Raw genomic sequence first — 228,387 nt, 5'->3', positions numbered from 1 at the left:
CCGGGATCGCCCTGGCGGTCCTGGCCCTCGGTTTCGGCTCGGCCTACGAGCGGACCTTCGGCATGGGCTGGGTCGCGGCCGGCATCGGCGCGTGGACGATCATCAGCCCATGGGTTGTGCAGCATGCGTCCGCCACGACCGGAACCATCGTCAGCAACAGCATCACGGGCGCCGTCGCAGTGATCCTGGGGTTGATGACCACCGCGATGGCCTCTCGCAGCCGAACCTGACATGGACAGCCGACCGGTCGGCACGTGGCCCCGCCGCCACGTGCCGACCGCTAGGTTCTGCCGAGCGACCATATAGGGCGGAAGTGCACGAAACGGTCGACTCCGAAGTCGTCATACGGGGTGCTGGCCGTGCGCATCGCTGGTGGGCGGCGCGGTCCGGTCGGCCGTCTCGTGCGGGAGCGGGTGGACGTCGCCACATTGGGCACGGCGGAAAGGGACAGCCGCCCTCCTCGCCAACATCGCGACCTACTCACTCGACATCGAACCGTGCGACAACCGAGTGCTGCACGCATCGGGGAGCCTCTGTGAAGCGCAAGTACCTGATCGCCGCGCACGCTCCTCGTGGGCCTGTTGCCGTTGCCCGTGGCCACCATCCGGGAACGGGCGATCAAAGAGTTCGCGGCCTTCGAGCTAGGAGGCGCGCCGTGACCACGCTGCCGCAGCTGGTGTGCCTGGCCATCGGCACACAGGGCTCCGCCGCCGGCGTCGCGCCCCGGTCGCGCCCCGGGAGCCCCGCGGCTTACCTGGAGGCATGAGTGAAACCTACCGACCTGGTGAGAGGGTGCCGCGGAGCGGCATCTACGAGTGCGACTGCGGCCAAGGCCGCAGTACGGACGTGAAGGGACACGTCTTCCCGCCACTGCCTGACGATTGCTCCGGTTCTGGGTGGACGTCGAAGACGGCTGTCCAAGCGGAATAGCCCTGGGCCGGGAGGCGCGGCTCCCCGGCGGCCCACCGATTTGGTGGCCGGTGTCCGGGTGCTACCGGGCAGCCCAGTCGACCTCAATGGTGAGACCCGCTTCCGCGACGGCTTCGCCCCTCTGTTTCCGGACACGGCCATACCCTTCGGTACCTCAAGGAGCTGGAAAGGAAGCTGCGAACAGGCGATGTAGCGGCGCTGATCGTCGAGCCGATTCAAGGCGCGGTTGTCCGCGAAGCGCCATCCAGCTATCTGCGCGCCGCCCAGGAAGGCCGCTTGATGAGAGCCGTCAGCGCCGTGATGGACGGCGCACACAACGGCGGGCTCATGTAGGACTTCGGAAAGACTCTGATGAAGCAGGCCGCCCACAACCGGTGAAACTCAGCCAATCGGCTGACAAGTGGTTTCGCCGCGAGTGCGATCGGTCAACTAGCAGAGGACTCGAAGAAGCGGGTCAGCTGATGGCCGCTCCGGTCGCTCACCGGAACGATTCATGTCGTACCGACCGTCGATGCACCCGCGGGACGGGTTCGTCGCCCCGCCAAGGACTCGGTAGAGCCCCATGCAGAGGCCACCTGACGCCCGTCTGTGGCACCGGGACCACGTCCCGACGGCCGGCCGTTCCTCGGCGTCGATCGACACGATGATGCGCGACCTCGTCGGCTACCCGGCAGGCCCTGACCGTCAAGCCCTCCGTGACCAGGCGATCCGGAACCTGCTCCCGCTGGCACGCCGCCTGGCACGCCGTTTCCGAGGACACGGGGAGGAGTTCGACGACTTGCTACAGGTCGCCGCACTCGGCCTGACGAAGGCCGTTGACGGATACGATCCATCGCGGGGGCATGCCTTCCTTTCCTACGCGCTGCCCACCATCGTCGGCGAGATGAGGCGGCACCTGCGGGACCAGGTGCCGACGATGCGGATGCCGAGACCTCTGCGGCAGGCGCTTGGGCCGGTCTTCCGCGCCATGGAGGAGCTGGAGCAGCGATGCGGCGGCGTGCCGCCCACCGTGGAACAGCTCGTGTCGTACACCGGCATGGAGGCGGCCCTGATCAGGGACACCCTGCGTGCCGCGCAGGAGTGCCGCCTGCTGTCGCTCGATGCGACGGCCCGCATCCCCGAGCTCACGGCCACCGGGGCACCCGCCGTGGATTCGGGCGTCGACCAGGTGGTCGACGTGGTGAGCCTGCTGTCCGCCGTCCGGCGGCTGACGGAAGTCGAGCGCCGCATTCTGTACCTGCGCTTCTACCAGGAGCAGACCCAGCAGCAGATCGCCGAAGCCGTCGGTCTGACGCAGACACAGGTTTCCCGTGTTCTGGCCCACACCTGCCGACGGCTCCGGCGGCAACTCACCGAGGTCCCGGCGGAGGTGGCGCGTAGCCCACGACGGGTCGTCGTGGCCCGATCAAGGCGTCCCGCACACGGTTCGTCTTCGCCGCGGCCAATCCCGCCGTGCGGGGAACCACCGGGTGCGTCGGCAGGTGTGGGACCGGCGAGGTCACCTTGAACACCCGCGGCATGTCCAAGATCCGACCGCTTCTGCGCAGGTCGTGGATGAGGGCAACCAGGGACAGGTGCCGGCCGGGGCAGAGGCGGGCTGTACCCTTCGGGGGCCCGCCGCCTGCGGGCAGCTGGCTCCCGTGGCGGCCCGTGTCTGTTCATTCCTCACGCCGACGACGGCACGTTCCGACGGGGCGTGATCGTCAGCTCTTGCTCAGCGCGTCCCTCGTCCGGTCGACCATGGAGGCGAACGGGCCGGTCAGCCACTGGGCCGCCGTGGAACCGGCCGCCGTGGGGTGAGGATGAGTCGGTGCCATGCGCTCCACCGACCGCAACCGGCGCCCCATCTTCCGCAACTGGTCCTCGGAGCACCCGGCCCGGACGGCGGGGAACTCCCCCTGCTCCTCGTGCTCCGCGTGCTCCAGGACGGCCGCTTCGAAATCCTCCATCCGACGGCTGAATTCGGGGCTGTCGACGTCCATCTTCTCCAGCTCGGCCAGCACCTTGTTGGCCTCGGCCTCCTCCTCGTTGCGGGCGTCGGCCTCGGTCTTGCCGGCGGTGTCGGCCGCGACCGGTCGCAGGATCATTTCCTCCGCCGTCTCGTGGACGGCGAGCAGTGCCCGCAGCTCGTCGAAGGTCCTCTGCCTTTCCTCTCCGCCGGCTTCCTTCACCTTGCCGAACAGCTGCCTGATGCGTGCGTGCTGCTCCAGCAGGATCGCCACGACATCGCCCTCGGGCAGCTGTGCGGCCTGGTTGAGATCGTTCTGTGCGTCACCCATGATCGATTCCTTCTGATCAGCTCGTCATCGGCGTACTGTCCGCACGCCCGCTACGGTCACGGCCGCCCCGAGCGCGGTGGCGACTGCCGTCCTGAGTACCCGCTTGCGCAGCGGAGGCCGGGGCAGGGACGCGGCGCCCCTTTCCGGGAGTGCGCTCGCCGCGTGCCTGCCCTTCTCACGAGCCAGCTTCATGACCTCTGCGACGTGCAGTGCGCGGCGTCCGGTGCCCGCGTCCTTGATCTGTGTCTTGCAGGAGAACCCGTCGGCCACGACCAGGCAGTCCTCCTCCGCGTCGCGAACCGCCGGCAGCAAGGCCTGTTCCCCACATTCCATGGAGATCCCGTACTTGCCGTCTTCGAAACCCCAGGAGCCGGCGAGGCCGCAGCAGCCGCCCTGGAGGTTTCGGACGTCCAGACCCATCTCTTCCAGGAGTTTCTGCTCGGATTCCATGCCGCCCGTGGCCCGGTGGTGACAGTGCCCCCACAGCAGGGCGGTACCGTCCAGCTTCGGTGGCTCGACACCGAAGGTCTGGAAGAACTCCGGGAAGTGGTAGGCGTTCTTGGTGAGGCGCTTGGCGTCGTCGTCGTGCGGCAGCAGCTTGGGCAGCTCGTCCTTGAACACGGCGAGACAGCTGGGTTCCATGCCGACGATCGGTGTGTCGGCCCGCAGATGGGGGCGCAGCACGTCGAGGACCCGGTGAAGGTAGCGCTCGGCGGCGTCCAGGAAGCCGTAGTCGTACAGCGGACGGCCGCAACAGACGTGCTGTTCCGGCATGATCACCTGCCAGCCCGCCGCCTCGATCGCCTCCACGCAGGCGACACCGACGTTCGTGTGGAGGTGATTGTTGAAAGTGTCTGGGAACAGGACGACCGGGCGGCCGGAGGGGTTGGCGGTGCCACCACGGCGCGCGAACCACTCCTGCAGGGTCATGGGCGCGAAACGAGGCAACGGACGGCGTCGGTCGATGCCCGCCACGAGCTTGGCGAGTCGGGCGAGGCCGGGGGTCTGGGTCACGAGGTTGGTGAGCTCGGGGATGCGGGAGGCGATCCTGGCCGCCTGGTCGATGAAACCGAAGGCATAGGCGTAGCGGGGGCGCCGGCGGTTCGGCGACTTGAAGTGGTGGTAGAGGAACTCCGCCTTGTAGGTGGGCATGTCGACGTTGACGGGGCAGTCGTTGGTGCAGCCCTTGCAGGCCAGGCACAGGTCGAGGGCGTCGTACACCTCCTCGGACTGCCAGCCGTCGGTGATCACATCACCCTTGAGCATCTCGAACAGCAGGTGGGCCCGGCCGCGGGTGGTGTGCTTCTCCTCCCGGGTGACCTGGTAGCTGGGGCACATCGTCGTCTCCGCCTTTGGCACCCGGCACTTTCCGACGCCGACGCAGCGCAGGGTGGCGTGGGCGAAGTCCCCGCCGTCCTCCTCATAGGCGAACTTCACCGGGTGCCTTGGCGGGTTGTAGTCGGTGCCGAGCTTGAGGTTCTCGTCCATCCGGTAGGCGTCGACGACCTTTCCCGGGCTCATCTTCCACTGCGGGTCCCAGATGGCTTTGAACTCGCGCATGGCCTGAAGTAGTTCGGGCCCGTACTGTTTCTTGAGCAGTTCGGCGCGCTGCTGTCCGTCACCGTGCTCCCCGGAAACCGAACCGCCCAGGGAGACGCACAGGTCGGCGGCCTCCTCCATGAACGCCCGGTAGGTGGCGATGCCATCGGCGGTGCGCAGGTCGAAGCTGAGCCGGCAATGGATGCAGCCCTGGCCGAAGTGGCCGTACATGGCGCCGGTGATACCGTGCCGGTCCATCACCTTGCGCAGCCCCCGCACGTACTCACCGAGCCGGTCCGGGGGTACCGCGGAGTCCTCCCACCCGGGCCAATGGTCCTTGCCGTCCGGCGGGAACGCGGTCGAGCCGAGACCACTCTCTCGGATCGCCCACAGATGTTCGCTCGTTCCGCCCTCCTGTGTGCTTTTGGCGACACGGATGCGGGCCGGGTCATAGCCCTTGTCCTCGGTGAGCCACCGCGTGAACCGCTCAGCCTGCTCGGTGGACTGCGCGGTGGTGTCCGCGCCGAACTGCACCAGCAGCCAGGCAGCTCCGCCGAGGCGCGGCAGCTCCTTGATGTCCTCCGCGTTCATGTTCTGGAGCTGCTGGTCACGGATCAGTTGGTCGTCGATCCCCTCCAGGCCGATCGGCCTGAACCGCTCGATGATCTCCATGCAGTGCTTCGCGGCGTCGTCGAGTTCGCCGTACTCCACGACCACGGTGGTGCGTTGCAGCATCGCGGGAGTCAGCATCAGGACCGCCTGGAGGGCGGTCGCGCAGGTGCTCTCGGTGCCGACGAGCACGCGGGCGACGTTGAAGCCGCGTTCGGGCAGCAGCTCGTCGAGGTTGTAGCCGGAGACCCGCCGGGGCACCTCCTCGACCGGCCGGAAGCCGGCCCTGATGGCGTCGGCGTACTTGTCCCGCAGGGCGCGCAGCGCAGCGTAGATCTCGCCCTTGCGTCCGCCGGCGGCAATGATCGAGTCGAGATCCTTCTCCTCGTCCACTCCCACCCAGAAGCGCTCGCCGTCATAGGTGACGATCTCCAGGGCGTGCACGTTGTCGCTGGTGCGCGGGCCCGGGCCGTACAACTGCGACTGGACCGAATGGATACCGCACGAGTTGTTGCCGATGTTGCCGCCGATCACACACCTGGAGTGAGACGAGGGATCGGGTCCGAAGACCAGGTTGTACCGGCCCGTGTGCCGGTTCAACTCTTCGTTGATCACACCTGGTTCGCACGTCACCAGGCGTCGGTCGGCGTCGATCTCACCGATACCGGTGAGGTACTTGGAGTGGTCGATCACCACGGCCTCGTTGACCGTCTCCCCCGACAGACTCGTGCCGCCGCCCCGGTTGAGGATGGGGGCGCCGAACTCGTGGCAGATCTTGTGCACCGCGACGACGTCGTCGAGGGTGCGCGGGACCACGACACCGATCGGCACCTGACGGAAGTTGGACGCGTCCTGGGCATACAGGCCGAGGGACGCGGTGTCGAAACGGACTTCGCCGTCGACGGCCTTGCGCAGCGCACGCTCCAGCGCGCTGACGTCGAGGGTCTGGCGGGCGCGTGGTGCCCCTGGGATCTCCGGGTGGGTCTTGGCCGGAATCTCGCGTGTGCCGCGGCGGGTGTGCTTCGCCATCGGTCTCAACTCTCCTTCGGTCGAGCCTCGTCAGGTGGTCGGTGTCCCGTAGACGCGGTGAGGCTCGGCGTCCTGCCACTTGATCTCCAGGCCGAGGCCCGGTCGGTTCGGGTCGGGCCGCAGGGCGCCGCCCTCGGGTGAGAGCGTCCCGTCGAACAGCAGGTGCTCGAACCGCACGTGGTCGTGGAAGTACTCCAGGTGTCGCAGTCGGCGTACGGCGCAGAAGGCGTGGGCAGAGACGGCCGGCGCGCAGTGGGCGGACAGGTCCAGGTGGTGGGCCGCCGCCAGGCCGGAGATCTCCAGGACACCGGTGATGCCCCCGCAGCGGGTGACATCGGCCTGGAGGCAGTCCACGGCGGGAGCTTCGACGAGGTTGGCGAAGTCCTGCGTGGTGTAGGCGTACTCGCCGGCCGCGACCTCCAGCCGCTCCGGGCCGCGGTCCCGCAACATGCGTAGACCTTCCAGGTCGGCCGAGCTCACGGGCTCCTCGAACCATCGCACGTCCCACTCCTCGTGGAAGCGGCGCGCCCAGTACAGCGCCTGCTTGCGGCTCAGTGCTCCGTTGGCGTCGGTGAAGATCTCCGGCTCGTCGCCGACGGCCTTGCGTACGGCCGACAGGCGCCGCGGGTCCCGCCCGGGCTCACGGGAGGTCTTGAGCTTGACCCGGGGGATGCCCTGCTCCACCCAGTCGGCGAGCTGCTCGGCGAGACGGTCCAGGGGGTAGTTGGTGAAGCCGCCGCTGCCGTAGACCGGCACCCGGCCGTGAAAGGCGGGGAGGAGGTGGATCAATGGCAGATCCAGCAGGCGCGCCTTGAGATCCCACAGCGCCACGTCGACAGCGGAGACCGCCATGGCGCCGACCCCGGGGCGGCCCGCGTTCCGGATCTGCCGCGCCATCAGGTCTCGGAGCGCCGGGGGCGAGGAGGCGCTCTGCCCCCGTACGACACCTGTCAGCTGGGAGTCGATGAACGTGGCGACCGACACGTCGCCGTAGGTGTAACCGAGCCCGGTGCGTCCACCGGCGTGCACCCGCACCAGGACCATGGTGGTGGAGTCCCATTCCAGCGTGCCGTCCTCCTCCTGGCCGTCCGGCCCGTCCGTCGGCAGTTCGAAGGCGTGCACGTCGACCGCGTCGATCCGGCAAGCGACGAGGGGGAGGCCAGCCCCGTCACCGCTCATGAATGCCGTCCCGGCAAGTGCTCGGCGACTTCGGTGAGCTTCTGCCGTACGCCCTTCGCGGCGATGCCCACGCGCTCGGGGTCGCGTACGGCCGCCTTGGCGGCCTTTTTGCCCTGCTCCAGCATGATGTGCGGCGGGATCGGCGCGATCTCCTGGTCGACCTTGAACTCCAAGACCACCGGTACGTCGGAGCTGAGCGCCTCGTCCCACGCCTTGCCGACCTTTTTGGGCTTGTCGCAGTAGATGCCTTTCAGGCCGAGGATCTCGGCGTACTTGGCGTAGGGCACGTCGGGAATGTACTGAGAGCCCGGGAACTTCGGGTCGCCGGCCATCGCCCGCTGTTCCCAGGTGACCTGGTTGAGGTCCTGGTTGTTGAACACGCAGAAAATGAACGGTGCTGGGCCGGACAGCCGCTTCAGGTACCGCTTGACAGTGATCATCTCGGCCATGCCATTCATCTGGAACGCCCCGTCACCGACGAACGCGATCACCGGCCGGTCCGGGTAGGCGAAACGGGCCGCGATCGCGTACGGCGTCCCCGGCCCCATCGTGGCCAGCGTCCCCGACAGCGACGCCCGCATGCCCTTGCGCAGCTTCAGGTGCCGGGCCCACCAGTTCGTGCCCGAGCCTGAGTCAGCGGTCAGGATGCAGTCGTCCGGCAGGCGGGAGGAGAGCTCAGAGGCGACGGCCTGGGGGTTGATCGTGCCACCGAAGTGCTGGCCGGCCCTCTTCTCACAGATCGCGTTCCATTCCCGGACATCCTTCTCGATCTGCTCGCGCCAACCGCGGTCCTGCTTGCGTTCGAGCAAAGGCAGAAGCGCCTTCAGGGTCTCTTTGGAGTCCCCGACGAGATGGGCGTCCATGGGGTAGCGGATGCCGATCATCCGTCCGTCGATGTCGATCTCGACACCGCGGGCCTGGCCCTCGTCCGGCAGCCACTCGGCGTAGGGGAAGCTCGTCCCCACCATGAGCAGGGTGTCGCAGCCCTGGATCATGTTGTCGCTCGCCTTGCTGCCCAGCAAGCCGATCGGCCCGGTCACGAACGGCAGATCGTCCGGCAGGACTGCGCGGGCCAGCAGTGCCTTGGCAACCCCGGCACCGAGCAACTCCGCCGTCTCCACGATCTCGCTCTCGGCGTGTGCGGCACCTTGCCCGATGATCATGGCCACCTTGGTGCCGGTGTTGAGGACGTTCGCAGCCTTGCGCAGTTCCGCCCCGTCGGGCAGCAGCCGGGGACGGCTCCACCCGACGCTGGAGAACACCGAACCGTGCGTCTTCGGCGGCGACGGCTGGGCGTCCTCCTCCTGGATGTCGCTCGGAATGACGATCGTCGCGACCGACCGCATGGTGAGGGCCGTCTTGAAGGCGCGGTCGATGACGTGACGTGCCTGAGCGGGATGCGTGATCATCTGACAGAACTCGGAGACGTCCGCGAACAGCTGGGTCAGCGGGATCTCCTGCTGGTAGTGGGCGCCGAGGGACAGTCGCTTCTGCTGGCCCACCACGGCGACCACCGGCTGGTGGTCCAGTTTCGCGTCGTACAGCCCGTTGAGCAGGTGAACCGCCCCGGGGCCCGACGTCGCCATGCAGCAGCCCACCTCGCCGGTGAACTTCGCATGGGCACAGGCCATGAACGCGGCCATCTCCTCGTGCCGCGCCTGGATGAGCTCCGGCTGTCCCTCCGCGCGGTCGAAGGCACCCAGCAGCCCGTTGATCCCGTCGCCGGGATAGCCGTACACCCGCTCGATCCCCCACTGCCGCAAGCGTTGCAGCACATAGTCGGCGACCAGTGTCATGACCTGCTCCCTCGGACGGACAACTCTGGCATCGGCACTGTGTGACCCCCAGCCGTGTCGCGTAAACCGTCGACGCGCACATGTGCCTCTCGGCCTCATCGGGCGCAGGACCGCGTGATCGTGCCGGGTCGGACCAACCGCCGTCGCAACGGCGGCACCGAGTCCGAGGACCTGTTGGCCGTGGTCCGGTCAGACGCCTCCGGACAGGCCCGGGGCATCCGTCCCGGCCGCGCCGCCCGCTTCCCGCCCCCGGGGCGGCCTCCCCTGCGGCACGGATCCTCTGTCGACCGGTCGGCTCCTCACCTGATGCCGGGGCGTCGGCGACGGCCGCAGTGGTCTCCACTACCAGGTGCGTGGCAGGGCCGTCCACCACGGTGAGACGGGCGTGAGCTTCGAAAGACTCGTCACCCGGTTGCCGCTCCGCCGGGGCCAGGTGCCCCAGCACTTCCCGCAACCGGGCCAGGCACCGGGTGAGCAACCGGGAGACGTGCATCTGTGAGACGCCCACGGTCGCCGCGATCTGCTGCTGTGTCTGGTCATGGAAGAAGCGCAGCACCAGGATGCGGCGCTCCCGCTCCGGGAAGTCGAGCAGTGCCCGCATGATGTCCGCCCGCTCGGCGGCCGCTTCGACGCCCGGGTCCCGATCGCCCAGCGTCTCGGCGTAAGCGGGCAGCGTCCCGTCCGCTCCGTCCGGGAGTGCGTCGAGAGACCGCGGCTGTACGGCGCCTTGAGAGCGGATGGCCTCCACCACGGCGCCCTCGGACAGCCCGCACGCTCCGGCGATCTCCGCGGTCGTGGGACGGCGTCCGCCATGAGCCTGCTCGAGCTCCTGCCGCACGCGCCACACGCGTTGCCTGGCCTCCTGCACGGTGCGCGGCAGCCGCACCAAGCCCGCCCGGTCCCTCAGGTGGCGCTTCACCTCGCCGGTGATGGTCGGTACCGCGTAGGACAGGAACGCGTGGCCCTGGGTCGGGTCGTACCCGTCGACGGCTTTGACGAGGCCCACGCACGCCACCTGGCAGAGGTCGTCCGAGTCTTCCGCCCACGCGTTGCGGTACTTGGCCGCGATGCGGCGTGCCAAGGGAATCAGAGCGCGGACGGCCTCCTCGCGGGCGGCCTGCCGCTCTCGGCCCGGCGCATGCCGGCTGACGCGCGCCACGAGCTCATCGATCTGCGCGGACGTGGGTACGCCACCCGCCTCGGTGGCGGCCGTAGGACGAAGTGTGGGGAGAGGAGTCATGTGAGCCTCTGCGCTGGACTGGCTTCCTGGGCATCCGCTGGGTTTCCCCGCTGCTTTGGCCTATGCAAACGTCACCCGGTCGGTCGCAAGTTTTCTGTCGATCGTTGGGCCGGACGGGAGCCCGCTTGTTTCGCCGTCTCGGGACCAGGTGACTAGGGGCTCCCCCGCTGCCCGAGGTGCCTCATGCGTCTGCTGCTCGTCCACTCCAGTGCCTGATGTATTCGGAGATCTTCCTGAGACTCGAGCCGCTCGGTCTCGAACGGGTGGCAGCCGCCGCCCGCGACGCGGGTCACGACGTGCGGGCCGTGGACCTCCAGGTACACGATCAGCGGGACCTGCGCAGGCTCGTCACCTCCTTCCGACCGGAGGCGGTGGGATTCTCACTCAACTACCTGGCGAACATCCCGGAGGCCATCGACCTGGCGCGCGCCATCAAGCGGGTGAGTCCGGGCTGCTTCGTCTTCTTCGGCGGACACAGCATGTCCTTCGTGGCCGAAGAGGTACTGGACCAGGCGGAGGGGGCGGTGGACGCGGTGGTCCGCGGCGAGGGTGGGCCGGCCATCACGGCGCGCCCGGCGTGGTCACCACCGCCGGGCGCGGGGCTGCGCCCAGCATGCTGCACTCCATCGACAACCCACGCCCGGCACGGGACCTCATGAGGCGCCGCAACCGTTATTTCATCGGTGAGCTGGACCCCTGCGCCTCCATCGAGTTCACCCGAAGGCTGTCCCTGGGACTGCTCCTTCTGCTCCGCGTGGACCTTCTACGGTCGCAGCTACCGCAAGGCTTCCCCCGAGGCCGCCGCCGCGGAACTGGCGAGCATCCGGGAGCCGAACGTGTTCATCGTCGACGACGTCGCCTTCATCCGCCCGGAACACGGCGACGCCATCGCTGCCGAGGTGGAGCGGCGCCGGGTCCGCAAGCGGTACTACCTGGAGACCCGCAGTGACGTCCTGCTGCGCAACACCGACGTCTTCGAGCGCTGGACGCGCCTGGGTCTGAAGTACATGTTCCTCGGTATGGAGGCGATCGACGCCGAGGGACTGGACCTGTTCCGCAAGCGGGTCACTCCCGACGAGAACTTCCGTGCGCTGGAGACAGCCCCGCAAGCTGGGAATCTCCGTGGCCATCAACCTGATCGTGGATCCCGCCTGGGACGCCGAGCGATTTCGCGTGATCCGCGAGTTCGCCCATTCCGTGCCGGAGATCGTGCACCTCACTGTCATGACCCCGTATCCGGGGACCGAGATCTGGCACACGGAGTCGCGCCGGCTGACGACGCGGGACTACCGTCTGTTCGACATCCAGCACGCCGTCGTACCGACCGAGCTGCCCTTGGACGAGTTCTACCGGGAGCTGGTCCGGACCCAGGCGGTCATCAACCGTAAACACCTCGGATGGCGCACCGCCCTGGGCGCCGCGGAGGTGCTCGGGCGCAACCTCCTGCACGGCCAGACGAACTTCGCGCGCATGTTGTGGCGGTTCAACCGGGTCTACAACCCGAAACGGCAGCTGGCCGACGGGCGGCCCGGTCAGGTTCCTCCCCCGGCGCCGCGACGGACACCGGTGCCGCCGAACACTTGATCCATGAAGGCCGGCGCGTGCGAGCGGGTCGTCGGCCGGCCGACCGCTCGCACACGGCGTCGCGGGGCGGTTTCAAGCGGGGCGGGCACGGGGACCCCCGTCGGCGACCAAGGACCTGCTCGTCCCGGTCCTTCGCCCTCGGCGGGTCGGGCCCGCTCGCAGGCCACCCGGAGGTGAACCCTTCTTGTCCTTCCTGCGGAAGCTACTGCACCCGGAGCCGCAGCCCACTCGGGGCGAGCGGCTAGTGACCGCTGTCGACCGGCGGGTGCCCTTGTCCGAGGCAGGGAAGAAGTTCCTGCGCAAGGCCTTCCCCGACCACTGGTCCTTCCTCCTCGGCGAGATCGCGCTCTACAGCTTCGTGGTTCTGGTGCTCACCGGGACGTTCCTGACATTTTTCTTCCACCCGAGCATGGAGGAGCGCCCTTACAACGGTTCGTACGAACCCCTGCTGGGGCAGATGGCCTCCGAGGCCTACACCTCCGCCCTGCACATCAGCTTCGACGTGCGGGGCGGTCTGCTGATGCGGCAGATGCACCACTGGGCAGCGCTGGTATTCGTCGCCGCGATCGGCGTGCACATGCTGCGCATCTTCTTCACCGGGGCCTTCCGCCGGCCGCGCGAGGTCAACTGGATGATCGGCGTGACACTGTTCTGGCTGGCCATCCTGGAGGGCTTCTGCGGTTATTCTCTGCCGGACGATCTGCTGTCCGGTACGGGGCTGCGCACCGCGGAAGGCATCCTGCTCTCCATTCCGATCGTCGGCACGTACCTGATGTTCTTCACCTTCGGCGGACAGTATCCGGGGCACGACATCATCCCGCGTATGTACGCGGCGCACATCCTGCTCATCCCTGGGTTGATGATCGCGCTGATCGCCGTCCACCTCGGACTGGTGATCTACCTCAAGCACACCCAGTGGGCCAAGCCGAAGCGGACCAACCAGAACGTCATCGGCAAGCCGCTCTACCCGCAGTACACGACCAAGTCGGTCGGCTTCTTCTTCATTCAGTTCGGGCTCATCGCCATCATGTCGGCCCTGATGCAGATCAACCCGATCTGGGATTTCGGCCCCTACCGGGCAGACCAAGCCTCCATCGACGCCCAGCCGGACTGGTACCTGGGCTGGCTGGAGGGCTCCATGCGTCTGATGCCGGGCTGGGAGACGAACTTCCTGGGGCACACCATCGTCTGGGACGTCTTCCTCCCCGCTGTCGTGCTCCCTGTGCTCTTGTTCGGGGTGCTCTACGCGTATCCCTTCTTCGAACGCTGGGTCACCGGCGGCGGCAAGGAGCACCACCTCTGCGACCGGCCCCGGAACCAACCCACTCGCACTGGGCTGGGCGTCGCCGGCATCACGTTCTTCGGCGTCCTGCTCCTGGATGGTGGCCAGGACGTCCTGCAACGGGTCTTCCACGTCCCCTTCGAGGTCTACAACTGGTCGTTGCGGGTCGGCCTTTTCGTCCTGCCGGTCGTCGCCTTCCTGCTGACCAAGCGGCTGTGCCTCGGCCTGCAAGCCAGGGACCGGGCGCGTCTTGTGCAGGGAGAGCCCACAGAGGAGGTGCGGATGACTGCGGACGGCTCGTACGCGAGGGCCCATGAGCCGCTGTCCCAGGAGGAACGCATCGCCATGGTCGTCCGGGACACTCCCCTCCCTCTGCACAAGCCCGGCCGCTGGTACATGCCCGTCGGGCGGTATCTCCGGCGGGGCCTCAGCCGGTGGTACTACGCCGAGCGGGTCGACATGCCGCTGACAGAAGAGGCCCGCCGGCAGGTCGCGGCGGTGACGGCCGACCCCGCCGAGGCCCAGAAGGCCGAGGAAGGGTCGAAGAAGTAACGAGGGGCGGGCCGCTCCGGGTCACTCGGCGCCGGCTTGCGCGAGGCGTTCCTCCTGGTTGATCCAGCGCCAGGTGATGCCGAGGGCCGCCAGGCCGATCGGGAGCATGGCCGCGACCATGGCCAGTCCTCCTGCCGTGTGGCCCATCGCCACCATCGCCACCGCGGGGAGGTCCAGCAAGGGCATGGACAGGTAGAGGTACATGCAGCGCGCCGGATCGCTCAGCCGGTGACGGGTGCCGAGGACGGGCAGCCAGTACAGCAACGCGGCGTACAGCAGAAACGCCTCGACGATGCCCCGGGCCAACGCCGAAGGCACGAACGGCTCGGTCAGGACGGCGGCCGCGTGCAGGACGACGAACAGGGGCAGGGCCACGGCGGCGGGCAGTGAGATACGCCCCCATCCGGGCCAGGCGCGCGTGCGGTGGATCAGAGCCGGCACCCCGGCGGCGATCAGCAACCCGGACAGACCCATGGTGAGGGCGTCCGCGCTCAGCACGCCCATAGGGGTCATGAGGAACCACCCTTCCGCCAGGCCCCCCGATGGACCGCGACCGCGACCGCCACGAGCAGCAGCGGTACCGCCAGCGACAGCATCCAGGGGCCGTACACGAGGGTGAGCAGGGCCAGGGTGAGGCCGACGGCCATGAGGGGCAGGGTCGCCGCGCCACGGACGGCAAGTCTCTGGTGCGTCTGCCCCTGCGGGTTTCGCCGGGCGGAGACGAGGACCGAGACAGCGGCGAGCTCGATCAGGACGACCGCGCCGACGTACAGCATGACGGCGATCAGGTGGCCGTGGTAGATGACGAGGACGGCCGCAAGAACGCCGTTGAACAGGCCCCAGGCCGCAACGAGAGCCGCCCCCGGATCCTTCTTGGTCATGCGTGGCTCCCCTCACCGGCTGCGGGCGTCTGCCCGGCACCGGTCCTCTTCCGCTTCTTCAGGTCGAGCAGCGGGGCGTAACTGGTGATCGGGGGCAGTGGACGCTCGGGGGGGAAATTCATCTCGGGCGGAGGTGACGAGGTGGCCCACTCCAGCGTCTGGCCGCCCCACGGGTCGTCGCCCGCGGGCCGTCTGCTGCGCAGCGACTCCAGGACGTTGACGATGAACACCACCATGGCCAGGGCGAGCACTCCGGCGCCGCAGCTGGACAGCAGGTTCAGCCAGCCGAAGCCGTCCACCGCGTCGTAGGTGTAGACCCTGCGGGGCATGCCGAGGTATCCCAGACCGAACATGGGCAGGAAGGTCAGGTTCGTCCCGACGACGAGCAGCCAGAAGTGCAGCTTGCCCAGCCCCTCTCTGAGGAGGGCGCCGGTGGCCTTGGGGAACCAGTAGTAGACCGCCGCGAAGAGCCCGAAGGCACTCCCGGCGAACAACACGTAATGCAGGTGCCCGACGACGAAGTAGCTGTCGTGGACGTGGTAGTCGATCACCGGGGTACCGACCATGATCCCGGTGAGACCGCCGATGAGGAACTGCGGGATGAACGCCAGGGCGAACAGCATGGGCGTACGGAAGACCAGCCGCCCGCCCAGGATCGTACCGATCAGCGCGAAGTACTCGATCCCGGCCGGCATGAGCAGGAGGATCGAGGTCAGGGAGTAGTAGTCGTTCGCGGCCTGCCCGGTGGCGAACATGTGGTGACCCCAGACGCTCATCGACAGCGCGGCGAAGGTCAGCAGCGCCAGGACCGTCCCCTTGTAGGCGAAGAAACGGCGGCCGGAGAAGACGGCGAGTACCTCGCCCACCGCCGCCAGGTAGGGGAAGAACATCACGTAGACGACCGGATGCCCGTAGAACCAGAAGATGTGCTGGTAACCGATGTTCCACACGTTGGAGGCGAAGACCGCGGGATCGACCCGGCCGACCGCGAGCATCACCAGGGCGGCGAGCAGTGCCGGGAAGGAGCCGACCACCATCAGGCAGGTGGCCACCATGGACCAGGAGAACACTGGCATCCGCATCATCGTCATCATGGGCGCCCGTTTGCGCAGCACGGTCCAGAGAACGGTCCAGCCGATGAGGATGGTGCCGGTCACCGCGACGAAGACGCCGACGATCCACAGGTCCGAACCGACGGACGGAGAGTTCACGCGGTCGGCCAGCGGCGGATAGGAGAACCAGCCGTCGGGGTGCGCTCCGTCGGACGCCGCGAAGCCGGACAGCATCGTCACCGCACCGCATACGTAGAGCCAGTAGCCCAGCAGGGTGGTGCGTGGCATGGCGATGCCCGGTGCGCCGATCTGGAGCGGCACGAGGTACACGCCTAGACCCAGGGCGAACGGTGTCATGACCATGTAGATCATGCCCGAGCCGTGGATGGTGAAGAGCTGGTTGTAGGTGTGCGCGTCGAGAAAGGTCTCGTCGGGCAGGGCGAGCTGGCTGCGCATCAGCAGGGCGAGGATTCCCACCAGGGACATCAGAACCAGAGAGGTTCCGATGATGAGCAGACCGATTCGCTTGTGATCGGTCGAGGTGAAGGACATCAGCCGGCCTCCGGCGCGCGTATGGCCGGGAGCCCGGTAAGGCGTCTGCTGGTCCGTGCTCATACGGCGGCTCCGGTCGCGGCGCCCGCTGCCTGTGTACTGAGCCACTTCCGGTACTCGTCGGGCGGCACGGCCTTTACCCAGAAGTCCATCGACTTATGGCGCTGGCCGCAGAACTCCGCGCACCTGCCGCGCCAACGCCCCGTCTGATCGAACGTGAGGGTGAACGTGTTCCGGTGATTCGGGAACGCGTCCATCTTGTAGCGCAGTGCCGGGATCCACATCGAGTGGATGACGTCCTCCGACGTGATCCTGAACTTGACCGTCGTGCCCGTGGGCACGACGAGCGTGGGATATCGCTTGTTACGGCAATTGCCCTGCACCGAGACGGTCCGCCGCGCCGCGGCGCCCGGGTAGCTGAACTTCCAGCACCACTGGAACCCGGTCACATCGACGCGGGTGGTGGGGCGGTCCGCCGGCGTGTGGTGCTCGCGGTGGTTGGCCAGGGCCGTGTACACGACGAGGAAGACGGCGATGGCGCCGAGTGCGCCAAGATAGTAGGACTCCAACCGGTTGTTCTCCGCCCGTCGGGACGGGCGCCTGCCGGTTCCGGCCCGGCGTCTGATGACGGCGACGGCCATCAGCGCGAGTACCGCAACGAACACAAAGGATGCGATAGCCGTCTCCAGTGTGAAGACTTCACCGAAGACACGCCGGTGATCCATGCGCCGCTCTCCTCCGCTCGACCTGTACGACGTGCGGTAGTGCCCAGACGCGTGATTTTTGAAAGCCCGCGGACTGACGGACTCGTCGAGCCTGGAGGCTCGACGCCCTTGCCGACCGGTACATACCGATCGGTATGCTGAGCCGCCCCGTCCATCGAGCCGGGGCAGTCGCGTCCGTTCGTCCGAAGGAGTGTCCCGTGGCTATCGATCCCACCGGCGGCGATGTGAAGGCGATGCTGGCCGAGGACCCCGGCGAGCCCGTGGTCATGCTCAACCTGCTGCGCTTCGCGCCTGGCGGCAGAGCTCTGTACCAGAAGTACGCAACGCACCTGACGGAGACATTCCTCCCTCGGTACGGAGCGCAGGTCGTGTATGCGGGCGCGGGCGGCCCCGCGCTGGTGGCCGAGGACGGTCAGGCATGGGACGCAGTCGTCCTGGTCCGATACCCGAGCCGTACGGCGTTCAGCCGCATGGTCGCCGATCCGGAGTACCAGGCCATCACCGAGCTACGCACTCGTGCTCTGGCAGAGGCGGTTCTTCAACCCACGAACGATTGGGGCATGGACGTCTGACGAGCGGAGCTCCCGGCTGCACCGGCGTCGTGGATCCGCCCTCTGGCTGGAGAGGGGCAACGCATGAAGGCGAGACCGCACGCGCGCCGCAACAACCGGTGCGGCTCTCACCCGGTTGACGCCGACGCCATGCGGATACCCGGAAGGCTCCGATCCCGAGGAGGCCCAGCATGGACACCGGTGATCTCCCGGCCGACTTCGGCGGCGCCCCGGACGCCTTCGCATGAACGCGCAGCACGAACGGGCAGGGCGCGGGAACGCCGCTCTCAACGGGGCACCGGCCCGCCTGCTCGGTGGTCTGCGGCTGTTCGCTCTCACGGCCCTGCTGCTCGCCGGCGTCGGCGCCGTCGGCGACCTCATCGGCTGGACGGCGCTGACCACGACGCTGGGCCCGACGGCGTACCTGCTGCTGGCGCATCCGGAATCAGTGAATGCCCGGCTCCGCAGCGCAGTGACGGGCCACACCGTCGCGATCGGTGTGGGCCTGGCCTGTCTGGCCGCCTTCGGCTTGTGGAGCCATCCCTCCGTCGCCGAGCAACACCACGACACCGCGCCCCAGGTCGGCGCACAGGCTCTCGCGGTGGGTGTCACCCTCTTCCTTCTCCACGTGCTGGACTCACACCATGCCCCGGCCGCCGCCACAGCACTGCTGATCACCTCCGGCATCACCAGGCCGGGGCCGCCCCTGTACGGCCTGCTGGTCGGTCTCGCCCTCGTGCTGGGCATCGCGCCGCTCCTCACCGCCGCGACGTCCTCCCCGAGCTGTGGTGGTGATGACGCGGGCTGACGTACGACTCCCCCCTGTCGCTCTCCGCTCACGAGCGTGGTCAAGTCACACCGAGCCAGGAAACCGAACTCAGGAGGAACGCATGCGCACGAGAGGGAGCGCCGCCACCGGAACCGCGTCGGCCCTGGCCGGGTTCTTGGCGACGGGTGCGTTGCTGGTGACCGGCACCGCATGCCAGAGCCAGCCGCCGGAACACCGGCCGGAAGCCCTTCCCCAGGTCGAGGCGCGCTACGACCGGGCGGTGCTCACGGCGCTGTCCGAAGTGCCCGGCACCAAGGTCTTCTCGGTCCGGGTCGCCGACCTCTCGAGTCAGAAGCCCGTCTGGCTGACCCGGGTCGCCGAACCGAACGGCACCGTGCACACAGTACGTGTGGACGCCATTCACGGGCGGTTCGTGGACACCTCCGTACCGGCCGATCAGTCATCGGCGCGGAAATCACGCATCGCCGCGCTCATCGCATCAGCCAAGGTCCTGCCGCACGACGCGGTGGACAAGGTGAAAGAACCGGACTTCGGCAAGGTCACCGACGTCAGCCTGGAGAAGGGCTATCAGGGGCGCACGGTCTGGTCGGTGACCATCGACACGGTGCAAGGGGGACAGACGCACGTCTACCAGATCGACGCCGTGACGTCCAAGGTCATCCACAGCAGCACCATTCCCGGCGACTCCGCCATACCGAGCGAGCCGGCCAGCCCTCCCGCGTCCTCGTCGGGCAGCCCACGATGAGGCGATCCTCAATGATGCCCCTGACCGTGGCCCGCGTCATGTGGGGGACCGTTTTGACCGCGGCTCCAGGAGCCGTACTGCGGCGCTGCCCGCATACAGCCGGCAGCGCCGCTGCCGACGCCGTCGTACGGGCCCTGGGCGTCCGCCACGTCGTCCAGGGGCTCGCCACGGCCGTGGGAGTGATGCCACCCGCATGGGCGGTCCTGCCCGATGCCCTCCACGCGGCCACCATGGCCGGCCTCGCGGTGTGCAGCCCTCGGTGGCGCACGGCGGCTTCTGTCGATTTCGTGGTTGCCGGCGCCTTCGCGCTGGGCGGTCTGTACGCAACCCGCGCGGCTGCGTCCTCGAAGTAGGGGTCACCACGGCCTTGGCCTCTCCGCCCTCCCGGTCCATCCCGGACTGCGTCTCGCAACAAGATTCGGGTGAGAGGCGTGTGCCCCGCAGGCCCGCAGCGAGGCCGGTCTCGCATCCGATTGCCGTCATGCCCGGACCGCACGGCGTGCGGACCGTTTCCGCCACGCGGCCGTCGGGAATTCCCTCTGGCCATGAACGAGAAAGCGGACATGCGGACAGAGGCGGACGACGGCGCCTGCCCCCCGTGGGTCGTGCGCGGCTACGCGGTCCTCGCCGACGGCGAACGCGGCGCCGTCATCGATCCGGAGGGACGGATCGTCTGGCTGTGCGCGCCGCGCTGGCACAGCGACGCCGTGTTCTCCGCGCTCATCGGAGGCGGCGGGTACTTCGCCGTCGAGCCGGAGGACCGGTGGCACGTGTGGGGCGGATACTACGAGGACGGCACGTTGATCCACGTCAGTCGCTGGGTGACCGCCGACGCCGTGATCGAGTGCCGCGACGCGCTCGCGATGCCCGCCTCCACCGATCGCCTGGTGCTGCTGCGCCGCATGCGGGTGGAACGCGGCGAGGCGCGCCTGCGGCTCTCGCTCGACCTGCGGCCCGGATTCGGCACCGGGCGCGTGTCCGAGGTCCGGCTGCGGGAAGACCTCTGGACAGCGCAGGCCGGTGGGTTGCACCTGCGGCTGATCGGTGCCGGGCGGGCTGCGTGGAGTGGGGAGTCCGGTCTACGCGGTGGGTTCCGGCTGCGCAAGGGCGAGGAACACCACATCGTGCTGGAGCTGTCGACCGGCGGCGGCACGCAGCAACTGGACCCGAAGCAGTTGTGGAAGCAGACGGAGCAGGCGTGGCAGCGTGCCGTGCCGGACTGCTCCGGCCTGGCCGCTCCGCGCGACGCCCGTCATGCCTACGCCGTGCTGCGCGGACTGACCAGCGACTCGGGCGGCATGGTGGCCGCGGCCACCACTTCGCTGCCGGAGCGCGCCGACACCGGCCGCAGCTACGACTACCGCTTCGCATGGATCCGCGACCAGTGCTACGCGGGACTCGCCGTCGCGGCACATGGCCCCCACGACCTGCTCGACACGGCGGTGCGCTTCACCTCGGAACGCGTTCTCGCCGACGGTGAGGGTCTCCACCCGGCCTATACCGTCGACGGCGGCCCGGTGCCGGACCAGCAGCGGCTGCCACTCACGGGATATCCGGGTGGCAGCGACTACATCGGGAACAAGGCGGCCGAGCAGTTCCAGCTCGATGCGTTCGGTGAGGCGCTCCAGCTGTTCGCCGCCGCCGCGCACCACGACCGGCTCACCCAGGAAGCCGAACAGGCGGTAGGGATCGCGGTCGAGGCGGTGGAACGCAACTGGACCCGGCCGGACGCCGGCTTGTGGGAACTGGACAACCGCTGGTGGACCCAGTCCCGGCTGAGTGTGGTCTGCGGACTGCGCCAGATCTCCGTGTCACTGCCAGGCCCGACGGCACAACGTTGTGCCGAGCTCGCCGACAGGGTGTTCGCCGAGACCCGACGCCGCTGTCTGCGGCCCGACGGCCGCTGGCGCCGGGCCGAGGGCGACGACGGCCCGGAAGCCGCTCTCCTCACCCCTCTGGCTCGCGGCTGCCCGCCCGTCGACGATCCCAGCAACACCCTCACCCGCCGCTTCATCGAGAACCGGCTGGCCGAAGACGGCTACCTGTACCGCTTCGTCCACGGCGACATCCCCCTCGGGGAAGCGGAGGGTGCCTTCCTGCTCTGCGGTTTCACCATGGCGCTCGCCACCGACCGCCTCGGAGACCGCACCCGCGCGCTGCGCTGGTTCGAACGAACCCGGGCGGCCTGCGGGCCGTCCGGGCTGTTCGCGGAAGAATACGACGTGCGTCAGCGCCAGCTGCGCGGCAACCTCCCCCAGGCGTTCGTCCACGCCCTCCTGCTGGAGTGCGCGGTCCGCCTCAATGACGCCTCCACGCTGCCGCTCTGAGGAAGCCGCCCGCGCCCTGCTGCTGTGGCCGCCGCACCGCCGGTGACCAAGGCAGCACCGGCCGCCGCCCCGAGCATGAGAGGCCGACGGTGACGCGAGGCCCACAGTTGCACACTGCGGGAGTGCGCTTCGTCGTCGAAGATCCCGTGCGGTCCGTGGTCGTTGCCCTCCGTGTCGTCGACCGGCTGCCACAGGTTGGCCGGGCGGGAGGGGTCTACGGGCTCATCGGTCTGCTGGGAGTCGTAGCTGGTTCGGGCGAGGTAGCGGTCGAGCAGGCCCGCCGCGAGTTTCTGCCCCAGCAGGGTGGCCACCGTGGAGCCGCCGATCCAGTACTCGCGTCGCCCCGGGTGGTCGGCGGCGTACACGATGCCGGCGGCGGCGACTTCGGGTTGGTAGACGGGAGCCACAGGTCGCGGATGCCTGGGCAGCCGGGTCAGCACCCAGCTGAACTGTGGCGTATTGACCCCTGGCAGATGAGCCGTGGTCACCTTCACCCCACTGCCGTCGTGCATCAGCTCGCAGCGCAGTGAGTCGGTGAAGCCCCGGATCGCGGCCTTGGCTCCGCAGTACACCGACTGCAACGGCACGCTGCGGTAGGCGAGGGCGGAACCGACCTGCACGATCGTGCCGCGGTCACGAGACAGCATACGGCGGAGGGCCGCCTGGGTACCGTGGACGAAGCCGAAGTACGTCACCTCGGTGGCCCTCTTCAGCTCGTCCGGCCGGATCTCGCTCGCGGGCGAGAAGACCGTGGTGAAGGCCGCGTTCACCCATACGTCGATGGGGCCGAGCTGGTCCTCCACCTGTTGCGCTGCCGCGTCCACCGCTTCGGCGTCCGAAACATCCACGACCAGGGGCAAAGCCTGTCCCCCGGCGGCCCGGACATCATGCGCGGCTTCCTCGAGACCCCGCTGGCCGCGGGCGAGGAGGGCCACCGCGGCGCCGCGGGCACCGAACGCCTTCGCTGTGGCCCTGCCCACGCCGGCACTCGCGCCGGTGACGACCACGACCTGTGCACCGTGTGCACGGCCGGTCCGCTCCGTCTTCATTTGCCCCCCCGACCCGGAAGGTGTTCGGCGTATTCGGTGATCTTCTGCCGTACACCCTTGGCGGCGATGCCGACCCTCTCCGGGTCGTGCAGCGCCGCCTTGGCCGCCTTCATGCCCTGGGCCTTCATGATGTGCGGCGGGATCGGCGCGATCTCGTTGTCGACCTTGAACTCGAGCACCACCGGCTTGTCGGCGGCCAAGGCCTCTTCCCAGGCCTGACCGACCTTCTGCGGGTTGTCGCAGACGATGCCTTTCAGGCCGAGCAGCTGGGCGTAGGCCGCGTACGGCACGTCCGGGATCTCCTGCGAGCCTGGATACTTCGGGTCGCCGGCCATGGCGCGCTGTTCCCACGTGACCTGGTTGAGGTCCTGGTTGTTGAAGACGCAGAAGATGAACGGCGCCGGCCCGGAGAGCCGGTCCAGGTACCGTTTGACGGTGATCATCTCGTTCATCCCGTTCATCTGGAACGCGCCGTCACCGACGAAGGCGATCACCGGCCGGTCCGGGTAGGCGAAGCGGGCAGCGATCGCGTACGGAGTGCCGGGGCCCATGGTCGCCAGGGTCCCGGAGAGAGAAGCCCGCATACCCTGGCGCAGTTTCAGGTGCCGCGCCCACCAGTTCGTGCCGGATCCGGAATCGGCCGTCAGAATGCAGCCGTCGGGCAGCCGCGGCGACAGCTCAGCGGCGACGGCCTGAGGATTGATCTTGCCCTCGAAGTGCTGGTCCGCCCAGCGATCGCAGAGGTCGCTCCATTCGCGGACGTCCTTCTCGATCTGCTCTCGCCAGGTGTGGTCCTCCTTGCGCCGCAGGAGCGGGATCAGCGCGCGGAGCGTCTCCTTGGAGTCACCGACGAGGTGCGCGTCCATCGGATAGCGGATGCCGATCATCCGTCCGTCGATGTCGATCTCGACGCCCTTCGCCTGGCCCTCGTCCGGCAGCCACTCGGAGTACGGGAAACTGCTGCCGACCATGAGGAGGGTGTCGCAGTTCTGGATCATGTTGTCACTGGCCTTGCTGCCCAGCAGACCGATCGGGCCGGTCACGAACGGCAGGTCGTCGGGCAGGACCTCCCTGCCGAGCAGCGCCTTGGCGACGCCCGCGCCCAGCAGTTCCGCGACCTCAACAACCTCCTCCTGCGCCTTGGCCGCGCCCTGCCCGACCAGCATGGCGACCTTGGTTCCCTCGTTGAGGATGTCGGCGGCCTTGCGGAGCTCGCCGGGGTCGGGCAGGACGCGGGGCTGGCTCCAGCCGACGCTGGAGAACACCGAACCGTGCATCTTGGGCGGAGAGGGCTGGGCGTCCTCTTCCTGCACGTCGCTCGGGATGATGATCGTCGCGACACCGCGTGTCGTGAGGGCGGTCTTGAACGCGCGGTCGATGACATGCCGCGCCTGTCCCGGGTGCGAGATCATCTGGCAGAACTCGGAGACGTCCGAGAAGAGCACCTCCAGATTGATCTCCTGCTGGTAGTGCGCGCCGAGGGACAGCCGTTTCTGCTGGCCGACGACGGCGACCACCGGCTGATGGTCCAGCCTGGCGTCGTACAGCCCGTTGAGCAGGTGGACGGCGCCAGGCCCCGAGGTGGCCGTGCAGCAGCCCACCTCGCCGGTGAACTTCGCATGGGCGCAGGCCATGAACGCGGCCATCTCCTCATGCCGCGTCTGGATGAATTCGGGGTTGCCCTGAGCGCGGTCGAAGGCGCCGAGCAGCCCGTTGATGCCGTCTCCGGGGTAGCCGTACACCCGCTTCACGCCCCATTCGGTGAGGCGTTGCAGGACGTAGTCGGCGACTTGCGTCATGGTGATGCTCCTGAGCCGAGGTCCGAAGAGTCGGCACGGGAGTCACCTCTGGGTATCAGACCTAAACCCCGCGACAGGACGTCTCGGGCGATCGGACTGCAAGATTTGCATAGAGCAAAGCCGAATGGGCACTCGCACGACCACATAGCCGGAAGAACCTGGCTGCCCCTGGTGGGCGCCCAGCGCTTCCTGAGTAGCTCGCGCACCCACCTATACCCTTCACAGGAAGGTGGGCATGCCATCATGCCTTGGACGAAAGTCTCCCGGGTGGATGATTCGCCAGCCCCTACTGACAAGCGGGCCGGCCGGGCAGCCTTGGACGAGTCCGAGGAGTTGCTGCTCCGGATGGCAGCCTGCCCACCCGGACAGGAACGCGAGGTGTTGCGTGAGAGGGTCGTTCGTGCTTTCCTCCCACTCGCCCGGCGCCTCGCCCGGCGCTATGGTGCGCCGATCGACAGTCGCGAGGACCTGTACCAAGTAGCCTGTGTAGGTCTGGTCAAAGCGATCAATCGTTTCGATCCCCGCTGCGGTCGCCCGTTTCTCTCCTACGCCGTGCCGACCATCGACGGCGAACTCAAGCGGCATCTCCGTGACTGCACATGGGATGTGCACGTGCCACGCGACATTCAGGAGAAGCACCGGCGGGTGCGCCGAGCCCAGGAGGAGATGAGACGGGCCGGACACGGCGATGGCGGCAGCGTGTCGGACCTCCAACGTCTGACGGGCCTCTACGAGGGCGAGGTACGGCTGGCGCTCCGTGCCGATCAGTCCCGCAACCCGCTGTCCATGGACACACGGCGCACGGGAGACGGTGCTCCTCCCCTGGCGGAAGCGGTGGGTGACGAAGACCCCATGCTGGAGCAAGTGGTCGACCGGCTCGCGCTCAAGTCGCTCCTACGGGAACTGCCGGCCAGGGAGCGGACGATAGTCGCCCTGTACTTCTTCGATTCCATGAGTCAGCGACAGGTCGCGGCCGTCGTGGGCATCTCGCAGATGCACGTGTCGCGGCTGCTGGAGAAGTCGTGCGATTCCCTTCGCCGCAACCTGCTGTGCGACTGACCCGACGGCCTCGTGCGCGACCGGGAGGGTCAGTAACCCCTTTCCTGGAGCCCGAACCAGCGGGGCGGCCTCCGCATGGCCAGTGATGTCAGGCAGGGGAAGGCCGGCCCGGCGGGCACCCGCCGCGGCGGCCGTCCACGTCTGGCGGGATGCGGTCCCGCCACTACAGGGACGCGACGTCGTCGGCGCGCTCGCGTCGCCGTCGTACCGTCAGGACCACCAGGTCGACGGCCGCACCCAAGGCCAGGACCCCGCACACTGCCGCGAACACGGTAAGGGGGCCGCTGCTCGGGCTGTCGCCGGGTCCCTGGCGGGCTGCCCACATCGCGAACCCTGCGGTAGCTGACGCGAAGAGCGGCAGGAATACAGCAGACAGTGCTAGGTCCGCCCGACGAGAGCGTCGTCATTGCACGGTCCGCCACCCGCCGTGTTCGTTGTGCCAGACGATGGCGCGTCTGATCTGTGTCTCGTCCAGGCCGGTCCGGCACTCCAGCTCCACCAACGTGAGAACCGGCGGGCCACTGCTCAGGACGTGGTTGACCTTCGCGGCCCAGAGTTCCTCTTGCGTAAAGGGCCGGCGCTGGTACGTCGTCCTCACGGCGGCGAAGTGTTCGGTGCTGCACGCCGTGATGAGCCGCAGGCCGTCGAACCAGTCGTTCCGAAGACTCACGGACGAGGAGTCGGGCACGTATCCACGTACGGCCTCGTCTTCAGGGAACGTCGCCGCGCAGACATCACACAGCTCAAGACGCACCGCACGGACCTGCTTCTTCCAGCGCTTCCACATTTCGCTTCGCCTCCCCGGAGGTCACGCGTGGCTGGGGGCGATGTCACATCCGTTCTTTCAGGCCCGCCCTGACCAGCCAGGCGTTCACAGGCCACGCGGTGAAGAATCCGATCACCATCGACACCTGCATCATCATCCAGTACGCCGCCGATGTCTTCGGGAGGCCCGGGGAGAAGATGACGTCCTGGTACAGCCACATCGCGAGGAAGAGACCTATCTGGAAGGCGATGATCGACAGGGTGTCGGCCTTGATCGCGGCACGGATTCCTTCTGCTCGGCCCATGTCGCGCATCGGCACGATGGTGAAGTACTGGAAGACCACACCGAGCGTCCAGGCGAAGACAAAATCCAGTACGAAGTCCGCGTACAGCGCCTTCCCCGCGACGGTCAGACCCGTGGCGAAGACGATCCACTCACCGGCGATGTCACCGAGCGTGCAGCCCGCACCGCAGTGACTGACCGCCTTGGACATCACCTGCCACTCGGGCAACTTCTCGGCGTCCGGCTGGCCTCGCTTCCTGATCACGGGCTGTGCGTCTTTCCGCCCGTGCACCCAGTAGAACCAGAGCGCGACCGGCCCCCAGTACAACGCCGTGATCGGATACACCAGGTTCATGATCCACATTTTCTGTCGGTAGCCCCTCCCGATGTCGATCAGGATGAGCAGTGCGCTCGAGGCGGCGAGACCGAGGCTCACCCAGCCGATCACCTCGATCCAGCCCGCTGGGGCGCTGTGGGGCTCCAAGGAATTCACCTGCCATTGTGTGGACGATCCGACCGCGTGCCGTGTTTGGGTACCCGTGCCGAAACACACCACCCGATCGACCACAGCGTGTGCCGGCGGACCGTTCACGAGGGACATCCGGTGCTCGGTGATGAAGCGGCCGAAGACAAAAGCCTCCGCTCACACGGTGTGGCGGGCGACAAAACGGCCACCCAGTGAGAGTGACCGTCAGCCCTCTTCCTCTCGTCCCCGCCCGGATCCGGTCGGTACCGCTGCCGGCCCTTGTATTCGGCTGATCTCATGCTCAGCGCCCTGCTGGCCGTCCTCGCAGCCACATGCAACGCCCTTGCCTCGGCGCTTCAACGCAAGGCTGCACGGGAGGGGCCCGCCGAGGAGAACCTGTCGCTGCGCCTGGTGTGGCACCTGCTGCACCGGCCGGTGGGGTCCGGTGGGATCCTGTTCGTCATCGCCAGCTTTCTGCTACAGGCGGTCGCCCTGGGCGCCGGAAGCATCTCCGTGGTGGAGCCGCTCCTCGCTCTGGAACTGCCGGCCGCACTCATACTGTCCGCCGTTCTGCTCGGGGGCCGACTCGGTCATCGGGAATGGTGGGCGTCTGCGGTGGTGGCGGCGGGGGTGGCCGGGCTGATCGTGGCTTCGGGGTCGAGCGGCGGGAGAATCTCGTCCGTTTCCTGGGTGGGCTGGCTGCTCGGCTGCGGTACCACTGTGCTGGTGATCGGGATCGGGCTGTTGTGGGCACGTAGCGCTTCGGGGCCGAGCCGGGCCGCGGTTCTGGGGGCGACGACCGGGTGCGCCTTCGGGCTGACAGCCGCCCTGATGAAGGGCATGACCGACGTCTTCTCGCACGGTCTGGCCGTCTTGTTCACCAGCCGGCAGCTGTGGGCCATGATCGCCGCCGGCGCGGGTGCGATGTTCCTGTTGCAGTCGGCGATGCACGCAGGCCCCCTGTTGGCCGCGCAACCCGGCCTGACCATGGCGGACCCAGTGGTTGCCATCCTCTGGGGGACGCTGGTGTTCGACGAAGACGTGCGCGTCGGCCTCCTCGTCGTGCTGGCGGTGCTGTCCGCCGCGGCTGTCACCGCAGTGATGGTCCTCCGCTCACCTCTGCTCAGCGACAAGAGCGGCCAGGAGGAGAACTGCGATCCCGGCCGGCAAGGCAAGTCGGAAGCAACGCGCGCGAGGGGCAGATGAAGGCACTGAAGCCCGCGCAGATCATGGAGCGGGGACTCCAGGCTCTCGGCGGTCCCGCCCGGGCCAGGATCGTCCTCACCCTGGCCGCCACCTTGGCAGTGGACGGTGCGGACAAGGGCACCGTCTCGGCCATGGCCGCGCAGCTGAAGCACACGTTCGGCATCAGCAACACCGAAATCGGGCTGCTGGTCTCGGTGGTCGCTCTTTCCAGCGCCCTGTTCACCATTCCGGTGGGGCTGCTCACCGACCGCACATGTCGCACACGGCTGCTCACCGTCAGCGTGGCGCTGTGGGCCACGGCGATGCTTCTCGCAGGAATGAGCACCTCGTACGGGTGGCTGATCTCCTCGCGCGCGGCACTGGGAGCGGTCAGCGCGACCAGCGGACCCACCATCGCCTCGTTGATGGGCGACTATTTCCCCATCAAGGACCGGGCCCGCATGTACGGTCTCGTTCTGGCCGGCGAACTGGTCGGCACGGGCCTGGGTTTTGCGCTGTCGGGTTCCATCGGCTCCTTTCTCAATTGGCGGTTCGCCTTCTGGTGGCTGGTGATTCCGGCCGGCGTTCTCGTCATCTTCCTGCACCGTCTTCCCGAGCCCGAGCGTGGCGGGATGTACAGCCCGCAGCAGGCGCCCGATGGACCGCGGGAGCCGGCACGGTCGGCCGGATCCGGCGGCCAAGGCGATGACCTGGCCGCACGGGCCGTACGCCGGGCCGAGGTGCAACCGCGCGGCGCACTCATCATCGATTCGGATCCGCGTAAGGCGTCCACATGGTGGTCGATCCGCTACGTCCTGCGTGTCCGCACCAACGTGGTCCTGATCCTGGCGTCCTCGCTCGGCTACTTCTACTTCACCGGGCTGCGCTCGTTCGCCATCCTCTTCTCCACCGGCCACTACGGCATCACCACCTCCGTCGCCACATCCCTCGTACTCGTCGTGGGCATCGGCGCCCTGGCCGGCGTCCTGTCCGGCGGGCGCGTCGCCGACCGGCTGCTACGCGACGGAAGGGTGAACGCCCGGGCTCTGGTGCCCACCGTCTGCATGCTGGCGGTGCCCTTCGTCATCGCACCGGCCTTGTACGTCGACCTACTCGGCGTGGCCCTGCCCCTGCTCATCGTCGGCACACTCCTGCTGGGCGCGGCGAACCCGCCGCTGGACGCCGCTCGCCTCGACATCCTCCCCCCGCTGCTGTGGGGCACAGGCGAGGGGGTGCGAACCATGCTACGAACCCTGTGCGAAGCCGTTGCCCCGACCCTGTTCGGCTACTTCTCCACCACCGTGTTCGCCGGGCACGGTGGCGATAACAGCACCGGCCTGGAGTTCACACTGTTGTTCTTCCTGCTCGCACTGATAGGCGCGGGACTGCTCGGACTGGTGGCGATGCGCACCTATCCCCGTGATCTGGCCACCGCTCAGGAATCCACCAGACGGATCGCGGACGCCATGGCGCACCGCCGGACCCACGAGGACTGACTCGCGCAGCGCCGGTCGACCGGTGCCCCTCTCGGCGCCCGTGTGCAAAGACACACGACCGACCACCCGCCGTTGTGGTTGCCGGGTCAGGGGTACCCCGCCAGGCAAACCGACGAAGGAGGTTGCATGGCGCTCCGCGCACCGTCCATGGGCGGCGGCGGAAGGCCTGCGTTACCAGGCCGCAGCTCGCCTCGTGGACGCCTGTCGTGTGGGAGGGAGCGGTCCGTATGACACAGGACGTGGTGTCACTGGGCTGGGCGGTTCTGGTGATCGGCGCGGTCATGGCCGGCGCTCTGGCGCTGCACCCGCTGAGCCGGCGGACGCGGGTGCCAGCTCCCGCCTTCTTCCTGCTGGCCGCGGCCGTGGTCTCCGATTTCGTGCCGGGCCTGCGCAACATTCCCATTGAGACGGTGCAGCGCGTCGTCACCATCGCGCTCATCTTCGTGCTTCTCGACGGCGGCGCGTCGCTGGGCTGGCGGAAGCTGCGGCACTCCTTGGCCGCGGCCTCCTGGTTGGGACTCGCAGGGACGGTCCTCATCGCTGGAGCGATCGGGGCGCTGGCGCACCTGCTGCTCGGCTTCGCCTGGCACCCCGCGCTGTTGCTCGGCATCGCCTTGGCCCCCACCGACCCGGCAGCCGTGTTCTCCGCGCTCGGCCGCAAGGAGATCAGTGGCCGCACCGGTGTGCTGTTGGACGCAGAAGCAGGCTTGAACGACCCGGTAGGGATCGCCCTGCTTGCGGGAGTCCTGGAGATCGGCGGGCGGACGGCAGGGGCCGCGGTGGGCCATGTCGCTCTGGTGTTCCTCGAACAGATTACGGTCGGAGCGGCAGTCGGTGTGGGAGGGGGTCTTGCCCTGCTCTATGTCCTGCGACGCATCCATCTGCCGGGACAGGGACTGTACTCGCTGGCCGCTTCGTCGGGCGCCCTGGTGATCTACGGGCTCGCGACCGTGGCTCAGGGCTCCGGATTCCTGGCGGTATTCATCACCGGTGCGGTAGTCGCGGATCGAGGAGTGCCATTCGAACGCGAGATCGAACGGTTTCACGATGCCCTTGCCAGCCTCGGCGAGATCGCGGCATTCACCGCGCTGGGTCTGACCATCACCTTGAGGGATTTCGACGAACTCGATGCGTGGGGACGCGGCGCCGTCATGGCCGTCCTCGCCCTTCTGGTGGTTCGTCCCGCCGTCCTGATGCTCCTGCTTCAGCCGGTGCGGCTACGCACCGGCGAACGGCTCTTCCTGCTCATGGCCGGGTTGAAAGGCGCGGTGCCCATCTTGCTGGGCAGCTTCGTGGTCACCGGTCACGAAGCTGCCGGCCGCTCCATCTACGCCATCATCTTCGTCGTCGTCGCGGCGTCCATCCTCATCCAGGGCACCCTCATCCCATGGCTCGCCCGGCGCTGCGGCGTTCCACTACGGGAGGCCCCGCCTCTGAGGCCGTGGCCCCTCGGCGTCCGCTTCAGGAAGCCGCCTGCCGGGGTCCACCGTTACGAGGTCCAAGCGGGGGCTGCCGCCGACCGGGCCGACGTCCATGACCTGGACCTGCCGGGCACGGTTTGGATCGCCCTCGTCATCAGGAACGGTGCCCTACTGATCCCACGGGCCGGAACCCGCCTCGAGGCCGGCGACGAGGTCGTCGTCCTCACCGATGTGGAGTCCGACGAGTTCATCGACACGATCGCGGAATACTTCGACACTCGGTGACGGAGGTGACCGACTTCGCCATTCGGGAACGGTCGCCGTCGCCAGCGTCAATCGGCTCCATGAGCCAGCAGTGCCCCTTCGCCGTCACATGAAGTTGCGTGTGTGCAGCTTTGAAAGGTCCGCTGCCTCCTCGTCGGTGAAACCCAGCCGCGACAGCCGGTGGCGCCGCCCCTCGTCCATGTCGGCTCGCAACCGCTGCACCGCCTGCCATCCACGTGCGATGGCCTCCGGAGACCAGGAACCCGCTGCGAGCAGCACCAGTGCGTCGAACACGTCCGCGTTCAGGCCCGCGGTGTGCGCCAGGGCTTCGTGGCGCCGTTCTACAGCGGCTCGCAGGCGGCCCCTCAGCCGGGCGTCAACGGTGCTGCGGTGCTCAAGGGCCCAGGCCGAACGCGACGTGCCGGGCCTCGTCCTGGCGGACGAGGTGGGTGATGCGCTGTGTCACCGGATCCGGTGCGTACCGTTCGAGGAAGGCGAGGAGGTTGAGGAAGCTGCCCACGCCCAGCACGGACAGCAGGAAGGAGGCGATGGAGAAGTCCGGTTCGCTCAGCAGGGTCGCCACAGACACACGGCCGCCGGCATGGTGGCCGCGCGCATAGCCGACCCCCGAACTATGGTGTCCCACCACATGTGCCCCTGACCTGCATCTTCCTACCGTGTGCCGACACGTACCCGTCCCCACCGCACACGAGGAAGTGGCGCACATGGCCTCCGGAACCACCGCTCCCCCACCCCCCGCCAGCCTCCCCCGTATCGTCGCCGCCAGCCTCATCGGCACCACCATCGAGTGGTACGACTTCTTCCTCTACGGGTCCGCCGCCGCGCTGGTGTTCAACAAGGTGTTCTTCCCGGACTCCGATCCGCTGGTCGGGACGCTGCTGTCGTTCCTCACCTACGCCGTGGGGTTCGCGGCACGTCCGCTCGGGGCGCTCGTGTTCGGGCACTACGGTGACCGGCTGGGGCGGAAGAAGCTGCTGGTCCTCAGTCTGGTGCTGATGGGCGGGGCGACGTTCGCGATCGGACTGTTGCCGACCCACGCGACCGTCGGCAGCGCGGCGCCCGTGCTGCTCACCGTGCTGCGGCTGGTCCAGGGGTTCGCGCTCGGCGGTGAGTGGGGCGGCGCCGTACTGCTGGTGTCGGAGCACGGGGACCCGCGACGGCGCGGCTTCTGGGCCTCGTGGCCGCAGACCGGCGCGCCCGCCGGGCAGTTGCTGGCCACCGGCGTGCTGTCCGTGCTGACCGCCGTACTATCCGACGACGCCTTCGGCTCCTGGGGCTGGCGGATCCCGTTCCTGCTCTCCGGCGTGCTCGTCGTCGTCGGCCTGTGGATCCGGCTGTCCGTCGACGAGTCCCCGGTCTTCAAGCAGGCGCTGGAGCGGGCCGCGGCCCGGAAGGACGACGGGACGGAGCCGATGCCACTCGTCTCCGTACTGCGGCACCACTGGCGGGACGTGCTCGTGGCGATGGGCGCGCGAATGGCGGAGAACATCAGCTACTACGTCATCACCGCGTTCATCCTCGTCTACGCCACCACCTCGGCCGGTGTCTCCAAGCAGACCGCGCTCAACGCCGTACTCGTCGGCTCCGCCGTGCACTTCGCCGTCATACCGGCCTGGGGCGCGCTGTCGGACCGGGTCGGGCGGCGGCCCGTCTACCTGTTCGGGGCCGCCGGTGTCGGCCTGTGGGCGTTCCCGTTCTTCGCGCTCGTGGACACCGGGTCGTTCGGGTCCCTGGTCCTCGCCGTGACCGTCGGACTGGTGCTGCACGGCGCCATGTACGCACCGCAGGCCGCGTTCTTCGCGGAGATGTTCGCCACCCGGATGCGGTACTCGGGCGCGTCCATCGGCGCCCAGTTCGCCTCGGTCGCCGCGGGCGCGCCGGCTCCGCTCATCGCGACCGCGCTGCTCTCCGACTACGACAGCTCCACCCCGATCGCCCTGTACGTGATCGCCGCCGCCGTACTGACCCTGGTCGCGGTGGCGCTCGCCCGGGAGACACGGCACCGGGACCTCGCCGGGGACGAGGGGGACGGCATGGGTGCGGTCGGGGAGCCTGCCGCGTCGGGCTCGGTCGCGCAGGCACCCGCCGTCCGACCGGGACGGCCCTGACCGGACGGCTCGGGGCGGCCTCCGGGCGGCTCCGGCCGGCTTCCGTGAGAAGGCCGGTCAGAGCCGTCCCGGCGTGGCCAGCCGGTGCAGTCTCAGTGCCAGTTGGATCTCCAGGGCGCGGGCGGGTGTCTGCCAGTCCGCGCCCAGCAGGCGGCCCACGCGCTCCAGCCGCTGCGCCACCGTGTTCACATGGACGTGCAGCGCGTCCTTGGTGCGCGCGGGGCTCATCCCGCCGTCGAAATACGCCTCCAGGGTGCGCAGCAGTTCCGTGCCGCGCCGCCTGTCGTACGACACCAGCGGGCCGATGGTGCGGTCGACGAAGCCGGCGACGTCCCGTTCGCCCGCGAGCAGGAGACCGAGGAAGCCGAAGTCCTCGGCCGCCGCCCCGTCCCCGGCGCGGCCCAGCAGGCGCAGCGCGTCCAGGCAGCGGCGGCCCTCGGTGTAGGCGGCGGCCACCGCCTCGGGGCGCGCGGTGAGGGCGGTGACGGGCGCGGAGGCGCCGACGGTGACCGGCTGGTGGACGGCCGTGCCCAGCTCGCGGGCGGCGCGTCGGGCCACCTCGGTGGCGGTGTCCCCGGTGGCGAGCGGCAGCAGCAGGACGGTGCCGCCGTCGCGGGCGGCGGCCAGGCCGTGCCGGGTGGCGGCGAGGTGGGACGCGGCGGACCACAGCCGGCGGCGGGCCGCCGCCGCCTCGTCGGCGTCGGCCGCCGGCCCGTCGAGGCGGGCGGCGAGGACGACATGGGGGGCGTCGAGGTCGGCGTGCAGCCGGCCGGCGCGTTCGCGCAGCAGGCGCGGGTCCCGGTCGCGGGCGTCCAGCAGGTCGTCGAGCAGTTCGCCGCGCACGCGCTGTTCGGCCTCGGCGGCGGAGCGGCGGGCGAGCAGCAGCAGGGAGGTGACCATCGCGGCGCGTTCCAGGGTGCGTTGGTCGACGGGGTCCAGCCCGGGGTGGCCGCGCAGGGTCAGTGCGCCGAGGAGTTCACCGCCGGCGGTCACCGCGGCGGTCCAGTCGCCGCCGTGCCGTACGGCGTGGCCCTCGGCGCGGGACGCCTCGACGGCGGCGGCCGGTGCGGTCCGTGGCTCGGTGAACTCCACGATGCCGTCCAGGACCTGGGAGACGGCCGCGGCCACGTCGTGGACCCCGCCGCCGCGCAGGACGAGTTCGGCGAGCCGGTCGTGCACGTCGGAGGCGCGTTCGATGACGGCGCTGCGGTCCCGGATGATCTCGTTGGCGCGCTCCAGTCCGGCCAGGGCCGAACGGGTCTCCGTGAGCAGGTTGGCGGTGTCGATGGCCGCCGCCGCGAGCGCGGCGAAGGAGCCGAGCAGGGCGATCTGCCCGCGTTCGAAGACGCGTGCCCGCCGGTCCGCCGCGAACAGGACGCCGATCACGTGCGGGCCGAGCATCAGGGGGACGCCGAGGATGGCGACCAGACCCTCGTCGCGGACACCGCCGTCGATGGCGAGGGTGTGCTGGAACCGGTCGTCCTGGAAGTAGTCGTCGGTGACGTACGGCCGCGCGGTCTGCGCGACCAGTCCCCCGAGCCCTTCGCCCATGCCGAGGCGCAGCTGCTGGAAGCGGGCGGAGACGGAGCCCTCCGTGACCCGCATGTAGGTGTCCGCGCGTTCCGGGTCGTTGAGGCTGAGGTAGGCGACGTCCGTGCCGAGCAGGGAGCGGGCGCGCTGCACGATCGCCTGGAGGACGGCGTCCAGGTCGCGCAGGCCGGCGAGGTCGTGGGCGGTCTCGAACAGCGCGGACAGTTCGGCCTCGCGGCGCCGGCGCCCCTCGAGTTCCGCGCGGACGCGCAGGGCGAGCAGTCTGGCCTCTTCGAGCGCCGCGATCCGCCCGGCCGGCTCGCCGCCGGCCCGGGCGAGCAGGACGGGCTGCTCGTAGGCCTCCGCGGAGGCGTCGCGGGCCAGCAGGTCGAGGTAGGCGGCCTCGGCGCTGCCGGTGGGGGCCGGCTGGAGGTGATCGCGGGACATGGTCACAGGATTCCGTATCGGCCGCCCGGTCCGGCAGGCCTGTGGACAACTGCCGCGGCCGGGGCCGCCGGGCCGGTCAGTGGGCCGTCCACCCGCCGTCCAGGACGAGGGAGGTGCCGGTGACGAAGGACGCCTGCGGGCTGCACAGGTAGGCGACCGCCTCGGCGACCTCGTCGGGTTCGATGAGGCGTTGCACCGCGCTGTCCTTCAGCAGGATCTCGGAGACCACGCGTTCCTCGGGGATGCCGTGCGCGTGGGCCTGATCGGCGATCTGCTTCTCGACCAGTGGGGTGCGCACATACGCCGGGTTCACACAGTTCGAGGTCACTCCATGGGCGGCGCCTTCCAGCGCGGCCGTCTTGGACAGGCCCTCCAGTCCGTGTTTGGCGGCCACATAGGCGGACTTGAAGGCCGAGGCACGCAGACCATGGACGGAGGACACATTGACGATCCGCCCCCACCCTTGGGCGTACATGTGCGGCAGGGCACCGCGGATGAGACGGAACGGTGCCTCCAGCATCACGGTGAGCACCGTGTGGAACACCTCGGGCGGGAAGTCCTCGATGGGCCGGACGAGCTGAAGACCGGCGTTGTTGACGAGCACGTCGGTCCCGGCGGCGGCGCGTTCGGCGGCGTCCAGGTCGGTGAGGTCCACGACGTGCGGCACCACGGCCCCCGCGGGGCCGCCGGCCCGTTGCCCGCCGGCCCCTGCCGCCCGGTCCGCCAGCTCGGCCAGGCCGGCGGCGTCCCGGTCGACGGCGCGCACCTCGGCCCCGGCGGCGGCAAGCCGCAGCGCACAGGCACGGCCGATGCCACTGGCGGCGCCGGTGACCAGCGCGGTCCGGCCGGCGAGGTCGAGGGCGAGGGGCTGGACGTGGGGGCCGGGGCCGGACACGGGGGTGGGCGAGGTCATGCACCGACCCTAAGCGGAACCCGACGGTCACCACATGTGGCGACGCCCCATACTTCAGCGGACAGTCGTAGGGTCGAACCATGTGGGTGCGTCAGACATGGCCTGCTTGATCCGGAACAGCCCGAAGTCGTTGAGCGGGGGCAGCGCGTCCACGGCGAACCAGCCGACGTCCAGCGACTCGTCGTCGTTGACACGGGCCTCGCCGCCCACCGCCCGGCAGCGGACGGTGATGTCCATGTACTGGCAGACGTCGCCGTTGGGGTAGGTGACCGGTTCCAGGGCCTGCACCAGCACGACGCGTTCGGCGACGCAGCGCACAGCCGTCTCCTCGAAGACCTCCCGCACGGCACACGCGGCGGGCTGCTCGCCCGGCTCCGGGATGCCGCCGATCACCGCCCACTTGCGCGTGTCGGTCCGCCGGCCGAGCAGCACACGGCCCTCGTCGTCGAAGACGATCGCGCTGATCCCGGGCAACCAGAGCAGTTGCCGGCCCGCGGAGGCCCGGAGGGTGCGGATGAAATCAGGGGTAGCCATGATCCGACCCTAACCGGGCCGCTCCCCCGCCTCCGCCGACCGGCCGACCGGCCTCCCCGCCGCCCCGGGACCGTCCCCCGGTCGTACGGCTACGCCGCGCCGGCGCGGCGGGCGCGCAGGCCCGAGCCGACCGCCCAGCCGATCCCGCCGGCCGCGACCAGCACCAGTGCCATCTCCGGAAGGATGCCCAGTGTCGTCGCGGGGGTGGAGGAGGTGCGCAGCGGTACCTTCTGGTCGAGGTAGGCGGGCACGAACATGCCGGTGTGCCGGGTGATCCGCCCGTCGGGCATGATGATCGCGCTCACGCCACTGGTCACCGGCACGGTCACCGTGCGGCTGTGCTCCACGGCGCGGATGCGGGACATGGCGAGCTGCTGGTAGGTCATCTCGCTGCGGTCGAAGGTGGCGTTGTTGCTCGGCACCGAGATCATCTGCGCGCCGTGCGTCACCGTGTCGCGCACGGCCCAGTCGAAGGCGGCCTCGTAGCAGGTGGCGAGGCCGACCTTGACGCCGTCGAAGTCGAACACGCCCGGCTTCCTGCCCGGGCTGATGTCCTGGCGGACCATGCTGGTCCAGTCGGGGTTGATCGCACCGATGAGCGAGCGCAGCGGGAGGTACTCGCCGAAGGGCTGGATCTGCCGCTTGTCGTAGGTGTGGGTGGGGCCCTTGACCGGGTCCCAGAGGATCTGCTCGTTGAGCAGCTTGCCGTCCCGCTCCACCACACCGCCGACGGAGATGGGGACGCCGATGTCCGTGGCCGCCCGTTCGATGACGAGGGCGGCGTCGGGATACTCGAAGGGGTCGATGTCGGAGGAGTTCTCCGGCCAGAGGACGAAGTCGGGCCTGGCGGCCTTGCCCGCCCGGACGTCGGCGGCCAGTTTGTGCGTCTCGCGCGCGTGGAAGTCCAGCACGGCCCGCCGCTGGGCGTTGAACTCCAGTCCGGACCGAGGCACGTTGCCCTGGATGAGCGCCACGGTGACCGTGCCGTTCTCGGCCGTGTCGCTCACCAGCGCGCGGGCGGCGACCGCGCCGGCCACCGGGACGGCGACGCTCAGCAGCGCGGCGGTCGCGGCGGCGCGGCGCACGACCCGGGTCCGGCGCCGCTCGGCGACCAGCCGTCCCACCTCGTACAGGCCGAAACCGCACAGGACGACCGCGAACCCGAGCACCGGGCTGCCGCCCACCGCGGCGAGCGGCAGGAAGACGCCGTCCGCCTGACCGAACGCGATCTTGCCCCAGGGGAAGCCGTGGAAGGGGACACGCGCGCGTACCGCTTCACCGGCGGTCCACACGGCGGCGGCCCACACCGGCCGGGCCGGCAGTCTGGAGACGGCGGCCACCCCCACGGCGACCAGGGCGACGAAGACCGCTTCCACGGCGGCCAGGGCCAGCCAGGGCACCGGACCGACCTCCACACCGGTCCACACCAGCAGCGGCAGCAGGAAGCCCAGCCCGAAGAGGTAACCGAGGCCGAGGGCGGCCTTCCAGCTCCTGCCGTGCAGCACCCAGGCGAGGCCGGCGAAGGCGGGCAGGGCCAGCCACCACAGGGTGCGGGGCGGGAAGCTGACGTAGAGCAGCACCCCGCAGAGCGCGGAGGCGGCGGCCGGGACCAGGCGCCGCAGCCGGCCGCCGCGCGCGCCGGGGGCGAGCTGGGGCCGGAGCCGGTCGGGCTGGTCCACGGAAGTTGCGGTGACGGTCACGCGGGTGAGTGTACGGCGACGGGTGTCACCGCCCACAGCACGGTTCGGCAAGGTGGGGCCCGGTGGCCCGCCCGGGTCGGGTCAGCGAGCCGGACCCGGTGTGATCGTCCGCAGCCGGTCCCTGATGACCCGGACCGCCGACTCGGCGTTGTCCACGGTGATCGTGAACGTGTGGCCGTCCCACAGGCGCAGCACGATGCCCTCGCCGCGGCGCACGACGACCGCGGTGCCCATCTCGGGGCGCCACCGGTAGCCCCAGCCGCCCCACTGCCGGGGGGTGACGAGGGCGGCGAAGTCGGCGCCGGCCACGGTGGACAGCGGGATCCGGCGGCGCGGCAGCCCTATGTGGCCGCAGCGCACCTCCAGGCACTCCCGGTCGAGCCGGAGGTCGACGTGCACGAAGGCGAGCGTGCCGAAGATGACCAGCAGGCCAGCGGCGATGCAGCCGACCACGGACATCGCCAGCGCGGCGACGCCGGAGGTCCAGGCCGAGTCGACGGCCAGTTCGATGCCGAGCGCCAGGCAGGCGGCACCGACCAGCGCCAGCAGCCACTGGACGCGGTTGGTGGCGCGCCCGGTCCAGACATCGGGCTGGGGGCCCTCGTCGGCGTGGGGGTGGTCCCTCATGTTCACGAGGTTACTCAGGTTTCGCTGCGGTGGTACCCGTCCACGGAGGGTGAGCGCCCGATGTGGCCGTACCGGGCTCGGCGCGTTCCGTGGGCCGCCCGGGGGGATCTCCCAGCCCTCCCGGGGTCGAACCGCCGACCGCCCGTGGGGGATCTACCAGCTCCGCCGGGGCCGGCCCGCCGGGTGGCGGGCGCCGGCCCGGCGTGTCACCTGTGGTCGGCGACCGAACCGACGGGCGGCAGCAGCCGGCCCTCGGCGTAGTGCAGCGCGGGGGCGGGCAGCCGGTCGCCCTCCCGGCCGCTGAGCAGGACGGTGAGGGTGCCGTCGGCGGACGCCTGGGGCGCGGGCTGCTCGCCGAGGCGGCGCAGGGCCTGGGCGGCCACCGCGCCGGCGGAGCCGTGCAGGACGAGCGGGGCGGCGGCGGGCTGCTGGAGGGAGGTGCGGATACGTTCCGCCACCAGCTCGTAGTGGGTGCAGCCCAGGACGACGGTCGTCACGTCGTCGGGGGTCAGCCGGGCCGCGGCGGCGACGGCCGCGTCGATGGCCGCCTCGTCCGCGTGTTCGACGGCCTCGGCCAGGCCCCAGCAGGGCACCTCGGTCATCCGGACGTCACCGGCGAACGTCTCGATCAGTCCGCGTTGGTAGGCGCTGCCCGTGGTGGCGGGGGTCGCCCAGATGGCGACGGGGCCGCCGCCGGCCGCGGCGGGCTTGATGGCCGGGACCGTGCCGATGACCGGTATGCCGGGCTCCAGCCGGGCGCGCAGCGTGGGCAGGGCGTGCACGGTCGCGGTGTTGCAGCCGATGATGAGCGCGTCGGGCCGGTGGGCCGCCGCGGCCTCGGCGACGGCCAGCGCCCGCCGGGTGAGGTCCTCGGGGGTGCGCGGCCCCCAGGGCATTCCGTCGGGGTCCAGGGAGAGCACGAGATCCGCGTCGGGCCGCAGTCGCCGCACCGCGGCGGTGGCCGCCAGCAGGCCGATTCCGGAGTCCATGAGCGCGATCTTCACCCGGCCACGATAGACGATGCGCTCTCGTGGGCCCGTCCGGTGGGGCAGACTGCGGCCGTGAGCGCCTTCCTGTGGATCACCGTCGTGTCCCTGGCCGCCTGGTGCTGGCTGCTGCTGGGCCAGGGTTTCTTCTGGCGCACGGACGTCCGGCTGCCGCGGCGCCGCGAACCCGACGCCTGGCCGCCGGTCTGCGTGGTCGTACCGGCCCGCGACGAGGCGGAGGTGCTGTCCGCCGCCCTGCCGTCGCTGCTGGCACAGGACTATCCGGGGCGGGCCGAGGTCTTCCTGGTGGACGACGGGAGCACGGACGGCACCGGGGACCTGGCACGGGAGCTGTCCCGGCGGCACGGCGGGCTGCCGCTGACCGTCGGGTCGCCCGGTGAGCCGCCGGCGGGGTGGACCGGCAAGCTGTGGGCGGTGCGGTACGGCATCGGGCTGGCACGCGCGCGTGAACCGGTGTACCTGCTCCTGACGGACGCGGACATCGCGCACACGCCCGACAGCCTGCGCGAGCTGGTCGCGGCGGCCGGCACCGGGGGTTTCGACCTGGTGTCCCAGATGGCCCGGCTGCGGGTGGAGAGCACCTGGGAGCGGCTCGTGGTGCCGGCGTTCGTCTACTTCTTCGCGCAGCTCTACCCCTTCCGGTGGATCGGACGGGACGGCTCGCGCACGGCCGCGGCGGCGGGCGGCTGCGTCCTGCTGCGGGCGGCCATGGCCGACGAGGCGGGCGTACCGGACGCGATCCGGCACGCGGTGATCGACGACGTGGCGCTGGCGCGCGCGGTGAAGCGCGCCGGCGGCCGCGTGTGGCTGGGACTGGCCGACCGGGTGGACAGCGTGCGCCCCTATCCGAACCTGCGTGATCTGTGGCGGATGGTCGCGCGCAGTGCCTACGCGCAGCTGCGCCACCAGCTGGCGCTCCTCCTCGGTACCGTCGCCGGGCTCGCCCTCGTGTACCTGGTGCCGCCCGCCGCGGTCGTCGTGGGCCTGGCGGGCGGTGGTACGGCGACGGCGGTCACCGGCGCGCTGGCGTGGGCGGTGATGGCGGGCACGTACGTGCCGATGCTGCGCTACTACCGGCAGCCGCTGTGGCTCGCTCCGCTGCTGCCGTTCACCGCGTCGCTGTACCTGCTGATGACGGTCGATTCCGCGGTGCGGCACCACCGCGGGCGCGGAGCCGCCTGGAAGGGCCGCACCTACGCCCGCCCGGACGCCGTCCCCGACGAGGGCTGAGCGCGTTCACTTGCGGCCCGGCGTCCAGTTCATGCCCCAACCGTAGGCCCGGTCCATGGCGCGCTGCGGGCTGACGCCGCGGTCCGGCACCAGGTACCGCGCCTCGCGCTGGACGACGAGGTCGCCGCCGGTGTTGGTGATCAGGGCGAGCGCGCACACGGGGGACGGGACGGTGCACTCGTCCAGGGAGAACTCGACGGGGGCGCCGTGCTGGGGCTGGAGGGTGACGGTGGCGTGCAGGTCGGCGAAGGACCTGGCGCCTTCGTAGATGGTGACGAAGACGAGGACGCGCCGGAAGTCCCGCGCGTGGTCGAGGTTGATGGAGAGGTTCTCGCCGCTCGCCGTGCCCCCGGTGCGGTCGTCGCCGTCGAGGTGGATGTACGGCGGCCGGTGGAGGGAGCCGAAGGCGTTGCCGAGGGCCTGGACGACTCCCTTGCGGCCGTCGGTGAGTTCGTACAGGGCGCACAGGTCGAGGTCGAGGCCCGCGCCGCCGCCCCAGCGGCCGGCCCGGCCCGGGAACTGCTTGCGCGTCTGCCAGTTGAGGTTGACGCGCATGGTGCCGGAGGTGCCGCCCTGCTTGGTCAGCGAGACGGAGGGGGCCGCCTTGGTGAGCGTGACCTTGGACAGGCGGACCGGCGGGCCGGCGGGCGCGGCGGCGGGCGCGGGCGGGGCCGCCGGAGGTGGGGGCGCCGCGGCCGGGGTGGGGGCGGGCGGCGCCGCGGGGGCCGGGGCGGCGTGTTGCGGCTGGTCCACACTGATGCCGAAGTCCGTTGCCAGGCCCTCGAGTCCGCTGCTGTAGCCCTGGCCGACGGCGCGGAACTTCCAGCCACCCTGACGGCGGTAGAGCTCGCCGAGCACGAAGGCCGTCTCGACGGTGGCCCCGGAGCTGTCGAAGCGGGCGACGACCTGGCCGGAGGCGGCGTCGGTGACCTCGATCCAGAGGCCGGGGACCTGCCCGAACGTCCCTCCGTCCGCGGAGGCCGCGAGGACGATCCGCTCGACGGCGCCCTCCACGCGCGTGAGGTCGGCGACGAGCGTGTCGGTGACGTGGACGCCGGCCGTCCGCCGGCCCTCGTGACGGACCGCGCCGGAGGGGTGCGCGGGCTGGTTGTAGAAGACGAAGTCCTCGTCGGAGCGGACCTTGCCGGCGGCGAGCAGGAGCGCCGAGGCGTCCACGTCCGGCGTTCCGGGCTCGATGCGTCGGCCCACTTCGACGCGCAGGGCCGCGGTCGGCACAGCTACGTTGGCGCCTTTCGGCATTGACATGTCCGCCCCCATCGGGTCGTGGCTCACTGTTTTCGTCCCGGCGGTCCGGGTCGTCCCTACCCGCACAACTTATTCCCGCGTACGGCGAACGCCCACGAACGGCACCGGAAGATCGCCGGTCAACCGCCGGTAACCCGGTAAGAACACGGCCTTTACACGATCCAAACGTGGATCACTGTCCCTTTTTGCCGAGTTCGCTCGGATTGGGGGTCCCAGGCTGTCGCCGACACGGAAAACAACCCTCTTATCGGTCTCCCCAACCAGCACATCGTGGGCTTAACTTATGTGCCATGACCTCCCCCCGCTCCACTTATGGCGGCGGCTACTACTCCGCCTCCTTCCCGGACACCCCGATCTACGACTCGCTCGTCGCCGAGCGGGGCACCCCGCAGATCGCCCCGATCCGGGTTCCCGCCGCCTACGACACGGGCAACGGCCTGCCCGCCCTGCCGTCGGCGCTCCCCGCCCTCCCGGCGGCCCCGTCCCAGCAGGTCTCCTCCTACGGCTACCCGCAGGCGCAGCAGCCCGCACCGCTGCACTACGCGCCCACGGCGTACATCCCGCAGCAGGCCAGCGCCCCGCGCGGCTACCCCGGTCCGCAGGCTCCGCAGCAGCAGCGACCGATGCCGGCGGGCAACGGTTACGAGGCGATGCGTCCGGCGGCCCCGCGGCCCGCGCCGGCCGCGTACCAGGATCCGTACAACAACCAGCAGCAGCAGTACCGCGGTTACTGACCGAGACGCCCGGCGGCCGGTGTCGTTTGGCACGATGGCGGCATGGGAAACGTCGAAGTGCAGTCGCTCCACATCCATCCGGTCAAGGCGTTCCGGGCGCTGTCGCCCGGGGATGCCGTCGTGGAGCCGTGGGGACTGGCCGGGGACCGGCGCTGGTCACTGATCGACGACGGGGGAAAGGTCGTCACACAGCGTGAGCATCCGCGCCTCGCGCTGGCCGCCGCCGAGCCTCTGGCCGGCGGCGGCGTCCGTCTGTCCGCGCCCGGCCGGGAGCCGCTGACGGTCGAGGTGCCGCGGCCGGCCGTGACCGTGCCGGTGAACGTGTTCGGCACCAAGGTGGAGGTCGTGCCGGCCGCCGCCGACGCGCACGCCTGGTGCAGCGCCTACCTCGGGGCCGAGGTGCGTCTGGTCCACCTGGACGATCCGGCCACCCGCCGCCCGATCGTCCCCAAGTACGGCCTGCCCGGTGAGACGGTCAACCTCGCCGACGGCTTCCCCCTGCTGGTCACCACGACCGCCTCGCTGGACGCCCTGAACGCGCTCATAGCGCGGGGCCCGCACGCCGGCGAGGGCCCCCTCCCCATGACGCGCTTCCGCCCCAACATCGTCGTCACCGGCACCGAGCCGTGGGCCGAGGACGACTGGACGCGGGTCTCGATCGGCGAGGTGGAGTTCCGCGTCCCCAAGGCGTGCGCGCGCTGTGTGGTGACGACCAACGACCAGGACTCGGCCGTACGCGGCCGGGAGCCGCTGCACACCCTGGCACGGCACCGCAGGATCGACGGGCAACTGCTGTTCGGCGTGCACCTGGTGCCCCTCTCCCCCGGCACGATCCGGGTCGGCGACCCGCTGCGGATACTGCCCTAGCACGCGCACGCCCCCGGCGGGCGGTGGTGGACGGGGCCCGGGAACCCGGGGCCGGTCCCCGCTCGTTGTGGGGGCGTGAGAAATTCGTGAGAGGCCGCGGACGAGGGGGTCCGCGGCGGACGTGGGGCGGTCCTCCCGGCCGGCGGCGAGCACGGGCGCCGAGCGGAGCGGACCGGAAGGGGGTGGGGCATGCGGGCAGTGGGCGGGCTGTGGCGCTGGCGGCGCAATCCGCTGCGCCGGGCAACAGATCTGGCCGAGGCGTGGGTGGCCCTCGTGGCGCTGCTGCTGATCGCCGTGGCCGCTCCCCTGACCGGCTGTCTGGTCGGCGCCGCCGCCCAGGACTCGCTCCAGCGGTCGGTACGGCAGCAGCACCACGCACGCCGCCTCGTCACCGCCACGGTCATCCGCGACCTGGGCGCGGCCCCGCCGGAGGCGGACCCCGACACCAGCACCGCGCGCGACGCGCGCCGCCGCGTCCTCGCGTACTGGCGGGCGCCGGACGGCAGCCGGCGGCGCGGCCAGGTCCTGGTGGACCTCCGGTCACCCGGCCGCGGGGACCGTTTCAGGCTCTGGACCGACCCGCACGGGCGGATAGCCACCCGCCCGCTGGACCCGGCCACGGCGACGGCGCACGCCGTGCTCGCCGGGTTCGGCGCGACGCTCGTGACCGCGGCCCTCGTCGAGACCGGCCGGCGCCTGACCGTCTGGCGCATGGTCCGCCGGCGGTACGCCCGCTGGGACCGGGCCTGGGAGCGGGCGGGTCCGGACTGGGGCAAGGCGGGCACGGGCAGCTGACGGCCTGCCGGCTCCGGTCAACCCCGCGCGCACGCACACGCTACGGTGGACCGGCCGAAGCACATTCGGCGACGACCCGCGGATGCGAGAGTCCCCGGGGCGCGTGGATTCCCGGGAACGCGCACACACTCCGGCCCAGGGCGGGGCAGCGGTCCCGGCGTCCGCGGCAGCGCCCCGGCGGGTGGAGCATCAGTACGACGAGGTGGGGGCACGGCAACGCCATGGCACAGGGCACGGTCCAGGTGACGCACACCGGTACTTCGCGGTGGCGGCGCCGCACGGGTGAGTACGCGTCGCTCGCCGCCGCCCTGGAGGCCGCCGCCGACGGCGACGTCCTCACCATCGCTCCCGGCACCTACCGGGAGAACCTCGTCGTCCAGCGGGCGGTGACACTGCGTGGGCCGGAGGGGTCCGCCGGCTCCGTGCGGATCGCGCCCGCGGACGGGGTGCCGCTCACCGTGCGGGCCTCCGCCGTCGTGCAGGACCTGCACGTGGAGGGCCAGGACGCGGCGACGCCCGCGGTGCTGGTCGAGGAGGGCACGCCCGAGCTGACGGACCTGCGTGTCGTCACCCGGTCCGCCGCCGGCATCGAGGTGCGCGGCGGCGCCCGCCCGACCGTGCGCCGCTGCACCGTAGACAACCCGGCCGGTATCGGCATCACCGTGCTCGACGGCGGCGGCGGTGTGTTCGAGGAGTGCGAGGTCGTCGCGGCCGGGCAGGCGGGCGTGGCGGTGCGCGGCGGCGCGCACCCGCGGCTGGAGCGCTGCCGGGTGCACCACGCCTCCGGCACCGGACTGACCGTGACCGGTGAGAACTCCGCGCTGGAGGCGGTGGGCTGCGAGATCTACGAGGTGCGCGGCTCGGGCGTGCAGATCACCGAGCGGGCCACCGCGCACCTGACCGACTGCGACGTGCACCGCACCACCGCCGACGGCATCACCCTGGACACCGACGCGGTGCTCACGCTCGCCGACTGCCGCATCCACGACATCCCGGAGAACGCGGTCGACCTGCGTTCCCGCTCGGTGCTGACCCTCACCCGGACGACGGTCCGTCAGTTCGGGCGCAACGGCCTGTCGGTGTGGGACCCGGGGACCCGGGTGGACGCCAACCAGTGCGAGATCTTCGACAGCACCGGTGACTATCCGGCGGTGTGGGTGAGCGACGGCGCCACCGCCGTGCTCGACTCCTGCCGGGTCCACGACGTGCCGGACGCGCTGTTCGTGCTGGACCGCGGTTCCCGCGCGGACGTCGTGGACAGCGACCTGTCCCAGGTGCGCAACACGGCCGTCTCGGTGAGCGACGGGGCGACCGCCCAGCTGGACGACTGCCGGATCCGGGACGCGGCCACCGGTGCCTGGTTCCGCGACCACGGCAGCGGCGGCACCCTCGCCAACTGCACCCTGGACGGCACGCAGACGGGTGTGATCGTCACCAAGGGCGCGGACCCGACCGTCGAACGCTGCACGGTCGACTCCCCCTCGGAGGCCGGTTTCTACGTGTCCGCGGGCGGCCGGGGCAGCTTCCTGAACTGCCGGGTCAGCGGCAGCGGCGGGTACGGCTTCCACGTGCTCGACGGCTGCCGTACGACGCTGCGCCGGTGCCGCACGGAGCGCTGCGCGCGCGGCGGGTACGAGTTCGCCGAGGGCGGCCCGGACGCCGGGAGCGGGACGGGACCGGTGGTGGAGGACTGCACCGGCGACGAGAGCGGTGGTCCCCGGCCGCCCGCGCCCCGTGCGCCCCTCGTGCAGACGGTGCCGCAGGGCGCCGGTCTGCTGGGCGCGATCCCCGGACAGCAGACGGCCGAGCGGGAACCGTCCGCCGCCGCGGCGGAACCGGAGCCGGAGCGGCGTTCGTCGAAGGATGTGCTCGGGGAACTGGACGCACTGGTGGGTCTGGAGAGCGTCAAGCGCGAGGTGCGCGCGCTGACCGACATGATCGAGGTGGGGCGGCGCCGGCAGCGGGCCGGCCTGAAGGCGGCCTCCGTCAAGCGACATCTGGTCTTCACGGGCTCGCCCGGCACCGGCAAGACGACCGTCGCCCGGCTCTACGGCGAGATCCTGGCCTCCCTGGGCGTGCTGGAGAAGGGCCATCTGGTCGAGGTGTCCCGGGTCGACCTGGTCGGGGAGCACATCGGTTCGACGGCGATCCGCACCCAGGAGGCGTTCCAGCGGGCGCGCGGCGGTGTGCTGTTCATCGACGAGGCGTACGCGCTGTCCCCGCAGGACGCCGGGCGGGACTTCGGCAAGGAGGCCATCGACACGCTGGTGAAGCTGATGGAGGACCAGCGGGACGCGGTGGTGGTGATCGTCGCCGGGTACACCGCGGAGATGGAGCGCTTCCTCTCCGTCAACCCGGGTGTCGCCTCCCGCTTCTCCCGCACCATCACGTTCGGGGACTACGGCCCCGAGGAGCTGCTGCGGATCGTGGAGCAGCAGGCCGACGAGCACGAGTACCGGCTGGCCCCGGGGGCGTCGGAGGCCCTGCTGAAGTACTTCACCGTGATCCCGAAGGGGCCGGCGTTCGGCAACGGCCGTACGGCCCGGCAGACGTTCGAGGCGATGGTGGAGCGGCACGCGAGCCGGGTCGCGCAGGTCGCCGATCCGACCACCGACGACCTGACCCTGTTGTTCGGCGAGGACCTGCCCGAACTGCCCTGAGCGCGGGGCGGTTCAGCAGCGGTCCGGGCGCTGTCCCGGCAGTTCCGGGCGCAGGCGGCCGAGGAGCCGGGCCCGTTCGCGGGCGAAGGCGGGGTCGGCCTGGTAGTCGGAGTGGCCGAGGATCGGGGCCGGGAGCGGGTGCTCGGGGGTGCGGCCGTAGGCGAGGGGGTCGCGCAGGGGCTCGTGGTCGACCTCCGGGGTGGCGCCGTCGGAGACCCGGACGGGGCCGCCGATGGGGTCGGTGCGGCGGTGGAGGTTGCGCCAGCAGGCGATGTCGTGGTGCAGGGAGGCGAGGGCCGGCGGACCGAAGTGGGCCGGGAACCAGCGGCCGTACAGCCGTTCCAGCGGGGAGCCGTAGGTGAGCAGGGCGACCCGCTTGCGCACGGACGGCGGCAGTTGCCAGGCCGCCGCGGCGGCGAGGACGCTGCCCTGGGAGTGGCCGGACAGGACGAGCCGGCCGCCGGTGTACCGGGTCCAGGTCGCCATGCGCCAGGTCAGGTCCGGCACCGCGCGTTCGGCGTAGCAGGGCGGGGCGAAGGGGTGGGCGGCGCGCGGCCAGAAGGTGCCCACGTCCCAGAGGATGCCGATGGTGCGGCGGGCGGAGGCATCCTTGTAGGCGCGCCGGCCCCAGGTCACGAAGAGCAGGAAGCCGAGTCCCACCAGCCAGGAGCCGAGCGCCTGTGACGTCTCGGCGACGGCCCGGACGACGTGGCCGGTGCGGTGGGCCGCGCCGTCGGGTGTCCGCCCGGTGGCCAGGGCTCCGGCGAGGGCCGCGCCGCCCAGCAGCAGCGTGGCGACGGTGAGCACGGCGAGCACCAGGGGCGCCCGGTCGGTGAGCGTGGCCATGGCCCGGGCGTGAGCGACGGCGCGGGTGCGGGCCGGGTCCTCGGGTTCGCCGGGGTGCTCGTGGCGGACCCGGTCGCGTTCGGTGCGGGCGAGCCGGGCGGTGTCCAGGGTGAGCCGGACGGCGAGGAGCAGCAGGACGGCGAGGAGCGGCGGGATGGCGGAGGCCTGCCAGGTGAGCAGGACGGGCGGGCCGGTGAGCAGGGCGCGGGTGCCGTCGAGCCAGTCGGCGACGCGCTGGGCGACCCCGCCGGAGATCACTCCGCCCAGTGCGCAGGCCAGCAGCGCGACGGCGGGGCCGCCGAGGCCCCGCATCCCGGCGCGCGGGTCGGGGCGGCGGCGGTGGAGGTCCCGGGCCACGACGCCGAGGGCGACGACGAGCAGGCCCTGGGCCGCCGTGAGGGCACCGAAGGCCGGGTCGCCGGGCAGCCGTCCGGCGGAGTGCCAGCCGGGCCGCGACCAGCCGGAGTAGACCAGGGTGAGCAGCAGCAGACCGAGCGCGCCGAGCGGCAGGCGGCGCACGAGGTGCCGGTCGACTCCGTGGTCGAGACGGTTCTCGCTGCGGCCCCGGGAGCAGACCACGCCGACGGCCGCACCCGCGCAGACGAGCAGGCCGGCGATGAGCAGGGGGCCGAGGACCCCCAGGGCGGCGGGGCCGCCGGGGCGGTGGTCGAAGCGGGCGGCCGGGACGGCGACGGCGGCGGCGACCGTCAGCAGGCCGGCCGCGGTGTGGGCCGCGCGCAGCCGGGCCACGAGGCGGCGTCCGTACCAGAAGCCGGGCCGGGCCAGCGCGCCGGCGTCGGGGTCGGGCTCGGGGGCGCGGGACAGCGGGCGGTGGGACTCGTAGGTGCTCCAGGTGCGGTGCGACAGGTACCAGAGCAGGCCGGTCAGCGCGGCCGGCAGGGTCGCGGCGAGGGCCAGCCGGCGGCCGGGCGCGCTCCACCAGCCGCCGGCCCCGGCCGGTGCTCCGCCGGCCGCGGGGGCGAGGAAGCCGAGCCAGGAGTGGCGGCGGACGCAGCCGGGGGTGCCCGCGCACTGCCAGGCGACCAGGTCGAGGGCGACCTCGCAGGCGGCGGCGATCAGGAGCACGGTCAGGGTGAGGGCGGCCAGGCGCACGAGGAGGCCGTAGAGGCGGACGGCGCGCTGCCGGCCGGGTGCGGCGGGGCGCATCCAGTGGGCCAGGTTGACGACCATGAACGGCAGCAGCAACAGCCACAGGGCGCGGCTGCCGTCGCCGGAGGTCAGGTTGCACCAGACGTACGCCTCCCGGACCGGACCGCCGCGGGGCTCCCGACCGGCGGTGCGCGCGTCCTGGCCCGGGGCTTCGGCGTCGGCGGCGCGCCGGAAGACGGCGGCCGTGTCGTCGCCGGTGACCCGGACCGTGCGCGGGTCGCCGAGCATCTTCTCGGGCGTGGCGCCGCCCACCCCGTGCACCAGCAGTTCCAGGTCCTGACCCGGCTCGGCGGGCCGGGCCGTGGGCCGCCCCGCGGGGCGTTCCTGCGCGCGTTCCACTGTTCTCGCACTTCCCCCGTGACACCTGTACGTCCGTGCCGTGCGCGCTCCAGGATTCCCGGTTCGGCGCTCTCCCGTCCCCCTCCTCACGGAATCTCCCCGATCCGGGTGACGGCGGGCGGGGCGTGCGCCCGCCCCGGGTGGCCGCGGGGGCCGGCAGGTGGTGGCGCGACCGGTGCCGACCCGTGAAAGGATGGGACGCCCGCGTACCGCCGGGACCGAGTCGGTCCCCAGGTCGGAGCCGGTGTGCCGGGCGTGTCGGACGGGTGGCGGTGGAAGGAGCGGAGCGTACGTGAGCGAGAATCAGAACCTCCTCGCGGAGCAGCGCCGCGCCCTGATCCTGGACGAGGTCCGCCGCCGTGGCGGTGTGCGGGTCAACGAACTGACCCGCAGGCTCGGCGTGTCCGACATGACCGTGCGCCGGGACCTGGACACCCTCGCGCGGCAGGGGATGCTGGAGAAGGTGCACGGCGGTGCCGTGCCGGTGGTCGAGGCGAGCACCCACGAGCCGGGGTTCGAGGCGAAGTCGGGGCTGGAGCCGACCGCCAAGGAGGACATCGCGCGGGCCGCCGCCGGGCTGGTCGCGCCGGGTGCGGCGGTCGCGTTGTCGGGCGGTACGACGACGTACGCGCTCGCCCAGCACCTGCTGGAGGTGCCCGACCTGACCGTGGTGACGAACTCGCTGCGGGTCGCGGACGTCTTCCACGCGGCGCAGCGCAGCTCGGGGCAGCGTCAGGGGGCGGCGACGGTGGTGCTGACCGGTGGGGTGCGCACGCCGTCGGACTCGCTGGTGGGTCCGGTGGCCGACCAGGCGATCGCCACGCTCCACTTCGATCTGCTGTTCCTCGGGGTGCACGGCATATCGGTGGAGGCCGGTCTCTCCACGCCGAACCTCGCGGAGGCCGAGACCAACCGGCGGCTGGTGCACTCCGCCCGCCGGGTCGTGGTGGTCGCCGACCACACGAAGTGGGGCACGGTGGGCCTGAGTTCCTTCGCCACGCTGGAGCAGGTGGACACGCTGGTGACGGACGGGGGCTTGGCGGCGGAGGCGCGTGCGGAGATGTCCGAGCACCTGCGCGTGGTGGTGGCGGACGAGCCGAGCCAGGACGACGCGGACCTCTGAGCGGGCGGCCGGTGGGCCGGTGATCAGTGGGGGCCGCGGGAGTGGTGCGCCTCGGCCACGACCGCTGCCATCAGTTCCGCGTCCAGCACGGAGGTGTCCGCCAGGCGCGAGCCGGCGGACAGCGAGTTGAGCAGGGCCTTGGTGACGCGCAGCGCCGCCGGGGGACGGCGGACGACGGGTGCGGCCCACGCCTGGACGGCCGCGTCCAGTTCGTGGGCGGGCACGACCTTCTGGAGCACGGACAGGGACAGGGCCTCCGCCGCGGTGAAGGCCCGCCCGGTGAGGACGAGTTCGCGGACACGGGCGGCGCCGACCTCGCTGATCAGGCGGGGCAGGAGGCCGCCCCACGCGGTGGGCAGGCCGAGGGCGAGTTCGGGCAGCCGGAAGGTCGCGTCCTCGGACCCGACCCGCAGGTCACAGGCGAGCGCCAGGGCGAGGCCCGCTCCGACCGCCTTGCCCTGGACGCGGGCGATGGTGACGGCCGGGTTCCCGGTCAGGGCGTCGCAGACCCGCCGTGCCTTGGTGCCCGACAGCCGGATGCCGCCACCGGTGGGGTCGTGGGCGAGGTGGCGGCTGAACTCGCCGCGGTCCCCGCCCAGGCAGAAGTCCGTCCCACCGGCGGCGAGGACGAGTACCCGGACCGCCGGATCCTGGTCCTGGAGGACCGCCAAGAGGTCGTCCAGCAGGGCGTCGGTGACGGTGTTGCCCTCGGCGGGGGTGTTCAGCTCGACGGTGAGGACGGCGCCCTCGCGTCGGGTCCGCAGGGTCCGTCGTACGGGGGCTGCCGCGTGGGCCGTGCCAGGCAGGGCGGTCATGTCGTCACTCTCAGGGAGGTCACGCGCCGGAAGACCATCCGGTTCGCGTAGGTCGGTCTCGCGGCCGGCCGCAGGGTGGGGAATCGTTCCAGCAACTCGGTGAGCAGTAGCCGGGCCTCCAGGCGGGCCAGTCCCGAGCCCAGGCAGTAGTGGGCTCCGCCGCCGAAGGTGAGGTGGCCGCCCCGGCGGGAGATGTCGAAGACGTGCGGGTCGTCGTTGCGGCGCGGGTCGTGGTTGGCGGCGCCGTACAGGACGTGGACGGTGGTGTCCCGGGCGACCGGCACGCCGGCGAGGACGGTGTCGGTGGCGGCGACGCGTGAGTTGAGGTGGATGGGCGGGTCGTGGCGCAGGGTCTCCTCGATCGCGTCGTCGAGGTCCTCGGGGTGCCGGCGCAGCCGGTCGGCCCGCGCGGGGTCCTGGGTGAGGAACCACACCGCGTTGCTCAGCAGGGTGGCGGTGGTCTCCAGGGAGGCGATGGTGATGAACATCGTCAGGTCGTACAGCGTCCGGTCGGCGGCCGCGCGGTCGGTGGGGTACCGGGCGTCCCAGTACCGCGTCCAGTCGGTCAGGACGTCGTCGCCGGGGTGGGCGCGCCGGTGGGCGAGGAGGGCGGTGAAGTAGGCCCGCATCTCCCGGGTGGCCTGCGCCGAGACCGCCAGTTCGCTCTTGGTGGGCAGGAGTTCCTGGGCGTGGACCTGCCGGTGGGTGAAGTCCAGGATGCGGGGGTGGTGCGCGGCCGGGATGCCGAGCCACTGACCGACGGTGCGGATCGGGAGCCGGTCGCTCACCGTGCTGACGAAGTCGGCCTCGCCGTCGGCGCGCAGCCGGGCGTCGAGGCGGTCCAGGAGCCGGGTGACGTGGGAGGCGATCAGGGGGCGCAGGGCGTCCAGGGTGCCGCGGTCGAAGAGGTTGCCGAGGGCGCGCCGCTGGACGGTGTGCTCGGGGGCGTTGAGCCGGGACAGGGTGCGGGTCATCTCGCGCGTGGAGGGGTCCTGCCAGCGCGCGGTGTCCGGGTGGCGCTCCTGCCAGGCGAAGTCCGGCGCGAGCCAGTTCCTGCCCCGCAGGACCTGGCTGCACGCGTCGAACCCGGTGACGAAGTACCCGCCCCAGGGAGCGGGCACCACGTCACCCAGCGCGCGCATCTCCGCCCAGACGGGGAGGATCTCCGCCCAGACGGGGAGGGGGTCGGCCCGGCCCTCGGCCGAACGCAGACGCCGCAGGAGGGGAATGACGGCTCGGCGGTCCGTGGTGGTGCCGCGTATGACGCCGACGGCGGTCACGCGAAGCTCCTCTTGTCGCTGGGCGCTACCGATACCGCCAGAACCTACCCTTCCCCTCACCTCCCTCATGCGTCTGTGCGTGTTTCTCGTGTCCCACGCGGCACATCAGATACGGAACGTGTCCAGGAAGCTGCTCCAGAAGCCCTTCCTGCGGGTCGGTTCCGGGCGGACGGCGGCGGCCGGGGCGGCGGGGACCGGCTGTTCCATCGCGATGGGGGCGGTGCGGTTCTGGAGGGCGGAGGCCGTCCGGGTCGCCGGTGTCGGGCTGAAGGCCACGGGGAGGGCGACCAGTGCCCGGTGGAACGGTCCCGGCCGCCACTGGAGGTCCTGTTCGTGGACGGCCAGGGTCAGGTCGGGCAGGGCGTTGAGGATCTTCTCGATCGCGGTGACGGCGATGACCTGCGCCGGGTCCTTGGCGGGGCAGGCGTGCGGGCCGGCTCCCCAGGCCAGGTGGGCGCCCTTGCTGTGGGACCGGCGGGCGTCGGCCAGCGCCGGGTCGCTGTTGGCCGCGGCGAAGCTGATGACGACCGGTGTGCCGGCCTCGGCCACCACTCCCCCGAGGTCCACGTCCTGCACCGGGTAGTGGGTGGCGTAGTTGGCGATCGGGGTCTGGTTCCACAGCACGTGGTCGATCGCCTCCTCGATCAGCATGCCGGAGCCGCCCCCGCCGGCGCCGGGCGCCAGCAGCAGGAGCAGGGCGTTGCCGATCAGGTTGCGCTCGGGTTCGACGCCGGCGCCCATCAGCATGACCAACTGGTCCTTGAGTTCCTCGTCGGTCAGGCCGGCGGGGTGCTGGATCAGCCAGGAGGTGACGTCGTCCCCGGCCCGGCGGCGCTTGAGGGCGATCAGCTCCATGAGACAGGCGGTGAGTTCCTCGTTGGCGCGCAGGGCGTCCCTGCCGTCGAAGATCGCCGACATGGAGCTGGTGAGGGTGTCGCCGATGTCCGCCGGGCAGCCGAAGAGCTGGTTGAACAGCAGCAGCGGCAGCAGCTTGGCGTAGTCGTTGAGCAGGTCGGCCCGGCCGCGTTCGCTGAACCGGTCGATGAGGTAGTCGGCGATGGGCTCGACGTCGCGGCGGATGCGGGTCATGTTGAGCCGGGCGAGGCTGTCGGTGACGGCCTTGCGCAGCCGCAGGTGCACGGCGCCGTCGGTGAACAGGCAGTTGGGCCGGTACGCCATCATCGGCAGCAGCGGGTGGTCCAGCCCGACGCGCCCTTCGTTCAGCGCCTTCCAGCGGCGGGCGTCCCGGGCGAACAGCGTGGAGTTCTGTAGCACGCGCAGGGCCGTCTCGTGCCCGACGACCAGGGTGGCGTCGACGCCGGGGGCGAGTTCGACCGGTCCGGCCGGGCCGTGGGCCCGTACCCGGTCGTAGACCTGGTGGGGGTCGGCGGCGAACGCGGCGTCGTGCAGGGGGCATCGCGCGCCGGTGGGGGCGCTGACTGACTGACGGTCCATGAGGTTCCTTCTGCTGGCCCGCGGCCGATGGTCCGGGCGGTGGGGCGTGTCAGGCGGCTCTGGTGAGCAGGTGGCGCACGAGCGCGATGAGCGCGTGGGCGGAGGACTGCCGGTCGCGGGCGTCGCAGTACACGACGGGGGTGTCCGGCAGCAGGTCCAGGGCCTCGCGCACCTCCGCCTCCCCGTACGCCGTGTCGGTGCCGAAACTGTTGACGGCGATGGCGTACTCGAGTCCGTACCGCTCGACGAGGTCGATGACGGGGAAGGTCTCCTCCAGCCGGGCGGGGTCGACCAGCAGCAGCGCGCCGAGCGCGCCACGGGCCATGTCCTCCCACAGCTGCATGAAACGCTGCTGCCCGGGGGTGCCGAACAGGTACAGCACGAGGTCGTCGCTGAGCGTCAGCCGGCCGAAGTCCAGGGCCACGGTGGTGGTGGCCTTGTCCGTCACGCCCCTGAGGTCGTCCACGTGGAGCGACGCCTGCGTCATCTTCTCCTCGGTGCGCAGCGGGGTGATCTCCGACAGCGAGCCGATGAACGTCGTCTTGCCCACGGCGAAATGCCCGACGACCAGGATCTTCGCCGCGTTGGTCACCGCGCTGGAGACGTAGATGGATCCAGGGGCCGTCTCAGCCGATGAGGGATTGGAGTCCATTCAGAACCTTCTCGAGGGTCGCTCTGTCAACGTTCTGAGCCCGGGGCGGCTCGGCGCGGCGCAGGAGGTGGCCCTGCTCGAATAAGTCGGTCAGCAGCAACCGGGCCACCCCCACCGGCAGTTCGAGGTGGCCGGCCACCTCGGCGACCGACAGGTAGCCGCCCGCGCACAGCTGCCAGATGGCCGTCACCTCGGGGCCGGCCCCCAGCGGGGGTGTCCGCTCGGGGGCCAGGGTGACCAGGGTGTGCAACGCCAGGTCGTCCGCGTCCGGCAGCGTCCGGCCGCCGGTGATGACGTACGAGCGGACGAAGTCGCTGGTGACGGAGGCTTCCTCGGCGGGCTGCGTCATGAGCCGACACCGTTGTCCGTGCGCGGCGCGACACTCATCGCCTTGCTCAGGGCGGCCACCGTCTTCTGCATGCGGAACGACACGGCTTCCATGTCGACGTCCAGTGCGGCGGAGACGGCGAGGTAGGAGCCCTGGCCCGCGGCGATGAGGAAGATCCAGCCGCCGTCGTACTCGAGCAGCGTCTGCTTCCAGATGCCGTGCCCCGCTCCGACGAAGCCCGCGACGGCGCGGCTCAGCGACTGCATCGAGCTCATCGCGGCGGCGTTCGTCTCCGCGTCGTCCCGTCCGATGTCGTCCGAGCGGTGCAGCAGGAGGCCGTCGCCCGAGACGAGGATCGCGTGGCGGGCTCCGCGCACCTCGAGCACGTCGTTCAGCACCCAGGACAGGTCGGTCTTCACTGGTCGTCGGATCCTTCCGTGGTGTTGGTGCGCCCGAGGTGGGTGCCGCGCGCGAAGGCCCCGAGCCGCGACGCGGTGACCTCGCCGGCCGGTTCGGACGTCGCCTCCTGGCCGGTGGTGTCGAGGGCCGGGACCATCGTGACGGGGCCCGAGCGCCGGCGGCGCTTGGGCAGGCCGCCGGTGGTCGTGCCCACCACGTGCGAGGGGCCCACGACCGGGACCGGCGCCAGTCGCTGGGGGGCCGCCTGCGGGCCCGTGGCGTCCTGGGCGCCCGCGGCGGGTGCGGGGGCGGGGGCGTCGGCCGCGAGGAGGCTTTCGGGTACACGGATCACTGCACGCACTCCGCCGTAGGGGGACACGGAACCGACGGAGACGGCGAAGCCGTAGCGGGCGGCGAGCATGCCGCACACGGCGAAGCCGAACCGCGGCGGATCGCCGAGGCCGGTGATGTCGACGGGGCCGTCGACGGCGAGCAGGGCCGCCGCCCGGTCCTTGGTCTCCTGGTCCATCCCGAGACCGGCGTCGTCCACGATGAAGCACACGCCGGTGGGGACGGTCTGGATGTTGACCTCGACCGGTGTGCCGGGCGCGCTGTAGGTCGTCGCGTTGTCCAGCAGTTCGGCCAGGACGACGGCCACAGGCTCGACCGCCTTGCCGACGAGGGAGACGTTGACCTGGGAGTGGACGCCGACGCGGTCGAAGTCCTTGATCCGGCCCTGAGCGCTGCGGGCGACGTCGTAGACGGTGGCGGCGCCCTCCCGCCTGCCGAGCCAGCCGCCGCACAGCACCGAGATGCCCTTGGCGCGGCGCCCGAACTGGCTGCCGGTGTGGTCGACCGACATGAGGTCGGCCAGGACGTCGGTGGTGTCGCCGTACTTCTTCAGCAGGGCGTCCAGGAGCACCTGCTGTTCCTCGGCGAGGGACTGGAGCGTTCCCATCGCAGACTTCAGCACCGCCTTGGTCGCCGCCTCGGCGTCCGCCCGTACGTCGGCGAGGTCGCGCTGGTGCTGCGCGGTCAGCGCGGCGATGTGGTTGTGGAGCTGCCCGACATCGCCGCGGGCCTGTCCCAGTCCTGTCTCCAGGTCCTTCCTCGTTCTTCGGAGCGCCATGTTGGTTCTCCGGGCCCGCATCACTGCGGCGACCGCAGCGACGAGCACCACAAGCAAGATCCACAGGAGTGGATCCCGGGTCAATGACGTCATGAGACTCTCTTCAAGTCGCAGCGCGCCGGGAAGGTGAGCAGCGCGATGGTGCCTTCGAGACTGTCCCCCGGACGCGTTTCATGACACGCCGTCAGCCCACTGAAAAGTGGGATGATCTTATCAGCCAAACAGAGCCAACCCGCTTACGCCCGGCCTCAATTGAGACGTCATCCACCCGACACACTCCGGCCACCCTCCCGCCGGGCGCCGGCCCCCCGCGGCCGGGGCCGGCTCAGACCGGCCACACCCCCGTCGCCAGGAACGAGTCGATCGCCACCGTGTACGGCGTGATGTCCAGGCCCTGTCCGGCCAGCCACGCGTCCGAGTAGTACTTGTCCAGGTAGCGGTCGCCCGGGTCGCACAGCAGCGTCACCACACTGCCCCGGCGGCCCTCCGCCACCATCTCGGCGACGATCTTCAGGGCGCTCCACAGCCCGGTGCCGGTCGAGCCGCCCGCCTTGCGGTTGATGGCCCGGCCCAGGGCCCGTACGGCGGCGACACTGGCCGCGTCCGGGACCTTCATCATCCGGTCGACCGCGCCGGGCACGAAACTGGGTTCCATGCGCGGCCGGCCGATGCCCTCGATGCGCGAACCGCAGTCGCAGGTCACGTCCGGGTCGCCGGTCGTCCAGCCGTCGAAGAAACAGGAGTTCTCCGGGTCGGCGACGCAGATCCGGGTGTCGAACTGCATGTAGTGCACGTAGCGCGCCAGCGTCGCGGAGGTGCCGCCGGTACCGGCCGTCGCGACGATCCAGGCCGGCTCCGGGAACCGTTCCAGCCGCAACTGGCGGAAGATGGACTCGGCGATGTTGTTGTTGCCGCGCCAGTCCGTGGCCCGCTCGGCGTAGGTGAACTGGTCCATGTAGTGGCCGCCCGTCTCCACCGCGAGCCGGGCGGACTCCTCGTACATCTTCCGGGAGTCGTCCACGAAGTGGCACCGGCCGCCGTGGAACTCGATCAGACGGATCTTCTCCGCGCTCGTCGTGCGCGGCATGACCGCGATGAACGGCACCCCCACCAGCTTGGCGAAGTACGCCTCGGAGACCGCCGTCGAGCCGCTGGACGCCTCGATCACCGGACGGTCCGGGCGGATCCAGCCGTTGCACAGGCCGTAGAGGAACAGGGACCGGGCCAGCCGGTGTTTGAGGCTGCCGGTCGGGTGGGTCGACTCGTCCTTGAGATAGAGGTCGATGCCCCACCGCTCGGGCAGCGGGAAGCGCAGCAGGTGCGTGTCCGCGGAGCGGTTGGCGTCGGCCTGCACCTTGCGGACGGCTTCTTTCAGCCAGCCTCGGTAGGCGGCGTCACTGCGGTCGACGTCGAGGGTGGCGCCGGTCCTGGTCTCATGGGTGGTGCTCACGACGGGGGCTCCTTACGCTGGGCGCCGACAGCGCGTCGCACAGCCGGCTCCTTCGAGCATAGGCACCTTTCAGACCGCCCCCCACCTGCATAAACGCATCTTTGAGCCGCCCAAAGCCGCCCTGGGGAACGCGTGTGCGAGGACGCCGGGGGCGCGGGGGCGCACGCGGTGCGCGGCCTGTCGCACACACCCCGCGCGTACTGGTGCTCATGCCCGCGCCGAGGCAGACTGCACGCGACGGGACGAGGCGTCCCGAACGGGGGCGCACACGGACCACGGAGACACCGCGAGGGGGCGGCAGGACATGGCGGAGCCCGAGTTCACGGCCACAGGCGTGCGGATCGGCAAGCGGCTGCGGTCGCTGACCCGGGCCGGACAGGTCCGGATCAACGACGGCAGGCTGGAGCTGCTCACCAGCTACGGCAGCGAGATCGACAGCGCGCCGGTGCAGGCCGTGCGCGCGTCCAAGCCGTGGTTCGCGCCGGACGACCGGGCGCTGGCCGACGTCAACGGCACGCGGTACCTGCTGACGCTCGGCGAGCACGATCCGGCGCCGGGCCGGCCGGGCCCGCCCGCGGCGCGGCGCTTCATCGAGGCGGTGCGCCGGGCGGCGGGGGACCGCGGCTGAGGCGCGCCCCGTCGCGGCGAGTTGCGTGACCGCATCCGCTGGGTCACGCTGATGTCACGTCACTCTGGGTTTACCGGCGATAACGCTGCGAACCAGCCCGCCGGCCACGACAGCAGGCGGACGTTTGGACGCAAGCACCCTGCTGGATCCGTTGTTCTCCGTGTTCATCCGGTTCCTTCGGACCTCACATCGGGGAGTCGCAGCCGTGATCACTCATCCAAGCAGGCACTGCACAGTGGAACTCCAGGCCCTGCCGTCGCGGATCGGTCAGGTCCGCAGAATCGTATCTGCGCAGTTGCGTTACTGGCACATGGACCCGTTGATAGACCGGGCCGCGCTCGGCGTGACCGAGTTGCTGAGCAACGTCCACCGGCACGCCAGGCCCGACAAGTCGTGCACCGTCGAGCTGGAGTTGCTGGCGGACCGGCTCACCGTCTCGGTACGCGACCACGATCCGCGCCTCCCGGTGCCGAACGAGCCGCCTCCGGCCGGGACCGCGGACGCGGCGCCCCCTGTCACGCCGGCCGACACCGGCGACCCGGCGGACGTCACCCCGCTGGCCACCTGCGGACGGGGGCTGGCGATGGTGGCCGCCGTCAGCGAGAGCTGGGGCGCCCGGCCGGACGGCGAGAACGGCAAGGTCGTCTGGTTCACGCTGCCGGCGCCGCCGGTGACGCACAGCCGTCCGACAGGGCCGCCGCGCAGCGCGGTACGCCCCGCGCCGACCCCGGTGACCGTGGCCGCCACCGCGGGAGCCACGGCGCCCGTTCCGGCGCGGACGGCCGTCCCCTCGGGGCCGTCGCGTCCGGCGCGGACGCCGGTCGGCGCGGGAGCGCCGGCGAACACCGCGGTGCCGGTCGGCGCCGTGACTCCGGTCGCGGGTGCCGGTGTTCCGGCCGGCGCCGGGACGGCGGTCGCGGGTGCCGGGGACTCGCCCGGGCCCGTCGGCGGCGTGAGTCCGGTCGGCGCCGCGGAACCCGTCGCCGCCGTGGCCCCCGCGCCGGCCACGGCTCCGGCACCCGGCGTGGAACCCGCCGGCGCGACCGGCTCCCGGGCCCCCGCGCGGACGACCGTGCCCGGCTGACCGGGCGGCGGCCTCACCGCCGGCCCGGCCGGACCCCGCCACGGCAGGTCGCGCCGCACCGTCCTCGGCGGTGCGGCCGGACCGGTGCGTCGGCGCCGGACCGGCTCCTGTAACTACTAGTATGTACAATGGCGGCGTGAGCACCCCGGAACGACTGATCGAATCCACCCGCGAGTTGCTGTGGGAGCGCGGCTACGTGGGCACGAGCCCGAAGGCGATCCTGGAGCGCGCGGAGGCCGGCCAGGGCAGCATGTACCACCACTTCAAGGGCAAGCCGGACCTCGCCCTCGCGGCGATCCGGCGCACCGCCGAGGAGGTACGGGCGACCGCCGAGGCCGTGCTGGACGCGCCGGGTACGCCGTACGAGCGGATCGAGGCGTACCTGCTGCGCGAGCGGGACGTGCTGCGCGGCTGCCCGGTCGGCCGGCTGACCATGGACCCCGACGTGATCGCCAGCGCGGAGCTGCGCGCACCGGTCGACGAGACCATCGCCGCCATCCGCGAGCGGATCGCCGGGATCGTCGAGGAGGGCAAACGCCAGGGGCAGTTCGCACCCGGATTGGACGGCGCGGAGATCGGCGCGGCCGTCGTCGCCACCGTGCAGGGCGGCTATGTGCTCGCCCGCGCGTCCGGCTTCCCGGCCGCCTTCGACGCCGGTGTCCGCGGCCTGCTGTCCCTGCTCGCCCCGGGCGGACCGGCTCCCGCCTCTCCCTGAGCCTCCCGGTGCCGCCCGCCGGACAGGACCGCGCGCCCACCGCCGCCACCAGCCTCGGAAGGACCTCCCCGTGCACGCCATGCAGTACGAGCTGTCCCTGCCCGCCGACTACGACATGGGCGTCGTCCGCGCCCGGGTCGCCCGCGTCGGCCACCTGCTGGACGACTGGGAAGGCCTCGGGGTCAAGGCGTACCTGATACGGGAACGCGGTGTCCACGGTTCGCCGGTGAACCAGTACGCGCCGTTCTACCTCTGGAACACGGTCGACGGCATGAACCGCTTCCTGTGGGGCGGCGCCTTCCAGGGGCTCGTGGACGACTTCGGGCGGCCCTCGGTGCGCCAGTGGGCCGGCCTCGCTCACGCCGAGGGCGCCGGCACAGCGGCCGCGTTCGCCGTACGCCGACGGCAACCGGTGCCGGAGGGCATGGAGTTGGACGAGCTGTCGGAGTACGCGGTCACGGAGACGGAACGGCTGGCGGCCGGGGACGGTGCCGTGCTCGCCGCGGCGGCCGTGGACCCGTCGCGCTGGGAGCTGGTGCACTTCTCCCTCTGGGAGCACGCCGCCGCGAAGGCCGAAGGGGACGTCTTCGAGGTCCTGCGCCTGTCGGCTCCGGGCCGGGCCCGCCTCCCGCGCGGGAGGCAGTGGTGAGATACGTGCGCACGGTCCTCGGTGACGTCCCGGGCGCCGAGCTGGGCGTGTGCGACGCGCACGACCACCTCTTCCTGCGCAGCCCGCGGCTTCCGGGGCGGGAACTGGACGACGTCCGCGCGGCGCGGGCCGAGCTGGAGGCGTTCCGCGCGGCGGGCGGGGCGGCCGTGGTGCAGTGGACGCCCTACGGCATGGGGCGGCGCGCGGCGGACCTGCCGGCGCTGTCCCGGACGACCGGGGTGCGCGTCGTCTGCGCGACGGGTCTGCACCAGGCGGCCCACTACCCGCCGGAGTTGCCGGACCGGCTGCGCGGTCGCGGGCTCGCCGCGCTGTTCGTCTCCGAGTTGACCGAAGGTATCGGCACGACCGGGGTACGCGCCGGCCTGATCAAGGTGGCCGGCGGTTTCCACGCGCTCGACGCGCACGCCCGCTGGACGATGACCGCGGCGGCCGAGGCGCACCACGCCACCGGTGCGCCCATCGCCGTCCACCTGGAGCTGGGCACCGCCGCACTGGACGTACTGGACCTGCTGTGCGGGGAGTTGGGCGTGCCCGGGGAGCGGGTGATCCTGGGCCACCCGAACCGGGCCCCCGATCCGGTGGTGCACCGGCAGGCGGCCGGGTCGGGCTGCTGGCTGGCCTTCGACGGGCCGTCCCACGCCCACCACGCCACCGACTGGCGGATGCCGGAGGCGGTGGGGGCGCTGGCGGAGGCGGGGTTCGGGGACCGGCTGCTGCTCGGCGGGGACACGGTGACCGCCGGGGCGCGCTCGGTCGACGGCGGGCCCGGGATGCCCTATCTGTTGCGCCGGGTGCGCGCGCGGCTGGTGGAGGCGGTGGGCGCGGACCTGGTGAACCGCATGCTCACGGAGCATCCGGCGCGGGCGTTCGCCGCCGACTGGGCACCGGCCCGCGGATAGGACGGGCGGGCCCGGCGGTTGCGGTCCGCGCGGTGCCGACGGTCCTCGTCCAGGCCCTCTCGTTCGGATCGTGCCGGGCTCGGGGGCCCTGGCACCGCGCCTCGCCGCGTCGTCGTCGGTTGCCATGGCTCCGCCATGACGCCCTCCTCCGCCCTGCGATCCACGGCACCGGACCCCGCTCCCTGACCCGGCCCGATCCGAACGAAGGACCCTAGCCGTGCGCGGTCAGCGCGCCCAGCGGGTCGTCCAGGACCGGCTGCCAGGCCAGTTCGGCCGCGCCGACCAGGCTGTTGTGGTCCAGGGTGCACGGCAGGATGGGGACGCCGCCGCTCTGGCCCCACAGGCTGCGGTCGGCGACCACCGCGCGGAGCCGGGCGGGGTCGGCGTCCAGCAGGGTGCGGTGGAGGCCGCCGAGGATGATGCGGTCGGGGTTGAGGATGTTGACGAGGCCGGCGAGACCGAGACCGAGGCGGTCGATGAGGGCTTCGGCGGCCCTGCGGACGGCCCGGTCGTCGTACCGGGTGCGCAGCAGGTCGTTGGCCTGCTGGAGCAGCGACACCTCGGGACCGGGTTCCCGGCCGGCCTCCACCAGCAGGGCCAGCGGGTCGGCCTCCACGTCCAGGCAGCCGCGGCTGCCGCAGTGGCAGGGGCGGCCCTCCGGATTGACGGTGAGGTGGCCGACCTCCAGGGCGAGCCCGGAACTGCCGGTGTGCAGGCGGCCGTCGAGGACGAGCGCGCCGCCGACCCCCCGGTGCCCGGTGGCCACGCACAGCAGGTCCCGCGCGCCCCGGCCGGCGCCGTGCCGGTGCTCGGCGAGCGCGGCCAGGTTGACGTCGTTGGCCGCGAACGCGGGCCCGGTGATGCCGGCGGCGCGTACGCACTCGGCGAAGGTCCGGGTGACGGGGGCGCCGACGGGCCAGGCCAGGTGCAGCGGGTTGAGGGCCAGACCGCCGGGTTCGGCGACGGCGGACGGCACGGCGAGTCCCGCGCCGACGCAGCGCCGCCCGGTCGTGCGCAACAGCTCAGCGCCCGCCTCCACCACGGAGCCGAGCACCTTCGCCGGGTCGGCCTCGACGGTCTCGCAGCCGGGTGCCGTCGCCACGATCCGCCCGCCGAGACCGACCAGGGCGGCCCGGAAGCCGTCGGCGTGGATCTGCGCCGCGAGGGCCACCGGTCCGTCCTCGGCGACCTCCAGCCGGTGCGAGGGGCGGCCCTGGGAGCCGGCCGCCGATCCGGGCCGGGCGTCCACCCGGATCAGGCCGAGCGCCTCCAGCTCGGCGGCCACCGCGCCGGCCGTCGCCCGGGTGACGCCGAGTTCGGCGGTGAGCACGGCCCGGGTGGGGGCCCGCCCGGTGTGCACCAGCTCCAGCGCGGGGCCGAGCGCGCCGCGCCCCCGGTCCAGCCGCGCCCTGGAGGTGGTCCTCTCCCCCGCCGCCCGGGGATCCGCCTTGCCGCTCATAGGGGTGAGTCTCCCATGATCCGCAGTTCGGGTGGCCTGCGCCCGCCGGCCGGGGCCGGTCGTCCCGGCGACGCCTGTCCCCCCCGGGGCCCGGCCTCATCCGGGCGGCGCGCCCGGGAGGCCGCTCACCCGCAGGGTGATGTTGAGCCGGCCGGTGAGGCCCAGCCGGTCCGGTGCCGTGCCCGGCTGGACGCGCGGCACGCCGTGATGGGCGAGCCGGGACGGGCCGCCGAAGACGAACAGGTCGCCGCTGCGCAGCTCGACGTCGGTGTACGGCTTGGCGCGCGTCAGCGTGTTGCCGAACCGGAACAGGCAGCTGTCACCGAGGGACAGCGAGACCACCGGCGCGTCCGCCCGCTCGTCGGCGTCCCGGTGCATGCCCATCCGGGCGTCGCCGTCATAGAAGTTGATCAGTGCGATGTCGTACGGCGTGTCCGGGACGGCGTCCGGGCCGAGGGCGTCGGCCACCGCCCGGCGGCCCAGCTCGCCGAGCCAGTCCGGGAAGGGCTTCACGGGCGTGCCGTCGCCGTCGACGACCGTGCGGGTGTAGGCGTACGGGTACCAGTGCCAGCCGAGGCAGACCTGCCGCGCGGTCATCGTGCCGCCGCCCGGCGTGCGGACCGTGCGCAGCCCGGCCGGGGGCCGCGCCCACTCCCGGCAGGCGGCGAGCAGGTCACGCTGCCGTGTCTCGTCCAGCCAGTCCGGGACGTGCACGGCGCCCGCGGCGACCTCCGTACGCTCCCGGGGAAACAGCTCCGCGTCCATGCGCCCCATACTGCCGCAGCCCCGCTCCACCGGCCCTGAGCTGGGGCTCGGATAGCCTGGACGCACGATGAGCGACCGTATGACGACAGCGTGGGGCGAGGTCGGGCTGACCCGTTTCCCCGAGGATCCCCGCGACCGGCTGCGTGCCTGGGACGCCTCCGACGCGTACCTGCTGCGGCATCTGGCCGAGGCGGAGGTGCCGCTCACGGGCACGGTCGTGGTGGTCGGGGACCGCTGGGGCGCGCTGGTGACGGCGCTGGCCGCGCACCGGCCGGTGCAGGTCACCGACTCGTTCCTGAGCCAGGAGGCGACCCGGGCGAACCTGGCGCGGGCCGGTGCCGAGCCGGGGGCCGTCCGGCTGCTCACCACGCAGGACCCGCCGCCGGAGCGGGTGGACGTGCTGCTGGTGCGGGTGCCGAAGAGCCTGGCGCTCCTCGAGGACCAGTTGTCGCGGCTGGCGCCCGGACTGCACGCGGGTTCCGTCGTCGTCGGCACCGGGATGGTGAAGGAGATCCACACCTCGACCCTGGAGCTGTTCGAGCGGATCGTCGGGCCGACCCGTACCTCGCTGGCGCGGCAGAAGGCGCGGCTGATCCTGAGCACCCCGGACCCGGCGCGGGAGCGGCCCGAGAACCCGTGGCCGTACCGTTACGCCCTGCCGGACGGTGTCGGCGTGGTGTCGGGGCGCACGGTCGTCAACCACGCGGGGGTCTTCTGCGCCGACCGGCTGGACATCGGCACCCGCTTCTTCCTCCAGCACCTGCCCGGGCCGGGCGCGGGCCGGGTGGTGGACCTGGGCTGCGGCAACGGCGTGGTGGGTACGGCGGTCGCGCTGGCCGATCCCGCGGCCGAGGTGCTGTTCCTGGACGAGTCGTTCCAGGCGGTGGCCTCGGCGGAGGCGACGTACCGGGCGAACGGGGTGCCGGGGCACGCCGAGTTCCGGGTGGGTGACGGGCTGGCCGGGGTGGCGCCCGCCAGTGTGGACCTGGTCCTGTGCAATCCGCCGTTCCACTCCCACCAGGCGACCACGGACGCGACGGCGTGGCGGATGTTCACCGGGGCGAAGCGCGCGCTGCGGCCGGGCGGCGAGCTGTATGTGATCGGCAACCGCCACCTCGGCTATCACGTGAAGCTGAAGCGGCTGTTCGGGAACGCCGAACTGGTCGCGAGCGACCCTAAGTTCGTCGTGCTGAGGGCGGTCAGGAAGGGCTAGGGCCGGGGTCCGGGGTCGGTGAGGACGTCGATGATCCGGGTGACCTCGCGGGCCATCGCCTCCCGGCCGACGCCGAGGTACTTGCGGGAGTCGACGGCCTCGGGACGGGCGGTGAGGAACGCGCGGATCGCCCCGGTCATCGCGATGTTGAGGGCGGTGCCGATGTTGACCTTGGCGATTCCGCCGCGGACCGCGGCGACCAGTCCCTCGTCCGGTACGCCGGAGGAGCCGTGCAGGACGAGCGGTACGGTGAGCGCGGCCGCGAGGCGGCCGAGCAGGCCGTGGTCGAGTACGGCGGTGCGGGTGGTCATCGCGTGGGCGCTGCCGACGGCGACGGCGAGCGCGTCGACGCCCGTGCGGGCGACGAAGTCCCGTGCCTGGTCGGGGTCGGTGCGGGCGCCGGGCGCGTGGGCGTCGAGCGCGGGCCGGCCGTCCTTCCCCCCGATCTGCCCCAGCTCGGCCTCGATCCAGAGCCCTCGGTCGTGTGCCCAGGCCGCGGCGGCCCGGGTGGCGGCGAGGTTCCCGGCGTACGCCTGGCGGGCCGCGTCGTACATCACCGAGGAGAACCCGGCGCCGGGTGCCTGCCGCAGCAGCTCGTCGCTCTGTACGTGATCGAGGTGCAACGCGACGGGTACGGCGGCGCGTTCGGCGGCGGCGACGGCGGCACGGGCCAGCGGCAGCAGCCGGCCGTGGCGGAACCTGACGGCGTTCTCGCTGACCTGGAGGACGACCGGGGCGCCGGCGGACTCGGCGCCGGTGATGACGGCCTCGACGTGTTCGAGGGTGATGACGTTGAACGCGGGGACGGCGGACCGGGCCGTGGCGGCGCGGGTGACCAGCTCGCCCGTGGTCGCGAGGGGCACGTGCGTGTCCTTCCGGGACGGGACGGCGGGTTTCAGGGGGCGAGGATCACCGAGCGGGTGAGGTGGCGCGGCCGGTCGGGGTCCAGACCCCGTGCGGCGGCGACGGCCACCGCGAGCCGCTGCACGCGGACGAGTTCGGCGAGCGGGTCGAGTCCGCCCTCGATCCACGAGGCGCCGGTGGCCCGCACCTGCTCGGCCAGTCCGTCGGGTGCCGTCCCGAGCATCCAGGTGGCGGTGGTGTCGCCGCTGACGCTGATCGGGCCGTGCCGGTACTCCATCGCCGGGTAGGACTCGGTCCAGGCGAGGGAGGCCTCGCGCATCTTCAGCGCGGCCTCGTGGGCGAGTCCGACGGTCCAACCCCGCCCGAGGAAGGCGAACTGGGTCCGCCCGGTGAGCCCGTGGGGCAGGTCGGCGGCGAGGGCGGTGCGCGCGTCGGCGACGACGGCGTCGGTGTGCAGTCCGAGGTGGGCGCGCAGGAGCGTGAGCGCGGTGGTGGCGAACCGGGTCTGGACGACGGAGCGTTCGTCGGCGAAGTCGAGCACCACGAGGTCGTCGGCGGCCGACACGACCGGCGTGTCCGGGTCGGCGGTGAGGGCGGTGGTGCGGGTCCGTCCGTGGGACTCCCGCAGCACGTCGAGCACTTCGGTGGTGGTGCCGGAGCGGGTGAGGGCGAGGATCCGGTCGTACGGCCGCCGGGAGGGGAACTCGGAGGCGGCGAACGCGTCGGTCTCCCCCTGCCCCGCGCCCTCCCGCAGGGCGGCGACGGCCTGGGCCATGAAGTAGGAGGTGCCGCAGCCGACGACGGCGACCCGTTCGCCCGGCTCCGGCAGCGCGCCCCGGTGGCGTTCCGCCAGGTCCGCCGCCCGGGTCCAGCACTCCGGCTGGCTGTTCAGCTCGTTCTCGACATGGGTCATGCCCACACCCTCCCCTAGCTGATTGTTCCTGCAAGATATAGCGACCTTTCGATCACAATCAAGCATTCGGGCGGGATGTGGGGTGCGTTAGGGTCGCCGGGAGGCCGAAGACGGCCGGGGAACGGAGGCTGCGGATGTCCCGGGACGCCCGCTGGAAGGCGCTGCTGGAACTGCTCGTCGAGCGCGGCCGGCTGGAGGTCGAGGAGGCGGCGGCCGAACTGGCGGTGTCGGCGGCCACGATCCGCCGCGACCTCGACCAGCTCGCCGAGCAGCAGATGCTGGTGCGCACCCGCGGCGGGGCGGTGGTGCACGGGGTGTCCTACGAACTGCCCCTGCGCTACAAGACCGCGCGCCGTGCCTCGGAGAAGCAACGGATCGCCAAGGCGGTGGCCGAACTCGTGGCGCCGGGCGAGGCGGTGGGACTGACCGGCGGCACGACGACCACGGAGGTGGCCCGCGCGCTGGCCGTGCGCGGTGACCTGGGCACCGGCTCACCGGCGCTGACCGTCGTCACCAACGCGCTGAACATCGCCAACGAACTCGCCGTACGGCCCCAGTTCAAGATCGTGGTGACCGGCGGGGTGGCACGCGCCCAGTCGTACGAGCTCATCGGCCCGCTGGCGGACGGGGTGCTCGGTCAGATCACGCTGGACGTGGCGGTACTGGGGGTCGTCGGCTTCGACGTCACGCACGGCGCGGCGGCGCACGACGAGGCGGAGGCCGCGATCAACCGGCTGCTGTGCGAGCGCGCCGAGCGGGTGGTGGTCGCCGCGGACTCCAGCAAGCTGGGGCGCCGGGCGTTCGCCCGGATCTGCGGCACGGAGCTGGTGAACACCCTGGTGACGGACGCGGCGGTGGCGCCGGAGACGGTACGGCGGTTCGAGGAGGCGGGTGTTCGGGTGCTGACGGCGTGAGACCGGCGCCCGGCGTCGAGCGGGGCCGGGCCGGACCACCGGCGACTTCGGCCGCCCTGCGCGGAGTTCGTGTCAGAAGACGCCGAGGTCGGCCGTCACGAACCCGGCTCCCCGCTGGTCGTTGCAGCCCACCAGCGGCCGGTCGGCCGGGTCGGGCCAGGTCAGCTGGGCCTGGAGGGCCAGGCTCACCAGGGTCAGCAGCAGGTCGACGTCGCTGGCGGCGTCGAGCCGCAGGGTCACCCACTGCGAACCGGGCACGATCCTGATCGCCCCCGAGCCCCTGAGGCCGTCGGCGAACCGCCGTACGGCCCGGTCGGTGAGTCGGAGGTCGACATCCCGCTCGGAGTGGAAGTGGGCGATCTCGCCCCGCGTCGAGCACACGGCGCGCCCGACGCCGCAGCTCGGGAGGGCCGGTCTCAGGTCCGGCCAGGTCTCCAGTTGCGCGAGCGCGCGGAAGGCCAACGTCATGGGCCCATCATGACGCGCTCACCCACCCGCAACCAGGTCGTGCGCACGCATTAACCCACCTGTAGCCGGAGCGCTTCGTACGGGTCGCGCACACATTCGCATCTCGGACGGATTCTCCCCGGCCGTGGGCCACAGGTCCCCGGCGCGCGCCCGGGCGCACGCGGTAGCCGGCACCCCCGCCGGCCCGGTCGTGCCAGGACCCCGCCAATTCCCTTGCCGGTCCTCCCGGCCGCCCCTACCCTGACTTTGTGCCGCTAATAAACAAAACCCGATCGCACAACGTCGTGCCGGGCCCGGATCTCACCGCGCTCCGTGCGGCGATCACCGCGTTCTTCGCGCTGGACGGCTTCCTCTTCGCGGGGTGGGTCGTCCGCATCCCGGACATCAAGCATCAGACGCACGCCTCCGCCGGCGCCCTCGGACTCGCCCTGCTCGGCGTCTCCGCCGGCGGCGTGCTCACCATGACGCTGACCGGCCGGCTGTGCCGCCGCTTCGGCAGCCACCCGGTGACCGTGGTCTGCATGGTCGTGCTCGCCCTCAGTGTCGCGCTGCCCCCGCTGACCCACTCGGCGTCCGCCCTGGGCGCCGTCCTGTTGCTGTTCGGCGCCGCCTACGGCGGTGTGAACGTCGCGTTCAACAGCGCCGCCGTCGACCTGGTCGCCGCCCTGCGCCGGCCGATCATGCCGAGCTTCCACGCCGCCTTCAGCCTGGGCGGGATGGCCGGCGCGGGCCTCGGCGGACTGGTGGCCGGCGCCCTCTCCCCCACCCGGCACCTGCTCGGGCTCACCGTGGTGGGCCTGCTGGTCACGGCCGTCGCCGGGCGTCCCCTGCTGCGGCACCGGCCGCCGGTGCCACCGGAACGGGCCCCACGGGCGGAGTCGGACGGGAGTACGGCGGGCGGACCGGCCGGGCGGACCCGCGGGCTGGTCGTCGTCTTCGGTCTCGTCGCGCTGTGCACGGCCTACGGCGAAGGGGCCATGGCCGACTGGGGCGCGCTCCACCTGGAGCAGGACCTCGCGGCCTCGGCCGGCACGGCTGCCGCCGGGTACGCCTGCTTCACCCTCGCGATGACAGTGGGCCGGCTGACGGGCACGGCACTGCTGGGCCGCTTCGGGGTGGCCCGTACCGTGATCGCCGGCGGCACGGTCGCGGCGGCGGGCATGCTGCTCGGCTCGCTCGCGCCGTCCGTGTGGGCGGTGCTCACCGGCTTCGCCGTGACGGGGCTCGGGCTCGCCAACCTCTTCCCGGTCGCCGTGGAACGCGCGGGCGCCCTGACCGGTCCCTCCGGGGTCGCCGTCGCCTCCACCCTGGGGTACGGCGGCATGCTGCTCGGACCGCCCGCGATCGGCTTCATGGCCGACTGGTTCTCGCTGCCCACCGCGCTGACCAGCGTGGCCGTCCTGGCCGCCGTCGCGGCGGTCATCGGGGTCGCGACCCGCCGGGTCCTCGACCGCTGACGCCGGGTCGACGACGCGCCGTCGGTCGTCATGGCGACGGCGCCGACGGGAGCGGTCCGGGCCGGCCCAGCACCCCGTTATGCGCGGAGGCGGAGTCCGGCCACCGACAGGGCCGCCCGCCCGTTCGGCGTCGAGGGCCGCGGTCGCGCCGCGCCGCTCAGCCCGACCGGCCGCGCAGAGACCCAGGGGAGCCGCCGCCTCGCCGTCTGCGTTCCGCCTCCGGCTGGAACGACGGGGTCGCCGACGGCGCGCCCACGAGGATGTGACGGGCCGTCGGACCGCTGTGTGGCCCGCGGCCACCGCGGGTCCGGGCGGTGCATCCGAACGACCGACCCGCACGGGCCCCGCCCGGCACCTCCCGTACCCGGCTCCGGCCGGCGCCGGCGCGTCCGGCACACTCGGCGCCATGGAGACCGCTGAATATCTGGAGACCCTGGACCGCGAGGGACGGCTGCTGGCCGCGGCGGCCGACGCGGCGGGCACCGACGCCGAGGTGCCGACGTGCCCGCCGTGGCGGGTGCGTGACCTGCTGCGGCACACCGGCGTGGTGCACCGGTGGGCCGCCGCCACGGTCGCCGACGGGCACCCGGAGGCCAGGCCCTACGGCGAGGCGCCCGAGCTCGACGGCGCCGAACTGGTGGCCTGGTACCGGGAGAGCCACCGTCTACTGGTGGACACCCTGGCCGCCGCGCCGGCCGACACCGAGTGCTGGACTTTCCTGCCGCTGCCCGGGCTCTCGCCGCTGGCGTTCTGGGCCCGCCGGCAGGCACACGAGACGACCGTGCACCGCTACGACGCGGAGGCGGCCCGAGGGGGGACCCCGTCCCCGGTCGCCGCCGGCTTCGCGGTGGACGGCGTCGACGAGCTGCTGCGCGGCTTCCACGCCCGTTCCCGCAGCCGGCTGCGCAGCGAGGAGGAGCGTGTGCTGCGGGTGCGGGCTGTGGACGCGGGGGCGGACGCGGTGTGGACCCTGCGGCTCACGACGGAACCGCCGGTGTGCGTGCGCGCGGCGGAAGGGGCGGCCGAGGCCGAACTCTCGGGCCCCGCCGACCGGTTGTACCTGGCGCTGTGGAACCGCGAGGCGCTGCCGCGGGTGACCGGCGACGAATCGCTCGCGGCGCTGTGGCGGGAGCGGTCCGCGATCTGACGTGGGGTCGGCCGGTGCCGGCCGGTGTCAGCCGGCGCCGGTCAGCATCCGGGCCAGCACCGCGCGCTGCACGGGCCGCACCCGCGTGTGCAGCGCGCGCCCCTTCGCGGTGAGCGACACGTACACCCCACGCCGGTCGTCGGTGCACATGGTCCGCTCGACGAGGCCGTCCTTCTCCAGGCGGCCGACCAGCCTGGACAGCGCGCTCTGGCTGAGATGGACGCGGTCGGAGATCTCCTGCACGCGGTACGAGCAGCAGCCGTCCGCCGCGGCGCCCTCGGCGAGCAGGTCGAGGACCTCGAAGTCGCTGGCGCACAGGCCGTGTACGTGCAGTTCCCGGTCGAGTTCGCACTGGGTCCGGGCTTGCAGGGCCAGGATGTCCCGCCACTGCTCCACGAGCGCCTGTTCGGCCTTCTTCGCCGCCATGACCGCACCGTAGCAGAGAAGCGGTTTCATTGCATCGTCATTATATGCACAAGCATTCGCTGTGGGGCGGTCCGGGGCCAGGGCGCGTCAGAGCGGGTCGAGGCGGGCCTTGAGCAGGCAGAAAACGTTGCCCTCGGGGTCGGCGAGGACGTGCCACGGCTCCTCGCCGGTCTGGCCGACGTCGGCCGGACGTGCTCCGAGCCCCAGGAGGCGTTCGAGTTCGGCGTCCTGGTCACGGTCGGTGGCGTTGACGTCGATGTGCAGCCGGGGCCGGTCCGGCCGCGGCTGGTCGCCGGGGCTGAGGATGATCGTCGGCTGCGGGCCGCCGAAGCCTTCGCGGGGCCCGATCTCCAGGCTGCCGTCCTCTTCCCGGTCGAGCACCACGAAGTCCAGGACCTCGCACCAGAACCGCGCCAGCGCCCCGGGGTCGCGGCAATCGAGCACGAGCTCACTGATACGGCACGCCATGGACGACACCTGCTCTCGGCACGGGAACCACCACGCCCGGCGTAACCCATGGGCACACGGCGGAAGTCGATCGAGACCGTACCGGGCGGGGCGAGCGGGTGCGAGGGGTTTTCGGGGGACTCCGCGCGGTGGGTGACCGACCTCCGCGGGGACCCGGCGGCGGCGGGCGCGCACCCGGCGGAAAGGTCTGTGGCGTGCCGGGTGCGCGTCTGGGAAACTGACGGGATGTACGCATACGGGGGACGCCGCTCCGCGGCTGAACGGGACGCGGCCACGGTCGAGATCGGGTACGCGCTGGTCAGCGCCGCGTTCGCGGCGGCGGTGCTGTTCGGGGCCGTGGCCGGTCCCGCGCTGCTTTTCCACCTGCCGCCCCTGCCGGCGGCGGTGCTGCTCCGGCTGGGCTCCGCCCTCGCCGTGGTGGTCTTCATGGCCCGGGTGGTGAGCGTCCTGCTGCGCTTCCGGAGGCAGTTCGCAGCGGACCGGCCGATCGCGCCGGACGAGCGCTGACCCGATAGGGCCCCGGCGCGGTCGACGGCTCCCGGCGCCGGCCCCGCCGGTCGGCCACCGGAGGCCCTCCGGTGGCGCGCCGCTCAGCTCGGAGGCAGTCCCGCGCCCTGGGCCAGCCGGACGGCCGCGTGGCGGAAGAACGCGGCGCGGTCCTCCACCACCCGGTTGAACTGTCCGAACACCTCGAACCCGACCAGTCCGAAGAGCTGGGCCCAGGCGGCCACCAGCGCCGCTACGGCCTCGGGCGGCAGCCCGGGGGCGAAGTCGGCCCCCATCCGCTCCGCCTCGGGGACCAGCTCTGCGGGCAGGGGCGGGAGGGTGAGCCCCGGGTCCCGGTGGGCCTCGCGGACGATGTCGATGAGCACCAGGCCCACGCGGGCCGCGGCCCGGACGGTGGTGTCGGGGGCGGCGTACCCGGGGACCGGTGAGCCGTAGATCAGCGCGTACTCGTGCGGGTGGGCGAGCGCCCAGGTGCGGACCGCCTCGCAGACGGCCGTCCAGCGGTCCAGGGGCGCGGCGGCGGACGCGGCGTCCCGGGCCTGCTCCGCCGCCTCGCCGAGGGCGTCGTAGGCGTCGATGATGAGGGCGGTCAGCAGGTCGTCCCGGCTGGGGAAGTAGCGGTAGACGGCGGACGAGACCATGCCCAGCTCACGGGCGACCGCGCGCAGCGAGAGCTTGGCCGCGCCCTCCGCGGCCAGTTGACCGCGCGCCGCCTCCTTGATGGCCGCGGTGACTTCCTGCCTGGCCCGCGCGCGGGCGCCCTGTGCGGTGCTCATGGCAGGAGTCTGCCACGAAACAGAGCGGTGCACACAAAAGAGAGCACTGCTCTTGCATCGGGGTGCCGCGTGCGCCACACTGAGGACGGACGAGAGCACCGCTCTCGACGGATCGTGGGGATCGCCGTGTCGTCGTCTTCGCCGTACCACCTCAAGGGCAGCGCGCTGAACGTGCGCTTCAACCGCGTGATCGGCTGGCTCGCCCGGCACGGGTTCAGCCTCGCGGGGAGCGAAGAGATGTCGGTGCGCGGGCGCACGAGCGGGCGGACGCAGCGCGTCCCGGTCAACCCGCACACCTACGACGGCGGGCAGTACCTCGTCTCGGCGCGCGGCCACTCGCAGTGGGTCCGCAACATGCGCGTCGCGGGCGGCGGCGAACTGCGCGTCGGCCGCAAGGTGCGCGCCTTCACCGCGGTGGAGCTCCCAGACGCCGAGAAGCTCCCCGTCCTGCGGACCTACCTGGAGAAGTGGGGCTGGGAGGTCGACCAGTACTTCGCCGGGGTGACCGCCGCGTCCACCGACGCGGAGATCGTCGCCTGCGCCGCGGACCACCCGGTCTTTCGGATCACCGTCACGAACTGACGGGTTCCTCCGCCGGTACCGACTGCGCCTTGTCCAGCCTGGCCAGGGCACGTTGGGCGAGCGGGTGGGCGCGGACCAGTTCACCCAGCGAGGTCGAGCCCCGCGTGATGTCCCGGAACGCGCGCCACGCCGGACGGAAGCCGGTGAGGGCCGCGTGGAAGAGGCCGGGGCGCTTCTCGAACACCGCCAGCATGCGCCTGCCGACGCTCATCTCGACACCGAGCCCCGCCTTGATGGCGAACGCGTAGTTCAGGGCCTGGCGCCGGGCGTCGACGGCGTCGTGCGCCTCGGCGATCCGCACCGCCCACTCCCCCGCCAGCCGGCCCGAGCGCAGCGCGAACGAGATGCCCTCGCGCGTCCACGGCTCCAGCAGCCCTGCCGCGTCGCCGCACACCAGCACCCGGCCGCGGGACAGCGGCGAGTCCTCGGCGCGGCAGCGGGTCAGGTGCCCGGAGGACAGCGACGGCTCGAAACCGGCCAGACCGAGCCGGGCGGTGAAGTCCTCCAGGTAACGCTTGGTGGCGGCACCCTCTCCCCGCGCGGAGATCACGCCGACCGTCAGCGTGTCCCCCTTCGGGAACACCCAGCCGTAACTGCCCGGCATCGGGCCCCAGTCGATGAGGACGCGGCCCTGCCAGTCCTCGGCGACCGTCTCCGGCACCGGGATCTCCGCCTCCAGGCCGAGGTCGACCTGGTCCAGCTTCACGCCGACATGCGCTCCTATCCGGCTGGCGCTGCCGTCGGCGCCGACCACCGCGCGGGCCAGGACCGTCTCCCCGCCCTGGAGGACGACGGCGACCGTGCGCCGGTCCGGCACCGCCGAGCCGTGCTGCTCGACGCGCTGCACGGTGGCACCCGTCCGCAGCTCCGCGCCCGCCTTCTGGGCGTGTTCGACCAGCTGCTGGTCGAACTCGAGCCGGTTGATCAGCCCGAACAGCATCTGCTTGGAGCGCCGGGTACGGGTGAAGCGGCCGTTGTGGGAGAAGGTGACCGCGTGCACGCGGTCCCGGAAGGGCAGATCGAAGCCCGGGGGCAGCGCGTCGCGCGAGGGTCCGATGATGCCGCCGCCGCACGTTTTGTAGCGCGGCAGCTCGGCCTTCTCCAGCAGCAGTACACGCCGTCCCGCGACCGCGGCCGCGTAGGCGGCCGAGGCCCCCGCGGGTCCCGCGCCCACCACGACGACGTCCCATACCTGCTGCACGTCGTCCGCCGAAGAATTGTCGCCGCTCACGATGGTCTACCGCTCCGATCAAGCCGCCGCCGAAGTGTCCCCCCGCATCCTACGGCGGCCGTCCGCGCAGGCCACTGTGGGAGGATCGTGCACTCACCCCCGTACAACGTCGCACCCACGAGGAGCGTGCCCATGTCGTCGAATCCGGTCGCCGAGACCGTGGCCTCGCTGCTGCCCCGGGCCAAGGAGGAGCTGGCCGAACTGGTCGCCTTCCGCTCGGTGGCGGACTTCGCGCAGTTCCCGAGGAGCGAGAGCGAGGCCGCCGCGCGCTGGATCGCCGACGCCCTGCGCGCCGAGGGCTTCACCGACGTCGCCCTCCTGGACACCCCGGACGGCACCCAGTCGGTGTACGGCCTGCTGCCCGGCCCGGAGGGGGCCAAAACGGTTCTCCTGTACGCGCACTACGACGTCCAGCCACCGCTGGACGAGGCCGGCTGGACCACTCCGCCGTTCGAGCTGACCGAGCGCGACGGCCGCTGGTACGGCCGCGGGACCGCCGACTGCAAGGGCGGCTTCCTCATGCACCTGCTCGCGCTGCGCGCCCTGCGGGCCGACGGCGGCGTGCCCGTCCACGTCAAGGTGATCGTGGAGGGCTCGGAGGAGCAGGGCACCGGCGGTCTGGAACGGTACGCCGAACAGCACCCCGAGCTGCTGGCGGCGGACACGATCGTCATCGGCGACGCGGGCAACTTCCGCGTCGGCCTGCCCACCGCCACGACCAGCCTGCGCGGCATGACCATGGTCCGGGTGCAGGTCGACACCCTGGCCGGAAACCTGCACTCGGGCCAGTTCGGCGGCGCCGCCCCGGACGCGCTGGCCGCGCTGATCCGCGTCCTGGACTCGCTGCGCGCCGAGGACGGCTCCACCACCGTCGACGGGCTGGACGCCGACGCGGCGTGGGACGGCCTGGAGTACACCGAGGAACAGTTCCGCAAGGACGCCAAGGTGCTGGACGACGTCGAACTGGTCGGGGCCGGCTCGGTGGCCGACCGCCTCTGGGCCCGCCCGGCGGTCACCGTCATCGGCATCGACTGCCCGCCGGTCGTCGGCGCCACCCCCTCCGTCCAGTCGCGGGCCCGCGCCCTGATCAGCCTGCGGGTGCCGCCGGGCGTCGACGCCGCGGAGGCCACCAAGCTGCTCCAGGCGCACCTGGAGGCGCACATCCCCTGGGGCGCCCGGGTCACCACCGAACAGACCGGGCAGGGCCAGCCGTTCCGCGCCGACACCTCCAGCCCCGCCTACCGGGCGATGGCCGACGCGATGGCGGTGGCCTACCCCGGCGAGACCATGCAGTACGCCGGCCACGGCGGCTCCATCCCGCTGTGCAACACCCTCGCCGGGCTCTACCCGCGGGCGGAGATCCTGCTCATCGGGCTCAGCGAGCCGGAGGCGCGCATCCACGCGGTCGACGAGAGCGTGTCACCCGCGGAGCTGGAGCGGCTGTCGGTCGCCGAGGCCCTGTTCCTGCGCAACTACGCGGCCGGCTGAACCGTTCTGCCCGCGGCAGAGGGGCCTCGCCCGTACGCGGGGCCCCGCCTACCGTCGGGGCATGGACGTCATCCCGCTGCTCCCCCGCCTGCACCTCCTGCGCTTCCCGGTCGGCCAGGCCTATCTCTGGCGTGACGGCGACGAGTTGACACTGATCGACGCGGGCACGCTCGGCTCCGGCCGGGCCACGGCCGACGCGGTCACCGCGCTGGGCCACGACCCACGCGACCTACGACGGATCGTCCTGACCCATTTCCACGAGGACCACGCGGGCGGGGCGGGCGAGCTGGCGGCGCTGACCGGGGCCGAGGTGCTGGCGCACGAGCGGGACGCCCCCTTCGTACGGGGCCCGGTCCCGGGCCCGCCGCCACGCTTCGAGGAGTGGGAACTGCCGCTCCACGCCGCGGCGGCCCGGCACCTGCCCGAGGGCGAGCCCGTGCCGCCCGCCTCGGTCACCGAGTTGTCGGGCGGCGAGATGCTGGACTTCGGCGGGGGCGCCCGGGTACTGCACGTCCCCGGGCACACGGACGGCAGCATCGCGCTCTTCCTGCCCGCCGAGGGCGTGCTGTTCACCGGGGACACGGTGGCCGCCGCCCCGGCCGACGGCACGCCGATGCCCGGTGTCTTCAACCTCGACCGCGCCCGACTCCTCGCGTCGGTGCGGACGTTGGCGGACCTGACGGCGGATGTGGCCTGCTTCGGACACGGCGACCCGGTGGTGGGAGGCGCCGCCGCCGCACTGCGCCGGGCGGCGGCCACTGCCTGACCGGCGACCGGTCAGCCGACCGGTATCCCGGCCTCCAGATACAGCGCGGTGCCCCGCTCCCGGGCCCGCAGCGCCCAGCGCAGCCGCTCGTAGCGGACCGGTGGCAGCATCGCGGCGGCCTCCTGCTCGGTGGCGAAGCGCCAGGCGCGCAGCTCCGGGCCCGGCAGCAGCACCCGGGACGCCTGCGCGGGAGCCAACCGGCCGCCGTCGAAGAGCAGCCGCAGCCCGCCGTAACCGGGCGGCGCGGGCCGCTCCCAGTCCACGACGAGCAGCCGCGGCACCTCCCGCAGCCGTATGCCGGTCTCCTCGGCGACCTCGCGCATCCCGGCGCGGGCGGGAGCCTCGCCCCGCTCCACCACCCCGCCGGGGAACTCCCAGCCCGGCTTGTAGGTGGGGTCGACGAGCAGCACCCGGTCCTGTTCGTCGAAGAGCAGTACCCCGGCGGCCAGCGTCTCGGCGGCCGGCTCCGGGGTCTGCACGATGTCGCAGGCGGGCACGGCACCGCTGCGCACGGCGTCGGCGATGCGGACGGCCGCGTCGTACGGGGTCAGGTCGCTGGTGTCCACCAGGTGGGCGTCGGCGGTGAGCCAGGAGGCGAGGGCGGCACGGTAGGGCTCGATGTGGTCGTAGGACCAGTGGCGGGTGCCGAGTTCGCCGTCGGGGAGGTCGGACGGTGTGCCACGCCCGGCCATCCGCTCGCGCAGGATCGTTTCCGCCGGGGCGAGGAGCAGATGGTGCACGGGGATCCTGCGGGCGGCGAGTCCACCGAAGATCTCGTCCCGGTACTCCTGGCGGAACAGGGTCATGGGCACCACCAGGGTGCCGCCCAGCTCGGCCAGCATGGCGGCGGCGGTGTCCACCACCAGCCGGCGCCAGACCGGCAGGTCCTGGAGTTCGCCGACCTCGGCGAGGCGCTTGGGCGGCAGCAGGCGTGTGAGCGCGCCGCCGATGACCTCGGGGTCGAAGAGCGTGCTGTGCGGGATCAGTTCGATCAGCTCCCGTGCGGTGATGCTCTTCCCCGCACCGAACGCGCCGTTGATCCAGACGACGGTCACGGACTCCCCCTCTTCTGTTGGCCCCCTGTGGCTTGCCCGCTCCACCCTGCCACGGAAACCCCGTCCCGTTGAGGGCGCCTGCCCCGCCGGACGACGACGTGCCGGCGCCCCCGCCTCGGGGACACCGGCACGCGGACGGTCGGGTGCGCCGGTCCTATCCCTGGCCGGCGTCCTCCTCGTCCATGGCCAGACTGTCCTGGCTGACGAGGTGACCCGCCGTGTCGAGGGTGTCCGACACGCTCAGGCCACCGAGGGCACCCTCGTCGGCCGCGTGCGACGGGGTGACGGCGGCCACGACGAATCCGGTGGCGAGGGTGGCGAGGGCCAGCATGCTGCGCTTCTTCATGCCCTGATCAACTACGAAACCGCCCACGAGTCACGCGGTTCGCCGGCCCGGCGGTCGAACGGGGGGGTGGGGCGGGTGTTGGGCCGGACGCGACCGCGGGGCGCCGGTCCGGCGGTTGAACCGGGGGGTGGGGCGGGGTGGGCCCCAGCACCCCGGCCGCAGGTAGTGGGCAGCAGCGGCTGGCCTGCGCTCGGCGGGAGAGCGCCATCTGTCGCGGGCCAGAAATCACCCGCGCCCGCGCGCACGCGTGCCGCCTCGCCCCGGAAGATCGCCCGCGAGCCGCTCCCTCGGCGCCCCGTGCCGGGAGGTGGCCGGCGGCGTCCGGTGTCCGCGCGAACGCGGACCGCAGACGCCCCCCGAGATCCGTGCCCGGTAGGGGCCGGTCGGGTTACAGGCTCACCGTGGTGGCGTTCGCCCGGTGGGTCAGGGCCGCCGCGGCGGCGCCGACGAGGCCCGCGTCGGTTCCGGTCCGTGCCGGTACGACGGTGAGCCGCTGCACGAAGGACAGGGCCGCATAGTCGGCCAGGGCCCTGCGCAGGGGGGTGAAGAGGATGTCACCCGCCTTGCCGACGCCCCCGCCGACCACGGCGATGTCGATCTCGACCAGGGTCGCGGTGGCCGCGATGCCGGCCGCCAGCGCCCGGGCGGCCCGCTCGAAGGAGGCCACGGCGACCGGGTCGCCCGCGCGGGCGGCGGCGGCGACCGCGGCCGCGGAGGCGTCACCGTCGGGGCCGGGTCGCCAGCCCCGCTCCAGCGCCCGGCGGGCGATGTTGGGGCCGCTGGCGATGCGTTCCACGCACCCGCGCGAGCCGCACGGACAGGGGTCGCCGTCCAGGTCCACGCTGATGTGACCGATGTGCCCGGCGTTGCCGGTCGGCCCGGGGTGCAGCCGGCCGCCCAGCACCAGGCCGCCGCCCACCCCGGTGGACACCACCATGCACAGCGCGTTGTCGTGGCCGCGCGCTGCGCCCTGCCAGTGCTCGGCCGCCGTGATCGCGACCCCGTCGCCGATCAGCTCGACCGGCAGCCCCCCGGTGAGCGCGCGTACCCGCTCCACCAGGGGGAACTCGCGCCAGCCCGGCACGTTCACCGGACTGACGGTGCCCGCCGAGGCGTCCACCGGGCCGGCGCTGCCGATGCCGACCGAGACGGCGCGTCCCCACAGGGGTGACCCGGCGAGGTCGCCGAGCACCTCGGCGACCGCCCGCATGACCGTCTCGCCGTCCTGCTGGGCGGGCGTGGCGCGTTGGGCCCGGGCCAGGATCCGTCCGTCGCCGTCCACCAGCGCGCCGGCGATCTTGGTGCCGCCGATGTCCAGGGCCGCGACGAGGTCGGTGTGCATCAAGAGTCAGATCTCCCCGTTGAAGCGTGAAAGCGGAAATGCCGCGGGCCGGACATGCGGTGGGGACGCGTGCCGGAGACAGCGGTGGACAGTCTCTCCCGCATCTGACAACGTTGTCCAGGCTCTATGCTCGACGCCACATCCTCATACAGGACCGGCTCACGCACCACCGCCGTGAATGAGACGGACGAGAGACAGGACAGCGCCCCGTGCCCGAGACCACCCGCCGCGCAGAACGCCTTCCCGGCACGCGGTACGGCAATCGTCCGACGATGAAGGACGTGGCGGCACGCGCCGGTGTCGGACTGAAGACGGTGTCCCGCGTGGTCAACGGGGAGCCGGGGGTCACCCCGGACACCGAGCGCCGGGTGCAGGAGGCCATCGAGGCACTCGGTTTCCGCCGCAACGACAGCGCCCGCGTGCTGCGCAAGGGCCGCACGGCGAGCGTCGGCCTGGTCCTGGAGGACCTCGCGGACCCGTTCTACGGCCCGCTCAGCCGCGCCGTCGAGGAGGTCGCCCGCGCGCACGGCGCCCTGCTGATCAACGGCTCCAGCGCCGAGGACCCGGAGCGGGAGCAGGAGCTGGCGCTCGCGCTGTGCGCTCGCCGGGTGGACGGTCTCGTGGTGATCCCGGCCGGGAACGACCACCGCTACCTGGAGCCGGAGATCAGGGCGGGGGTGGCCACCGTGTTCGTGGACCGTCCGGCCGGGGGGATCGAGGCGGACGTGGTCCTGTCCGACAACTTCGGCGGGGCCCGGGACGGCGTCGCCCACCTGATCGCGCACGGTCACCGGCGGATCGGGTTCATCGGTGACATGCCGCGCATCCACACCGCGGCGGAGCGGCTGCGCGGCTACCGGGCGGCCATGGAGGACGCGGGCATACCCGTCGAGGGGCACTGGATGTCCCTCGGCGTGACCACCCCGGAGCGGGTGCGGCGGGCGGCGGAGGAGATGCTGTCCGGGCCCGCCCCGGTCACCGCGGTCTTCACCGGCAACAACCGGGTCACGGTGACCGTGATCCGGGTGCTGGCGGAGCACTCCCGGCGGACCGCGCTCGTCGGCTTCGACGACATCGAGCTGGCCGACCTGCTCCAGCCGGGCCTCACGGTCGTGGCGCAGGACGCCGCGACGCTGGGCCGTACCGCCGCCGAACGTCTGTTCCGCCAGCTGGACGGCGCCCTGCTGGCCCCCGAGCGGATCCTGCTGCCGACCCGGCTCATCACCCGCGGTTCCGGCGAGCTGCCGCCCGCGGACTGAGCACACGCCCCCGCCGCGCGGCCCGCCCGGTGCGCGAGGGCCCGTCTACTGCGGGGAGGCCGTCAGGTCGCCGCGCCGGGGCGCCGCGAAGCCCTCCAGGTCGGCGCGGGTCAGACCGGTGAGGCGGGCGACCTCGGCGATGTCGAGGGCACCGCAGTCGAGGCCGCGCAGCAGGTAGCCGCTGAGCGCCTTGGCGGTGGCGGGCTCGTCCATCACGTCGCCGCCGGCGCGGTGCGCGTACCGGGTCAGGCGGGCCGCGGCCTGCTCGAAGCCCTCGCGGTAGAACGCGAAGACGGCCGCGTAACGGGTGGGGAGGTGGCCCGGGTGCATGTCCCAGCCCTGGTAGTAGGCACGGGAGAGGGCACGCCGGGTGAGACCGTAGTGCAGGCGCCAGGCGTCGTGGACCTTCTCGGTGGGGCCGACCGGCAGGACGTTGGTGGAGCCGTCGCAGACGCGGACGCCGGTGCCGGCCGCGGCGACCTGCATGACGGCCTTGGCGTGGTCGGCGGCGGGGTGGTCGCTGGCCTGGTGGGCGGCGGAGACGCCGAGGCAGGCGCTGTAGTCGAAGGTGCCGTAGTGGAGGCCGGTGGCGCGGCCCTCGGCGGCCTGGATCATGCGGGCGACGGTGGCGGTGCCGTCGGTGGCGAGGACGGCCTGGCTGGTCTCGATCTGGATCTCGAAGCCGAGGCGGCCCGCGTCCAGGCCGTGCGCCTTCTCGAAGGCCTCCAGGAGGCGGACGAAGGCGGCGACCTGCTCGGCGTACGTCACCTTCGGCAGGGTCAGGACCAGGCCGTCGGGCAGGCCGCCGGCCTCCATCAGGCCGGTGAGGAAGACGTCGAGAGTGCGGATGCCCCGGTCGCGCACCGCGGCCTCCATGCACTTCATGCGGATGCCCGTGTACGGCGCGGCCGTGCCGTCCCGGTAGGCCTCGGCGACCAGGCGGGCCGCGCGGGCCGCCGTGGCGTCCTCCTCGGCGTCGGGGCGGGGGCCGTAACCGTCCTCGAAGTCGACGCGGAGGTCCTCGACGGGCTCGCGCTCCAGCTTGGCGCGGACGCGGGAGTACACCGGCCCGGCGAGGTCGTCGGCGAGGCCGAGGACGGCCGCGAAGGAGGCGGCGTCGGGGGCGTGGGCGTCGAGGAGGGCGAGCGCCTCGTCGCCCCAGGCGCGCACGGTGCCGGCGGTGAGGGCGTCACCGGGGACGTAGACGGTGTGGACGGGCTGCCGGGTGCCGGGATCTCCGGGGTAGCGGCGCTCCAGCTCCGCGTCGACCGGTGCGAGGGAGGCGCTGATCTCCTCGCTGACGGCGCCCGCGAGGCTCGTCGCCACCTTCTCCTGCTGACCCATCCCACACCCTCCGATTTTCCGCTTTCCGGAATCAACAATCCGCAGAATGAAGTTATCCGGCGCGCTTCCCGCCGGTCAACACCGTGTCCAGGATGCGCCGAGGCCCCCGTGACCGCACTGGTCACGGGGGCCTCGGTACAGCGGGGGGGCTCAGCCCTTGCGGGCCTTGACCTCCTCGGTCAGCTGCGGGACGACGTCGAAGAGGTCGCCGACCACGCCGAAGTCGACCAGCTCGAAGATCGGGGCCTCGGCGTCCTTGTTGACGGCCACGATCGTCTTGGAGGTCTGCATACCGGCACGGTGCTGGATGGCGCCGGAGATGCCGTTGGCGATGTACAGCTGCGGCGAGACCGACTTGCCGGTCTGGCCGACCTGGTTGGTGTGCGGGTACCAACCGGCGTCCACCGCGGCACGCGAGGCGCCGACGGCCGCGCCGAGGGAGTCGGCGAGGGCCTCGATGACCGAGAAGTTCTCGGCGCCGTTGACGCCACGGCCGCCGGAGACCACGATCGCGGCCTCGGTCAGCTCCGGGCGGCCCGTCGACTCGCGCGGGGTGCGGCCGGTGACCTTGGTGCCGGTGGCCTGGGCGGAGAAGGTCACGGAAAGACCCTCGACGGTACCGGCGGCCGGGGCGGCCTCGACGGCGGCCGAGTTCGGCTTGACCGTGATGACCGGGGTGCCCTTGACGGCTCGGGATTTGGTGGTGAAGGACGCGGCGAACACCGACTGGGTGGCCACCGGGCCCTCGTCGCCGGCCTCGAGGTCGACGGCGTCGGTGATGATGCCGGAACCGATGCGCAGCGCCAGGCGGGCGGCGATCTCCTTGCCCTCGGCGGAGGACGGGACCAGCACGGCGGCCGGGGAGACGGCCTCGTGGGCGGCCTGGAGGGCGTCCACCTTCGGTACGACCAGGTAGTCGGCGTACTCGGACGCGTCGTGGGTGAGGACCTTCACCGCGCCGTGCTCGGCGAGCGTGGCGGCGGTGTCGGCGGCGCCGTTGCCGAGCGCGACGGCGACGGGCTCGCCGATGCGGCGGGCCAGCGTCAGCAGCTCCAGGGTGGGCTTGCGGACGGCACCGTCCACGTGATCGACGTAGACGAGGACTTCAGCCATGGGATTGCTCTCCTGCGTAACGAGATTGAGGGGCGGTCGGCGGGGGCGAGCCCTTAGATGAACTTCTGGCTCGCGAGGAACTCGGCGAGCTGCCTGCCGCCCTCGCCCTCGTCCTTGACGATCGTGCCGGCCGTGCGGGCCGGACGCTCGGTCGCGGTCTCGACCTTGGTGTACGCGCCGTCGAGACCGACCTCCTCGGCCTCGATGTCCAGGTCGGACAGGTCCCAGGACTCCACCGGCTTCTTCTTCGCCGCCATGATGCCCTTGAAGGACGGGTAGCGTGCCTCGCCGGACTGGTCCGTCACCGAGACGACCGCGGGGAGCTGCGCCTCGAGCTGCTCGGAGGCGGCGTCGCCGTCGCGGCGGCCCTTGACCGTGCCGTCCTCGACGGAGACCTCGGAGAGCAGGGTGACCTGCGGGACGCCCAGGCGCTCGGCGACCAGCGCGGGCACGACGCCCATGGTGCCGTCGGTGGAGGCCATGCCGGAGACGACCAGGTCGTAGCCGGCCTTCTCGATGGCCTTGGCCAGGACCAGCGAGGTGCCGATGGCGTCGGTGCCGTGCAGGTCGTCGTCCTCGACGTGGATGGCCTTGTGGGCACCCATGGAGAGGGCCTTGCGGAGCGCGTCCTTGGCGTCCTCGGGGCCGACGGTCAGCACGGTGACCTCGGCGTCGTCCGCCTCCTCCGCGATCTGGAGGGCCTGCTCCACGGCGTACTCGTCCAGCTCGGAGAGCAGACCGTCCACGTCGTCGCGGTCGACGGTCAGGTCATCGGCGAAGTGCCGGTCGCCAGTGGCGTCGGGCACGTACTTCACAGTGACAACGATCCTCAAGCTCACGCCGGCTCTCCTACTGCATCGTCTATTTCCGGGCTGCCTCTTGCAGGCAGCATAGGCGCCCGAAGCGGCCGATCCAGGTCGGGGCGTCCGCGCGCTCCGACCGAGATATTACTCGTCAGTACACCCAGTTCCTGCCCGCTAAGCAAGCGCTTTGAACTGTGACCTTCGCAACGCAGCGTAACCGGAACTCGACGGCTTCGCAGAAGAGGGCGCCGTGATCAATCCCGCAGACCGCCGAAGCGGCCCTGGTGGTAGAGGAGGGGGCGGCCGGAGCCCGAGGGATCGCCCAGGACGACCTCCGCGAGCACGATCCGGTGGTCACCGGCCGGGATGCGCCCGACGACCCGGCACACCAGCCAGGCCAGCACGTCGTCCAGGACCGGTACGCCTTCCGGGCCGTCCCGCCACGCGGTCGGCGCGCCGAAGCGGTCGGCGCCGCTGCGGGCGAAGGTGGCGGCCAGCTCGCTCTGGTGCTCGCCGAGTATGTGCACGCCGACGTGGTCCGCCTCGGCCACCGTGGGCCAGCTGGAGGCACTCGTGCCGATCCCGAAGGAGACCAGCGGCGGTTCGGCGGAGACGGAGGTGAGGGAGGTGGCGGTGAAGCCGACCGGACCGGCGGCACCGCGCGCGGTGATCACCGCGACGCCGGCGGCATGCCGACGGAACGTGGAGCGCAGCAGGTCGGGGGAGGCGAGCCGGGGGGTGCGGAGGCCGGGCGTGGCCGTCATGGAGTCGTCCTTCTGTGCGAGGGAGGGGGAACGGGCCGTGGCTGCTCAGCAGCCCGGACAGCACGCGCTCGCGGTGCGGGCCAGGTCGACGTGGACCCGCCCGTGGAGAAGGAGTTCGGTCGGCATGGGGTCAGGCTGACCAGAGGCGACCGGGGCAGTCAAGTGGGTTCCCCCGGCGGGCCCCCGCCGGCGCATGCGCTGATGACCCGTCACAGCGCCTCCCCCAGAGCCGCGATGACATCCGCCCTGCGGGGCTGTCCGCCGGCCCGCCGCACCACCCGGCCGCCGGCGTCCAGGACCAGCACGGTGGGGGTCTTGAGGATCTCCAGCGCGCGTACGAGGTCCAGGCGGGCCTCGGCGTCGATCTCGACGTGGGCCACACCGGGGACCATCGCGGCGACCTCGCCGAGGACGCGCCGGGTGGCGCGGCAGGGTGCGCAGAAGGCGCTGGAGAACTGCACCAGGGTGGCCCGCTCCCCCAGTTCGCGGCCGAGTTCGGCCGCTCCGATCCGCTTGCCGTCGTCCCTGCCGCCCACCGGCGCCCTCCCGTTCCGTCACTCGTGCGGCACCGCGTGGACACGCGCCGCGAGCACCGCCGGGCACACCGCCGGTCCGGTCCTCTCCGGGACAAGCGTTCGGGGGGCCGCGAAAAATTCCGCCGCCCGGCGGATCCGCCCCGCGCGCGGCCGGGCCCGCGGCGCTCGGGCGCCGCCCGGGGCGCATGGTGTTCCTGCTCCCACGGAGCGTCGCGGGACGGGTGGAGTAAGCAGGACATAAGCTCCGGGGGCGGGATATGGGCCGACGTGACGAGGATCTCGCCGCCGCGGGGCACCAGGACTGGCTACCCGTCCGTTCTTCGGGCACGATCTGCGAGACGCCGTTCAACCTACGGCCGCGTAACCTCCCGCCGGGAGCCCCCTTTCCCGAGCAGAGCAGAAAGGGTCCACTCCGCCCATGGCAGAGCTGGTCTACCGTCCCGTCATCGGTCTCGCCAAGACACTGTTCAAGGCGTGGGACCTGAGGATCGACTGCAAGGGTTCGGAGAACATCCCGCGCTCGGGCGGCGCGGTGCTGGTGAGCAATCACATCAGCTACCTGGACTTCATCTTCAACGGCCTGGCCGCGCTGCCGCAGAACCGCCTGGTGCGCTTCATGGCGAAGGAGTCCGTCTTCCGGCACAAGGTCTCCGGGCCGCTGATGCGGGGCATGAAGCACATCCCGGTGGACCGCACGCAGGGCGAGACGGCCTACGCGCACGCGCTGGACTCGCTGCGCTCCGGCGAGGTCATCGGGGTGTTCCCCGAGGCCACCATCTCGGAGTCGTTCACCCTGAAGAGCTTCAAGTCCGGCGCGGCGCGCCTGGCCCAGGAGGCGGGTGTCCCGCTGGTCCCGATGGCGCTCTGGGGCACGCAGCGACTCTGGACGAAGGGGCACCCCCGCAACTTCGGGCGCAGCCACACCCCGGTCACCATCCGCGTCGGCGAGCCGGTCGAGGCCCCGCGCGACCAGTACGCGGGTGCCATCACCCGCCGGCTGCGCGAGCGCGTCCAGGAACTGCTGGACGCGGCGCAGCGGGCGTACCCGGCACGCCCCAGGGACGCGGAGGACTCCTGGTGGCTGCCGTCCCACCTCGGCGGCACGGCGCCCACGGCGGAGCAGTTGCGCGCGGCCGAGGCCCACTGAGCCGGTACGGCCGCGCGCGGCGCCGGCCCCGGACGGGGTTCAGGCGCCGACGGGGGACGACACCGGTTCGTGCACCTCGACGCGTGCTCCGGGGCTGAACTTCGCCAGCTGTTCGGCGAGTTCGGTCGCCGCCGCCGCGGCCTCGGCGACGGGCAGGGGGGCGAGGGCCTCCAGCAGGAAGACGGCGGAGACCGTGCGCTCGGTGAGGCGGGTGCGCGGGCCCTGCCGCCAGTTCCAGCGGCGGCAGGTGACGCCGGCGTCGTCGCGCCACACCACCTCGCCGGGTTCGGGCCGCTCGACGGTCTCCGCGCCGCCGGCCACCGTCACGAAGTCCTCCCGCCCCGTGGCCCGCACCAGGCGCATCCCGCCCTGGATGTGGTCGAGGTCCTCGCCGCCGACGGGGATCAGGTGGGCGACGCTGAGGGCGTTGTAGAGGTCGACGAGCAGGTTGATGCGGGGCAGGCCGGCGTCGGACAGGGCCCGCTTGGCCAGCGCCTCGGCGGAGTTGCGGGTGCGTGAGGGTTTGGCGCCGAAGGCGGTGTAGGCGGCGCGCCAGGCCGCCATGTGCGGGTCCTCGTGCGGCGCGCGGCCGGCCAGGCGGTCGGCGAGGCGGCGGGCGGCGTCGTCCAGCAGGGCCGAACTCGATTCCGTGCTGGGCCCGTTGACCAGGCCGTGCGCCTCGATCGCGACATGGGTGAAGCCGGGTACGAGGGTACGGACCTCGTCGGACACGGTGAGCGTGAGGGTCATCTGCCTGGCCTTACAAGGTACTGGGGAGCGTCTTCCACAGGTGCGGCCGGTCGGGCGCGGCCCGCAGGGCGATGAGAACGGCCGGATGCGGTTCAGCATACAGGACCGGATAGTCCATCTCATTGGACGCGGGGTCCGGGGTCCAGGCGAGCCGCTCGCCCTCCAGCGAGAACCGGGCGTCGACGCCGGGCCGGTTGCCGCGCGGATCCTGCCGGTGCCAGGCGTCGCGGAGGCGGACGGCGACCAGACCGTGCACGACGTGGCCGCTCCCGTCGTCGTGCAGCAGCCGCTGGTAGCACAGCGCGGCGGGGATGTCCCGGGCGCGCAGCAGAGCCGCCAGGGCGTGGGACTTGGCGTGGCAGATGCCGGTCCGCAGGGTGAGCACGTCGGAGGCGCGCCAGGTGACGCGGAGGTCGCCTGCGTCCTGGGAGTGCGGAACGGCGTCCCGCACGAATTCATAGGCGGCGCGCGCATAGGCATACGGGTCCGTCGCTTCCCGGGCCAGCCGGGCGACCGTCTCGCGGACGGCCGGGTGGTGATGGTCGATGGCCTCGTCGGCCGCCAGATAGGCGGACAGGTCGGCGGATTCCTGAATCGGCTCCATGCCCGCGGAGCATAGGAAAGCGGCCACCCGAACGTCAATGACTTTTCAGGTGACCGCATATTCATGCAGCATGCGCGATCAGCGCGCCATTTCCTCCTTGAGCGCCGCCACGAACATGTCGACGTCCTCCTCCGTGGTGTCGAAGGAGCACATCCAGCGCACCACCCCGGCGGCCTCGTCCCAGAAGTAGAACCGGAACCGCTGCTGGAGCCGCTCGCTCACGTCGTGCGGGAGCCGGGCGAAGACACCGTTGGCCTGCACCGGGTGGAGGATCTCCACGCCGTGCACCGCGCGCACGCCCTCGGCGAGCCGCTGGGCCATCTCGTTGGCGTGCCGGGCGTTGCGCAGCCACAGGTCCTTGGCCAGCAGCGCCTCCAGCTGCACGGACACGAAGCGCATCTTGGAGGCCAGCTGCATGGACAGCTTGCGCAGGTGCTTCATCCGCCGCACCGCGCCCGGTTCCAGGACCACGACGGCCTCGCCGAACAGCGCGCCGTTCTTCGTGCCGCCCAGGGAGAGGATGTCGACGCCTACCGCGTTGGTGAACGTCCGCATGGGCACGTCCAGGGAGGCGGCGGCGTTGGCTATCCGGGAGCCGTCCAGGTGCACCTTCATGCCGCGCGCGTGGGCGTGCTCGCAGATCGCCCGGATCTCCCCCGGCGTGTAGAGCGTGCCCAGCTCCGTGCTCTGGGTGATGGACACGACCTGCGGCATCGCGCGGTGCTCGTCCTCCCAGCCCCAGGCCTGCCGGTCGATCAGCTCGGGCGTGAGCTTGCCGTCGGGCGTGGGCACGGTGAGCAGCTTCAGCCCGCCCATGCGTTCGGGGGCACCGCCCTCGTCCACGTTGATGTGCGCGCTCTCGGCGCAGATCACCGCACCCCAGCGGTCGGTGACCGCCTGGAGCGCGACCACGTTGGCGCCGGTGCCGTTGAAGACCGGGAAGGCCTCCGCGGCCGCGCCGAAGTGGCTGCGGATGATGCCCTGGAGGTTCTCGGTGTACTCGTCCCCGCCGTACGCCACCTGGTGCCCGCGGTTGGCGAGCGCCAGGGCGGCCATCACCTCGGGGTGGGCTCCCGCGTAGTTGTCACTGGCGAAACCGCGGACCTCCGGGTCGTGATGGCGACGCGCGTCGGTCCTGGGAGGGTTCACGGCTTCTCGGTCAGCCACAGACGGTTTCCGTTCACTTCGGCGGCGGACTTGCTCCAGACGTCCTCGATGGCCTCGGCCAGGTCCTTGACGTCCGTGAAGCCCGCGAACTTCGCGTTGGGGCGTTCGGCGCGCATCGCGTCGTGCACCAGCGCCTTCACCACCAGGATCGTAGCCGCCGACGCCGGGCCCTCCGCGCCCCCCGCCTTGCGGAAGTAGTCGGCCATGGCCAGCGTCCACGCCTCCGCGGCCGCCTTGGCCGCGGAGTAGGCGGCGTTGCCCGCGGTGGGCCTGCTCGCGCCGGCGGCGCTGATCAGGACGTACCGGCCGCGGTCGCTGCGCCGCAACGCCTCGTGGAAGGCGAGGGAGGTGTGCTGCACGGTGCGGATCAGCAACATCTCCAGGAAGTCCCAGTCGTCCAGGCTGGTCTTCGTGAAGGTCTCGCTGCCGCGCCAGCCGCCGACCAGGTGCACGAGCCCGTCGACCCGGCCGAAGTCCTTCTCGATGTGGGCGGCCCAGTCCCGGGTGGACTGGAGGTCGAGCAGGTCCACCGTGTCGCCGGTGACGGTGGCGCCGCCGGCGGCGTAGCGGGCCGCGTCCACCGCCTCGGACAGCCGCTCCGGATCGTTGTCGGCGCCGATGACGGTCGCCCCGGCCTCGGCCAGCCGCATCAGCGCCGCGCGCCCGGCGGGTCCGCCCGCGCCGGCCACCGCGATCACCGCGCCGCTGAGTGCCCCGTTCGCCCCGTTCCCCATGGTCTTCCCCTCTGAAAAGGTGTGCTGGACGCGGTCGCTCACGCGGCGAGCCGCTCGGCGCCGTCGGCCCTGATGCCCCGGGTCGACGCGATCACGTTCTTGAGCTTCTTGGACAGCGCCTCATAGAACATGCTCAGCGGAAACTCGTCCGGAAGCACGTCGTCCACGAGCTTGCGGGGCGGCAGGGTCAGATCCAGGGCGTCGGGGCCCTTCGCCCAGCGCGAGCCGGGGTGCGGGGCGAGGTAGGTGGAGACCAGCTCGTAGCCGGCGAACCAGTGCACCAGCTTCGGGCGGTCGATGCCGTCCTTGTAGAGCTTCTCGATCTCGGCGCAGAGCTGGTTGGTGACCTGCGGGGCGCGCTCCCAGTCGATGGCGAGCCGGTTGTCGGTCCAGCGGACGACGTCGTGCTTGTGCAGGTAGGCGAAGAGCAGCTGGCCGCCGAGGCCGTCGTAGTTGCGGACGCGGTCACCGGTGACCGGGAAGCGGAACATCCGGTCGAAGAGCACCGCGTACTGCACGTCACGGGCCTGCGGGACACCGTCCGCCTCGAGCTTCACGGCCTCCTTGAAGGCGGTGAGGTCGCAGCGCAGCTCCTCCAGGCCGTACATCCAGAACGGCTGGCGCTGCTTGATCATGAACGGGTCGAACGGCAGGTCACCGTGGCTGTGGGTGCGGTCGTGCACCATGTCCCACAGGACGAAGGCCTCCTCGCAGCGCTTCTGGTCGTGGACCATCGCGGCGATGTCCTCGGGCAGGTCGAGGCCGAGGATGTCGACGGCGGCGTCGGTGACCCGGCGGAAGCGGGCGGCCTCGCGGTCGCAGAAGATGCCGCCCCAGGAGAATCGTTCCGGCGCCTCACGGACGGCGATGGTCTCCGGGAAGAGCACGGCGGAGTTGGTGTCGTAGCCCGCGGTGAAGTCCTCGAACGAGATGCCGCAGAAGAGCGGGTTGTCGTAGCGGGTGCGCTCCAGCTCGGCCAGCCACTCGGGCCAGACCATGCGCAGCACGACCGCCTCGAAATTGCGGTCCGGGTTGCCGTTCTGCGTGTACATCGGGAAGACGACCAGGTGCTGGAGGCCGTCCGCGCGGTCGGCCGCGGGGTTGAAGGCCAGCAGGGAGTCCAGGAAGTCCGGCACCTCGAAGCCGCCCTCGGCCCAGCGGCGCAGGTCCCCCACGAGGGCCCGGTGGTAGGCGGCGTCGTGCGGGAGCAGCGGGGAGAGCCGCTCGACCGCGTCGACGACACGCTCGACGGCCGCCGTGGCCTCGTCCCGCCGCGGGGCGCCCTCGGCACCGAAGTCGATCGAGCCGTCCTTCGACTGCCATGGCCGGATCTGCTCCACGGCATTCTTGAGCACGGGCCAGGCCGGGTGCTCAACCACCCTGGTCAGCGAAGGAACCTTCTCCTCCGCACCGGCCTGCACAAGAATTTCCGTCATGTCCCATCCTCCACGGGAGAACCTCGCGTGGGGACACCGTATGCATAGCCGGTTTCTCTCAGCAAGTGTCTGACCGGGAAATTATTCTGTCCGACGCCGTGGTGACCGACATTTTTCCTGCAACAAACCGTGACGACGCTCACTTCCGCCGAGCACTCCCGGTTCGTAGGGCGCTCCGTTCCGGCCGGGGGGACGGTCGGCGGGAGCGGGGACACGCCCGCGCGGGAAGGACGGCCCGCACCGCCCCCGGCCGTGCGGCGCACCACCGTGCGCTCCCGCGCCCTGCGCACATGCGGGTTCATCGTGCCGCCCGGCCATTAGGCTGCGAGCCTGCCGCGTGGACGACGACGTCCGTACGGGGGCCGCCGGTCCGCGCGTCGCCGAGCCGCCGTCGACGGAAGCGAGTTGAACCTTGAACTTCCTTACCATCGGTCACCGCGGGGTCATGGGCGTCGAGCCCGAGAACACCCTCCGTTCCTTCGTCGCCGCGCAACAGGCCGGCCTCGACCTGATCGAACTCGATCTGCACCTCAGCAAGGACGGCGCCCTGGTCGTGATGCACGACGCGGACGTGGACCGGACGACGGACGGCTCCGGCCCGATCGCCGAGAAGACCCTGTCGGAACTGCGCGCCCTCGACGCGGGCCGCGGGGAGCGCGTGCCGGTGTTCGAGGAGGTGCTGGAGGCGGTGCACGCGCCACTTCAGGCCGAGATCAAGGACGTGGCGGCGGCCCGGGCGCTGGCCGAGGTGATGCGGGCACGGGACCTGACCGCGCGCGTGGAGGTCTCCTCGTTCCACGACGAGGCCCTCGCCGAGATCGCGCGGCTCGTGCCCGGGGTGCGGACCGCCCTGGTGGCGAGCCGCTACGGCCCCGACGTGGTGGACCGCGCCGTCGCCGTGGGTGCCGCCACCCTCTGCCTGAACATCCGGCGGCTGACCCTGGAGACCGTCGAGCTCGCGCGCGCCTCCGGGCTGCGGATCATCGGCTGGGTGGTGAACTCCCAGCCCCAGCTGCGCCTGGTCCGCGCACTGGAGCTGGACGGCGCGACCACCGACTACCCGGACATCAAGCGCACGGGCCGCTTCACCGCCTGATCCGGCCGCGGTCCGCTCGCCGAGGCGTCACACCAGCGGCTTGGCCAGCACCTCGAACTCCAGGTCGTCACGCTGCGGGACGCCGAAGCGCTCGTCGCCGTACGGGAAGGGCTCGGTCCGTCCCGTACGGCGGTAGCCGCGGCGCTCGTACCAGGCGATCAGGTCGCCGCGGACGGAGATCACCGTCATCCGCATCTCGGTGGCGTCCCAGGTCTCGCGGGCCACGCGCTCCGCCTCCGCCATGACGGCGCCACCCAGACCCGAGCCCTGGAGCGCGGGGCTGACCGCGAACATGCCGAAGTAGGCGTGGTCCCCGCGGTGTTCCAGCTGGCAGCAGGCGACGACCCGGCCGTCCCGTTCGACGGCCAGCAGCCGGCTCGCGGGCGCCTCGATCACCGCCAGCACGGCCTCGGGGTCCGTCCGCCGCCCCTCCAGGATGTCCGCCTCGGTGGTCCACCCGGCGCGGCTGCTGTCTCCTCGGTACGCCGACTCCACCAGCGCGACCAGGGCGTCTACATCGGCCTCGGTGGCGTCACGGAACGTCAGTGCGGCGGCGGGGGTGTTCATGGACGGCGGTCTCCGATCTGGGGCGTGGCTCAGCCGGCCACGAGGGTAACCCTGCCGCTAGCCTCCCGTGCATGGTGCATGTGCTGAGCAGCCGGACTCTTCTCCGGCCCACCGACCCGGAACGCTCGCGCGACTTCTACGGCGAACGGCTCGGCCTGTCCGTCTACCGGGAGTTCGGTACCGGCCCCGAACGCGGGACCGTCTACTTCCTCGGCGGCGGCCTGCTGGAGCTGTCCGGCCGCTCCGACGCCCCGCCGTCGCCCGCGGTGCGGCTGTGGATGCAGGTCGCGGACGTCACGGCGGCGTGCGAGGAACTGCGTGCGCGGGGCGTGGAGATCGTGCGGCCACCGGTGCGCGAGCCGTGGGGCCTGGTCGAGATGTGGATCGCCGACCCGGACGGCACCCCGATCGTCCTGGTGGAGATCCCCGCCGACCATCCGCTGCGGTACCGGCCGGGGATCTAGGGTCCCTCGTTCGCATCATGCCGGGCCCTGTCCGAACGAGAGACCCCGGCCCCGTACGCAGGGGGCGCCCCCGGTGCCCGCCTACGCGCGCAGGCCGTGCATCCGGCCCTCCAGGCGGCCGAGCAGTTCGCCGAGCAGGCCGGCGAGCCCGCTCTGGCCCTCCGGGTCCAGGACGGACAGGACGGCCGTCTCGTAGGCGAGCTGCTCGGGGAGGATGCCGTCGACCAGGTCGCGGCCGGCGTCGGTGAGGCGCACATGGGCGACGCGGCGGTCCCGGGTGTCGCCGCGCCGTTCGACCAGGCCGCGCTCGGTCAGCTGCTTGAGCCGCTTGGTGACGGCGGCCCCGGAGGAGAAGGTCTCCCGGGCCAGCTCCCCCGGGGTCAGCTCGTGCCCGGTGCGGCGCAACGCGCCCAGCAGGTCGAACTCGGGACGGCTCAGGCCGGCCCGGCGCAGCGGCGCGTCCTCGGCCTGCTGGAGCAGGGCGGAGCACCGGTTGATCCGGCCGATGACCTCCATGGGGCCGGTGTCCAGTTCGGGGTGGACGGCCCGCCACTGACGGACGACGGCGGCGACGGTGTCGCTCGGTGCGGGGCCGGTACCGGCCCGGGTCCCGGTCCGGTCGCTCTCGGGCGTCGCCGCGCCGTTCGTCGCCGTCATGGCCGTGAGTCCTCCGTCGTCCTGCCCGGGTCCTGCTCCCGGTGGCGCGGTACGAGCCCCTGCCGCCGTACCGTCGCAGCGAGCGTACGGTGTCCGGACTGCTCGGTGAGCACCACCCGGTCCTCGGGCAGCGCCCGCTGCCACCACTCGCCGGCCGCGGCGTCGGCCGTGGCGCGCAGGTCGACCAGGGCGGCGGCCAGGGAACGCCGCGCGGCCTCCAGGGCGTGCGGTGCCGGCCGGGGTCCGGCGAGCAGCCGGGCGGCGTGCTCGCGGGCGCGGTCCGCCGCGGTGAGTGCCTGTTCCAGGCGGTCGCCGGCGCGGCGGTTGGTGACGACGACGGCGGCGACGAACCCGGCCAGCGCGCCGACGAGGGTGTCCGCGACCCGCTCGGTGATCAGTTCGGTGGAGTCCTGGACGTGGGCGAACTCGGTGACGAGCAGGGCCATCGGGGTGACACAGACGGTGCCCAGCCAGTAGTTGCGGCCGATCAGCGCCTCGGCGGCGCAGTTCAGCGCGAGGGCGCAGAGCACCAGGGCGGCCGGATGGAGATGGGCGAGCGGGGCGAGGGCGGCGAAGACGAGGACCCCGACGAGGTTGCCGACGACGCGCTGGACGCCCCGGTTCCAGGTGAGGGTGACGTTGGCCTGGTACAGGGAGGCCGCGGTGACCAGCGCCCAGTACGGGCGGCCGACACCGAGGGCGAGAGAGGCGTATCCGGCGAGGGCGCAGCCGGTCGCGGTGCGGACGGCGAGCGGTGCGAGGGGAGCCAGGCGATGCCGCAGGCGCGGGCGCGGGGCGGCCTGTTCGAGGGCCACGCCGAGCAGTTCCTCGGTGTCCTCGCGTGGCGCGGCGACCCGGGGGACGCGGCCGGTGCCGCGCAGGTCACGGGCCCAGGAGCGCAGCCGGTCGGGGTCGCTGTCGGCGGGTGCGGCGAGGGCGACCTCGGCGCGGACGAGGAGCTGTTCGAGGGCGCGGCGGGTGCGGTCGGGGCGGGCGCCGGTGGCGAGCAGCGACTGCCAGGCCGCGTGGATGGCGGCGGCAGCGGCGGCGCGGGCGCGGCCGTCGCCGGTGGCGCCGGTGTCCGCGTACGCGGCGGCGGCCCGCAGGGCCTGTGCGGTGGCGCGGCGCTCGGGGCCGTGCGGGCGCAGCACCCCGGGCGCCATGCCGACGAGCCAGGCCCAGGCGCCCGCGGCCAGGGCGAGTCCGAGGTGTCCGGGGAGCTGTCCCGGGGTCTGCGGCGCGAACAGCGAGGCGGAGCTGATGAAGGTCAGGACAACGTTGCCGGGCGGTCCTACGCGGGTGGCGTCGCAGACGGTCTTCTGCGCCGCCGCGAGGACGGCGCCGACGGCGACCAGGACGACGGCGTGGGGCGTGAACGCCGCGGCGAGCAGGGCGACGGCCAGACCTCCGACCATGCCGAGCACCGCCCAGGCCAGGAGGCGCGCCCGGGCGGCGTAGGGGCGGTTGTGGCCGTAGAGCGCGCAGAGCGATCCGGCCATCGTGTACATCGCGAGGTCGAGGCGGCCGAGCGCCAGCAGGATCAGATTGGGCGGGGCGACCGCGACGGCCACGCTCAGCGCGGGCTTGAACCAGATGTCGGAGGGCCGCCCGAGGCGGAGCACTCCGGCGAGGGGAAGACGGTGGGGGGTCGCGCTGTTCATACCATCAACTTAACATGTGTTTTACCTGTAAAACAGTAGCCGGTGCGGGCTCCGCCCACGGTCACTGCCCGCGCTCCCCCGCATGCTCCCCGTGTACACCCTTGCGCTCGCGTGCGCTCCGCCTCCGTTGGGCATCGCATCCCTCGACCGACCGTCGAGCGGGGAGGTGCGCGTGCACGGACCGGTGTCGGCAGCCTGGTTGCTGGTCGCGCTCTGCGGGGCGACCGGGACCTACTGCCTGCTGCGGCTGCGCAGCGGGGTCGAGGAGCAGCGCCGGGCCGCCGGCGGCGAGGCCCTGATGGGCTTCGGCATGGCCGTGATGGCCGTACCGGCGACGGTCTTCACACCACCGAGATGGGCGTGGCCGCTGTACGCGGCCGTGTTCGGCGCGGCGGCGCTGTGGGCGCTGTGGACCGCGCGCGGCGGTCTGCGCCACCTGCACCACCTGGTGGGCAGCGCGGCGATGGTCTACATGGCGGTGGCGATGGCCGGGGCGCCGCCCGCCGCCCATCACGCGCACGGCGGCGGCGGAGTGCCCGCGCTGACGGGTGCGCTCCTGCTGTACTTCACGGGATACGTCCTGCTCGCCGGCGCGCTACTGGTGCCCGCCGCCGGCGCGGCGGGCCCGGCCGGTCCGGTCTCCTGGGGCGACCGCCCCGAGCTGGCCCGGGCCTGCCGCCTGTCGATGGGTATCGGGATGGTCGCCATGCTGCTGACGATGTGAGCGCACGGGCGGGCGCGGACGGCACCGGCCCGGGGCGCCCGGCCGCCTTCGCCCCGCCCCGTCCACCGGGACGCTTGGCCACGGCCCGTCCGTCGACCAGGATCGAGGGATGCGCCCACGCCCCACCCCTCCCCCTCCCGCTCCCTCCCCCCACCCGTCGGCGACGCCCCGCACGGCCGTCCGCGTGGCCGCGGTGCTCGGCGTCTGCTTCGTCGCGCTGCTGGTCCTCGTCGCCGTCCGCTGGCCTCCCCTGCTCACCGTGGACGGCGGCATCTCCCGCGCCGCCCACCGCCGGGCGGTCGGCGATCCCGGGGTCACCCACGTCTTCCGGGTGCTGACGGACTGGGTGTGGGACCCACTGACCATGCGCCTGGTGTGCGCGGTGGTGGCGGTGTGGCTGGTGTGGCGCCGCGGGGCCTGGTGGACGGCCGTGTGGCTGGCGGCCACCTGCGCCGTGGCCGCGGTCGTGCAGCAGTCGGTGAAGGCCGCCGTCGGCCGGCCGCGCCCGGTCTGGCCGGATCCCGTCGACTCCGCGCACTACGCGGCCTTCCCCTCGGGTCACGCCCTGACCGCCACCGTGGTCTGCGGCCTGCTGCTGTGGCTGCTGCACCGGCACGGTCCGGGCCGCGCCCTGTGGCGTACGGCAGTGGCGGTGGCGCTGGTCTCGGTGGCGGGCGTGGGCGTGACCCGGATCTGGCTGGGCGTGCACTGGCCCTCGGACGTGCTGGGCGGCTGGCTGCTGGGGTCCCTGGTGGTGGCGCTGGCGGTGGCGGTGTACGAACGGCCGTGGCCGGGCCGGGCAGGGGTGCCGGCGGACCGGCGTGGGTAGGTCCCCGGGACTGACCGCCGTGCTGTTCGACTCCTCCGGGACGCTGTTCCGCCGCAGCGGGTCCACCGAGACCTGGCTGCGGGCGGTACTGGCCGCCTCCGGCCGCGTCCTGCCCGGCCCGGAGCTCACGAGGGCCGCCCGGGCCCTGGAGGCGGCCGGCACCCTGCCCGGCGGCGCGGCGCCGGCGGAGGTGCCGGCGGACCTCGCCGGCGTCCGGGCGGCGCGCGACGAGAGCGCCGAGCTGCACCGCGCCGCCTACACGGGCCTGTCCCGGCGGGTGCCGCTGCCCGACCCGGGACTGCACGACGCCCTCTACGAGCGCCACATGTCCCCGGCCGCCTGGGCCCCCTGCCCGGACGCGGCGAGGGTGCTGCGCGCACTGCGCGACCGCGGGACACGGATCGGTGTGGTCGGCAACATCGGCTGGGACCTGCGGCCGGTCTTCCGCGAGCACGGCCTCGACGCGTACGTCGACACGTACGTGCTGTCGTACGAGCACGGGGTGCAGAAGCCCGATCCGCGACTGTTCTCGGTCGCCTGCGAGGCGCTCGGCGCCGATCCGCGGCGGGTGCTGATGGTCGGCGACAACCGGGTGGCGGACGGCGGAGCCGCGGCGCTCGGCTGCCGCGTGCACTTCGTCGACCACCTGCCGGTGGCCCAGCGCCCCGACGCGCTGCTCCCGGTGCTCGACCTGGTGGGCTGAGCGCCCCGCGGGCCGCCGGACGCCGGCTGGCGCGGACCCGGACCGCACGCGACCGGTCCGGCGTGCCGTCCGTCTGAGACGATCCCCCGCGTCGCCCCAGACGGACAGCCGCTCCGGGTGCTTCCCGACTCGGGGGAACACCCGCTGCGTTGAGTATAGTTGGCTGGCAGCCAGTCAACGCAGGAGTTACAGGATGTCCCCGCGCAGCGCCTCGGTCAATGAAGAATTGCGGCGGCGTTCCCGGGAACGTCTGCTCCAGGCCGCCGTCGAACTGGTCGGCGAGCACGGGTTCGAGGCCACGACGCTGGGCGACATCGCGGACCGGGCCGGTTCCGCGCGCGGGCTGGTGTCGTACTACTTCCCCGGCAAACGGCAGTTGGTGCAGTCCGCCGTGCACCGGCTGATGCACCGCAGCCTGGAGGAGGCGCTGGAGCGGGAGCCGCGCACGGAGGACGGGCGGGAACGGCTGGCCCGGGCCATCGACGCGATCCTGGGGCTGGCCCGGGACCGGCCGGTGCTGATGCGCCAGCACATGGCGGGCCTGCTGCAAGCCGAGGGCTTCGTGCAGTGCCCGGAGCAGCGGCGGCTGTCGGAGCTGCTCAGTGACACGGTCGCCCGGTACGGCGCGCGGGACACCGCGGCAGGCTACCCGGTGCTGCGGGCCCTGCTGATGGGCGCGGTGTACGCGGCGCTGGTCCCCGGCGTCGCGATGCCCGTGCCGCAGCTGCGGGGCGAGCTGTTCCGGCGTTACGGCCTCGACTGGGACCTGGGCGTGCCCCCGGAACACGATCCGGGGACGACGGCGCCGTGCGACCTGTCCCGGTACTTCGCCACGGAGGAACGTCCGGGCAGTCCCTGACGGGGACCCGGGGCCCGTGTCACCCCGCCGGCCCCTGCCGCCCCGCGCCGCGCGGTGCCATGCTGGAACGGTCCGCACACCCGTCCTCCGGGCGAGGAGAACCGCCGTGCTGCGTGTCGCCGTCGTGGGTTCCGGGCCGAGCGGGTGCTACACCGCCCAGAACCTGGTCCAGCGTGACGCCGAGGTCCAGGTGGACGTCCTGGACCGGCTGCCGTGCCCCTACGGCCTGGTCCGCTACGGCGTCGCGCCCGACCACGAGAAGATCAAGTCCCTCCAGGGCAGTCTGCGGACGGTACTCGAGCACGAGCGGGTGCGGTTCCTCGGCGGGGTCCGGGTGGGCGACCCCGGCGGCCTGTCCGTGGAGCGGCTCAGGCGGCTCTACCACGCGGTGGTGTACTGCGTGGGCGCCGCCGCCGACCGCCGGCTGGGCATCCCCGGCGAGGAGCTGCCGGGCAGCTGGTCGGCGACCGAGTTCGTGTCCTGGTACAGCGCCCATCCCGACGCGGCCGACGCGGGGTTCCTGCACGGGGTGCGGTCGGCGGTGGTCATCGGGGTCGGCAATGTCGCGGTGGACGTCACCCGGATGCTGGTCCGGGGCGCCGCCGAGCTGCGTCCCACCGACATCCCGCAGGCGGCCCTGGAGACGCTCGCGGCGAGCGGCCTGCGCGAGGTGCGGATGGTGGGGCGGCGCGGGCCGGCGCAGGCCCGTTTCACCACCAAGGAGCTGCGCGAACTGGGCGGGCTGCCGGGTACCGAGGTGACCGTGGAAGCGGACGACCTGGCGCTCGACCCGGCCGACGCCGGCACCCTGCCGGCGGTGCAGCGCCGCAATGTGGAGGTGCTGCGCGAGTGGGCCGCACGGCCCGCCGGGACCGCCGCCCGGCGCATCCGGCTGCGGTTCTTCCTGCGCCCGGTGGAACTGCTGGAGCGCGGCGGCGGTGTGGGCGCCGTCCGCTTCGAACGCACGGCGCCGGACGGGCGCGGCGGGGTGACGGGCACAGGCCGGTACGAGGAGATGCCGGCACAGTTGGTGCTGCGCTCGGTGGGCTATCGGGGGGTGCCGCTGGACGGGCTGCCGTTCGACCCGGCCGACGGCACGGTCCCGCACGAAGGGGGCCGCGTCCTGCGGAACGGCACGCCGTCGCCCGGCGAGTACGTCGCCGGATGGATCAAACGAGGCCCGACGGGGGTCATCGGCAGCAACCGGTCCTGCGCCAAGGAGACGGTGACCTCCCTGCTGGCGGACGCCCCCGCCCTCGGCGGCGCGCCTCGGCCGGACCCGGTCGAGGCGCTGCGGGCCGCCGGGATCGACCCGGTGCCCTGGACGGGGTGGCTGTCGATCGAGCGGGCCGAGGCGGAGCTCGGCGCCCGGCTGGGGCGCAGCGTGGTCAAGCTGTCCGACTGGGCGGCCCTGCTCGGGGCGGCCGGGGCGGCCTGACCCGCCCGGCGGGGAAACCGGGCGCGGGCTCAGATGTCGTCGCCGAGGCGGGCGAACTGCCGGCCGGCGGCGGACAGGAGGCTGTCGAGCAGCCCGGGGAAGAGAGCGTCCAGGTCCTCCCGGCGCAGCGCGTTCATCTTGGCGGTGCCCCGGTAGACCTGCCGCACCACCCCGCTCTCCCGCAGCACCCGGAAATGGTGCGTGGTGGTGGACTTGGTCACCGGCAGGTCGAACCGCGAACAGGACAACTCCTCCTCCGCGAGCGCCAGTTCCCGCACGATGCGAAGCCGCATCGGGTCGGAGAGCGCGTGCAGCACGGTCTCCAACCGGATCTCCTCCCGCTCCGGGTGCGGCAGGTCGCGGCCGGTGGCGGCGGTGTCGGTCACGGCGGCTGCCCTTCGTGGCGGGTGGTCCTGACGACAGGATTGTACGAGAGACGTCGTAGTTTGACATCCCTCGTAGTACGAGGACTATCGTACGAGTCGACCAGCGGTCCCGTGACGAATGGAGTCGGTCGTGAGCACGCTCTTCCAGCCCCTCACCCTGCGTGGAGTGACCATCCCCAACCGGGTGTGGATGGCCCCCATGTGCCAGTACTCGGCCGAGCCGGAGGGCCCGCTGACCGGCGCCCCGCACGACTGGCACTTCGCGCACTACGCGGCCCGGGCCACCGGCGGCACCGGCCTGATCGTCACCGAGGCCACCGCGGTCTCGCCCGAGGGCCGGATCACCCCGTACGACCTGGGCCTGTGGAACGACGAGCAGGTGGAGGCGTTCCGGCGGATCACCCGATTCCTCGTCGCGCAGGGCACCGTGCCGGGGATCCAGCTCGCGCACGGGGGCCGCAAGTCCTCCACCGATCAGCCGTGGAAGGGCGGCGCGCCGCTCGGGCCGCAGGCACACGGGTGGCAGCCGCTGGGCCCGAGCCCGGTGCCCTTCGACGAGCGCCACCCGGTCCCGGCCGAGCTGTCCGTCGACGACATCCACGAGGTCGTCGGCCAGTTCGCCGCCGCCGCGCGCCGGGCCCGTGCCGCGGGCTACGAGATCGTCGAGGTGCACGGCGCCCACGGCTACCTGATCAACGAGTTCCTGTCCCCGCACTCCAACAGGCGCACCGACGCCTACGGCGGCTCGTACGAGAACCGCGTCCGGTTCCCCCTGGAGGTCGTGGACGCCGTACGCGAGGTCTGGCCCGACGACAAGCCGGTCCTCTTCCGCGTCTCCGCCACCGACTGGCTCGACGACGGTGGCTGGACGGTCGAGGACACCGTCCGCCTCGCCCACGACCTGCACGCCCACGGCGTCGACCTGCTGGACGTCTCCACCGGTGGCAACGCCTCCGGTGTGACCATCCCGACCGGGCCGGGCTACCAGGTGCCGTTCGCCGCCCGGGTGAAGGCCGGGAGCCCGCTGCCGGTCTCCGCCGTCGGCCTGATCACCGACGCCGGTCATGCCCAGAAGATCCTGGAGAACGGCGAGGCCGACGCGGTCATGCTCGGCCGGGAACTGCTGCGCAACCCGTCCTGGGCCCGGCAGGCGGCCCGCGAACTGGGCGGCGAGGTCCGGGTGCCCGACCCGTACCACCGCTCGGTCTGAACCCGGCCGGCCGGTGCCGGCGGGTCGGGACTCCCCCGGCCCGCCGAGAGCCGTCAGGCCGGGAGCAGCCGGGCGACCGTCTCCTCCAGGCGCGGCAGGGTCCGCTGGCCGGCCAGCGCCAGGGCGATCGCGGCCACGACGCCGGCCCAGGCCACCGGGCCGAGCGGGGTGCAGCCGACGAGACGGCTGACGCCCGGGGTCTGGACCACGGCGACGAGCGCCAGCGCCGACCCCAGGGAGGTGACCTGCACCAGCCGGCTGTCGCGCCGGTCGAGGAGGGTCTGCACGAGCTGGGTGCCGACGACCCCGCACAGCGCCATGGTGCTGGAGCGACGGGCGGTGCCCGGGGTGAAGCGGCCGATCAGCCAGGCGGCGACCGCGCCGAGGCAGGTCGTCACGGCCCGGTGCCGGATCTGGCGCAGCAGGGGCTCGCCCAGCACACCGGCCGCCTCCTCCACGTGCCCGAGGTCCGCCTCGCCCTCCTTCTCCGTCACCGCGACCGCCATCGACGGGAACAGGTCGGTGAACAGGTTCACCATGAGCATCTGCCGGGTGGACAGCGGCGCCCGCCCGGACAGCAGCGTGCCGATGATGCCGAACCCGACCTCACCGGCGTTGCCGCCGATCAGGATGGCGATGGCGTCGGCCACGCTGTGCCACAGGGCGCGGCCCTCGCCGACCGCGTCGATCAGCACCGTCAGGTCGTCGTCGGTCAGCACGATGTCCGCCGCGTTGCGCGCGGCGGCCGAGCCCCGGGCGTTGATGCCGACGCCGATGTCCGCGGCGCGGATGGCCGCCGCGTCGTTGGCGCCGTCGCCGACCATGCCCACCACCCGGCCCGCGTCCCGCAACGCCTCCACGACCTGGAGCTTCTGCTCGGGCGCCACCCGGGCCACCACGCCCGCGTCCCGCAGCATCCGGGCCCGGGCCGCACGGTCCGCCGCCGCCAGTTCGTCCCCGGTGACCACCACCGTGTCCTCGGGCCAGCCCAGGTCGGCGGCGATGGAACGCGCGGTCTGCGGGTGGTCGCCGGTCAGCATGACGGGCCGCACCCCCGCCCCGTTCAGACCGCTCACCAGTGCCGTGGAGGTCTCGCGCGGCACGTCGGACAGGGCCAGCAGGCCCGTGAACTCCAGCCCCTCCAGATCCCGTTCCAGGGCGTCGGACTCCTGCTCGCCGGCGCCGAGCGGCCGTTGGGCCACCGCCAGGATCCGCAGGCCGCTCCCGGCCAGCGCGTGCGCGGATTCCGCGGCGTGGTCCGGGAGTCCGGCGCAGGCGGGCAGCACCGTCTCCGGGGCGCCCTTGACCACGAGCACGGACGGCCCGTCGCCGCTGCGGCCCACGGCGGCGGCGTAACCCCGCGCGGCCTCGAACGGCAGGTCGGCGAATCGGGTCCAGTCAGGGTCGGGGCCCGCCGCGGCGAGGACGGCCTCGTCGGTGGCGTGCACCGGCCGGTCGGAGCCGCCGTTCAGCCGGGGGCAGGCCCGGGCGGCGGCCCTGATGGTGGCCTCCGACCCGGCGTCGTCCACGCCGTGGACGGTGCCCGCCGCGTCGGAGGTCCGCACCAGCCGCAGCCGGTTCTCGGTGAGCGTGCCGGTCTTGTCGAAGCAGATGGTGTCCATGCGGCCCAGCGCCTCCAGTGTGCGCGGGGTGCGGACCAGTACTCCGCCCCGGCTGAGCCGCCGGGCGGCGGCGAGCTGGGCGACGGTCGCCACCAGGGGCAGCCCTTCCGGTACGGCCGCCACGGCCACCGCGACGCCGCCGCTGACCGCCTCACGGATCGGCGTGCCCCGCAGCAGGGCCAGGCCGGTCACCGTCGCGCCGCCCGCCAGGGTCAGCGGCAGTGCCTTGCGGGTCAGCTCCTGGAGCCGGGCCTGGACGCCCGCGGACGGCGGGGTACGCGACGCGAGGTGCACGGCGCGGGCCGCCTCGGTGCGGTCACCGGTGTCGACGACGACCGCCCGGGCCTGTCCCGCCACCACGGTCGTCCCCTCGAAGACCATGCAGCTGCGGTCGGCGACGGGGGCGTGCGGGGTCGGGTCCGTCTGCTTCTCCACCGGCAGCGACTCGCCGGTCAGGGCCGACTCGTCCACCTCCAGTCCGTCCTGCCACAGCAGGCGGGCGTCGGCGGGGACGACGTCGTCCCCCTTGAGCTGGATCACGTCGCCGGGCCGGAGCCGGCCCGCCTCCACGGTGCGGGTGCCGCCCGCCGGGGCCTCGCTCTCCGGCGGCACCAGCCGCGCCTTGCGCTTCTGGTCCGCGACCAGCCCGGACAGCGCCCGCTCGGCACGCAGCCGCTGGACACCGCCGACCAGGGCGTTGAGGTCGAGGGCGCCGACCACGAGCAGCGCGTCCGCGACGGAGCCGAGGATCGCCGACGCCGCCGAGCCGACCGCCAGCACCGGGGTGAGCGGGTCCTGGAGCTCCCCGCGGACGGCGCGGCCGAGCTGGTAGGACCAGCGGGCGGGGGCGGCGGCCGGGTGCCGGGTGACGCGTCGGGCCGCCTTGCGCGTCCGGGCGGCGAATTCCTCCAGAGGGCCCGACGCCGCCTCCGGTTCGTGTGCGAGCCGTTCCCGGGCCTGGTCGGGGTCGAGTTCGTGCCAGTGCACGCGGGGCCGCGGGTGCGGGGCGCCGGCCGCCGCCACGGCGAGCGCGGCACGGGCCCCGGAGAGCAGGGCGGTCGCAGCGCCGGCGTCCACGGGCGCGTGCCGGAGCCCGGGCAGCAGGGAGTGGCGCGCGCGTTCGCCGCCGGAGTCACCGACGGCCACGAGCAGCCCGGACAGGGCCGCGCCGGAACGGGCCAGGGTCTGGGACCGCCGGCCGACCGTGCGGGCGGCCGGGATCGCGGTCAGCACCCGCCACACGTCCGGCAGCCCGTGCAGGGCCAGGATGTCCGCGCCCCACACCACGGCCGCGTCCCGGTCCGTCAGGGCGACCGCGATGTCGGCGGCGCGCAGTGCGGCCGTCACGTCGTGCTCACCGGCCGCGCGGACCCGGGCGACCACCAGCACGGCACCGTCGCCGCGCGCCTCGTACACCACGTCGTCCAGCGGCCGGCGGGCGTCGACGACCTGGTCCGCGAGCCCCGCGAAGTCCTCGAGGGCGGGGTCGTCCACGACCACCACCCGCAGTCCCGCCCGGCGGGCCGCGTCGAGCACCGGCTCGGTCCACGGGTCGGCCTCGCCGTCGTCGGTACGCAGCGCGCCGGAGTGCAGGACGACGGTGCCGGCCATCTCCAGCTGGCGCAGCCGGGCCGGGTCGCGCACCAGCACGCCGGTACGGGCCAGCGCGGCGCCGAGCACCGCGTGGAAGGCGGCGGGACCGTACCGCGCGGCCTTCGGGGAGCCGGAGAGCACCGCCTCCGCCGCCTCGGCGCCGTCGTGCTTGACGAGCAGGGTCGCCGCCGCCCCCAGCACACTGCCCGCGGAGGCGTGGGAGGCGTACTCCTGGGCCGGGGACTCGCGCAGCGGCGGGCGCGGCGGTCCGTCGAGGGGGAGGCTGAGTCGCCGCGGCGCGCACAACTCGTCGTGCACCGCGTCGAAGGCCGCGGAGCGGGCCACCGTCTCGGCCAGCTGGCAGGCCCGCAGCACCCCGTCGAGCACCAGGGAGGTGGGCGTCTGCCCGGCGCCGTGCACGGCGGCGTTGGCACAGGCCAGCACCAGGTCCATCCGGGAGTCGCCGAGCCGGGTCCGCAGCCAGGCACGGACGCGCGGGTTCTCCCGCACCAGCGTCACCAGCGCCGTCAGCGTCCGGGGTGAGGGCGGCAGCCGCAGCGCGTAGGCGCCGAGGGCGACGCCGATGCCCGCGCCGTCGGCCGCGAGGGTGGCCGCCGCGGCGCGCACCCCGGCCGGGTCGGCGGGATGGGTGGTCTCGTCCACGTCCCCGCCCGCCAGGACGAGGCCGTGCCGCCCGGCCAGCTCGGCCGCGTGCTCGATGATCCCGTCGGTGGCCTCCTCCTCGGTGGCGGTCACCACGAGGCGGGCCAGCCCCTCGTCCCAGTAGGCGACGAGCACGTCGGGGTGTTCCGCCAGCGCCTCGGCCAGCCGGCGCGCGAGGTGCCCGGTGCCGCCGGCGCGACGCGCCGCCTCGTGTTCCAGGGGCCGCAGCGCCAGGTGGGTGCGGGCGCCGGACCGCCAGTGGTCACCGGCGCCGGGCAGCGCGTTGCGGAGCACACGTACGACCCGCGCGGCGGCGTCCATGCCGCGCACGCCCGCGCGCGCTGTCCCGGCGGCGGCTCCGGCGGCCATCCCGGCCGCCGGTGCCGCGGCCCGGGCGAGCGCGCGTGGTGCCGCCGGGAACAGGCGGGCGGCGGACGAGGGTGCCGTCAGCAGGCCGGAGACCATGACCCTCCTCAGAGCGTGGTGCGGTCGGGCCGCGCGGTCGGGCCGAGGGGCCCGGGGGACGACGTGGGTGCCGGAGCGTCTTCGCCGGCGGCCTCCACCGGAGCGGACGCCCCGCCGCCGGTCTCCCCCGCCTCGGCGGACGTACCGCCGCTCCCCGCCGCTGTCCCCTCCGCCGGTCCATGGTCCTCCGCGCCGGAGCGGAGTGCCGCGGTGCCGAGGTCGTGCGCGGGCTCGGGGGGCGGCGCGGGCACGTCGGCTCCGCCCTGTCCACCGTCGGTCGCGACGGGCCGGGGCTGGGTGAACCAGGCGACCGCCGCGCCGGTGAGGGCCACGGGCCACTCCACCACGCCGGCAGCGCCGAGCAGTCCGGCACCTGCGTACACCGCGACGCGGCGTCCGCGGGGCGAGACCGCGCCGACCTTGCCGAGGGTTCCTTCCGCCGCCCTGCCCACCGTCTTGGCGCCGGGCACCTTGCGCAGTACCGAGGCCGCGCCGCGCAGGGGCGCCGTGAGGACCGACGACGACTTCTGCTCAGCCATGACTCTCCTCGGGGTGATTTCGTCCCGTATGCCCCGCCGGGTTCCCATGACCGCGTCGGTCATCCCCTCCCCGCCCGGGGGGAACTCGCTTCTGCTCCGGAAACACCCCAACGTTCCCGGGTACGGCCGCCCTCCTCTCCGGGCACCTTCCCGCGCCCGCGCCGCGGCACCCGCCACCGCGGGACGCCCTCCCACCGGACGTCCTCCTTCCAGGGAACGACACGGACCCCGCGGGCGCCACCCGTCCCGCCGACGCGAGCGGCTGCGGGAGGCGTTGACCAGAAAGCGCTTACCGTCTACGGTCCGTTCATCGATGTGACCGTCGAGCCGCACCGGCGGTCCCTGGGAGCGCGCCTCACATTCGTATCCATGACAGCGCTTCACCTACCTGTCCGACCCCACTCGGAAGAAGGCAGCGGGACATGACCTCACGCACCTCCCCACGCACCCTGCTGGGCGGAGTGGCCACACTCGCCCTCACGCTTGGCATGATCCTGACATTCAATGCGTCGGCCGGCGCGGCGACCTGGCCGACGCCCAGCGGCAGCCAGGCCGTCTCCTCCACCATCTCGGTGTCCGGCACCAAGGACTTCGGGATGAAGCGGCTGTACGGCAGCGGCGACCTCGGCTCCGACAGCCAGGACGAGGACCAGGGGCCGATCCTCGAACTGGCCCCCGGCGCCGTCGTCAAGAACGTCGTCATCGGCGCCCCGGCGGCGGACGGCATCCACTGCCTGGGCAGCTGCACGCTCCAGAACGTGTGGTGGGAGGACGTCGGCGAGGACGCGGCCACCTTCCTCGGCTCCTCCTCGTCCAACGTCTACACCGTGAGCGGCGGCGGGGCGAAGGAGGCCAGCGACAAGGTCTTCCAGTTCAACGGCGCCGGCACGCTGAACGTCTCCGACTTCGCGGTGAAGAACTTCGGCACCTTCGCCCGGTCCTGCGGCAACTGCAAGACGCAGTACAAGCGCACCATCAACCTCAGCGGCATCGAGGCCACCTACAAGGGCAACAAGCTCGTCGGCATCAACACCAACTACGGCGACAGCGCCACCCTGAAGAACATCACCATCGTCGGGGACACCGGCAAGAAGATCGTTCCCTGCCAGAAGTACACCGGCAACAACACCGGCAAGGAGCCCACCACGAACGGCTCCGGACCCGACGGCACGTACTGCAAGTACTCCGGCTCGGACATCTCCTACAAGTGAGCCCCGGCTGAGCTCCCGGGGGCGTCACCGGCGCCCCCGGAGGGCAGGCACCGGTGACGCCCCTCAGCGTTTCCGCTCCTCGCGCCGTCCGCCCAGTGCCCCCGCCAGTTCCCTCCGGTAGGCGGCGTAGGCCGCGCGCAGGGACTCCCCCGGCCAGTCGGCCGGCAGCAGCTCCGGCGGCAGCACGGGGTCGGCGAGCAGGTGGCGTACGGCCGCCGCGTAGGCGGTGAGGCGGTCGGCCGGACGGTCGGCGCCGGTCGCACGGGCCAGCAGGGAGCGCGCCGCGTCCGACCACTCCGCCAGCGGCCAGAGCCGCGCGGCGAGGTCGCCGGCAGGCTCCTCGGGCCGGGCGCCGTACGTCAGGGCCACCTCGCGCAGGCCGGCCGGCAGGGGACGGTCGAGGTTGGCCGGGCGCAGCCACACGCCCTCACGCAGTTCGGCCAGACGCAGGGCGGCCAGCCGGGCGCGCAGGTCGGCACGTTCGGCGGGGCCGCGGCCGGTCGCCGTGATGATCACCATCTCCCAGTCGCCGTCCCACGGGCGCGTGCGCGGGTGCACCGCGTCGTCCTGACGGCCCTGCCGGGCCAGCAGCCGGTCGCTGAGCCGGTAGACGGCGTCCGTGCGCCGCAGGTCACCGGCGGCGACCATCCGGCTGAGCGCGGCGCGCAGCGTGGAGCCTCCGACCCCGAACGGTTCCACGAGCCGCACCAGGTCCCGCGCCGGCAGCTCCGCCGGGTGCGCGCCGAGCAGCAGGCTGAGGACGACCGACCGGGCGGACAACGGCCGCAGGCCACTGCGATCCGGCTCGGTCGACACGTTCGTGCGCATGGATCCGTACTGTACGTGGACCCTCCTTGTTGCGATATTGCGACAGCCGCAGGAAGAGTGCAACATGCTGTCATGGCCTCGATCTCCGCGCAGCCGCAGCAGTCACCGTCCACGCCGCCGTCCCGGCCCCCCGCGCCTCCCCCGCCTCCGACGGAGACCCACCCCGCGTACGCCACGCACGACGTCACCAACCAGCCCCCGCCCCTCGCCCCCTACGACGCCGCCGAGGACGCGGCCCTGCTCGAGGGGCTGCACCGGGAAGGCGCCGGCTGGGCGGAGGAGGACGTGCGGCGGCTGGGAGCGCGGGCCGGCAGCGCGCAGGCGCAGGAATGGGGCGAGCTGGCGAACCGGCACGAACCGGTGCTGCGCACCCACGACCGCTTCGGCCACCGGGTCGACGAGGTCGAGTTCCACCCCAGCTGGCACCACCTGATGCGCACCGCGGTCGCCGAGGGCCTGGCCGGCGCTCCCTGGGGCGACGACCGGCCGGGCGCGCACGTGGCGCGGACCGCGGGCGGGCTGGTCTGGGGACACACGGAGGCCGGGCACGGCTGCCCGACGTCGATGACGTACGCCGCCGTCCCCGCCCTGCGCGCGCAGCCGGATCTCGCCAAGGTGTACGAACCGCTGCTCACCAGCCGGGAGTACGAACCCGGGCTGCGGATCCCCACCGAGAAACCGGGGCTGCTCGCCGGTATGGGGATGACGGAGAAGCAGGGCGGTTCCGACGTCCGCACGAACACCACGACGGCCACACCCACCGGCGAACCGGGCGTGTACACGCTGCGCGGGCACAAGTGGTTCACGTCGGCCCCGATGTGCGACGTCTTCCTGGTTCTCGCGCAGGCCCCCGGCGGGCTCTCCTGCTTCCTGGTGCCGCGCGTCCTGCCCGACGGCACCCGCAACACCTTCCGCATCCAGCGCCTGAAGGACAAGCTGGGCAACCGGTCCAACGCCTCCTCGGAACCGGAGTTCGACCGGACCGTGGCCTGGCTGGTGGGGCCGGAGGGTCGGGGCGTGAAGACCATCATCGAGATGGTCAACTGCACCCGCCTCGACTGTGTGATGTCCTCGGCGACCCTGATGCGCAAGACGCTGGTGGAGGCCGGCCACCACACCCGCCACCGCAGCGCGTTCGGCGCCCGGCTGCTCGACCAGCCGCTGATGCGCAACGTCCTGGCCGATCTCGCGCTGGAGTCGGAGGCGGCGACTACGCTCACGCTGCGGCTCGCCGGTGCGGCGGACCGCGCGGTGCGCGGGGACACCGGTGAGCGGGCCTTCCGGCGCATCGCCACCGCCGTCGGCAAGTACTGGGTCACCAAGCGGGGCCCGGCCTTCACCGCCGAGGCCCTGGAATGCCTGGGCGGCAACGGGTACGTCGAGGAGTCGGGCATGCCCCGGCACTACCGGGAGGCCCCACTGCTGTCGATCTGGGAGGGGTCGGGGAACGTCAACGCCCTGGACGTGCTGCGCGCCCTGGGGCGGGAACCGGACAGCGCCGAGGCCCTGTTCGCCGAACTCGCCCTCGCGCGGGGGGCCGATGCCCGGCTCGACACGGCCGTGACCGCGCTCAAGGACCAATTGGCCGGAACGGAGCAGGCGGGCGCCCGCCGGCTGGTCGAGCGGATGGCGCTCGCGCTCCAGGCGTCGCTGCTCGTCCGGCACGCCCCGCAGCCGGTCGCGGACGCCTTCTGCGCCACCCGGCTGGGTGGCGACTGGGGGCACTCCTTCGGCACGCTCCCCGCGGGCACCGACCTCGACGCGATCCTGGAGCGCGCCCTCCCCGGCCGGAACTGACCCCCTCCCGCGCGGGCACGGACGACCTCGCCCGCGTGGCCGGTGACCGCCGACGGATCGCACACAGTCAGCATTCGCATCCGGACCGCTGTCGGTGCCGTGGTGCACACTCGCGATCAAAGGGCGCTCGCCTGGGGAGGACAACGTGTTCACGGGGATCGACGAGGTCGACTGGGCCACGCTGCGGCACGCGCACGGCAGCGCGGAGGACGTGCCCCGCTGGTTACGGGCGCTGGCCTCCACGGACACCGTCGAGCGGGCGACCGCGCTCGACGGGCTGTACGGCGCGGTGCACCACCAGGGCCGGGTGTACGACTCGACGCTGGCCTGCGTCCCCTTCCTGTTCGCGCTCGCCGCCCGCCCGGAGGTGCCGGACCGGGGGTCCCTGGTGGAGCTCCTGGTCAGCATCGGGACAACCGGTGACTGCGGGGATTTTGGGGGCTTCGGGGGCTCGGGGGACCTCACGGCGGGCGTGGGCGGTGGGGGTGGCGGGGTCGGCGGGGACGGCAGGGTCGGCGGGGGCGGGGACCGGCGGGGCCGGGAGGCGGTCCGCGCGGGGGCCGACTCGTTCGCGCGGCTCGCCTCGGACCCGGACCGGGCCGTGCGCCGGGCGGCGGCAGGCGCCGCGGTGCGCTTCCTGGACGAGCCGCCCCGGACCCTGGAGCTGCTGCGGCAACGGCTGCGCGGCGAACGGGACGAGCGCGTCCTGCTCGCCCTCACGGAGGCCCTCGGCCTGTTCGCCCACCGCCACCCCGCGCACGCCGACGCCGCGGTGGCCCTGCTGGCCGAACACAGCGGGCCGCCGTCCTCGCCCGCGCTGCGGCTCGCGGCACTCGGACAGCTCGCGCTCCACGCGCCGGACCGACTCCCCGCCGGCCTGGTGCCGACGGCGATAGGCCTGTCACGGCAGCGGTCGGCGCGGCGCGCCCCCACCCGCGACCACCGCGGCCCGGACAGCCTGGTGGGGCGCATACGCCGACTGCGGCCCTCCGACGAGGAGGGCGCCGCGCTGCTGCGCACGCTGCACGGCGCGCTCGGTGACCGGGTGGACGACCGGCGGGCCCTGCTCGCCGGGCAGTTGACCAGTCCCGACCCGGTCGACCGGTGCAACGCGGTGTGGATGTCGGCAGGGCTGTTGCGCGGCTGGCGCGGCGACCACAGCGCGGTCGTACGGCTGCTCGGCGCCCAACTGGACACCGAGGACGACCGGTTGCTCGACGCGGCCGTCTCGGTGCTGGCCGAGCTGTTCGCCCTGGCGGCGCCCGCCGCGGACGACCTGTACGCGCTGGTGGCCGCCCGGCCCGGCCTGTGGACACACCGCTGGGAGCGCTGTCCGCCGACGCTGGGCGGCCCGCTCAAGGCCCTGACGAGGAGCGGTGATCCCCGCGCCGTCCCGGTCCTGGCGCAGCTCCTGGCCGGTCCCTCGGCGCCCATGGGCCTCGGCTTCGAGGTCGCCTGCCTGGGCCGGGCCGCGGCCCCCCTGGCCCCCGGCCTGCGGGACCGGCTCGGCCGCATACCGCTCGACTCCCCCACCACCGCCCGGCTCGCCGCCCCCCTGTTGGCGGCGGTCGGGGCGCTGGGCGACACGGAAGCGGTGCCGGAGCTGCTACGGCTGCTGTCGGACGCGCCCGGCACCACCGGAGCGCGGGACGCGGTCGTCGGCCAGGTCGTCGAGACACTGACGGACCTCGGGGCGGCCGCGCACGCGCGTCCGCTGCTGCGCCGCCTGCTGGACACCCGGCACGCGGCCGTCGCGGCGGGCGCCCTGTGGTCGGCGGACGGGGACGTGGACGCCGTACTCCCCGTCCTCGTCCGCGAGTCGAGGCGCACCGACCCGGTGGCCCGGCGGCACGCCGTCCACGCGCTGGGCAGGCTCGGGCCGGCCGCCCGCCCCGCGCTGCCCGGACTGCGCCGGCTGGTCCGGTCGGGGACGGCGGCCGAACGGGCAGCGGCCGCGTGCGCGCTGTGGCGCGTCACCGCCGACCCGGGCCACGCCCGGCCCGTGTTCCGGAACCTGTGGGTGGCGGACCCGCGCACCCGGCTCCCCATCGCCCGCTGCCTCACCGCGATGGGCCCCGCCGCCGCGCCGCTCCGCGACCTGGTCACCTCGGAACTGGCCGCCCCACGCCGCCATCTGACCGTCGGGGAAGCCCCGTACGTCGGGTACGACGCTCCCGCCGACTCCCCGGCGGAGGGGGTCGCGGACGTTCCGGCGGACGTGACGTATGGGGTCCCGTCAGGCGTTCCGGCGGAGGTTCTGTCGGACGTTCCGGCGGACGAGGAGTTGGTACGGCTGTGCCGTGAGGTGCTGGCGGCCCTGAAGTAAGGGGGGACCCGGCCCCACCGCCGCCGCTGCCGCTGCCGGAGCGGGAGGAATTCGCCCGCCGGAATCAGACCGTGCGCCCCCACTGGGGGCCGAGCCGGGCCCACTCCGTGTCCCAGGCGTCCAGGCGGCGGCGTTCCAGGCGCGACCGTGCGGCGAGACCGCCGACGAGCGGGACGGCGGCGGCGCTCACCCCGACCAGCAGCCCGATCAAGGTGGCCCGGAAAGCGGCCTCCGACACGGACGTGGGACGACCGACGAGCCGGCCGCGCGGATCGGTCCAGACGGTGACCCGTGTGCCCGGTGCGGTGCCGGGCTCCACCCGGACCCGGCCGGTGCGGGCGAGGCCGTCGGCCGTCGCCCAGCGGACCGCTGCCCAGCTCCGTTCCCCGGCGGACGGGTGTCTGCCCGAGGGGCGGGACGGCGCCGGGACCCGGCCGGTGACCCGGGCGACGACGGGGCGCCAGGTGGCGCGCTCGCGGGCGAGTCCGCGCTCCACCGAGCGCGCTCCCGCCAGGCCGGCCGGTACCCCGGCCAGGACGGTCAGCAGCAGCGTACCGAGCACCACCCACGCCTCCAGCACGTCGGCCCGGCGTTTGAGCGGGTTGCGCCGCCAGCGCCACAGCCACACCTTCGGACCACGGAACGCCTTCAAGGGCGTCCTCCTCACGAGCGCACCGACCGGTCGGAACGCCCTCCCATACGGGAGAGGTCGCTCCGTTGCTCACGACGAGCCGTCTCCTCGACGGTCGCACGAGACACCCCTCCCGCGCAGGCGCATCCCGCAACGGACCCGGCCGGTCCGCCACCCGGGCCGGCGACACGACCGTGACCTGCGGTGACGGCTCCACGGGGGAGAGTGTCAGTGGCAGGGTGCACACTGGCCGATATCTGACGGCTACCTGGACGACGACGTCCCGGAGGTGATCGGCATGGCCGAGACACTGCTCGCGGTGGGCACCCGAAAAGGCCTGTTCATCGGGCGGAAGCGGGGCGGCGGCCCCTGGGAGTTCGACGAGAGCCCTTATTTCAACGCGCAGGCGGTGTACTCGGTCGCGATCGACACCCGGGATTCCCTGCCACGCCTGCTGGCCGGTGGTGACAGCGCGCACTGGGGGCCGTCGGTGTTCCACTCCGACGACCTGGGCCGCACCTGGACCGAACCGGCGCGGCCGGCCGTGCGGTTCCCCAGGGACACCGGCGCCTCCCTTGAGCGCGTCTGGCAGCTGCACCCGGCCGCCGCCGAGCCCGACGTGGTGTACGCGGGCACGGAACCGGCGGCGCTGTACCGCTCGGTGGACCGGGGTGAGAGCTTCGAGCTGGTCCGGCCGCTGTGGGAGCACCCGACCCGCTCGCAGTGGGTGCCGGGCGGTGGCGGCGAGGGCCTGCACACGGTGCTCACCGACGCCCGCGACCCGCGGGCGGTGACCGTGGCCGTGTCGACGGCGGGGGTGTTCCGCACGGGCGACGGCGGGGAGAGCTGGACCCCGTCCAACTCCGGCGTGTCGGCCGTCTTCCTGCCCGACCCGAACCCGGAGTTCGGCCAGTGCGTGCACAAGGTCGCCAGAGACGCGGGCGACCCGGACCGGCTGTACCTCCAGAACCACTGGGGGGTGTACCGCAGCGACGACGGGGCCGGGCACTGGACCGACATCGGCGAGGGCCTGCCGTCCACGTTCGGCTTCGCGGTCGCCGCGCACCCGAGCCGGGCCGGCACGGCGTACGTCTTCCCGATCAACGCCGACGCCGACCGGGTGCCCGCCGGGCGCCGCTGTCGCGTCTTCCGCACCGCGGACGCGGGCGGCACGTGGGAGCCGTTGACCGAGGGGCTGCCCGGGGACGACCACTACGGCACGGTGCTGCGGGACGCCCTGTGCACGGACGACGCCGACCCGGCGGGCGTGTACTTCGGCAACCGCAACGGCGAGGTCTTCGCGTCGGCCGACGACGGCGACAGCTGGCGGCTGCTGGCCGCGCACCTGCCGGACGTGCTGTGCGTGCGGGCGGCGGTGATCGGTTGAACACCGCTCTTCGGGGACATCGCGCGTCGCTCACCAATGGGTGGGCGCGGATGAGCGGAGGGGGCGCGCGCGGGGTGACGTCGGGGTGAGCGGTGACCTACAGGTGGGGACGGGTCCCCACAGGCAGGGACCGGGCTCGACGGCGGGCGTCGGAATCGGGTTCGGGGTGACGGCGGTCGAGGCTGCGGGACGCAGAGTGCGCGGGCGGGGTCGGGTTCGGGGCCGTCGCGGTCGTCGGGTGGGCGTGGGGAAGGGCGCCCGCGGGTGGTGCTCAGGCCGTCGGTTGATGTCCGGTGGGCGTACGGCAGTAGGGTGACGCCCGTGGCACCACGACCCTTGCATGAGATCGTCGAACCGGGCTGGGCGAAGGCCCTGGAACCCGTCGCCGGGCGGATCGCCGAGATGGGCGACTTCCTGCGCGCGGAGATCGCCGCGGGACGCACCTACCTCCCGGCCGGCCCGGACGTCCTGCGGGCCTTCCAGCAACCCTTCGACGAGGTAAGGGTTCTGATCATCGGTCAGGACCCCTACCCCACCCCGGGACACGCGGTGGGCCTGTCCTTCTCCGTCGCCCCGGAGGTGCGTCCCCTGCCGCCGAGTCTGCTGAACATCTTCCGCGAGCTGAACACCGACCTGGGGCTCCCCCAGCCGTCCACCGGCGACCTCACCCCGTGGACGCGCCAGGGCGTGCTCCTGCTCAACAGGGCGCTGACCACCGCCCCGCGCCGGCCCGGGGCGCACCGCGACAAGGGCTGGGAGGCGGTCACCGAACAGGCGATCCGGGCCCTGGCCGCACGTGGCAAGCCGTTGGTGTCCATCCTGTGGGGCCGCGACGCCCGCAACGCCCGTCCGCTGCTGGGCAGTCTGCCGGCGGTGGAGTCCGCGCACCCCTCGCCCAGGTCGGCGGACGGCGGGTTCTTCGGCTCGCGCCCGTTCAGCCGCGCCAACGACCTGCTGATGCGGCAGGGCGGCCAGCCGGTGGACTGGCGCCTGCCGTGACGCCACCGGGGTTCCTCGCCGTGGATTCCGGCGGTTCCGGCCTCCGGGTCGCCGTCGGGGTCCCAGGGCGGGAGTCCCCGGTCCGGCGGGAGGTCCGGGAACCGGTCCGCACGGGTGCGCGGGGCATCGATCCCGGTCACCTCATGGAGCTGCTCCTGCCGGCGGCCCGCGCCGCGGCCGCCGAGGCGGGAGTGGAAGAGCTGGACACGGTCGTGGTCGGCGCCGCCGGTTTCGCCACCCTCGGTGACGCGCTGCGCGCCGAACTCCCCGACGCCCTCGCACGGGAGTTGGGGGTGCGGACCGTGGCGCTCGCCGCGGACGCCGTCACCGCGTACGTCGGCGCCCTCGGGCCGCGGCCGGGCGTGGTGCTGACCGCGGGTACCGGGCTGATCGCGGTCGGCACGGACCTGCGGGAGTGGCGGCGGGCCGACGGCTGGGGGCACTTGCTGGGCGACTGCGGTGGCGGGGCCTGGATCGGCCGGGCCGGCCTGGAGGCGGCACTGCGCGCCCACGACGGCCGCGACGGCGGCTCAGCGCCCCTGCTGGCCGGTGCCGAACGGCAGTTCGGCCAGGTGCGCGGGCTGCCCGGCATGCTCTACCCGCGCACCGACCGGCCCGCCGTGCTCGCCTCCTTCGCACCGCGGGTGGCCGCGTGCGCCGCGGACGACCCGGTCGCCGCGGACATCCTGCGTGCGGCGGCCCGGCACATGGCCGAGTCCGCGGCCGCCGTGTGCCCGGCCGACGGAACGCCCGGCCTGGCGCTCACCGGTGGGCTGTTCTCCATGGGCGATCCGCTCCTCGTACCGCTGGGCGAGGAGTTGGCGGGCAGGCTGCCGCACGCCCGGCGGGTGCCGGCCGAGGGGGACCCGCTGGACGGCTCGGTGCGGATCGCCGGGGCGCTGGCGGCGGACCGGTTCCCCCTGCCCACCGGAACGGCCATGCTGTGCGTGGTCCGCCGTCCGTGAGGGACGGAGGGACGCCCGGAGACCCGGGACGGTCGGGGTGCGCGGTCCACGGCGCTCACCAGCGGTTTGTCGCCGGTCGCGGCGCGTGACGCGCCGGGCGGGCCCCGAACTGGGGTCAGCCGTACGTAACTCATCAGACAAAACCGGACGGATACCGCTCACCTGTACCCTCCCCAAACGGCGTAGCCCGATAAGCCAGTAACATTCGGCGCCATGAGCTCCCCCACTGGACCCGCGTCCGGCCTGCCCGTACGAATGCCGCGACCCCGCCAGCCCGGACGCCACCGCCGCCCGGAACCGCTGGTGGCTCCCGAGGGCGCGCCGGCGCTCGTCCTCGCGGTGCCTGGTGTGCCCAGCGCCGCCACGCGCGGCCTCGCCGAGGAGGTCGTGAGCATCGCCCGCTCCGAGCTGCCCGGCCTGGATGCCCGGATCGGCTACCTCGACGGGGACGACTCGGAGTTCACCACGCTCAGCACCGTGCTGGCGCGCGCCGCCGAGGAGCGCGCCGCGCGTTACGAGCGGGCCGTCGCCGCCGGGGTCGAGGGGGTCCGGGAGCCCGACGGGCCGGTCGCCGTCGTGGTCCCGCTGCTGGCCGGCCCGGACGGCGCGCTGCTGCGTCACATCCGTCAGGCCGTGATGGAGAGCCGGGTCGCCGCCGAGCTGACCGACGTCCTCGGCCCGCACCCGTTGCTCGCCGAGGCGTTGCACGTGCGGCTGTCCGAGGCGGGGCTCGCCCGCGCCGACCGCGCCCGGCTGTTCACGGTGGCCACGGCCGCCGACGGCATCATCCTGGCGTCGGTGGGCGGCGAGGAGGCGGTGCAGGCGGCCGGCATCACCGGCATGCTGCTCGCCGCACGCCTGGCCGTGCCGGTGATGGCGGCGGCCCTGGACCAGGAGGGCTCCATCTCCTCGGTGGCCGAGCAGCTGCGTGCCTCCGGTTCGCACCAGCTGGCCCTCGCCCCCTACCTGATCGGCCCGGAGATCGACCCGGCGCTGACGGCGGAGGCGGCCGCGGAGGCGGGCTGCGCCACGGCGGAGGCGCTCGGCGCGTACCCGGCGATCGGCAAGCTGGCCCTCGCCAAGTACACGACGGCGCTGGGCATCGCCCCGCAGCAGGCACAGGGCGCGCCGGTCCGCTGACCCGCCCGCGTTCGTACGGCGAAGGGCCCGCCCCGGATCGGGGACGGGCCCTTCGCCGTGCCCGGCGGACTCAAGGAGCTGAAGGGGCTCAGCGGAAGACGACGCAGGAGGCCGCGGGGACCCGCACCGAGCCGTCGTAGCGGGGCAGGCCGGTGGCCTCGTCCACGGTGAACCAGGTGACGTCCCCTGAGCGCTCGTTGGCCACGTACAGGTAGCCGTCGTGTCCGGTGAGGTCGCGCGGCCAGTGCCCGCCGCAGGGCACCGTGCCGGTCAGCCGGAGGCCGTCGGCCTCGACGGCGAGCACGGACAGGACGTCCTCGCCGCGGGTCGCGGTCCACACGAAGCGGCCGTCGGGCGAGACCACGATCCCGGAGGGGTAGGCGTCCCCGGCCGGAGCGCCCGGCAGCAGGGGAACCTCGGTGAGCGGCTTCAGGAAGCCGGTCGCGGCGTCCCAGCGGCACACGGTCACGGTAGGGGTCAGCTCGTTGACGACGTAGGCGTGCTCGCCGTCCGGGTGGAAGGCCAGGTGGCGCGGGCCGGAACCGGGGCGCAGGGCGGTCTCGCGGTGCACGGCCGGGGTTCCGCCCGCGAGGGTGCACACGCGGACCGAGTCCGTGCCGAGGTCGACGCTGACCGCCCACCGGCCGCTCGGGTCGGACAGCACCTGGTGGGCGTGCGGGCCGCGCTGGCGCCGGTCGTGCGGGCCGGAGCCGGTGTGCTGGAGCCGGCCGGAGGCTTTGGGCGCGAGGGTGCCGTCGGGGCGCAGCGGCACGGCGGTGACGCTGCCGCAGCCGTAGTTGGCGGTCAGCACGTGCCCGGCGTACAGGCCGAGGTAGGTGGGGCCGCTGCCGTCCACCGGCACGGGTGCGCCGACGGGTTCCGGCCGGTCCCCGGTGACGCGGTAGGCGGCGACGGCGCCCTCCGCCGTCTCGCTGACCGCGTACAGCGTGGCGCCGTCCGGGGACAGGGCCAGGTAGGAGGGGTCGGGTACGTCGTCGGTGGTGGCGATGACGGTGAGGGCGCCGCCGTGCGGTGCGACCTCGGCGGTCACCAATCCGGGGCCGCCCGCCGCCGTGAACGAGCCGATGAACGCCCGGCGTCTGCCCGGCCTGCCGCCCTGTGCCACCGTGGTCCCCTCTCGGTCGAGCCAGTCCGGGGCCGACGGTAGCAGCCCGCGGCGGGCGGTCTAGACCAAGAGGCGGTGGCCGGGCGGTTCTTCACGCGGACGCTGCGCTCCGAGGCACTCGCCGCGGACGGCGACCGCCACCCCGCAGCGGACCGCGCGGGTCCGACCGGGGCCGCCACCCGCGCGCCCCACCCGGGTCCGGACGGGGAGCGGCGACCGGTGTCAGAAGGCGTCCGGCCGTCCGGCCAGGGCCTCCGCCTCCACCAGCCTCCCGCCCGAGGGCGCCCGCAGGGGTTCGGCGAGGGCGGCGAGGGCGCGTTCCAGACCGTGCAGATGGGCGAGGACCGGCTCGACGGGTGATTCGGCGGGGCGGTGGAGCGGCTCCCCGCGACCGGCGGTGAGGGCTTCGACCGCGTGCTCGACACGCCAGCAGGCGGCGGCGAGGCGCGCGTCGTGGGAGGCCTCCGGGTCGGCGGCGACCGCCACCAAGCCCCTGACCTCGCGCGCGCAGTCGTCGAGCAGGGCCAGGACCCGGCGGGCGCGCGCCTTGCGGGCCGGCACCGGGTTCAGCGGGTGCACCAGCGGGGCCACCGAGAGCCGGACGCGGCCGAGGAGCTGTTCCAGCTCGGCCACGCGCGGTGCCGGGTCGGCCGTCGCGGAACCGGCGAGGCGCGCCGCGGCCTCGGCGGTGCAGGCGTGGACGCAGCGCAGGGCCCGCTGGATCCAGGCGTCGGTGGTGGCGTGCGTGGTGACCGGCAGCACGAACAGGACCGCGAGCGCGGCGCCGAGCGCGCCCGCGCCGGTCTCCGCGAGCCGCAGGGCGAGGAGTCCGGGGGTCAGCACGCCGAGCAGACCGTAGAGGCTCTCGGCGAGCAGCGTCACCCAGAGCATCATCCAGGTGTAGGAGACGGCGGCCGTGTAGAAGATGCCGAAGACGCAGACCGCGACCAGGACGGCCGTCGGAACGGGCGCGCCGTGCAGGGGGACGGCGACGAGGAGGCCAAGGCCGATACCGATCACCGTGCCCAGGACCCGACGGAAGCCGCGCACGAGCGTCTCGCCGCGCGAAGCGGTGTTGACGAAGATCCACCAAGTGGCGCCGACGGCCCAGTACCAGCGCTGGCCCGACAGCAGCTGGCCCGCGACCAGCGCGAACGCGGCTCCCGCGGTCGCCTGTACCGCCTGCCGCGTGGTCACCCGGGCCAGCCCGGTCGCCGCCGGCGGGGCGGGTACGACGGCCGGGGGCAGCCGGCGCTCGTAGCACCACACGCCGAAGCGCACCGCCGCCGCGCTGAGCACGGACAGCAGGACGGCGGCGTACAGCTCGGGCAGCTGGGCGGGCGTGGCGTGCAGGAACTGGGCCACGAAGAAGGTCATGAAGGCGAACACACCGAGGCTGTGCCCGCGCGGCCCCCAGCGGCGCGCGTACACGCCGGCGCCGACGACGGCGAGGAAGGCCAGGTCACGGGCGACGGGGACCTCGTGCAGCCCGGCCGCCACCGCGAGCACCGGCAGGCCGACGGCGGGCAGCAGGGCGGTGGTGACCGCCTGGCCGCGCACGGTGGGGTCGGCGACGGTGAACAGGGCGAGCAACGCGGCGAGGCCACCGGTCACCGCACCGACGAGGGAGTGTCCGGCGCCGAGACAGACCAGGACCGCCACTCCGACGCCGAGGACCGCCCGCGCGGCGAAGCGCAACCGCCCCCGCCCCGGGTCCGGAGCCACGAACACCCTCTTCAGCACTGCTGCCCTCCCCAGGGAACACCCGCATGGAAAAGGCGCCGCGGGGATCCGCAGCGCCATCGACACCCCCATGAGAGCATCCCCCGGGTCACTGGCTCAAGTGTCGCCCGGGTCACTGGGCCATCGGCCCAGTGGCGGAGGGGCACCGATGTCCACCGGAATACCAACGGACCAGGTCGGACGCCGTGCGGCACCTCCCGACGGCTGGGCCATTGGTACAGTCGTACGTCATGGCCGTGGACGAACTCGACACCCGCATCCTGCGGCTGCTCCTGGAGCAGCCGCGCACCAGCGTGCGCGAGTACGCCCGCATCCTCGGCGTGGCCCGCGGCACGCTCCAGGCGCGGCTGGACCGGATGGAACGCGACGGCGTGATCACCGGTACCGGTCCCTCGCTGTCCCCCTCCGCACTGGGGCACCCGGTGCTGGCGTTCGTGCACATCGAGGTGACCCAGGGCCACCTTGACGACGTGGGGGACGCGCTGGCCGCCGTACCGGAGATCGTCGAGGCCTTCTCGATCACGGGTGGCGGAGACCTGCTCGCGCGCGTGGTGGGCCGGGACAACGCCCACCTGGAGGACGTGATCCAGAAGCTGATCAGTCTCCCCGGGGTGGTGCGCACCCGGACCGAGGTGGCGCTGCGCGAACGGGTCCCGTACCGGCTGCTGCCGCTGGTGGAGTCGGTCGGCCGATCGGCGCGCGCCTGACGACCGGCACGGTGGACGGCTCGGTGATCCGTGCACCGTCGGCGTGGCGGACGGGCCGGTTCCGGTCCGGCCCGGCCCGGCTCGCCGCGCGCGGTGGACCGTGACTGCATAGCGTGACCCCATGAGCACAGTTCAGGCCCGGCCCGCCCCCGACGACCGGCGGTGGAAGGCGCTCGGGGTCTGTCTCGCAGCGGGATTCATCTCGCTCCTGGACACCTCGATCGTGAACGTGGCGCTGCCCTCGATGGAACACGGCCTGGGAGCCTCCCAGGCCGCCCAGTCGTGGGCGGTCTCCGGGTACGCCCTCACCTTCGGGCTCGCCCTGGTCCCCGCGGGCCGGCTGGGCGACATGCACGGACGGCGCCGGTCCTTCCTGTTCGGGCTCGCCCTGTTCACGGTGGCCTCGGCGGCGTGCGGGCTCGCGCCCGGACCGTCCTGGCTGGTGCTGTTCCGGCTGATCCAGGGCACCGCGGCGGGCATGGTCGCACCGCAGACCTCGGGGCTCATCCAGCAGATGTTCCAGGGCGCCGAACGGGCCAAGGCCTTCGGGCTGCTCGGCAGCGTCATCGGCGTGTCGACGGCCGTGGGCCCCCTGGCGGGCGGCGTGCTGATCGACGCCGTCGGCACCGACGACGGCTGGCGCTGGGTGTTCTTCGTCAACCTGCCGATCGGGGTGGCCGCCTTCGTCGCGGGACTGCGCCTGCTGCCCCGTTTCGCGGTACCCGCGGGGAAGCGCGAGGAGTTCGACCCGTTCGGCGTACTCCTCCTCGGCGCGGGTGTCCTCGCGCTCATGCTGCCCCTGGTGCAGGAGCAGCAGTGGACCGGGCGGGAGAAGTGGGCGCTGATGCCGGTGGCGGTGGGGCTGCTGGGCGCGTTCTGGATGTGGGAACGACGGCAGGGGCTGCGCGGGCACGCCCCACTGGTGGACCTGGCGCTGTTCTCCCTGCGCTCGTTCACCCTGGGCGCCCTGGTCAGCCTGTGCTACTTCGCCGGGTTCACCACGGTCTTCTTCGTCTACACGCTGTACCTCCAGAACAACGTCGGCTACAGCGCGCTCGCCGCGGGACTGAGCGTGCTGCCCTTCGCGGCGGCCTCGGCGGTCGGGGCCGCGATCGGAGGCCGGCTGGTGCTGCGGTTCGGCCGCACGCTCGTCGTCATCGGGCTGAGCGGGGTGGCGCTGGGGCTGCTCGGCGTGGTCGCCGCGGTGGAACTGGTGCCCGGGCCCGGCGTGGGCTGGGCGTCGGCGCTGCCGATGCTCATCGGCGGCATCGGGTCCGGCCTGACCGTCTCCCCGAACACCACGCTCACCCTCACCCGCGTCCCGGTCCACCGGGCGGGCGCGGCCGGCGGCGTCCTCCAGACGGGCCAGCGCGTCGGATCGGCGGCCGGGATCGCGATCGTGGGCTCGGTGTACTTCGCCCACCTGGCCAACCACGGGAGTGCCGACACCGCGGTCCAGCTGGGGCTGCTCACCGCCGTGGGCATCATCCTGGTCGCACTGGTGCTGGCAGTCGCCGACCTGCGGGAACGCCACGTCCGCCCCGAACCGGGCCGACCCGGGGAACCGGTCCGGCGGGGTGCTCAGGAGGGCGGAGCGGAGGAACGAGTCGGGGACGCCCCCTGAACGGGCGGGTCATGGGGGCGGGGCGCGGAAGCAATAGGACTCGGCGCGGCTGGGGCTGCGGCGGGCAGCGGAGAGCTCTGCGGCGACCGCGTGTCAGAGGGCGCGGCGCGGCTGCGGCTGCGGCCGGACGGCTCGGCGGCCAGTGCGGGCGGGACGACTCCAGGATGAGTGCGGGCCGGGCGGCTCCAGGGTGAGTGCGGACCCGACGGCTCCACGGTGAGTGCGGGCCGGGCGAGTCGGCGCGGTTGCGGCGGGCGGCAGGCGGTCCGGAGAGGTCACCCGAGCTAAGCCGGGCCGCCGGCACGCTGTGGTCCGCGGAAGGGCGGGACCCAGAGGCAGGTCAGGGACGCCTTCCGAACACCCCGATCACCGAGCGAGCCGAGGCCCCGGGCTCAGGGGCGCGAATGCGGCCCCGGCGACTCGGCCCGGCTGCGGGCAGACGGCTGGAGGGCGAGTCCGGGGCAGACGGCTCGGCAGCAGCGCAGGACGGACCGCTCCACGGTGAATGCGGGCCGGGCGGCTCGATGGACTGCGGCGGCTACGGCTACCGGCAGACGGCTCCGACGGCGACGCGGGCCGGGCACCTCGACGGCTGGTGCCGGCCGGGCGACCCGACGGCGAGTGTCGGCCGGGTACCCCGGTGGCGGAGGTCGGTCGGGCACCTCAGTGGCGGAGGTCGGCCGGGCACCTCGGAGGTGGGGGTCGGCCGGGGTCACGACCTGCGGCGCGGCTTCCCCCGCTTCGCCGGCTTGCCCCCGCCCGTGCGGGCGCGTGCCGTGCCGCCGCCCGACTTGGCCCGCGACTTCGCCGCGGGGGTCTGCCGACCGCCCTGTTCGGGACGCCGGCGGGTCCGGTCGGCCGGCGGATTCTCCGTCGTACGGCCGCGGGTGCTGTTGACCGTGCGGCCGCGGACGATACCGATGAAGTCCTCCACCAGGTCGGTGGTGGCCTCCTCCGGCCAGGACAGGGCCACGGCGGACTGCGGAGCGTCGGCGACCGGGCGGTAGGTGAGGTCCCGGCGGTGGTGGAGGCGGGCCAGGGACTGCGGGACGACCAGGAGGCCGACTCCGGCCGCGATCAGCTCGATGGCGTCCGCGGTCGTGGCCGGCCGTTCGAAGGCCGGTTCGCCCGGCGGGGCGTCCCAGTCGAAGAGGTCGTCCAAGGGGTGGAAGAGCACCTCGTCGGCGAGGTCGGCCAGCGTGACCTCGTCCACCGCCGTGATCACGTGGTCCTTCGGGACGACGACCACGGAGGTCTCGGTGTACAGCGGGATCGCGCTGAAGTACGTGCGGTCGACCGGCAGCCGGACCAGCCCCGCGTCGGCGTCACCCGCGCGCAGCACCCCGGACGCCTCGGCGGCCTCGACCTGGACGAGGGTGAGCGGGATGCCGGGCCGGCGCTCGTTCCAGACCTTCACCCACTTGGCGGGCGTCACTCCGGGAACGTACGCGAGCCGGAACGACGGTGGTTCCTCCGAGCCTGTCACCCGCCCAGGTTACCGTCCGCCACCGGCACCCCGGCACCGCCCGCCGACCGGTGTGGTCTGGCCTCGGGTACGCGGCCGATACCCTTGACCTCATGAAGTCGCAGCAGAGCACCCAGACGATGAAGCCCGCGACCGCGGCGAAGAAGCTGGGTGTGTACCTCCCCGCCACCCCCGCCTCCTTCCAGGAGGGCGTGGTCACGCGCGCCGAGCTGAACGAGCTCCAGGCCGACCCGCCGGAGTGGTTGCGCGAGCTGCGGAGCACCGGTCCGCACCCGCGTCCGGTGGTCGCCGCCAAGCTGGGCGTGTCCATCGCGGGGCTGGCCCGCGCCGGGGTCACCGAGGCGCTCACCACCGAGCAGATCGAGGCGCTCAAGCAGGAGCGGCCCGAGTGGCTGGAGAAGGAGCGCGCCACCCAGGCAGAGGTCCGCAAGGAAGCCGTGCGGCTGAAGAACCTGAAGCAGGAGAAGGAGAGCGGCGCCGAACGCGGCTGACCCCTCGGCTCGTCCGCGACGCCCTTCGGCTCTGCCGGGGGGCGTCGTCCGTTGCCGGGCGCGTCGCCGACGGCACCGGACGGGCCGCCGTTCCCCCGTGCCGGCGGCCCGTCGGACGCGGTGCGTCCGCGCAGGCCGGTGTCGTCGGGTTGAAGTCTGCACCAGCCGGGGACCGCGGGGGTATGCGTAGAAGTACGTACGCCGGTGGGAGGACGTGCGGGTACGGCAAAACGGAGAGGACCTCGTGCGGCTGGAACAGGCCTACGAACGCATGGCGGCGATCGCCGTGGCCGCGCTGCACGAACGGGAGCCCGAGCGGCTGTGGCCGCTGCTGACCGGGTCGCTCGTCGAGCTGTGCGGCGGTGAGGCGGCCATCCACAAACCGGACGACTGGAGCGAGGCCGGGGGCACGATCGGCGCGGCGCCCGACGCCGCCGCCGCGGAACTGGCCCGGCTGGGCGACGCCGACCTCGCTCTGCTGCGCACCGGCTACCCCTTCGCCCACCACTACGCGCCCCGTACCGACCGCACGCCGGTCACCGCGCACCGGGCGGTCGGCGCGGCCTGGCCGGACAGTCCGACGGCACACCTGCTCGCCGGGACCCTCGACGTCGACCACGTGCTGGGCGTACCGGTGCCGGGCGGCAGCCTCCCGGTCACCGGCTGCCTCGTCTACCGGTCCGGCACCGACTTCACCGACGACCACCTGGTGATGGCCGAGCGGGCGCAGCCGCTGCTGGCCGCCGTCGAGCGGCAGCGGCAGTTGCTCCAGGAGTGGCGGCGGGCGCTCGGTCCGGCCGGGGCGCCCGACCAGCGCGCGGCGGACTGCGCGCTGACCCCGCGCGAGACGTCCGTCCTGCTGCTGCTCGCCGACGCGCTCACGGCCGACGCCGTCGGCCGGCGCCTCGGCATCTCGGTGCGCACCGTGCACAAGCACGTCGAGAACATCTACCGCAAGCTGGGCACCCGTGACCGCGTCGCCACCGTCCTGCGGGCCCAGCGGCTCGGCCTGCTGCCGGCGCCGCGGCCACCCGGGTCCGTACGGACCGGCTCCGCGTGACCGGTCGTCGGGGACGGCGCCGGAAGGGGGCGGGCCGGGTCAGCCGAGGAAGCTGAGGCGGACCCGACGGTCGGGGTTGTCCCTGTTGGTGTCCACCAGGCACACCGACTGCCAGGTGCCCAGTTCCAGACGGCCGCCGATCACCGGCAGGGTGGCGTGCGGCGGGACGATGGCCGGCATGACGTGGTCGCGGCCGTGGCCGGGGCTGCCGTGCCGGTGCTGCCAGCGGTCGTCGGCGGGGAGCAGGGTGTGCAGGGCCGCGAGGAGGTCGTCGTCGCTTCCGGCGCCGGTCTCGATGACGGCGATCCCGGCGGTGGCGTGCGGGACGAAGACGTTGAGCAGGCCGTCACGGCCGGCGGCGGCCTCCCGCAGGAACTCCTCGCAGTCGGCGGTGAGGTCGACGACGCGTTCCCGGGAGCCGGTGGAGACGTTCAGCATGCGCGTGGTGAAGGCATCGGACATGCCCCCATCCTGACCCATACGCCGCTTCTCACACGCCGGGGCGGCGTGGAATCCCGTCGTGGCGGGTCCAGGGGGCGGGACACCGTTGACCGAGGTGTGCCGGTTGGCTACGTTCTGCCGCATGTCGCACTCGGCTCCGCTCACCAGGCGCGGTCACATCGACCTGCTGCGGGTGACGTCCGCCGCGTGTCGCCACGGCCGCTGACGCCCCGCCGTCACCTTTCCCCTCTCCGCCGCCGGGCCCACTGTCCGGCGCGCGCGACCGGGCCGCCTCCCACCCGGCGTCGTCGCTCGGCTTCGGCCCGCCCGTGCCGGTGCTCGCCCGGCGGATCGGCACCGACGCGAGGCCGACCGGTCCACGGTGCGGTCGCCGGGCTTTCCGCGGACGGGCGTGATCCCGTCCGTCTGATCGCCCGGCCCTTCCCCGGTCCGCCCGCCCACCACGGCGCCCCCTCCTCCGAAAGGCCGCTGCCGCCATGGCGACCGACAGTCACCGGCCGGTGCCCCACCACGCCGTGCACGTCGAGGGGCTGACCCGCTGCTTCGAGGGCCGCGCCGTCATCGACGACCTCCGACTCGACATCGCTCCCGGCGAGTTCGTGGCCCTGCTCGGCCGCCCGGGTCGCGGCAAGACGACCCTGCTGCGCGTACTAGCGGGCCTCGACCGGGAGATCCGCGGCACCACTCTGGTCCCCGCGCCGCCGGGCCTTCACCTGCCAGGCGCCCCGGCTGACGCCCTGGAGGAAGGTGTGGCGCAACGTCCTGCCCGGCCGCACCGAACGAGCCCTCGCCGAGGGGGCGCTGGGCGAGGTCGGCCTCGGTCACCGGTCCGGCGCCTGGCCGCGGACCCTCTCCGCCGGTGAGGTCCAGCGCACGGTCCTCGCCCGCGCCCCGGGTCAGGAACCCGAGCTGCTGCTCCTCGACGAGCCGTTCGGCACCCTCGACACGACCGCCCGGACACAAGCCCGCCTCCTCGTCGGGGAGTTGTGGCGGCGCCGGGGCTGTGCCGTGCTGCTGGCCACCGGCGACGCCGAGGATGCGGTGCTGCTCGCCGACCGCGTCCTGGTGATGGACGGCGGCCGGATCGCGCACGAGCGGCGCGTCGGGCTCGACCGGCCGCGGGACATCACCGACCCCGGGCTCGCCGCCCTCCGGGGCCACCTGCTGGAACGGCTCGGCGGCCCCCTCGTCCCCAAAACCGCCTGTCCCCCGGCCCATCCCCGGCTCCCGCTCCCCCTCCCGGACGGAACTCGGACCGGCCGGGAAGATCCGTGCGCCGCGGCCCGTTGAGGGAGGCGTGAACGCACCGCACGAGGTCGAGGTCGTCGTCGCGGGCGCCGGCCAGGCGGGTCTGGCCGGCGCCTACCATCTGCGCCGCCACGGCTTCGCCCCCGACCGCGACTTCGTGGTCCTCGACCACTCCCCCGGCCCCGGGGGCGCCTGGCAGCACCGGTGGCCGACCCTGACGTACGGCAAGGTCCACGGGATGCACGCGCTGCCCGGCATGGAGCTGACGGACGCTGATCCGGGGCGGCCCTCGGCGGAGGTGATCGCGGAGTACTTCGACCGGTACGAGCGTAGGTTCGACCTGCGGATACGTCGTCCCGTCGACGTCCGCGCCGTACGCGAGGGTGACGGAGGACGGCTGCTGGTGGAGACCTCGGACGGTTCCTGGTCGACGCGGGCGCTGATCAACGCCACCGGCACCTGGGACCGTCCGTTCTGGCCGCACCACCCCGGCCAGGACCGCTTCCGCGGGCGGCAGCTGCACACCGCCCAGTACGCCGGACCCGAGGAGTTCGCCGGGCAGCGGGTCGTGGTCGTGGGCGGTGGAGCCTCGGGCACCCAGCATCTGCTGGAGATCGCCCCGTACGCCGCCGCGACCACGTGGGTCACCCGGCGCCCCCCGGTCTTCCGGGAGGGGCCGTTCGACCAGGAGGCGGGCCGCGCGGCGGTCGCCCTGGTGGAGGACCGGGTGCGCCGGGGACTGCCCCCGCGCAGTGTCGTCTCGGTCACCGGACTGCCCCTGAACGACGCCGTCCGGCGCGGCCTGGCCGACGGCGTGCTGGCGCGGCGGCCGATGTTCGACCGGATCACTCCCGACGGGGTGGAGTGGCGGGACGGCCGGCACGTGGCCGTCGACGTCATCCTGTGGGCGACCGGGTTCCGGGCCGCGCTCGACCACCTCGCTCCGCTGCGGCTGCGTGAGCCGGGCGGCGGCATCCGCGTCGACGGCACCCGGGTGGTCGCCGATCCGCGGATCCACCTCATCGGCTACGGCCCCTCGGCCAGCACCGTCGGCGCCAACCGCGCCGGCCGCGCGGCCGTCCGGGACATCAGGCGGCTGCTGTCCGGGGAGCCGGTCGCCGCGTGAGCTCCGGCCGGTTCAGCCGGCCGGGGGTTGTGCGGGCGCCGGCGGCTGCGCGGGGACCAAGGTCTGTGCGGGGGCCGGCGGCTGCCCGGGGGCCGAGGTCTGTGCGGGGGCCGGGGACCCCACCGGGCTGCCGGTCGGCGGTTGTGCCGTCCCCGCTCGCGGGTGCAGGGCGTTGAACTCCGCCACGTTGCTCAGGTGTGCGGCGTAGTCCGCGGTGAAGCGGGTGTCCCCGGGCTTGACGGTGACGAAGTACAGCCAGTCGCCCGGCGTCGGATTGAACACGGCCCGCATCGCGTCGTCGCCGGGGTTGCCGATCGGTGTGGGGGGCAGACCCATGCGCTCGTAGGAGTTGTAGGGGCTCTCGATCCCGGTGTCCTCCTGAGTGGTGTGCAAGGTGCTGCGGTTCAGCGCGTAGTTGATGGTGGCGTCCATCTGGAGCGGCATCCCGCGGTCCAGCCGGTTGAGGACGACCCGGGCCACCTTGCCCATGTCCTCCTTCGTGGCGGCTTCGGCCTGGACGATGCTGGCGATGGTGACGGCCTGGTAGGTGTTCATCGTGCTGCGCTGGGCTCCGGCCGCGACCGGTGCGCTGTCGTACCTGCTGTTGGCCGTGTCGACCATGAGCCGCAGCAGGGACTCCGGCGTCGCCCCCTTCCGGAGCGGGTACGTCGCGGGGAAGAGGTAGCCCTCGGGGTTGCCCTCTGCCTCCCCGGGCAGTTTCAGGGCGGCCTTGCCGAGGGACTTGCGGGTGCTTCCCGGCAGCAGTCGCAGGGCCTTGTCGACCGCGTCGTAGACCTGGCCGGCGCGCCAGCCCTCCGGGACGACCAGTGTGGCGGGTTTCGCCTCCTCCTGGTCCAGGTCGACAGCCAGCGTCAGCAGCGGCACCGCCACGGCGGTGCCGGCGACGACGGCGCCGGCCACGATGAGGGCGAGCCTGCCCCGGCGCGTCAGTCGGATCATGCTCCGTGGCGGAGTCTTCGTCTGCATGCGGGCACGGTAATACGCATATCGTCACGAACCCGGCATCTGTTCAGCCTGTCGGTTGCAGTCGCGCGTCCCGGCGGACCAGGGCCGCGTACCGGCCCTCCAGCTCCAGCAGCTCCTCGTGCGTACCGCGTTCGGCGACCCGGCCCGAGTCCAGCACCACGATCTGGTCGGCCCCGCGGACGGTCGACAGGCGGTGCGCGATGGTGATCGTCGTACGGTCGGCGGAGAGTGCGTCGATGGCTTGCTGTACGGCTGCCTCCGTGCGGGTGTCCAGCGCGCTGGTCGCCTCGTCCAGGATGAGGACGGGCGGGTCGCGCAGGATCGTGCGGGCTATCGCCAGACGCTGCTTCTCGCCGCCGGAGAAGCGGTGGCCGCGTTCGCCGACGATCGTGTCGTAACCGTCGGGCAGCGCGGCTATGTGGTCGTGGATCTGCGCCGCCCGGGCCGCCGCGTACAGCTCCTCGTCGCCGGCGTCCGGTTTGGCGAAGCGGAGGTTGTCGGCGACGGAGGCGTGGAAGAGGTACGTCTCCTGCGAGACGACGCCGACCGCGCGGGCGAGGGTGTCGAAGTCCAGGTCGCGGACGTCGACGCCGTCCACGGTGACACGGCCACCGGTGACGTCGTACAGGCGGGGCACCAGACAGCCGAGCGTGGACTTGCCGGCGCCGGTCGGGCCGACCACGGCGAGGCTGCCGCCGGCGGGGACGGTGATGTCGATGCCGTCGAGGACGGGTCCGCCCTTGCCGTCGTAGCGGAACTCCACCTGCTCGAAGCGGACTTCGCCCTTGACCCGGTCCAGCCGGACGGGCCGCTCGGGTTCGGTGATGTCGACGGGCAGGTCCAGGTACTCGAAGATGCGCTGGAAGAGCGCGAGCGAGGTCTGGATCTGGACGCCGGTCGCGAGCAGGCTCACGGCCGGGCGGAACAGACCCTGCTGGAGCGAGACGAAGGCGACGATGGTGCCGAGGGAGACCTCGGGCCCGCCGAACCGGAGCGCGAGGCCCGCGGTCCAGTAGATGACGGCCGGCATGGCGGCCATGACGACGGTGATCACGGCCATGCGCCAGCGGCCCGCCATGTTCGATCTCACCTCGAGGTCGACGAGACGCTCGGACTCCTCGGCGAAGGACGCGGTGAGCGAGTCGGAGCGGCCCATCGTGCGGCCGAGCAGGATGCCGCTGACCGACAGCGACTCGGTGACCGTGGCCGCCATCGCGGCCATCTGTTTCTGCCGCTGGGTGGTGATCTTCTTGCGTTCGTTGCCGACCCGGCGGCTGATCCACACGAAGGCCGGCAGCAGGAGGAGGGAGACGATCGTCAGCCGCCAGTCCAGGGCGACCATCGCGACGATCGTGGCGACCACACTGGTGACGTTGGAGACGAGCGAGGTGGCGGTGGAGGTGACGGTGGCCTGCATGCCGCCGATGTCATTGGCGATGCGGGACTGCACCTCACCGGTGCGGGTGCGGGTGAAGAAGGCCAGCGACATGCGCTGGAGCCGGCCGTAGACGGCGGTGCGCAGGTCGTGCATGACCCGCTGGCCGACCGTGGTGGAGATGAGCGTCTGGAGCACGCCGAAGACGCTGGACAGGACGGCGCTGGCGATCATGCCGAGCGCGAGCAGGCTCAGCAGTCCGGTACGGCCCTGCGGGATGGCGACGTCGAGGGTCTCCCGGAGCAGGAAGGGCGTGGCCACCGAGGCCAGTGACGAGGCACCGACGAGCAGGCCGACGATCAGGAGCCGCCCGCGGTAGGGATGGAAGAGTCTCAGGATGCGGCGCACCTGCCGCGGCTGTTCGCCGGCGTCGGCAGGTGGGGTCCAGGCGGGTTCACGGTCGGGGTGCATGGGCTCCTACGGAGGTGAGCGGACGCCGGTCACAGGCCTGCCGGCGATGTCAGATGGATCGTAGCTCATTGTTACCTATACTCACAATGAACGGCGTCCTGATATTGTTCCCGCATGACCACCCCCGATCCCGACGGCCTGCTCGCCGAGCAGTTGCTACGGCTCACCCGCCGGGTCCACCGCATCCAGAAACGTCATCTGGAACAGCATGACCTGGGCATCACCCCGGCGCAGTCCCGGTTGCTGCGCACCCTCGCCCACTACCCCTCGCCGCCGCGCATGGCCGATCTCGCCGACCGCCTCGAGGTCGTGCCCCGTGCGGTGACGACACTGGTCGACGGGCTCGAGGCGAGCGGCCGGGTGCGGCGGGTGCCGGATCCGGCGAACCGGCGCGTGACCCGGATAGAGCTGACGGAAGAGGGCCACTCCGCGCTGCGCGAACTGCGTGCCGCCCGCCGCTCGGCGGCCGAGGAGATGCTCGCCCCCCTGACGGAGAAGGAACGTCAGGTGCTCGGGGTGCTGCTCGACGCCCTGATCGACGGGGACGCCGCGCAGCCCTGCTGAGCGACCGTGGCCCCGCCGCCGGCCTCGTGGGGCGGTGGGGCCACGGCTGCCGCCGCGAAGGCCGGAGTCCCGTGCCGGAGACCTAGCAGCGGCTGCGGTCCCGCGTCAGCACTCCCTGGACCGTGGTCAGCGACCGATCGTGACAGCCGTCCGGCCCGAGAAGGCGGTAGCGCTCCGTCGAGGTGCCGACCGCGTGCCGCTGGTCGCGCGGGACGTCGGTCGTGTACGCCGCGTCTCCGCTGTAGGTGTCGTCGAGCCACGACCACCCGGTACGCCGGCCTCCCGCCCGGACCACCGTCGAGGCCCGGTCGCCGAGGGTCAGCACGGTACGCAGCCGGCTGTCCGCACCCAGCGTCGTGACACCGTTCACGGTGTACGTCCGATGGATGTGCGTCGTCCGCGCGCTCCCGTGCCCGCCGTCGCTTCCGCTCACGGGACGACCGGTGGTGACGGTCTCGTCGTCGGTCCAGGTCGCGTCGAGCCCGTCCAGGGATTCGTCGCCGGTCCAGCTGTGGACGGAGTCGTCGGTGAGCGTCCGGGTGACGGTGGTGGTCACACGGCCGTGCGAGGTGTCGAGGTAGCCCGAGACGGTGAGCCGGTGCCCGGCCTCGGTGCGCACCCGGTTACGCGCACCGGGGGTGTACACCGAGGAGTTGACGAGGCCGGTGGCCCGGTCCGTGGTGAGCGCGCCGGTGAGCCGGGCGCGCCGCGCGTCCTGCCAGACCAGTACGTTCACGTGCGTGCTCCAGCCGGGCTGCCCCGCCGGCACACCCGCGACGGAGACCTCGACGCGGTGCGGGCGGCCGTCGTCGAGGAGGCCGGCGAAGGGAGTGAGGTCGTACTCGATCGGCCGTACGTCGAAGGCGCGCGGCGCCGGGAGCACGTACCAGAGGAACGGGTTGGACCAGCCGCCGGTCCACACGTTCGGGTAGGGCGCGGCGATGCCTGCGAGGCGGCCGTCGATCTCGACGCGCACTTCTCGGTAGGGGCCGTGGTCGGCCTTGCACGAGTACGACGCCGGATCGGCCACGGTGAGGTACCAGAACTCCTCGCAGCCGCCGCCCGAACCGGTCGCGTAGACCTCGGCGACGATCCGTTCGCTGTTGCGCGGCGTGGTGAGCGTCGTGCCGTCGGCGGTGTCGGAGTCGGAGTCGGAGTCGCCGGCGAGGGTGAGCACGCGGTCGGGGGCGGCAGTGGCCGGACGGCCGGCGTAGAAGGTGAGGGTGACGTGCACGTCGATGACACCGGTGTAGGTGTCGTCGACGACGTTGCCGATCAGCATCTCGACGTCGTGGGCGCGGCGGAAGGTGTCCTCGTAGCGGGTGACGTCCTTCTCGACGTGCCACTCGATGCCGTCGGGGGAGGGTTCCGGCGTGGATGTGCGCAGTACCTCGACACCGCCGACGCGCAGGTGACCGAGGCGGTCGAACTGGCGGCCCTTCACCTTGCCGTCGAGGCGCAGGACCACCTTGCCCCAGCGGTCGCCGCAACCCCGGGGAGGTGTGTACGCACCCCGATAGGGGGTGAAGTCGCGGAACCGGGCGTCGGCGAGGGTCACCCGGCAGGACCGGGTGGGCGGTCGTCCGACGGGGGGAGCCGCGGTCACCGGGTCGTGCCAATCGGTGCCGAACTCGGTGGGTACGCCGGCGGCTCCGGCGGCCGGGGTCCCCGTGCCGAAGAGTGTGCCCGCCAGCAGGGCCGCCCCGGCGAGCATGGACATGACTATCCGTCTTCTCATGCCGGTGTTCTACGGAGTGGGAGCGCCTCCCGCAATGGCGCCCCGGACGCACCGGCGAGATGAGGACATCCCGGCCGCCGCGCGAACCGCCCTGACAGTCATTCAGTGATATAACCCCATCTTCCTGTCATAGTGCCGTCATGGAGATCATGACCGCCGTCGGTCCGGTGGAGCACACGGCCGCGAGCCGGACCACCCGGCGCCGCGACGACCACGAACCCCCTCGGTGAAGGCGCCGCCCATGCGCCCGGTCCCCCGGCGTCCGCGCCGTCACCCGGCCCCACGCACGCGTCGCACGGTGCTCGCCCTCACCGTCACCGGAGCCCTCACTCTCACCGGGGCACTCCTGCTCACCGACCCTCTCGCACTCCCCGACGGGGTGCTCTCGGGCGGCGGGGACCGGCAGGCGGACCACGGCACTCCCGCCCCCGGCGCCTGGGCGGGCCCGGCCCCGTCACCCGGCGCCCCGGGCATCGGCGACCCGCTGATGCCGCTGGCCGGCAACGGCGGCTACACCGTCCGCCGCTACACGCTCGACTTCGACTGGCGGGCGCCACGGACGCCGTTCGAAGCCGGTGCCACCATCAGCGCCACCGCCACACAGGCCCTGTCCCGGTTCGACCTGGACTTCGCGGGCAACACACTGCACCAGGTCACCGTCGACGGCGCGCGGGCCACCGCCGAACGCAGCGCCGACGAACTTCTCGTCACGCCCGCGCGGCCGATCCGCCGCGGCGGCAGGTTCACCGTCCGCGTCACCTACACCGCCGACCCGACCCTCAGCCGGCACCGCGACGACGCCATCCAGGACTACGGCTGGGTTCCCACCCCCGACGGCACCCTGCTCTGCGCGCAGCCCGACGGCGCCAGGATGGTCTTCCCCGCGGACGACCACCCCAGCCTGCGGGCGCCGATCACCTTCCACATCACCACTCCCGCGGGGCTGACCGCGGTGGCAAACGGCCGCCTCGTCGGCACCGCCCGGCGGCCCGACGGCCGCGTCCGGTGGACCTACGACTCCGAACAGCCGATCGCGGCACAACTGGTCCAGATGGCGGTCGGGAGGTTCACCTTCGCCGACAGCAGTGGTCCGCACGGGCTGCCCATCCGCGACGTCGTCCCCGACACCCTGGTCGCGGACACCGAGGCGCACCGCTCGCTCACCGCGGAGCACCTGGCCTGGCTGGAACGGCACCTCGGGCCTTACCCGTTCCGCCGCTACGGCGTGCTGGTCGGGGACACCGAGCTGCCCGTGGCACTGGAGACGCAATCGCTGTCCGTCGTGCCGAAGGACGACCTGCTGGGCGACCGGGTCGACGCCGAACGCAACCTCGTCCACGAACTGACACACCACTGGACGGGCGACAGCGTCGCCGTCCGGCGCTGGTCCGACCTGTGGCTCAGCGAGGGACACGCCCGCTTCTACGAACGCCTCTACTCCGACGAACACGGCGGCGTGAGCATGGAGTCCGCGATGCGGGCCGCCTACGAGCAGCACGACCAGTGGCGCCACGACGACGGGGCGCCCGCAGAACCCACCGAGGCGACGCTGTTCAAGGTCATGCGGTACGACGGCTCGGCGCTGGTGCTGTTCGCGCTGCGGGAGAAGGTCGGCGCACGGACCTTCGAGCGGATCGAACGGGCCTGGGTGACCGAGTACCGGGGCCGCGCGGCCGGCACCCGGGATTTCGTCGCGCTCGCGTCCCGCGTCGCCGGCGAGGACCTGAAGCCTTTCCTGACACCGTGGCTGTACGGGCCGCACACGCCGCCCATGCCCGGCCACCCCGACTGGGAGGTGGATCCGGTCGAGGACTGAACCTCGCCCACGGTGACGGGACGTGCCCCGGGAGGCGGAGTCGCTGCCGCCGACCGGGTGGCCTCTGCGGGGCCGCTGGTCCACCCCGGTGAAGCTCGCCACGACGCGGCGCGCCGGGCACGGAAACCTACGAGGGGTGGTGTGACGGCAGGGCAACACCTTTGTCCTGGTTGTGCCGAGCCTGGTTGGGAGCCCCGCAATGAGAAGAAGAGTCGCTGCACGAGTGCCCGGAGTCGTCCGGAGGTGCCGCCGGACGGCGTGCGTGATCGCGTCGGCGGCTGTGCTGTCGCCCCTGCTGATCCTCCAGACGTACGGCACCGACGACGCGGACGACCAGAGTCTTCAGGAAGCCTTCACGGACGCCGCGCGCGAGTTCCACGTACCGCGCAGCGTGCTGATGAGCGTGTCCTACATGCAGTCCCGGTGGGACTCCCATCCGGGCGCGCCCAGCGTCACGGGCGGCTTCGGGCCGATGCACCTGGTGGACGCCCCCCGGGGGCAGGCCACGGTACGAGAGCCCAGCCCCCGGCCACCGGAAGGCGGCCCCGTCCCGCCGCTCGTGGCGGCGGGGCCGGCCGGCGCGGGCACCCCGAACCCCTCGCCCACCCGCGCCGTGCAACCCGCGGACCTGCGGCAGGCCGCCCGGCTCATCCAGTCCCCCGCCGGGCGTCTGCGGACGGACGCCGCCGCCAACGTGCGCGGCGGCGCGGCCCTCCTGGCCGCCACGCAACGACAGCTCGGCAACCCGCTCAGCGCCGACCCGGCGGCCTGGTGGGAGGCGGTCGCGCGCTTCCCCGGCACCCAGGACGTCACGTCGGCCGCCACGTACGCCGACGACGTGTTCGACCTGATCCGGCGGGGAACGCACCGCACCACCGCCGAGGGACAGGACGTCACCCTTCCCGCCACTCCCGGCGTGAAGCCGCCGCACGCCCGCCCCCGCGCCCCCCAGCGGCCGAAAGAGGTCGAGTGCCCCGCCGAACTGTCCTGCGACTGGCTCGGCGCGCCGTACGAGGAGATCGACGACAACGAGTACGGCAACCATGACCTCGCCGACCGGCCCCGCGACCAGTCGATCGAGTACATCGTCATCCACGACACCGAGGCCCTGCTGCCCAACATGCTCCTGACCGTCCAGGACCCGACGGAGTCGTCGTGGCACTACTCGATCCGGTCCAGTGACGGCCACGTCATCCAGCACGTCAGGACGAAGGACGAGGCCTGGCACTCCGGCAGCCAGTTCGTCAACGCCCGCTCCATCGGCGTCGAACACGAGGGGTTCCTCCGGCAGCCCGGCACCTGGTACTCGGAACCGATGTACCGGGCCTCGGCCCGCCTGGTCCGGTACCTGGCGAAGAAGTACGACATCCCGCTCGACCGGCAGCACATCTTCGGCCACGACAACGTGCCGTCCCCGACCGCCGACAGCATCCCCGACATGCACGACGATCCCGGCCCCTTCTGGGACTGGCGGCACTACTTCGACCTGCTCGGCGCGCCCCTGCGGGCCACGGCGGGGCCGAACAGCGACATGGTGACCATCCTGCCGGACTTCGCCAAGAACAAGCCGCGGTACACGGGCTGCACCGAAAGCGGCAAACCGTGTCCCCCGCACGGCTCAAGCGCCGTGCGGCTGCACACCGCACCGGCCGAGAACGCCCCGCTGATCCAGGACCCGGGCCGCAAACCGGACGGCGAGGACTCCACGGAGGACGTCAACGACCTGGGGTCGCGGGTCTCCACCGGCCAGACCTTCGCTGTCGCCGGCCGCGACGGCGACTGGACCGCCATCTGGTACCAGGGCCACAAAGCGTGGTTCGCGAATCCCAAGAAACAGCCGACCGCCGTGGGCGCGGCCGGACGCATGATCACACCGAAGCAGGGCCGGGACGAGATCCCGGTGTACGGCCGCGCCCTCCCCGAGGAGGACGCCTACCCGGACGACGTGCCCGAGCAGCCCGAGTCGCCCCTCCCCTACAGCCTGCTCGCAGGCCAGCGGTACGTCACACAGTCCCGCGTCGGCAGCTCCTACACCGCCAGGTCGTCGATCACCGACACCCCCAACCCCGTCGTCTGGGGCCGGGAACACTATTACGAGATCCAGTTCGGCCACCGGCTGGCGTACGTGCGGGCGAGCGATGTGGACGTGGTCGACGCGTCCTCCACCGCGGGCTCACCGGCACACAAGGACGCCCCGGTACAAAAGGGCGGCCCGGTACACCGCTAGGCCCTCGCGCGCGGAGGGCGTGACCCGAACCAGAGGCCCTACGCCAGCAGGGTCGCCCTGTCTCCCATCACCACGACGGGATCACGCGCGGGGTCGAGCGCGCGCAGCAGGTACCGCATGGCCTCCTCGGAGACGCTGACGCAGGCGGAGGTACCGCTGCCGTGGTCCATGTGCAGCCAGATGCCACCGCCCCTGCCCGTGCCCCGGGGGCGGGTGGCGTCACGCGGCGGGGTGCCCCGCAGGCGGTTGTAGTCGATGGCGATGACGTAGTCGAAGTCGTGCTGGTGCGCCTCGTCCCACTCGTCCGGGGGCGCGTAGGCGTCCTCGTCCTGGTCGTAGGGCAGCCGGGTACCCGGGTCGGGGAGCACGCCACCCGCGTCGGTCAGGGTGAACACACCGGCCGGGCTCCGCTGGTCACCCTCGTGGTGATCGGTCGTCCAGCCGCCCCGTCCGTTGTGCGCGGGCCAACTGCGCACCGGGCGCCAGGCGGCGCCCCGCCGTGTGTACAGCACCAGCCTCGACTCGGCCGAGTGGTCGTCGTCCCCGTACACGACCACGACCTGGCGGGAGCCGGCGGGAATCCGTCGGTACAGGTGGTCGCCGACGCCCGGGATGCGCGTCGGATCGGTGCTGGGTGCGGACGACACGGTGGGAGTCCGTCCGAGCGGGGCATGCGCGGCGCGGGCGGGGGCGGGGGCGGGGGCGGGCCCGGGGGCGGCCGTGCCGCAGGCGGCGAGCGTCGCGAGGAGGGTTCCGAGAGCCGCCGCGAGCGTCATGCGCCGCGCACTGTCGATCTGCACGCGCCCATGGTGGCACCGCGCTCCGGTCGGTTCAGCGATCTCTCGGGCAATCACCGTTTCGGGTGGCGATCCTTCGAACGTGTGCACCGGCGGGCTCTTGGTACCTGGCCGGAACCCGGCGACCGCGCCGGGCCCGTCGGGAAAACCGTTTGAAATCCGGCCGCGTACGACGCGAACCTTTCACGGCTTGCTGCCGCTCACCCCTTCTCCTCCTCCCTGACACGAGCCACTGGGACGTCATGCAGATTCAAGACCTTCCGTATCCCGATCCGGGCGTGCCCGACGCGCGTTCGGGCCCCCGATTCCTGTGGTGGCTCTGGCGCAACCAGTTGGGCGGACAACTGAAGGCGCTCGCCTGGGGGCTGCTGCACTTCGTCGGCGTCTCCGCCCTGCCCTTCTGTGTGGGTCTGGCCGTGCAGGCGGTCATCGACCGTTCCGGCACCCGGCTCGCCCTGACGGGTGGTCTGATGTCGGTGTGCGGCACGGCCATCGCGGTCGGCGACACCTTCCTGCACCGGTCCGCCGTCACCAACTGGATCACCGCCGCCGCCCGGGTCCAGCAACTGCTGGCCCGCAGGGCCGCCCTGCTGGGCTCCGCACTGACCCGGCGGGTCGCGGCCGGCGAGGTCGTGGCCGTCTCCACCGGTGACGTGGAGAAGATCGGCTGGTTCGTCGAGGCCGTCTCCCGCTTCACCGCCGCCGCGCTGACCGTCGTGCTCGTCTGCGTCGGCCTGCTCCTCTACCAGCCGGCGCTCGGCTGGGTCGTCGCCGTGGGGCTCCCCCTCGTGGCGTTCGCGGTGCTGCCCTTGCTGCCCCGGGCGACGCGCCGCGCCGACGAGCAGCGGTCGAAGGCGGGCCGGGCCACCGAGCTGGCCTCGGACACCGTCGCCGGGCTGCGGGTGCTGCGCGGCATCGGCGGCGAGGAACTGTTCCTCGACCGCTACCGCCGTGCCTCGCAGGAGGTACGGCACGCCGCCGTGCGCAGCGCCCGCATGTGGTCGCTGATCTCCGCCGTCCAGGTGCTGCTGCCCGGCCTGCTGCTCATCGCCGTCGTCTGGCACGGCATCGGCCTGGCCCGCCAGGGCCGCATCACCGTCGGTGAGCTCGTCACCGTCTACAGCGCCGTCATGATCCTCAACTACCCGCTGCGGCACTTCGAGGAGATCGCCATGGCGTACTCCTTCTCCCGCCCCTCGGCCGGCCGCGCCGCCCGGGTGCTGTCGCTGGAGCGGTCCACGGCTCCGCCCCGCACGGGCGGCGACCTCGACGGGAACGAGGACCCGCCCGGGGCGGGGGCCGGGACGCCGTCCGGCGACCTGTACGACCCGGCGACCGGTCTGCTGGTCCCGGCCGGCCGGTTCACGGCCGTGGTGTGCGGTGACCCGGACGCGGCGGGCACGCTCGCCGAGCGGCTGGGCGGCCACCCGGTGGAGCCGGACCGGTCGGTGCTCCTCGGCGGGGTGCCGCTGGACGAGCTGCCCCTGAGCACCGCCCGCACCGCCGTCCTCGTCCAGGACAAGGATCCGGTGCTGCTGTCCGGCACTCTGCGCGAACTGCTCGACGTGCCCGCCTCCGGAGCCGTACGGGCCGAGGACGCGCTGGCCGCGGCGCAGTGCCACGACGTACTGGACGCGCTGGTGCAGGGGTCCCTGGACGCCACCGACCCCATGGACGCCCGCATCACCGAGCGCGGACGCTCCCTGTCCGGCGGCCAGCGCCAGCGACTCGCGCTCGCCAGGTCACTGATCACCGACCCGGAGGTACTGGTGCTGGACGAGCCGACCTCCGCCGTCGATTCGCACACCGAGGCCCGCATCGCGGAGGGCTTGCGCGGGCTGCGGTCGGGGCGGACGACGGTGGCCTTCACCTCCTCCCCGCTGCTGCTCGACCGCGCGGACCGCGTCGCCCTGGTCCACGCCGGGGAGGTAGTCGCGGTCGGCACGCACCGGGAACTGGTGGACAGCGAGCCGCGGTACCGGGCCGTGGTCACCCGGGAGACCGACGAGGAGTCGGCCGTGACCCGTGAGGGACCGTCCGGTTCCGACGACGCACTGCTGAGGGAACTGGAAGAGATGGAGGAAAGCGCATGATCGGCGTTGCGCCGCCGGCCTACGACCCGGCGGCCCCGACGACCACCACCACCCTGCCCGTCGGCGCCGCCGCCACCGTGCGCGCGTACGTCACCGAGCTGTTCCGCCGGCACCGCCGGGCCTTCCTGCTGCTCGTCACGGTCAACACGGTGGCCGTGATGGCCTCCATGGTGGGCCCCTACCTGCTCGGCGACCTGGTCCAGCGGGTGACGGACGACTCCCGCGAACTGCACCTGGGCCCGATCGCCGCACTCTTCGTGCTCGCACTGGCCGTGCAGGCCGTCTTCGTGCGGCAGGTGCGGTTGCGGGGCGCGATGCTCGGCGAGCGGATGCTGGCCGACCTGCGCGAGGACTTCCTGGTCCGGTCCGTCGGGCTGCCGCCGGGCGTGCTGGAACGGGCGGGCACCGGTGACCTGCTCTCCCGGATCACCACCGACATCGACCGTCTCGCCAACGCGATGCGCGAGGCCGTGCCGCAGCTGGCCATCGGTTTCGTGTGGGCGCTGCTGCTGCTCGGCGGGCTCGTGGTGACGGCCCCGCCGCTGGCCGCCGCCGTGCTGCTGGCCGTACCGGTGCTGGTGGCCGGTTGCCGCTGGTACTTCAAGCGGGCTCCCTCCGGCTACCGCTCCGAGGCCGCGGGGTACGCCGCCGTCGCCGCCGCGCTCGCCGAGACCGTGGACGCCGGCCACACCATCGAGGCGCACCGCCTGGGCGCCCGCCGCGTCGCCCTCTCCGAGCGGCGGATCAAGGAATGGACCGCCTGGGAGCGCTACACCCTCTGGCTCCGCTCGGTGCTCTTCCCGGTCATCAACGCCGTGCACGTCATCGTGCTCGGCTCGGTCCTGATGGTCGGCGGGGCGCTCGTCCTGCACGGCTGGCTGGACGTGGGCCGGCTGACCACGGGTGCGCTCATCGCCCAGATGCTCGTCGACCCGGTGAACCTGATCCTGCGCTGGTACGACGAGGTGCAGGTCGCCCAGGTATCGCTGGCCCGTCTGGTCGGCGTCCGGGAGGTCGAGCCCGACGCGGGGGACTCCGCGCTGGCTCCCGACGGACGGGACGTGCGCGCCGACCGGGTGCGGTTCGGCTACCGGGAGGGCGTCGACGTTCTCCGCGCGGTCTCCCTCGAAGTGGCGCCGGGCACCCGGCTGGCCCTGGTCGGGCCGTCCGGTGCGGGCAAGTCCACCCTGGGCCGGCTGCTCGCCGGGATCTACGCGCCCCGGGAGGGCCGGGTCACCCTGGGCGGGGCGGAGCTGTCCCGGATGCCCGCGGAACGCGTGCGCTCCCACGTCGCCCTGGTCAACCAGGAGCACCACGTCTTCGTGGGGTCCCTTCGCGACAACCTGCTGCTGGCCCGCGCCGGCGCCACGGACGCCGAGCTGTGGGCGGCGCTGGGCGCGGTCGACGCCGACGGCTGGGCACGGGCGCTCGACGACGGCCTGGACACCGAGGTGGGCTCCGGCGGGCTGGGCCTGACCCCGGCACAGGCCCAGCAGGTCGCGCTGGCCCGACTGGTGCTGGCTGATCCGCACACGCTCGTGCTGGACGAGGCGACGTCGCTGCTCGACCCACGCGCCGCCCGCCACCTGGAACGCTCGCTGGCGCGGGTCCTCGACGGCCGCACCGTGGTCGCCATCGCCCACCGTCTGCACACCGCGCACGACGCCGACGTGATCGCCGTCGTGGAGAACGGCCGGATCGGCGAGCTGGGCAGCCATGACGAGCTGGTCGCCGCGGACGGGGCGTACGCGGCCCTCTGGCGGTCCTGGCACGGGTGACGACCGGACCGGTGCGCCGGCGCGGCTGTCACGCCCGGTGCCGCAAGCGTGGCCGTGAGCGGGACCTGAACGGACGGTGACCGTCCGCGCCACGGCGCCGGTGGCGGCGGCGACGGAGGCACGAGGACCGTGGGCGACCGTGTCCGCGCCGTCGACGGTCCACCGGCCCGTGGCACCGGTACCTACCCAACCCGGACGAGTCGGGACGGCGCGGGACGGGGCCGGACGGGGCGAGGCGCGGCGGTCGGGCCGGCGCGGCTTGCGTGCCGGTCCCTCGCCGCCCGGGCCCGGCATCGCCGCCCGGGCCCGGCCGCCCCGCCGGGGCCCGTGCCGTTGCGCGGTGCCGAGCAGGGGTGGAAGGCTGGAAAGCGGCACCGGTCGGAGGAACGCGCGGGGACCACCCGGTCCGCGGCGCGTGCCCCCCGTGCCGGGCGTGCCGACGGCCCGCCGTCCGCTGGGGCGGCACCCGGCCGTCCTCACCACCTGGAGGTACTCGTGGACAGCGCCGACGGCTGGGGGGACGACGTCTACCAACCCGACACATCCGAGATACCGGAGGATTCGGGGGTGCTCGACGTCGAGGACACACTGGACTTCGACGGCATCGCCGAGCCGCTCGACCGCGGCTGGTCCCCTCCCGAGCGGCCCTGGGCGGTGGAACACCTCGGTGTGACGGCCGCCGAGCGCAGGGCGGGTGAGACCCTCGACCAGCGGCTCGCCGAGGAGCTGCCCGACCTGACCACCCCCGGCGGCGACGGCATCGGTGACTGCGACGGCACGGACGGGGAACTCCTCGACAACGAGGTCGGCAACCTTCGTTCCGGTCGGCTGGTGGCTCCGGACGAGGGCGCGCACGAGGACGAGGAACCCGCTCTCGTCGCCACCGACGTCGGCATCGACGGTGCCGCCGCCTCCGCCGAGGAGGCCGCGATCCACATCGTCGACGAGGACGCCCTCCCCGGCTGATCCGCACGCCACCGGCCCGACCACCCCGCACGAGGAGCCGCCATGCAGCAGGACAAGCACCCGGACTACCACCCTGTCGTCTTCCGCGACCGGGCCGCCGGATACGCCTTCCTGACCCGGTCCACCGCACGGAGTGAGCAGACCATCGAGTGGGACGACGGCCGGGCGTACCCGGTGATCGACGTGGAGATCTCCTCGGAGAGCCACCCCTTCTACACGGGCAAGGCCCGCACGGTGGACACCGAGGGCCGCATCGCCCGGTTCGAGCGCCGGTACGGTGGCGCGGACGCCGGCGGGGCGGACTGATCCGGCGGACGCCCTCAGATGACGTTGAGGGCCGCGGCGCAGCCCACTCCCCCGAGCAGCATGAACACCGGCATCAGCACGCGCACCTCGACCCAGCTGCCGGCCCGGAAACGCATCGGCTTCGGCGGCCCGATCGGGTACCAGCGCTTGCGTCCCACCGGGATCGGCCACAGGATCGGGCAGCCCGACACGGTCAGCGCGTCCCCGATGTCGTGCACCAGTGCCCCCAGCACGACCGGCAGCCCCAGCCACACGTACTCCTGCCCCGGCGCGGTGAAGAGCCAGTGGGAACCGTTGCCCGGCTTGTCCAGCACCCCGGCGATGATCCACGCGCTGGTGGCCGCCAGCAGCCACACCAGGACGTCGCTGCTGGAACCGCGTGCCGCCCGCCACAGCAGCCCCTCGATCGCCAGCACCATGTGCGCGAACAGGATGGCCAGCACCGCCCAGCGTCCCCCGGTGATCGCCGCGGCGGAACAACCGGCGCCTATCAGCACCGCCCAGAGCCAGGTGTGCGTCAGCGTGCGGTGACCGCCGGAGCGGCGCGGGTCGCCCTGTTTCCTGGTGGCCTTGTAGACGGCGTACGACAGCTTGTCCACGATCTCGCAGATCCATCGGGACAGCGGACCGAAGGCGCGCGAGATGGTGGCCGCCTTGTGGTCGAGGTCCGGGGCGAGCGCGGCGCCCGCGCAGATCAGCGCGCCGGTGAGGAGGACCGGCCAGGGCATCGCATGACCGGCCGCGGCGGCGGCCGCACCGACGCCGAGCCAGGCCGCGGCCCCCGACAGTGAGTGTGCTGGTCCCATCATGGCCGCTTCCCGCCCCATTCCTCTTGTGCCGCTGTCCAGTTGACCTGGCGCACCGGCACTGCGCCGGCGACACAGCGTAGCGGCCGTGATCTTCGTACCCGCAGCCGATTCCCCTCTCAGGTGGGAGGCCAGGCAAGATGGGGGCGTGACCCTCATCGATCAGCTGCCGCCGACCGCCGACCCCGACGCCCTGTACGAAGCCTTCGAGTCGTGGGCGCGGGAGCGCGGCCTCACCCTCTACGCGCACCAGGAGGAGGCGCTGATCGAGGTGGTCTCCGGGGCGAACGTGATCGTGTCGACGCCGACCGGTTCCGGCAAGAGCATGATCGCCGCGGGTGCGCATTTCGCGGCGCTGGCACGCGACGAGGTCACCTTCTACACGGCCCCCATCAAGGCTCTGGTGTCGGAGAAGTTCTTCGAGCTGTGCAAGATCTTCGGCACCGAGAACGTCGGCATGCTGACCGGTGACGCGTCCGTGAACGCCGACGCGCCCGTGATCTGCTGCACCGCCGAGGTGCTGGCGTCGATCGCGCTGCGCGACGGCAAGGGGGCGGACGTCGGCCAGGTCGTCATGGACGAGTTCCACTTCTACGCCGAGGGCGACCGCGGCTGGGCCTGGCAGATCCCCCTGCTGGAACTCCCGCAGGCGCAGTTCATCCTGATGTCGGCCACTCTGGGCGACATGTCCTTCTTCGAGAAGGACCTGACTCGCCGCACCGGGCGCCCCACGGCGGTGGTCCGCTCGGCCACGCGCCCGGTGCCCCTCTCGTACGAGTACCAGCTCACCCCGCTCACCGAGACGCTGACCGAACTGCTGGAGACCCGGCAGGCGCCGGTCTACATCGTGCACTTCACGCAGGCGCAGGCCGTGGAGCGGGCGCAGGCGCTGATGAGCATCAACATGTGTTCGCGGGAGGAGAAGGACCAGATCGCCGCACTGATCGGCAACTTCCGCTTCACCACCAAGTTCGGCCGCAATCTCTCCCGTTACGTCCGGCACGGCATCGGCGTGCACCACGCCGGCATGCTGCCCAAGTACCGGCGCCTGGTGGAGAAGCTCGCGCAGGCCGGGTTGCTGAAGGTCATCTGCGGTACGGACACCCTCGGCGTGGGCGTCAACGTGCCGATCCGCACGGTGCTGTTCACGGCGTTGACCAAGTACGACGGGAACCGCGTGCGGACGCTGCGGGCCCGGGAGTTCCATCAGATCGCGGGCCGGGCCGGCCGCGCCGGCTTCGACACGGCCGGGCTCGTCGTCGCGCAGGCGCCGGAGCACGTCGTCGAGAACGAGAAGGCGCTGGCGAAGGCGGGCGACGACCCGAAGAAGCGGCGCAAGGTGGTGCGCAAGAAGGCGCCGGAGGGGTTCGTCGGCTGGACGGAGACCACCTTCCAGAAGCTGATCGAGTCGGACCCGGAGCCGCTGACCTCGCGGTTCCGGGTGACCCACACGATGCTGCTGTCGGTGATCGCCCGTCCCGGCAACGCCTTCGAGGCGATGCGCCACCTCCTGGAGGACAACCACGAGCCGCGCAAGCAGCAGCTGCGGCACATCCGCCGGGCGATCGCGATCTACCGCTCGCTGCTCGACGGCGGCATCGTCGAGAAGCTCGACAAGCCCGACGCCGAGGGCCGCATCGTCCGGCTCACGGTCGACCTCCAGCAGGACTTCGCGCTGAACCAGCCGCTGTCCACGTTCGCCCTCGCCTCGTTCGAACTCCTCGACCCCGAATCGCCGTCCTACGCGCTCGACATGGTCTCGGTCGTGGAGTCCACCCTGGACGACCCGCGGCAGATCCTGGCAGCGCAGCAGAACAAGGCGCGCGGTGAGGCCGTGGCCGCGATGAAGGCGGACGGGATCGAGTACGAGGAGCGCATGGAGCGCCTCCAGGACGTCACGTACCCGAAGCCGCTGGAGGAGCTCCTCTTCCACGCGTACGACACCTACCGCAAGAGCCACCCGTGGGTGGGCGACCACCCGCTGTCCCCGAAGTCGGTCGTCCGGGACATGTACGAGCGGGCGATGTCCTTCACCGAGCTGGTGTCCCACTACGAGCTGGCCCGCACCGAGGGCATCGTGCTGCGTTACCTCGCCAGCGCCTACAAGACCCTGGACCACACCATCCCGGACGACCTGAAGTCCGAGGACCTCCAGGATCTGATCGAGTGGCTCGGCGAGATGGTGCGCCAGGTGGACTCCAGCCTGCTGGACGAATGGGAGCAGCTGGCCAACCCGGAGGAGATGACCGCCGAGGAGGCCCAGGAGAAGGCCGACGAGGTCAAGCCGGTCACCGCCAACGCCCGGGCCTTCCGCGTCCTCGTCCGCAACGCCATGTTCCGCCGCGTGGAGCTGGCCGCCCTCGATCATGTGGAGGAACTGGGCGAGATGGACGCCGAGGCCGGCTGGGACGCCGACGCGTGGGGCGAGGCGATGGACAAGTACTGGGACGAGTACGACGACCTCGGTACGGGTCCCGACGCCCGCGGCCCCAAGCTGCTCGTCATCACCGAGGAGCCGGAGAACGCTCTGTGGCGTGTCCGCCAGATCTTCGACGACCCGAACGACGACCACGACTGGGGCATCAGCGCCGAGGTCGATCTGACGGCCTCGGACGCCGAGGGCCGCGCGGTCGTCCGCGTCACCGATGTCGGCCAGCTGTGAGCACAGGAGAGACGCACCGATGACGAACCCGGCCGAGAGACTGGTCGACCTGCTCGACCTGGAGCAGATCGAGGTCAACATCTTCCGTGGCCGCAGCCCGCAGGAGTCACTCCAGCGGGTCTTCGGCGGCCAGGTGGCCGGCCAGGCACTGGTCGCCGCCGGTCGCACCACGGACGGCGAACGCCCGGTGCACTCGCTGCACGCGTACTTCCTCCGCCCGGGCCGGCCGGGCGTGCCGATCGTGTACCAGGTAGAGCGGGTGCGCGACGGACGCTCGTTCACCACGCGCCGGGTCACGGCCGTACAGCAGGGCCGCACGATCTTCAATCTGACCGCCTCCTTTCACAAGCCTGAGGAAGGATCGTTCGAGCACCAGCTCCCGCCGGCCCGTGAGGTGCCGGACCCCGAGTCGCTGCCGACGGTCACCGAGGAGATACGCAAGCATCTCGGCGCGCTGCCCGAGCAGTTGGAACGGATGGCACGCCGTCAGCCCTTCGACATCCGGTACGTCGACCGTCTGCGCTGGAACCCCGAGGAGATCCAGGGCGCCGAGCCGCGCAGCGCCGTGTGGATGCGCGCGGTCAGCCCGCTCGGCGACGACCCGCTGGTGCACACGTGCGCGCTGACCTACGCCAGTGACATGACCCTTCTGGACGCGGTACGCATCCCGGTCGAGCCCCTGTGGGGGCCGCGGAACTTCGACATGGCGTCCCTGGACCACGCCATGTGGTTCCACCGGCCGTTCCGGGCCGACGAGTGGTTCCTGTACGACCAGGAGTCGCCGATCGCCACCGGCGGGCGCGGCCTGGCCCGCGGTCGAATCTACGACGTGCGGGGACAGTTGCTCGTCTCGGTCGTCCAGGAGGGCCTGTTCAGGTCTCTATGACACCCCGGTGGCATGGTTCTCACACCCGGGCGCGCCCTGAACCTCTCCACCGCAGCCAGGCTCGCAGCCCTCGGGACGGCCGCGCGGTTTCCGGCAGCACCCGCGGCGAGGACTGCGGCGTCGCCCGCACACCGGGGGTCCTCGCCCGGACGGTCCGTTCGGTGCCGCGGCGCGGGGGGCGAGACGTAACAGTCCGTTCGGTGTGGCGGTCCGGCGGACGACTGGCAACAGCCCGTTCGGTGCCGCGGCCTGGCGGGCGTGTGGCGACAGTCCGTTCGTCGACGTGTCCTGGCGGGCGCGTCGCGGCGGTGTGTGCGATGTCGGGCCACGGTGGGCGAGTAAGGGTTGCCGGGCGTACGGCCCGCAGCCGTGCCCGTGCGACCGCCTCTGCCAGTGGGGGCGGCGATTCCGGCAGGGGGATCGCCCGACCGAGCGGGCGGGTCGTCGGCCCGGACGCCCGCGCTCCTTTCGCGCCTCGGCGCGCCGGCGACCGGGTAGGCCGAGGTGGTTGCGGCGCGTCACTTCCGGAGCGCGTCGCCGGTCCCGGGAACCTCGACGTGTCCTCCCTCGGCCTGGTGACCGTGCGTGCCATCGGCGGGATGGGCCGCGCTGCCGTCCGGAGCATCAGTGGGACACGTCGGGTGGCGGGACGCGGGGCGGGCGAGACGGTGCGGGCCTCTTCCATCGCACGCGCCAGGTCGCTGCGCAGCCAGCCCAGTTCGTCCGCGTCCTGGGCCGTCGTCAGCCGCTCGGCGAGGTCCGCGGAGGGCGTTCCCGGAGCGCCCTGACCTGGTGGGGCGGGGCGGAACCGGTTGAGGTGCGCACGCTCGTAGGGGTCCCTGACGATGTCGGCGACTTCGGCGGGGGTGAGGAAGGCGGCGACAGCCCCGGCCCGGGCCCAGGGATGTTCCGCCTGCCGCAACAGGATTCCCAGACGGCGTCCACGCCAGTTGCGGGCCCGCAGGTCCACTCCGGCCGCCAACTGGCCGCGCAGGCTTTCGGGCGTACGCCCCTTGAGGAGGCGCGTGTTCTTGGTGTCCGCCGCGAACTCCCGCAGCTCTTCCGCCAGGTAGAGCCAGACCACGGCCCGGTAGCGGTTGAGGTAGAACTTCGTGGGCACGAACAGGCCCAGTCGGGCCAGCCGGGTGAAACGTCCGGCCGAGATGTTCATGAGAGCGGCGCCCTCCGCGGTGCCCGTGAGCCGCACACGCTCCCGCAGGGCATCGGGGAAGCCGTCCTGCGCACGGACGCGGTCGATCTCGGCCCACTCGACCCGGCGGCCTCCGCCCCCACCCTCGTCGGGCACGGTCCGGATGCGGCCGAGGTGCGCGGCGACATCGAATTCCGCCGGCTCCAGGCCTAGCTCGCGAGCGGCGCGGTTCGGTGTGCAGTGGCTGGGACGGGACGGACCGACAGTGTTCGCCGACATGGTCGTACTCCCCCGCGGAGTGAGTGGCTCACGCCCTGTGCGTTCGCCGTGAACACACCGTAGCCGCCCAGCCGCTCTCCGTGGTGGGCCTGTGGATAACCCATCCGGGATCGCGAAATGGCTGGTCAGATGTCTGTGGTGCGCGTCTTCTCGGGTTGTCTGGCGTCGACGCCGAGGTGCTCGCCGACCCGGTTGACGAGCAGGGTCATCTCGTAGGCGATCTGCCCTATGTCGGCCTCCGCCCCACTGAGGACGCACAGACAGCTGCCCGCGCCGGCCGCGGTCACGAACAGGACGGCGTCGTCGTACTCGATCATCGTCTGGCGGACTGCGCCGGCGCCGAAGTGGCGTCCCGAACCCCTGGCGAGACTGTGCAGCCCCGATGCCACGGCGGCCAGGTGCTCGGCATCCTCACGGCGCAGGCCCGTACTCGCTCCGGTGACCAGTCCGTCGTTCGACAGGACCAGCGCGTGGCGCACGTGGTCGACCCGCTCGGTCAGGTCATCCAGGAGCCAGCCGAGTCCCTGGTTCCGCACCATGTCCTTCTCCCCGTGGGATGTCTCCCCCTGGCTGGAGGAACCTCTCCGCCAGCCTTCCCCACGACCGGCGCACGGGCAAGCAGGATGGGGCCATGGCAGAGAAGATGACCGATGAGGAGTGGCGGGCGTTCGTCTCGGACGGGACCCGCACCGGCAAGCTGTCCACCGTTCGCGCAGACGGGAGCCCGCACGTGGCTCCGATCTGGTTCGTGTTGGAGGGGGACGAACTGGTCTTCAACACCGGGAAGGACACGGTGAAGGGACGCAATCTGGCCCGTGACGGGCGGGTCGCCCTTTGCGTGGACGACGATCGGCCACCCTTCCACTTCGTGGTCGTGAGCGGCCGGGCCCGGTTGTCGGAGGACCTCACCGAGGTGCGCCTTTGGGCCACTCGGATCGCCGCCCGGTACATGGGTCAGGAGCGCGCCGAGGAGTACGGTGCCCGCAACGGCGTGCCGGGCGAGCTGCTCGTCCGGGTCACCGTAGAGAACGTGGTGGCCGTGCGGGATCTGGCGGCCTGAGGGTCGGATCAGCCGACCGGGTCCAGGAGCCGGGCGCTGTGCACCCGCCCGGCGTACTCGACGAGGCGGATCAGCACCTCCTTGCCGGAGTCACGGTCACGCGCGTCGCAGAAGACCAGGGGGGTGCCGGGGTCCAGGCCGAGCGTTCTGGACACATCGGCGCCGTCGTGGGGGCCGGTCGGGGAGAAGCAGTTGACGGCCACGACGAACGGAATGCGCCGTTGCTCGAAGTACTTGACGGCGGGTGAACAGTGCCCCGGGCGTCTGGTGTCCGCCAGGACCACGGCGCCGAGTGCTCCTTGGGACAGTTCGTCCCACAGGAACCGGAAGTGGTCCTGCCCGGGTGTGCCGAAGAGGTAGAGCGACAGGCCGGGCCGGATGGTGATGCGGCCGAAGTCCGTCGCGACGGTCGTGACGACCTCCCGGCCCGCTCGCTCGGCGTCAACCGCCATCTGACCGGCTTCGCTGAGCAGTTCTTCGGTGCGCAGTGGCCGGATCTCGCTGACGGCTCCCACCAGGGTCGTCTTGCCTGCGCCGAACCCGCTGGCGATCAGGATCTTCAACGCCACGCCGGTAGTGTCGATGTGCTCTCGGACCATGCTTACTTCTCTCGGGAGGGCCGACCGCGGCCGGTGGCCGGGTGCTCCGGAATACCATGACCTCGGGGACCCTAGCCCGGAACGGGGCTCACAAAGGTGGCGCATTCGGTAGGTGTCGCAACGTGACACAGAGATGCGACAGAACGATCACGGTCCGCTCGAAGGTGCGCACAGACATGACTCGCGTGGCCTTGGGAGATCATGCCGGGCATGAGTGACGACCACACACACGTGCAGGAGTTCTTCACCGCGCGGGCGGCCGACTGGGACAGCCGGTTCCCGGACGACGGTCCCGCCTACGCCGCCGCCGTCGCCCGGCTCGGGCTGCGGGAGGGTGACCGCGTGCTGGACGCCGGCTGCGGCACGGGACGGGCACTGCCGCCCCTGCGAGCTGCCGTGGGCCCCTCCGGGACGGTGCTGGGCGCCGACCTGACCCCGGCGATGCTCCGAGCCGCCGTACGGGAGGGCAGGCACCGCGACGGCCGGCTGCTGCTCGCGGACGTCGCCGCGCTGCCGCTGCGCCCGGGCTGCCTGGACGCCGTGTTCGCCGCCGGCCTGATCGCCCACCTGGCGCGTCCGGCGGAGGATCTGCGGGAACTGGCTCGTGTGGTCCGGCCGGGCGGCACGCTCGCGCTCTTCCACCCCATCGGCCGCGCGGCCCTGGCGGCACGGCAGGGCCGTCAGATCACTCCGGACGATCTGCGGGCCGAAGGAAACCTCGGTCCGCTCCTGGGCCGTTCGGGCTGGCGTATGACGTCCTACGCCGACGAGGACGCGCGGTTCCTCGCGCTCGCGGTCCGTCGGGACTGACCCGGGGGGTGGCGTCAGCCAGGCCTCGTCCAGAGCGGCCGCGACCGCCTCGGCGTGCTCCTCCAGCGTGCAACCGAAGCCTCGGGGACGGTCGCTCGTGCCGTGCCCGGGGAGATCCACGAAGAGGCTGCGCCGACCCGCGAGCCCGGACCTGGCCGCGATGTGCGCGTGGTACACGGTGGACTCGAACCAAAACCGTGCAGATGCACCCGGGCCGGTTCCGCTCCCGCCGCCTCGGTCCACCGAATGTGACTTCCCCTGCTGTCGAAGGTGGCCTGCCGCAACGTCCCCCTCCCTGACGGCTGCGCGACACCCTGACCTCACTCGACGGGGTCAGCCGCCCAGTCGCTCCGGTGCCGCACCGGGGAGCCGTGCAGTCCGGGGATCTTCGGTGTGTCGGTCACCGCTTGCAGCCGACGGACACATCCGAGCCGCCGCCCCGCATCCCCTTATGCCGTCGCGTCAGCAACTCTACGGTGGAAAACAGCAGATGAGCGCTCACGCTGATCGCGTACGGGGAGAGGGTGGTCCACGTGTTCGACATCGTTCGCAGGTACGCCGACAGGCTCCGCGCCTCCGCGCAGACGCGGCCCGCGGAATCCGGGGAACGGCGCACGCACAACTTGTTCGAAGCGGCGGCCGTCTATGTGGTGGCCCGCGCGCAGGACGATCAGGACGGGATCGAGGAGGCGGCGGCCTGGGTCTCGCCGGAGGCGCTGTCGTTCGGCGTGAGCGAATTGGCCTGCCGGGCGGTCGTCGCGCTGGCTCGGGAGCGCAACGAGCCTCCCCGGGTGGTGGCCCGAGATCTGCTCGGGCTGCCTGCCGCCTGAGAGGAACAACATCTTCCGGAGGTGGCCGTTTCGCCCCTGTCCAGGTGGAAACCTGCTGCTCCGCGCGTGTGCGGACCCGTGACAAGCGGCTCCCGCCGGCACTAGGGTGCGCGCCGATGGACGAACCAATGGGGAGGCTGGGATGGCCGGGACGGACGATGAGGCCGTCGCTGCCGCGGACGACGCGCTGTACGTGCTGACGGCGGTGCTGCTGACGCCGGCGCAGTTCCCGAGCGTGCTCGGCGACGACTACCCGGAGGCCTGCGCGGCCCTCGGTCTCGCGCCGCGCGCCGACGGGTACGGCCTGGTGTTGGGGCAGGACGGGGACGGCGCCCGCTGGACGGTCGTCATCGACGACGTCTCACTGGTCGCCGTGGCGATCGCGTCCTGGGACTGCGGCATGGAGTACGAGCTGTCCCCGCCCGAGCAGGCGGTCGTGACCGCGCTGCCGGGGTGGCCGCTGGCCGTCGCGGTGGCGGCACCCGGCGTGCCGGCTCCGCACGACCCGGCTCCCGAGGCGGCGGGCGGCCCCGCGCTGCGCCCGCCGGATCTCAGAGTCTGGGGGCCGGCACAGCGACGTCTCGGTGCCGATGAGATCGCGCTTCAGTGGGTGACCTGGCGGGAGCGGATCGACGACACATCGTTCGTTCCTCCCGCTCAGCGGGCGGAGCCGGCCGAAGCCTCGACGGACGGTGTCACGGGCACGCCGGGCACGAAAGCCGGCGCGGCCTCGTCGCCAGGTGGTCCCTCGGGGGTCCGCCAGGTGCTCGCGCAGGCCCGTGCGTACCTCGACTCACCGCCGCCCCTGGGCCGGGTGCGCTCGTCCTTCGCCCCGGGTGAGGCCCGTACGCTGCGCGCCGACGGTCCCGGCTGGTCGATCGTGGCTCGCACCGACGACATCGCGTTCGTACTCCTCGACGAGAAGCCCCGCGAGGTTCTGCCGGTGGGCCGGGGGCCCGAGCTGCCGGGGCTGCTGGAGGCTCTGGACAAGATGGCCGTGCGACCCCTGTGAGCCAGGGCCGGCGGTACGGCGGCCGCCCGGCGCCCACGGGACCGCGCCTCCGAGAACTGACACGGTTCTCGGCGGCGCGGCCCGCCCTGGCAGGCCTGGTAAGCAAGCAGGCAGCCGTGCCAAGTTTGCGGCGGCGTGCCCATGTGTCAGCGGCCGATCTCCTTGCGGCTGACCCGGCGGAGTCTGCGCCGTTGGGACGGGTCCAGCGTCAGGTACGCGGCCACCGGAACGCCGACCACGATGAGGAACGACACCCACCAGGGCAGCCAGATCAGCAGGATCAACCCGACCGCCACGCCCCCTGCGGCGATCTTCGCGTTCTTCGACATGTACGTCGCCTCCTTCGCGGCTGCTGCCGCTCTCTGATCTGAGAACGGCCGTCCGCTCTCCGCGGTTCCGGCTCCGGACCCTGAGACATCCCTGAGACGCCCCTTCCGGGTCACCGGGTCGAGCGATCGCCCTGGGGAACCGGACCGTGGTGTCGCTCGGAAGGTGACATCCGGCAGACCGGGAGATCGGGAGATCGGGAAAGTATGGGCGTGGGCATCAGGGCGCCGGGGAAGTGTCGGGGCCGGGGCGAGCCGGGCGAGCCGCTGCCGTTCGCCCCGGCACCCCCCTGCCTCAGCCGCGCGCTGCCAGCAGGTGGTCCATGGCCAGCTGGTCGAGGCGCTCGAAGGCCATGCCGCGGGCCGCGGCGGCTTCCACGTCGAACTCCTCGAAGGACGTGCGGTCGGCGAGCAGTGCCTCCAGGCCGTCGGCCGCGGTCGGCTGGGCGAGCTGGTCCAGCCGTGACGCGCGCAGCGCCTCCTGCACCTCCGGGTCGGCGCGGAAGGCGGCCGCACGCTCCTTGAGGATGAGGTAGTTGCGCATGCAGCCCGCCGCCGACTCCCACACACCGTCGAGGTCCTCGGTCCGCGGCGGCTTGAAGTCGAAGTGGCGGGGCCCGTCGTAGCCGGCGGTCTCCAGGAGGTCCACGAGCCAGAAGGCGGACCGCAGGTCACCGGCGCCGAAGCGCAGGTCCTGGTCGTACTTGATGCCGGACTGGCCGTTGAGGTCGATGTGGAAGAGCTTGCCCGCCCACAGGGCCTGCGCGATGCCGTGCGGGAAGTTCAGCCCCGCCATCTGCTCGTGGCCGACCTCCGGGTTGACGCCGTACAGCTCGGGCCGCTCCAGGCGCTCGATGAAGGCGAGCGCGTGACCGACCGTGGGCAGCAGGATGTCGCCACGGGGCTCGTTCGGCTTGGGTTCGATGGCGAACCGCAGGTCGTAGCCCTGTTCGGTGACGTACTCGCCGAGGAGGTCGAAGGCCTCCTTCATCCGGTCCAGGGCGGCGCGTACGTCCTTGGCGGCCCCCGACTCGGCACCCTCGCGCCCGCCCCAGGCCACGTACGTCCTGGCACCCAGTTCGGCCGCCAGGTCGATGTTGCGGATCGTCTTTCGCAGCGCGTAGCGGCGCACGTCGCGGTCGTTGGCGGTGAACGCGCCGTCCTTGAAGACGGGGTGGGTGAAGAGGTTCGTGGTGGCCATGGGAACGGTCATGCCGGTGGCGTCCAGGGCCTGGCGGAACCGCTTGATGTGCGACTCGCGCTCGGTGTCCGAGGAGCCGAAGGGGATCAGGTCGTCGTCGTGGAAGGTCACTCCGTGGGCGCCGAGCTCGGCCAGGCGCCGCACCGTCTCGGCCGGGTCGAGGGCACCACGGGTGGCGTCCCCGAACGGGTCCCTCCCCTGCCAGCCGACGGTCCACAGGCCGAAGGTGAACCTGTCGTCGGGGGTGGGCTGGTAGTTCATGCCGCGGCTCCTTGCTGCGTACGACTATTCGTCATGGCGATTTACAAATTAGTATGCGCACGCACCGGTGGGAAGAGACAAGATGTCTTCGACCACGAGGTGTCTTCGTCAGCGCACCGCACGTTCCGCCTGGCCGCGGAAGAGGGAGAGCCCGATGTCAGCAGCCGAGGGTCCGCTCGTCGTCGGCGTGGACACGTCCACCCAGTCCACGAAGGCGCTGGTCGTCGACGCGGCCACCGGTCAGGTCGTGGCGAGTGGCCAGGCACCGCACACCGTGACCGACGGCGCGGGCCGGGAGAGTGATCCGCGCCGGTGGTGGGACGCGCTCCGCGCGGCGTTGCACCAGTGCGGCGACGCGGCGCACGAGGCGGCGGCGGTGTCCGTCGGGGGCCAGCAGCACGGTCTGGTCACGCTGGACGAGCACGGTGAGCCGGTGCGGCCGGCACTGCTGTGGAACGATGTCCGCTCGGCGCCGCAGGCCCGCCGTCTGGTGGCGGAACTGGGCGGTCCCGCGGCGTGGGCGGAGCGCACCGGCAGCGTGCCCGGGGCGTCCTTCACGGTCACCAAGTGGGCGTGGCTCGCCGAGCACGAGCCGGAGGCGGTGCGTGCCACCAGAGCGGTACGGCTCCCCCACGACTACCTCACCGAGCGCCTCACCGGGCAGGGCACCACCGACCGCGGCGACGCCTCGGGAACCGGATGGTGGGCGTCCGCGACCGAGGCCTACGACGAGGCGACTCTCGCGCACGTCGGCCTCGACCCGGCACTACTGCCCCGGGTGGCGCGGCCCGGCGAGGTGGCCGGCACCGTCCGCGACGGCCATGACCTGCCCTTCTCCAAAGGCACACTGGTGGCCCCGGGCACCGGTGACAACGCGGCGGCCGCGCTGGGCCTCGGCCTGCGGCCCGGCACTCCGGTGCTGAGCCTCGGCACGTCCGGCACGGTGTACGCCCTCTCCGAGCACCGCCCGGCCGATCCCACCGGCACGGTGGCGGGCTTCGCCGACGCGCGCGGGGACTGGCTGCCCCTGGCCTGCACCCTGAACTGCACGCTCGCCGTGGACCGCGTCGCGGCGCTGCTGGGCCGCGACCGGGAGGCCGTGGAACCCGGCGGTTCGGTGACGCTGCTGCCGTACCTGGACGGCGAACGCACCCCGGACCTGCCGCACGCGTCCGGCCTCCTGCACGGGCTGCGGCATGACACGACCGCGGGCCAAGTGCTCCAGGCGGCCTACGACGGTGCCGTGCACGCGCTGCTGGGCGCTCTCGACCTGGTCCTCGACGCGGACGCGGACCGCGGTGTTCCGTTGCTCCTGATCGGCGGCGGAGCGCGGGGAGCGGCCTGGCAGCGGACCGTGAGCCGGCTGTCGGGGCGGCCCGTACAGGTGCCGGAGGCCAGGGAACTGGTAGCCCTGGGCGCGGCGGCGCAGGCAGCCGGAGTGCTGACCGGCGAGGATCCCGCGGCGGTCGCCCGCCGCTGGAACACCGCGGCGGGCCCGGTCCTGGAGGCCGTTGAGCAGGACCGGACGACGTTGGAGCGGATCACCGGGGTACTCTCCGACGCGGCCCCGCTGCTGGAGCGGGGAACACGGAACCAGTGACCCGGCCGCCTGCGCGGAGCCGGGCCGCGGACACCGAGGATTGACGGAGGCATGACCGCACCGCTGCACGAGGCGCGCCCACCGGGCGCCGGCCGCGCCCTGCCGGACACCCAGCAGGGCATGCGTCGGCGCAATCTGGCGCGGGTGATGCACGCCGTCAGCGCGGAGGGTTCGCTGTCCCGGGCCGCGGTCGCCTCGCGGATCGGTCTGACGCGCGCGGCGGTGTCGACCCTGGTGGACGATCTGATCGGCTGGGGACTGCTGGAGGAACTGGGCCCTGAGCGGCCGGGCCGCGTGGGCCGGCCGGGGTCGGCGCTCGCGGTGAGCGCCCGGGGTCCGGCCGGCATCGGCGCGGAGATAGGGGTCGACCATCTCGCGGTCTGCGCGGTCGACCTGCGCGGCGAGGTCCGCGCGCGGGCGGTGCGGCCCGGGACCAATCGGGGCCGGGCCCCCGAGCCGGTGACCGAGGAGCTGACGGCACTGGTCCGCCAGGTCGTCGCGGAGGGCGAACGGGCGGGACTCTGGCCCGCCGGGCTCGCCATCGCGGTGCCGGGACTGGTGGCGAGGGACGGACACACCGTCGTACGGGCCCCCAATCTCGACTGGCACGACGCCGATCTCGGTCCCCTGGTGCCCGGCGGATGGCCGCTGACCGTGGACAACGAGGCCAATTTCGGTGCCCTGGCCGAATTGTGGCTCGGTGCCGGCACGCCCGGTGACTTCCTCCACGTGTCGGCGGAGATCGGTATCGGCGCCGCGGTCGTCGTGGACGGCCGGCTGCTGCGCGGAACCCGGGGATTCGCGGGTGAGCTCGGCCATGTCCCCGTCCGACCGGACGGACCCCCCTGCCCTTGCGGCAGCCGGGGCTGCCTGGAGCAGTACGCGGGCGAGGAGGCGGTGCGGCGCGCGGCCGGACTGGAGCCCCGCGAGGATCTGGTGGGGCTGCTCGCGGAGCGCGCCGAGGACGGTGACGAAGCGGTACGGGCCGCACTGCGGGAAGCGGGTACGGCCCTCGGTATCGCGCTGACCGGGGCCGTCAACCTGCTCGACCCCGAGGCCGTGGTCGTGGGCGGTGCCCTGGCCGGCCTGTCGCCCTGGCTGCTGCCGTCGCTGGAGGCTGAGCTGTCGGGACGGACAGCGGGCCCGGCATGTCCCGTGACGGTGTCCCGGCTCGGTCCGCAGGGTCCGCTGCTGGGCGCCGCGCACTCGGTCGTGCGGGCGGTCCTGGACGATCCGGCGATGGTGGCGGGCCGCCGCTGACGCTGGTCACGGCAGCAGCCGCGTCCGGGAGTCCGGATGACGCACCGGCGACCTGATTCTCGCGAGGTCAGCCGCGGTTTTCACCAGGCTCCGGCACGCGGCCGGCAGTCGTCACGGCCCGGCGCCACGCGACCGCGGCCCACCGGAGCGGCGCGAGGAAACCGACGCCCACATCACGCTGTGGCCCTGCCACCCGCACGACTGGCGGACGCGCTCGGCACCGGGCCGGCCCCGCACCGCGTCCGCACGAGTGGCGCACCGGCCGGAGCCGTACCGGTAGGAGCGCGTGCTCACGCATGGGGCGGGCACCGCTGTGACGGATGGCGCCGCACCCTTCCGGACGCCCCGTCATCGCCCGATCGAGTGGTCGAATTTTCCACAGGGCACGGGTTGTCCACGGAACCGTGGCGGACCCTTCTGCGTGACCGAACCGCGCCGTACCGTGATTCACGCGAGGCGCAGCCGACGGACCGTCACGTCCGGTCGGACGCTGCGGAGAGAGGAACGCTCAGACAGCAGGCGACGGCGGACCGACACGTATCGGGGGACACATGGACGGGGAGACGACCGGGACACTGCGACGCGACGCCATCGGATTGCGTGAGGTCCTGTTCCAGAGCGTCACGGCGATGGCGCCGGCCGCCGCGGTGGCCGCGTCGATCCCGTCCGGCGCCGCCTTCGCGGGCGGAAGTCTGCCGCTGGCGGTGCTGGTCGCCCTGGTGGCCTGTCTGTTCACTGCGTCATGCGTGGCGGAGCTGGCGCGGGAACTGCCCGCGGCGGGTTCGGTGGTGACCTACGCGGCGCGCGGCCTGCACCCGGCCGTCGGCTTCCTCGTGGGCTGGGCCTACGTCTTCGTGGAGATGCTGGTGCCGCCGCTGCTGCTCCTCCAGCTGGGCTTCACGGCAGCGGGCACGCTGCACGCGGAATGGTCCTCGTACCCGGCGGGGCTTTGGTGGCCGTGGTCGCTGGCGGGGACGGTGGTGATCGCCGCCGCAGGTTACTTCGGCGTCCGTGCCTCGGCCCGCTTCGGCACCGTCCTCGGCGTCTTCGAGATCCTGGTCTTCCTGGTGTTCGCGGCACTGCTGATCGGCAGGGCGGGCAGCGCCAACACCCTGTCGGTGTTCGGTACGTCCCACACCGCGGCCGGTTATCCGGGGGCCGCCGGTGTGTTCGCCGGATCCGTCTACACGGTGCTGGCCTTCTCCGGGTTCGAGGCGGCGGCGCCACTGGCCGAGGAGACGTGCGACCCCCGGCGCACGATGCACCGCGCGGTCCTCGGAGCGGCGCTGGGCATCGGGGTCTTCTACGTACTGACGACCTACGCCATGACCGTCTCCTTCGGTCCCGATCGTTTCGCGTCGTTCGGCGCCTCGGGCGGGGCGTCCTGGGAGGGCGTCGCCCGGGCCTCCTACGGCCTCTTCTGGGTGCTGGTGTTCCTCGCGGTGATCAACTCCACGATCGCGAACGCCAACGCCGGCGCCAACGTCTCCACCCGCACGGCCTTCGCCATGGCCCGTGTCCGTGTCCTCCCCCGCATCCTCGCCACGCTCCACCCCCGGCACCGCTCCCCTGTGGCCGGCATCGCGGCGCAGAGCGCCGTGGCCCTCGGAGCGGTACTGGGCCTCGGTCTCGGCTACGACCCCGTGACCGCGTTCCTGCTCCTCGCCACCGTGATCGTCACGATGGTCGTCGGTGTCTACATCGTGGTGAACCTCTCCTGCGCCGGGCACTTCCTGCGGTCCCGCCGGGCGGCCCTGAAACCGGTCCGGCACCTGCTGTTCCCGGTGCTCGGCATCGCCGCGTTCGTTCCCGCGCTGCTGACGGCCGCCGGCCTCCCGGTGTTCGACTTCGTGACCGAACTGACGGCGCCGGTGTCCTACGCGGGACCGATCGTCGGCGTGTGGATGGCGGTGGGCGTGGTGGTCCTGCTCATCCTGCTACGGCGACACCCCGAGCGAATAGCCGCGACCGCGCGGGTCCACCTCGACGAGTACGACCCGACCGCCGCCCGGCGTGACGGCACCGTGCCGCACTGACACGCCCTCACGTCCCCCTCGACGCAGTCCGGGACGGGGACACACCGGTCCCCCGGGCCGAAGTCCCCGGCTGCGGCCGCCCGGCCCCAGACCGACCAACACCCTCCAGAAGGGAGTCATGTCACGATGGCCGATCCCAGGATCCTCACCGTGCGCCCGGAGCCGGACCAGTACGCCTGGACCTTCGGTGGAGCGGCGCCCGTGGCGCGGATCGCCCCAGGTACGGTTCTCGACCTGTACACGGAGGACTGCTTCGCCGGCCGGGTCCGCTCCGAGAAGGATCTCGTGTCGAAGGTCTGCGAGTTCCCGTACCTCAATCCACAGACCGGTCCCTTCCACATCGACGGCGCCGAGCCCGGGGACACGGTGGCGGTGCACTTCGTGTCGATCGAACCGGCACGCGACTGGGCGGCATCGACGACCGTCCCCCTCTTCGGCGCGCTCACCTCGACGCACACCACGGCCACACTCCAGCCACCGCTGCCGGAGCGGGTCTGGATCTGGCAACTTGACCGGGACAGGCGCACCGCCCTGTTCCAGGCCCAGGACAGCGACATCCGGCTGGAGCTGCCGCTGGACCCCATGCACGGGACGGTGGGCGTGGCCCCCGCCAACCTGGAGGTGCGTTCCGCCCTGGTCCCCGACGCCCACGGCGGGAACATGGACACGCCCGAGATGCGAGCCGGCGTCACCTGCTACCTCGGGGTCAATGTCGAAGGGGCCCTGCTCAGTCTCGGCGACGGGCACGCCCGCCAGGGTGAGGGCGAGACCTGTGGCGTGGCCGTGGAGTGCGCCATGAACACGGTGGTGATCGTGGACCTCCTCAAGGGCATCGCCACACCGTGGCCCCGGCTGGAGTCCGATACACACATCATCTCGACCGGGTCGGCCCGGCCGCTGGAGGACGCGTTCCGGATATCGCAGCTCGACCTGGTGCGGTGGCTGGTGCGCGACTTCGGGTTCAGCGAGCTGGACGCGTACCAATTCACCACGCAGACGGTCGAGTCACCGCTGGCCAATGTGTGTGACACGAACTACACGTGCGTGGCGAAGCTCCGCAAGGAGTGGCTGCCCACGCGCGAGACGTACCGCGGCGTGCACACCCGGCTGCGCGACACCGCGCGAGCCCTGCTCCGCTGACCTCCCCGTCGTACCCGCAGACCTTCGAAAGGTGATCGCGATGGACATGGACCGAGTCAGACCCCCGCTCAGCCGACGCCGGCTGCTGAAGAGCGCGGCGCTCGCCGCCGTCTCCTACCCGCTGCTTCCCGACCCGGTCGCGGTCGCGCGGACCTCGGCCGTCGACTATCCGTCCGCCGAATGGCAGCCGGCCATCTCCTCGAACTACACGCTGTCCAGCCGCCCCGCCAGTTACGCCATCGACCGTGTGATCATCCACGTCACACAGGAGACGTACGACGACACGCTGGCGATCTTCAACGATCCGGAGAAGCAGGTCTCCGCGCACTACCTGGTACGTTCGGCGGACGGACACGTCGCCCAGTGCGTCCGCGAGGCCGATGTCGCCTGGCACGCGGGCAACTGGAGCTACAACACACGCAGCATCGGCATCGAGCACGAAGGCTGGGTGGACCAGCCCGGGTACTTCACCAACGCCCTCTACCTGGAGTCGGCGAAACTGACGGCGGCGATCTGCGCGAAGTACGGCATCCCCCGGGACAGACAGCACATCATCGGCCACTACCAGGTGCCGGGAACCGACCACACCGACCCGGGACCGAACTGGGACTGGGTGCGCTACATCAGAATGGTCAATTTCGCCTAGCCGACGGCGAGCGGTCGTCGCACAGTGGTCCGCGTACACCGCGTCGCCGTCGCTCCACCGACCAGGGAGGCTCAGTGACCGATCCGTGGGTGGCCCTGGAGTCGGGTGCGAATCCCGCCGAGCGCGTCCGGGTGCTGCGCCGGGCGCACGAGACGTTCACCTCGGTGGGCACGGTGCCGCGTCCGGTGCGCCCGGTGGTGGCGGAGTCGTGGCGGCGCAGCGCGCGGGCCGGTGTCGGGCCGGACGGCACCGCCGGCGTCGAGCTGACCGGCGCTGACCTGGACTGCTACCGCGCGCAGCATCCGTTGGCGCGGGTGATGCCCCTGTTCCGGGAGTTGATGGGCACGTTCGCCGCCGACGGGGAGCACCTGCTGGCGGTGTGCGACGCGCACGGCAGGCTGCTGTGGGTGGAGGGGCATCCGGCGACCCGGCGCCGGGCGGATGGGATGAACTTCGTGCCGGGGGCACGGTGGTCGGAGAGCGCGGTCGGCACCAACGCACCGGGTACGGCGGTGGCGGTCGACCGGCCGGTTCAGGTGTTCGCGGCGGAGCACTTCATCCGCCGGGTGCAGCCGTGGACGTGCGCGGCCGCCCCGGTGCACGATCCACGCACCGGACGGGTCCTGGGCGCCGTGGACATCACCGGCGGCGACGGGCTCGCCCATCCGCACAGCCTGGGTTTCGTGCAGGCGGTGGCGCGGGCAGCCGAGGCACAGCTCGCCCTGCTCGCCCCGGCCCGTTCCGAGGGCACGGCACTGCTGACCGCCTTGGGGCGGGACGAGGCCGGGCTCGTCCTGGACGGCCGGCGGATCAGGCTCGGCCGCCGGCACAGCGAGGTGGTCGTCCTGCTCTCCCGGTATCCGGCCGGGCTGACCGGGGACGAGTTGCTCTGCGCCTTGTACGCGGACGAGTCGGTCACCCCGGTGACCCTGCGGGCGGAACTCGCGCGGTTGCGCCGGGTGCTGGGACCCGCGGCGCTGGCTTCACGGCCGTACCGGCTGACGACCGCGGTCGAGACGGACGCCGCCGTGGTCGAGCGGCGACTGGAGACGGGTGCGCTCAGCGCGGCGGTGGAGGCCTACACCGGCCCCTTGCTGCCCGGTTCGCAGGCACCGGCGATCGTCCGGCTGCGGGAGCGGCTGACCGGTGCGCTGCGCGCGGCCCTGATCGCCCACCGCGACCCGGACCTCCTGGCGCAGTGGACGAGAGCCCCGTGGGGTGAGGACGACGTCGAGACGTGGCGGGCACTGGCCGCGGTGCGCGCCACGGCACCGGTGCTCGCCCGGCTCGCGGCGTTGGAGGCCGAACTGACGGCACCGGCGGTCCGGTTGGCGGGGCGGCCCCGCGGTGCAACGTATGTGCAACGTCCTCCTGTCTAGCCTCACCTCAGAGCTGTCCGACGGCGGGCAGCGCTTCAGCGGAGGGCGGGGACAGATGACTCGTTACGCGGCGCCGGGTACCGAGGGAGCGATCGTCGCCTACCAGGAACGGTACGACCACTTCATCGGCGGTGCGTACGTGCCGCCGTCGCGGGGGCGGTACTTCGAGAATCCGTCGCCGGTGAACGGGCGGCCGTTCACCGAGGTGGCGCGTGGTACCGCGGAGGACGTCGAGCGGGCACTGGACGCGGCGCACGCGGCGGCACCCGGCTGGGGCCGTACTCCGGTCGCGGAGCGTTCCGACGTCCTGCTGAAGATCGCGGACCGGATGGAGGCACATCTGGAGCCGCTCGCGGTGGCCGAGAGCTGGGAGAACGGCAAACCGGTGCGGGAAACGCTGGCGGCGGACATCCCGCTCGCGATCGACCACTTCCGCTACTTCGCCGGGGTGATACGGGCGCAGGAGGGCTCGTTGGGCGAGATCGACGACGACACGGTGGCCTACCACTTCCACGAGCCGCTCGGGGTGGTCGCGCAGATCATCCCGTGGAACTTCCCCATCCTGATGGCGACGTGGAAGCTCGCGCCGGCGCTGGCAGCGGGGAACACGGTCGTCCTCAAGCCGGCGGAGCAGACCCCGGCCTCGATCCACTACTGGCTGAGCCTGGTCGCGGACCTGTTGCCGCCGGGCGTACTGAACATCGTCAACGGCTTCGGCACGGAAGCCGGCAAGCCGCTGGCCTCGAGCCCGCGGGTGGCGAAGGTCGCCTTCACCGGGGAGACCACGACCGGGCGGCTGATCATGCAGTACGCCTCCGAGAACATCAAGCCGGTGACCCTGGAACTCGGCGGGAAGTCACCGAACATCTTCTTCGACGACGTGTGGGCGCACGACGACGACTTCCGGGACAAGGCGCTCGAAGGGTTCACCATGTTCGCGCTGAACCAGGGCGAGGTCTGCACCTGCCCGTCCAGGGCCCTGATCCAGCGCGGCCACTACTCGGAGTTCCTGGAGGCGGCGGTCGAGCGCACCCGGCGGATCACGCCCGGGCACCCGCTCGACACCGAGACGATGATCGGTGCCCAGGCGTCCAACGACCAGCTGGAGAAGATCCTCTCCTACCTGGACGTCGGCCGGCAGGAGGGGGCGAAAGTCCTGGCGGGCGGGGAACGAGTGCGTTACGAGGGTGAGTTGGAGGGCGGTTACTACGTACAGCCGACCATCTTCGAGGGTGACAACCGGATGCGGATCTTCCAGGAGGAGATCTTCGGCCCGGTTGTCTCGGTGGCCTCGTTCGAGGACTTCGACGACGCGATCAGGATCGCGAACGACACGTTGTACGGCTTGGGGGCGGGCGTCTGGACGCGGGACCTCAACACCGCCTACCGGGCGGGCCGCGCCATCCAGGCGGGCCGGGTGTGGACCAACTGTTACCACGCCTACCCGGCGCACGCGGCCTTCGGCGGCTACAAGCAGTCCGGGATAGGCCGCGAGACCCACAAGATGATGCTGGAGCACTACCAGCAGACGAAAAACCTCCTGGTCTCGTACTCGGCGAAGAAGCTCGGGTTCTTCTAGGGGCACAACAGCGGGCGTCTGAGCTGGCCTTTATCGTTGGACGCCTTGCTTTCAGGGCGGCGGACGCGGACGGCTCGGCGTCGGACTTGCGCGCGGCGCACGAGACCGGGCGGCAGGCCCGCGCTGGTCCGCTTCGGCCCCGAGGCGCGCTTCACTCGGGGCCGAAGCGGGATCGGTGGGAGCCCTGGTTCAGGCGAAGGCGCTCTCGCCGGTGACCACCTTGCCGACGATGAGGGTGTTCATCTCGCGGGTGCCCTCGGACGAGCAGATCGCCTCGGCGTCGGCGAGGAACCGGGCGATGTCGTAGTCGAGCACGATGCCGTTGCCACCGAAGATCTCCCGGCACCACGCCACCACCTCGCGCATCTCGCGAGGTGACGTACGCCTTCGCCAGCGAGGAGTGCTCGTCGCGGAAGACGCCGACGTCCTGCAGCCGGGCGAGCTGGACCAGCAGGCCCCAGCAGGCGGTGATGTTGCCGAGGCTCTTGACCAGCAGGTTCTGCACCATCTGGAATCGTGCGATCGGCCGGCCGAACTGCCTGCGTTCCTTGGCGTAGTCCAGCCGGGCTCCGGACCGTCCACGGGACGCGGTGCCGTCGGGACAGGTGGCCTGTGGGGACAGGCCACCCGGGGCCCGCTGAACGCACTCGCGCAGGGTGTCGGCGTCGAGAGGGCCGGCCGACATGTCCACGAGTGCCGGCCCGCGGTCGCCCTCGTCCTCGTGGCCGGCAGGTCGCGCAGGCCGTGGAGAACCGCCGGTGACCGCACAGTGCGCGTCGGGACCCGCTCGAGGGCGCGGCACGGCGGGCCGGCATCGTGCCGCGGCGCGTTGCGTCAGGGGCGGCCCCGGTTCGCGGGGGCCACCCCCGGCGATGCCTCAGACGCCGACGGGTCTGGCCGGACCGGGGACATTGCGGAAGCGGAACGGCTCCGGTTCGCGGCCCGCCTGGACGAACCAGCACTCCCCCGTGCCGTCGCCGGCGACGATCCGCAGCACCGTGTCCGCGACGGTCTCAGCCGGGATGACCGGCAGACCCTGGTCGGAGAGCATGTCGCGCAGGTGGTCGATGATGTGCGACTCGGCGAAGCCTGGGCAGACCGCGTTGAAGCGCACCTTCTCCGGCACGAGAGCCGACCCCAGGGAGCGTGCGAGGCCCACGACCGCGTGCTTGTTGGCCGCGTACAGCGGATCGAGCGGCACCGCCGCCAGGCCCGCCAGGGAAGCGGTCACCACGATGGATCCTCCGCCGCGAGCCCGCAGCGCGGGCAGCACCGCATGAGTGCCGAAGACCACGCCGTCGAGGTTGGCCCCCATCGCCCGGCGGTAGCGTGCGAGGTCGAAGTCCTCGCCGACGCCGCATCCGGTCGCCACCCCCGCGTTGAGCAGCGCGATGTCCACACCTCCGTACCGCTCCTGGGTGAACTCCACCAGTGCGCGGTTGGCGTCGAGGTCGGAGACGTCGCAGACGCGAAAGTGGCCGTCGACCATGTCGGCCACCTCCCGCCCGCCCTGCGCGTCGAGGTCGGCGACGACCACGCGCGCGCCCGCCCTCGCCAGGGCCAGCGCCGAGGCCCGGCCCAGTCCGCTGGCAGCGCCGGTGACGATCGCCACCTTTCCCTCGAGCGAGACGCGGTCCTCGCCCACTTCAAGCGGGGAGACTGCCCCGCTTTCGCCGGTGGTCATGCCAGCTCCAGGACGAGCTTGCCGACGTTCTCGCCGCGGAAGAGCATCTGCAAGGTCGCGGGGAAGTCGTCGACGGTACCCCTCACCACGTGTTCCTTGACCTTGATGCGGCCGGCACCGATCAAGGCGGAGATCTCCTGCGCGGCCTCCGCATAGCGCTTGGCGTAGTCGAAGACGACGAAGCCCTCCATGCGGACGCGGCGCACCAGCAGCGAGAGGTAGTTGGAGGGACCCTTGACCGGCGTGGCGTTGTTGTACTGGCTGATCGCGCCGCAGACCACGACGCGCGCGTGCATCGCCAGCCGGGTGAGGGCGGTGTCGAGGATGTCCCCTCCGACATTGTCGAAGTAGACGTCCATGCCGTCGGGGACGTGTTCGCGCAGTGCCTTCTTCACGTCTTCGGCTCGGTAGTCGATCGCCGCGTCGAATCCCAGTTCGCCGGTGAGCATGGCGCACTTCTCCGGCCCGCCGGCGATGCCCACGACACGGCAGCCCTTGGCCTTCGCGAGCTGACCCGCGATGCTGCCGACCGCGCCGGCCGCCCCGGACACCACGACGGTCTCGCCGTCCTGCAACGCGCCGACGTCCAACAGGCCGAAGTAGGCGGTCATGCCGGGCATGCCCAGCGCTCCCAGATACGTCGAGGGCGGCGCGAGGGAGGTGTCGATCTTCATGGCGCCCCGGCCGTCACAGACCACGTACTCCTGGACGCCGAACGTGCCGACCACGTGGTCGCCGGGTTGGAAGTCGGGGTGGTTGGACGCGGTGACCTCGATGACCGATCCGGCACGCATCACCTCTCCGATGCCCACCGGCGGCAGGTAGGAAGGGCGGTCGTCCAGCCAGCCGCGCATGGCCGGATCCAGGGAGATGACGCGCGTCCGGCCCGCGAACCGGCCCGGGCCCGGTTCCACGAGAGGTTCGTTTCGGTGCTCCCAGTCTTCGGGTTTCACTTCGCCCACGGGGCGGGCTGCCAGACGGATCTGGCGGTTGGTCGGGGACATCACGCCTCCTTCTATTACGGCACTCCGCGACCATACCGACCAGTAGGTACGGCAGTGGGCGTGACATTCCCCACTTCCCCGCGGATCATTTACGCGCCGAAGGGCCTCGGGGCCGGAGGCCGACCATCGGCGGACCACCGTCGAGCGGGTACCGCGTCGAGCCGAAACCGTGGCGCTCGGCTGGCTGATCAGCATTCCAACCAGCCGGTGCCGTGCGGCGCCACAACGACGCTTCACCGCTGCCTCCCACGGATCCGAGCCGCACCGGAAGGCCATGCGATGACACACCCCGACGACGACCGGTACCCGCCGGCAGGTGCCAGGAAGCGGCATCGTCCGGTGGCAGCATTCGGGTGCGGGCGATCAGCAGCGCGACGTCGTCCTCGGGGCCCGATGGCAGCGGTGGGCCGGCGGGCGGATCGAGCGGACCGCCCGTCCGCCCGGATCGGTCCCCACCGGTAGCGGGTGACCGGCGCGGGCCGCGGAGCAGCTCGGGGACCGGGTCGTACAACGGCGTACCGACAGGTCGCGCCGACGACCCGCTCGCCCACGGGCCGTTCGCCGGCCGCCTCCCGCTCGGCCGCCGGCAGGCTGACCAGGTCGTCCAGCCCGTCAGGGCGGGAAAGGATCTCGTCCGTTCGCCTGCTGGATCTCCCCTCTGGGCCGAGACGGCACGGCGAGCAGGTCGCCTCACAGCCGGCCGCCGGTATCGGCGAGCGCCCGGCGGCGGGTCGGGGACGCCGCCATCCGGGTCCTGCGGGCGGGGGCGGATCCGGCAGGGCCGGCGTCACCGGACAGCCGGGGCCCTCAGCCACCGGCTTCCCCTGTGCTGCTCGGTGAGACACTGCTGGAAGGAGAGGCGCTGGCGCTGCCGGACGGACTGGCGGAGGGCCGCGTGGAAGGGGTTGCCGTCCGCGAGGGCGGGCTGGGACGGCGACTGCCGGTGGGTCGGGGGGTGGGTCGCGGGGAGGGCTTCTGCTGCGCTGATGGCGGCGCACTGGTGGTGGCGGAAGGCCGGGAGACCGGTGACTCGCTGCGGGGTGGCGTCGGCGGAGGATGCCGGTACCCCTCACTGCTTCGGTCGCGGCCGCCTTTTCGCGTCGCATGCGTGGGCACGCGCTCCGGTGGAGCCGGAGCATCGGTGACGCGGACCTCGGGCTCTGAGACGGATGGCTCCGGGGACGAAGCCGCTGGTGGGGCTGTCGACTGGAGCAGCACCGAAGCGGTGGCCAGGCCTCCGAGGATGGTGAAGCCGGCTACGGCAAGAGACCGGACGGCGTACTTCCTCAGCCGCGACGGACGGTCGTACCGGTCCGCCGCCAGGTCTTGCACGGAAGTCGGTGTCCCCGGAACGGGGGACTCGCTGGAGCCCGGTCCCTCGTTGAAGCGGACTTCCGGCATCGCCGCGTCGACGGCCGGAGCGCCGTCTCTCCGCTCGCTCGGTTGCGTCATGCCGGAGTCGTACGCCCCGCACTCGGGGCAGGTCACGGCGCCGTTGAGCGTGCGGTTGCACGGAATGCAGTAGTCCATGAAGCGACCGTTCTCAGTTGTCGGGTCGACGGAGGGAAAGGGCGGCCCAAGCCGGTCAGCGGTCAGAGGTGGGGAGACACGACCCGGTGACTCGCGGACCGATCTTCGACACGGCTCACTGGGGTCAACGGGGCGGATCCGACGAGTTTTCAATCGCCCGCCGACATGTGGGGGAGGTAACCCTGGGCGGCAAGGTCGGTAATGGCTGAGATGGCGCGGCAGCCACGGCGTACACCTCGGGGTGGGTCTCCGGGAGAGCGCCGAGCGTGGCGCGGCCCGGACGTCGACCATGGAGTCCTGCCAAGGACGTGCGCCGGATTCCGCGGCCCCGGTGCCTCACCGGCCGTGAGAGCCGGCGGTGGCGCGGATGCCCGAGCCGTGCATGAGACGTGGGTCACATATCGGCCGCGGGATGACGACAGAGCCGCGCGGACTACGTATCGCTCACAGAGAGGCAGGTGAACCCGCCACCGGGGATTCTGCCCCGAACCCTCGCAGTGGTCGGAACCCAGCACCGGAACTGACCGCGGCTGAGGAGGAGATGGTGCGTCAGCGACAAGCCGAGCCGAGGAGGGCCCCGTGGGCCGCGACGACGCCGACCCGGAGCGGGCTCCCGCCTCGGCCCCAGACATCGCGCAAGAGACCAGGGGCGCCTTCCGAGCCGTACTGGACGCACTGGATGCCGCAGGCGCCGACCTCCTGCGTGACGAGCAGCAGGAACCCGTCGACGGCCCGTCGCAGGCGCAGAGCCGGCACGGTCACCCGGCCGGGGATGCCCGCTGTCACCCTCCGACCCCGTCCGCCGCCGCGGCGTCCTTCGACCGCGGCGTGGCGCTGCCGGTGGAACGAGTGCCGTCGGGCACGCGACCAGAGCGTCCCGGGCCCCACCGGCCAACTGCCGCTGAATCGCCGGAAGTAGGCAGCCCGTGCCGAACCGGCACCCCGGAGCCGGTCGCGGCGCGGCCGCCGGGGTCACCCGGAGTGCCGGAGAGCGTCCCGCCTCCGTCGGCGGGACGGCTGCCCCGGCGACCGCGTGTCGCCGATCCGCGCCGGACGGCCGGTGGCCCGGGTCAGGAGGCTGGGGCACCGGCCGCCACTGTCCCGGTTCCGGCTGCTCCCCGGCAGGAGGGCGCGCGGAGCAGGAGCCCTCGGCCGGGCATCGCTCGGTCGGACGTCCCTCGCGATCCGGCCGTCCAGTTCGACCAGTATGCCGCCGCACCCTCACAGGGACCCGCGCCGCTCGGCCGCGCACAAGGGAGACAGGCCGGTCACAGGCGGCGATCCACCAGCGGGAGGGGCCCGCGCGTCATCGGGATCTTCGGGCTGGGCGCAGCGAGCGGACTGGCCCTCGGCACTTGGCCGTTGGTCCACCACGACGCCGAACCGGCGGTCTCCTCTGCACCGTCCGGGCACATGGCGGCTCCCCTGCCTGCGAGCCCCCCGCCGAAGGGCCCCTCACCGACTCCAGGGCAGACGAACCGGCCTCGGCCCGGCGCGTCAGATCCACCGCTGCCCGAGATTCCCGGCACGGGCGTCCTGCGCCAAGGTGACAGCGGTCATGGCGTCTGCGAACTACAGGTACGTGTGCAGCAGATACCGGGACTCTACGACGACAGCGCGATGGACGGCCGCTACGACGCGGAGGTCCGAGCCGCCGTGACCGCTTTTCAGAAGCGGTACGGCGTCCGAGGTGACGAGAGCGGGGTCTACGGCGCGAACACGCGTTTCGACCTCATGCTGGGACCAAGTGACCAGCGGCAGAAGCGGGGGCCGGGATCAAGCGGTGCACCGCACGGGCTCGACGGGTCGGCCCGCCCGGCACCGTGCGGCTGCGGGAACCAGGCACCTCCCAGGGGCACGCTCTGCATCCGGTGCGGGCGACCGGGCGGCCGCCGGCGGGTCGAGTTTCGTCACGCGCGCCCGATTCACCGGTCATCCGATCGATCCCACAGGCCGTCGCACGCGCCATCCTCACAGCATGACCGATACCCCCCGCACCCCTTCCACAGAACGCCGCGACCTCGAGCCTGCCGACGGCCCGGTCGGCGCCTCGCGCAGGACCGTCATAGCCCGCCTGGGCGGTGCGACCCTCGGAGCGGCCGCTCTGGGGCTCACGGCCGGGCAGGCGAAGGCGGCCGTGGACCGGAACGGCGCGGCCCGGCCACCGGCCGGCCCGACCGCCGACTGCGTCCTCACCCCCGAGCAGACCGAGGGGCCCTACTACCTGGACCTGGAGAAGGTCCGCGAGAACATCACGGAGGGCAGGCCCGGCGTGCCGCTCACCCTCCGCGTCAAGGTGATCGACACCATGACCTGCTCGGCGTTGCCCGGCACAGCGGTCGACATCTGGCACTGCGACGCTCTGGGCGTCTACTCCGGATACGAGGCGGGCGGCTCCACCCCGGACACGACGTTCCTGCGCGGCGTGCAACTGACCGACTCCACCGGCGTCGCGGAATTCACCACCGTCTACCCCGGCTGGTACGTCGGCCGCGCCCTCCACATCCACGTCAAGACGCATGCCGGCGGCACGGTCGCCAACGGCAGGTATCAGGGTGGCCACGTCTCCCACACCGGCCAGCTCTACTTTCCGGAGACGTACAACAGCAGGATCGCCACATTGGCCCCCTACCGGAGCAACACGGCCTCCCGCACGCTCAACGCCAGGGACGGCATCTACCGCCACGGCGGGTCCTCCACCCTGCTGAGCCTCACACAGATCGGCAGCGACCTCGGCAAGGGGGTGACCGGAACCGTCGTGCTCGGCATCGATCCCGATGCCGTGCCCTGACGCTCCCGCCCGAGCTGTGGCCGGTCCACCGCGACGATGCCGGCTACCGTCGCCGCGCGGCCGGCCGCCCACGTCTGCCGCTCGGCGTCGCGTATCGGGGTGCGGCGTCGTATGGACCGGGACCGACCGCAGGAGGAACGTACGGCACCTCGGCTGTTCCCGAGTTCGCACCCGGCCGCCCTGTGCGCGGGGAGGACGACGGACACGAGGCTGCTGCCTCCCTGGAATGGGAGATCGCGGACCGGGGATGACCCGAGCATGACATGTGAGTCGTGCGGCGCACCGCTGACCGGTCGACCGCTGAGCGGCCGACCGGCTCGCTACTGCTCCGGCGCATGCAGGCAGCGGGCGTTCAGGCGGCGCTCGGCACGCCAGGAGTCCCGCCCACCGAGTACGACCGCTGCCTCACCGCCCGCACAGAGCTCCGCCACCCCGACCGCCCAGGGCCGCGGCCTGCCACGGGCCCTGGACTCCTTCGTGGGCCGACGGGCGGAGCTGTCCCGGCTGCGCGCTCTGCTGAGGACGTCGCGGCTCCTGACGCTGACCGGTGCCGGCGGCGTCGGCAAGACGCGCTTGGCGCTGCAGTTCGTCCGGGGTCTGCCCGGCCGCCACGGGCGGGTCGACCTGGTCGAACTCGACGCACTGCAGGACGGCGCCGCGCTCGCACAGTCCGTCGCCGCCGCGCTGGCCGTGGGAGAACGGGCAGGACGATCCGGTGTCGACGTCCTGGTCCACGCGATCGGTGACACCCGTCGGCTGTTGGTCCTGGACAACTGCGAGCATCTGGCCGAACCCTGCGCCCGGCTGATCGCGGCCTTGCTGAGTCACTGCCCGCGATTGCGGATCCTGGCCACCAGTCGAGAGGTCCTTCGAGTGCCCGGGGAGACCGTGCTCCGAATCGGTGAGCTGTCGCTGCCCCCGGCCGACGCCCCGGACGACCCGGTGGTCCTTCTGCGGGCGGACGCCGTCCGGCTGTTCGTCGACCGTGCCTCCAGTTGCTCACCGGGGTTCACGCTCCATCGCGGAAACGGCCGGACGGTCGCCGAGATCTGCCGCAGGCTGGACGGCCTGACACTCGCCGTCGAGCTGGCGGCCCGCCTGGTCGGGACCCTTGCGCTGAGGGACATCCTGGCAGGACTGGACGACCAGATGTCCCAGCTGTCCCTCTTGACCAGCGGACACAGGAGCGGCCCCGGGCGCCACAGTGAGCTGGCCGCCGCGATCGACTGGAGCCACCGACTGCTCGATCCGGCCGAACAGGCGGTCTTCCGGCGTCTCGGCGTCCTCGTCGGCGGATTCGACACGGCTGGGGCGCGGGCGGTCTGCGCCGGCGACGGTATCGGACCGGCGCAGGTACTCGGCATCCTGTGTGCCCTTGAGGCCAAGTCCCTGATCGTACGACTCCCGGGAGACTCGGAGACCGCGCGGTTCAGGCAGCTGAGCGCCATCCGCGCCTATGCCCTGGACTGCCTGCGCAGGTCCGGCGAGCTGCATGTCACCAGGCACCGGGTGGTCGAGTGGCTGAACGGGCTGGCGGACGAGGCGGGCGACGAGGTGTTCCCCGACCAGGCCGGCAGCCCGCTGGCCGTGGAACGGGACAATCTCGCGGCGGCGACCTGTGCCACCGTCCGCCACGGTGCCTCGCACCCACGGCTGGTGCTGGAACTGGCGCGCGTGCACTACGAGCAGGAGCAGCCGTCAGCCGCCCACACGCTGCTGACGGGGTTGCTGCGGGAGACCGGCGCCAGGGCGCTGGGCGGGGCGGCACCGGCGCTTGCCGCGCGCGTGGCCTGCCAGCGGGCCGACCTGGCACAAGCACTGTGCCTGGGCGAGCAGGCGGTGACCGCGGAGCGCACGCGCGATCACCCCGCCGGACTTGCCAACGCCTTGGATGCGCGCGCCGCGGCGAGGCTGTGCCACGGGGAATTCGCCGCGGCCGTCACGGACCTGCGCGAGTGCCTGGACGTCCTCATCGCCCTGGGCAAACCCCAGGACACCGCGTGGTGCACCCATCACCTGGCCTGGGCGCTGCTGCAGGCGGGCGGGGAACGAGAGGCCGACATGCTCATGTCCCGCTGCCTGCCCGTGCTCAGGGCAGGCGCTCCCTGGAGCCGGGTCGCGGCCGCTCTCCACACGGCGGGTGCCGTGCGGCTGGCCCTGGGGCGTCTGGAAAGCGCCGAGGCGCTGTTCGCCGAGGCGCTGCGGATCGTCCCCGGAACCAGTTTTCACGCGCTCTATCCGGTGGAGGGCCTTGCTCTCGTCGCTGCCGAGAGCGGCGACATGCGGCGAGCTCTCCTGCTGTACGAGGCAAGTGCGCAGGCGCGCCGTCGACTCGACACCGTGTCCGAGGCTCCGTGGCGACGGCGGCTGGAACGAACCGTGGCTCGTGCCGGCACAGCGCTGCCGGCAGCCGCTCGGAACGCGGCCGTCAGCGGCGGTCGCCGGCTGCGCGGGGAACGGCTTGTCGCGTACGCGCTACGGACGGGGAGCGACGACCACCGAACGACGACGGACGAGGTGAAGATCGTCGACGACCGGTGCGCGCTGACCGGCCGGGAATTCATGGTGGCCGAGCTCGTCGCCGACGGGCTGACCAACCGCCAGATCGCGGAGTCGCTGGGCCTTTCGACACATACGGTCGCCACACACCTGGACAAGGTGCGCGACAAGCTGGGCATGCGGTCACGCACGCAGATCGCCTTATGGGTGGCCGCACGGACCAAGGCCGGGCGGCCCACGTCCGGATGAGGCATCCCCACTCCTCCCCATGGTCGCGGCGCCTGCTCAGAAGGTGATCGATGCCGTCTCGCCGTTCGGGCGTGTGTGCCGAGGACGGTCAGCCGTCAGCCATGAAGCGGTCGGCCTGGGGAGGCGGGCGGCGCAGTCACGGGAAAGGCCCGCTTGGCCCGGCCACGAAGCAGTGCATGGAGGCTACGGCCCATCCGAGCGACTCGCGGCCGAGGAACATGACCGGTCAAGATCCGGGTCGATCCCGGACCAGCAATCCCGCCGAGGCCCTGGCGGGTGCCATTTACGCTGGTCAGCCGTGCTTCAGCTCGGTACCACGAGCAGACGAAAGACCTCCTGGTGAGCTACTCGCCGAGGAAGCTGGGCGCCCCTCCTGACCAGTGCCCGGCATCCGCCCTGCCGCCGGGGCCTGCTGGGCGAGGACCGGCGGGCGTGACCGGCTCCCGCCCACCTCACCTACCACCGCACCCATGGGGTCCGTTACTTCCACGGCTGTTACTCGATCGGCGACGACATCCTGTGGGGCATCAACCGCGCCGTAAGGGCGCCGACCACAGCCTCGCCGCGTAAGAGCATCCGGGCCGCCCGCCCCGACGGCGCCTCCGATCTACGTCATCGCGTCCTGGGCGAATCCGATCGAGGCGCACTTCGGACCGCTGCGGCAGTCCGCCTTCGCCAACTCCAACCACCCCGATCACACCGTCCCGGGCCGGGAGCTGCACCGCTATTCCTCGGCCTCGCCGCCGCCCCTCTGCTACTACAAGGGGACTCGTTCGCCTCACCGCGTAGGACACGGTCTTGGGAGGTCGACTGAATATGAGGGCCCACACGCCGTCCTGCGAGCCACGGCATTCACCGGATCGGGGCTTCCAGCAGCGCAACAATGGCATCGTCGTCCTGGCTCAGCGCGTCCGCCAGGTGATCATGAATAGTCCGGCAAGCAGCGCCACTGTGAGCCGGGACCTCCGCGCCGCCGAGATCGAGGTCTACCCGAACCGGCGGCCGGCACTGCCCCGCGGGAAGTCCGGCGGTATGTACCCCATGGCGTCCGCTGGGAAGCTGCCATGGAGGGGGCTCGCTTCCGGTAGCGGAGGCGTACCGCGCCAAGCACCGCGAAGCCCAGCAAGCGGCATGACGCCACGCCACCCGACTGACCGAACATGTGAGCGCCGTGCGCACACGAATCGAGGCGTCGGCTTCGGTTCAGCTGGGCAGCGGAAACCGTGGAGCGTCTCGACCTACCGGAAACTCCGCCCCAGTCGCCGACATCCCCGAGCCGCAAGCCGACGACCTGAAGCCCTTCCTCGGGCACTGGCGCCCTACGGCCCTGACGCGACACCTACCCGGCGGTCCGCTCAGCGTCAGAGCCATTCGCAGCACGAGGCGTTCAGCAACGGCTACTTCGCATCACCGTGAGACCGGGCACATGGCTGGACCCACGGTGGCCGCGCCTCAGTTCATCCGGGCCTGCCAGGACGGCCGGACGCTGAGCAGCTCGCTCCGCAGCACGGGCGTGCCGTCGACAGGATCCGGGTCTTCCGTAGTTGGCTCGATACCAGCGGCAGCGATCTTGTCGAGCGTCTTCAGGCCGGCGGCACCCACGGTGCCGAACACGGTGTAGTTGGGCCGCAGCGCCGAATCGCCGTAGACGACGAAGAACTGCGAACCGTTCGTGTTCGGACCGGCGTTGGCCATCGCCAGCAAACCGCGCCCGTAAAGGCGACGGACGCCGGTCGGATCGCTCGGTGCCGGCGGCAGGTCCACCGGCAGCTCGTCCTTGTACTCGTACCCCGGCCCACCCTCGCCAGTGGCGGTCGGGTCGCCACACTGTAGGACCTTCAGTGTCGGATACGCCGTCAGCCGATGGCACACCGTACGGTCGTAGAACCGGTGCCGCGACAGGTGCACGAAGCTCTGGACCGTGCACGGCGCCTTCGCCCGGTCCAGACTCAGCGGGAGCGGCCCCTGGCTGGTCCGGACAGCCACACCGACCGTGCCGTGACTGGGGGTGTGCCGGGGGTCGGGCGGCAGGGGAACCCGCCGCGCCGCCGGCTCGTCCGGGGTCTGGGTGTACTGACAAGGACCGTGCGTGGACCGCGGCGGGACGTCGGAGGCGGAGGCGGTGGTGCTACCCCCCGACACGACCAACGCCGTTGCCGCCAATGCGGTCATGAGAGCTCGGTTCATCCTGCACACCCTCCAAAAGATCGTCAGGTTTCGGAGCCGTCGCAGTCTAAGGCGCGGTCCGGCTGGCGAGAACCCGCCCGCTGGCCACATCCACCTCCCAGTCCTCAGCCCGCGGCCGCAAGCTACTTCGTTCGGCCGTGGCACAGTGTCGGGCGGCCGATCAGGGCCTCCACCCGGTGCACGACGGATGCTCCTGGAACCCGATCGAACGGCCTCCCCGGTCACACAAAGGCCCTCACCGAACGCTGCCGTATGCATTGGCCTCGGGTTCCCGGTGAAGTGGTCGGCCTCGACGGGACGGAGGGACGGCTGCGTCACACATCTTGACGAGTACACGTCGTTCACGAAGAATGAGCGCGCTTTTCGGTTGACAACGTTGTCCAACCAAGGAGGCCCTTCCGCTGATGAATTGGACCCCACGGCTCCGCAGAGCGGGCATGGCGATCGCAGCCGCCGCACTGCTCGGCGGCTCCTTAGCCGCACCGGCGGCCCACGCCGCCCAGGCCGCCGACGGGCACGGTGGCTCGCTCACCGACCTGGTCAACCCGTTCATCGGGACGGAGAACGAGGGCAACACCTATCCGGGTGCCGCCGTCCCGTTCGGCATGGTGCAGTTCTCGCCCGACACCGGGCACAACACGGGTTACGACTACTCCCAGAACCACATCCGGGGCTTCTCCCTGGTCCACCTGTCGGGCGTGGGCTGCGGACTCGGCGGTGACCTGCCGGTGCTGCCGACGACCGGGGACGTCACCCGGACGGACTACGCCGCCTACCAGGCGGAGTTCGGTCACGAGGACGAGTCGGCGAGCCCCGGCTACTACAGGGTCGGCCTGAAGACCGGCATCGAGGCCGAGCTGACCGCCACCGAACGCACCGGCGTGCAGCGGTACACCTTCCCGGCGACGGACCAGGCCAACGTCCTGCTGAATGCCGGGCAGTCCCTGCACCAGGGCGTCAGCAGCGAGGTCGAGATCCTCGACAGCCGCACGGTGCGCACCGCGATCACCGGAAGCGGCTTCTGCCAGTCCACGAAGCCCTACACCGTCTACACGGTCACCCGCTTCGACCGGCCGTTCACCGCGTCGGGCACCTGGAACGGCGACACCGTCGCCCCGGGTTCGAAGGTGTCGGTGAGCACGGGACGCAACGGTGCCTACGTCCGCTTCGACACCACCAAGGACCGCACCGTAGAGGCGACCACCGCCCTGTCGTACGTGGACGACAGGGGCGCCGCGGTCAACCTCCGCTCCGAGGGCGGGCGTTCGTTCGACGTGGTCCGGGAGCTGGCCCATCGTTCCTGGGAGGACCGGCTCGACGACGTACGCGCCCGGGGCGGCGGCGACACCCTGCGCCGCACGTTCTACTCGTCGCTGTACCGGTCGTTCCTGGCGCCCAACATCGGCAGCGACACCGACGGCCGCTACACCGGCTGGGACCAGAAGGTCCACCGCGCGAAGGGCTTCACGTACTACCAGAACTGGTCGCTGTGGGACACCTACCGCACCCAGTCGCAGCTGCTGTCCCTGCTCGCGCCGCGCCAGGCACGGGACATGGCGATCTCCGTCGTCACGATCGCCGAGGAGAGCGGCTGGCTGCCGAAGTGGGGATACGGCACGGTCGAGACGAACATCATGACCGGTGACCCGGTGACGCCCTTCCTCACCAACGCCTACCAGCAGGGTCTGCTGAAGGGCTACGAGGAGCGGGCCTACCGCGCCTTGAGGAAGAACGCCGACGGGGTACCGCCCGCCGACTCACCGGCCGTCGGCAGGGAGGCCAACACGGAGTATCTGGCGCACGGGTTCGCGCCCTACGTCAAAGGACGCCCTCACGTGAAGCCCGGCGACTCGGACTACGACCACGGCGCGTCGGCCACCCTGGAGTACGCCCTCTCGGACGCGATGCTCGGCGAGATGGCACGCGACCTCGGACACGAGGCGGACGCCGCCCGCTACGCCGCCCGGGCGCAGAACTACCGCGGGATCTTCGACACCTCGACCGGGTTCTTCCGTGCGCGGGACGCCTCCGGTGCCTTCACCGGTCCTGCGGACCCGGCGCAGAGCGAGGGCTTCCATGAGGGCACCTCCTGGCAGTACCAGTGGCTCGTGCCGCAGGACCTGCCCGGCGTGGTCGGCCTGATCGGCGGTGAGCAGGCGGCCAACGCACGGCTCGACTCGTTCTTCGCCTACGGGCAGCTCCTGAAGGACCCCGCGAAGACCGCCCGGGAGGTCTGGGTCAACGGTCCGTACGACTACTACAACGCGGACAAGTACAACCCGCAGAACGAACCCGACCTCATCGCCCCCTACACATACCTGTCGACCGGTGAGCCGTGGAAGACCACGGACGTCGTCCATGCGGCACTGACCCTGTTCACCGACGCGCCGACCGGTATGACGGGCAACGACGACCTGGGCACGATGTCCGCCTGGAACGTCCTGTCGTCGATCGGGATCTTCCCGGTGCAGCCCGGCTACGACACCTGGGGACTGTCCACCCCCGTGTTCGACCGGGTCGACCTCACCCTCGACCGGCGCTACTACCCGCGCGGCGCCCTGACCGTGCGGGCACCGGGCACCTCGGACACCGACCGGTACATCCAGTCCGCCCGGACGGACGGCCGCGGTTACGACCGTACGTACCTGACGACGGACGACCTGCGGGGCATCCGCTCGCTCTCGTTCGCCGTCGGCCCGCAGCCGTCCGGGTGGGGCACCTCGCGGGGGGCCGCACCTCCGGCGCTGAACTGACAGCGACTGTCGTCCAGTACGCGCGTCACGCCCCGCTCCCCGGGGCGTGACGACGTGGCCGCAGCGGGGCGGGGGGGTGCGCGTCGCTGTGCCGGTGCGCGGCCGGCGAACGCCTCCGCTCCCACGTGTCCCACTGGATTCCGGATTGCGCCTCGGGCGCGCGGGAGGGCGGCCCGGTGCACCGCTTACGGTTGGGTGGTCGCTCGCCATCCTCGTGCGTGGCGGATCTTCAGTCGCCCGAATCCCATGGCTCCGGAGATCCGGATCCTCGGCCCACCGGGGCGGATGGCTCTCGGGGGCTTGTAGTGGGTGTCCTTCCAGCCGGTGCGCAGGTCGTCGAACTCGACGACCGCGTCGCGAGGCACCGTGATCTTCGCCCTGCCGGTGCCGAGCAGCAGCTCCACATCGAGCATGGGATGGTCGAAGACCGCCTTCGAAAGGTCCAGCCGCACTCTTCCGTAGGCTGACTCGACCTTGAGGAACCGAGGCACCCTCCATGCGCCGCGCCGCCGGATCCGTCCGGCGGCGACCGAGATCGTGGACGTGGTTCCCGTGTTTTCCTGCGGCAACGAGACCAGGATCGAGGCCAGCTCGGCCCGGGTTGTGGCACTGAGCGCCCGGTGGAGACGTTCGTCCATCTCCTCGTGCTCGACGTGCCCTTCGGCGTACGCCTCTTGGAGGCGGTGCACGACGGCGTCGCGGTCGTCCTCGCTGATCAGTGACGGCAGGTCTTCCGACGGAGAGGTCACCGACTCACCCTAGCGGTATGCCCGTCGATGTCGGTACGGCGAACTCGCCCCTGCCGGTGATCCGCCACGTGCGGGAGCCCAGGACGCGTCGGCGCGTCACCGCTCGTCGAGGGACGCCTGCCGGACGAGGAAGTCCTCGAACGCCGCCTTCTGCTTCGGGTCCATGAAGCCTTGCCTGACCTCGCGGGCCCGCTCCTGGAGCCACTGCGCCTCCCCCGGGTCCAGGAGCTCGGCGACCACCACACCTTCGCGAGTGACCGCCGTGCGCCCTCCCGAGCGGCGACGGAAGAGGGTGAACGGGCCGAACACCGCCGGGTGGGCCGGTTCGGGCGCCTCGGTCACGGCCCGGCTCCCCTCCCCCGCGTCACTCGTCGGGTAGGCGGTGGGGGCCCGGTGCTCCCAGAGCGCCAGCGTGGCGGCGGGCACCAGCACCGCGTGTTCCGGCTCCCCGGGCCCCTCCCACCTGAACGTGACGGTGACGGGTTCGCCGACCGCCTCGGCCAGTCCGAGCACCGTCTCCATCTCGTCGTCCATCGGGTAGCTCACCACTAGGTCGATCTGTATGTCCATGGCGCCCGACGCTGCCGGCCACCGCCGACATGCCCGCCCGTGGTCCTCGTGCCTCGTCGAGCGCGGCGCACCGGGTGGACCGTCGGCGGGCGTCCGTTCCACGCACCATGAGATGCTCGGCCATACGGTTCACACTGTGTAAGCGGGTCGACCTCCACCGTCACCCGTTCACCCGTCGGCGTGAGCCGGGCGTTCCGTGGGCACCCGTCATGGACAGCTTCCGTCCCCCGAGTAGCAGAGAGATCGCGCAGGCAGTGGATCATCCGTTCAACATCTCCGGTAGCGTCAAGGTATGAGTCATCCGCATCCAGAGCTAAAAGCCGCCCCGCCGTTGCCCAAGGGAGGGCTGAGGGTCGTCGCGCTCGGCGGTCTGGGTGAGATCGGCCGCAACATGACCGTCTTCGAGCACGCGGGCAAGTTGCTGATCGTCGACTGCGGCGTGCTGTTCCCCGAGGAGACCCAGCCCGGCGTGGACGTCATCCTGCCGGACTTCACCTCGATCCGGGACCGGCTGGACGACATCGTGGCCGTAGTCCTCACCCACGGTCACGAGGATCACATCGGCGGTGTCCCGTACCTGCTGCGCGAGCGCTCCGACATCCCCGTCGTCGGCTCCAAGCTGACGCTGGCGTTCCTCGAGGCCAAGCTCAAGGAACACGGCATCCGCCCCCGGACGGTGCGGGTGCGTGAGGGCGACCGGCGCGGTTTCGGACCCTTCGACTGTGAGTTCGTCGCGGTCAACCACTCCATCCCGGACGGCCTCGCGGTCGCCATCCGCACCAGCGCGGGAATGGTGCTGCACACCGGCGACTTCAAGATGGACCAGTTCCCCCTCGACGACCGCATCACCGACCTGCGCGCCTTCGCCCGCCTCGGCGAGGAGGGCGTGGACCTGTTCCTCACCGACTCCACCAACGCCGAGGTCCCCGGCTTCACCACCTCCGAGCGCGAGCTGAACCCGGCGATCGAGCAGGTGATGCGCACCGCGCCGCGCCGGGTCATCGTGTCCAGCTTCGCCAGCCACGTGCACCGCATCCAGCAGGTCCTGGACGCCGCCCACCAGCACGGCCGCAAGGTCGCCTTCGTGGGCAGGTCGATGGTCCGCAACATGGGCATCGCCCGTGACCTGGGCTATCTGAAGGTCCCGTCCGGTCTGGTCGTGAACACGAAGGAGCTGGAGAAGCTCCCCGACCACAAGATCACCTTGGTCTGCACCGGCTCCCAGGGCGAGCCGATGGCCGCGCTGTCACGCATGGCCAACCGTGACCACATGATCCGTATCGGCAAGGGCGACACGGTGCTGCTCGCCAGTTCCCTCATCCCCGGTAACGAGAACGCCATCTACCGGGTGATCAACGGACTCACCCGTTGGGGTGCCCACGTCGTCCACAAGGGCAACGCCAAGGTGCACGTCTCCGGGCACGCCAGTGCGGGCGAACTCGTCTACTGCTACAACATCGTCAAGCCCCGGAACGTCATGCCCGTGCACGGCGAATGGCGCCATCTGCGGGCCAACGGAGACCTCGCCATCCGTACCGGCGTGGACCCCGACCGGGTCGTCATCGCCGAGGACGGCGTCGTCGTGGACCTCGTCGACGGACGCGCGTCCATCACCGGCAAGGTCCCCGCCGGCAACGTCTACGTGGACGGCATGGAGGTCGGCGGCGCCACCGAGGCGTCCCTCAAGGACCGCCTCACCCTCGCCGCCGAAGGCGTGGTCACGGTCGTCGCGCTCGTCGACGCGGACACCGGTGCCCTCGCCGAGCCCCCCGACTTCCTGGCCCGTGGTTTCGTCCACGACGACACCACCTTCGAGCCGGTCGTCCCCGTCATCGAGAAGACGCTGGCCGCCGCGGCCGAGGAAGGCGTCGGGGACGCCCGTCAACTCGAACAGCTCCTCGCTCGCGCCGTGGCGAACTGGGCCTTCCGCACCCACCGCCGCAAGCCCCTCATCATCCCCGTCATCATCGACGCCTGAGCCACGGTGCCCGGCGGCACGGTTCCCCCTCAGGGGCCCGGCCGCCGGGCTTCGCCGTCGAACGCGGCAGTCGACTGGACAGATAGTCTGCGCGTAGATAATCTATGAGCACATCAACCGGTCGAGGAGGCCACACATGTGGGAGTACGAGCACAGCGTCGAGACCACCGCAGCCCCTGAGGCGATCTGGCGGCTCTGGGCCGACGTGGAGAGCTGGGGCACCTGGAACGCCGAGATCGAGAAGATCGAGATCGACGGCCCGTTCGCGGCGGGCGCGCGGATCACGATGACGCCGCCCGGCGAGGACCCGGTAGTGCTGCGTGTCGCCGAGGCCGTCGAAGGCGAACTGTTCGTCGACGAGGCCCGCTTCGACGACCTGTTGCTGCGCACCGTCCACCGGATCGACCGGCTCGACCGGGACCGGATCCGGGTGGTGTACCGGATGGAGATCACCGGCGACGGCGCGGACGAGGCCGGCCCGCAGATCGGCCCCGGCATCACCGCCGACTGGCCCGAGACCATGGCCTCGCTGGTCGCGCTGGCCCTGCGCTGATGCCCCTCGGTCCCGGCGAGAGCCCCGGATTCCTGCTGTGGCACGCCACCCTGCGCTGGCAGCGTGACGTCGCCACGGCCCTGGCTCCCCTCGGCCTCACCCACGTGCAGTTCGTGCTGCTCGCGTGTACCTGGTGGCTCAACGCCCAGGGCCGGCACCCCAACCAGCTGGCCCTCGCCCGCCAGGCCGGCACAGACGTGAAGATGACCTCCCAGGTGCTGCGCACCCTGGAACAGAAAGGGCTCGTCGCACGTGAAGTCGACCCGGCCGACACCCGGGCCAAACGACTACGGGTAACGGACACCGGCGCCGAGCTGGCCCCCCGTGCCATCGCGGCGGTCGAGCACGTCGACGCGCAGTTCTTCGAGCCGGTGCCCTTGGGCGACGCGGTGGCCCTGCTCGGCAGGCTGGCTCATCCCGAACCCTGATACACCCATGCTGACGACCACTGATCCCATGGTGCGACGAACAGTCAGTCGCCGAGGATCCGCTCCCACAGCAGCCCGTCCCGCCAGCTTCCGTCGAGGAAGATCGCAGAGTGCGCGACGCCGTACGGGGTGAAGCCGTTGCGGCGCAGCACCCGCTGCGACGGCAGGTTCTCCAGGTTCGTGGACGCCTCCACGCGGTGCAATCCGAGTTCTTCCCGGATCACCTGGAGTGCCAGCCCGACGGCACGCCCGGCGTGCCCTTGGTTCTGGGCGACGCCGGCGATCCAGTAGCCGAGGGAAGCGCGGCGCAGATGCGGCTGCGGCAGGATGCCGCCGACGGTGACCTGCCCGATCAGCTCGCCGTCGGCGAGCACCACGCCCGGCCAGACCGAGCCGGCCCGGTGACCGGCCAGCAGGCGGTCGATCCGCTGGGCCTGGCCCTGTCGGGTGTAGAAGTCGGCCTGCTGGGCCGGTTCCCACGGCCGGAAGGCCTCGAGGTCGCGCTCCCGGTGCGCGGCGATCGGAGAGGCGTCGGTGGGCTCGATCAGACGGATCCTGGTGTGGCTGCGCATGGGCGGTCCTCGTGGCGATTGCGTCGGATGCCACGTCAGCCTAGGCGTTGGTCCGTACGGGGAATCCGACGCGGCCCATTGCCCCCGAGGAGCGGTCGGGTGGTCGGTACGGGCTCCCCGGCCTGTGCCCCTCCGGCGCCGGTGCTCACAGCGATGCGGGGCCCGTCCGACCAGGGGGACCGGATCGAGCGTGACCGGTTGCCGGTCTCAGCAGAAGTTCCGGACGGACCAGACGGGGGCCCAGCTTCCGTAGGGATCCGAGGAGGGGGCGCCGGGGTAGCCCTTGGGACAGTCGGCCGGCGCGTACCGTAACGCGGGCTGTGCGGCGTTGGACGGGGCCGCAAGGTTTGTGGGTCGCGTGCTTCAAGTCATGATCGGTAGGCGCCGGAAGTGGCGCCATCCGGCGGTACGTCAGGTCGGTGGTACCGGTACGGCACCGCCGGTGGAGCCGGCCCGCCGGGCCGACGTTCATCGCGACCGGGGTCGGGAAGGATCCCGACCCCGGTCGCGCGAGGTCAGGCCAGGTTGATGTTCTCGGCCTGCGGGCCCTTCTGGCCCTGGGTGACGTCGAACGTCACGGTCTGGCCCTCCTGGAGCTCGCGGAAGCCCGTGGAGTTGATCGCGGAGTAGTGCGCGAAGACGTCCGGGCCGCCCCCGTCCTGGGCGATGAAGCCGAAGCCCTTTTCCGCGTTGAACCACTTGACGGTTCCGGTAGCCATGATCATGCCTTCCAGTCGATGAACGCCTCCCACTGATGCGGAAGACAGAGGTGATCGTCCTGGTTCCTGCGGCACGGCACAGCAGAACGCCCACACCGGGGCGTGGGCAAAGGGAACTCCGAACCACGACAACTGACGCGGACGCTACACGCCCGCACAGCGCGTCACCACTGGAATGATCACATCGCGGGCCAGAACCTTGCGAAAGCCGACCTCTCCGGGCGCATGTCGAGGGGCCTTGGTGCCGTACGGCACCAAGGCCCCGAAGGAACTGTCACACCATCTGCCGGCCCTGGTACTGCGCCGGCCTCATGTGTCCGCTGGCCCGACCGTAACGCTGTCGGAGGCGCGGGGATCGCGGTTGCTCGACCGGAGACCACCTCACTATCGATGTCCTGCGGTACCCGGGTTCGAAGTCGCGTGCCCGGGCGATCCTGATGGCGCTGGAGTCCTCCGCTCTTCCCTCTGTGACCAACACTTGCCTGGCGGATGCGGCGTACTGCTCCGTTCCGCCGATATCGCGAACCACTGGTGGCCCGATGAGGCGCCACCCTTCGGCAGCCGGACCCGCAGCCCGTCCTGCGACTGCTCCGGATCGGAACTCCACTGCCGAACCTCCCGGTGCGCGCGTCCGCAGCCGACGCCTTCACCGAGGTACCGCTCCGACTTCACTGCTGTCCACTGCGAACCGCACTTACGAATACTGCACCGCGTCGATCGCGGCCCTGCTCACGGCGGCCCCTGATCACCGCGGGCCACCCGGTCCGGTCGCCAGTCCCGTCGCCGTCCTACGACAACCCTGGCTTCGGGGCTCCACGACCGCACCGTCCTGCGCACTGCCAACTGCGTTTCACTCTCCCGGCAGTTCATCGCCGCCGGGCCTGGGTCGATCTCGACCACGAGAGAAACCATAACCATGACGCCGCACAATGTCTACTGTCGCCGGGACAGGTTTTCACCCGTTCGCGCGTGAGGTAACCCGCTGCCTCCGCTCCAGGGCTCCGAGGGGTCCCCTGGCCGGGGCATCGCCGGCCGCCGCCGTCGTCACCATCGGCAGGTGCCGGCCACCGGGCCCGAGCCCGGGCCCGGGCCCGCGCCGGTCCCGACGGTCCGGGCAGCGCCCGAGGGGTATCTGACGGCGGGATCGCGCGGGTGCGTCCTGATCCATGGGGCCGCCGTTACGGTGGCCGGACGGCGGGTGAATAGAATCTGGCTCATGTCGAAGCCTGACGAGCTGCTCATTGACGTCGCCGCCCTGGTGGAGTCCGGGCAGAGCAACCAAATGCCCCTGACCGTGGTCACCGGTGGTGCTGTCATCACCGGTCGACTGGCTTCCGAAGCAGTGTGGAGGCAGAGGGTGTCGGAGGTGCTGACGGACTCCGACCGCCTGGGTGAGTTCGCCGCCGTCTTCGACGCCCCCGTGAAGAAGGACGGCCCGCCCACCCACCTGCACTTCCACGTCGCCCGGATCCTTCAGGGCACGGTGGGGATCCCGGAGACGGGCGGGATGTACCGGGTGGCCATCGAGGACGTCAACGCCTGGACCATGGGCGACTTCAGCTACGTCGACCACTGAGTGGTGCGGGAGACCCGCTGGACGGGGCGGTCGCCGTGAGCCGCCGCCCGTTCAGCGGGAAGCACCCAGCTCGGACTCCAGGTCCCGGCCGCGTCGTGGTCGGCCGCCGTGGTGGCGAGGTGGGTGCGGAGGATCGTCAGCGCCGGGTGCGGGTTGTCGCGGTGCCAGAGCAGCGAGTGCGGGTAGACGGGCGTCGGGTCGGTCACCGGGATGCGGCGCAGGCCGTGCCCGGCGGGCCAGACCAGGCGGGTCTGCTCGCCCATGAAGGTGGCCAGGGCCGGCGTGTCGGCGATGGTGTCGAGCAGGGCGTCGGAGCCGAAGTTGGGGCCGGTCGCCTCGATGGTGAGTCCGAACTCGGCGACGAGGTCGTCGTAGTAGGCCGCCCACTCGGTACCGGGCACGATGCCGGGCATCCAGATCCGGTGTCCGGCGAGCCGCGCGAGGGGCACGGACCGGGCGCCGGCCAGCGCGTGGGCGGGGCCGGTGAGGAGCTGGAGCGGCTCGTCGAGCACCCGGACGGACTCGATGTCCTCGGGAAGGGGCCGGCCGGGCACGGCGACGGCACGGAAGGTCGCGTCGATCGCGCCGGACCGGAGGGCGGCGACGGCCGTGTCGATGTCGAACAGCATCACCACGTCGAGGTCGATGTCGGGGTGCGCGCGGTGGAAGCCGCGCATCAGGCCCGACGCCGCGACGCGGGAGGCGATCACGTCGACGCGCAGCGGCCGGCGGCCGGTGCGCACGGAGGCGGCCGCGCGGTCGGCGACGCGCAGCAGTTCGCGCGCGTGGGGCAGGAACGCCTGCCCGTCGATGGTGAGCCGGGCGCCGCGCGGGGTGCGGGTGAACAGCCGTACCCCGAGGTTCCGCTCCAGCGCGGCGACGCGTTTGGAGACGGCCTGCTGGGTCACCGCCAGCTCGGCGGCGGCCTCCTGGAACTGTCCCGCCTCGGCGACGGCGACGAACGTCCGGACGGCGTCGAGGCCCATGCCGCCCACACTACGGCCACAACCATCGGTTGTGGCTGGTGCCGCCCCGGTTGTTTGATCCGCGGTTCCGCGCTCGCTTTGATACTTCCGGTCGCGCAACGGTTGTGCGGGCGGGTGGCGAGGGGTGTCGGGGATGAGGATCGGGCACCGCACGGGACAACGGCTGGGGCGGGGGTTCGGGTGGCTCTGGGGAGCGTACGGGACGAGCGCACTCGGCACGTGGCTCGCCTTCGGAGCGTTCCCGCTGATCGCCGTCCGGGTACTGCGCGCGGGGCCGGCCGAGGTCGCCGCGCTCGCCTCCGTGGGGGCCGCGGTGGGGGCGGCCGTGGCGGTGCCGCTCGGCCCGTGGGTGGAGTTCCGCCGCAAGCGGCCGGTGCTGATCACGATGGACCTGGCGCGGTGCGCGGCGCTGCTGACGATCCCCGTCGCGTACGCGTTCGGCGTGCTCACCTTCCTCCAGCTGCTCCTGGTCTCGGTCGTCGTCGCGGCGGCCGACATCACCTTCCGAGCCGCCTCCGGCGCGTACCTGAAGACTCTGGTGCCTGCCGAGGACCTGCTCGTCGCCAACGCGCGTCTCGAGTCCACGACCTGGACGACCACGATCGTCGGGCCACCGCTGGGTGGCGCGGCGATCGGGCTCCTCGGCCCGGTGGCGACCGTGGTGGCCGACGCGGTCAGCTATCTGCTCTCCGCCCTGGGCATCGGTGCGGCGGGCGGCCACGAGCCGCGGCCCGAGCGCCGGGAGGACAGGCGGCTGCGGGCCGGTGACCTGCTCGACGGTTGGCGGTACATCCTCGGCGACGCGGCGCTGCGTCCGCTGTTCCTGAACACGGCCGTGTTCAACGGACTGGTGATGGCCACCCAGCCGCTGCTGGCCGTCCTGATGCTCGGCCGACTGGGTTTCGCGCCGTGGCAGTACGGCCTCGCCTTCGCCGCTCCCTCGATCGGCGGACTGCTCGGTTCCCGGCTGGCCCGTCCGCTCGTCACCCGGTACGGGCAGCGCCGCGTCCTGGTCGCGTCCGGGACGCTGCGCGCGCTCTGGCCGGTCGGCCTGGCGTTCCTGGGTCCGGGCACCGGCGGGCTGCTGCTGGTCATCGGCGTCGAACTCGGACTCATCCTCTGCTGCGGGGTCTTCAACCCGGTGTACGCCACCTACCGCCTCGAGCGCACCGCGGCCGACCGGGTCGCCCGCACGCTGTCCGCCTGGGCGGTGACGACCAAGGCCTCGACCGCCCTGCTGACGGCCGTCTGGGGTGTGCTGGGCGGTCTGCTCGGCGCGCGTACAGCCATCGGCCTGGCCGGCGTGCTGCTGCTGGCGACTCCGCTGCTGCTCGGCTCCGGGTCCAGGTTCCGGTTCGGGTACGCAGGGGGGCGTGGCCGCGCACCCGTCCCCGGCTCCCCGCCGGGTGGCGCGAGCCCCGGCACCCGTCTCTAGCCCCCGCAGGGTGACACGCCCCCCACCGCTCTCACTGGTGGTCGGTCCAGAGGCGGCAGTGGTGGCTCCGCTCCGGACGGGTCGGGCCGATGTCGTCGGGGAGCAGGGTCTGTACGCCGGTCCGTGGCCAGTGGGGCGCGCCGTCGCCGTTGGGGTCGCCGGAGCGGGCGAAGCGTGTCCAGTAGCCGATCATCGTGTCGGCCAGGCGCCGCTGCGCCACCGTCAGGGCGCGGGGTCTGCCGCCCAGGTCGAACAGGTAGGGCAGTTCGGTGGTGTGGGTGGCACCGAGCGGGAAGGGCGGCTCGGTCGTCGTGGGGCGGGGCGCGTGCGGATCGGCGAACTCGTAGCGCCACACGGGCATCCGGCGGGCGAGCGACCGGGCCGTGCTCGCGGTCGGGCAGGCGTAGTCGGAGTCGCCGATGACGGCGCCGAGGACCGGTCCGCCGTCGTCGGCCGTGACCGGGTAGGTGTGGACGACCCGCGGGGTGCGGGCCGGGTCGGGGAGGAAGCCGCTGACGACGTCCGGCCAGGTCGCCGGTGTGATGGTCGTGCCCGCCCGCACGATGCCGGCGGCCCAGACCGTGCCCTCGTCGTGGTTGGCGCCGAGCAGGACCGGCATCCGCCGCAGCGCTCCCGCGGCGAGCGCGGCGGCGGGATCGCGCGGCAGCAGCGGGGTTCCGTAGGCGGGGTGCTGGTCGATCCCCTGGTGCGCGAGCAGTTCCTCGGGCGGCACCTCGCGCAGGCAGGCGAGGGGGCGCGCGGCCTCGGCACAACCCACGTCGGCGGTGAGTTCAGCGCCGGCCGCCTCGGCCGTGGCCCGGGGGTAGGCGGACGGGGCGAAGAACCGCTCGGGCCGTCCGGAGCACGGCCCGCTCTCGATGACGGCCCGCTGGAAGAGTCCCGCCGCCGAGGGTGAGGCGAGCTGGGCGCAGACGCTGTAGGCGCCGGCGGACTGGCCCGCCAGGGTGACGTCGCGGGGATCGCCGCCGAAGGCCGCGATGTTGTCCCGGACGTAGCGGAGCGCCGCCTGCTGGTCGGCGAGGCCGAACGTGCCGGAACCGGCGAGGCCCGGGCGGGCGAGGAACCCCAGTGCTCCGAGGCGGTAGTCGACGGTGACCACCACGACGTCGCCGCGTACGGCCATCCGGTGGGCGTCGTAGGAGGGGCCGGTCCCGGTGGTGAAGCCGCCGCCGTGCAGCCAGACGATGACGGGCCGGGGACGGGCGGGGGTGGCGGTGTCCGGTGCGGTGACGCCGAGGTACAGACAGTCCTCGGTCGTGCTGCCACCGCGGACCTCGCCGTCGGGCTGGGCGCACGCCGGGGCGGGGCGCCGCGCGTCGCGGATCCCGGTCCAGGGTGACGGCGGCCGGGGCGCGGTCCAGCGCAGGGCGCGCACCGGCGGCGCCGCGTAGGGGATCGCCTCGAAGGTGCGGTAGCCGTCGTGGGCGGCGCCGCGTACCGCGCCGTCCTGGGTGCGCACCACCGTCGGCGCGGCCGGTGCCGCCGCCGCGGGCAGGGGGGTGGACGCGGCCAGGGCGCAGGTCAGGGCGAGTACCGCGAGGCGCATGTCAGCTTCCGCCCATTCCGCCCTGTGCGGCCACCAGCGTCATGCCGAGGCCGCCGACCGCCTTGCCGAGACCGGGGGCCACGGCAGTGAGGCGTCCGGTGAGTTCCGCGACGCGGTCCTTGTGGGCGCGGGCGTCCGAGCGGGAGAGGACGGGCCGGACTCCGCCGGCGGCGGCCAGGGCCACCAGGGTGGCGTCGGCGGGCGCGATCAGCTCGGCGGCCCGGGTGCCGTGCAGCAGGCCGGTCACCGTGGTCCGCAGCGCGGTGACGGCCGAGGTGTCCGCGACCCTGACCGTGCGCCGGGACCGGCCGAGGGAGCTGCTCTCGTCGACGGTCAGTACGCCCTGGTCGAGGAGCCGGTCCTCGACCGTGCGCAGCGTCTCGCCGCGGTCGTGCCTGATCCAGGAGTGCCAGCCGCGCCGGGCGGTCGCGACGTGGTCGAGCGTCAGGTCGAGGACCGGGTCCCCGGTCGGTCCCGGCGTCGCCACCAGCGCGTCACCGCCGGAGTCGACGAGATTCCCCCGGATCGCCAGCTCGGCCAGGACGGCGGCGCGGAGCAGGAACGCGGTTCGGGTGCGGTCGTAGAGGCCGCCGGTGCCGGTGTCGTAGGCCATGAGGTACGTCCGGTGGTACACGTGCGGCGTGGTGCGGGTCGGAGGCTGCGTCATGGCGTCGACGCTACGGAGGCCACCGGCGGGAGTGATCCGTCCAGCGGGTGGGATCCGCCTGGGCACGAGGGATGAGCGGCCCGGTGACTCATCCTGGAGGATGAGTGACGGTGACCTGTGCGGCGCCGGGCGTCAGAGGTCGCGGGGGCGCACGATCCGGTGGTCGTAGGCGGCGACCGCGGCCTGTACCCGGTCCCGCAGCCCGAGTTTGCGCAGCACCGCCGAGACATGGGTCTTGACGGTCGCCTCCGAGAGGTTCAGGTGCCGGGCGATCTCCGCGTTCGACAGGGCCCGCCCGATCAGGGCGAGGACCTCCAGCTCGCGTGCCGAGAGTTCCGACAGGGCGGCGGCCGTCGGCGGCTCCGCGAGGCCGGTGGAGGCGAAGCGGTCGAGCATGCGTCGGGTCACGCTGGGCGCGAGCAGCGCGTCGCCGCGGGCGACGACCCGGATGGCGTCGGCGAGTTCGGCGGGCCGGATGTCCTTCAGCAGGAAACCGCTGGCGCCCGCGCGCAGTGCCGTCAGCACGTGCTCGTCCAGGTCGAACGTGGTGACCACGAGGACCCGGGTCGTACTGCCCGAGGCGATGATCTCGCGGGTGGCGTCGATGCCGTCCATCACGGGCATCCGGACGTCCATCAGGACGACGTCCGGCCGCAACTGCCGGACCAGCCGCACCGCGTGCTGGCCGTCGGTCGCCTCGCCGACGACCTCCAAGTCGTCACGGGCGTCGATGATCATGCGGAAACCGCCCCGGACCAGTGCCTGGTCGTCGGCCACCACTACCCGGATCGTCACGGTCCGCAGCCTATCGGCAGCTCGGCGCGCACCTCGAAACCGCCCTCCGGCCGGGGACCCGCCTCGAAGGTGCCGCCGAGGAGCTCCGCCCGCTCGCGCATGCCGGGGAGGCCGCGCCCGGCTCCGGGCGAGCGGAGCACCCCGGCGGGCGGCCGGCCGTCGTCCGTGACGGTCAGGCGCACGGTCGAGGCGTCGTAGCGCACCCGGATGCCGACGCGGGTGGCGCGGGCGTGGCGCAGGGTGTTCGTCAGCGCCTCCTGCACGATGCGGTACCCGGCGAGATCCACCGCGGCGGTGGGGGCGTGGGTGCGCTCCCCCACGCTCAGGTCCACGGCGACGCCCGAGGCGCGGGCGTTGGACGCCAGTTCCTCCAGGTCGGTGAGGCCGCGCGCGGGCCTGCGCCCGTCGTCGCCCTCGTGCGGGGGCTCGGCGCGCAGGAGCAGACGCAGTTCGCTCAGCGCGGACCGGCCGGCGTCGTCGATGGCGCGCAGCGCCTGCCGGGCCCGCTCCGGGTCCCGTTCGAAGACGTCGTCGGCGGCGCTCGCCTGGATCACCATCACGGACACGGTGTGCGCCACCACGTCGTGGACCTCGCGGGCGATCCTGGCGCGTTCCTCGGCCGCGGCCCGCTGGGTCTGCGCGACGAGGCGCTCGTGCTGGGCGCGGCGCCACTGGCCGCCGGTCCACGCCAGCGTGACGGCCAGCAGGTAGGCAGCGGCCCCCGGCGCCCCACCCCCGACGACCGCGGCCGGTGTGAGCGCCAGCAGCCCGAGCAGCCACCGACGCGACACGCGCGGCGGTGACTGCGACGACAGGACGCTCAGCGCGATCTGTGCCGCCAGCAGCGCACCGGTCAGCCCGACCGCGGGGAGCAGCGGCCACAGTGCCACGCCGGTCAGCGCGGTGACGGTGAGGACGGTCCGGGGGCGGCGGACCACCCACCACAGCGCCGCGACCTGGACCGCCGCGAGCAGGACCGCGGCGGCGGACCGCCACGGGCGGTGGTCCCCGGCGCCCGCGACGAGGGCCGTGGGCACCACCACGCCGAGCACGAGCAGCGCCGAGCCGGTCCGCAGCGCCCTGACGGCTCGCGCGGACGGGGAGAAGTGGTCGCTGCCGTCCGAACCGGGCCCCTGATCCACGGCCCGACGCTACCAACCCCGTGTCCGGCCGGCGCGGGTGGGCGCGTCAGCCGGGCAGGGCGGCGAGCCAGTCGGTGAGGATGCGGTTGACCTCGGCGGGGCGTTCCTGCTGGATCCAGTGGCCGCAGCCGGCGAGGATGTGTGAGGAGACCAGGCCCGGCAGGGTGACCGGGTACGCCTCGATCGCGTCGGCCAGCCAGGTCGTGGAGGCGTCCCGGCCGCCGCCCACGAACAGCGAGGGCTGGGTGATCGGGGCACCGTCGAGGGCGGCGAGGTCGGCCCAGTCGCGGTCCATGTTCCGGTAGCGGTCGAGGGCGCCGGTGAAGCCGGTGCGCTCGAACTCGCCGGCGTAGAAGTCGAGGTCGGCCTCGCCGAGCCAGGCGGGCAGCCGGCCGGCCGGGAACCGGTCGCGCAGCTTCCCGGCCCGGCTGACGAAGTGCGGGTCGGGGGCGTCGGGCGCGGGCATGGTGTCGCCGGACATGGCCGCGTAGATGCCCGCGAGCCAGCCGCGGACGTCGGGTTCGATCTCGGCCTCCGCGCGGCCCGGCTCCTGGAAGTAGGAGACGTAGAACTCGTCGTCGCCGCCCATCCGGGTGAAGACGTCACTGGGCCGGGGCCCGCCGCGCGGGGTGTACGGCACGCTCAGCAGCCCCACCGCCCGGAAGACCCCGGGTTCGAGCAGCGCCGAGTTCGCGGCGACGACCGCTCCCCAGTCGTGGCCGACGACCACCGCGGACTCCTCGCCGAGGGCGTGTACCACCGCGACGTTGTCCGCGACCAGGTCGAGCATCCGGTAGGCGTCCGTCGCGGCCGGCTTGGAGGAACGGCCGTAGCCGCGCACGTCCACGGCGACCGCGCGGTAGCCGGCCGCCGCGAGGACCGGCAGCTGGTGGCGCCAGGAGTACCAGGACTCCGGGAAGCCGTGCACGAGCAGCACCAGTGGCCCGGTCCCCTGTTCCACGAGGTGGATCCGGCCGGCCGGTGAGGGGACCGAGCGATGGGTGTACTCCGCGGCGTGCTGCGCCATGTGTCTCCTCCGGGAACGTCGACCGAGGTGCCCCGGCGCGGCCTTCTTCCGCCGTGTCCGATGGCCCGGCTCCCGATGATGCGGGAAGCGCCGCCGGGACGACGACCTCATTTGCCGATCCGGCAACTCCGGCTTCCCCGCGGACCCCCTGAGGTGGGAGGCCGTGGCGGAACCGGCCCGGGTGGGGGCCGGTTCCGTCGCCGTGGGCTCCGTCCGGTGCCGGGTCAGGGGTACGACAGCACCGTCGACGGCGTGGTCGACGTGCCCGACGTCGGCGCACCGGTGTCGTTGATGACGTGCTCGTACTGGCCCTGGCCGCCGAGGGACACCACGAGCAGGTCGTGGAACCTCACGCCGGAGGTGTTCGGGGCGGCGAAGCCGTGGTGCTGCACGATGCCCGCGTCCGCCGTGTAGTTGCAGTAACTGCCCATCCCCCAGGCCTCGTGGGCGGTGACCTTGTCGCCGACCTTGTAGGCGGCGTAGCCCTTCACGGAGCCGTTCTGGATCGCGGCCTGGTTCGGGGCGTCGTACGCCTTCTCGTTCTGGAAGAAGATGGTGCGGCCGCGCTGGCCGTACCACTGCACGTCGTACTTGTTGAAGTGCTCGACGAACAGGCCGGTGCACAGGACGTCGTCGCCGTTGACGACGATGCCGTAGTCGGCGCGGTTGGTGTCCCACCCGACGCCGGTGCCGTGGTCCGCGCGCCAGACCCAGGTGTGGTCGACGATGGTGTTCCTGCTGTTGATGACCATGCTGGTGGTGGCTTTGCCGGCGCCCGCCCCGCCGATGCGCACGAACACGTCCTGCACGGTGGTCGGGTTGGCCGTGTGGTCGCGGGAGGCGCCGCTGGGGCCGACCTCCAGCAGGGTCGCGGAGTTGACCGGCCCGGCGTCGATGAGGAAGCCCGCCAGGCGGACGCCGTCCACGTCGGCGACGCGCAGGGCGGTGGCGCCGTTGTCCGGCACGATCGTCGCGTAACCGAGGCCCAGGACCACGGTGTTGGCCCGGTCGACCTGGATCGGTCGGTCGACGTGGTAGATCCCCGGCGTCAGCAGCAGGTGGAGCCCCTGGGACAGGGCCTGGTTGAGGGTGGCCGCGGTGACGCCCGGTTTGGCGACGTAGAACTGCGAGAGCGGCAGCGAGGTGCCGCGGGGCGTGCCGTTGCCCCAGGTGACGCCGCGCGCGTTGGTGCGCTTCTCCGGCAGGAAGACGCGGTACTCGCCGCCGTCGAGGTAGAGGAACGGCTTCTCACGGGAGACGGGCGTGGTGTCGAGGGTGGTGTACGGCGGGTTGGGGAAGCTCTGTGCCGGAGCGCCCTGGACGCCGGAGAACACCATGTTCCAGACGGCGTTGGTCCAGCCGCCGATCACGCTGTCGCGGGTGTACCACTGCTGCTGCGAGTAGGGGCCGACCTGGCCGTCGACGCGGCAGTCGGCGATGTAGCCGCCGCTGGCCCAGCCGTAGCCGGCCGGGGCGAGGTTGAGGCCGCCGCGCACGTGGATCCGGCGGAAGGGGGCCGCCTGGGCGACGGCCCAGCGGTTGGTGCCGTTGGCCGGGACGAGGGCCAGGTTCTCGGCCGAACGCCAGAAGTTCTGCGTGGCGTTGCCGCCCGCCCAGCCCGCGTCGACCGTGACGTCGCCGTTGATGGTCGTGTCGTCCGGCGACAGACCCAGGCCGGCTATGGAGGTGTAGAAGCCGAGCTGGGCGTTGAGCCCCGAGTAGGTGCCGGGCTTGAACAGCAGCGCGTAGCGGCCGGTGCCGAACTGCGCCGACTCCTGCTGCCGGAAGACCTGGTCGAGCTTGGCCTGGACGCCGGGGGTGGAGGGGTCGAAGACCAGCACGTTGGGGCCGAGGTCGCCACCGCCGGACAGGGCGCGCGGCCGGGCGGCCGCGGGAGCGGCCGAGGCGGGGGTGGCCAGGCCGGTCACGAAGGGGGCCGTCGCCGCCGTCGCGGCGGCTGCGCCGATGACGGCGCGGCGGGTGAGGGGAGACCGGCCGGGGGCTGGGGAGTCGGAGAAGGCAGGGGGCATGAACGGCTCTCCTGGTTCGGGATGTGAACGATGTGGGGGCTGGGGAGCGCTCTCTCGACGGGAATGCTTCAGTCCACTGAACGCATCGTCAAGAGTTGAGACGTAAATCAGTGAGGTTTCGTTCATGTCCCGTCGACCTGACGACACTCGCCGGAAACGAATCTCAACGTCCTTCAGGCTCCTGACCCTCGACTTCGCCGGCGGGCACGTGGCGAGCCCGCGTCCACTGCTGCCGGACACCTTGACACCCCCGCGCCGCCGACTGAGACTCCGTTGTTGGGAGAGCGCTCTCCCGATACGGGCACCCACGGCGCTCCGTCCCGCGGCGCGACGGCCGCCCACCCCCCGTCTCCTCCATCCTCAGGAGGTCTCCATGCCACGGAGATCGAAGATCCTCTCGGGAACACTGATCACAGGCGCGATCCTGCTGACCTCGCTCGGTCTGGGCGGCGTCGCGCTGAGCGCCGGCGCCCCCTCGACCGGTACCGGCACCACGGCCGCCCTCACGTCCGTCCACTCCGGTCACACCATGGCGGTGTCCACCGCCTCGTCGCCCGAGGACCCGGACGGCGACGGGTACATCCCCGCGAACCCGCCGGTCACGGGCGCGGCCCCGTCCACGCAGGACCCGCCGCACCGCTACTTCCACGAGTTCCAGGCGAACTGTTCGGTCACGCACACCGCCCCGGACGACCCGATCGTGTACCCGCAGCAACCGGGCAAGTCCCATGACCACACCTTCATGGGCAACACGACCACCGACGCCGGCAGCACCACGGCATCGCTCGACAAGGGCGGCACCACGTGCAAGGCGCCCGGGGACAAGTCGGGGTACTGGATGCCCACCCTGTTCAACGGCGACAAGCCGGTCCTGCCGGTCGGCCCCCAGACGATCTACTACAAGGCCGGCGTCACCGACTACACCAGCGTCCGTCCCTTCCCCAAGGGGCTGAGGTTCGTCGTCGGCAACCCGATGCAGAGCGCCGACGAGTTCCGCCACCACCCCGGCTTCGTCGAGGGCTGGGAGTGCGGTGACAGCTACTTCAACACCGAGTTCCCGGCGACCTGCCCCGACCGGCCCGACGTCCAGCTCAACATCCGCTTCCAGGCGCCCAGTTGCTGGGACGGGAAGTACCTCGACACCCCGGACCACAAGAGCCACATGGCGTACCCGGTGGTCAAGCCCGGCACGAACGACAACGTCTGCCCCGCCGACCACCCGGTGGCGCTGCCGATGATCGAGTTCAAGATGGCGTTCCCCGTCAACGGTGACCTGTCGCGGGCGCGGTTGGCCAGCGGACCGGCCCACAGCTTCCACTACGACTTCTTCAACGCCTGGGACGACGCCACGCTCAGGGCACTGGTCGGCCACTGCATCGTCGGCGGGCTCCAGTGCGACGCACGCGGCTACGACCAGACCCATCCCGAGGCGGGTGCGGCGCTCGACCAGAACTACCGGCTCCCCTGAACACGCCGCGCCACCGCTCACACCCCTGATCCGGGGCGGCCCGCCCGCTCACCCCGCCCCGCCGCGGCCGGGCCGCCCCGCCCCCACACGTGAAGAGGACCCCATGACCCCACCCCGCACCCGCACGCGCCGTCTGCTGGCGCCCCTGACCGCCGGAACACTGACCGTCGGTGCCCTCGCGGCACTGCCGGCCACCACCGCGCACGCCGCGGGCAGCGTCGTCAAGGTGGCCGGCTCCCAGGGCGACTGGCGCCTGACCGTGGACGGGAAGCCGTACCAGATCAAGGGCCTGACCTGGGGCCCGGCCGTCGCCGACGCCGACCGATACCTGCCCGACCTGCGGTCCATGGGCGTCAACACCATCCGCACCTGGGGCACCGACGCCTCCAGCGAGCCGCTGTTCGACTCGGCCGCGGCCCACGGCATCAAGGTCATCGCCGGGTTCTGGCTCCAGCCGGGCGGTGGTCCCGGCGCCGGCGGCTGCGTCAACTACCTGACGGACACCACGTACAAGAACCAGGTCCTCGACGAGTTCCCGAAGTGGGTGCAGACGTACAAGGACAACCCGGGCGTCCTGATGTGGGACGTCGGCAACGAGTCCGTGCTCGGCCTCCAGAACTGCTACAGCGGCGACGAACTGGGACGGCAGCGCACCGCCTACACCACGCTCGTCAACGACATCACCAGGAAGATCCACGCGATCGACCCCGACCACCCGGTCACCTCGACCGACGCCTGGGTCGGCGCCTGGCCCTACTTCAAGAAGAACGCCCCCGACCTCGACCTGTACGCCGTCAACTCCTACAACGCGGTCTGCGACGTCAAGGCCGCCTGGCAACAGGGCGGTTACACCAAGCCGTACATCGTCACCGAGACCGGGCCGGCCGGGGAGTGGGAGGTGCCGGACGACGCCAACGGCGTGCCGCAGGAGCCCACCGACCAGGCGAAGGCCGCCGGATACACCAAGGCGTGGGGCTGCGTCACCGGGCACCAGGGGGTCGCGCTGGGGGCGACGATGTTCCACTACGGGACGGAGTACGACTTCGGCGGCATCTGGTTCAACCTGCTGCCGGCCGGCCAGAAGCGGCTCTCCTACTACGCCGTGAAGCGGGCCTACGGAGGGGACACCTCGCACGACAACACCCCGCCCGTCATCTCCGACCTCTCCGTCGAGGGCGGTGCGGGCAACGTGCAGGCCGGCCGCGACGTGACCCTGTCGGTGAAGGCCACCGACCCCGACGGCGACGCGATCCACTACGAGGTCCTGGACAACAGCAACTACATCGACTCCAGCAAGCAGTTGGTCTCCCTCCCCGCCACCGACCTGGGCGGCGGCCGGCTGAGGTTCACGGCCCCCGACCGGCCCGGCGTGTGGAAGGTCTACGTCAAGGCGACGGACGGGCACGGCAACGTCGGTGTGGAGACCCGCTCGATCCGCGTCGTGCCGCCGGTGGTGAACGGCACGGACATCGCACTCGGCAGGCCCGCCACCGCGTCGTCCTTCCAGGCCGGTTACGGCGACTGCCCGTGCACCGCCGCCGACGCGGTCGACGGCAGGCTCACCACCCGCTGGGCCAGCGACTGGAGCGACCCGCAGTGGATCCAGGTCGACCTGGGCGCCGCCCGCACCGCGTTCCGGCACGTGCAGCTGGTGTGGGAGTCCTCCTACGCCAAGGCGTACACCCTCCAGACCTCCGACGACGGCCGGACCTGGCAGACGCTGCGCACGGTGAGCGACGGCAACGGCGGCGTGGACGACTTCGACGTCAGCGGGGCCGGCCGCTACGTCCGTGTCAACGGCACGGCACGCGGCACCGGTTACGGCTACTCGCTGTACGAGTTCGGCGTCTACAACTGACAACGCGGCAGGACGAGGGGGCGGGGATGGACGACGAGGACGAGCTGGACCGGCTGCTCGACAAGCTCACGCCGCGGGCCAAGGTACGGCTGCTCACCGGTGCCGACACCTGGCGCACCGCCGCGGAACCGGCCGTCCAGCTGCGCCCGTGGGTGATGTCGGACGGGCCGGCGGGGGTGCGCGGACCGGCGTGGGACGAACGGCGGACCTCCGTGCTGCTGCCCTCCGCCACCGCGCTCGCCGCCACCTGGGACGAACCGCTGGTCGAGCGGCTCGGCGCCCTCCTCGCCCTGGAAGCGCGGCGCAAGGGCGTGGACGTGGTCCTCGCGCCCAACCTCAACCTGCACCGCAGCCCGCTGGGTGGCCGGCACTTCGAGTGCTTCTCCGAGGACCCCGAGCTGACCGGCCGTATCGGGGCGGCACTGGTGCGCGGCATCCAGGCGCACGGCGTGGCCGCCACCGCCAAGCACTACGTGGCGAACGACTCCGAGACCGACCGGCTGACCGTGGACGTACGCGTCGGCCGGCGGGCGCTGCGCGAGGTGTACCTGGCTCCGTTCGAGGCGGCCGTGGCGGCCGGCGTCCGGGTGGTCATGGCGGGGTACAACGCGGTCGACGGCACCACCATGACCGCGAGTGAGCTGCTGACCGACCCACTGCGCACCGACTGGGGCTTCGACGGCGTCGTCGTCTCCGACTGGGGAGCGGTGCGGACCACCCTGGACACCGCGGACGGCGGCCTGGACCTCGTCATGCCGGGGCCCGAGGGGCCCTGGGGCGAGGCGCTGGTGCGCGCGGTGGAGGAGGGGACCGTCGCGCAGCGCGTGGTGGACGACAAGGTGCGGCGCCTGCTGAGGCAGGCCGACTGGCTCGGCGCGCTCGGCCGGCCCGGCCGACGGCCCGCGCCCGGCGTGCGTCCGGGCGCGGTACGGGCACTGGCCCGCAGGGCGGCGGCCGCCGGCACCGTGCTGCTGGAGAACCGCGGCGTGCTGCCGCTGGACGCCGGGGACCTGGGGACGGTCGCGGTGATCGGCGCGCACGCCGCGCGGACCCGCACCCAGGGCGGCGGCAGCGCCGGGGTGTTCCCGCAGGCCGAGATCAGCGTGCTGCGCGGGATCAGGGCGCGCCTGCGCGGCCGTGCCGGGGTGGTGCACGTCCCGGGTCCCGTCCCCGACGGGCCGCCGCCTGCCCTGGACACGACCCTGTGCTCGGACCCGAGGTCCGGCACGCCCGGGGTGCTGATGCGCGTCCTGGACGCCCACGGGAACGAGCTGTACGCCGAACGCCGCGGTACCGGGCGCCAGTTGGAGCCACGGTTGGTGCCGGGCGCGCACACCGTGGAGATCAGCGCCCGGCTGCACCCGCGCGTGACGGGGCCGTGGACCCTGGGGATCGCCGGGTTCGGCCGGATGAGCCTGCGCGTCGACGGCCTGCCCCTGCTCGACGGTGACTTCCCCAGGGACACCGACGACCCGGCGATCGTGCACGTCAGCCCGCCGGTCCACCGCGTCACCGCGCACCTGACCGAGGGCCGGGAGGCACTTCTGGTCGCTCAGCGCGCGCTGGTGCCGGGCACCGGGCGGGCGGTGGTGGTGGGCGCGGCGCCACCGGCCGCGGACGAGGCGGCGGCACTCGACGCGGCCGCCCGGGCGGCACGCGCGGCGGACGTGGCGGTCGTGGTCGTCGGCACCACCGAGCACGACGAGTGCGAGGGCCGCGACCGCCTGCGGATAGCGCTGGACCCCGCCCAGGACGCCCTGGTCCGCGTGGTGGCCGCCGCCAACCCGCGCACCGTTGCCGTCGTCAACAGCGGCGGTCCCGTCGAGATGCCCTGGCGGGAGGAGGTCGGCGCCCTGCTCCTGCCCTGGTTCCCGGGCCAGGAGGGCGGCGGTGCCGTGGCGGACGTGCTCTTCGGTCGCACCGAGCCCGGCGGACGGCTGCCCACCACGTGGCCGGCCGTACTCGACGACGCTCCCTCCACCGGTGTCCGACCGGCGGACGGACGCCTCGACTACACCGAGGGCCTGCACGTCGGCCACCGCGGCTGGCTGCGGGCGGGGCGCACCCCGGCCTACTGGTTCGGCCACGGGCTCGGCTACACGACCTGGGCCTACGAGGAACTGGCGGGGCCCGCCACGGTGCGGGCCGGTGCGTCGTTCACGGTGCGCGTCCGGGTGCGGAACACCGGTGCGCGACCGGGGCGCGAGGTCGTGCAGGTCTACCTGGCGCGGCCCGGCGCGAGTGTCGAGTACCCCGAGCGGTGGTTCGCGGGATACGCGGCGGTCCACGCCCGGCCGGGCGAGACGGCGACCGCCCGGGTGCACGTGCCGGCGCGGGTCCTGCGGCACTGGGACGAGGGGGCGGGCGGCTGGCGCACCGAACCGGGGCCGTGCCGGGTGCTGGCGGGGCGGTCGGCGGGTGACCTGCCGCTGGCGTCGGTGACGGAGCTGCTCGCCGGGGACTGACCTGCCCGGCCCGACAGCCGGCGGGGGGCGCACCGGCACTCGGAGAGCGCTCTATGCGGTCCGACCGGCGTGCCGTTAGGGTGCCGCCATGAGCAAACAGGCCCCGACCCTGGAGGACGTCGCCCGTCAGGCGGGGGTGTCCCGAGCGACCGTCTCCCGGGTGGTCAACGGCGTCCGCAACGTCGACCCCGCGATCCAGGAACTGGTGTGCCGGGCGATCGAGCAGACCGGTTACGCGCCCAACCGGGCCGCCCGGTCGCTGGTGACCCGGCGCGCCGAGACCGTCGCGCTGGTGGTCTCCGGCGCCGGGGACGTCCCGGACGACACCCAGGAGGCGTTCGCCGCCCGGGTCTTCGCGGACCCCTTCTTCGGCCGGGTCGTCGCGGGGGTCATCGGCTTCCTGCGTCCGCGCTCCATGCATCCGGTGCTCATGTTCGCCGAGTCGGCCGAGGACCGAGGCGAGGTCCTCACCTATCTGCGGCAGGGCCGCGCCGACGGCGCGCTCGTCGTCTCCACGCACGCCCACGACCCGCTGCCCGCCCTGCTGGCCGAGGCGGAGCTGCCCACCGTGCTGTTCGCCCGCCCGGCCCGTCCGGTGCCGCTGAGTTACGTGGACCTGGACCACCGCGAGGGCGGCCGGCTCGCCGCGGAACACCTGCTGGCACGCGGCTGCCGCAGGCCGGCCACCGTGGCCGGGCCGCTCGCCGTCGGCGCGAGCCAGGAACGGCTCGCCGGCTTCCGCGACACGCTGGCCCGCAACGGCCACCCGTACACGCCCGTCGTGGAGGGCGGCTTCACCTACGCCAGCGGTGTCACCGCCATGACGCGGCTCCTCGCCGAACAGCCCGACGTGGACGGCGTGTTCGCGGCCAACGACCTGATGGCGCAGGGCGCCTGCCAGGTGCTGCGGGAACAGGGCAGGCGGGTGCCCGACGACGTGGCGGTCGTCGGTTTCGACGACTCCGGCATCGCCCTGGCCTGCCGTCCCCCGCTGACCACGGTCCGCCAGCCGGTCGAGCGGATGGCGGCGCGGATGGCACACCTCCTCGACGAGCACGTCCGCCGGGAGCGGACCGAACCCACCTCCGTCATCTTCGACCCGGAACTGGTGGTGCGGGACTCCGCGTGACCGCCCCATATCCGGACGGCGGCCGGGCGGCAGCCGGTCAGGGAGGTCCCTTGTCGCCGACGGCCGGCGGTGGCGGCTTGCCGAAGCGGACGGAGACCTTCTCGAAGCCCTTGAAGGACTCGGTGGCCGCGTAGGACCGGTAGGCGCGCAGGTCGCCCGTGGCCAGGTGGACGTGGTCGGTGAACGGGGTGAGCAGGCTGCGCGGCCACAGGCGCAGACTGCGTACGGCGATGATCTCGGCGGTGGTGAGGTACACCAGGGCGGCGAGGTAGATCCAGGCGAGCAGGCCGAGGACGATGCCGAACATGCCGTAGGTCGCGGTGGCTCCGCGCAGCACGTGGCCGACGTAGTAGGAGCCGCCCCACTGGAGGACCTGCCAGGCGGTGGCGGCGCCGAGCGCGGGACCGTACATCGCGCGCAGCGGCAACCGGCGGCGGGTCATCAGCCGGTAGCTGAGGAGCAGCAGCCCGGCGTTGACCGCGATGCCCGCCACGCCGATGGCGACCCGGATGCCGACGGCCGGGCGGGCGCCGAAGATCTCGGCGGCGGACTCCGCCGTGGACAGCGTTGTCGTCAGGACGAGGCCGACCGCGAGCAGCAGCAGGAAGTACAGGCCCCTGGCCCGGGAGCGCAGCGGGTCGGGCCGGGCGTGCCGGGGTACGGCGAAGATCTTGTTGAGGGCGTGCTGGACCGCCTGGGCGACCCCGAGGGCGCCGTACAGGCTGCCGATCACACCCACCGTGAGGGCGGCGCCGTTGCCGTGGAAGGAGTGGATGTTGTGGCCGAGCTGGTCGCCGATCACCGGGATCTCGCCGAGCGCCGAGTGCAGCACCGACTGCTGTAGGTGGGGGTTGCCGTGCAGGGCGCCGCTGAGGACGGCCACCAGGATCAGCAGGAGCGGGAAGAGGGAGACGAAGCCGTAGTAGGCCAGCAGCGCGGCCAGGTAGACGGCCTGGTCGTCGAAGAACTTGTACACCACCGCGAGCGGCATACCCGCCCAGCGGTGCCTTCGCTGGTATCGGTCGAGCCGGGCCAGCACGTCCATGTGCCCTCCCACCACCTCGGCGGTGTCCGCGCCTGGGCGGGCGCGGCAGCTTTCCCGTGCCCCGCCCGGGCGATCCCACACCGACCGGCGTGACCGGTGCTGCCATTGTCCGTGATCGGCCCCGTCGTGCGCGGACGAAGACGCCGCCCGAGGGGAGCGGTCGCGGGGCCGGCCGCCCGCCGGTCGCGGGGGCGGCGGCCCGTCGTACCCGGGCGACGGCCGGGAACGGTGGGGAACGGCCGGGTGCCGGGCCGGCGTAAGGCCACGGGCCGGGGTAACCCGGTGCGCATGGCGAAACTGCATCTTCCCGGCCGTGACGACCGCGATCACGGTGAGGACCGAAACGACGAGGTGCCCGCTCCCGAGGAGGCCGGGCCCGGTCCGGAGGTCGAGCGGCGGGCGCCGGACGCGCCGACGAAACTGCCCAGGGGAGCATGGGTCCGGGTGCTGAAGGGGTCGTTGAAGGAGTTCCAGGACGACGAGCTGACCGACCGGGCCGCCGCGTTGACGTACTACGGGGTGCTGTCGCTGTTCCCGGCTCTCCTGGTGCTGGTCTCGCTGCTGGGCATCACCGGCAAGTCGGCCACCGACACCGTGCTGTCCCACCTCAAGCAGCTCGCCCCGGGGTCGGCCCGGAACATCCTCACCCGGGCCGTGGAACAGCTACAGGACCGTGCCGGCACCGGTTCGGTCATGGCGGTCGTCGGTGTCGCCGTCGCCGTCTGGTCCGCCTCCGGCTACGTCGGCGCCTTCATCCGCACCGCCAACGCCGTCTACGACATGCCCGAGGGCCGTCCCGTGTGGAAGGTCCTCCCCGTGCGCCTGGGCGTGACGGTCATGCTCATGGTGCTGGCGGTGGTCAGCTCCCTGATCGTGGTGTTCACCGGTGGCCTGGCCCGTCAGGCGGGGGCCGCCCTCGGGATCGGGGACGGCGCGCTGACGGTGTGGTCCGTCGCCAAGTGGCCGGTGCTGGTGCTGCTGGTCACGATGATGATCGCGATCCTGTACTGGGCGACGCCGAACGCGAAGGTGCGCGGCTTCCGCTGGGTGACGCCGGGCAGCTTCCTCGCCCTGGTCATCTGGCTGATCGCCTCCACCGGGTTCGCGTTCTACGTGGCGAACTTCGCCTCGTACAACAAGACCTACGGCACCATGGCCGGCGTCATCGTCTTCCTGGTGTGGCTGTGGATCAGCAACCTGGCCGTCCTGCTGGGCCTGGAGTTCGACGCCGAGACGGCACGGCAGCGCGCCATCGCGGGCGGTCACCCGCCGCAGGCGGAGCCGTACGCCGAGCCCCGTGACACCAGTACCTGGGACGAGCGGGACGTACGCCGGCTGGACGGCGTCTGACCGGTCCGGCGCCGGACGCGATCCGGCCGTCACACGCGAAGCGGGCACACCGGCCGGTGTGCCCGCTTCGCGTTCCGCGCGGTGGTTCAGGTGGCGATGGTGGCCAGTCCGGCGATGCCGACGAGGTAGACGACGATGACGGTGACGCTGTCGATGCCCATCCGCGCGTACTGGCGGCGGGGACGGAAGACGAGGCCCGCCATGTAGACGACGGTGAGGATGATGCCGAGCGCGGTGAGGTAGATGTCCGTGTCGTGCGCGGCCGGCAGGACGGGCTTGCCGGAGATGAGGGTGGCCACGAGGAAGAGGACGGGCAGGAACGCGTTGCCGCCGAAGATGTCGCTGACGGCGAGCTGGTAGTCGCCGAGCCGGGTGGAGGTCAGGCCCGTGCTGACCTCGGGCAGGGACGTGGCCGCGGCCAGGACGGTCGCGCCGAACAGCACCCCGCTCAGGCCCTGGCGGGCGAAGAGCGTCTCACCGCTGCGCTCGATGACCACGCCCGCCACCAGGGTCGCCAGCGCCGCCGCGGCGAAGACGAGCGCGGCGCGGCGGGAGCCGACGCCCCGGTCGGACGCGGCCTTCTCCTTCTTCCCGCGGGAGTGGCCGCGCGGCTCGGGCTGGCTGTCCGGGGCGTCGCCGCCCTCTCGCCACGGCAGGCCGCGGCCCGCCCGGTTCAGCAGCACCAGCCCGGCCACCCACAGCAGGGCGATCGCCACCGATGCCGGGGCCAGCCGCCAGGCGTGCAGATCCGGGGAGAGCTGGGTCCCCATGACCACCACCGCCAGGATGACGACGACGAGAGCGCCCTCCAGGACCAGCTGGAGACTGGCGGCCAGCCGGGTCAGCGGTGCGCGCGGACGCACCCCGGCGGCGTCGAGGACGGCCAGGACGACCGTCTGGATGGCGATACCACCGAGGATGTTGCCGACGGCGACGTCCAGCTGCCCGGCCAGGGCGGCCGAGACGGTGATGGCGATCTCCGGCAGGTTGGTCGCGATCGCCAGGAGGATGAGGCCGCCCAGGGCACTGCCCAGGTGGAGCCGCTCGGACAGGACGTCGGTGGTGTCCGACAGCTTGATGCCCGCGTACCAGATGACGGCCGCGCTGGCCACGAACAACACCAGCAGCACAGGTGAACTCAGAGATCCCATGCGACTGCGGGTACCCGCCCACGGCGGCGACCTGGCATCACTGTCGCCTCCCGCCTCGCCGCGTGCCTCGGGACCGCCCGGGAGCGGGTCGTGCCGCGCTTCCCGTCCCGGGCGGACCGGCGCCGGTGTCAGCCGCCGGAGCAGACGGTGCCGTTGAGGCGGAAGACCGTGGGATCGGGGTTGGGACCGTCGTTGGCGCCGACGAATCCGAACGAGGCCGTCGATCCGCCGTCCGGGGCCAGCGGCCCCGCGTCCTCGGGGGCGGTCACCCGCACGTGGGAGCCGGTCTGGTGGAACGTGGCGCCCCAGCCGGAGGACACCGACTGCTGGTCGGCGGGCCAGTCCCAGTCCACGGTCCAGCCGGTGACCGGGGTGTCGGCGAGGTTGCGGACGGTGACCGTGGCGACGAACCCGTTGCCCCAGCCGGTGTCACGGTGGTAGGTCACCGCGCAGGTGGAGTCCGCCGGGGTGCCGGTGGTGAAGGTCAGCGGCGAGGAGGGGGCGGAGAGCCGTCCGGAGGCGTCGGCCGCCAGCACGTCGACCGTGTGGGTGCTGCCCGGCGGCAGGTTCCGCAGGGTCACGGACGTGCCGGTGGTCTCGCCGACCAGACGGGTGTGCGTGCCGTCCCGTTCCTGCACCAGGTAGCGGGCGGCACCCGACGCGCCCTGCCACGAGAGCCGCGCGGTGGTGTCGGTGACCGCTTCCGCTTCCGGGGTGCCCGGGGTCCCGGCGGCCGAGGCCCCGGGGCCGGTGCCGGCCCGCGGTTCGAGGGTGACGGTGAGCAACCCGTACGGGGCCACGGTGACCTGCGAGGCGGAGGCACCACCTCCGGTGACCCGGGTGATGTCGCTGTCCCCGCGTGCGTAACGGCTGACCACGGGGGTGGCGGCGGACGGGGTGAAGCCCGCGTAGTCGAGTCCCACGGTCCGGGCGGTGTCGGGGTCCTTGTTGACGAGCAGGACGCTCAGGCGCCCGTCGTGACGCAGCACGGCGTGTACGGAGACGTCCCGCTCGGAGGAGGATGCGGCGACCATGGTGTCGCCGGCGGTGCCCAGTTCGCCGGTCATCTTCATGCCGTAGTAGGGGTGGAACGGCGTGTTCGGCGCCGGCTCGCACACGTCGCCGGTGCAGCCGCCGCCGGAGAGCATCCCCATGTCGCCGTAGTCGGTCTCGCCGTCGACGTCGGTGATCTGGCCGGCCCCGTTGTGGGTGTTCCACCAGTCGACGGTGAACACGCCGTTCTCCAGCGCCGTCATGAACGCGTCGGCGGCGAACAGCCCGTTGGGGCGGGCGGTGAGCCGGGCGCCACCGGTGTTCGTGTTGATCTCGGTGAGGGCGATGCCGATGCGCGGCGAGCGGGCACCGGCGTACCGGTCGAGCTGGGCGCGCACCTCCCGCAGTTCACCGGGCAGCCTGGCCAGCCGCGCCGTGGCGTCCCCGGCCGTGGTGTCGGCCCCGCCCGCGTACCAGTGGACGCTCACGAAGTCGACCACGTCGGCCACTTCGGAGAGCACGGTGTGGTTCCAGTCGCCGGGATCGCCGTCGCCGACCACGCCGTCGGGCCACTCGCCGGGAGCGGTGAGGACGGCACCGATCTTGACGCTGGGGTCGACGGCCTTCATGGCCGTGGCGTACGCGCGCACCTCACGGGCGTACTCCCGTGGGCTCTTGTCGGCGTGTGCGTCGTTCTCCCAGCCGCTGCCGTAGTGGCCGTTGCCGTAGATCTCGTTGCCGATCTCCCAGTACTTCGCGCCGTAGCCCTTGGTGACGTTCGCGTACCTGACCCAGCCGGCCGCTTCCTCGGGCGTGCCCGAACCGTAGTTGGCGATCAGGATCGGCTGTGCCCCGGTGGCGCGGACGGTGCCCATGAAGTCGTCGAATCCGGTGCCCGGGGCCACGTATCCGCCGGGTGCGGTGTGCGTCTCCCAGTGGTAGATGTCCGCGTACGAACCGCCGGGGTAGCGCATCGTCCCGACGTCGGCCGCCTTCATGAGGCGGGCGACCTCGGGGTCGTTCATGTGCGCGTCCCAGACCGCGGTGTTGACGCCGCGGGCGGTGGCGGACAGCCGGCCCAGCGACGCCTGGGCGTTGACCTGGACGGTGACGTCCGCGACACCGGCCGTTTCCGGTGCGGCGGGCGCCGCGGGTGCGACCCCGGCCAGTGGGGACAGCAGGGCGAGCGCGGCGGCCAGGACGGTGGCGCCGCGGGCGAGGGGGCGGTGGCCGGCACCGGCCGGCCGGCCGGGTCTGCGCAGTGGGGACATGCGGGTCCTCCCTAGGTGGTCCGGCGGCGCGGGCGGGGCGGCAGGCTCCGACCCCGCCGCCGGACCGGCGGTGGTGCCGCGGCTGTCGGCGGGACCTTCGACGCCGGTGGCACGGAAAGCGGAGCGTCGGTGCGGTGACGTTCGTGCGCGTGCGGGGCGGCGGACGGTGGCCGCCGCGCCGTGGGAGCGCTCCCATGATGGGAGGGGGGTGGCGTCTTGTCAACGCCCGTACGGGGAAGTGGCGTTGGCGCCGCCTGAGGCCACCCGGGGGTTGCCCTGAGGGCCTCCCGGGCCGCCCGGGCCACACCGGCGGCCGTCCGCCGCCGGCCAGCGCGGCGGGGGCGGCCGGCGGGGGCCGGCGGCAGGTGGCGGCAGGTGGCGGCAGGCGGGGTGGCGGCGGCACGCGGGGGCCGGCGGCAGGCGGGGTGGCGGCGGCACGCGGGGGCCGGCGGCAGGCGGGGTGGCGGCGGCAGGCGGGGGCCGGCGACAGGCGGGGTGGCGGCGGTGCGTCCGCGGTGCGGTGTCCACGGGGTGGCCGGGTGGAGGGACCCTGGTCAGGGCCCCTCCGGCGGATGCTCGTTGCGGTGCCGCAGTCCTCGCCGCACGCGCCGGAACCGGTCACCGGTCGAGCCGCTCCGTGCGGCCGTCTCCCGGACCGCCGGGGCTCACTGCTCGATCGTCCCGGCGGGGATCGCGCGGGCGCGGACGACGAAGGGCCGGGAGAAGACGGTGACGGCCACGGACAGCGCGGCCACAGCGGTGATCGTCGTGCCCGGGCCGAGGTACTGGGCGATGCCGCCGGCCGCCGCGGCTCCGATGCCCTGCCACGTCATGCGGCCGGCGGACTCGACGCCCTGGACCTGGCCGCGCACCGGGTCCGGGGTCAGCGCGAGGAGCTGTTCCTGGAGCGGCAGGGTGGCGGCGAACCCGGCACTGGCCAGGAACACCGCGGTGGCCGCCACCGGCGTGGGCGGGTCGGCGGCGAACAGCAGGTACGGCACGGCGAGCAGCAGGCGCAGGGCGAAGGCGTGACGCCGGCGCCGGTCGGCGTCGAGCAGGCGCCCGACCGTGAGGTCGCCGAGGAGCATCCCGGCCGATCCGGCGGCCAGGAGGGTCCCCGCGTCGTCGGGGGCGTAGGAGATGAACAGGGCCTCGCACCCGACGATCAGGCCGTTGGGAACCCACAGGTTCAGCAGCAGGGCCCGTCGGCCGGGGTGGGCGAACAGCGCGACGTTGGTCCTCCAGGTCCGGCGCAGCCCGGGACGCCGGGCCGGCCGGATCGAGTGCTCCCGGACGGTCGCCGCGACGGCGCCGAGCGCGAGTGCGCCCAGACCGGCGGCGACACCGAAGACCTCCTCCGGGCTGAGGTGGCGGAGCAGCGCGGCGCCGACGGCGTAGCCGAGGATCGCCGTACCGCCGGACGTGATGTTCATCAGTGACCGGGCGAGCGCGTAGGTGGAGGCGGGCACGATCTCGGCGAGCACGCCCATCCGGGTTCCCGTGCCGAGGGACTGGAAGAGGCCCAGCAGCAGCAGGAGACCGAACCGGGCCGCCAGCGGCAGTCCCGGGACCGCCTGCGCGGCCACGCCCAGCAGGGAGAGGCCGTGGAGCAGGACGAGGGTCCGGCGGGGACGGTTGCCGTCCGCGACCGACATCAGCGTCAGCGCGCCGAACACCGTGGCGAACGTCGCGCCGTACATGCTCACGGCAGTCAGGAACGGGGACCGGGTCCGCTCGTCGACGAGCGTGCCGAGTGCGAAACCCGCCAGGGTGCTCGATGCGGCCGTCAGGGTGAAACCGGCGTAGAGGCCGGCGAACTCACGGTTGCGGAGCAGGGCGCGGTAGCCGGCGGGAGGTGGCGACGCGGGCACGGGCGCGTCGGAGGGCAGGTCGGAAGGCGCGCCGGAGCGCAGGTCGGAGGATGGGCCGGAAGGCGTGTCGGAGGGCATGAAAAAAGCCTCCGGAGGCCCGTGTCGGGGCGCCGAAGGCGAACGTGATCATTGTAGCACGCCTTCGGCGCAGTCCCATCGGTGCCGGCACCTGCGGGGCCGGGCCGGGCGTGACGGAGGTGGGTGCCGGCGGGCGCGCCGTGCCCGGACCCGGGGGTGCCGCCCGTCGCCGCCCGGCCGGTGGCGAGGGGCCCGCGAACTTTCTTCGTCCGGAGCCGAATCCTTTTCGGGGGTCGCCGCCTCTTATCCGTGTACCGGCCGCGAGGGCCGGCGGAGACACGGAGGAACCACCATGATCATCGGCATCGTAGTGATCGGCGCAGTGCTCGTGGGCGCGTGCAGCTGGCACCTGACGAAGCGCATCCGGAGCCGGAGCTGACCACTGCCTGCGGGCACGGCGCTTTGCGGGTATGAGTAGGACGCATGAACCGTAGCTTCTCCTGGCCGGACGAACGGCTGATCAAGGCTGCCCAGGACGGCGACGTCACCTCGCTCACCACCGTCGTCATGGAATCGCAGCCCCATGTGCGCAAGTTCGCCATATCGCTGTGCGCCTCCCCGCAGGACGCGGAGGACGCGGCGCAGGAGGCGCTGATCATCCTGTACCGGAAGATCGGCACCCTACGGGCCTCCGGCGCGCTCGCCGCGTGGATGTTCCGGATCGTGCGCCACGAGTGCCTCCGGCAGGTACGGCTGCTCGTCTCGCGGAGCGACGAGACGGCGGCCGAACCGGAGGGGTGCGCCGAGCCGTCCGCCGAGGAGGCGGTGCTGCGCAGGATGGAGGCGGAGCGGGTCGCCGCCGCGATCAGCGCCCTCCCCCGCGACCAACGGCAGGTCCTGATCATGCGGGACGTGCAGGGCCTGCCCGGTGGTGTCGTCGCCCGGTCGCTCGGCCTGAGCACCCCCGCGATGAAGTCGCGGCTGCACCGAGCCCGCGCGACGCTGCGCCACACCCTGGCCCTGACCGACCAAGGATCCGATCAGAGCCCCGACCGAGCACCCGATCACCGAGTCGATCGTCCAGCCGGAGGAGAGTTACGACCTTGAACACCATGAAGCTCACGAAGAACACGAAGGCTCCGGCGGCGGGTCCGCCCGCGGCGCCCGGGCCGAACTACGCGAGCAAGTCCGTCACGCGCCATCTGGTGCGCGGCGTCATCGGCTTCGGGCTGGTCATCGGCTCGATCGCCATGATTCCCGTCGTGGGCCCGGTCAGCCTCGTGGTGGCCCCGCTCGCGCTGGTCGCCTTCCGTGGCTGCCCCACCTGTTGGATGGTCGGCCTGGCGCAGACCATCTCCCGCGGCCGTCTGGAGCGCGAATGCGTGGACGGCGTCTGCACCTTGACCAGGGCGGACCCGGCGAAGAAGGCGGAGGACGGGCCGTCGGCCGGCGTCACCGTCCCGGCGCACCTGCCCGTGTCGGCCCCGGCCTCCGCGCACAGCGAGCGCTCGAACCTCTGATCCCGCGTTCGGGGAGGAACTGATCGGGGCACCGGACAGCATCTGGACGACACACACGAAAGCCCTCCCGGGGTCGACAGGATCCGGGAGGTGACTTTCTCTGTGTCGGCATCACGGACGACGGTTACCGCTGAAGGCATACGGACGCCCATATCAAGTTGCCGATCGAACCATTTATAGGATTCAGGCGTTCCGTTTCCAGCGGCGCGGTGTGCAGTGATCGACACAGCGGGCACACGACCTGAACAGACGATCGAACAATTTCTTCATCTCCCGATCTCAGCACGGCTTGGCGCGGCGATCCAATATCTTTTCAGTACCGGTGGCAAAGGATTGGGTATCGTGACGTCCATGGACTTACGGGGGTTGCGTTACTTCGTGACGGTGGCCGAGGAAGGCAATGTGAGCCGGGCGGCGCGGCGGCTGCACATGTCCCAGCCGCCGCTCAGCCAGCGAATCCGCGAGCTGGAGACCGAGTTGGGCTGCGAATTGTTCGTCCGGGGACCCAAGGGAATGAGACTGACCCCGGCCGGTGAAGTCCTGCTGGAAGAAGCCCGACTGCTGCTCGCGGGGGCCGACCGGGCCAAGGAACGGGTGGTGCGACAGGTCTCCGGCGCGCGGGTCCTGCGGGTCGGGGTGCTCGGGCCCGGCGAGGCCACCCTGTCGAAACCCGTCGCGCGGGCCTTCGCGCGCAGCCGGCCGGAGGCCGCGGTGGTCCTGCGCCAGGGTGACCTGAGCGACCCGACGATGGGTCTCACGGCCGGCGCCGTCGACGTGGTGATCACCTGGACCCCCTTCGACGTGACCGGGCTGGCGGTGCGCGCGCTCCAGGAGGAGGGCTGCTTCGCGGCCGTCGCCTCGGACAGTCCGCTCGCCCAGCAGACCTCCCTGACCAGGCACGATATCGACCGTCCCGGTTCCGTACAATTGCCCGCCGGGGCCGACGCGCTCTGGCGGGCGCACTGGCAGCCGTCCGCGACGGGCGACGGGCCCGAGGTGCGCTCACTGGGCGAGTGCCTGCACGCGGTGCTGTGGCAGGGCTCGATCGCGCTGGTGCCCGGATCGGTCGCGCGCCGGCACACCGTGGAGGGCATCGCCTACCGACCGGTCGTCGACCTGCCGCCCACACGGCTCGTTCTCGCCTGGCGGCGCGAGGACCGTTCGCCGCTCGTGGCGGCGTACGTGGAGGCGTTCTCCACCGCTCGCGACAAAGGTTCGGCGGCCCATCGAGAGGGCGTTGTGCGCACGTAGGGCGGCGTTGTGCAACGTAGGCGACAGCGCGGACACGCGCCGCGCCGATCTTCCACGGAGCTGCGGTCTATCGAGTTCCGGATATTCCTGAGCCGTCCGTCCTTCCGTCCCTGAGCGGTGTCGCCCGGTGGATACCGGAAAGCCGTTGAGATGTTCTGGGTGGTTTTGGTTTACGGCGAGCGCGGCGCGATGCTACCGTCCGAAGCCGACTTGAAGTCCGGCCAGACATCGAGTCGGCAGCACGATCACGCTTCACGGGGGGAGCAACCGCACCATGATTCGCCATGCCCGGATATATCCAGGAGCATCAGCCGCTGACACGACGCGAAACAGGTCGGGCGGCACGAAAAAGAATGCGGAACAGGCGGTCGGGGGTCGAGAACAGCCGTCGGTATTCGATCACCTAGAAGACTCGCACGACTCGGACGAATTCGGCGCCGCGGACGACGGGACCGTTGCCGTCGTCGGACTTTCCTGCCGTTTTCCCGGCGGATCAGGGCCTGCCGCATTCTGGGACCTGCTGCGGGAGGGCCGCGACGCCGTAGCGGACCCGCCTCCGGACCGGGCGCACCTCGCCGCATCGCCGGACGGGGTGCGACTCCGCGGTGGTTTCCTGCCGTCCGTCGACACGTTCGACGCCGGGTTCTTCGGCATCTCGCCTCGTGAGGCCGCCGCGATGGACCCGCAGCAACGGCTCGTCCTCGAGCTCGCGTGGGAGGCGCTGGAGGACGCCGGTATCGTCCCGGCCGCTCTCGCCGGCAGCGACATCGGCGTCTTCGTCGGCGCGATCGGCGACGACTACGCGACCCTCACCCACGCGGCCGGACCCGGCACGGCCTCCGCCCACACCGTGACCGGACTGCACCGGGGCATGATCGCCAATCGGGTCTCCTACGTCCTCGACCTGCGCGGTCCGAGCGTCGTCGTCGACACCGCGCAGTCGTCGTCGCTGGTCGCGGTGCACCTTGCCTGCGAGAGCCTGCGGCGCGGCGAGTCCACCGCCGCGCTGGCCGGCGGTGTCAACCTCATCCTGGCGCCGGAGAGCACTCGGGCGCTGGCCGCGTTCGGCAGTCTCTCACCGGACGGCCGATGTCATAGTCTCGACGCCCGGGCGAACGGCTACGTCCGAGGTGAGGGCGGCGGCCTGGTGGCTCTCAAACTCCTCCGCCGTGCCGTCGCCGACGGGGACCGGATCCACTGCCTGATACGTGGCGGGGCCGTCGGCAGCGACGGCGCCAGCGAGACCCTCCCCACTCCGAACGGACAAGCCCAGGAACGTGTCGTGCGCGACGCCTGGGAACACGCGGGAATCCCGCTGGACCAGGCGCAGTACGTCGAGATCCACGGATCGGGCACCCGGGTCGGGGACCCCGTCGAAGCAGCGGCTCTGGGCGCCGTGTTCGCGGCGTCCCGCACACCAGAAAACCCGCTCAGGCTCGGCTCCGTCAAGACGAACATCGGCCACCTCGAAGGGGCCGCCGGCATCGCCGGACTCGTGAAGACCGTCCTGTGCCTCGCCAAGCGCGAACTCGTCCCGACCCTGAACTACCGCACCCCGAACCCCGGCATACCCTTCGCCGAGCTGCGACTCGCCGCCGCCACCGCCACCGGACCCTGGCCGCACCCCGACCGGCCGCTCGTCGCGGGCGTGACCTCCGTCGGGATGGGCGGCACCAACTGTCACCTCGTACTGAGCGACTGGCCGGACTCCACCGCGAACACACCAGCGAAGCAACCGGGTTCGGACGGGGAGACGGGTGCCGTCCCCTGGGTGCTCTCCGGACGCGGGGACGCCGCGCTGCGCTCGCAGGCCGTCCGGCTGCGCGAACACCTCGCCAGGCACACGGAGACGGGCGCCGCCGAGGTCGCCCGGGCCCTCGCTCACGACCGCGCCGTGTTCACCCACCGGGCCGTGCTCGTCGGTGCCGGCCGGGACGACCTGCTCACCGCCCTGGACGCGGTCGCCGACGCCCGGGTCCACCCGGCCGCGGTCGAGGGCGGCGGCCCGCGCGCCGGCCGCGAAGCGGTGTTCGTCTTCCCCGGCCAGGGCTCGCAGTGGACCGGCATGGCCGCCGAACTGCTCGACAGCCATCCGGTGTTCGCCCGTGCCGTCGAGGAGTGCGAGCGCGCGCTGCGCCCGTACCGCGAGTGGTCGCTGACCGACGTACTGCGCGGCCGTCCCGGCGCGCCGGCCCTGGAACGCGACGACGTGGTGCAGCCCACCCTGTGGGCCGTGATGGTCGCCCTCGCCGCGCTGTGGCGGGCGGCGGGTGTCGAGCCCGCCGCGGTCGTCGGTCACTCGCAGGGCGAGATCGCCGCCGCCACCGTCAGCGGCGCCCTCCGCCTGGACGACGCGGCCCGGCTGGTGGCCGTGCGCAGCTCCGCCCTCGGCGCGCTGGCCGGCCACGGCGGTGGCATGCTCACCGTGTCGCTGCCCGCCGACCGGGTGCGGGAGGACCTCATCGGCCGCCCGGGGCTCGGCGTGGCCGCCGTCAACTCCCCCGGCATGACCGTGGTGGCCGGCGACGGCGACGCCCTGGACGCGCTGGCCGCGCACTACGGCGAGGACGTCCGCACTCGGCGCGTCCCGGTCGCCTACGCCTCTCACAGCCCGCACGTGGACGCCGTGCGGGAGGCGCTGCTCGCGGACCTGGGGGGGATCGCGCCCCGCGCCGGGCGGACACCACTGCACTCGACCGTGACCGGGACGGTGCTGGACGGCTCCGGCCTCGACGCCGGCTACTGGTTCCGCAACCTGCGGGAGCCCGTGCGGTTCGAGCCGGCCGTACGGGCGCTGCTCGACACGGGGCACGACCTGTTCATCGAGATGAGCCCCCACCCCGTACTGACGCTCGCCGTCCAGCAGACCGCGGAGGCCGCCGAGCTGCCGGTCACCGCCCTGGGCACGTTGCGCCGCGGGGAGGGCGGTCCGCAACGCCTGCTCCTCGCGTTCGGCGAGGCCTTCTGCCACGGCGCGGAGGTGGACTGGCCCGCCCTCCTGCCGGCCGGCGCCGCTCGTGTCGATCTGCCGACGTACGCCTTCCAGCGCCGCCGGCACTGGATCTCGGGGGGACGCGGGGCCGGCGGTCCGGTGCCGGTGCCCGAAACCGTGGCGCCGGTGAAGTCGTCGGCGCTCGCGGAGGACAGCGCGGAGCCGGTGGAGACCACGTCGCCCCGGTCGCTGACCGGACCGGCCGCCCTGGAGCTGGTGCGGGCGCACGCCGCCGCCGTCCTCGGCCACCACCGCGGCGACGACGTCGAACCGCGCCTGAGGTTCAAGGAGTTGGGCTTCGACTCCTCGATGGTCGTCGAGCTGCGCGACCGGCTCGTCACCGCCACCGGACGCACCCTGCCCACCACCGTGGTCTACGAGCACCCCACGCCCGCCGAGCTGGCCAGGGTGCTCAGCACCCCGGGGGCGCAGGCGGTCGACACGGCGGTTCCGGCGGCCCGGTCCGGCCACGACGACCCGATCGTGATCGTCGGCATGGGGTGCCGCTTCCCCGGCGGCATCGACTCACCGGAGCAGCTGTGGGACACCGTCGCCCGGCAGCGGGACGTGATCTCCGGCTTCCCGGCCGACCGGGGCTGGGACCTGGACGGCCTCTACCACCCCGACCCGGAGCACGTCGGCACCACGTACGTGCGGCGCGGCGGTTTCCTGGAGGGCGCGGCCGAGTTCGACGCGGAACTGTTCGGGATCTCGCCGCGCGAGGCGCTGGCCATGGACCCGCAGCAGCGCGCGTTCCTCGAGGTGTGCTGGGAGAGCCTGGAACGCGCCGGCATCGCCCCCGACTCCCTGCGCGGCACCCGCACGGGCGTGTTCGCCGGCGTCATGCCGCAGGAGTACGGTCCCCGGCTGGGTGAGGCCACCGCCGGCGCGGCCGGGTTCGGACTCACCGGAACCACCTCCAGCGTCGCCTCCGGCCGCGTCGCCTACACCCTCGGCCTCCAAGGCCCCGCCCTCACCGTGGACACCGCCTGCTCCTCCTCCTTGGTCGCCCTGCACCTGGCCGTGCGTGCCCTGCGTACCGGCGAATGCTCACTCGCCCTCGCCGGCGGCGTCACGATCATGTCCACACCCGGCATCTTCATCGAGTTCTCCCGCCAGCGGGGCCTCGCCGCCGACGGCCGCTGCAAATCCTTCTCCGCCGACGCCGACGGCACCGCCTGGGCCGAAGGCGCCGGCGTCCTCGTCGTCGAACGCCTCTCCGACGCCCGACGCCTCGGCCACACCGCCCTCGCCGTCATCGCCGGAACCGCCGTCAACCAGGACGGCGCCTCCAACGGACTCACCGCACCCAGCGGCCCCGCACAAGAACGCGTCATCCACGCCGCCCTCACCGACGCCCGCCTCACCCCCGACGCCATCGACGCCGTCGAAGCCCACGGCACCGGCACCACCCTCGGCGACCCCATCGAAGCCCAAGCCCTCCTCACCACCTACGGCAACGAACGCGACGGACAACCACTCCTCATAGGCTCCCTCAAATCCAACCTCGGACACACCCAGGCAGCCGCAGGAGTCGGCGGCATCATCAAAATGGTCATGGCCCTCCACCACCAGGAACTACCCGCCTCCCTGCACATCGGCAAACCCAGCACCCTGGTCGACTGGAACACCGGCAGTGTCGAACTGCTCACCAAGCCCCACCCCTGGCCCACGACCGACGACCGAACCCGACGAGCCGGCGTCTCCTCCTTCGGCATCAGCGGCACCAACGCCCACGTCGTACTCGCGGAACCACCCACCGAGGCACCCGTGCCAGAGGGAGGTGTCACGCCGGACGACACGGCTCCGCTGTGGGTGCTGTCCGGCCGTACGGAGCCGGCCCTGCGCGCCCAGGCCGCCCTGCTCCTCGACGCCTCGGACACCTTGGACGGTGTCCCCGCCCGGGACCTGGGCCGTGCCCTGGCCACCACCCGGAGCGCACTCGACCACCGTGCGGCCGTCACCGCCGAGGACCGCGCCGAAGCACGGGGTGCGCTGGCCGCGCTGAGCCGCGGCGAACCGCACCCGGCCCTGGCCGTCGGCACGGCCCGCCCGGACGACGGACTCGCCTACCTCTTCACCGGCCAGGGCAGTCAACGCGTCGGCATGGGGAGCGAGTTGTACGAGACGGAACCGGTCTTCGCCGGCGCGCTGGACGAAGTATGCGCGGAACTCGACGCGTGCCGGGGGTCCGTGCCCGGCGCCTCAGCCGCACCGATCCGTGACGTCATGTTCCACGACGCCGAGGCGCTCGACCGGACCGAGAACACCCAGAGCGCCCTCTTCGCCCTCCAGGTCGCGCTGTTCCGGCTGCTGGAACACCAGGGGACGGCACCGGACGCCGTACTGGGCCACTCCATCGGCGAGTTCGCCGCCGCGCACGTCGCCGGCGTCCTCACCCTGCCCGATGCCTGCGCCCTGGTCACGGCACGCGGCAGGCTGATGCAGGCGCTGCCGGCCGGTGGTTCGATGACGGCCGTCCAGGCGTCACCCGAGGAGCTGAGCCCACTGCTCGCGGGCCGCGAGCACGAGGTCGGCCTCGCCGCCGTCAACGGCCCCACCGCCGTCGTCATCTCCGGTGACGACGAGGCCGTCGAACAGGTCGCCGCCGTGTTCGCCGCCGAGGGCCGCAAGACCCGCCGGCTCGTGGTGAGCCACGCGTTCCACTCGCACCGGATGGAGGGAATGCTGGAGGCTTTCACCGAGGTCACGGCGGGAATCCGGTACGCCGAGCCGCGCATCACCATGGTGTCCACCGTCACCGGACGGCCGGTCGAGATCACCGCCGACCACTGGGTCCGGCAGGTGCGCCAGGAGGTACGGCTGTCCGACGGGCTGGCCGCGCTGCACGGACTGGGCGTGCGGACCTTCCTCGAACTCGGCCCGGACGGTGTGCTGTCGGCGCTCGGCCAGGACTGCCTGGACGACGACGCCACGACGTTCGTACCCGTGTTACGGCGTGGCCGGTCCGAGCGCCGCAGCCTGGCCGCCGCGCTCGGCGCCCTGCAGGTGCGCGGCCGGGGCCCCGACTGGCACGCCGTGTTCGGCCCCGGGCGGACGCCGGAGCTGCCCACGTACGCCTTCCAGCGGGAACGCTACTGGCTGACGGCGGACGGCGGGCGCCAAGGGTCCGGCCACCCGTTGCTCGGACCCGTCGTGGAACTGGCCGCTTCCGGGCAGGCCGTGCTGACCGCCCGGCTCGGTCGCCGCACGCATCCCTGGCTCGCCGACCACACCGTCCTCGGCTCGGTCCTGCTGCCCGGCACCGCGTTCCTGGAGCTCGCCGCCCGGGCGGGCTCGTGCACCGGAGTCCCGAGGGTCGCCGAACTCACCCTCACGGCACCGCTGGTGCTCCCGGACGACGGGAGCGTCGAGGTGCAGCTCGTCGTCGCCGCGCCCGACGACGAGGGGCAGCGTGCCCTGACCGTGCACGCCCGCACCACGTCGCCCGACGGCCCCACCACGCCGTGGACCCTGCACGCCACCGGTCTCCTCGCCCACCACGTCGGGGCCCCCGCCGTGACCGCCGGCTGGCCGGCCACCGTCTCGGAGCCGCTGTCGCCCGACGACTGCTACGACGAACTGGCCGCCGCCGGCTACACGTACGGCCCGGTCTTCCGGGGCCTGCGCGCCGCGGGGCGGCATGGTGCGACCCTGCTCGCCGAGGTCGCCCTGCCGTCGTCCGTCACCGACGCCACCTCCTATCAGCTGCACCCGGCCCTGCTCGACGCGGCCCTGCACCCCGTCGTGACGACCGCGCCGGGCGGTGCCGGCCGCCGTCCGCTGCCGTTCTCCTGGCGCGGTGTGTCCGTGCACCGACCCGGCGCGCGCACCGCTCGCGCCCTGATCACCAGCGGTGGGCCGGACACGGTCGCGCTCACGCTGCTGGACGACTCCGGGGCCGTCATCGCCGAGGTCGAGGAGCTGCTGCTGCGGCCCGCCGGTGACGGTCCCGTCGTACCACGGTCGCTGCACCGCCTGGAGTGGAAGCCCGTCGGCGCGGACCCGCGGCCGGCACCGGACGCCGCCGTACTCGGCACCGTCGACCTGGGCGTGGGCCCCCGCTACGCCGACCTCGCGGCGCTGGGCGAAGCCCTCGACGCGGGACGGCCCGCGCCCGCGCTGGTCTTCGCACCGCTCGTGGGGCCGGGGTGGACCGATGATCCGGGGCCGGTCGAGGATCTGGGGTCGGTCGGAGGGTCGGTTTCGGCCGGGGGGCCGGCGTCGGTCCCGCAGCTCGCGGACGGCCCGGTGGAGGACGCCCGGCCCGTGGCGCACCGCGCACTCGCCCTGCTCCAGGCGTGGCTGGCCGACGAACGGTTCGAGCAGTCGCGGCTGGTCCTGGTCACCCGGGGTGCCGTGGCCACGACGCCGGACGCGGACGTGACGGATCCCGCCGACGCGGCCGTATGGGGACTGGCACGGTCGGCCCAGACCGAGCACCCTGGACACGTCGGGCTGCTGGACGTGGAGCGGGGAGCCGACTGCGGCACCGCCCTGCCGTGGATCACCTCGGAAACCCAACTGGCGGTCAGGGACGGTCGGGCGCTGGTGCCCCGGCTGGTGTCCGCTTCGGCCGACGGCACCCTCGTCCCGCCCGCCGGGACGGCTGCCTGGCGGCTGGCGGTCCGCGAACGGGGGACGCTGGACCACCTGGCGCTCGAACCGTGCCCGGAGGCCCTGGCCCCGCTCGGCGACGGTGAGCTGCGCATCGCGGTGCGGGCGGCCGGCGTCAACTTCCGTGACGTACTGAACGCCCTCGGCCTCTACCCCGGCGATCCCGGCCTGCTCGGCCTCGAAGGGGCCGGTGTCGTCACCGAGGTCGGCCCGGGCGTCACCGGATTCCAGGTCGGTGACCGGGTGATGGGCCTGTTCTCCGGTGCGTTCGGCCAGGTGGCCGTCGCCGATCACCGGCGGGTCGCCGCGATGCCCGCCGCCTGGACGTACGCCCAGGCGGCGTCCGCGCCCATCGTGTTCCTCACCGCCTACCACGGGCTGGTCGACCTCGCCGGTCTGAGCGCCGGCGAGCGCGTACTGATCCACGCGGCGGCGGGCGGCGTCGGGATGGCCGCCGTCCAGCTGGCGCGGCATCTGGGGGCGGAGGTCTACGGCACGGCGAGCCCCGGGAAGTGGGGCGCGCTGCGCGCCCTCGGCCTGGACGAGGGGCACCTGGCGTCCTCGCGCACCCTGGACTTCGAGTCCGCTTTCGGCGCGGCCACCGAAGGCCGCGGGATGGACGTCGTACTCGACTCCCTCGCCGGCGAGTTCGTGGACGCCTCGTTGCGACTGTTGCCGCGCGGTGGCCGTTTCGTCGAGATGGGCAAGACGGATCTGCGGGACCCGCGCGAGGTCGCGGAGGCGTACCCCGGGGTCGACTACCGGTCCTTCGACCTGCTCCAGGCGCCCACCCGGCGGATCACCGAACTGCTCACCGAGGTACTGCGGTTGCTGTCGTCGGGAGCACTGTCCCCGCTGCCGGTCAGCGAGTGGGACGTGCGCCGGGCGCCGGAGGCGTTCCGGTACGTCAGTCAGGCCCGGCACGTCGGCAAGGTGGTCCTCACGCTGCCGGTGGCCCTCGATCCGGCCGGCACGGTTCTGATCACCGGCGCCACCGGTGCTCTCGGCGGACTGGTCGCCCGGCACCTGGTCACCGAGCACGGCGCCCGCCGACTGCTGCTGGTCAGCCGCCGTGGCCCGGACGCCCCCGGTGCCACCGGACTCGTCGCGGACCTGGCCGGCTCGGGCGCGGAGGTCACCGTGGCCGCGTGCGACACCGCCGACCGCGAGGCACTCGCGCACCTCCTGGCCGACGTGCGGCTGACCGCCGTCGTCCACGCGGCGGGGGTGCTCGACGACGGTGTGGTCACCGCGCTCACTCCCGAACGTCTCGACACCGTGCTCGCGGCCAAGGCCGACGCGGCCTGGAACCTGCACGAACTGACCGCCGGCCAGGACCTGTCGGCGTTCGTCCTCTTCTCCTCCGTCATGGGTGTCATCGGCGGAGCGGGGCAGGGCAACTACGCGGCCGCCAACGCCTGCCTGGACGCCCTCGCCCAGCACCGCAGGGCCCGCGGGCTCCCCGCGCTGTCCCTGGCCTGGGGACTGTGGGGAGACACGGCGGAAGCGCCGGGCGCCGGCGGAGGGCCCGGTGGTACCGGGACGTCCGGTCACGTCGGGATGACGGGCGCCCTCAGCGAGGCCGACCGGAAGCGTCTCGTCAGGAGCGGCCTGTCCCCCATCGACCCGGCCTCAGGTCTGGCCCTGTTCGACGCGGCCCTCCGCATGGACAGCGCCGCACTCGTGCCCGCGCACATCGACCGGGCGGCGCTCGGTGCGATGGGCGCCCAACTCCCTCTCGTACTGCGGGATCTGGCGCCGGTCGTGTCACGCCCGGCCGGACCGTCGGTCGCCGTCGCCGCGGTCGGTCCCGCGTCCCTCCGTGACCGGCTCGCCGGACTCAGCCGGGCCGAGCAGGACGAGATGCTGCTCGACCTCGTCCGCACGCAGACGGCCGCCGTGCTCGGCCGGTCGGAAGCCGCCGGCATCCCGGCCGACCGGCCCTTCAAGGACCTGGGCTGCGACTCGCTCACCCTCGTGGAGCTGCGCAACAGGCTCCAGGCCGGTGCCGGTCTCCGGCTGCCCGCCACCCTCCTCTTCAACTGCCCGACGCCCAAGGCGGTCGTCGCCCACCTGCACGCCGAACTGGCACCGGCCGAAGCCTCGACCACCGGCGTCACCACCTCACCGACCTCGGACGGGCTGGTCGAACTCGACCGGCTCGAAGCGGCCCTCGCCGCACTGGCGGACGGCTCCGACGACGGCACCAGAGCCGAGATCATCCAGCGGCTCCAGGCACTGCTGGTCCGGGTACCGGTCCAGCGGTCCCGGACCGATCACGACGACCTGACGACACGGGTCCGGTCGGCGTCGGTGGACGAACTGTTCGCGTTCATCGACTCCGAACTCTGATTCCGCACCGCACCGCACCGCACCTCATCACAGCCGGGTGGCCAGCCGCGTTCCGCGGCATTCCGCCCGCCCCTCACCCTGCACACGCGGTCCGCTCCGCCCGGCTCGGCCGGGCACCGACCGATCGCCGCGCAACGCAACGCAGCGCAACGCAGCAGGGCCACGCACACCAGGCACAGCGTCACGACGTCTACGGGGGCACCACCATCATGAGCACGAAGGACTACGACAAGCTGGTCGACTACCTCAAGCGCCTCACCGTCGACCTCCACGAGTCACGCCGGCGGGTTCGCGAACTGGAGGACGGCACCAACGACCCGATAGCCATCGTCGGGATGGGCTGTCGCTACCCCGGTGGGGTGGACTCGCCGGAGGGGTTGTGGCAGGTCGTCGCCCAGCAGCGGGACGTGATCTCCGGCTTCCCGGCCGACCGGGGCTGGGACCTGGACGGCCTCTACCACCCCGACCCGGACCACTCCGGCACCTCCTACGTCCGCGACGGCGGATTCGTCACGGACGCCGCGGAGTTCGACGCCGAGTTGTTCGGGATCTCGCCGCGTGAGGCGCTGGCGATGGACCCGCAGCAGCGCCTCCTCCTGGAAGTCTCCTGGGAGGCGTTGGAACGGGCCGGTATCGCCCCCGGATCGCTGCACGGCAGCGACACCGGCGTGTTCCTGGGGGCCATCGCGCAGGAGTACGGTCCCCGGCTCGGTGAGGCCACCGCCGGTGCGGCCGGGTTCGGACTCACCGGAACCACCTCCAGCGTCGCCTCCGGCCGCGTCGCCTACACCCTCGGCCTCCAAGGCCCCGCCCTCACCGTGGACACCGCCTGCTCCTCCTCCCTGGTCGCCCTGCACCTGGCGGTACGCGCCCTGCGTACCGGCGAGTGCACGCTCGCCCTCGCCGGCGGCGTCACGATCATGTCCACACCCGGCATCTTCATCGAGTTCTCCCGCCAGCGGGGTCTCGCCGCCGACGGCCGGTGCAAATCCTTCTCCGCCGACGCCGACGGCACCGCCTGGGCCGAAGGCGCCGGCGTCCTCGTCGTCGAACGCCTCTCCGACGCCCGACGCCTCGGCCACACCGCCCTCGCCGTCATCGCCGGAACCGCCGTCAACCAGGACGGCGCCTCCAACGGACTCACCGCACCCAGCGGCCCCGCACAAGAACGCGTCATCCACGCCGCCCTCACCGACGCCCGCCTCACCCCCGACGCCATCGACGCCGTCGAAGCCCACGGCACCGGCACCACCCTCGGCGACCCCATCGAAGCCCAAGCCCTCCTCACCACCTACGGCAACGAACGCGACGGACAACCACTCCTCGTCGGCTCCCTCAAATCCAACCTCGGACACACCCAGGCAGCCGCAGGAGTCGGCGGCATCATCAAAATGGTCATGGCCCTCCGCCACCAGGAGCTACCCGCCTCCCTGCACGTCGGCAAACCCAGCACCCTGGTCGACTGGAACACGGGCGGAATCGAGCTGCTCACCGCACCACGGCCATGGACGACCGGTGAGGGCCGGGTCCGTCGGGCCGGCGTCTCCTCCTTCGGTATCAGCGGGACCAACGCCCACACCATCCTGGAAGAGGCACCCGTCGAGGTCGGTACGACCAAAGCGCCGACGGGGTTGGACGGCGGTCAGCTGCCGTGGGTGCTGTCGGCACGGTCGGCCGACGCCCTCGCCCAAACCGCACGACGACTCGCCGACCACGTCCGGGCGAGGCCCGAGGTGCCCTGCGCCGACGTGGCGTTCTCGCTCGCCACGGGACGTTCCGGGTTCGAGTCCCGAGCCGTGGTTCCCGGCACCGGCGGACGCGACGGACTCCTCGCAGGACTCGACGCACTGGCCTCCGGGGAGGTCGGCGGCGAGCAAGGCGTTTCCCCCTCCCGAGCCGTGTTCGTGTTTCCGGGGCAGGGGTCGCAGTGGCCCGGCATGGCCGTCGACCTCCTCGACACCTCCAAGGTGTTCCGCGACACGATCACCGCCTGCGAAACAGCCCTCAACCCCTACATCGACTGGTCACTCACCGACGTACTCCGCGGCCACCCCGACGCCCCCACCCTCGACCGCGTCGACATCGTCCAACCCGCATCCTTCGCCATGATGCTCGCCCTCGCCGCACTCTGGCACAACGCCGGCGTCACCCCCACCGCCGTCATCGGCCACTCCCAAGGCGAAATCGCCGCCGCCGTCACCGCAGGCGCCCTCACCCTCCAAGACGGCGCCCGCATCATCGCCCTCCGCTCCCAAGCCCTCCGCGCCCTCACCGGCACCGGCACCATGGCCTCCCTCGCACTCCCCGCCACACAAACCCAGGACATCATCACGCCCTGGACCGACCGGATAACCATCGCCGCCATCAACGGCCCCACC

The 228,387-nt window shown here is 72.6% G+C and carries 181 protein-coding genes and 10 pseudogenes (1 of these 191 only partly in view); 96 read left to right on the top strand and 95 right to left on the bottom strand.

What is annotated here, in order from left to right; all coding sequences use genetic code 11:
* From ACIQVT_RS19210 to ACIQVT_RS19200, 3 genes and pseudogenes are all read left to right on the top strand, one after another.
* A protein-coding gene (locus ACIQVT_RS19210; RefSeq protein ID WP_403754642.1) for an SPW repeat protein crosses the window boundary here: on the top strand, positions 1-230 show its 3' portion. Its footprint begins 190 nt before the window's first position; the window shows 230 of its 420 coding nt (coding positions 191-420); the start codon falls outside the window, past its left edge; it ends in the stop codon at positions 228-230.
* Between the two features lie 776 nt (positions 231-1,006).
* A pseudogene (locus ACIQVT_RS19205) lies at positions 1,007-1,200 on the top strand (aspartate aminotransferase family protein); the annotation flags it as partial.
* Between the two features lie 373 nt (positions 1,201-1,573).
* Positions 1,574-2,437, top strand: coding sequence for a sigma-70 family RNA polymerase sigma factor (locus ACIQVT_RS19200; RefSeq protein ID WP_403754639.1), 864 nt, complete (start codon positions 1,574-1,576; stop codon positions 2,435-2,437).
* Between the two features lie 196 nt (positions 2,438-2,633).
* On the opposite strand, the gene ACIQVT_RS19195 is transcribed toward ACIQVT_RS19200, so the two are convergent.
* The 5 genes and pseudogenes from ACIQVT_RS19195 to ACIQVT_RS19175 all read right to left on the bottom strand — a co-directional run.
* Positions 2,634-3,209 (bottom strand): hemerythrin domain-containing protein, encoded by a 576-nt coding sequence (locus ACIQVT_RS19195; protein WP_403754636.1) that lies wholly within the window; start codon positions 3,207-3,209, stop codon positions 2,634-2,636.
* A gap of 24 nt (positions 3,210-3,233) precedes the next feature.
* Positions 3,234-6,386 (bottom strand): FAD-binding and (Fe-S)-binding domain-containing protein, encoded by a 3,153-nt coding sequence (locus tag ACIQVT_RS19190; RefSeq protein ID WP_403754633.1) that lies wholly within the window; start codon positions 6,384-6,386, stop codon positions 3,234-3,236.
* Between the two features lie 30 nt (positions 6,387-6,416).
* On the bottom strand, positions 6,417-7,565 hold the full coding sequence (locus ACIQVT_RS19185) for an enolase C-terminal domain-like protein (protein WP_403754630.1): 1,149 nt from the start codon (positions 7,563-7,565) through the stop codon (positions 6,417-6,419).
* Positions 7,562-9,361, bottom strand: a complete 1,800-nt coding sequence (locus tag ACIQVT_RS19180) for a thiamine pyrophosphate-requiring protein (RefSeq protein ID WP_403754627.1) — start codon at positions 9,359-9,361, stop codon at positions 7,562-7,564. The genes ACIQVT_RS19185 and ACIQVT_RS19180 overlap by 4 nt, the downstream gene beginning before the upstream one ends.
* A 454-nt stretch (positions 9,362-9,815) precedes the next feature.
* Positions 9,816-10,601, bottom strand: a pseudogene (locus ACIQVT_RS19175) (sigma-70 family RNA polymerase sigma factor); the annotation flags it as partial.
* Positions 10,602-10,784: 183 nt separating this feature from the next.
* Here ACIQVT_RS19175 and hpnR point away from each other — a divergent pair.
* Together hpnR and ACIQVT_RS19165 are read left to right on the top strand one after the other, a co-directional pair.
* Positions 10,785-12,185: pseudogene (gene hpnR, locus ACIQVT_RS19170) on the top strand (hopanoid C-3 methylase HpnR).
* A 265-nt stretch (positions 12,186-12,450) separates the two neighbouring features.
* Positions 12,451-14,019 carry a cytochrome bc complex cytochrome b subunit gene (locus tag ACIQVT_RS19165; RefSeq protein WP_403754910.1) on the top strand — a complete coding sequence of 523 codons (1,569 nt, stop codon included), beginning with the start codon at positions 12,451-12,453 and terminating at the stop codon, positions 14,017-14,019.
* A gap of 21 nt (positions 14,020-14,040) precedes the next feature.
* On the opposite strand, the gene ACIQVT_RS19160 is transcribed toward ACIQVT_RS19165, so the two are convergent.
* The 4 genes from ACIQVT_RS19160 to coxB are packed head-to-tail and all read right to left on the bottom strand — an operon-like array spanning position 14,041 to position 17,229.
* A complete protein-coding gene (locus ACIQVT_RS19160; RefSeq protein WP_403754624.1) occupies positions 14,041-14,532 on the bottom strand; it encodes a hypothetical protein in 492 nt (163 codons plus the stop codon).
* The gene (locus tag ACIQVT_RS19155; protein ID WP_403754621.1) at positions 14,529-14,900 is read right to left on the bottom strand and encodes a hypothetical protein; all 372 of its coding nucleotides are present in this window, start codon (positions 14,898-14,900) and stop codon (positions 14,529-14,531) included. Before ACIQVT_RS19155 ends, ACIQVT_RS19160 begins: the two co-directional genes overlap by 4 nt.
* Positions 14,897-16,567 (bottom strand): cbb3-type cytochrome c oxidase subunit I, encoded by a 1,671-nt coding sequence (locus ACIQVT_RS19150; RefSeq protein ID WP_403754618.1) that lies wholly within the window; start codon positions 16,565-16,567, stop codon positions 14,897-14,899. The genes ACIQVT_RS19155 and ACIQVT_RS19150 overlap by 4 nt, the downstream gene beginning before the upstream one ends.
* Positions 16,564-17,229 (bottom strand): cytochrome c oxidase subunit II, encoded by a 666-nt coding sequence (gene coxB / locus ACIQVT_RS19145; protein ID WP_403754615.1) that lies wholly within the window; start codon positions 17,227-17,229, stop codon positions 16,564-16,566. Before coxB ends, ACIQVT_RS19150 begins: the two co-directional genes overlap by 4 nt.
* Positions 17,230-17,426: 197 nt before the next feature.
* On the opposite strand from coxB, the gene ACIQVT_RS19140 reads away from it, so the two are divergent.
* The 4 genes from ACIQVT_RS19140 to ACIQVT_RS19125 all read left to right on the top strand — a co-directional run bounded on the left by ACIQVT_RS19140 (position 17,427) and on the right by ACIQVT_RS19125 (position 21,642).
* Entirely contained in the window at positions 17,427-17,801 is a 375-nt protein-coding gene (locus tag ACIQVT_RS19140; RefSeq protein WP_403754612.1) for a DUF1330 domain-containing protein, read from the top strand.
* Positions 17,802-18,024: 223 nt separating this feature from the next.
* Positions 18,025-18,588, top strand: a complete 564-nt coding sequence (locus ACIQVT_RS19135; protein ID WP_403754609.1) for an HPP family protein — start codon at positions 18,025-18,027, stop codon at positions 18,586-18,588.
* Positions 18,589-18,670: 82 nt separating this feature from the next.
* On the top strand, positions 18,671-19,315 hold the full coding sequence (locus tag ACIQVT_RS19130) for a PepSY domain-containing protein (RefSeq protein WP_403754606.1): 645 nt from the start codon (positions 18,671-18,673) through the stop codon (positions 19,313-19,315).
* A gap of 545 nt (positions 19,316-19,860) precedes the next feature.
* Entirely contained in the window at positions 19,861-21,642 is a 1,782-nt protein-coding gene (locus tag ACIQVT_RS19125; RefSeq protein WP_403754604.1) for a glycoside hydrolase family 15 protein, read from the top strand.
* Here ACIQVT_RS19125 and ACIQVT_RS19120 read toward each other — a convergent pair.
* Both ACIQVT_RS19120 and ACIQVT_RS19115 read right to left on the bottom strand, forming a co-directional pair.
* Positions 21,543-22,691 carry an SDR family oxidoreductase gene (locus ACIQVT_RS19120; protein ID WP_403754601.1) on the bottom strand — a complete coding sequence of 383 codons (1,149 nt, stop codon included), beginning with the start codon at positions 22,689-22,691 and terminating at the stop codon, positions 21,543-21,545. The two genes, ACIQVT_RS19125 and ACIQVT_RS19120, sit on opposite strands and share 100 nt — an antisense overlap.
* Positions 22,688-24,490 (bottom strand): thiamine pyrophosphate-requiring protein, encoded by a 1,803-nt coding sequence (locus ACIQVT_RS19115; RefSeq protein ID WP_403754598.1) that lies wholly within the window; start codon positions 24,488-24,490, stop codon positions 22,688-22,690. Before ACIQVT_RS19115 ends, ACIQVT_RS19120 begins: the two co-directional genes overlap by 4 nt.
* A gap of 243 nt (positions 24,491-24,733) precedes the next feature.
* Between ACIQVT_RS19115 and ACIQVT_RS19110 the strand changes: the two genes are divergently transcribed.
* Positions 24,734-25,549, top strand: a complete 816-nt coding sequence (locus ACIQVT_RS19110) for a sigma-70 family RNA polymerase sigma factor (protein WP_403754596.1) — start codon at positions 24,734-24,736, stop codon at positions 25,547-25,549.
* Between the two features lie 403 nt (positions 25,550-25,952).
* Here ACIQVT_RS19110 and ACIQVT_RS19105 read toward each other — a convergent pair whose 3' ends face one another.
* Complete coding sequence (locus ACIQVT_RS19105) at positions 25,953-26,336, bottom strand: hypothetical protein (RefSeq protein ID WP_403754593.1); 384 nt, start codon at positions 26,334-26,336, stop codon at positions 25,953-25,955.
* Between the two features lie 43 nt (positions 26,337-26,379).
* Positions 26,380-27,198, bottom strand: coding sequence for a DUF4396 domain-containing protein (locus tag ACIQVT_RS19100; RefSeq protein ID WP_403754590.1), 819 nt, complete (start codon positions 27,196-27,198; stop codon positions 26,380-26,382).
* A 162-nt stretch (positions 27,199-27,360) separates the two neighbouring features.
* Between ACIQVT_RS19100 and ACIQVT_RS19095 the strand changes: the two genes are divergently transcribed.
* From ACIQVT_RS19095 to ACIQVT_RS19085, 3 genes are all read left to right on the top strand, one after another.
* On the top strand, positions 27,361-28,269 hold the full coding sequence (locus ACIQVT_RS19095) for a DMT family transporter (RefSeq protein ID WP_403754587.1): 909 nt from the start codon (positions 27,361-27,363) through the stop codon (positions 28,267-28,269).
* Positions 28,266-29,744: an MFS transporter gene (locus tag ACIQVT_RS19090; RefSeq protein ID WP_403754584.1), complete on the top strand. Its 1,479-nt coding sequence runs from the start codon at positions 28,266-28,268 to the stop codon at positions 29,742-29,744. Before ACIQVT_RS19095 ends, ACIQVT_RS19090 begins: the two co-directional genes overlap by 4 nt.
* A gap of 227 nt (positions 29,745-29,971) precedes the next feature.
* The gene (locus tag ACIQVT_RS19085; protein ID WP_403754581.1) at positions 29,972-31,450 is read left to right on the top strand and encodes a cation:proton antiporter; all 1,479 of its coding nucleotides are present in this window, start codon (positions 29,972-29,974) and stop codon (positions 31,448-31,450) included.
* Between the two features lie 84 nt (positions 31,451-31,534).
* Here the strand turns inward: ACIQVT_RS19085 and ACIQVT_RS19080 are convergent, their stop codons facing one another.
* Both ACIQVT_RS19080 and ACIQVT_RS19075 read right to left on the bottom strand, forming a co-directional pair.
* Positions 31,535-31,723 carry a hypothetical protein gene (locus ACIQVT_RS19080; protein WP_403754578.1) on the bottom strand — a complete coding sequence of 63 codons (189 nt, stop codon included), beginning with the start codon at positions 31,721-31,723 and terminating at the stop codon, positions 31,535-31,537.
* Positions 31,724-31,823: 100 nt separating this feature from the next.
* Positions 31,824-32,018, bottom strand: a complete 195-nt coding sequence (locus ACIQVT_RS19075) for a hypothetical protein (RefSeq protein WP_403754575.1) — start codon at positions 32,016-32,018, stop codon at positions 31,824-31,826.
* A 136-nt stretch (positions 32,019-32,154) separates the two neighbouring features.
* On the opposite strand from ACIQVT_RS19075, the gene ACIQVT_RS19070 reads away from it, so the two are divergent.
* A complete protein-coding gene (locus ACIQVT_RS19070) occupies positions 32,155-33,558 on the top strand; it encodes an MFS transporter (RefSeq protein ID WP_403754572.1) in 1,404 nt (467 codons plus the stop codon).
* 57 nt (positions 33,559-33,615) lie between these two features.
* Here the strand turns inward: ACIQVT_RS19070 and ACIQVT_RS19065 are convergent, their stop codons facing one another.
* The 6 genes from ACIQVT_RS19065 to ACIQVT_RS19040 all read right to left on the bottom strand — a co-directional run bounded on the left by ACIQVT_RS19065 (position 33,616) and on the right by ACIQVT_RS19040 (position 40,313).
* Entirely contained in the window at positions 33,616-35,535 is a 1,920-nt protein-coding gene (locus ACIQVT_RS19065; RefSeq protein WP_403754569.1) for a helix-turn-helix domain-containing protein, read from the bottom strand.
* Positions 35,536-35,611: 76 nt separating this feature from the next.
* A complete protein-coding gene (locus tag ACIQVT_RS19060; protein ID WP_403754567.1) occupies positions 35,612-36,448 on the bottom strand; it encodes a 3-hydroxybutyrate dehydrogenase in 837 nt (278 codons plus the stop codon).
* A gap of 54 nt (positions 36,449-36,502) precedes the next feature.
* On the bottom strand, positions 36,503-36,982 hold the full coding sequence (locus tag ACIQVT_RS19055; protein ID WP_403754564.1) for an NUDIX hydrolase: 480 nt from the start codon (positions 36,980-36,982) through the stop codon (positions 36,503-36,505).
* A gap of 89 nt (positions 36,983-37,071) precedes the next feature.
* A complete protein-coding gene (lnt, locus tag ACIQVT_RS19050) occupies positions 37,072-38,682 on the bottom strand; it encodes an apolipoprotein N-acyltransferase (protein ID WP_403754562.1) in 1,611 nt (536 codons plus the stop codon).
* Between the two features lie 81 nt (positions 38,683-38,763).
* Positions 38,764-39,309, bottom strand: coding sequence for a hypothetical protein (locus ACIQVT_RS19045; protein ID WP_403754559.1), 546 nt, complete (start codon positions 39,307-39,309; stop codon positions 38,764-38,766).
* A gap of 206 nt (positions 39,310-39,515) precedes the next feature.
* On the bottom strand, positions 39,516-40,313 hold the full coding sequence (locus tag ACIQVT_RS19040; protein WP_403754556.1) for a glutamate racemase: 798 nt from the start codon (positions 40,311-40,313) through the stop codon (positions 39,516-39,518).
* Positions 40,314-40,352: 39 nt separating this feature from the next.
* Here ACIQVT_RS19040 and ACIQVT_RS19035 point away from each other — a divergent pair, with 39 nt between their 5' ends.
* Positions 40,353-41,546, top strand: coding sequence for a glycosyltransferase (locus ACIQVT_RS19035; protein WP_403754553.1), 1,194 nt, complete (start codon positions 40,353-40,355; stop codon positions 41,544-41,546).
* 6 nt (positions 41,547-41,552) lie between these two features.
* On the opposite strand, the gene ACIQVT_RS19030 is transcribed toward ACIQVT_RS19035, so the two are convergent.
* Entirely contained in the window at positions 41,553-42,812 is a 1,260-nt protein-coding gene (locus ACIQVT_RS19030; RefSeq protein ID WP_403754550.1) for a TerD family protein, read from the bottom strand.
* Between the two features lie 290 nt (positions 42,813-43,102).
* Here ACIQVT_RS19030 and ACIQVT_RS19025 point away from each other — a divergent pair, with 290 nt between their 5' ends.
* The 4 genes from ACIQVT_RS19025 (at position 43,103) to ACIQVT_RS19010 (ending at position 47,868) form a co-directional block, all read left to right on the top strand.
* Positions 43,103-43,546 carry a DUF6643 family protein gene (locus ACIQVT_RS19025; protein ID WP_403754548.1) on the top strand — a complete coding sequence of 148 codons (444 nt, stop codon included), beginning with the start codon at positions 43,103-43,105 and terminating at the stop codon, positions 43,544-43,546.
* A gap of 42 nt (positions 43,547-43,588) precedes the next feature.
* On the top strand, positions 43,589-44,413 hold the full coding sequence (locus ACIQVT_RS19020) for an MOSC domain-containing protein (protein WP_403754545.1): 825 nt from the start codon (positions 43,589-43,591) through the stop codon (positions 44,411-44,413).
* A 189-nt stretch (positions 44,414-44,602) separates the two neighbouring features.
* Positions 44,603-45,208 (top strand): hypothetical protein, encoded by a 606-nt coding sequence (locus tag ACIQVT_RS19015; protein WP_403754542.1) that lies wholly within the window; start codon positions 44,603-44,605, stop codon positions 45,206-45,208.
* A gap of 221 nt (positions 45,209-45,429) precedes the next feature.
* Positions 45,430-47,868 carry a right-handed parallel beta-helix repeat-containing protein gene (locus ACIQVT_RS19010; RefSeq protein WP_403754539.1) on the top strand — a complete coding sequence of 813 codons (2,439 nt, stop codon included), beginning with the start codon at positions 45,430-45,432 and terminating at the stop codon, positions 47,866-47,868.
* Between the two features lie 12 nt (positions 47,869-47,880).
* Here ACIQVT_RS19010 and ACIQVT_RS19005 read toward each other — a convergent pair whose 3' ends face one another.
* Positions 47,881-50,223 carry a hypothetical protein gene (locus ACIQVT_RS19005; RefSeq protein ID WP_403754536.1) on the bottom strand — a complete coding sequence of 781 codons (2,343 nt, stop codon included), beginning with the start codon at positions 50,221-50,223 and terminating at the stop codon, positions 47,881-47,883.
* Positions 50,224-50,515: 292 nt separating this feature from the next.
* Between ACIQVT_RS19005 and ACIQVT_RS19000 the strand changes: the two genes are divergently transcribed.
* A complete protein-coding gene (locus ACIQVT_RS19000) occupies positions 50,516-51,346 on the top strand; it encodes a DeoR/GlpR family DNA-binding transcription regulator (RefSeq protein ID WP_403754533.1) in 831 nt (276 codons plus the stop codon).
* A gap of 23 nt (positions 51,347-51,369) precedes the next feature.
* Here the strand turns inward: ACIQVT_RS19000 and ACIQVT_RS18995 are convergent, their stop codons facing one another.
* From ACIQVT_RS18995 to ACIQVT_RS18960, 8 genes are all read right to left on the bottom strand, one after another.
* The gene (locus ACIQVT_RS18995) at positions 51,370-52,161 is read right to left on the bottom strand and encodes an enoyl-CoA hydratase/isomerase family protein (protein ID WP_403754530.1); all 792 of its coding nucleotides are present in this window, start codon (positions 52,159-52,161) and stop codon (positions 51,370-51,372) included.
* Positions 52,158-53,441: a cytochrome P450 gene (locus tag ACIQVT_RS18990; protein ID WP_403754527.1), complete on the bottom strand. Its 1,284-nt coding sequence runs from the start codon at positions 53,439-53,441 to the stop codon at positions 52,158-52,160. Before ACIQVT_RS18990 ends, ACIQVT_RS18995 begins: the two co-directional genes overlap by 4 nt.
* Positions 53,442-53,546: 105 nt before the next feature.
* Positions 53,547-54,896 carry a cytochrome P450 gene (locus ACIQVT_RS18985; protein ID WP_403754524.1) on the bottom strand — a complete coding sequence of 450 codons (1,350 nt, stop codon included), beginning with the start codon at positions 54,894-54,896 and terminating at the stop codon, positions 53,547-53,549.
* 49 nt (positions 54,897-54,945) lie between these two features.
* Complete coding sequence (locus ACIQVT_RS18980; RefSeq protein ID WP_403754522.1) at positions 54,946-55,548, bottom strand: GTP-binding protein; 603 nt, start codon at positions 55,546-55,548, stop codon at positions 54,946-54,948.
* Positions 55,523-55,897 carry a DUF742 domain-containing protein gene (locus ACIQVT_RS18975; protein WP_403754519.1) on the bottom strand — a complete coding sequence of 125 codons (375 nt, stop codon included), beginning with the start codon at positions 55,895-55,897 and terminating at the stop codon, positions 55,523-55,525. The genes ACIQVT_RS18980 and ACIQVT_RS18975 overlap by 26 nt, the downstream gene beginning before the upstream one ends.
* Entirely contained in the window at positions 55,894-56,295 is a 402-nt protein-coding gene (locus ACIQVT_RS18970) for a roadblock/LC7 domain-containing protein (protein WP_403754516.1), read from the bottom strand. The genes ACIQVT_RS18975 and ACIQVT_RS18970 overlap by 4 nt, the downstream gene beginning before the upstream one ends.
* Complete coding sequence (locus ACIQVT_RS18965) at positions 56,292-57,497, bottom strand: ATP-binding protein (protein WP_403754514.1); 1,206 nt, start codon at positions 57,495-57,497, stop codon at positions 56,292-56,294. Before ACIQVT_RS18965 ends, ACIQVT_RS18970 begins: the two co-directional genes overlap by 4 nt.
* A gap of 232 nt (positions 57,498-57,729) precedes the next feature.
* Positions 57,730-58,854: a PLP-dependent cysteine synthase family protein gene (locus tag ACIQVT_RS18960; protein WP_403754511.1), complete on the bottom strand. Its 1,125-nt coding sequence runs from the start codon at positions 58,852-58,854 to the stop codon at positions 57,730-57,732.
* A 304-nt stretch (positions 58,855-59,158) separates the two neighbouring features.
* On the opposite strand from ACIQVT_RS18960, the gene ACIQVT_RS18955 reads away from it, so the two are divergent.
* The 5 genes and pseudogenes from ACIQVT_RS18955 (at position 59,159) to ACIQVT_RS18935 (ending at position 62,850) form a co-directional block, all read left to right on the top strand.
* Complete coding sequence (locus tag ACIQVT_RS18955; RefSeq protein ID WP_403754508.1) at positions 59,159-59,482, top strand: hypothetical protein; 324 nt, start codon at positions 59,159-59,161, stop codon at positions 59,480-59,482.
* Between the two features lie 205 nt (positions 59,483-59,687).
* Positions 59,688-60,269: pseudogene (locus tag ACIQVT_RS18950) on the top strand (ATP-binding protein); the annotation flags it as partial.
* A 418-nt stretch (positions 60,270-60,687) separates the two neighbouring features.
* Positions 60,688-61,281: a TetR/AcrR family transcriptional regulator gene (locus ACIQVT_RS18945; protein ID WP_403754505.1), complete on the top strand. Its 594-nt coding sequence runs from the start codon at positions 60,688-60,690 to the stop codon at positions 61,279-61,281.
* Positions 61,282-61,351: 70 nt separating this feature from the next.
* A complete protein-coding gene (locus ACIQVT_RS18940; RefSeq protein WP_403754502.1) occupies positions 61,352-61,930 on the top strand; it encodes a DUF4865 family protein in 579 nt (192 codons plus the stop codon).
* Positions 61,927-62,850, top strand: coding sequence for a phosphotriesterase (locus tag ACIQVT_RS18935; RefSeq protein WP_403754499.1), 924 nt, complete (start codon positions 61,927-61,929; stop codon positions 62,848-62,850). Before ACIQVT_RS18940 ends, ACIQVT_RS18935 begins: the two co-directional genes overlap by 4 nt.
* Before the next feature lie 211 nt (positions 62,851-63,061).
* Here ACIQVT_RS18935 and ACIQVT_RS18930 read toward each other — a convergent pair whose 3' ends face one another.
* Together ACIQVT_RS18930 and ACIQVT_RS18925 are read right to left on the bottom strand one after the other, a co-directional pair.
* Entirely contained in the window at positions 63,062-64,309 is a 1,248-nt protein-coding gene (locus tag ACIQVT_RS18930; RefSeq protein ID WP_403754497.1) for an ROK family protein, read from the bottom strand.
* 96 nt (positions 64,310-64,405) lie between these two features.
* Positions 64,406-65,074 (bottom strand): alpha-ketoglutarate-dependent dioxygenase AlkB family protein, encoded by a 669-nt coding sequence (locus ACIQVT_RS18925; protein ID WP_403754495.1) that lies wholly within the window; start codon positions 65,072-65,074, stop codon positions 64,406-64,408.
* Between the two features lie 79 nt (positions 65,075-65,153).
* Between ACIQVT_RS18925 and ACIQVT_RS18920 the strand changes: the two genes are divergently transcribed.
* Positions 65,154-66,287 carry a methyltransferase gene (locus tag ACIQVT_RS18920; protein ID WP_403754492.1) on the top strand — a complete coding sequence of 378 codons (1,134 nt, stop codon included), beginning with the start codon at positions 65,154-65,156 and terminating at the stop codon, positions 66,285-66,287.
* Here ACIQVT_RS18920 and ACIQVT_RS18915 read toward each other — a convergent pair.
* Positions 66,284-67,150: a ketose-bisphosphate aldolase gene (locus ACIQVT_RS18915; protein WP_403754489.1), complete on the bottom strand. Its 867-nt coding sequence runs from the start codon at positions 67,148-67,150 to the stop codon at positions 66,284-66,286. The two genes, ACIQVT_RS18920 and ACIQVT_RS18915, sit on opposite strands and share 4 nt — an antisense overlap.
* A gap of 32 nt (positions 67,151-67,182) precedes the next feature.
* The gene (locus tag ACIQVT_RS18910) at positions 67,183-68,064 is read right to left on the bottom strand and encodes an SIS domain-containing protein (protein WP_403754486.1); all 882 of its coding nucleotides are present in this window, start codon (positions 68,062-68,064) and stop codon (positions 67,183-67,185) included.
* Positions 68,065-68,198: 134 nt separating this feature from the next.
* On the opposite strand from ACIQVT_RS18910, the gene ACIQVT_RS18905 reads away from it, so the two are divergent.
* Positions 68,199-68,978, top strand: a complete 780-nt coding sequence (locus tag ACIQVT_RS18905) for a DeoR/GlpR family DNA-binding transcription regulator (RefSeq protein ID WP_403754483.1) — start codon at positions 68,199-68,201, stop codon at positions 68,976-68,978.
* A 72-nt stretch (positions 68,979-69,050) separates the two neighbouring features.
* Here the strand turns inward: ACIQVT_RS18905 and ACIQVT_RS18900 are convergent, their stop codons facing one another.
* Complete coding sequence (locus ACIQVT_RS18900; RefSeq protein WP_403754480.1) at positions 69,051-69,446, bottom strand: luciferase family protein; 396 nt, start codon at positions 69,444-69,446, stop codon at positions 69,051-69,053.
* Between the two features lie 284 nt (positions 69,447-69,730).
* Between ACIQVT_RS18900 and ACIQVT_RS18895 the strand changes: the two genes are divergently transcribed.
* Together ACIQVT_RS18895 and ACIQVT_RS18890 are read left to right on the top strand one after the other, a co-directional pair.
* Positions 69,731-70,903, top strand: a complete 1,173-nt coding sequence (locus ACIQVT_RS18895) for an MFS transporter (RefSeq protein ID WP_403754477.1) — start codon at positions 69,731-69,733, stop codon at positions 70,901-70,903.
* A 406-nt stretch (positions 70,904-71,309) separates the two neighbouring features.
* Positions 71,310-72,050: a maleylpyruvate isomerase family mycothiol-dependent enzyme gene (locus ACIQVT_RS18890; RefSeq protein WP_403754474.1), complete on the top strand. Its 741-nt coding sequence runs from the start codon at positions 71,310-71,312 to the stop codon at positions 72,048-72,050.
* A 27-nt stretch (positions 72,051-72,077) separates the two neighbouring features.
* Here the strand turns inward: ACIQVT_RS18890 and ACIQVT_RS18885 are convergent, their stop codons facing one another.
* Together ACIQVT_RS18885 and ACIQVT_RS18880 are read right to left on the bottom strand one after the other, a co-directional pair.
* Positions 72,078-72,476 carry a MarR family winged helix-turn-helix transcriptional regulator gene (locus ACIQVT_RS18885; protein ID WP_403754471.1) on the bottom strand — a complete coding sequence of 133 codons (399 nt, stop codon included), beginning with the start codon at positions 72,474-72,476 and terminating at the stop codon, positions 72,078-72,080.
* Between the two features lie 87 nt (positions 72,477-72,563).
* Positions 72,564-72,944 carry a VOC family protein gene (locus ACIQVT_RS18880; protein WP_403754468.1) on the bottom strand — a complete coding sequence of 127 codons (381 nt, stop codon included), beginning with the start codon at positions 72,942-72,944 and terminating at the stop codon, positions 72,564-72,566.
* A gap of 225 nt (positions 72,945-73,169) precedes the next feature.
* Here ACIQVT_RS18880 and ACIQVT_RS18875 point away from each other — a divergent pair, with 225 nt between their 5' ends.
* Positions 73,170-73,451 (top strand): DUF6332 family protein, encoded by a 282-nt coding sequence (locus ACIQVT_RS18875; protein ID WP_403754465.1) that lies wholly within the window; start codon positions 73,170-73,172, stop codon positions 73,449-73,451.
* Positions 73,452-73,534: 83 nt separating this feature from the next.
* On the opposite strand, the gene ACIQVT_RS18870 is transcribed toward ACIQVT_RS18875, so the two are convergent.
* A complete protein-coding gene (locus ACIQVT_RS18870) occupies positions 73,535-74,227 on the bottom strand; it encodes a TetR/AcrR family transcriptional regulator (protein WP_403754462.1) in 693 nt (230 codons plus the stop codon).
* Between the two features lie 126 nt (positions 74,228-74,353).
* Between ACIQVT_RS18870 and ACIQVT_RS18865 the strand changes: the two genes are divergently transcribed.
* The gene (locus tag ACIQVT_RS18865) at positions 74,354-74,809 is read left to right on the top strand and encodes a nitroreductase/quinone reductase family protein (protein WP_403754459.1); all 456 of its coding nucleotides are present in this window, start codon (positions 74,354-74,356) and stop codon (positions 74,807-74,809) included.
* On the opposite strand, the gene ACIQVT_RS18860 is transcribed toward ACIQVT_RS18865, so the two are convergent.
* Positions 74,799-76,040 carry a geranylgeranyl reductase family protein gene (locus tag ACIQVT_RS18860; protein WP_403754456.1) on the bottom strand — a complete coding sequence of 414 codons (1,242 nt, stop codon included), beginning with the start codon at positions 76,038-76,040 and terminating at the stop codon, positions 74,799-74,801. The two genes, ACIQVT_RS18865 and ACIQVT_RS18860, sit on opposite strands and share 11 nt — an antisense overlap.
* Before the next feature lie 132 nt (positions 76,041-76,172).
* On the opposite strand from ACIQVT_RS18860, the gene ACIQVT_RS18855 reads away from it, so the two are divergent.
* Together ACIQVT_RS18855 and ACIQVT_RS18850 are read left to right on the top strand one after the other, a co-directional pair.
* Complete coding sequence (locus ACIQVT_RS18855) at positions 76,173-77,528, top strand: dipeptidase (RefSeq protein ID WP_403754453.1); 1,356 nt, start codon at positions 76,173-76,175, stop codon at positions 77,526-77,528.
* Between the two features lie 61 nt (positions 77,529-77,589).
* Entirely contained in the window at positions 77,590-78,294 is a 705-nt protein-coding gene (locus ACIQVT_RS18850; RefSeq protein ID WP_403754452.1) for an MBL fold metallo-hydrolase, read from the top strand.
* Positions 78,295-78,305: 11 nt separating this feature from the next.
* On the opposite strand, the gene ACIQVT_RS18845 is transcribed toward ACIQVT_RS18850, so the two are convergent.
* From ACIQVT_RS18845 to ACIQVT_RS18835, 3 genes are all read right to left on the bottom strand, one after another.
* A complete protein-coding gene (locus tag ACIQVT_RS18845; protein WP_403754451.1) occupies positions 78,306-79,349 on the bottom strand; it encodes an NUDIX domain-containing protein in 1,044 nt (347 codons plus the stop codon).
* Positions 79,350-79,503: 154 nt separating this feature from the next.
* Complete coding sequence (locus tag ACIQVT_RS18840) at positions 79,504-79,695, bottom strand: hypothetical protein (protein ID WP_403754450.1); 192 nt, start codon at positions 79,693-79,695, stop codon at positions 79,504-79,506.
* 388 nt (positions 79,696-80,083) lie between these two features.
* Positions 80,084-81,037, bottom strand: a complete 954-nt coding sequence (locus ACIQVT_RS18835) for an ROK family protein (protein ID WP_403754448.1) — start codon at positions 81,035-81,037, stop codon at positions 80,084-80,086.
* Between the two features lie 209 nt (positions 81,038-81,246).
* Here ACIQVT_RS18835 and ACIQVT_RS18830 point away from each other — a divergent pair, with 209 nt between their 5' ends.
* Positions 81,247-82,296, top strand: a complete 1,050-nt coding sequence (locus tag ACIQVT_RS18830) for a LacI family DNA-binding transcriptional regulator (protein ID WP_403754445.1) — start codon at positions 81,247-81,249, stop codon at positions 82,294-82,296.
* A gap of 45 nt (positions 82,297-82,341) precedes the next feature.
* On the opposite strand, the gene ACIQVT_RS18825 is transcribed toward ACIQVT_RS18830, so the two are convergent.
* The 5 genes from ACIQVT_RS18825 to ACIQVT_RS18805 all read right to left on the bottom strand — a co-directional run bounded on the left by ACIQVT_RS18825 (position 82,342) and on the right by ACIQVT_RS18805 (position 86,856).
* The gene (locus ACIQVT_RS18825; RefSeq protein WP_403754442.1) at positions 82,342-83,640 is read right to left on the bottom strand and encodes a DUF6986 family protein; all 1,299 of its coding nucleotides are present in this window, start codon (positions 83,638-83,640) and stop codon (positions 82,342-82,344) included.
* Positions 83,641-83,790: 150 nt separating this feature from the next.
* On the bottom strand, positions 83,791-84,753 hold the full coding sequence (locus ACIQVT_RS18820; protein ID WP_403754439.1) for an electron transfer flavoprotein subunit alpha/FixB family protein: 963 nt from the start codon (positions 84,751-84,753) through the stop codon (positions 83,791-83,793).
* Positions 84,754-84,806: 53 nt separating this feature from the next.
* Positions 84,807-85,592: an electron transfer flavoprotein subunit beta/FixA family protein gene (locus ACIQVT_RS18815; protein ID WP_403754436.1), complete on the bottom strand. Its 786-nt coding sequence runs from the start codon at positions 85,590-85,592 to the stop codon at positions 84,807-84,809.
* A gap of 218 nt (positions 85,593-85,810) precedes the next feature.
* Positions 85,811-86,320, bottom strand: a complete 510-nt coding sequence (locus ACIQVT_RS18810) for a flavin reductase family protein (RefSeq protein WP_403754434.1) — start codon at positions 86,318-86,320, stop codon at positions 85,811-85,813.
* Between the two features lie 209 nt (positions 86,321-86,529).
* Positions 86,530-86,856: a TlpA family protein disulfide reductase gene (locus ACIQVT_RS18805; RefSeq protein ID WP_403754431.1), complete on the bottom strand. Its 327-nt coding sequence runs from the start codon at positions 86,854-86,856 to the stop codon at positions 86,530-86,532.
* A gap of 418 nt (positions 86,857-87,274) precedes the next feature.
* Between ACIQVT_RS18805 and ACIQVT_RS18800 the strand changes: the two genes are divergently transcribed.
* The gene (locus ACIQVT_RS18800) at positions 87,275-88,003 is read left to right on the top strand and encodes a lysophospholipid acyltransferase family protein (RefSeq protein ID WP_403754428.1); all 729 of its coding nucleotides are present in this window, start codon (positions 87,275-87,277) and stop codon (positions 88,001-88,003) included.
* Between the two features lie 39 nt (positions 88,004-88,042).
* Here ACIQVT_RS18800 and ACIQVT_RS18795 read toward each other — a convergent pair whose 3' ends face one another.
* The 5 genes from ACIQVT_RS18795 to ACIQVT_RS18775 form a co-directional block, all read right to left on the bottom strand.
* Positions 88,043-88,753 (bottom strand): B3/4 domain-containing protein, encoded by a 711-nt coding sequence (locus ACIQVT_RS18795; protein ID WP_403754425.1) that lies wholly within the window; start codon positions 88,751-88,753, stop codon positions 88,043-88,045.
* A 10-nt stretch (positions 88,754-88,763) separates the two neighbouring features.
* On the bottom strand, positions 88,764-89,357 hold the full coding sequence (locus ACIQVT_RS18790; protein ID WP_403754422.1) for a transglutaminase family protein: 594 nt from the start codon (positions 89,355-89,357) through the stop codon (positions 88,764-88,766).
* A 78-nt stretch (positions 89,358-89,435) separates the two neighbouring features.
* Positions 89,436-90,506: a threonine aldolase family protein gene (locus ACIQVT_RS18785; RefSeq protein ID WP_403754419.1), complete on the bottom strand. Its 1,071-nt coding sequence runs from the start codon at positions 90,504-90,506 to the stop codon at positions 89,436-89,438.
* Positions 90,503-91,258, bottom strand: a complete 756-nt coding sequence (locus tag ACIQVT_RS18780) for an SDR family NAD(P)-dependent oxidoreductase (protein WP_403754416.1) — start codon at positions 91,256-91,258, stop codon at positions 90,503-90,505. Before ACIQVT_RS18780 ends, ACIQVT_RS18785 begins: the two co-directional genes overlap by 4 nt.
* A gap of 38 nt (positions 91,259-91,296) precedes the next feature.
* Positions 91,297-92,694, bottom strand: coding sequence for a DUF6421 family protein (locus tag ACIQVT_RS18775; RefSeq protein WP_403754413.1), 1,398 nt, complete (start codon positions 92,692-92,694; stop codon positions 91,297-91,299).
* Between the two features lie 412 nt (positions 92,695-93,106).
* On the opposite strand from ACIQVT_RS18775, the gene ACIQVT_RS18770 reads away from it, so the two are divergent.
* The gene (locus ACIQVT_RS18770; RefSeq protein ID WP_403754410.1) at positions 93,107-93,790 is read left to right on the top strand and encodes a glycerophosphodiester phosphodiesterase; all 684 of its coding nucleotides are present in this window, start codon (positions 93,107-93,109) and stop codon (positions 93,788-93,790) included.
* 27 nt (positions 93,791-93,817) lie between these two features.
* On the opposite strand, the gene ACIQVT_RS18765 is transcribed toward ACIQVT_RS18770, so the two are convergent.
* Positions 93,818-94,357, bottom strand: coding sequence for a GNAT family N-acetyltransferase (locus ACIQVT_RS18765; RefSeq protein WP_403754407.1), 540 nt, complete (start codon positions 94,355-94,357; stop codon positions 93,818-93,820).
* 71 nt (positions 94,358-94,428) lie between these two features.
* Here ACIQVT_RS18765 and ACIQVT_RS18760 point away from each other — a divergent pair, with 71 nt between their 5' ends.
* Positions 94,429-94,821, top strand: coding sequence for a VOC family protein (locus ACIQVT_RS18760; RefSeq protein WP_403754404.1), 393 nt, complete (start codon positions 94,429-94,431; stop codon positions 94,819-94,821).
* Between the two features lie 81 nt (positions 94,822-94,902).
* On the opposite strand, the gene ACIQVT_RS18755 is transcribed toward ACIQVT_RS18760, so the two are convergent.
* Both ACIQVT_RS18755 and ACIQVT_RS18750 read right to left on the bottom strand, forming a co-directional pair.
* Positions 94,903-95,478 (bottom strand): MarR family winged helix-turn-helix transcriptional regulator, encoded by a 576-nt coding sequence (locus ACIQVT_RS18755; protein ID WP_403754401.1) that lies wholly within the window; start codon positions 95,476-95,478, stop codon positions 94,903-94,905.
* Entirely contained in the window at positions 95,475-97,139 is a 1,665-nt protein-coding gene (locus tag ACIQVT_RS18750) for an FUSC family protein (protein WP_403754398.1), read from the bottom strand. The genes ACIQVT_RS18755 and ACIQVT_RS18750 overlap by 4 nt, the downstream gene beginning before the upstream one ends.
* Positions 97,140-97,311: 172 nt before the next feature.
* Between ACIQVT_RS18750 and ACIQVT_RS18745 the strand changes: the two genes are divergently transcribed.
* The 5 genes from ACIQVT_RS18745 to ACIQVT_RS18725 all read left to right on the top strand — a co-directional run bounded on the left by ACIQVT_RS18745 (position 97,312) and on the right by ACIQVT_RS18725 (position 101,692).
* Entirely contained in the window at positions 97,312-97,863 is a 552-nt protein-coding gene (locus tag ACIQVT_RS18745) for a DUF5134 domain-containing protein (RefSeq protein WP_403754395.1), read from the top strand.
* A gap of 109 nt (positions 97,864-97,972) precedes the next feature.
* Positions 97,973-98,692 (top strand): phosphatase PAP2 family protein, encoded by a 720-nt coding sequence (locus ACIQVT_RS18740; protein ID WP_403754392.1) that lies wholly within the window; start codon positions 97,973-97,975, stop codon positions 98,690-98,692.
* 10 nt (positions 98,693-98,702) lie between these two features.
* Complete coding sequence (locus ACIQVT_RS18735) at positions 98,703-99,395, top strand: HAD family hydrolase (protein WP_403754907.1); 693 nt, start codon at positions 98,703-98,705, stop codon at positions 99,393-99,395.
* Positions 99,396-99,588: 193 nt separating this feature from the next.
* A complete protein-coding gene (locus ACIQVT_RS18730) occupies positions 99,589-100,254 on the top strand; it encodes a TetR/AcrR family transcriptional regulator (RefSeq protein WP_403754389.1) in 666 nt (221 codons plus the stop codon).
* A gap of 106 nt (positions 100,255-100,360) precedes the next feature.
* Positions 100,361-101,692, top strand: a complete 1,332-nt coding sequence (locus tag ACIQVT_RS18725) for an FAD-dependent oxidoreductase (protein WP_403754386.1) — start codon at positions 100,361-100,363, stop codon at positions 101,690-101,692.
* A 29-nt stretch (positions 101,693-101,721) separates the two neighbouring features.
* Here ACIQVT_RS18725 and ACIQVT_RS18720 read toward each other — a convergent pair whose 3' ends face one another.
* A complete protein-coding gene (locus tag ACIQVT_RS18720; protein WP_403754383.1) occupies positions 101,722-102,078 on the bottom strand; it encodes an ArsR/SmtB family transcription factor in 357 nt (118 codons plus the stop codon).
* Between the two features lie 130 nt (positions 102,079-102,208).
* Here ACIQVT_RS18720 and ACIQVT_RS18715 point away from each other — a divergent pair, with 130 nt between their 5' ends.
* Positions 102,209-103,288, top strand: a complete 1,080-nt coding sequence (locus ACIQVT_RS18715) for an NADH:flavin oxidoreductase/NADH oxidase (protein ID WP_403754380.1) — start codon at positions 102,209-102,211, stop codon at positions 103,286-103,288.
* Positions 103,289-103,341: 53 nt separating this feature from the next.
* Here ACIQVT_RS18715 and ACIQVT_RS18710 read toward each other — a convergent pair whose 3' ends face one another.
* A complete protein-coding gene (locus ACIQVT_RS18710) occupies positions 103,342-107,631 on the bottom strand; it encodes an HAD-IC family P-type ATPase (RefSeq protein WP_403754377.1) in 4,290 nt (1,429 codons plus the stop codon).
* A gap of 8 nt (positions 107,632-107,639) precedes the next feature.
* Positions 107,640-108,170, bottom strand: coding sequence for a hypothetical protein (locus tag ACIQVT_RS18705; protein WP_403754374.1), 531 nt, complete (start codon positions 108,168-108,170; stop codon positions 107,640-107,642).
* Positions 108,171-108,592: 422 nt separating this feature from the next.
* Here ACIQVT_RS18705 and ACIQVT_RS18700 point away from each other — a divergent pair, with 422 nt between their 5' ends.
* Positions 108,593-109,381: a pectate lyase gene (locus ACIQVT_RS18700; protein WP_403754371.1), complete on the top strand. Its 789-nt coding sequence runs from the start codon at positions 108,593-108,595 to the stop codon at positions 109,379-109,381.
* Positions 109,382-109,444: 63 nt separating this feature from the next.
* Here ACIQVT_RS18700 and ACIQVT_RS18695 read toward each other — a convergent pair whose 3' ends face one another.
* Positions 109,445-110,209, bottom strand: coding sequence for a PaaX family transcriptional regulator C-terminal domain-containing protein (locus tag ACIQVT_RS18695; RefSeq protein ID WP_403754368.1), 765 nt, complete (start codon positions 110,207-110,209; stop codon positions 109,445-109,447).
* Between the two features lie 72 nt (positions 110,210-110,281).
* On the opposite strand from ACIQVT_RS18695, the gene ACIQVT_RS18690 reads away from it, so the two are divergent.
* Positions 110,282-112,006 carry an acyl-CoA dehydrogenase family protein gene (locus tag ACIQVT_RS18690; RefSeq protein WP_403754365.1) on the top strand — a complete coding sequence of 575 codons (1,725 nt, stop codon included), beginning with the start codon at positions 110,282-110,284 and terminating at the stop codon, positions 112,004-112,006.
* 145 nt (positions 112,007-112,151) lie between these two features.
* The gene (locus ACIQVT_RS18685) at positions 112,152-114,332 is read left to right on the top strand and encodes a HEAT repeat domain-containing protein (protein ID WP_403754362.1); all 2,181 of its coding nucleotides are present in this window, start codon (positions 112,152-112,154) and stop codon (positions 114,330-114,332) included.
* Between the two features lie 64 nt (positions 114,333-114,396).
* On the opposite strand, the gene ACIQVT_RS18680 is transcribed toward ACIQVT_RS18685, so the two are convergent.
* Positions 114,397-114,984 carry a hypothetical protein gene (locus ACIQVT_RS18680; protein ID WP_403754359.1) on the bottom strand — a complete coding sequence of 196 codons (588 nt, stop codon included), beginning with the start codon at positions 114,982-114,984 and terminating at the stop codon, positions 114,397-114,399.
* A 277-nt stretch (positions 114,985-115,261) separates the two neighbouring features.
* On the opposite strand from ACIQVT_RS18680, the gene ACIQVT_RS18675 reads away from it, so the two are divergent.
* From ACIQVT_RS18675 to ACIQVT_RS18660, 4 genes are all read left to right on the top strand, one after another.
* Complete coding sequence (locus tag ACIQVT_RS18675; protein WP_403754356.1) at positions 115,262-116,350, top strand: WD40/YVTN/BNR-like repeat-containing protein; 1,089 nt, start codon at positions 115,262-115,264, stop codon at positions 116,348-116,350.
* Positions 116,351-116,671: 321 nt separating this feature from the next.
* Positions 116,672-117,349 (top strand): uracil-DNA glycosylase, encoded by a 678-nt coding sequence (locus tag ACIQVT_RS18670; RefSeq protein ID WP_403754353.1) that lies wholly within the window; start codon positions 116,672-116,674, stop codon positions 117,347-117,349.
* Positions 117,350-117,492: 143 nt separating this feature from the next.
* Positions 117,493-118,314 (top strand): N-acetylglucosamine kinase, encoded by an 822-nt coding sequence (locus tag ACIQVT_RS18665; protein ID WP_403754350.1) that lies wholly within the window; start codon positions 117,493-117,495, stop codon positions 118,312-118,314.
* A 213-nt stretch (positions 118,315-118,527) separates the two neighbouring features.
* Complete coding sequence (locus ACIQVT_RS18660) at positions 118,528-119,454, top strand: sirohydrochlorin chelatase (protein ID WP_403754347.1); 927 nt, start codon at positions 118,528-118,530, stop codon at positions 119,452-119,454.
* An 88-nt stretch (positions 119,455-119,542) separates the two neighbouring features.
* On the opposite strand, the gene ACIQVT_RS18655 is transcribed toward ACIQVT_RS18660, so the two are convergent.
* Positions 119,543-120,580 carry a lactonase family protein gene (locus tag ACIQVT_RS18655; RefSeq protein ID WP_403754345.1) on the bottom strand — a complete coding sequence of 346 codons (1,038 nt, stop codon included), beginning with the start codon at positions 120,578-120,580 and terminating at the stop codon, positions 119,543-119,545.
* A 222-nt stretch (positions 120,581-120,802) separates the two neighbouring features.
* Entirely contained in the window at positions 120,803-122,323 is a 1,521-nt protein-coding gene (locus ACIQVT_RS18650; protein WP_403754342.1) for an FUSC family protein, read from the bottom strand.
* Positions 122,324-122,553: 230 nt separating this feature from the next.
* Between ACIQVT_RS18650 and ACIQVT_RS18645 the strand changes: the two genes are divergently transcribed.
* Positions 122,554-123,030 (top strand): Lrp/AsnC family transcriptional regulator, encoded by a 477-nt coding sequence (locus ACIQVT_RS18645; RefSeq protein ID WP_403754339.1) that lies wholly within the window; start codon positions 122,554-122,556, stop codon positions 123,028-123,030.
* 121 nt (positions 123,031-123,151) lie between these two features.
* Entirely contained in the window at positions 123,152-124,654 is a 1,503-nt protein-coding gene (locus ACIQVT_RS18640) for an MFS transporter (RefSeq protein ID WP_403754336.1), read from the top strand.
* A gap of 712 nt (positions 124,655-125,366) precedes the next feature.
* On the opposite strand, the gene ACIQVT_RS18635 is transcribed toward ACIQVT_RS18640, so the two are convergent.
* Positions 125,367-126,140, bottom strand: a complete 774-nt coding sequence (locus ACIQVT_RS18635) for a LysR family transcriptional regulator substrate-binding protein (RefSeq protein WP_403754333.1) — start codon at positions 126,138-126,140, stop codon at positions 125,367-125,369.
* Between the two features lie 92 nt (positions 126,141-126,232).
* On the opposite strand from ACIQVT_RS18635, the gene ACIQVT_RS18630 reads away from it, so the two are divergent.
* On the top strand, positions 126,233-126,631 hold the full coding sequence (locus ACIQVT_RS18630; protein WP_403754330.1) for a DUF5997 family protein: 399 nt from the start codon (positions 126,233-126,235) through the stop codon (positions 126,629-126,631).
* Positions 126,632-126,902: 271 nt separating this feature from the next.
* Positions 126,903-127,691: a LuxR C-terminal-related transcriptional regulator gene (locus ACIQVT_RS18625; protein ID WP_403754904.1), complete on the top strand. Its 789-nt coding sequence runs from the start codon at positions 126,903-126,905 to the stop codon at positions 127,689-127,691.
* Between the two features lie 39 nt (positions 127,692-127,730).
* Here ACIQVT_RS18625 and ACIQVT_RS18620 read toward each other — a convergent pair whose 3' ends face one another.
* Positions 127,731-128,153, bottom strand: a complete 423-nt coding sequence (locus tag ACIQVT_RS18620) for a secondary thiamine-phosphate synthase enzyme YjbQ (RefSeq protein WP_403754327.1) — start codon at positions 128,151-128,153, stop codon at positions 127,731-127,733.
* 476 nt (positions 128,154-128,629) lie between these two features.
* On the opposite strand from ACIQVT_RS18620, the pseudogene ACIQVT_RS18615 reads away from it, so the two are divergent.
* Together ACIQVT_RS18615 and ACIQVT_RS18610 are read left to right on the top strand one after the other, a co-directional pair.
* A pseudogene (locus tag ACIQVT_RS18615) lies at positions 128,630-129,443 on the top strand (ABC transporter ATP-binding protein).
* Positions 129,444-129,450: 7 nt separating this feature from the next.
* Positions 129,451-130,527: an NAD(P)-binding domain-containing protein gene (locus tag ACIQVT_RS18610; RefSeq protein WP_403754324.1), complete on the top strand. Its 1,077-nt coding sequence runs from the start codon at positions 129,451-129,453 to the stop codon at positions 130,525-130,527.
* A 12-nt stretch (positions 130,528-130,539) separates the two neighbouring features.
* Here the strand turns inward: ACIQVT_RS18610 and mltG are convergent, their stop codons facing one another.
* Together mltG and ACIQVT_RS18600 are read right to left on the bottom strand one after the other, a co-directional pair.
* Positions 130,540-131,514, bottom strand: a complete 975-nt coding sequence (gene mltG, locus ACIQVT_RS18605; RefSeq protein WP_403754321.1) for an endolytic transglycosylase MltG — start codon at positions 131,512-131,514, stop codon at positions 130,540-130,542.
* 43 nt (positions 131,515-131,557) lie between these two features.
* Positions 131,558-133,360 (bottom strand): ABC transporter ATP-binding protein, encoded by a 1,803-nt coding sequence (locus ACIQVT_RS18600; protein WP_403754317.1) that lies wholly within the window; start codon positions 133,358-133,360, stop codon positions 131,558-131,560.
* A gap of 114 nt (positions 133,361-133,474) precedes the next feature.
* Between ACIQVT_RS18600 and ACIQVT_RS18595 the strand changes: the two genes are divergently transcribed.
* On the top strand, positions 133,475-133,924 hold the full coding sequence (locus ACIQVT_RS18595) for a MarR family winged helix-turn-helix transcriptional regulator (RefSeq protein WP_403754314.1): 450 nt from the start codon (positions 133,475-133,477) through the stop codon (positions 133,922-133,924).
* An 82-nt stretch (positions 133,925-134,006) separates the two neighbouring features.
* Here ACIQVT_RS18595 and ACIQVT_RS18590 read toward each other — a convergent pair whose 3' ends face one another.
* Entirely contained in the window at positions 134,007-135,662 is a 1,656-nt protein-coding gene (locus ACIQVT_RS18590; RefSeq protein ID WP_403754311.1) for a peptide-N4-asparagine amidase, read from the bottom strand.
* 298 nt (positions 135,663-135,960) lie between these two features.
* Here ACIQVT_RS18590 and ACIQVT_RS18585 point away from each other — a divergent pair, with 298 nt between their 5' ends.
* Positions 135,961-137,478, top strand: coding sequence for a M1 family metallopeptidase (locus ACIQVT_RS18585; protein ID WP_403754308.1), 1,518 nt, complete (start codon positions 135,961-135,963; stop codon positions 137,476-137,478).
* A gap of 262 nt (positions 137,479-137,740) precedes the next feature.
* Positions 137,741-139,705: an N-acetylmuramoyl-L-alanine amidase gene (locus ACIQVT_RS18580; protein ID WP_403754305.1), complete on the top strand. Its 1,965-nt coding sequence runs from the start codon at positions 137,741-137,743 to the stop codon at positions 139,703-139,705.
* A 38-nt stretch (positions 139,706-139,743) separates the two neighbouring features.
* Here ACIQVT_RS18580 and ACIQVT_RS18575 read toward each other — a convergent pair whose 3' ends face one another.
* The gene (locus ACIQVT_RS18575) at positions 139,744-140,481 is read right to left on the bottom strand and encodes a L,D-transpeptidase family protein (RefSeq protein WP_403754901.1); all 738 of its coding nucleotides are present in this window, start codon (positions 140,479-140,481) and stop codon (positions 139,744-139,746) included.
* A 263-nt stretch (positions 140,482-140,744) separates the two neighbouring features.
* Between ACIQVT_RS18575 and ACIQVT_RS18570 the strand changes: the two genes are divergently transcribed.
* The 4 genes from ACIQVT_RS18570 (at position 140,745) to ACIQVT_RS18555 (ending at position 145,645) form a co-directional block, all read left to right on the top strand.
* Positions 140,745-142,595: an ABC transporter ATP-binding protein gene (locus ACIQVT_RS18570; protein ID WP_403754302.1), complete on the top strand. Its 1,851-nt coding sequence runs from the start codon at positions 140,745-140,747 to the stop codon at positions 142,593-142,595.
* A complete protein-coding gene (locus ACIQVT_RS18565) occupies positions 142,592-144,373 on the top strand; it encodes an ABC transporter ATP-binding protein (protein ID WP_403754299.1) in 1,782 nt (593 codons plus the stop codon). The genes ACIQVT_RS18570 and ACIQVT_RS18565 overlap by 4 nt, the downstream gene beginning before the upstream one ends.
* A gap of 495 nt (positions 144,374-144,868) precedes the next feature.
* Positions 144,869-145,339 (top strand): DUF5709 domain-containing protein, encoded by a 471-nt coding sequence (locus tag ACIQVT_RS18560; protein WP_403754296.1) that lies wholly within the window; start codon positions 144,869-144,871, stop codon positions 145,337-145,339.
* Positions 145,340-145,381: 42 nt separating this feature from the next.
* Positions 145,382-145,645, top strand: coding sequence for a type B 50S ribosomal protein L31 (locus ACIQVT_RS18555; RefSeq protein ID WP_403754293.1), 264 nt, complete (start codon positions 145,382-145,384; stop codon positions 145,643-145,645).
* A 14-nt stretch (positions 145,646-145,659) separates the two neighbouring features.
* Here ACIQVT_RS18555 and ACIQVT_RS18550 read toward each other — a convergent pair whose 3' ends face one another.
* Positions 145,660-146,454 carry a metal-dependent hydrolase gene (locus ACIQVT_RS18550; RefSeq protein WP_403754290.1) on the bottom strand — a complete coding sequence of 265 codons (795 nt, stop codon included), beginning with the start codon at positions 146,452-146,454 and terminating at the stop codon, positions 145,660-145,662.
* 145 nt (positions 146,455-146,599) lie between these two features.
* Between ACIQVT_RS18550 and ACIQVT_RS18545 the strand changes: the two genes are divergently transcribed.
* Together ACIQVT_RS18545 and ACIQVT_RS18540 are read left to right on the top strand one after the other, a co-directional pair.
* Positions 146,600-149,113, top strand: a complete 2,514-nt coding sequence (locus ACIQVT_RS18545; RefSeq protein WP_403754287.1) for a DUF3516 domain-containing protein — start codon at positions 146,600-146,602, stop codon at positions 149,111-149,113.
* A 19-nt stretch (positions 149,114-149,132) separates the two neighbouring features.
* On the top strand, positions 149,133-149,999 hold the full coding sequence (locus ACIQVT_RS18540; protein ID WP_403754284.1) for an acyl-CoA thioesterase: 867 nt from the start codon (positions 149,133-149,135) through the stop codon (positions 149,997-149,999).
* A gap of 541 nt (positions 150,000-150,540) precedes the next feature.
* On the opposite strand, the pseudogene ACIQVT_RS18535 reads toward ACIQVT_RS18540, so the two are convergent.
* Both ACIQVT_RS18535 and ACIQVT_RS18530 read right to left on the bottom strand, forming a co-directional pair.
* Positions 150,541-151,428, bottom strand: a pseudogene (locus ACIQVT_RS18535) (DUF6397 family protein); the annotation flags it as partial.
* Between the two features lie 125 nt (positions 151,429-151,553).
* Positions 151,554-151,967 (bottom strand): roadblock/LC7 domain-containing protein, encoded by a 414-nt coding sequence (locus ACIQVT_RS18530; protein WP_403754281.1) that lies wholly within the window; start codon positions 151,965-151,967, stop codon positions 151,554-151,556.
* Positions 151,968-152,059: 92 nt separating this feature from the next.
* On the opposite strand from ACIQVT_RS18530, the gene ACIQVT_RS18525 reads away from it, so the two are divergent.
* Complete coding sequence (locus ACIQVT_RS18525) at positions 152,060-152,488, top strand: PPOX class F420-dependent oxidoreductase (RefSeq protein ID WP_403754278.1); 429 nt, start codon at positions 152,060-152,062, stop codon at positions 152,486-152,488.
* Between the two features lie 8 nt (positions 152,489-152,496).
* Here the strand turns inward: ACIQVT_RS18525 and ACIQVT_RS18520 are convergent, their stop codons facing one another.
* Positions 152,497-153,087: a GTP-binding protein gene (locus ACIQVT_RS18520; RefSeq protein ID WP_403754275.1), complete on the bottom strand. Its 591-nt coding sequence runs from the start codon at positions 153,085-153,087 to the stop codon at positions 152,497-152,499.
* 210 nt (positions 153,088-153,297) lie between these two features.
* Between ACIQVT_RS18520 and ACIQVT_RS18515 the strand changes: the two genes are divergently transcribed.
* On the top strand, positions 153,298-153,897 hold the full coding sequence (locus tag ACIQVT_RS18515; RefSeq protein WP_403754272.1) for a class I SAM-dependent methyltransferase: 600 nt from the start codon (positions 153,298-153,300) through the stop codon (positions 153,895-153,897).
* 12 nt (positions 153,898-153,909) lie between these two features.
* Here ACIQVT_RS18515 and ACIQVT_RS18510 read toward each other — a convergent pair.
* Positions 153,910-154,181 (bottom strand): annotated as a pseudogene (locus ACIQVT_RS18510) (alpha/beta hydrolase); the annotation flags it as partial.
* Between the two features lie 249 nt (positions 154,182-154,430).
* On the opposite strand from ACIQVT_RS18510, the gene ACIQVT_RS18505 reads away from it, so the two are divergent.
* Both ACIQVT_RS18505 and ACIQVT_RS18500 read left to right on the top strand, forming a co-directional pair.
* Entirely contained in the window at positions 154,431-154,727 is a 297-nt protein-coding gene (locus ACIQVT_RS18505; protein WP_403754269.1) for a hypothetical protein, read from the top strand.
* 142 nt (positions 154,728-154,869) lie between these two features.
* A complete protein-coding gene (locus ACIQVT_RS18500) occupies positions 154,870-155,739 on the top strand; it encodes a hypothetical protein (RefSeq protein WP_403754266.1) in 870 nt (289 codons plus the stop codon).
* 146 nt (positions 155,740-155,885) lie between these two features.
* On the opposite strand, the gene ACIQVT_RS18495 is transcribed toward ACIQVT_RS18500, so the two are convergent.
* Positions 155,886-156,068: a hypothetical protein gene (locus ACIQVT_RS18495; protein ID WP_403754263.1), complete on the bottom strand. Its 183-nt coding sequence runs from the start codon at positions 156,066-156,068 to the stop codon at positions 155,886-155,888.
* Between the two features lie 292 nt (positions 156,069-156,360).
* Positions 156,361-157,527: a xylose isomerase gene (gene xylA, locus ACIQVT_RS18490; protein ID WP_403754260.1), complete on the bottom strand. Its 1,167-nt coding sequence runs from the start codon at positions 157,525-157,527 to the stop codon at positions 156,361-156,363.
* Between the two features lie 154 nt (positions 157,528-157,681).
* Between xylA and xylB the strand changes: the two genes are divergently transcribed.
* The 7 genes from xylB to ACIQVT_RS18455 all read left to right on the top strand — a co-directional run bounded on the left by xylB (position 157,682) and on the right by ACIQVT_RS18455 (position 167,167).
* Positions 157,682-159,127 (top strand): xylulokinase, encoded by a 1,446-nt coding sequence (gene xylB, locus ACIQVT_RS18485; protein WP_403754257.1) that lies wholly within the window; start codon positions 157,682-157,684, stop codon positions 159,125-159,127.
* 51 nt (positions 159,128-159,178) lie between these two features.
* A complete protein-coding gene (locus ACIQVT_RS18480; protein WP_403754254.1) occupies positions 159,179-160,387 on the top strand; it encodes an ROK family protein in 1,209 nt (402 codons plus the stop codon).
* Positions 160,388-160,938: 551 nt separating this feature from the next.
* Complete coding sequence (locus tag ACIQVT_RS18475; protein ID WP_403754251.1) at positions 160,939-162,423, top strand: APC family permease; 1,485 nt, start codon at positions 160,939-160,941, stop codon at positions 162,421-162,423.
* Positions 162,424-162,549: 126 nt separating this feature from the next.
* Complete coding sequence (locus ACIQVT_RS18470) at positions 162,550-163,563, top strand: acetamidase/formamidase family protein (protein WP_403754248.1); 1,014 nt, start codon at positions 162,550-162,552, stop codon at positions 163,561-163,563.
* Positions 163,564-163,609: 46 nt separating this feature from the next.
* Entirely contained in the window at positions 163,610-164,209 is a 600-nt protein-coding gene (locus tag ACIQVT_RS18465) for an N-acetylmuramoyl-L-alanine amidase (protein WP_403754245.1), read from the top strand.
* Between the two features lie 74 nt (positions 164,210-164,283).
* Positions 164,284-165,588, top strand: coding sequence for a GAF domain-containing protein (locus ACIQVT_RS18460; protein WP_403754242.1), 1,305 nt, complete (start codon positions 164,284-164,286; stop codon positions 165,586-165,588).
* Positions 165,589-165,643: 55 nt separating this feature from the next.
* Positions 165,644-167,167, top strand: a complete 1,524-nt coding sequence (locus ACIQVT_RS18455) for an aldehyde dehydrogenase family protein (RefSeq protein WP_403754239.1) — start codon at positions 165,644-165,646, stop codon at positions 167,165-167,167.
* A gap of 189 nt (positions 167,168-167,356) precedes the next feature.
* Here the strand turns inward: ACIQVT_RS18455 and ACIQVT_RS18450 are convergent.
* The 3 genes and pseudogenes from ACIQVT_RS18450 to ACIQVT_RS18440 form a co-directional block, all read right to left on the bottom strand.
* A pseudogene (locus tag ACIQVT_RS18450) lies at positions 167,357-167,729 on the bottom strand (acyl-CoA dehydrogenase family protein); the annotation flags it as partial.
* A 315-nt stretch (positions 167,730-168,044) separates the two neighbouring features.
* Positions 168,045-168,851 (bottom strand): SDR family NAD(P)-dependent oxidoreductase, encoded by an 807-nt coding sequence (locus tag ACIQVT_RS18445; protein WP_403754236.1) that lies wholly within the window; start codon positions 168,849-168,851, stop codon positions 168,045-168,047.
* Entirely contained in the window at positions 168,848-169,855 is a 1,008-nt protein-coding gene (locus ACIQVT_RS18440; protein WP_403754233.1) for an NADP-dependent oxidoreductase, read from the bottom strand. The genes ACIQVT_RS18445 and ACIQVT_RS18440 overlap by 4 nt, the downstream gene beginning before the upstream one ends.
* A 2,943-nt stretch (positions 169,856-172,798) precedes the next feature.
* Here ACIQVT_RS18440 and ACIQVT_RS18435 point away from each other — a divergent pair.
* The 4 genes and pseudogenes from ACIQVT_RS18435 to ACIQVT_RS18420 all read left to right on the top strand — a co-directional run.
* Positions 172,799-173,095 (top strand): annotated as a pseudogene (locus ACIQVT_RS18435) (peptidoglycan-binding protein); the annotation flags it as partial.
* Between the two features lie 268 nt (positions 173,096-173,363).
* Positions 173,364-174,176, top strand: a complete 813-nt coding sequence (locus ACIQVT_RS18430) for an intradiol ring-cleavage dioxygenase (protein WP_403754230.1) — start codon at positions 173,364-173,366, stop codon at positions 174,174-174,176.
* A 477-nt stretch (positions 174,177-174,653) separates the two neighbouring features.
* A complete protein-coding gene (locus ACIQVT_RS18425) occupies positions 174,654-176,924 on the top strand; it encodes an ATP-binding protein (protein WP_403754227.1) in 2,271 nt (756 codons plus the stop codon).
* A gap of 386 nt (positions 176,925-177,310) precedes the next feature.
* Positions 177,311-177,652 (top strand): annotated as a pseudogene (locus ACIQVT_RS18420) (IS630 family transposase); the annotation flags it as partial.
* A 724-nt stretch (positions 177,653-178,376) separates the two neighbouring features.
* Here the strand turns inward: ACIQVT_RS18420 and ACIQVT_RS18415 are convergent.
* Entirely contained in the window at positions 178,377-179,096 is a 720-nt protein-coding gene (locus ACIQVT_RS18415) for a peptidylprolyl isomerase (RefSeq protein WP_403754224.1), read from the bottom strand.
* A gap of 419 nt (positions 179,097-179,515) precedes the next feature.
* On the opposite strand from ACIQVT_RS18415, the gene ACIQVT_RS18410 reads away from it, so the two are divergent.
* Positions 179,516-181,864 carry a GH92 family glycosyl hydrolase gene (locus tag ACIQVT_RS18410; protein WP_403754219.1) on the top strand — a complete coding sequence of 783 codons (2,349 nt, stop codon included), beginning with the start codon at positions 179,516-179,518 and terminating at the stop codon, positions 181,862-181,864.
* Positions 181,865-182,049: 185 nt separating this feature from the next.
* On the opposite strand, the gene ACIQVT_RS18405 is transcribed toward ACIQVT_RS18410, so the two are convergent.
* Positions 182,050-182,613 carry a DUF1707 domain-containing protein gene (locus tag ACIQVT_RS18405; protein WP_403754216.1) on the bottom strand — a complete coding sequence of 188 codons (564 nt, stop codon included), beginning with the start codon at positions 182,611-182,613 and terminating at the stop codon, positions 182,050-182,052.
* A 96-nt stretch (positions 182,614-182,709) separates the two neighbouring features.
* Positions 182,710-183,183, bottom strand: coding sequence for a hypothetical protein (locus ACIQVT_RS18400; RefSeq protein ID WP_403754213.1), 474 nt, complete (start codon positions 183,181-183,183; stop codon positions 182,710-182,712).
* A gap of 292 nt (positions 183,184-183,475) precedes the next feature.
* On the opposite strand from ACIQVT_RS18400, the gene ACIQVT_RS18395 reads away from it, so the two are divergent.
* From ACIQVT_RS18395 to ACIQVT_RS18385, 3 genes are all read left to right on the top strand, one after another.
* Positions 183,476-185,161 carry a ribonuclease J gene (locus ACIQVT_RS18395; protein WP_403754211.1) on the top strand — a complete coding sequence of 562 codons (1,686 nt, stop codon included), beginning with the start codon at positions 183,476-183,478 and terminating at the stop codon, positions 185,159-185,161.
* Between the two features lie 136 nt (positions 185,162-185,297).
* Positions 185,298-185,714: a polyketide cyclase gene (locus tag ACIQVT_RS18390; RefSeq protein WP_403754208.1), complete on the top strand. Its 417-nt coding sequence runs from the start codon at positions 185,298-185,300 to the stop codon at positions 185,712-185,714.
* Positions 185,714-186,142, top strand: coding sequence for a MarR family winged helix-turn-helix transcriptional regulator (locus ACIQVT_RS18385; protein WP_403754205.1), 429 nt, complete (start codon positions 185,714-185,716; stop codon positions 186,140-186,142). The genes ACIQVT_RS18390 and ACIQVT_RS18385 overlap by 1 nt, the downstream gene beginning before the upstream one ends.
* Positions 186,143-186,186: 44 nt before the next feature.
* On the opposite strand, the gene ACIQVT_RS18380 is transcribed toward ACIQVT_RS18385, so the two are convergent.
* Together ACIQVT_RS18380 and ACIQVT_RS18375 are read right to left on the bottom strand one after the other, a co-directional pair.
* Entirely contained in the window at positions 186,187-186,714 is a 528-nt protein-coding gene (locus ACIQVT_RS18380; RefSeq protein WP_403754202.1) for a GNAT family N-acetyltransferase, read from the bottom strand.
* A 515-nt stretch (positions 186,715-187,229) separates the two neighbouring features.
* The gene (locus ACIQVT_RS18375) at positions 187,230-187,433 is read right to left on the bottom strand and encodes a cold-shock protein (protein WP_055603386.1); all 204 of its coding nucleotides are present in this window, start codon (positions 187,431-187,433) and stop codon (positions 187,230-187,232) included.
* Positions 187,434-188,649: 1,216 nt separating this feature from the next.
* Here ACIQVT_RS18375 and ACIQVT_RS18370 point away from each other — a divergent pair.
* Complete coding sequence (locus ACIQVT_RS18370; protein ID WP_403754198.1) at positions 188,650-189,009, top strand: hypothetical protein; 360 nt, start codon at positions 188,650-188,652, stop codon at positions 189,007-189,009.
* Here the strand turns inward: ACIQVT_RS18370 and ACIQVT_RS18365 are convergent.
* Entirely contained in the window at positions 188,994-189,995 is a 1,002-nt protein-coding gene (locus ACIQVT_RS18365; RefSeq protein WP_403754195.1) for a LysR family transcriptional regulator, read from the bottom strand. The genes ACIQVT_RS18370 and ACIQVT_RS18365 overlap by 16 nt on opposite strands.
* Positions 189,996-190,128: 133 nt before the next feature.
* Between ACIQVT_RS18365 and ACIQVT_RS18360 the strand changes: the two genes are divergently transcribed.
* Positions 190,129-191,430, top strand: coding sequence for an MFS transporter (locus tag ACIQVT_RS18360; RefSeq protein ID WP_403754191.1), 1,302 nt, complete (start codon positions 190,129-190,131; stop codon positions 191,428-191,430).
* A 31-nt stretch (positions 191,431-191,461) separates the two neighbouring features.
* Here the strand turns inward: ACIQVT_RS18360 and ACIQVT_RS18355 are convergent, their stop codons facing one another.
* From ACIQVT_RS18355 to ACIQVT_RS18330, 6 genes are all read right to left on the bottom strand, one after another.
* Positions 191,462-192,997: a carboxylesterase/lipase family protein gene (locus ACIQVT_RS18355; RefSeq protein ID WP_403754188.1), complete on the bottom strand. Its 1,536-nt coding sequence runs from the start codon at positions 192,995-192,997 to the stop codon at positions 191,462-191,464.
* Between the two features lies 1 nt (position 192,998).
* Positions 192,999-193,664: a GPP34 family phosphoprotein gene (locus ACIQVT_RS18350; RefSeq protein WP_403754185.1), complete on the bottom strand. Its 666-nt coding sequence runs from the start codon at positions 193,662-193,664 to the stop codon at positions 192,999-193,001.
* A 132-nt stretch (positions 193,665-193,796) separates the two neighbouring features.
* Positions 193,797-194,459 (bottom strand): response regulator, encoded by a 663-nt coding sequence (locus ACIQVT_RS18345; protein ID WP_403754182.1) that lies wholly within the window; start codon positions 194,457-194,459, stop codon positions 193,797-193,799.
* The gene (locus ACIQVT_RS18340; RefSeq protein WP_403754179.1) at positions 194,456-195,601 is read right to left on the bottom strand and encodes a sensor histidine kinase; all 1,146 of its coding nucleotides are present in this window, start codon (positions 195,599-195,601) and stop codon (positions 194,456-194,458) included. Before ACIQVT_RS18340 ends, ACIQVT_RS18345 begins: the two co-directional genes overlap by 4 nt.
* A gap of 46 nt (positions 195,602-195,647) precedes the next feature.
* Positions 195,648-196,628: an alpha/beta fold hydrolase gene (locus ACIQVT_RS18335; RefSeq protein WP_403754176.1), complete on the bottom strand. Its 981-nt coding sequence runs from the start codon at positions 196,626-196,628 to the stop codon at positions 195,648-195,650.
* A 224-nt stretch (positions 196,629-196,852) separates the two neighbouring features.
* Complete coding sequence (locus ACIQVT_RS18330; RefSeq protein WP_403754173.1) at positions 196,853-198,658, bottom strand: coagulation factor 5/8 type domain-containing protein; 1,806 nt, start codon at positions 198,656-198,658, stop codon at positions 196,853-196,855.
* A 373-nt stretch (positions 198,659-199,031) separates the two neighbouring features.
* Between ACIQVT_RS18330 and ACIQVT_RS18325 the strand changes: the two genes are divergently transcribed.
* The 4 genes from ACIQVT_RS18325 to ACIQVT_RS18310 all read left to right on the top strand — a co-directional run bounded on the left by ACIQVT_RS18325 (position 199,032) and on the right by ACIQVT_RS18310 (position 205,578).
* On the top strand, positions 199,032-200,126 hold the full coding sequence (locus tag ACIQVT_RS18325) for a DUF1996 domain-containing protein (protein ID WP_403754170.1): 1,095 nt from the start codon (positions 199,032-199,034) through the stop codon (positions 200,124-200,126).
* 103 nt (positions 200,127-200,229) lie between these two features.
* Positions 200,230-201,984: a discoidin domain-containing protein gene (locus tag ACIQVT_RS18320; RefSeq protein WP_403754167.1), complete on the top strand. Its 1,755-nt coding sequence runs from the start codon at positions 200,230-200,232 to the stop codon at positions 201,982-201,984.
* Positions 201,985-202,010: 26 nt separating this feature from the next.
* Complete coding sequence (locus ACIQVT_RS18315; protein ID WP_403754164.1) at positions 202,011-204,449, top strand: glycoside hydrolase family 3 C-terminal domain-containing protein; 2,439 nt, start codon at positions 202,011-202,013, stop codon at positions 204,447-204,449.
* 88 nt (positions 204,450-204,537) lie between these two features.
* Positions 204,538-205,578 (top strand): LacI family DNA-binding transcriptional regulator, encoded by a 1,041-nt coding sequence (locus ACIQVT_RS18310; protein WP_403754161.1) that lies wholly within the window; start codon positions 204,538-204,540, stop codon positions 205,576-205,578.
* Between the two features lie 37 nt (positions 205,579-205,615).
* Here the strand turns inward: ACIQVT_RS18310 and ACIQVT_RS18305 are convergent, their stop codons facing one another.
* Entirely contained in the window at positions 205,616-206,623 is a 1,008-nt protein-coding gene (locus ACIQVT_RS18305) for a YihY/virulence factor BrkB family protein (protein WP_403754158.1), read from the bottom strand.
* A 288-nt stretch (positions 206,624-206,911) separates the two neighbouring features.
* Here ACIQVT_RS18305 and ACIQVT_RS18300 point away from each other — a divergent pair, with 288 nt between their 5' ends.
* Positions 206,912-207,973 carry a YihY/virulence factor BrkB family protein gene (locus ACIQVT_RS18300; RefSeq protein WP_403754155.1) on the top strand — a complete coding sequence of 354 codons (1,062 nt, stop codon included), beginning with the start codon at positions 206,912-206,914 and terminating at the stop codon, positions 207,971-207,973.
* 86 nt (positions 207,974-208,059) lie between these two features.
* Here ACIQVT_RS18300 and ACIQVT_RS18295 read toward each other — a convergent pair whose 3' ends face one another.
* The 3 genes from ACIQVT_RS18295 to ACIQVT_RS18285 all read right to left on the bottom strand — a co-directional run bounded on the left by ACIQVT_RS18295 (position 208,060) and on the right by ACIQVT_RS18285 (position 213,277).
* Complete coding sequence (locus tag ACIQVT_RS18295; protein ID WP_403754152.1) at positions 208,060-209,124, bottom strand: sodium:calcium antiporter; 1,065 nt, start codon at positions 209,122-209,124, stop codon at positions 208,060-208,062.
* 128 nt (positions 209,125-209,252) lie between these two features.
* On the bottom strand, positions 209,253-211,388 hold the full coding sequence (locus ACIQVT_RS18290) for a cellulose binding domain-containing protein (RefSeq protein WP_403754149.1): 2,136 nt from the start codon (positions 211,386-211,388) through the stop codon (positions 209,253-209,255).
* Between the two features lie 665 nt (positions 211,389-212,053).
* Entirely contained in the window at positions 212,054-213,277 is a 1,224-nt protein-coding gene (locus ACIQVT_RS18285; RefSeq protein ID WP_403754898.1) for an MFS transporter, read from the bottom strand.
* Positions 213,278-213,760: 483 nt separating this feature from the next.
* Between ACIQVT_RS18285 and ACIQVT_RS18280 the strand changes: the two genes are divergently transcribed.
* The 5 genes from ACIQVT_RS18280 to ACIQVT_RS18260 all read left to right on the top strand — a co-directional run.
* Positions 213,761-214,384 carry an RNA polymerase sigma factor gene (locus ACIQVT_RS18280; protein ID WP_403754146.1) on the top strand — a complete coding sequence of 208 codons (624 nt, stop codon included), beginning with the start codon at positions 213,761-213,763 and terminating at the stop codon, positions 214,382-214,384.
* A gap of 5 nt (positions 214,385-214,389) precedes the next feature.
* A complete protein-coding gene (locus ACIQVT_RS18275; protein WP_403754142.1) occupies positions 214,390-214,797 on the top strand; it encodes a hypothetical protein in 408 nt (135 codons plus the stop codon).
* A 351-nt stretch (positions 214,798-215,148) separates the two neighbouring features.
* Positions 215,149-216,048, top strand: coding sequence for a LysR family transcriptional regulator (locus tag ACIQVT_RS18270; RefSeq protein WP_403754139.1), 900 nt, complete (start codon positions 215,149-215,151; stop codon positions 216,046-216,048).
* Between the two features lie 274 nt (positions 216,049-216,322).
* Positions 216,323-226,009, top strand: a complete 9,687-nt coding sequence (locus ACIQVT_RS18265; protein WP_403754137.1) for an SDR family NAD(P)-dependent oxidoreductase — start codon at positions 216,323-216,325, stop codon at positions 226,007-226,009.
* Positions 226,010-226,218: 209 nt separating this feature from the next.
* Positions 226,219-228,387, top strand: a 2,169-nt coding sequence (locus tag ACIQVT_RS18260) for a type I polyketide synthase (protein ID WP_403754134.1), incomplete at its 3' end; no start/stop codon positions are given.

It is taken from the genome of Streptomyces sp. NPDC100445 (genome assembly GCF_044759735.1).
GTDB lineage: Bacteria > Actinomycetota > Actinomycetes > Streptomycetales > Streptomycetaceae > Streptomyces.
Note: the sequence above shows the minus strand (reverse complement) of the source record. Positions and strands in the feature narration are given on the sequence as shown.

Excerpts from the sequence above, each read along its gene's own strand:
- ACIQVT_RS19200 (WP_403754639.1), top strand. The coding sequence starts at position 1,574 with ATGATGCGCGACCTCGTCGGCTACCCGGCAGGCCCTGACCGTCAAGCC.
- ACIQVT_RS19195 (WP_403754636.1), bottom strand. The coding sequence starts at position 3,209 with ATGGGTGACGCACAGAACGATCTCAACCAGGCCGCACAGCTGCCCGAG.
- ACIQVT_RS19190 (WP_403754633.1), bottom strand. The coding sequence starts at position 6,386 with ATGGCGAAGCACACCCGCCGCGGCACACGCGAGATTCCGGCCAAGACC.
- ACIQVT_RS19185 (WP_403754630.1), bottom strand. The coding sequence starts at position 7,565 with ATGAGCGGTGACGGGGCTGGCCTCCCCCTCGTCGCTTGCCGGATCGAC.
- ACIQVT_RS19180 (WP_403754627.1), bottom strand. The coding sequence starts at position 9,361 with ATGACACTGGTCGCCGACTATGTGCTGCAACGCTTGCGGCAGTGGGGG.
- ACIQVT_RS19160 (WP_403754624.1), bottom strand. The coding sequence starts at position 14,532 with ATGACCCCTATGGGCGTGCTGAGCGCGGACGCCCTCACCATGGGTCTG.
- ACIQVT_RS19155 (WP_403754621.1), bottom strand. The coding sequence starts at position 14,900 with ATGACCAAGAAGGATCCGGGGGCGGCTCTCGTTGCGGCCTGGGGCCTG.
- ACIQVT_RS19150 (WP_403754618.1), bottom strand. The coding sequence starts at position 16,567 with ATGAGCACGGACCAGCAGACGCCTTACCGGGCTCCCGGCCATACGCGC.
- coxB (WP_403754615.1), bottom strand. The coding sequence starts at position 17,229 with ATGGATCACCGGCGTGTCTTCGGTGAAGTCTTCACACTGGAGACGGCT.
- ACIQVT_RS19135 (WP_403754609.1), top strand. The coding sequence starts at position 18,025 with ATGAACGCGCAGCACGAACGGGCAGGGCGCGGGAACGCCGCTCTCAAC.
- ACIQVT_RS19130 (WP_403754606.1), top strand. The coding sequence starts at position 18,671 with ATGCGCACGAGAGGGAGCGCCGCCACCGGAACCGCGTCGGCCCTGGCC.
- ACIQVT_RS19125 (WP_403754604.1), top strand. The coding sequence starts at position 19,861 with ATGAACGAGAAAGCGGACATGCGGACAGAGGCGGACGACGGCGCCTGC.
- ACIQVT_RS19120 (WP_403754601.1), bottom strand. The coding sequence starts at position 22,691 with ATGAAGACGGAGCGGACCGGCCGTGCACACGGTGCACAGGTCGTGGTC.
- ACIQVT_RS19115 (WP_403754598.1), bottom strand. The coding sequence starts at position 24,490 with ATGACGCAAGTCGCCGACTACGTCCTGCAACGCCTCACCGAATGGGGC.
- ACIQVT_RS19110 (WP_403754596.1), top strand. The coding sequence starts at position 24,734 with ATGCCTTGGACGAAAGTCTCCCGGGTGGATGATTCGCCAGCCCCTACT.
- ACIQVT_RS19105 (WP_403754593.1), bottom strand. The coding sequence starts at position 26,336 with ATGTGGAAGCGCTGGAAGAAGCAGGTCCGTGCGGTGCGTCTTGAGCTG.
- ACIQVT_RS19100 (WP_403754590.1), bottom strand. The coding sequence starts at position 27,198 with ATGTCCCTCGTGAACGGTCCGCCGGCACACGCTGTGGTCGATCGGGTG.
- ACIQVT_RS19095 (WP_403754587.1), top strand. The coding sequence starts at position 27,361 with ATGCTCAGCGCCCTGCTGGCCGTCCTCGCAGCCACATGCAACGCCCTT.
- ACIQVT_RS19090 (WP_403754584.1), top strand. The coding sequence starts at position 28,266 with ATGAAGGCACTGAAGCCCGCGCAGATCATGGAGCGGGGACTCCAGGCT.
- ACIQVT_RS19085 (WP_403754581.1), top strand. The coding sequence starts at position 29,972 with ATGACACAGGACGTGGTGTCACTGGGCTGGGCGGTTCTGGTGATCGGC.
- ACIQVT_RS19070 (WP_403754572.1), top strand. The coding sequence starts at position 32,155 with ATGGCCTCCGGAACCACCGCTCCCCCACCCCCCGCCAGCCTCCCCCGT.
- ACIQVT_RS19065 (WP_403754569.1), bottom strand. The coding sequence starts at position 35,535 with ATGTCCCGCGATCACCTCCAGCCGGCCCCCACCGGCAGCGCCGAGGCC.
- ACIQVT_RS19060 (WP_403754567.1), bottom strand. The coding sequence starts at position 36,448 with ATGACCTCGCCCACCCCCGTGTCCGGCCCCGGCCCCCACGTCCAGCCC.
- ACIQVT_RS19055 (WP_403754564.1), bottom strand. The coding sequence starts at position 36,982 with ATGGCTACCCCTGATTTCATCCGCACCCTCCGGGCCTCCGCGGGCCGG.
- ACIQVT_RS19045 (WP_403754559.1), bottom strand. The coding sequence starts at position 39,309 with ATGAGGGACCACCCCCACGCCGACGAGGGCCCCCAGCCCGATGTCTGG.
- ACIQVT_RS19030 (WP_403754550.1), bottom strand. The coding sequence starts at position 42,812 with ATGTCAATGCCGAAAGGCGCCAACGTAGCTGTGCCGACCGCGGCCCTG.
- ACIQVT_RS19025 (WP_403754548.1), top strand. The coding sequence starts at position 43,103 with ATGACCTCCCCCCGCTCCACTTATGGCGGCGGCTACTACTCCGCCTCC.
- ACIQVT_RS19020 (WP_403754545.1), top strand. The coding sequence starts at position 43,589 with ATGGGAAACGTCGAAGTGCAGTCGCTCCACATCCATCCGGTCAAGGCG.
- ACIQVT_RS19015 (WP_403754542.1), top strand. The coding sequence starts at position 44,603 with ATGCGGGCAGTGGGCGGGCTGTGGCGCTGGCGGCGCAATCCGCTGCGC.
- ACIQVT_RS19010 (WP_403754539.1), top strand. The coding sequence starts at position 45,430 with ATGGCACAGGGCACGGTCCAGGTGACGCACACCGGTACTTCGCGGTGG.
- ACIQVT_RS18995 (WP_403754530.1), bottom strand. The coding sequence starts at position 52,161 with ATGACCGCCCTGCCTGGCACGGCCCACGCGGCAGCCCCCGTACGACGG.
- ACIQVT_RS18985 (WP_403754524.1), bottom strand. The coding sequence starts at position 54,896 with ATGGACCGTCAGTCAGTCAGCGCCCCCACCGGCGCGCGATGCCCCCTG.
- ACIQVT_RS18980 (WP_403754522.1), bottom strand. The coding sequence starts at position 55,548 with ATGGACTCCAATCCCTCATCGGCTGAGACGGCCCCTGGATCCATCTAC.
- ACIQVT_RS18975 (WP_403754519.1), bottom strand. The coding sequence starts at position 55,897 with ATGACGCAGCCCGCCGAGGAAGCCTCCGTCACCAGCGACTTCGTCCGC.
- ACIQVT_RS18965 (WP_403754514.1), bottom strand. The coding sequence starts at position 57,497 with ATGACGTCATTGACCCGGGATCCACTCCTGTGGATCTTGCTTGTGGTG.
- ACIQVT_RS18955 (WP_403754508.1), top strand. The coding sequence starts at position 59,159 with ATGGCGGAGCCCGAGTTCACGGCCACAGGCGTGCGGATCGGCAAGCGG.
- ACIQVT_RS18945 (WP_403754505.1), top strand. The coding sequence starts at position 60,688 with ATGTACAATGGCGGCGTGAGCACCCCGGAACGACTGATCGAATCCACC.
- ACIQVT_RS18930 (WP_403754497.1), bottom strand. The coding sequence starts at position 64,309 with ATGAGCGGCAAGGCGGATCCCCGGGCGGCGGGGGAGAGGACCACCTCC.
- ACIQVT_RS18925 (WP_403754495.1), bottom strand. The coding sequence starts at position 65,074 with ATGGACGCGGAGCTGTTTCCCCGGGAGCGTACGGAGGTCGCCGCGGGC.
- ACIQVT_RS18920 (WP_403754492.1), top strand. The coding sequence starts at position 65,154 with ATGACGACAGCGTGGGGCGAGGTCGGGCTGACCCGTTTCCCCGAGGAT.
- ACIQVT_RS18910 (WP_403754486.1), bottom strand. The coding sequence starts at position 68,064 with ATGACCCATGTCGAGAACGAGCTGAACAGCCAGCCGGAGTGCTGGACC.
- ACIQVT_RS18905 (WP_403754483.1), top strand. The coding sequence starts at position 68,199 with ATGTCCCGGGACGCCCGCTGGAAGGCGCTGCTGGAACTGCTCGTCGAG.
- ACIQVT_RS18900 (WP_403754480.1), bottom strand. The coding sequence starts at position 69,446 with ATGACGTTGGCCTTCCGCGCGCTCGCGCAACTGGAGACCTGGCCGGAC.
- ACIQVT_RS18890 (WP_403754474.1), top strand. The coding sequence starts at position 71,310 with ATGGAGACCGCTGAATATCTGGAGACCCTGGACCGCGAGGGACGGCTG.
- ACIQVT_RS18885 (WP_403754471.1), bottom strand. The coding sequence starts at position 72,476 with ATGGCGGCGAAGAAGGCCGAACAGGCGCTCGTGGAGCAGTGGCGGGAC.
- ACIQVT_RS18880 (WP_403754468.1), bottom strand. The coding sequence starts at position 72,944 with ATGGCGTGCCGTATCAGTGAGCTCGTGCTCGATTGCCGCGACCCCGGG.
- ACIQVT_RS18875 (WP_403754465.1), top strand. The coding sequence starts at position 73,170 with ATGTACGCATACGGGGGACGCCGCTCCGCGGCTGAACGGGACGCGGCC.
- ACIQVT_RS18870 (WP_403754462.1), bottom strand. The coding sequence starts at position 74,227 with ATGAGCACCGCACAGGGCGCCCGCGCGCGGGCCAGGCAGGAAGTCACC.
- ACIQVT_RS18855 (WP_403754453.1), top strand. The coding sequence starts at position 76,173 with ATGTCGTCGAATCCGGTCGCCGAGACCGTGGCCTCGCTGCTGCCCCGG.
- ACIQVT_RS18850 (WP_403754452.1), top strand. The coding sequence starts at position 77,590 with ATGGACGTCATCCCGCTGCTCCCCCGCCTGCACCTCCTGCGCTTCCCG.
- ACIQVT_RS18840 (WP_403754450.1), bottom strand. The coding sequence starts at position 79,695 with ATGAAGAAGCGCAGCATGCTGGCCCTCGCCACCCTCGCCACCGGATTC.
- ACIQVT_RS18835 (WP_403754448.1), bottom strand. The coding sequence starts at position 81,037 with ATGCACACCGACCTCGTCGCGGCCCTGGACATCGGCGGCACCAAGATC.
- ACIQVT_RS18825 (WP_403754442.1), bottom strand. The coding sequence starts at position 83,640 with ATGGGTCAGCAGGAGAAGGTGGCGACGAGCCTCGCGGGCGCCGTCAGC.
- ACIQVT_RS18820 (WP_403754439.1), bottom strand. The coding sequence starts at position 84,753 with ATGGCTGAAGTCCTCGTCTACGTCGATCACGTGGACGGTGCCGTCCGC.
- ACIQVT_RS18810 (WP_403754434.1), bottom strand. The coding sequence starts at position 86,320 with ATGACGGCCACGCCCGGCCTCCGCACCCCCCGGCTCGCCTCCCCCGAC.
- ACIQVT_RS18800 (WP_403754428.1), top strand. The coding sequence starts at position 87,275 with ATGGCAGAGCTGGTCTACCGTCCCGTCATCGGTCTCGCCAAGACACTG.
- ACIQVT_RS18795 (WP_403754425.1), bottom strand. The coding sequence starts at position 88,753 with ATGACCCTCACGCTCACCGTGTCCGACGAGGTCCGTACCCTCGTACCC.
- ACIQVT_RS18790 (WP_403754422.1), bottom strand. The coding sequence starts at position 89,357 with ATGGAGCCGATTCAGGAATCCGCCGACCTGTCCGCCTATCTGGCGGCC.
- ACIQVT_RS18780 (WP_403754416.1), bottom strand. The coding sequence starts at position 91,258 with ATGGGGAACGGGGCGAACGGGGCACTCAGCGGCGCGGTGATCGCGGTG.
- ACIQVT_RS18775 (WP_403754413.1), bottom strand. The coding sequence starts at position 92,694 with ATGACGGAAATTCTTGTGCAGGCCGGTGCGGAGGAGAAGGTTCCTTCG.
- ACIQVT_RS18765 (WP_403754407.1), bottom strand. The coding sequence starts at position 94,357 with ATGAACACCCCCGCCGCCGCACTGACGTTCCGTGACGCCACCGAGGCC.
- ACIQVT_RS18760 (WP_403754404.1), top strand. The coding sequence starts at position 94,429 with ATGGTGCATGTGCTGAGCAGCCGGACTCTTCTCCGGCCCACCGACCCG.
- ACIQVT_RS18755 (WP_403754401.1), bottom strand. The coding sequence starts at position 95,478 with ATGACGGCGACGAACGGCGCGGCGACGCCCGAGAGCGACCGGACCGGG.
- ACIQVT_RS18750 (WP_403754398.1), bottom strand. The coding sequence starts at position 97,139 with ATGAACAGCGCGACCCCCCACCGTCTTCCCCTCGCCGGAGTGCTCCGC.
- ACIQVT_RS18740 (WP_403754392.1), top strand. The coding sequence starts at position 97,973 with ATGCGCCCACGCCCCACCCCTCCCCCTCCCGCTCCCTCCCCCCACCCG.
- ACIQVT_RS18730 (WP_403754389.1), top strand. The coding sequence starts at position 99,589 with ATGTCCCCGCGCAGCGCCTCGGTCAATGAAGAATTGCGGCGGCGTTCC.
- ACIQVT_RS18710 (WP_403754377.1), bottom strand. The coding sequence starts at position 107,631 with ATGGTCTCCGGCCTGCTGACGGCACCCTCGTCCGCCGCCCGCCTGTTC.
- ACIQVT_RS18705 (WP_403754374.1), bottom strand. The coding sequence starts at position 108,170 with ATGGCTGAGCAGAAGTCGTCGTCGGTCCTCACGGCGCCCCTGCGCGGC.
- ACIQVT_RS18700 (WP_403754371.1), top strand. The coding sequence starts at position 108,593 with ATGACCTCACGCACCTCCCCACGCACCCTGCTGGGCGGAGTGGCCACA.
- ACIQVT_RS18695 (WP_403754368.1), bottom strand. The coding sequence starts at position 110,209 with ATGCGCACGAACGTGTCGACCGAGCCGGATCGCAGTGGCCTGCGGCCG.
- ACIQVT_RS18690 (WP_403754365.1), top strand. The coding sequence starts at position 110,282 with ATGGCCTCGATCTCCGCGCAGCCGCAGCAGTCACCGTCCACGCCGCCG.
- ACIQVT_RS18675 (WP_403754356.1), top strand. The coding sequence starts at position 115,262 with ATGGCCGAGACACTGCTCGCGGTGGGCACCCGAAAAGGCCTGTTCATC.
- ACIQVT_RS18665 (WP_403754350.1), top strand. The coding sequence starts at position 117,493 with ATGGAGCTGCTCCTGCCGGCGGCCCGCGCCGCGGCCGCCGAGGCGGGA.
- ACIQVT_RS18660 (WP_403754347.1), top strand. The coding sequence starts at position 118,528 with ATGAGCTCCCCCACTGGACCCGCGTCCGGCCTGCCCGTACGAATGCCG.
- ACIQVT_RS18645 (WP_403754339.1), top strand. The coding sequence starts at position 122,554 with ATGGCCGTGGACGAACTCGACACCCGCATCCTGCGGCTGCTCCTGGAG.
- ACIQVT_RS18640 (WP_403754336.1), top strand. The coding sequence starts at position 123,152 with ATGAGCACAGTTCAGGCCCGGCCCGCCCCCGACGACCGGCGGTGGAAG.
- ACIQVT_RS18630 (WP_403754330.1), top strand. The coding sequence starts at position 126,233 with ATGAAGTCGCAGCAGAGCACCCAGACGATGAAGCCCGCGACCGCGGCG.
- ACIQVT_RS18625 (WP_403754904.1), top strand. The coding sequence starts at position 126,903 with ATGGCGGCGATCGCCGTGGCCGCGCTGCACGAACGGGAGCCCGAGCGG.
- ACIQVT_RS18620 (WP_403754327.1), bottom strand. The coding sequence starts at position 128,153 with ATGTCCGATGCCTTCACCACGCGCATGCTGAACGTCTCCACCGGCTCC.
- mltG (WP_403754321.1), bottom strand. The coding sequence starts at position 131,514 with ATGCAGACGAAGACTCCGCCACGGAGCATGATCCGACTGACGCGCCGG.
- ACIQVT_RS18600 (WP_403754317.1), bottom strand. The coding sequence starts at position 133,360 with ATGCACCCCGACCGTGAACCCGCCTGGACCCCACCTGCCGACGCCGGC.
- ACIQVT_RS18595 (WP_403754314.1), top strand. The coding sequence starts at position 133,475 with ATGACCACCCCCGATCCCGACGGCCTGCTCGCCGAGCAGTTGCTACGG.
- ACIQVT_RS18590 (WP_403754311.1), bottom strand. The coding sequence starts at position 135,662 with ATGAGAAGACGGATAGTCATGTCCATGCTCGCCGGGGCGGCCCTGCTG.
- ACIQVT_RS18575 (WP_403754901.1), bottom strand. The coding sequence starts at position 140,481 with ATGACGCTCGCGGCGGCTCTCGGAACCCTCCTCGCGACGCTCGCCGCC.
- ACIQVT_RS18570 (WP_403754302.1), top strand. The coding sequence starts at position 140,745 with ATGCAGATTCAAGACCTTCCGTATCCCGATCCGGGCGTGCCCGACGCG.
- ACIQVT_RS18565 (WP_403754299.1), top strand. The coding sequence starts at position 142,592 with ATGATCGGCGTTGCGCCGCCGGCCTACGACCCGGCGGCCCCGACGACC.
- ACIQVT_RS18555 (WP_403754293.1), top strand. The coding sequence starts at position 145,382 with ATGCAGCAGGACAAGCACCCGGACTACCACCCTGTCGTCTTCCGCGAC.
- ACIQVT_RS18550 (WP_403754290.1), bottom strand. The coding sequence starts at position 146,454 with ATGATGGGACCAGCACACTCACTGTCGGGGGCCGCGGCCTGGCTCGGC.
- ACIQVT_RS18540 (WP_403754284.1), top strand. The coding sequence starts at position 149,133 with ATGACGAACCCGGCCGAGAGACTGGTCGACCTGCTCGACCTGGAGCAG.
- ACIQVT_RS18530 (WP_403754281.1), bottom strand. The coding sequence starts at position 151,967 with ATGGTGCGGAACCAGGGACTCGGCTGGCTCCTGGATGACCTGACCGAG.
- ACIQVT_RS18525 (WP_403754278.1), top strand. The coding sequence starts at position 152,060 with ATGGCAGAGAAGATGACCGATGAGGAGTGGCGGGCGTTCGTCTCGGAC.
- ACIQVT_RS18520 (WP_403754275.1), bottom strand. The coding sequence starts at position 153,087 with ATGGTCCGAGAGCACATCGACACTACCGGCGTGGCGTTGAAGATCCTG.
- ACIQVT_RS18515 (WP_403754272.1), top strand. The coding sequence starts at position 153,298 with ATGAGTGACGACCACACACACGTGCAGGAGTTCTTCACCGCGCGGGCG.
- ACIQVT_RS18500 (WP_403754266.1), top strand. The coding sequence starts at position 154,870 with ATGGCCGGGACGGACGATGAGGCCGTCGCTGCCGCGGACGACGCGCTG.
- ACIQVT_RS18495 (WP_403754263.1), bottom strand. The coding sequence starts at position 156,068 with ATGTCGAAGAACGCGAAGATCGCCGCAGGGGGCGTGGCGGTCGGGTTG.
- xylA (WP_403754260.1), bottom strand. The coding sequence starts at position 157,527 with ATGAACTACCAGCCCACCCCCGACGACAGGTTCACCTTCGGCCTGTGG.
- xylB (WP_403754257.1), top strand. The coding sequence starts at position 157,682 with ATGTCAGCAGCCGAGGGTCCGCTCGTCGTCGGCGTGGACACGTCCACC.
- ACIQVT_RS18480 (WP_403754254.1), top strand. The coding sequence starts at position 159,179 with ATGACCGCACCGCTGCACGAGGCGCGCCCACCGGGCGCCGGCCGCGCC.
- ACIQVT_RS18475 (WP_403754251.1), top strand. The coding sequence starts at position 160,939 with ATGGACGGGGAGACGACCGGGACACTGCGACGCGACGCCATCGGATTG.
- ACIQVT_RS18470 (WP_403754248.1), top strand. The coding sequence starts at position 162,550 with ATGGCCGATCCCAGGATCCTCACCGTGCGCCCGGAGCCGGACCAGTAC.
- ACIQVT_RS18465 (WP_403754245.1), top strand. The coding sequence starts at position 163,610 with ATGGACCGAGTCAGACCCCCGCTCAGCCGACGCCGGCTGCTGAAGAGC.
- ACIQVT_RS18455 (WP_403754239.1), top strand. The coding sequence starts at position 165,644 with ATGACTCGTTACGCGGCGCCGGGTACCGAGGGAGCGATCGTCGCCTAC.
- ACIQVT_RS18445 (WP_403754236.1), bottom strand. The coding sequence starts at position 168,851 with ATGACCACCGGCGAAAGCGGGGCAGTCTCCCCGCTTGAAGTGGGCGAG.
- ACIQVT_RS18440 (WP_403754233.1), bottom strand. The coding sequence starts at position 169,855 with ATGTCCCCGACCAACCGCCAGATCCGTCTGGCAGCCCGCCCCGTGGGC.
- ACIQVT_RS18430 (WP_403754230.1), top strand. The coding sequence starts at position 173,364 with ATGACCGATACCCCCCGCACCCCTTCCACAGAACGCCGCGACCTCGAG.
- ACIQVT_RS18415 (WP_403754224.1), bottom strand. The coding sequence starts at position 179,096 with ATGACCGCATTGGCGGCAACGGCGTTGGTCGTGTCGGGGGGTAGCACC.
- ACIQVT_RS18410 (WP_403754219.1), top strand. The coding sequence starts at position 179,516 with ATGAATTGGACCCCACGGCTCCGCAGAGCGGGCATGGCGATCGCAGCC.
- ACIQVT_RS18400 (WP_403754213.1), bottom strand. The coding sequence starts at position 183,183 with ATGGACATACAGATCGACCTAGTGGTGAGCTACCCGATGGACGACGAG.
- ACIQVT_RS18395 (WP_403754211.1), top strand. The coding sequence starts at position 183,476 with ATGAGTCATCCGCATCCAGAGCTAAAAGCCGCCCCGCCGTTGCCCAAG.
- ACIQVT_RS18390 (WP_403754208.1), top strand. The coding sequence starts at position 185,298 with ATGTGGGAGTACGAGCACAGCGTCGAGACCACCGCAGCCCCTGAGGCG.
- ACIQVT_RS18385 (WP_403754205.1), top strand. The coding sequence starts at position 185,714 with ATGCCCCTCGGTCCCGGCGAGAGCCCCGGATTCCTGCTGTGGCACGCC.
- ACIQVT_RS18380 (WP_403754202.1), bottom strand. The coding sequence starts at position 186,714 with ATGCGCAGCCACACCAGGATCCGTCTGATCGAGCCCACCGACGCCTCT.
- ACIQVT_RS18375 (WP_055603386.1), bottom strand. The coding sequence starts at position 187,433 with ATGGCTACCGGAACCGTCAAGTGGTTCAACGCGGAAAAGGGCTTCGGC.
- ACIQVT_RS18370 (WP_403754198.1), top strand. The coding sequence starts at position 188,650 with ATGTCGAAGCCTGACGAGCTGCTCATTGACGTCGCCGCCCTGGTGGAG.
- ACIQVT_RS18365 (WP_403754195.1), bottom strand. The coding sequence starts at position 189,995 with ATGGGCCTCGACGCCGTCCGGACGTTCGTCGCCGTCGCCGAGGCGGGA.
- ACIQVT_RS18360 (WP_403754191.1), top strand. The coding sequence starts at position 190,129 with ATGAGGATCGGGCACCGCACGGGACAACGGCTGGGGCGGGGGTTCGGG.
- ACIQVT_RS18355 (WP_403754188.1), bottom strand. The coding sequence starts at position 192,997 with ATGCGCCTCGCGGTACTCGCCCTGACCTGCGCCCTGGCCGCGTCCACC.
- ACIQVT_RS18350 (WP_403754185.1), bottom strand. The coding sequence starts at position 193,664 with ATGACGCAGCCTCCGACCCGCACCACGCCGCACGTGTACCACCGGACG.
- ACIQVT_RS18335 (WP_403754176.1), bottom strand. The coding sequence starts at position 196,628 with ATGGCGCAGCACGCCGCGGAGTACACCCATCGCTCGGTCCCCTCACCG.
- ACIQVT_RS18330 (WP_403754173.1), bottom strand. The coding sequence starts at position 198,658 with ATGCCCCCTGCCTTCTCCGACTCCCCAGCCCCCGGCCGGTCTCCCCTC.
- ACIQVT_RS18325 (WP_403754170.1), top strand. The coding sequence starts at position 199,032 with ATGCCACGGAGATCGAAGATCCTCTCGGGAACACTGATCACAGGCGCG.
- ACIQVT_RS18320 (WP_403754167.1), top strand. The coding sequence starts at position 200,230 with ATGACCCCACCCCGCACCCGCACGCGCCGTCTGCTGGCGCCCCTGACC.
- ACIQVT_RS18315 (WP_403754164.1), top strand. The coding sequence starts at position 202,011 with ATGGACGACGAGGACGAGCTGGACCGGCTGCTCGACAAGCTCACGCCG.
- ACIQVT_RS18310 (WP_403754161.1), top strand. The coding sequence starts at position 204,538 with ATGAGCAAACAGGCCCCGACCCTGGAGGACGTCGCCCGTCAGGCGGGG.
- ACIQVT_RS18305 (WP_403754158.1), bottom strand. The coding sequence starts at position 206,623 with ATGGACGTGCTGGCCCGGCTCGACCGATACCAGCGAAGGCACCGCTGG.
- ACIQVT_RS18300 (WP_403754155.1), top strand. The coding sequence starts at position 206,912 with ATGGCGAAACTGCATCTTCCCGGCCGTGACGACCGCGATCACGGTGAG.
- ACIQVT_RS18295 (WP_403754152.1), bottom strand. The coding sequence starts at position 209,124 with ATGGGATCTCTGAGTTCACCTGTGCTGCTGGTGTTGTTCGTGGCCAGC.
- ACIQVT_RS18290 (WP_403754149.1), bottom strand. The coding sequence starts at position 211,388 with ATGTCCCCACTGCGCAGACCCGGCCGGCCGGCCGGTGCCGGCCACCGC.
- ACIQVT_RS18280 (WP_403754146.1), top strand. The coding sequence starts at position 213,761 with ATGAACCGTAGCTTCTCCTGGCCGGACGAACGGCTGATCAAGGCTGCC.
- ACIQVT_RS18275 (WP_403754142.1), top strand. The coding sequence starts at position 214,390 with ATGAAGCTCACGAAGAACACGAAGGCTCCGGCGGCGGGTCCGCCCGCG.
- ACIQVT_RS18270 (WP_403754139.1), top strand. The coding sequence starts at position 215,149 with ATGGACTTACGGGGGTTGCGTTACTTCGTGACGGTGGCCGAGGAAGGC.
- ACIQVT_RS18265 (WP_403754137.1), top strand. The coding sequence starts at position 216,323 with ATGATTCGCCATGCCCGGATATATCCAGGAGCATCAGCCGCTGACACG.